This window comes from Nitrosomonas sp. Is35 (assembly GCF_033063295.1).
Lineage (GTDB): Bacteria > Pseudomonadota > Gammaproteobacteria > Burkholderiales > Nitrosomonadaceae > Nitrosomonas.
This window is the reverse complement of the sequence record NZ_JAWJZH010000001.1, coordinates 287,960-518,645: the sequence shown is the minus strand read 5'-3', so window position 1 is coordinate 518,645 and position 230,686 is coordinate 287,960. Positions and strand designations below refer to the sequence as shown.

At 49.4% G+C, this 230,686-nt stretch carries 193 protein-coding genes, 3 tRNA genes and 3 rRNA genes (1 of these 199 only partly in view); 82 read left to right on the top strand and 117 right to left on the bottom strand.

The features are described 5' to 3' along the window. A protein-coding gene (gene carB / locus R2083_RS02420; protein WP_317529954.1) for a carbamoyl-phosphate synthase large subunit crosses the window boundary here: on the top strand, positions 1-2,026 show its 3' portion. Its footprint begins 1,184 nt before the window's first position; only the last 2,026 of its 3,210 coding nucleotides appear in the window; its start codon lies off the left edge, out of view; the stop codon is at positions 2,024-2,026. 76 nt (positions 2,027-2,102) lie between these two features. Beyond that, a complete protein-coding gene (gene greA, locus R2083_RS02415; protein ID WP_317537381.1) occupies positions 2,103-2,579 on the top strand; it encodes a transcription elongation factor GreA in 477 nt (158 codons plus the stop codon). A gap of 12 nt (positions 2,580-2,591) precedes the next feature. Here the strand turns inward: greA and yhbY are convergent, their stop codons facing one another. Beyond that, positions 2,592-2,945, bottom strand: a complete 354-nt coding sequence (yhbY, locus tag R2083_RS02410; RefSeq protein WP_317537380.1) for a ribosome assembly RNA-binding protein YhbY — start codon at positions 2,943-2,945, stop codon at positions 2,592-2,594. Between the two features lie 30 nt (positions 2,946-2,975). Between yhbY and R2083_RS02405 the strand changes: the two genes are divergently transcribed. The 6 genes from R2083_RS02405 (at position 2,976) to cysG (ending at position 10,783) form a co-directional block, all read left to right on the top strand. Further along, on the top strand, positions 2,976-3,593 hold the full coding sequence (locus R2083_RS02405) for an RlmE family RNA methyltransferase (RefSeq protein WP_317537379.1): 618 nt from the start codon (positions 2,976-2,978) through the stop codon (positions 3,591-3,593). Between the two features lie 173 nt (positions 3,594-3,766). Then, positions 3,767-5,689, top strand: coding sequence for an ATP-dependent zinc metalloprotease FtsH (gene ftsH / locus R2083_RS02400; RefSeq protein WP_317529951.1), 1,923 nt, complete (start codon positions 3,767-3,769; stop codon positions 5,687-5,689). Positions 5,690-5,819: 130 nt separating this feature from the next. Continuing rightward, positions 5,820-6,605, top strand: a complete 786-nt coding sequence (folP, locus tag R2083_RS02395; protein WP_317538962.1) for a dihydropteroate synthase — start codon at positions 5,820-5,822, stop codon at positions 6,603-6,605. Between the two features lie 42 nt (positions 6,606-6,647). Continuing rightward, the gene (gene glmM, locus R2083_RS02390) at positions 6,648-8,009 is read left to right on the top strand and encodes a phosphoglucosamine mutase (RefSeq protein ID WP_317537378.1); all 1,362 of its coding nucleotides are present in this window, start codon (positions 6,648-6,650) and stop codon (positions 8,007-8,009) included. A gap of 179 nt (positions 8,010-8,188) precedes the next feature. Next, positions 8,189-9,184 carry a PstS family phosphate ABC transporter substrate-binding protein gene (locus tag R2083_RS02385; protein WP_317537377.1) on the top strand — a complete coding sequence of 332 codons (996 nt, stop codon included), beginning with the start codon at positions 8,189-8,191 and terminating at the stop codon, positions 9,182-9,184. Positions 9,185-9,331: 147 nt separating this feature from the next. Then, a complete protein-coding gene (gene cysG / locus R2083_RS02380) occupies positions 9,332-10,783 on the top strand; it encodes a siroheme synthase CysG (RefSeq protein ID WP_317537376.1) in 1,452 nt (483 codons plus the stop codon). A 24-nt stretch (positions 10,784-10,807) separates the two neighbouring features. Here cysG and nadC read toward each other — a convergent pair whose 3' ends face one another. After that, positions 10,808-11,743 carry a carboxylating nicotinate-nucleotide diphosphorylase gene (nadC, locus tag R2083_RS02375; protein ID WP_317537375.1) on the bottom strand — a complete coding sequence of 312 codons (936 nt, stop codon included), beginning with the start codon at positions 11,741-11,743 and terminating at the stop codon, positions 10,808-10,810. Between the two features lie 73 nt (positions 11,744-11,816). Here nadC and R2083_RS02370 point away from each other — a divergent pair, with 73 nt between their 5' ends. From R2083_RS02370 to bamC, 5 genes are all read left to right on the top strand, one after another. Next, a complete protein-coding gene (locus R2083_RS02370) occupies positions 11,817-13,304 on the top strand; it encodes an FMN-binding glutamate synthase family protein (RefSeq protein ID WP_317537374.1) in 1,488 nt (495 codons plus the stop codon). A 197-nt stretch (positions 13,305-13,501) separates the two neighbouring features. Next, on the top strand, positions 13,502-16,600 hold the full coding sequence (locus tag R2083_RS02365; protein WP_317537373.1) for an EAL domain-containing protein: 3,099 nt from the start codon (positions 13,502-13,504) through the stop codon (positions 16,598-16,600). 65 nt (positions 16,601-16,665) lie between these two features. Next, positions 16,666-19,269, top strand: coding sequence for an ATP-dependent chaperone ClpB (clpB, locus tag R2083_RS02360; RefSeq protein ID WP_317537372.1), 2,604 nt, complete (start codon positions 16,666-16,668; stop codon positions 19,267-19,269). 134 nt (positions 19,270-19,403) lie between these two features. Beyond that, positions 19,404-20,291 (top strand): 4-hydroxy-tetrahydrodipicolinate synthase, encoded by an 888-nt coding sequence (gene dapA, locus R2083_RS02355; protein ID WP_317537371.1) that lies wholly within the window; start codon positions 19,404-19,406, stop codon positions 20,289-20,291. 10 nt (positions 20,292-20,301) lie between these two features. Then, a complete protein-coding gene (gene bamC, locus R2083_RS02350) occupies positions 20,302-21,450 on the top strand; it encodes an outer membrane protein assembly factor BamC (protein WP_411172536.1) in 1,149 nt (382 codons plus the stop codon). Positions 21,451-21,595: 145 nt separating this feature from the next. Here bamC and R2083_RS02345 read toward each other — a convergent pair whose 3' ends face one another. The 4 genes from R2083_RS02345 to msrB all read right to left on the bottom strand — a co-directional run bounded on the left by R2083_RS02345 (position 21,596) and on the right by msrB (position 24,152). After that, the gene (locus tag R2083_RS02345) at positions 21,596-21,739 is read right to left on the bottom strand and encodes a hypothetical protein (protein WP_317537370.1); all 144 of its coding nucleotides are present in this window, start codon (positions 21,737-21,739) and stop codon (positions 21,596-21,598) included. 399 nt (positions 21,740-22,138) lie between these two features. Then, on the bottom strand, positions 22,139-22,288 hold the full coding sequence (locus tag R2083_RS02340) for a hypothetical protein (protein WP_181258393.1): 150 nt from the start codon (positions 22,286-22,288) through the stop codon (positions 22,139-22,141). A 190-nt stretch (positions 22,289-22,478) separates the two neighbouring features. After that, complete coding sequence (locus tag R2083_RS02335) at positions 22,479-23,615, bottom strand: cupin domain-containing protein (RefSeq protein WP_317529941.1); 1,137 nt, start codon at positions 23,613-23,615, stop codon at positions 22,479-22,481. Between the two features lie 15 nt (positions 23,616-23,630). Continuing rightward, on the bottom strand, positions 23,631-24,152 hold the full coding sequence (msrB, locus tag R2083_RS02330) for a peptide-methionine (R)-S-oxide reductase MsrB (RefSeq protein ID WP_317537369.1): 522 nt from the start codon (positions 24,150-24,152) through the stop codon (positions 23,631-23,633). A gap of 193 nt (positions 24,153-24,345) precedes the next feature. Between msrB and R2083_RS02325 the strand changes: the two genes are divergently transcribed. Genes R2083_RS02325 through rfbD form a run of 4 tightly spaced genes read left to right on the top strand, consistent with a single transcriptional unit; the run spans position 24,346 to position 28,633 of the window. Further along, positions 24,346-25,314 carry an acetyl-CoA carboxylase carboxyltransferase subunit alpha gene (locus R2083_RS02325; RefSeq protein WP_317529939.1) on the top strand — a complete coding sequence of 323 codons (969 nt, stop codon included), beginning with the start codon at positions 24,346-24,348 and terminating at the stop codon, positions 25,312-25,314. Next, on the top strand, positions 25,283-26,635 hold the full coding sequence (gene tilS / locus R2083_RS02320) for a tRNA lysidine(34) synthetase TilS (protein WP_317537368.1): 1,353 nt from the start codon (positions 25,283-25,285) through the stop codon (positions 26,633-26,635). Before R2083_RS02325 ends, tilS begins: the two co-directional genes overlap by 32 nt. A gap of 46 nt (positions 26,636-26,681) precedes the next feature. Then, the gene (gene rfbB, locus R2083_RS02315) at positions 26,682-27,740 is read left to right on the top strand and encodes a dTDP-glucose 4,6-dehydratase (protein ID WP_317537367.1); all 1,059 of its coding nucleotides are present in this window, start codon (positions 26,682-26,684) and stop codon (positions 27,738-27,740) included. After that, positions 27,737-28,633: a dTDP-4-dehydrorhamnose reductase gene (gene rfbD, locus R2083_RS02310; RefSeq protein ID WP_317537366.1), complete on the top strand. Its 897-nt coding sequence runs from the start codon at positions 27,737-27,739 to the stop codon at positions 28,631-28,633. The genes rfbB and rfbD overlap by 4 nt, the downstream gene beginning before the upstream one ends. 32 nt (positions 28,634-28,665) lie before the next feature. Here the strand turns inward: rfbD and R2083_RS02305 are convergent, their stop codons facing one another. From R2083_RS02305 to prfB, 7 genes are all read right to left on the bottom strand, one after another. Continuing rightward, the gene (locus tag R2083_RS02305) at positions 28,666-29,610 is read right to left on the bottom strand and encodes a S49 family peptidase (protein ID WP_317537365.1); all 945 of its coding nucleotides are present in this window, start codon (positions 29,608-29,610) and stop codon (positions 28,666-28,668) included. Between the two features lie 198 nt (positions 29,611-29,808). Further along, positions 29,809-29,921: ribosomal RNA gene (gene rrf / locus R2083_RS02300) — 5S ribosomal RNA — on the bottom strand. A 97-nt stretch (positions 29,922-30,018) separates the two neighbouring features. Next, positions 30,019-32,942: ribosomal RNA gene (locus R2083_RS02295) — 23S ribosomal RNA — on the bottom strand. A gap of 248 nt (positions 32,943-33,190) precedes the next feature. Beyond that, positions 33,191-33,266 (bottom strand) — tRNA-Ala (locus R2083_RS02290). A 7-nt stretch (positions 33,267-33,273) separates the two neighbouring features. Beyond that, a tRNA-Ile gene (locus tag R2083_RS02285) sits at positions 33,274-33,350 on the bottom strand. Between the two features lie 104 nt (positions 33,351-33,454). Then, a 16S ribosomal RNA gene (locus R2083_RS02280) occupies positions 33,455-34,992 on the bottom strand. The 16S, 23S and 5S rRNA genes sit together here with 2 tRNA genes alongside, the layout of an rRNA operon. A gap of 329 nt (positions 34,993-35,321) precedes the next feature. Beyond that, positions 35,322-36,429 (bottom strand): peptide chain release factor 2 gene (gene prfB / locus R2083_RS02275; protein WP_317529934.1). Its coding sequence is split into 2 segments (ribosomal slippage): positions 35,322-36,347 and positions 36,349-36,429, totalling 1,107 coding nucleotides; the frame shifts between segments, so codons are not numbered across the junction. Between the two features lie 241 nt (positions 36,430-36,670). Here prfB and ispD point away from each other — a divergent pair. The 6 genes from ispD (at position 36,671) to R2083_RS02245 (ending at position 40,353) form a co-directional block, all read left to right on the top strand. Then, the gene (gene ispD, locus R2083_RS02270) at positions 36,671-37,375 is read left to right on the top strand and encodes a 2-C-methyl-D-erythritol 4-phosphate cytidylyltransferase (RefSeq protein ID WP_317537364.1); all 705 of its coding nucleotides are present in this window, start codon (positions 36,671-36,673) and stop codon (positions 37,373-37,375) included. Beyond that, entirely contained in the window at positions 37,372-37,869 is a 498-nt protein-coding gene (ispF, locus tag R2083_RS02265) for a 2-C-methyl-D-erythritol 2,4-cyclodiphosphate synthase (RefSeq protein ID WP_317529932.1), read from the top strand. The genes ispD and ispF overlap by 4 nt, the downstream gene beginning before the upstream one ends. Beyond that, a complete protein-coding gene (gene thpR / locus R2083_RS02260) occupies positions 37,862-38,410 on the top strand; it encodes an RNA 2',3'-cyclic phosphodiesterase (protein ID WP_317537363.1) in 549 nt (182 codons plus the stop codon). The genes ispF and thpR overlap by 8 nt, the downstream gene beginning before the upstream one ends. Before the next feature lie 88 nt (positions 38,411-38,498). Beyond that, entirely contained in the window at positions 38,499-39,170 is a 672-nt protein-coding gene (gene tsaB / locus R2083_RS02255; protein WP_317537362.1) for a tRNA (adenosine(37)-N6)-threonylcarbamoyltransferase complex dimerization subunit type 1 TsaB, read from the top strand. A 2-nt stretch (positions 39,171-39,172) separates the two neighbouring features. Continuing rightward, positions 39,173-39,628: a ribosomal protein S18-alanine N-acetyltransferase gene (gene rimI / locus R2083_RS02250; RefSeq protein WP_317529929.1), complete on the top strand. Its 456-nt coding sequence runs from the start codon at positions 39,173-39,175 to the stop codon at positions 39,626-39,628. Next, positions 39,625-40,353 (top strand): uracil-DNA glycosylase, encoded by a 729-nt coding sequence (locus R2083_RS02245; RefSeq protein WP_317529928.1) that lies wholly within the window; start codon positions 39,625-39,627, stop codon positions 40,351-40,353. The genes rimI and R2083_RS02245 overlap by 4 nt, the downstream gene beginning before the upstream one ends. Before the next feature lie 16 nt (positions 40,354-40,369). On the opposite strand, the gene lplT is transcribed toward R2083_RS02245, so the two are convergent. Further along, the gene (gene lplT / locus R2083_RS02240; protein ID WP_317529927.1) at positions 40,370-41,644 is read right to left on the bottom strand and encodes a lysophospholipid transporter LplT; all 1,275 of its coding nucleotides are present in this window, start codon (positions 41,642-41,644) and stop codon (positions 40,370-40,372) included. 266 nt (positions 41,645-41,910) lie between these two features. On the opposite strand from lplT, the gene alr reads away from it, so the two are divergent. Then, positions 41,911-42,990 (top strand): alanine racemase, encoded by a 1,080-nt coding sequence (alr, locus tag R2083_RS02235; RefSeq protein ID WP_317537361.1) that lies wholly within the window; start codon positions 41,911-41,913, stop codon positions 42,988-42,990. Positions 42,991-43,040: 50 nt separating this feature from the next. Here alr and R2083_RS02230 read toward each other — a convergent pair whose 3' ends face one another. From R2083_RS02230 to R2083_RS02170, 13 genes are all read right to left on the bottom strand, one after another. Beyond that, positions 43,041-43,835, bottom strand: a complete 795-nt coding sequence (locus R2083_RS02230; protein WP_317537360.1) for a peptidylprolyl isomerase — start codon at positions 43,833-43,835, stop codon at positions 43,041-43,043. A gap of 156 nt (positions 43,836-43,991) precedes the next feature. Then, entirely contained in the window at positions 43,992-44,294 is a 303-nt protein-coding gene (locus R2083_RS02225; protein WP_317537359.1) for a YciI family protein, read from the bottom strand. Further along, complete coding sequence (locus R2083_RS02220; protein WP_317529924.1) at positions 44,294-44,908, bottom strand: septation protein A; 615 nt, start codon at positions 44,906-44,908, stop codon at positions 44,294-44,296. The genes R2083_RS02225 and R2083_RS02220 overlap by 1 nt, the downstream gene beginning before the upstream one ends. Positions 44,909-44,977: 69 nt before the next feature. Further along, complete coding sequence (locus R2083_RS02215) at positions 44,978-46,129, bottom strand: NAD(P)/FAD-dependent oxidoreductase (protein ID WP_317537358.1); 1,152 nt, start codon at positions 46,127-46,129, stop codon at positions 44,978-44,980. 225 nt (positions 46,130-46,354) lie between these two features. Further along, a complete protein-coding gene (locus R2083_RS02210; protein WP_317529922.1) occupies positions 46,355-47,137 on the bottom strand; it encodes a VacJ family lipoprotein in 783 nt (260 codons plus the stop codon). 238 nt (positions 47,138-47,375) lie between these two features. Next, positions 47,376-49,469 carry a M3 family metallopeptidase gene (locus R2083_RS02205; RefSeq protein ID WP_317537357.1) on the bottom strand — a complete coding sequence of 698 codons (2,094 nt, stop codon included), beginning with the start codon at positions 49,467-49,469 and terminating at the stop codon, positions 47,376-47,378. A 55-nt stretch (positions 49,470-49,524) separates the two neighbouring features. Further along, positions 49,525-50,799, bottom strand: a complete 1,275-nt coding sequence (locus R2083_RS02200) for a dihydroorotase (RefSeq protein WP_317537356.1) — start codon at positions 50,797-50,799, stop codon at positions 49,525-49,527. 10 nt (positions 50,800-50,809) lie between these two features. Then, on the bottom strand, positions 50,810-51,769 hold the full coding sequence (locus R2083_RS02195; protein WP_317529919.1) for an aspartate carbamoyltransferase catalytic subunit: 960 nt from the start codon (positions 51,767-51,769) through the stop codon (positions 50,810-50,812). After that, the gene (gene pyrR / locus R2083_RS02190; protein ID WP_317537355.1) at positions 51,766-52,272 is read right to left on the bottom strand and encodes a bifunctional pyr operon transcriptional regulator/uracil phosphoribosyltransferase PyrR; all 507 of its coding nucleotides are present in this window, start codon (positions 52,270-52,272) and stop codon (positions 51,766-51,768) included. The genes R2083_RS02195 and pyrR overlap by 4 nt, the downstream gene beginning before the upstream one ends. Beyond that, a complete protein-coding gene (gene ruvX / locus R2083_RS02185) occupies positions 52,253-52,738 on the bottom strand; it encodes a Holliday junction resolvase RuvX (protein ID WP_317537354.1) in 486 nt (161 codons plus the stop codon). Before ruvX ends, pyrR begins: the two co-directional genes overlap by 20 nt. A gap of 13 nt (positions 52,739-52,751) precedes the next feature. Next, positions 52,752-53,312, bottom strand: a complete 561-nt coding sequence (locus R2083_RS02180; protein WP_090315508.1) for a YqgE/AlgH family protein — start codon at positions 53,310-53,312, stop codon at positions 52,752-52,754. Between the two features lie 77 nt (positions 53,313-53,389). Continuing rightward, positions 53,390-54,016, bottom strand: coding sequence for a 2-polyprenyl-3-methyl-6-methoxy-1,4-benzoquinone monooxygenase (coq7, locus tag R2083_RS02175; RefSeq protein WP_317537353.1), 627 nt, complete (start codon positions 54,014-54,016; stop codon positions 53,390-53,392). 85 nt (positions 54,017-54,101) lie between these two features. Beyond that, the gene (locus R2083_RS02170; protein WP_317537352.1) at positions 54,102-55,436 is read right to left on the bottom strand and encodes a (Fe-S)-binding protein; all 1,335 of its coding nucleotides are present in this window, start codon (positions 55,434-55,436) and stop codon (positions 54,102-54,104) included. 130 nt (positions 55,437-55,566) lie between these two features. Here R2083_RS02170 and rpsP point away from each other — a divergent pair, with 130 nt between their 5' ends. The 4 genes from rpsP to rplS are packed head-to-tail and all read left to right on the top strand — an operon-like array spanning position 55,567 to position 57,568. Then, positions 55,567-55,833: a 30S ribosomal protein S16 gene (gene rpsP, locus R2083_RS02165; RefSeq protein ID WP_317529915.1), complete on the top strand. Its 267-nt coding sequence runs from the start codon at positions 55,567-55,569 to the stop codon at positions 55,831-55,833. 31 nt (positions 55,834-55,864) lie between these two features. Then, positions 55,865-56,368, top strand: coding sequence for a ribosome maturation factor RimM (rimM, locus tag R2083_RS02160; RefSeq protein ID WP_317537351.1), 504 nt, complete (start codon positions 55,865-55,867; stop codon positions 56,366-56,368). 14 nt (positions 56,369-56,382) lie between these two features. After that, positions 56,383-57,153, top strand: a complete 771-nt coding sequence (gene trmD, locus R2083_RS02155) for a tRNA (guanosine(37)-N1)-methyltransferase TrmD (protein ID WP_317529913.1) — start codon at positions 56,383-56,385, stop codon at positions 57,151-57,153. A gap of 16 nt (positions 57,154-57,169) precedes the next feature. Continuing rightward, positions 57,170-57,568 carry a 50S ribosomal protein L19 gene (rplS, locus tag R2083_RS02150; RefSeq protein ID WP_317529912.1) on the top strand — a complete coding sequence of 133 codons (399 nt, stop codon included), beginning with the start codon at positions 57,170-57,172 and terminating at the stop codon, positions 57,566-57,568. Between the two features lie 111 nt (positions 57,569-57,679). On the opposite strand, the gene R2083_RS02145 is transcribed toward rplS, so the two are convergent. The 9 genes from R2083_RS02145 to R2083_RS02105 all read right to left on the bottom strand — a co-directional run bounded on the left by R2083_RS02145 (position 57,680) and on the right by R2083_RS02105 (position 65,292). Further along, positions 57,680-58,036 carry an arsenate reductase family protein gene (locus tag R2083_RS02145; protein ID WP_317537350.1) on the bottom strand — a complete coding sequence of 119 codons (357 nt, stop codon included), beginning with the start codon at positions 58,034-58,036 and terminating at the stop codon, positions 57,680-57,682. Between the two features lie 53 nt (positions 58,037-58,089). Continuing rightward, complete coding sequence (locus R2083_RS02140) at positions 58,090-58,605, bottom strand: invasion associated locus B family protein (RefSeq protein WP_317537349.1); 516 nt, start codon at positions 58,603-58,605, stop codon at positions 58,090-58,092. A 103-nt stretch (positions 58,606-58,708) separates the two neighbouring features. Continuing rightward, complete coding sequence (locus R2083_RS02135) at positions 58,709-58,963, bottom strand: DUF2024 family protein (protein WP_317529909.1); 255 nt, start codon at positions 58,961-58,963, stop codon at positions 58,709-58,711. A gap of 182 nt (positions 58,964-59,145) precedes the next feature. Further along, positions 59,146-59,829 (bottom strand): O-methyltransferase, encoded by a 684-nt coding sequence (locus R2083_RS02130; RefSeq protein ID WP_317537348.1) that lies wholly within the window; start codon positions 59,827-59,829, stop codon positions 59,146-59,148. A 24-nt stretch (positions 59,830-59,853) separates the two neighbouring features. Then, positions 59,854-60,843, bottom strand: coding sequence for a class I SAM-dependent methyltransferase (locus R2083_RS02125; protein WP_317537347.1), 990 nt, complete (start codon positions 60,841-60,843; stop codon positions 59,854-59,856). Then, on the bottom strand, positions 60,844-62,037 hold the full coding sequence (locus R2083_RS02120) for an O-antigen ligase family protein (protein WP_317537346.1): 1,194 nt from the start codon (positions 62,035-62,037) through the stop codon (positions 60,844-60,846). Between the two features lie 64 nt (positions 62,038-62,101). Then, positions 62,102-63,175: a glycosyltransferase family 2 protein gene (locus R2083_RS02115; RefSeq protein WP_317537345.1), complete on the bottom strand. Its 1,074-nt coding sequence runs from the start codon at positions 63,173-63,175 to the stop codon at positions 62,102-62,104. 25 nt (positions 63,176-63,200) lie between these two features. After that, entirely contained in the window at positions 63,201-63,965 is a 765-nt protein-coding gene (locus R2083_RS02110; RefSeq protein WP_317537344.1) for an FkbM family methyltransferase, read from the bottom strand. 61 nt (positions 63,966-64,026) lie between these two features. After that, positions 64,027-65,292 carry a hypothetical protein gene (locus R2083_RS02105; RefSeq protein WP_317537343.1) on the bottom strand — a complete coding sequence of 422 codons (1,266 nt, stop codon included), beginning with the start codon at positions 65,290-65,292 and terminating at the stop codon, positions 64,027-64,029. Positions 65,293-65,560: 268 nt separating this feature from the next. Between R2083_RS02105 and R2083_RS02100 the strand changes: the two genes are divergently transcribed. The 7 genes from R2083_RS02100 (at position 65,561) to R2083_RS02070 (ending at position 70,978) form a co-directional block, all read left to right on the top strand. Continuing rightward, positions 65,561-66,310 (top strand): 3-deoxy-manno-octulosonate cytidylyltransferase, encoded by a 750-nt coding sequence (locus R2083_RS02100; protein WP_317529902.1) that lies wholly within the window; start codon positions 65,561-65,563, stop codon positions 66,308-66,310. 8 nt (positions 66,311-66,318) lie between these two features. Then, positions 66,319-67,089 carry an HpcH/HpaI aldolase family protein gene (locus R2083_RS02095; protein ID WP_317529901.1) on the top strand — a complete coding sequence of 257 codons (771 nt, stop codon included), beginning with the start codon at positions 66,319-66,321 and terminating at the stop codon, positions 67,087-67,089. Next, positions 67,086-68,024 (top strand): phosphoglycerate dehydrogenase, encoded by a 939-nt coding sequence (locus R2083_RS02090; RefSeq protein ID WP_317537342.1) that lies wholly within the window; start codon positions 67,086-67,088, stop codon positions 68,022-68,024. The genes R2083_RS02095 and R2083_RS02090 overlap by 4 nt, the downstream gene beginning before the upstream one ends. Positions 68,025-68,029: 5 nt before the next feature. After that, on the top strand, positions 68,030-68,959 hold the full coding sequence (locus R2083_RS02085; RefSeq protein ID WP_317537341.1) for an NAD(P)-dependent oxidoreductase: 930 nt from the start codon (positions 68,030-68,032) through the stop codon (positions 68,957-68,959). 5 nt (positions 68,960-68,964) lie between these two features. Next, positions 68,965-69,606, top strand: a complete 642-nt coding sequence (locus tag R2083_RS02080; RefSeq protein ID WP_317537340.1) for an HAD-IA family hydrolase — start codon at positions 68,965-68,967, stop codon at positions 69,604-69,606. Between the two features lie 17 nt (positions 69,607-69,623). Further along, positions 69,624-70,304 (top strand): 6-phosphogluconolactonase, encoded by a 681-nt coding sequence (pgl, locus tag R2083_RS02075; RefSeq protein ID WP_317537339.1) that lies wholly within the window; start codon positions 69,624-69,626, stop codon positions 70,302-70,304. 68 nt (positions 70,305-70,372) lie between these two features. Then, on the top strand, positions 70,373-70,978 hold the full coding sequence (locus tag R2083_RS02070) for a hypothetical protein (RefSeq protein ID WP_317537338.1): 606 nt from the start codon (positions 70,373-70,375) through the stop codon (positions 70,976-70,978). Between the two features lie 120 nt (positions 70,979-71,098). Here R2083_RS02070 and R2083_RS02065 read toward each other — a convergent pair whose 3' ends face one another. Together R2083_RS02065 and R2083_RS02060 are read right to left on the bottom strand one after the other, a co-directional pair. Then, positions 71,099-71,602: a hypothetical protein gene (locus R2083_RS02065; RefSeq protein ID WP_317537337.1), complete on the bottom strand. Its 504-nt coding sequence runs from the start codon at positions 71,600-71,602 to the stop codon at positions 71,099-71,101. 150 nt (positions 71,603-71,752) lie between these two features. Next, positions 71,753-72,088: a hypothetical protein gene (locus R2083_RS02060; RefSeq protein ID WP_317537336.1), complete on the bottom strand. Its 336-nt coding sequence runs from the start codon at positions 72,086-72,088 to the stop codon at positions 71,753-71,755. Positions 72,089-72,442: 354 nt separating this feature from the next. Between R2083_RS02060 and R2083_RS02055 the strand changes: the two genes are divergently transcribed. Beyond that, positions 72,443-74,155: a phospholipase D-like domain-containing protein gene (locus tag R2083_RS02055; protein ID WP_317537335.1), complete on the top strand. Its 1,713-nt coding sequence runs from the start codon at positions 72,443-72,445 to the stop codon at positions 74,153-74,155. 84 nt (positions 74,156-74,239) lie between these two features. On the opposite strand, the gene R2083_RS02050 is transcribed toward R2083_RS02055, so the two are convergent. Next, positions 74,240-74,662, bottom strand: coding sequence for an acyl-CoA thioesterase (locus tag R2083_RS02050; protein ID WP_317529893.1), 423 nt, complete (start codon positions 74,660-74,662; stop codon positions 74,240-74,242). Positions 74,663-74,839: 177 nt separating this feature from the next. On the opposite strand from R2083_RS02050, the gene R2083_RS02045 reads away from it, so the two are divergent. Next, positions 74,840-75,670, top strand: coding sequence for a ferritin-like domain-containing protein (locus R2083_RS02045; protein WP_317529892.1), 831 nt, complete (start codon positions 74,840-74,842; stop codon positions 75,668-75,670). Between the two features lie 35 nt (positions 75,671-75,705). On the opposite strand, the gene metW is transcribed toward R2083_RS02045, so the two are convergent. From metW to R2083_RS02020, 5 genes are all read right to left on the bottom strand, one after another. After that, entirely contained in the window at positions 75,706-76,326 is a 621-nt protein-coding gene (gene metW / locus R2083_RS02040) for a methionine biosynthesis protein MetW (protein WP_317529891.1), read from the bottom strand. Between the two features lie 8 nt (positions 76,327-76,334). Then, positions 76,335-77,462 carry a homoserine O-succinyltransferase MetX gene (locus R2083_RS02035; protein WP_317529890.1) on the bottom strand — a complete coding sequence of 376 codons (1,128 nt, stop codon included), beginning with the start codon at positions 77,460-77,462 and terminating at the stop codon, positions 76,335-76,337. Positions 77,463-77,565: 103 nt separating this feature from the next. Next, positions 77,566-79,293, bottom strand: a complete 1,728-nt coding sequence (ptsP, locus tag R2083_RS02030; protein WP_317537334.1) for a phosphoenolpyruvate--protein phosphotransferase — start codon at positions 79,291-79,293, stop codon at positions 77,566-77,568. Beyond that, positions 79,290-79,559, bottom strand: coding sequence for an HPr family phosphocarrier protein (locus tag R2083_RS02025; RefSeq protein ID WP_317529888.1), 270 nt, complete (start codon positions 79,557-79,559; stop codon positions 79,290-79,292). Before R2083_RS02025 ends, ptsP begins: the two co-directional genes overlap by 4 nt. Continuing rightward, the gene (locus R2083_RS02020) at positions 79,549-79,953 is read right to left on the bottom strand and encodes a PTS sugar transporter subunit IIA (protein ID WP_317537333.1); all 405 of its coding nucleotides are present in this window, start codon (positions 79,951-79,953) and stop codon (positions 79,549-79,551) included. Before R2083_RS02020 ends, R2083_RS02025 begins: the two co-directional genes overlap by 11 nt. Before the next feature lie 284 nt (positions 79,954-80,237). On the opposite strand from R2083_RS02020, the gene R2083_RS02015 reads away from it, so the two are divergent. After that, complete coding sequence (locus tag R2083_RS02015; protein WP_317529886.1) at positions 80,238-81,452, top strand: diguanylate cyclase; 1,215 nt, start codon at positions 80,238-80,240, stop codon at positions 81,450-81,452. 115 nt (positions 81,453-81,567) lie between these two features. Here R2083_RS02015 and R2083_RS02010 read toward each other — a convergent pair whose 3' ends face one another. Next, positions 81,568-82,527 (bottom strand): response regulator transcription factor, encoded by a 960-nt coding sequence (locus tag R2083_RS02010; protein ID WP_317537332.1) that lies wholly within the window; start codon positions 82,525-82,527, stop codon positions 81,568-81,570. 423 nt (positions 82,528-82,950) lie between these two features. Between R2083_RS02010 and lysS the strand changes: the two genes are divergently transcribed. From lysS to R2083_RS01990, 4 genes are all read left to right on the top strand, one after another. Further along, positions 82,951-84,459 carry a lysine--tRNA ligase gene (gene lysS / locus R2083_RS02005; RefSeq protein WP_317537331.1) on the top strand — a complete coding sequence of 503 codons (1,509 nt, stop codon included), beginning with the start codon at positions 82,951-82,953 and terminating at the stop codon, positions 84,457-84,459. A 101-nt stretch (positions 84,460-84,560) separates the two neighbouring features. Then, on the top strand, positions 84,561-85,016 hold the full coding sequence (locus R2083_RS02000; RefSeq protein ID WP_317537330.1) for a HEPN family nuclease: 456 nt from the start codon (positions 84,561-84,563) through the stop codon (positions 85,014-85,016). Between the two features lie 142 nt (positions 85,017-85,158). Then, positions 85,159-85,386, top strand: coding sequence for an addiction module protein (locus R2083_RS01995; protein ID WP_317537329.1), 228 nt, complete (start codon positions 85,159-85,161; stop codon positions 85,384-85,386). After that, positions 85,383-85,682, top strand: coding sequence for a type II toxin-antitoxin system RelE/ParE family toxin (locus R2083_RS01990; protein ID WP_317537328.1), 300 nt, complete (start codon positions 85,383-85,385; stop codon positions 85,680-85,682). Before R2083_RS01995 ends, R2083_RS01990 begins: the two co-directional genes overlap by 4 nt. Before the next feature lie 60 nt (positions 85,683-85,742). Here the strand turns inward: R2083_RS01990 and R2083_RS01985 are convergent, their stop codons facing one another. The 4 genes from R2083_RS01985 to R2083_RS01970 all read right to left on the bottom strand — a co-directional run bounded on the left by R2083_RS01985 (position 85,743) and on the right by R2083_RS01970 (position 87,726). Then, on the bottom strand, positions 85,743-85,994 hold the full coding sequence (locus R2083_RS01985; protein WP_317529880.1) for a helix-turn-helix transcriptional regulator: 252 nt from the start codon (positions 85,992-85,994) through the stop codon (positions 85,743-85,745). A gap of 244 nt (positions 85,995-86,238) precedes the next feature. Next, positions 86,239-86,835, bottom strand: coding sequence for a HipA domain-containing protein (locus R2083_RS01980; protein ID WP_317537327.1), 597 nt, complete (start codon positions 86,833-86,835; stop codon positions 86,239-86,241). Then, entirely contained in the window at positions 86,793-87,416 is a 624-nt protein-coding gene (locus R2083_RS01975; RefSeq protein WP_317537326.1) for a HipA N-terminal domain-containing protein, read from the bottom strand. Before R2083_RS01975 ends, R2083_RS01980 begins: the two co-directional genes overlap by 43 nt. After that, entirely contained in the window at positions 87,406-87,726 is a 321-nt protein-coding gene (locus tag R2083_RS01970) for a helix-turn-helix transcriptional regulator (protein WP_317529878.1), read from the bottom strand. Before R2083_RS01970 ends, R2083_RS01975 begins: the two co-directional genes overlap by 11 nt. A 516-nt stretch (positions 87,727-88,242) precedes the next feature. On the opposite strand from R2083_RS01970, the gene R2083_RS01965 reads away from it, so the two are divergent. Next, positions 88,243-89,970 (top strand): autotransporter assembly complex family protein, encoded by a 1,728-nt coding sequence (locus tag R2083_RS01965; RefSeq protein ID WP_317537325.1) that lies wholly within the window; start codon positions 88,243-88,245, stop codon positions 89,968-89,970. A gap of 17 nt (positions 89,971-89,987) precedes the next feature. Beyond that, on the top strand, positions 89,988-93,827 hold the full coding sequence (locus tag R2083_RS01960) for a translocation/assembly module TamB domain-containing protein (protein WP_317537324.1): 3,840 nt from the start codon (positions 89,988-89,990) through the stop codon (positions 93,825-93,827). A 49-nt stretch (positions 93,828-93,876) separates the two neighbouring features. Here the strand turns inward: R2083_RS01960 and R2083_RS01955 are convergent, their stop codons facing one another. From R2083_RS01955 to R2083_RS01935, 5 genes are all read right to left on the bottom strand, one after another. Continuing rightward, the gene (locus tag R2083_RS01955; RefSeq protein WP_317529875.1) at positions 93,877-94,539 is read right to left on the bottom strand and encodes an HAD family hydrolase; all 663 of its coding nucleotides are present in this window, start codon (positions 94,537-94,539) and stop codon (positions 93,877-93,879) included. Beyond that, entirely contained in the window at positions 94,536-95,219 is a 684-nt protein-coding gene (hda, locus tag R2083_RS01950) for a DnaA regulatory inactivator Hda (RefSeq protein ID WP_317537323.1), read from the bottom strand. Before hda ends, R2083_RS01955 begins: the two co-directional genes overlap by 4 nt. Before the next feature lie 36 nt (positions 95,220-95,255). Continuing rightward, positions 95,256-96,320 (bottom strand): AI-2E family transporter, encoded by a 1,065-nt coding sequence (locus tag R2083_RS01945; RefSeq protein ID WP_317529873.1) that lies wholly within the window; start codon positions 96,318-96,320, stop codon positions 95,256-95,258. A 7-nt stretch (positions 96,321-96,327) separates the two neighbouring features. Continuing rightward, positions 96,328-97,722 (bottom strand): aspartate aminotransferase family protein, encoded by a 1,395-nt coding sequence (locus R2083_RS01940; RefSeq protein WP_317537322.1) that lies wholly within the window; start codon positions 97,720-97,722, stop codon positions 96,328-96,330. Positions 97,723-98,504: 782 nt separating this feature from the next. Beyond that, entirely contained in the window at positions 98,505-99,359 is an 855-nt protein-coding gene (locus R2083_RS01935) for a C1 family peptidase (protein ID WP_317529871.1), read from the bottom strand. A 256-nt stretch (positions 99,360-99,615) separates the two neighbouring features. Between R2083_RS01935 and purM the strand changes: the two genes are divergently transcribed. From purM to R2083_RS01915, 4 genes are read left to right on the top strand one after another with little or no spacing between them, the layout of a single operon-like run. Further along, positions 99,616-100,674 carry a phosphoribosylformylglycinamidine cyclo-ligase gene (gene purM, locus R2083_RS01930; protein ID WP_317537321.1) on the top strand — a complete coding sequence of 353 codons (1,059 nt, stop codon included), beginning with the start codon at positions 99,616-99,618 and terminating at the stop codon, positions 100,672-100,674. Positions 100,675-100,699: 25 nt separating this feature from the next. Beyond that, entirely contained in the window at positions 100,700-101,338 is a 639-nt protein-coding gene (gene purN / locus R2083_RS01925; protein WP_317529868.1) for a phosphoribosylglycinamide formyltransferase, read from the top strand. Beyond that, positions 101,335-102,051: a DUF3108 domain-containing protein gene (locus tag R2083_RS01920; RefSeq protein WP_317529867.1), complete on the top strand. Its 717-nt coding sequence runs from the start codon at positions 101,335-101,337 to the stop codon at positions 102,049-102,051. Before purN ends, R2083_RS01920 begins: the two co-directional genes overlap by 4 nt. A gap of 38 nt (positions 102,052-102,089) precedes the next feature. After that, positions 102,090-103,397: an RsmB/NOP family class I SAM-dependent RNA methyltransferase gene (locus R2083_RS01915; RefSeq protein WP_317529866.1), complete on the top strand. Its 1,308-nt coding sequence runs from the start codon at positions 102,090-102,092 to the stop codon at positions 103,395-103,397. 7 nt (positions 103,398-103,404) lie between these two features. On the opposite strand, the gene R2083_RS01910 is transcribed toward R2083_RS01915, so the two are convergent. The 23 genes from R2083_RS01910 to fliF all read right to left on the bottom strand — a co-directional run bounded on the left by R2083_RS01910 (position 103,405) and on the right by fliF (position 126,599). Then, positions 103,405-104,043, bottom strand: a complete 639-nt coding sequence (locus R2083_RS01910) for an ABC transporter substrate-binding protein (RefSeq protein WP_317529865.1) — start codon at positions 104,041-104,043, stop codon at positions 103,405-103,407. Further along, entirely contained in the window at positions 104,021-105,100 is a 1,080-nt protein-coding gene (locus R2083_RS01905) for a glycosyltransferase (RefSeq protein ID WP_317537320.1), read from the bottom strand. The genes R2083_RS01910 and R2083_RS01905 overlap by 23 nt, the downstream gene beginning before the upstream one ends. 98 nt (positions 105,101-105,198) lie before the next feature. Continuing rightward, a complete protein-coding gene (gene hpnH, locus R2083_RS01900; protein ID WP_317529863.1) occupies positions 105,199-106,317 on the bottom strand; it encodes an adenosyl-hopene transferase HpnH in 1,119 nt (372 codons plus the stop codon). A gap of 449 nt (positions 106,318-106,766) precedes the next feature. After that, the gene (locus R2083_RS01895) at positions 106,767-107,282 is read right to left on the bottom strand and encodes a peptidoglycan-binding domain-containing protein (RefSeq protein WP_317529862.1); all 516 of its coding nucleotides are present in this window, start codon (positions 107,280-107,282) and stop codon (positions 106,767-106,769) included. Between the two features lie 416 nt (positions 107,283-107,698). Further along, positions 107,699-108,280 (bottom strand): hypothetical protein, encoded by a 582-nt coding sequence (locus R2083_RS01890; protein WP_317537319.1) that lies wholly within the window; start codon positions 108,278-108,280, stop codon positions 107,699-107,701. 204 nt (positions 108,281-108,484) lie between these two features. After that, positions 108,485-109,669, bottom strand: coding sequence for a serine palmitoyltransferase (gene spt, locus R2083_RS01885; RefSeq protein WP_317537318.1), 1,185 nt, complete (start codon positions 109,667-109,669; stop codon positions 108,485-108,487). Then, a complete protein-coding gene (locus R2083_RS01880; RefSeq protein ID WP_090315398.1) occupies positions 109,669-109,923 on the bottom strand; it encodes an acyl carrier protein in 255 nt (84 codons plus the stop codon). Before R2083_RS01880 ends, spt begins: the two co-directional genes overlap by 1 nt. Positions 109,924-109,954: 31 nt before the next feature. Continuing rightward, positions 109,955-110,884 (bottom strand): NAD(P)-dependent oxidoreductase, encoded by a 930-nt coding sequence (locus R2083_RS01875; RefSeq protein WP_317537317.1) that lies wholly within the window; start codon positions 110,882-110,884, stop codon positions 109,955-109,957. Further along, complete coding sequence (locus R2083_RS01870; RefSeq protein ID WP_317537316.1) at positions 110,874-112,619, bottom strand: fatty acyl-AMP ligase; 1,746 nt, start codon at positions 112,617-112,619, stop codon at positions 110,874-110,876. The genes R2083_RS01875 and R2083_RS01870 overlap by 11 nt, the downstream gene beginning before the upstream one ends. Before the next feature lie 494 nt (positions 112,620-113,113). Next, the gene (locus tag R2083_RS01865; protein ID WP_317537315.1) at positions 113,114-115,027 is read right to left on the bottom strand and encodes a hypothetical protein; all 1,914 of its coding nucleotides are present in this window, start codon (positions 115,025-115,027) and stop codon (positions 113,114-113,116) included. A 211-nt stretch (positions 115,028-115,238) separates the two neighbouring features. Next, positions 115,239-116,036 (bottom strand): flagellar biosynthetic protein FliR, encoded by a 798-nt coding sequence (gene fliR / locus R2083_RS01860; RefSeq protein WP_317537314.1) that lies wholly within the window; start codon positions 116,034-116,036, stop codon positions 115,239-115,241. A gap of 74 nt (positions 116,037-116,110) precedes the next feature. Further along, the gene (gene fliQ / locus R2083_RS01855) at positions 116,111-116,383 is read right to left on the bottom strand and encodes a flagellar biosynthesis protein FliQ (protein ID WP_292668825.1); all 273 of its coding nucleotides are present in this window, start codon (positions 116,381-116,383) and stop codon (positions 116,111-116,113) included. A 13-nt stretch (positions 116,384-116,396) separates the two neighbouring features. Continuing rightward, on the bottom strand, positions 116,397-117,143 hold the full coding sequence (gene fliP, locus R2083_RS01850) for a flagellar type III secretion system pore protein FliP (protein WP_317532041.1): 747 nt from the start codon (positions 117,141-117,143) through the stop codon (positions 116,397-116,399). 82 nt (positions 117,144-117,225) lie between these two features. Then, complete coding sequence (gene fliO, locus R2083_RS01845) at positions 117,226-117,663, bottom strand: flagellar biosynthetic protein FliO (RefSeq protein ID WP_317529855.1); 438 nt, start codon at positions 117,661-117,663, stop codon at positions 117,226-117,228. Positions 117,664-117,672: 9 nt separating this feature from the next. Continuing rightward, on the bottom strand, positions 117,673-118,200 hold the full coding sequence (gene fliN / locus R2083_RS01840; RefSeq protein WP_317537313.1) for a flagellar motor switch protein FliN: 528 nt from the start codon (positions 118,198-118,200) through the stop codon (positions 117,673-117,675). 19 nt (positions 118,201-118,219) lie between these two features. Next, positions 118,220-119,197 (bottom strand): flagellar motor switch protein FliM, encoded by a 978-nt coding sequence (gene fliM, locus R2083_RS01835; protein ID WP_292983577.1) that lies wholly within the window; start codon positions 119,195-119,197, stop codon positions 118,220-118,222. Positions 119,198-119,204: 7 nt separating this feature from the next. After that, positions 119,205-119,690 (bottom strand): flagellar basal body-associated protein FliL, encoded by a 486-nt coding sequence (gene fliL / locus R2083_RS01830; protein WP_317529853.1) that lies wholly within the window; start codon positions 119,688-119,690, stop codon positions 119,205-119,207. Positions 119,691-120,016: 326 nt separating this feature from the next. Further along, a complete protein-coding gene (locus tag R2083_RS01825) occupies positions 120,017-121,189 on the bottom strand; it encodes a flagellar hook-length control protein FliK (RefSeq protein WP_317537312.1) in 1,173 nt (390 codons plus the stop codon). A 79-nt stretch (positions 121,190-121,268) separates the two neighbouring features. Continuing rightward, the gene (fliJ, locus tag R2083_RS01820; protein ID WP_317537311.1) at positions 121,269-121,727 is read right to left on the bottom strand and encodes a flagellar export protein FliJ; all 459 of its coding nucleotides are present in this window, start codon (positions 121,725-121,727) and stop codon (positions 121,269-121,271) included. Between the two features lie 16 nt (positions 121,728-121,743). Next, positions 121,744-123,150, bottom strand: a complete 1,407-nt coding sequence (fliI, locus tag R2083_RS01815; RefSeq protein WP_317537310.1) for a flagellar protein export ATPase FliI — start codon at positions 123,148-123,150, stop codon at positions 121,744-121,746. A gap of 1 nt (position 123,151) precedes the next feature. Then, complete coding sequence (locus R2083_RS01810; protein WP_317537309.1) at positions 123,152-123,856, bottom strand: flagellar assembly protein FliH; 705 nt, start codon at positions 123,854-123,856, stop codon at positions 123,152-123,154. Positions 123,857-123,931: 75 nt separating this feature from the next. Then, entirely contained in the window at positions 123,932-124,927 is a 996-nt protein-coding gene (fliG, locus tag R2083_RS01805) for a flagellar motor switch protein FliG (RefSeq protein WP_317529849.1), read from the bottom strand. Next, positions 124,920-126,599: a flagellar basal-body MS-ring/collar protein FliF gene (gene fliF, locus R2083_RS01800; protein WP_317529848.1), complete on the bottom strand. Its 1,680-nt coding sequence runs from the start codon at positions 126,597-126,599 to the stop codon at positions 124,920-124,922. Before fliF ends, fliG begins: the two co-directional genes overlap by 8 nt. A 349-nt stretch (positions 126,600-126,948) precedes the next feature. On the opposite strand from fliF, the gene R2083_RS01795 reads away from it, so the two are divergent. The 3 genes from R2083_RS01795 to fliE all read left to right on the top strand — a co-directional run bounded on the left by R2083_RS01795 (position 126,949) and on the right by fliE (position 129,881). Then, the gene (locus tag R2083_RS01795) at positions 126,949-128,145 is read left to right on the top strand and encodes a sensor histidine kinase (RefSeq protein ID WP_317529847.1); all 1,197 of its coding nucleotides are present in this window, start codon (positions 126,949-126,951) and stop codon (positions 128,143-128,145) included. After that, positions 128,142-129,461: a sigma-54 dependent transcriptional regulator gene (locus R2083_RS01790; protein WP_317537308.1), complete on the top strand. Its 1,320-nt coding sequence runs from the start codon at positions 128,142-128,144 to the stop codon at positions 129,459-129,461. The genes R2083_RS01795 and R2083_RS01790 overlap by 4 nt, the downstream gene beginning before the upstream one ends. Before the next feature lie 96 nt (positions 129,462-129,557). Then, the gene (fliE, locus tag R2083_RS01785; protein ID WP_132424418.1) at positions 129,558-129,881 is read left to right on the top strand and encodes a flagellar hook-basal body complex protein FliE; all 324 of its coding nucleotides are present in this window, start codon (positions 129,558-129,560) and stop codon (positions 129,879-129,881) included. Between the two features lie 41 nt (positions 129,882-129,922). Here the strand turns inward: fliE and R2083_RS01780 are convergent, their stop codons facing one another. The 5 genes from R2083_RS01780 to R2083_RS01760 all read right to left on the bottom strand — a co-directional run bounded on the left by R2083_RS01780 (position 129,923) and on the right by R2083_RS01760 (position 138,131). Then, the gene (locus tag R2083_RS01780) at positions 129,923-131,776 is read right to left on the bottom strand and encodes an ABC-F family ATP-binding cassette domain-containing protein (protein ID WP_317537307.1); all 1,854 of its coding nucleotides are present in this window, start codon (positions 131,774-131,776) and stop codon (positions 129,923-129,925) included. Between the two features lie 418 nt (positions 131,777-132,194). Continuing rightward, positions 132,195-133,268, bottom strand: a complete 1,074-nt coding sequence (locus tag R2083_RS01775) for an HlyD family secretion protein (protein ID WP_317529843.1) — start codon at positions 133,266-133,268, stop codon at positions 132,195-132,197. Continuing rightward, the gene (locus tag R2083_RS01770) at positions 133,252-135,384 is read right to left on the bottom strand and encodes a TolC family protein (protein WP_317537306.1); all 2,133 of its coding nucleotides are present in this window, start codon (positions 135,382-135,384) and stop codon (positions 133,252-133,254) included. The genes R2083_RS01775 and R2083_RS01770 overlap by 17 nt, the downstream gene beginning before the upstream one ends. Before the next feature lie 35 nt (positions 135,385-135,419). Continuing rightward, entirely contained in the window at positions 135,420-136,745 is a 1,326-nt protein-coding gene (locus R2083_RS01765; protein WP_317537305.1) for a glycosyltransferase, read from the bottom strand. A gap of 3 nt (positions 136,746-136,748) precedes the next feature. Then, on the bottom strand, positions 136,749-138,131 hold the full coding sequence (locus R2083_RS01760; RefSeq protein WP_317537304.1) for a GGDEF domain-containing protein: 1,383 nt from the start codon (positions 138,129-138,131) through the stop codon (positions 136,749-136,751). A 736-nt stretch (positions 138,132-138,867) separates the two neighbouring features. Between R2083_RS01760 and R2083_RS01755 the strand changes: the two genes are divergently transcribed. Beyond that, positions 138,868-139,533 (top strand): CCXG family PEP-CTERM protein, encoded by a 666-nt coding sequence (locus tag R2083_RS01755; RefSeq protein WP_317537303.1) that lies wholly within the window; start codon positions 138,868-138,870, stop codon positions 139,531-139,533. A 927-nt stretch (positions 139,534-140,460) separates the two neighbouring features. Here the strand turns inward: R2083_RS01755 and R2083_RS01750 are convergent. Further along, positions 140,461-140,547, bottom strand: a tRNA-Leu gene (locus R2083_RS01750). A gap of 109 nt (positions 140,548-140,656) precedes the next feature. Here R2083_RS01750 and queA point away from each other — a divergent pair. From queA to secF, 5 genes are all read left to right on the top strand, one after another. Beyond that, complete coding sequence (queA, locus tag R2083_RS01745) at positions 140,657-141,691, top strand: tRNA preQ1(34) S-adenosylmethionine ribosyltransferase-isomerase QueA (RefSeq protein WP_317537302.1); 1,035 nt, start codon at positions 140,657-140,659, stop codon at positions 141,689-141,691. Continuing rightward, positions 141,688-142,773: a tRNA guanosine(34) transglycosylase Tgt gene (gene tgt / locus R2083_RS01740; RefSeq protein WP_317537301.1), complete on the top strand. Its 1,086-nt coding sequence runs from the start codon at positions 141,688-141,690 to the stop codon at positions 142,771-142,773. The genes queA and tgt overlap by 4 nt, the downstream gene beginning before the upstream one ends. Positions 142,774-142,820: 47 nt before the next feature. After that, on the top strand, positions 142,821-143,264 hold the full coding sequence (gene yajC, locus R2083_RS01735; RefSeq protein ID WP_317529827.1) for a preprotein translocase subunit YajC: 444 nt from the start codon (positions 142,821-142,823) through the stop codon (positions 143,262-143,264). Between the two features lie 95 nt (positions 143,265-143,359). Next, positions 143,360-145,402 carry a protein translocase subunit SecD gene (secD, locus tag R2083_RS01730; RefSeq protein ID WP_317537300.1) on the top strand — a complete coding sequence of 681 codons (2,043 nt, stop codon included), beginning with the start codon at positions 143,360-143,362 and terminating at the stop codon, positions 145,400-145,402. Positions 145,403-145,429: 27 nt separating this feature from the next. Continuing rightward, entirely contained in the window at positions 145,430-146,368 is a 939-nt protein-coding gene (secF, locus tag R2083_RS01725; RefSeq protein ID WP_317537299.1) for a protein translocase subunit SecF, read from the top strand. Between the two features lie 139 nt (positions 146,369-146,507). On the opposite strand, the gene R2083_RS01720 is transcribed toward secF, so the two are convergent. From R2083_RS01720 to R2083_RS01675, 10 genes are all read right to left on the bottom strand, one after another. Next, positions 146,508-147,077 (bottom strand): hypothetical protein, encoded by a 570-nt coding sequence (locus tag R2083_RS01720; RefSeq protein ID WP_317537298.1) that lies wholly within the window; start codon positions 147,075-147,077, stop codon positions 146,508-146,510. Positions 147,078-147,141: 64 nt separating this feature from the next. After that, entirely contained in the window at positions 147,142-147,678 is a 537-nt protein-coding gene (locus R2083_RS01715) for a hypothetical protein (protein WP_317537297.1), read from the bottom strand. Positions 147,679-147,886: 208 nt separating this feature from the next. Further along, entirely contained in the window at positions 147,887-149,149 is a 1,263-nt protein-coding gene (locus R2083_RS01710) for a methane monooxygenase/ammonia monooxygenase subunit B (protein WP_317529822.1), read from the bottom strand. Beyond that, positions 149,149-149,973, bottom strand: coding sequence for a methane monooxygenase/ammonia monooxygenase subunit A (locus R2083_RS01705; RefSeq protein WP_090322876.1), 825 nt, complete (start codon positions 149,971-149,973; stop codon positions 149,149-149,151). Before R2083_RS01705 ends, R2083_RS01710 begins: the two co-directional genes overlap by 1 nt. Before the next feature lie 168 nt (positions 149,974-150,141). After that, complete coding sequence (locus tag R2083_RS01700; RefSeq protein WP_090322878.1) at positions 150,142-150,948, bottom strand: methane monooxygenase/ammonia monooxygenase subunit C; 807 nt, start codon at positions 150,946-150,948, stop codon at positions 150,142-150,144. 348 nt (positions 150,949-151,296) lie between these two features. Then, positions 151,297-151,656: a response regulator gene (locus tag R2083_RS01695; RefSeq protein ID WP_411172535.1), complete on the bottom strand. Its 360-nt coding sequence runs from the start codon at positions 151,654-151,656 to the stop codon at positions 151,297-151,299. 88 nt (positions 151,657-151,744) lie between these two features. Further along, a complete protein-coding gene (locus R2083_RS01690) occupies positions 151,745-153,202 on the bottom strand; it encodes a TrkH family potassium uptake protein (protein WP_317529820.1) in 1,458 nt (485 codons plus the stop codon). Positions 153,203-153,213: 11 nt separating this feature from the next. After that, positions 153,214-154,668 (bottom strand): Trk system potassium transporter TrkA, encoded by a 1,455-nt coding sequence (gene trkA, locus R2083_RS01685; RefSeq protein ID WP_317537295.1) that lies wholly within the window; start codon positions 154,666-154,668, stop codon positions 153,214-153,216. Between the two features lie 9 nt (positions 154,669-154,677). After that, on the bottom strand, positions 154,678-155,466 hold the full coding sequence (locus tag R2083_RS01680) for an inositol monophosphatase (protein ID WP_317529818.1): 789 nt from the start codon (positions 155,464-155,466) through the stop codon (positions 154,678-154,680). Between the two features lie 2 nt (positions 155,467-155,468). Continuing rightward, the gene (locus R2083_RS01675; RefSeq protein ID WP_132427309.1) at positions 155,469-156,026 is read right to left on the bottom strand and encodes a thioredoxin family protein; all 558 of its coding nucleotides are present in this window, start codon (positions 156,024-156,026) and stop codon (positions 155,469-155,471) included. Positions 156,027-156,189: 163 nt separating this feature from the next. Here R2083_RS01675 and R2083_RS01670 point away from each other — a divergent pair, with 163 nt between their 5' ends. The 3 genes from R2083_RS01670 to R2083_RS01660 all read left to right on the top strand — a co-directional run bounded on the left by R2083_RS01670 (position 156,190) and on the right by R2083_RS01660 (position 158,764). After that, entirely contained in the window at positions 156,190-156,936 is a 747-nt protein-coding gene (locus R2083_RS01670; protein WP_317537294.1) for a 16S rRNA (uracil(1498)-N(3))-methyltransferase, read from the top strand. A gap of 38 nt (positions 156,937-156,974) precedes the next feature. Next, complete coding sequence (gene argA, locus R2083_RS01665) at positions 156,975-158,315, top strand: amino-acid N-acetyltransferase (RefSeq protein WP_317537293.1); 1,341 nt, start codon at positions 156,975-156,977, stop codon at positions 158,313-158,315. Between the two features lie 176 nt (positions 158,316-158,491). Further along, on the top strand, positions 158,492-158,764 hold the full coding sequence (locus R2083_RS01660) for an oxidative damage protection protein (protein WP_090317520.1): 273 nt from the start codon (positions 158,492-158,494) through the stop codon (positions 158,762-158,764). Between the two features lie 83 nt (positions 158,765-158,847). Here the strand turns inward: R2083_RS01660 and R2083_RS01655 are convergent, their stop codons facing one another. The 12 genes from R2083_RS01655 to def all read right to left on the bottom strand — a co-directional run bounded on the left by R2083_RS01655 (position 158,848) and on the right by def (position 174,101). Further along, positions 158,848-159,531, bottom strand: coding sequence for a GIY-YIG nuclease family protein (locus R2083_RS01655; protein ID WP_317537292.1), 684 nt, complete (start codon positions 159,529-159,531; stop codon positions 158,848-158,850). 268 nt (positions 159,532-159,799) lie between these two features. Next, positions 159,800-160,864 (bottom strand): class II fructose-bisphosphate aldolase, encoded by a 1,065-nt coding sequence (fba, locus tag R2083_RS01650; RefSeq protein ID WP_108699500.1) that lies wholly within the window; start codon positions 160,862-160,864, stop codon positions 159,800-159,802. A 128-nt stretch (positions 160,865-160,992) separates the two neighbouring features. Next, complete coding sequence (gene pyk, locus R2083_RS01645; protein ID WP_132427299.1) at positions 160,993-162,444, bottom strand: pyruvate kinase; 1,452 nt, start codon at positions 162,442-162,444, stop codon at positions 160,993-160,995. A 15-nt stretch (positions 162,445-162,459) separates the two neighbouring features. Further along, positions 162,460-163,638 carry a phosphoglycerate kinase gene (locus tag R2083_RS01640; RefSeq protein ID WP_317537291.1) on the bottom strand — a complete coding sequence of 393 codons (1,179 nt, stop codon included), beginning with the start codon at positions 163,636-163,638 and terminating at the stop codon, positions 162,460-162,462. A gap of 133 nt (positions 163,639-163,771) precedes the next feature. Continuing rightward, positions 163,772-164,770 carry a type I glyceraldehyde-3-phosphate dehydrogenase gene (gene gap, locus R2083_RS01635; protein ID WP_317537290.1) on the bottom strand — a complete coding sequence of 333 codons (999 nt, stop codon included), beginning with the start codon at positions 164,768-164,770 and terminating at the stop codon, positions 163,772-163,774. An 80-nt stretch (positions 164,771-164,850) separates the two neighbouring features. Further along, positions 164,851-166,866 (bottom strand): transketolase, encoded by a 2,016-nt coding sequence (gene tkt / locus R2083_RS01630; RefSeq protein WP_317529811.1) that lies wholly within the window; start codon positions 166,864-166,866, stop codon positions 164,851-164,853. Between the two features lie 188 nt (positions 166,867-167,054). Further along, a complete protein-coding gene (locus R2083_RS01625; RefSeq protein WP_317529810.1) occupies positions 167,055-168,317 on the bottom strand; it encodes a sigma-54 dependent transcriptional regulator in 1,263 nt (420 codons plus the stop codon). 145 nt (positions 168,318-168,462) lie between these two features. After that, a complete protein-coding gene (locus R2083_RS01620; protein ID WP_317537289.1) occupies positions 168,463-170,640 on the bottom strand; it encodes an ATP-binding protein in 2,178 nt (725 codons plus the stop codon). After that, positions 170,640-171,176, bottom strand: a complete 537-nt coding sequence (locus R2083_RS01615) for a DUF4390 domain-containing protein (RefSeq protein ID WP_317537288.1) — start codon at positions 171,174-171,176, stop codon at positions 170,640-170,642. The genes R2083_RS01620 and R2083_RS01615 overlap by 1 nt, the downstream gene beginning before the upstream one ends. Before the next feature lie 70 nt (positions 171,177-171,246). Then, entirely contained in the window at positions 171,247-172,524 is a 1,278-nt protein-coding gene (gene rsmB / locus R2083_RS01610) for a 16S rRNA (cytosine(967)-C(5))-methyltransferase RsmB (protein ID WP_317537287.1), read from the bottom strand. Then, on the bottom strand, positions 172,517-173,476 hold the full coding sequence (gene fmt, locus R2083_RS01605) for a methionyl-tRNA formyltransferase (protein ID WP_317529806.1): 960 nt from the start codon (positions 173,474-173,476) through the stop codon (positions 172,517-172,519). The genes rsmB and fmt overlap by 8 nt, the downstream gene beginning before the upstream one ends. A 121-nt stretch (positions 173,477-173,597) precedes the next feature. Next, the gene (gene def, locus R2083_RS01600; protein ID WP_317529805.1) at positions 173,598-174,101 is read right to left on the bottom strand and encodes a peptide deformylase; all 504 of its coding nucleotides are present in this window, start codon (positions 174,099-174,101) and stop codon (positions 173,598-173,600) included. A gap of 96 nt (positions 174,102-174,197) precedes the next feature. Between def and R2083_RS01595 the strand changes: the two genes are divergently transcribed. The 4 genes from R2083_RS01595 (at position 174,198) to R2083_RS01580 (ending at position 179,553) form a co-directional block, all read left to right on the top strand. After that, positions 174,198-175,235 (top strand): LysM peptidoglycan-binding domain-containing protein, encoded by a 1,038-nt coding sequence (locus R2083_RS01595; RefSeq protein ID WP_411172371.1) that lies wholly within the window; start codon positions 174,198-174,200, stop codon positions 175,233-175,235. A 17-nt stretch (positions 175,236-175,252) separates the two neighbouring features. Beyond that, complete coding sequence (gene dprA / locus R2083_RS01590) at positions 175,253-176,359, top strand: DNA-processing protein DprA (RefSeq protein ID WP_317529803.1); 1,107 nt, start codon at positions 175,253-175,255, stop codon at positions 176,357-176,359. Positions 176,360-176,414: 55 nt separating this feature from the next. Next, a complete protein-coding gene (locus R2083_RS01585) occupies positions 176,415-176,873 on the top strand; it encodes a DUF494 domain-containing protein (protein WP_317529802.1) in 459 nt (152 codons plus the stop codon). A 163-nt stretch (positions 176,874-177,036) separates the two neighbouring features. After that, entirely contained in the window at positions 177,037-179,553 is a 2,517-nt protein-coding gene (locus tag R2083_RS01580) for a DNA topoisomerase III (RefSeq protein ID WP_317529801.1), read from the top strand. A 124-nt stretch (positions 179,554-179,677) separates the two neighbouring features. Here the strand turns inward: R2083_RS01580 and R2083_RS01575 are convergent, their stop codons facing one another. After that, the gene (locus R2083_RS01575; protein WP_317529800.1) at positions 179,678-179,926 is read right to left on the bottom strand and encodes a hypothetical protein; all 249 of its coding nucleotides are present in this window, start codon (positions 179,924-179,926) and stop codon (positions 179,678-179,680) included. Between the two features lie 204 nt (positions 179,927-180,130). Here R2083_RS01575 and aroA point away from each other — a divergent pair, with 204 nt between their 5' ends. The 6 genes from aroA (at position 180,131) to pyrF (ending at position 185,394) form a co-directional block, all read left to right on the top strand. Beyond that, positions 180,131-181,438: a 3-phosphoshikimate 1-carboxyvinyltransferase gene (gene aroA / locus R2083_RS01570; protein WP_317529799.1), complete on the top strand. Its 1,308-nt coding sequence runs from the start codon at positions 180,131-180,133 to the stop codon at positions 181,436-181,438. Positions 181,439-181,477: 39 nt separating this feature from the next. Further along, positions 181,478-182,158 (top strand): (d)CMP kinase, encoded by a 681-nt coding sequence (cmk, locus tag R2083_RS01565; protein WP_317537286.1) that lies wholly within the window; start codon positions 181,478-181,480, stop codon positions 182,156-182,158. 134 nt (positions 182,159-182,292) lie between these two features. Beyond that, positions 182,293-184,005 carry a 30S ribosomal protein S1 gene (gene rpsA, locus R2083_RS01560; RefSeq protein WP_317529797.1) on the top strand — a complete coding sequence of 571 codons (1,713 nt, stop codon included), beginning with the start codon at positions 182,293-182,295 and terminating at the stop codon, positions 184,003-184,005. Positions 184,006-184,014: 9 nt separating this feature from the next. After that, positions 184,015-184,305, top strand: a complete 291-nt coding sequence (locus tag R2083_RS01555) for an integration host factor subunit beta (protein ID WP_317529796.1) — start codon at positions 184,015-184,017, stop codon at positions 184,303-184,305. Positions 184,306-184,444: 139 nt separating this feature from the next. Then, complete coding sequence (locus tag R2083_RS01550; protein ID WP_317537285.1) at positions 184,445-184,657, top strand: LapA family protein; 213 nt, start codon at positions 184,445-184,447, stop codon at positions 184,655-184,657. 8 nt (positions 184,658-184,665) lie between these two features. Next, positions 184,666-185,394, top strand: coding sequence for an orotidine-5'-phosphate decarboxylase (pyrF, locus tag R2083_RS01545; protein WP_317537284.1), 729 nt, complete (start codon positions 184,666-184,668; stop codon positions 185,392-185,394). Between the two features lie 330 nt (positions 185,395-185,724). Here pyrF and R2083_RS01540 read toward each other — a convergent pair whose 3' ends face one another. Then, positions 185,725-188,838, bottom strand: coding sequence for a calcium-binding protein (locus R2083_RS01540; protein WP_317537283.1), 3,114 nt, complete (start codon positions 188,836-188,838; stop codon positions 185,725-185,727). Between the two features lie 653 nt (positions 188,839-189,491). Between R2083_RS01540 and R2083_RS01535 the strand changes: the two genes are divergently transcribed. Genes R2083_RS01535 through R2083_RS01525 form a run of 3 tightly spaced genes read left to right on the top strand, consistent with a single transcriptional unit; the run spans position 189,492 to position 193,333 of the window. After that, positions 189,492-190,253, top strand: a complete 762-nt coding sequence (locus R2083_RS01535) for an ABC transporter permease (RefSeq protein ID WP_317537282.1) — start codon at positions 189,492-189,494, stop codon at positions 190,251-190,253. Next, positions 190,243-191,517, top strand: a complete 1,275-nt coding sequence (locus R2083_RS01530; protein ID WP_317537281.1) for an ABC transporter ATP-binding protein — start codon at positions 190,243-190,245, stop codon at positions 191,515-191,517. The genes R2083_RS01535 and R2083_RS01530 overlap by 11 nt, the downstream gene beginning before the upstream one ends. Next, entirely contained in the window at positions 191,510-193,333 is a 1,824-nt protein-coding gene (locus R2083_RS01525) for a bifunctional class I SAM-dependent methyltransferase/GNAT family N-acetyltransferase (protein WP_317537280.1), read from the top strand. The genes R2083_RS01530 and R2083_RS01525 overlap by 8 nt, the downstream gene beginning before the upstream one ends. Before the next feature lie 124 nt (positions 193,334-193,457). On the opposite strand, the gene R2083_RS01520 is transcribed toward R2083_RS01525, so the two are convergent. From R2083_RS01520 to R2083_RS01485, 8 genes are all read right to left on the bottom strand, one after another. Then, entirely contained in the window at positions 193,458-194,111 is a 654-nt protein-coding gene (locus R2083_RS01520; RefSeq protein ID WP_317537279.1) for a hypothetical protein, read from the bottom strand. 17 nt (positions 194,112-194,128) lie between these two features. Beyond that, a complete protein-coding gene (locus R2083_RS01515; protein ID WP_317537278.1) occupies positions 194,129-196,000 on the bottom strand; it encodes a putative porin in 1,872 nt (623 codons plus the stop codon). 67 nt (positions 196,001-196,067) lie between these two features. After that, entirely contained in the window at positions 196,068-196,742 is a 675-nt protein-coding gene (locus tag R2083_RS01510; RefSeq protein ID WP_132427260.1) for an energy transducer TonB, read from the bottom strand. Positions 196,743-196,754: 12 nt separating this feature from the next. Beyond that, complete coding sequence (locus R2083_RS01505) at positions 196,755-197,159, bottom strand: ExbD/TolR family protein (RefSeq protein ID WP_132427258.1); 405 nt, start codon at positions 197,157-197,159, stop codon at positions 196,755-196,757. After that, positions 197,156-198,985 carry a DUF2341 domain-containing protein gene (locus R2083_RS01500; protein ID WP_317529787.1) on the bottom strand — a complete coding sequence of 610 codons (1,830 nt, stop codon included), beginning with the start codon at positions 198,983-198,985 and terminating at the stop codon, positions 197,156-197,158. The genes R2083_RS01505 and R2083_RS01500 overlap by 4 nt, the downstream gene beginning before the upstream one ends. Positions 198,986-199,024: 39 nt before the next feature. Next, complete coding sequence (locus R2083_RS01495) at positions 199,025-209,407, bottom strand: filamentous haemagglutinin family protein (RefSeq protein WP_317537277.1); 10,383 nt, start codon at positions 209,405-209,407, stop codon at positions 199,025-199,027. 34 nt (positions 209,408-209,441) lie between these two features. Beyond that, the gene (locus R2083_RS01490) at positions 209,442-211,052 is read right to left on the bottom strand and encodes a ShlB/FhaC/HecB family hemolysin secretion/activation protein (RefSeq protein ID WP_317537276.1); all 1,611 of its coding nucleotides are present in this window, start codon (positions 211,050-211,052) and stop codon (positions 209,442-209,444) included. Positions 211,053-211,260: 208 nt separating this feature from the next. After that, a complete protein-coding gene (locus tag R2083_RS01485) occupies positions 211,261-212,958 on the bottom strand; it encodes a hypothetical protein (protein WP_317529784.1) in 1,698 nt (565 codons plus the stop codon). A 516-nt stretch (positions 212,959-213,474) separates the two neighbouring features. On the opposite strand from R2083_RS01485, the gene R2083_RS01480 reads away from it, so the two are divergent. The 8 genes from R2083_RS01480 (at position 213,475) to R2083_RS01445 (ending at position 228,010) form a co-directional block, all read left to right on the top strand. Then, positions 213,475-218,178, top strand: coding sequence for a rhamnan synthesis F family protein (locus R2083_RS01480; RefSeq protein WP_317537275.1), 4,704 nt, complete (start codon positions 213,475-213,477; stop codon positions 218,176-218,178). A gap of 122 nt (positions 218,179-218,300) precedes the next feature. Further along, positions 218,301-220,406 (top strand): glycosyltransferase, encoded by a 2,106-nt coding sequence (locus R2083_RS01475; protein ID WP_317537274.1) that lies wholly within the window; start codon positions 218,301-218,303, stop codon positions 220,404-220,406. Positions 220,407-220,452: 46 nt separating this feature from the next. Then, positions 220,453-221,463: a glycosyltransferase family 2 protein gene (locus tag R2083_RS01470; protein ID WP_317529781.1), complete on the top strand. Its 1,011-nt coding sequence runs from the start codon at positions 220,453-220,455 to the stop codon at positions 221,461-221,463. A gap of 74 nt (positions 221,464-221,537) precedes the next feature. Next, positions 221,538-222,479 carry a glycosyltransferase family 2 protein gene (locus R2083_RS01465; protein WP_317537273.1) on the top strand — a complete coding sequence of 314 codons (942 nt, stop codon included), beginning with the start codon at positions 221,538-221,540 and terminating at the stop codon, positions 222,477-222,479. Then, complete coding sequence (locus R2083_RS01460; protein ID WP_317537272.1) at positions 222,472-223,362, top strand: NAD-dependent epimerase/dehydratase family protein; 891 nt, start codon at positions 222,472-222,474, stop codon at positions 223,360-223,362. Before R2083_RS01465 ends, R2083_RS01460 begins: the two co-directional genes overlap by 8 nt. A 77-nt stretch (positions 223,363-223,439) precedes the next feature. Then, complete coding sequence (locus R2083_RS01455) at positions 223,440-225,236, top strand: type I secretion system permease/ATPase (protein ID WP_317537271.1); 1,797 nt, start codon at positions 223,440-223,442, stop codon at positions 225,234-225,236. A 60-nt stretch (positions 225,237-225,296) separates the two neighbouring features. Further along, on the top strand, positions 225,297-226,649 hold the full coding sequence (locus tag R2083_RS01450) for an HlyD family type I secretion periplasmic adaptor subunit (protein ID WP_317537270.1): 1,353 nt from the start codon (positions 225,297-225,299) through the stop codon (positions 226,647-226,649). Positions 226,650-226,723: 74 nt separating this feature from the next. Then, entirely contained in the window at positions 226,724-228,010 is a 1,287-nt protein-coding gene (locus tag R2083_RS01445; protein ID WP_317529777.1) for a TolC family outer membrane protein, read from the top strand. Positions 228,011-228,082: 72 nt separating this feature from the next. On the opposite strand, the gene R2083_RS01440 is transcribed toward R2083_RS01445, so the two are convergent. Then, on the bottom strand, positions 228,083-228,556 hold the full coding sequence (locus tag R2083_RS01440; RefSeq protein WP_317529776.1) for a DUF5658 family protein: 474 nt from the start codon (positions 228,554-228,556) through the stop codon (positions 228,083-228,085). Between the two features lie 222 nt (positions 228,557-228,778). Between R2083_RS01440 and R2083_RS01435 the strand changes: the two genes are divergently transcribed. Next, a complete protein-coding gene (locus tag R2083_RS01435) occupies positions 228,779-229,420 on the top strand; it encodes an FxDxF family PEP-CTERM protein (RefSeq protein WP_317537269.1) in 642 nt (213 codons plus the stop codon). A 91-nt stretch (positions 229,421-229,511) separates the two neighbouring features. On the opposite strand, the gene R2083_RS01430 is transcribed toward R2083_RS01435, so the two are convergent. Then, positions 229,512-230,210 (bottom strand): response regulator transcription factor, encoded by a 699-nt coding sequence (locus R2083_RS01430; RefSeq protein WP_317529774.1) that lies wholly within the window; start codon positions 230,208-230,210, stop codon positions 229,512-229,514. Between the last annotated feature and the right edge of the window lie 476 nt (positions 230,211-230,686).

Sequence of the window (230,686 nt, the reverse complement as noted above, 5' to 3'; positions counted from 1 at the left end):
GCAAAAAGCACTGCGCGGACTGGAAACCGGAGTTGACGGTCTGGACGAAAAAACCGACAACCTGGAAACCATCCACACCGAACTGGCCAATCCCGGCCCCGAGCGGATCTGGTTTATCGCCGATGCGTTCCGCTGCCATTTGTCACTCGATGAAGTGCATCAGTTGACACACATCGATCTCTGGTTTTTGGCGCAAATCGAAGATTTGGTCAAACAGGAACAAGCATTAACCGGTACGGCGCTGGAAGCTCTGGATTATCTGTCGCTGCGCAAATTGAAACGCAGTGGTTTTTCCGACCGGCGCCTGGCCAAGCTGCTCAATACCGGGCAAACCGCAGTCCGTTCGCGCCGCCATCAATTCAATCTGCACCCGGTCTATAAACGTGTCGACACCTGTGCGGCCGAGTTCGCGACCAGTACGGCGTATATGTACTCCACTTATGAAGATGAGTGTGAGTCCCGTCCAACCGGTAATAAGAAGGTCATGGTGCTGGGCGGCGGTCCTAATCGCATCGGGCAAGGCATCGAGTTCGATTATTGCTGTGTGCATGCGGCTCTGGCGCTGCGCGAAGACGGTTTTGAAACCATCATGGTCAATTGCAATCCGGAAACGGTTTCAACCGACTACGACACGTCGGATCGCTTGTACTTTGAACCGCTGACACTGGAAGACGTGCTCGAAATCGTTGCAGTGGAAAAACCCGATGGCGTGATCGTACAGTATGGCGGGCAAACACCGCTTAAACTTGCACGCGATCTGGAAGCCAACGGTGTGCCGATTATCGGCACCAGCCCGGATATGATCGATTGCGCGGAAGATCGCGAGCGCTTTCAGCAAATGCTGCAACAACTGGGATTGCGGCAACCGCCCAATCGCACCGCACGCAATCCGGAAGCCGCTCTGATCGCCGCCGAGGAAATCGGCTATCCGCTGGTAGTACGGCCCAGCTACGTATTGGGCGGCCGCGCGATGGAGATCGTGCATGAAAAAGCCGATCTGGAACGTTACATGCGTGAAGCGGTTAAAGTTTCCAACGATTCCCCGGTATTATTGGATCATTTCCTGACCAATGCTACGGAAGTGGATGTCGATGCCATTTACGACGGAGAAACCGTGCTGATTGGCGGCATCATGGAACATATTGAACAGGCTGGCGTGCATTCGGGAGATTCCGCATGTTCGTTGCCGACGTTTAATCTGCAACCGGAAATGCTCGACGAGTTGCGCTACCAGACTGCCGAAATGGCGCGGGCGCTCCATGTGGTTGGATTGATGAACGTGCAGTTTGCGATTCAAGACAACACCGTCTATGTCCTTGAAGTCAATCCTCGGGCATCGCGCACGGTACCCTTCATTTCCAAGGCTACCGGTCTGCAACTGGCCAAAATTGCGGCGCGTTGCATGACCGGCAAGAGCTTGATTGATCAAGATGTTACCGAAGAAGTGATTCCTGAATATTATTCGGTCAAGGAAGCGGTTTTCCCCTTTATCAAGCTGCCTGGCGTTGATACGATACTGGGGCCGGAAATGAAGTCGACCGGCGAAGTCATGGGCATGGGCACCACTTTTGCCGAAGCGTTTGTGAAATCCCAATTGGCCACCGATGTCCGTCTTCCCACTTCGGGTAAAATTTTCATCAGTGTGCGCCAATCGGACAAACCTCACGCGGTTGAAATCGCGCGCAACCTTGCAGAACTTGGCTTCACCCTTTATGCTACGCGCGGTACTGCCGCGGCTATAACCGAAGCGGGGATCGATGTCATCATTATCAATAAGGTAGCGGAAGGCCGCCCGCATATTGTCGATATGATCAAAAATGGTGAAATCAACTTGATCATCAACACCGTAAAAAACCAACGCAGCGCGATAAAGGACTCGTATTCGATCCGCCATGCCGCGCTGCAGGCAAAGGTGACCTACTATACGACACTAGCAGGCGCACGCGCGGCGTGTGTAGGCATTACCAGCAAGCGTGAACTGCAAGCGTACAATTTGCAGAAATTACATGTACAACTTAAGGCATAAGTAAAAGAATAACTTCCGGTTTTCTCTGATTATCACGGAATAGAATGAGAATGAAAATGAAAGGCAAACAACTACAATGAGCACGATCCCTTTAACAGTAGCCGGAGCGGAAGCGCTACGCAAAGAACTGCACGAAATGAAAACCGTACATCGCCCCGCAGTCATCGCGGCGATTGCAGAAGCGCGCTCGCACGGCGATCTGTCCGAAAATGCCGAATATGATGCTGCCAAGGAAAAACAGGGGTTCATTGAAGGCCGCATTGCCGAACTGGAAAGCAAACTCTCCAGCGCTCAGATCATTAATCCTGCACTGATTAACGCCGACGGTGCTTGTGTTTTCGGCGCCACGGTTGAACTGGAAGATTTGCAAAGCGGCGAGACGGTTACCTACCAAATCGTCGGCGACGATGAAGCCAACATCAAGAATGGAAAAATTTCCATCAGCTCCCCCATTTCACGCGCCTTAATCGGCAAATATGCGGGCGATATCGCCGAAGTTCAGGCACCCGGCGGAGTACGTGAATACGAAATATTGGATGTCAAATACATTTGATGCCGCGAAAGCTCAATTCTGATAACTGCGTTTGGTGCGAAACGGCTCGCGCTTCTTTTTTTGCGCAGAACGTTCGGTTTTTTTACCAGCTTCTTCCGGCTTGGGACGATAGATAACAAAAGTTTTCCCGATATGCTGCACCGGTGCGGCACTCAGCTTTTCACAGATTTCTTCAAAAAGCGCATTCCTGGCAGTCCGATCGTCGACTTGAACCTTAACCTTAATCAGTTCATGACTTGTAAGTCCACGCTCCAATTCTTCGATAACCGTGGCGGATAATCCCGATTTTCCAATCATTACGACCGGATTCAGCGCGTGCGCTTGCGCTTTCAATTCACGCCGCTGAACAATTGTTAGTGTTAACATAAATTCTCTTTAAACGTATTATTTTACTTGATGAAACGGGCTAAAACCAGCAAAGCTTGGATGAAAGAACATGTTAATGATTTTTTCGTCAAGCAATCCAAGAAAGAAGGTTATCGTTCTCGTGCCGCTTACAAGCTGCTTGAGATCGCCGAGCGGGATCATCTATTTAAATCCGGTATGATTGTTGTCGATTTAGGTGCTGCACCCGGCAGCTGGTCTCAAGTCGCCAGCCAGAAAATAGGTCAGCATGGAAAAGTAATTGCATTGGATATCCTGGAAATGGCGCCTTTGCCCGGTGTAGCATTTATTCAGGATGATTTTAGAGAAGAGCGCGCACTGTTTGAATTAAGAAAACATCTGGAGGAGCGGCAGCCGGATCTTGTCATTTCAGACATGGCACCCAATATGAGTGGTATTGTAGTCAGCGATCAAGCCAGAAGTATGTACTTGGCTGAACTAGCGCTGGCGTTCTCGATGGAACAACTGAACTATGGCGGAAATTTCCTAGTCAAAGTTTTTCAAGGCAGGGATTTTGATCAGTTTCATCGCGACATGCGCGCCGGATTCAAAAGCGTTGCGGTGCGAAAACCGGAAGCCTCGCGTAATCGCAGCAACGAATTATATTTATTAGGACTCGGAAAAAAGTAACAACGGCAATCACTGAGAAATGAATGGATCCCCTCAGTGATTAAGGCGAATGTAAAGAGTAGGATGATAGTTTGATAGCAAATTTCTATAACATGAACTGTTCTGTTCTATTTGACAAAATAGAGTTAGAATGTCCAATCAATGATTTTTAAGGTGCAAACCAAGGAGCTATCTTGAATAACTTAATTAAAAACATGGCCATTTGGCTGGTAATTGCACTTGTGTTGATGACTGTATTTAACCAATTCAGCGTACGTCAACCGACGCAAGTACCGATGGAATATTCTCAATTCATTTCTGAATTGAATCAAGGCAGAATTGCCAAAGTTGTCATTGAAGGCCGGACCCTGAAAGGTACGAAATCCGATGGCAGACGCTTTACAACCTATGCGCCATCCGATCCATGGATGGTCAGTGATTTACTCAAAGCCGGCGTCATTGTTGAAGCTAAACCGGAAGAAGAACCATCCATGCTGATGAGTATTTTCATCTCGTGGTTCCCAATGCTATTACTGATTGCGGTATGGATTTTCTTCATGCGGCAAATGCAGGGTGGTGGACGCAATGGCGGCGCATTCTCGTTCGGTAAAAGCAAAGCGCGAATGTTGGATAAATCAGCCAACACAGTGACTTTCAACGACGTTGCAGGTTGCGAGGAAGCAAAGGAAGAAGTAGCAGAGCTGGTTGAATTCCTGCGTGATCCGTCCAAATTCCAGAAACTTGGCGGACGAATCCCCCGTGGGGTTTTGATGGTAGGCAGTCCAGGTACCGGTAAAACATTGCTGGCGCGAGCCATCGCAGGAGAAGCGGGAGTACCTTTCTTCAGCATTTCCGGTTCGGATTTCGTTGAAATGTTTGTCGGTGTGGGCGCATCCCGTGTGCGTGACATGTTCGAGCAAGCTAAAAAACATGCACCCTGCATTATCTTTATTGACGAGATTGATGCGGTTGGCCGTCAACGCGGTGCTGGATTGGGTGGCGGAAACGATGAACGCGAACAAACGCTCAACCAACTGCTGGTGGAAATGGATGGTTTTGAAGGCGCCATGGGCGTGATCGTAATCGCAGCAACGAACCGTCCTGATGTATTGGATCCAGCATTGTTACGTCCTGGCCGTTTTGACCGTCAAGTTACGGTACCGTTACCGGATATCCGCGGACGCGAGCAAATTCTGCACGTGCATATGCGCAAAGTACCGCTTTCACCCGATGTCAAAGCGGATATTCTGGCGCGTGGCACTCCAGGTATGTCAGGTGCCGATCTGGCCAATCTGGTCAATGAAGCAGCGTTGTTTGCCGCGCGCAGCAACAAGCGTCTGGTCGACATGGAAGATTTTGAACGTGCCAAAGACAAAATTTTCATGGGTGCGGAACGCCGCTCGGTGGTCATGCCGGAACATGAACGCCGCAATACTGCTTACCACGAATCAGGTCATGCGGTAGTAGCTCAATTGCTGCCAAAAACCGATCCGGTGCATAAAGTAACGATTATTCCGCGTGGCCGCGCCTTGGGTGTAACGATGCAACTGCCGACGGAAGACCGTTTCAGCATGGAACGTGAAGAAATTCTGCAAAGAATTTCCGTGATGTTTGGCGGCCGTATTGCCGAGGAAGTTTTCATGCATCAAATGACCACGGGCGCATCCAACGATTTTGAACGCGCTACCGAATTGGCGCGGCAAATGGTTACCCAGTGGGGGATGTCTGACGTACTTGGACCGATGGTTTATGGTGAAAATGAAGGCGAGGTTTTTCTTGGCCGTTCAGTCACCACGCATAAAAATATGAGTGAAAAAACGATGCAAGCCGTTGATGCAGAAGTTCGCCGCATTGTGGATGAACAGTATGCGATTGCTCGTAAACTCATTGAAGAAAACAAAGATAAGATTGAAGCAATGACACAAGCATTGCTGGAATGGGAAACGATCGATAGCGATCAAATCAACGATATTATGGACGGTCGTCCGCCACGTCCACCCAAACCGCCTCAATCAATGTCTTCCACAGTGGCAAACGAAGGACCATCTACTGCGGTAAAAACGGATGAACCCAAAGAACCCGCTGCACCGCAAGAGATTGCAAAAGAAGCTGATTAATCATCAGTAATCGGGATGAACGGGATACGACCATAAAATCGTATCCCGTTTTCACTTCTATAACTCCTTTCATTCCACTGTGTCTTCATTCGCGCAAAACCCAATCCTGTCCAGCAATCGCCCGTTGATCATGGGCATCATTAACGTAACACCCGATTCTTTCTCGGATGGCGGGCTGTACTTATCGGCACAGCAAGCGATTACCCACGCCAAGCATTTGATCGATGAAGGCGCCGATATCCTCGATATTGGCGGAGAGTCAACGCGCCCGGGAAGTCAGCAAGTCAGCATTGACGAAGAGATAAGTCGTGTTATCCCTGTACTGGAAGCGCTTGCCGATACCGGAATTCCAATATCGATCGATACTTCAAAGCCCGAAGTGATGAAACACGCCATAGCTGCGGGTGCTTTCATGATCAATGACGTGAATGCGTTACGCAGCCCCGGTGCATTGGAAGCCGTCGCACAAAGCAATCATGTGCAGCTTTGCTTAATGCATATGCAAGGCACGCCGCAGACGATGCAAGCAAACCCGCAATACCAGAATATCATTCATGAAGTGAAAGATTTCTTGCACCAACGCATCCAGGCAGCAGCCGCCGCCGGTATAGCGGAAGACCGGTTGGTGATCGATCCGGGTTTTGGTTTTGGCAAAACGCTGCAACATAACTTCACCCTGTTAAATCAGCTGGATCAATTGACTACACTTGGTGTTCCATTGTTAGCAGGCTTATCGCGCAAATCCATGCTCGGCGCCATCACGGGAAACAGCGCAAATCACCGTATTCATGAAAGTATCGCGGCAGCCTTGCTTGCAGTAGTCAAAGGTGCCAAAATTGTGCGTGTGCATGATGTCAGAGCCACCAAGGAAGCGCTCGCTGTCTACGCGGCAATGAAAAATTGTGACACACAGTAAACCCATTCAACCGCATCTCATCGCAATTAAACACCGCTCAAATTGACTAAAAAATATTTTGGAACAGATGGTATTCGCGGACGTGTCGGCAAAGCACCCATCACGCCGGATTTTATTCTGCATCTAGGCTATTCCGCCGGTAAAGTTCTCGCTGCTGCCGATTGGCATTTGATGCAAGGCAAACGCCCGACCGTTCTGATCGGCAAGGATACCCGGGTATCGGGTTATATGCTGGAATCCGCGTTGGAAGCAGGATTATGCGCCGCCGGTGTGGATGTCATTCTATCCGGACCGATGCCGACCCCGGCCATCGCGTACCTGATCCGCGCCTTGCGGCTGCAAGCCGGGATCGTGATTTCGGCTTCGCATAATTTATTCGAGGACAACGGCGTCAAATTCTTTTCTGCCGAAGGTAGAAAACTACCTGACGAAATAGAACATAAAATCGAAAGCGGCATCCATGCGCCGATCGAAACCAAACCTTCCGCTCAATTAGGGAAAGTACAGCGTATTGACGATGCCGCCGGACGCTATATCGAATTTTGTAAAAGCACATTCCCCTATCACCTTGACCTGCGCGGACTGCGTATCGTCGTCGATTGCGCACATGGTGCCGCTTATCATATCGCCGGTCACGTCATGCACGAATTGGGGGCGGATGTCATACCCATCGGTGTGCAACCCAATGGACTGAATATCAACTTGGAGTGCGGCGCGACGCATTGCGCGACGTTGCAAAAAGCTGTCAAACAGCACCACGCCGACTTAGGTATCGCGTTGGATGGCGACGGCGACCGGCTCATGATGGCCGACAAAAATGGCCGGATTTATGATGGCGATCAACTGATTTATATTATCGCCAAACACCGCCAGCAGAATAAAATGCTGACTGGCGGGGTTGCCGGTACCCTGATGACCAATCTGGCGATCGAAGCGCAATTCAAAAAAATGAATATTCCATTTCTTCGCGCCAACGTCGGTGACCGCTACGTGTTGGAGGCATTGCAAGAGAAAGGATGGCAGCTCGGCGGTGAAAATTCCGGACATATCATCTGCATGGATAAGCATACGACAGGCGACGGCATTATTTCCGCTCTGCAAGTGCTGTATGCGTTACGCGATACAAATAAAACCCTGGCCGAGTTCATGCGCGGCGTCTCGCTTTACCCGCAACGCTTGATCAACGTGAAAACTCCCAAACCGTTCAATTTCAGCGCCAACAAAGCAGTCCAAGCCGTGCGCGAAGAAGCCGAGACCGATTTGAGCGATAAAGGCCGTGTGCTGATTCGCGCATCGGGCACAGAACCATTGATTCGCGTCATGGTTGAAGGGGAATCGAAGCATAAAATCAATCACTGGGCTGAGCGTATCGCTGAAACCATCCAGACTGCCAGCAATTCTTAATGCGGCATCATTTTTACCGGCAGCTTTTTTGCATAAATGCGCAAAAAATCAGCACACGCACACCGGCCTTAAGACAAAAAAATGATTGTCATAATCCTGTAACAATTCTGAAATAAGATACCGCACCGGTTGCACAATCTTTCATGACCATTTTATTGACTCACCTGGAGAACATATTCATGTTGACCTCGTTTAACTTCAGAACATTCTTAGCGGCTATACTGTTGAGCGCATCCGCTATTACAACAACAATCGCCAGTCCGATCGTAAAGATCGACGGTTCCAGCACGGTTTTCCCCATTACCGAAGCAGTCGCCGAAGACTTCCAGATTGCCAAGCGTGGTGCGGTTCGTGTCACCGTCGGTATCTCCGGAACAGGCGGCGGGTTCAAAAAATTCTGCCGCAATGAAATCGATATCGTCAATGCCTCGCGTCCCATCACTCAACTGGAAATGGAAGCCTGTAAGGAAGCAGGCGTGCAATATATCGAAATGCCCATCGCATTTGATGCTTTGACCGTCGTTGTAAATCCAAAAAATACCTGGAGCAAAACCATCACCGTCGACGAGCTGAAGAGAATCTGGGAACCGGGTGCGCAAGGTAAAATCACCAGCTGGAATCAAATCAATCCCGAATGGCCTGACAAAAAGATTAAGCTCTACGGCCCCGGCGCGGATTCCGGTACCTTCGAGTACTTCACCGAAGCCGTTGTCGGCAAAGCCAAATCAAGCCGCGGCGATTTCACCGCATCGGAAGATGACAACGTGCTGGTACAAGGCGTCGCCAGCGACATTTACGCGTTAGGATTCTTCGGCTTCGCGTATTACATCGAAAATAGCAAAAAAATCAGCGCCGTCGCGATCGACAATGGCAACGGCGGCGTGTTGCCATCCGCTGCCACGGTAGAAAATAACAGCTATAAACCGTTATCGCGCCCTGTATTCATCTACGTCAACGCCAAATCGACCGAAAAACCCGAAGTTCAGGAATTTGTTAATTTCTACATGCAGAATGCCGCGGCGCTGGTGACGGAAGTCAAATATTTCCCGCTCTCAAAAGAAGTCTATAACCTCAACATCGAGCATCTGAGCAAGAAGAAAGTAGGCACCGTGTTCAAAGGAACCGGAACGAACATCAAACTGGAAGATATACTTAAACTGGAATCCAGTTTATAGCCTTCCCCGGTAAAAACTTCTATACGGATATCGCTGTAGAAAATTGCCTCAACTCTAGGAAGCGCTGATTAACGCATAAGCCGGTATTTGGCTTAGAATTAATCAGCGCTTCCTTTATTATTGGGATTAAAAACTCTTCGAAACATCATGGATTTTCTGCCGGTCTTCCTCAACATCAAAAACAAAGCTTGCCTGGTTGTCGGTGGCGGCGAAGTCGCCACGCGCAAGGTTATGCTTTTGCTTCAGACCGGAGCGCATGTTTCGGTGGTATCGCCAGAGCTAAGTAACGCATTAAATGAGTTCCACGCACAAGGCAAAATCAAACACCGTGCTGAATATTTTCAGCCCGGACATCTGGAAGATATCGTTTTAGTCATTGCCGCAACCGATGATCGCGACACCAACCGGCAGGTTTCCGCAGCGGCACAGCAGCGGCAAATTCCGGTCAATGTCGTGGATGATCCGGAATTATGCACGTTCATCATGCCCTCCATCGTCGACCGTTCACCGCTGTTGATCGCCATCTCCAGCGGCGGGCAATCGCCGGTTCTCGCACGGTTACTGCGTGCGCAACTGGAAACCATGATACCCGCCGCGTATGGGCGCCTTGCCGCGATGGCGGGTAGATTCCGCGAACACGTCAAACAACATTTCACGCACTCGGAAAAGCGGCGCATCTTCTGGGAAAAAGCGCTGCAAGGCCAATTTGCGGCAATGGTATTGGCCGGAAAGGATCAAGCGGCGCAGAATTATTTGTTGCAATCGTTGCAACAAGAGAAAGATGAGCCGCCGCAAGGCGAAGTGTATCTGGTCGGCGCCGGTCCGGGAAATCCCGATTTACTCACATTTCGCGCCATGCGCCTGATGCAACAAGCCGATGTCGTGGTTTATGACCGCCTGGTCTCACCGGCGATTCTGGACATGGTGCGCCGTGACGCCACGCGCATTTATGCCGGAAAAGAACGCAACCGTCATACCCTGGCGCAGGAATCGATCAACCAGTTGCTGGTGCGATTGGCGCAAGAAGGTAAGCGGGTATTGCGGCTGAAAGGTGGTGATCCTTTTATTTTCGGCCGTGGCGGCGAAGAAATCGAAACCTTGGCTGCGCACCATATCCCCTTTCAGGTAGTACCCGGCATTACCGCCGCCTCTGGCGTTGCGGCTTATGCCGGCATTCCGTTGACGCACCGCGATTACGCGCAATCGTGCATTTTTGTCACCGGCCATCTGAAAAACAACAGTATCGATCTAGACTGGCCGCATCTCGCCCGCCCCCATCAAACTATCGTGATCTATATGGGACTGTTGGGATTGTCCGTACTATGCCAGCAATTGATCGCGCACGGCCTGCCGGACAGCACACCCGCCGCCATCATTCAGCAAGGCACGACGCAAAAGCAGAGGATTGTCACCGGAACCCTGCACACACTGCCCGGTCTGGCGGAAGACGCCCACTTGACTCCGCCCACACTGATCATCGTCGGCGCAGTCGTCAAGCTGCATCGGAATCTGGCATGGTTCGAACCGGCTTCGGATGCAGAAAATGCGCCAGCGAACATCCTGGCATTGGATCCGGAAACCAAGCAGCCGCTCGAATAAAGAAACCGCTGGCACACCACGGTTTTATCCCGGCTCGGCAAACCGCATCGATAAATCGATCGCTTGGATATTTTTGGTCAAGCCACCAATCGATATTCGATCCACCCCTGTTTCCGCCACCTGCCGCACATTATCCAAGGCAATGTTGCCGGATGCCTCCAATATCACAGCCTCACCCGCTTGCTTGCGAGTCAACGTCACCGCATCCGCTAGCTGATTCAGCGTAAAATTGTCCAGCAACACCATGCGGGCGCCCGCTGCCAATGTTTCCTGCAATTCCTGCAACGACTCCACTTCGATCTGGATAAACACACCCGGCGGCGCGATTTCGCGCGCCCTGCTTAAAGCCGGTTGAATCCCTCCGGCGGCGATGATGTGGTTCTCCTTGATCAGAATCCCGTCGTATAGCCCGATGCGATGATTCGCCCCACCGCCGCACGTCACCGCGTATTTCTGCGCCAGCCGCAAACCCGGCAAGGTTTTACGCGTATCGACGATCACCGCCCGGGTACCGGCGACGGCATCGGCATACCGTTTGGTTTGCGTCGCCACGGCGGACAACAGTTGCAGGAAGTTCAACGCCGAACGCTCTGCTGTCAGCAGCGCGCGGGCATTTCCCTTGATCTCGCATAATGTCTGCCCGGCCGGAACAAAATCGCCATCCTTGGCGAACCATTCGATCTCGGTGTCCGCCGCCAGCGATACAAAACACGCCTCAAACCACTGCACACCGCACAAAACCACAGCTTCCCGGCTGATCACCGTCGCCGTCAGAATCTTGCTGCTGGGAATCAGCGACGCCGTCAAATCACCCGTGCCGATATCCTCTTGCAGCGCGCGTTGCACGTTGGCGTAAATTTCATTGTGTAAATCTCTCAATTCTTTTGTACCCTTATTTTCAACGAAGAGTGCATTATAGGGTACCCGACTGGCATCGCCGTATTTCCGGCGGTTTTTCATACTATCCCGTACAGTTCACTTACATCCATCGAACAGATAGTATATAGGGTGCCCAGCATAACCAGGAGATTGTATGTCCAGCGCGATTGATTTGATCATTTATAGTATTGCCACGATGCTGGGTGTTGTGACCGTCGGTATGATCGCCGTCTGGTTCATCCAGGATGTGACGCAGAAAAAGCACTCGATCCTGCGCAATTATCCGGTCATTGGTCGCCTACGCTATTTTTTCGAGATCCAGGGCAAATACTTCCGGCAATATTTCTTTGCCAACGATCGCGACGAGATGCCATTCAATCGCGCCACGCGCGGCTGGATTTACAAGAATTCCAAAAATAAAGGCAGCGTGGTCGGTTTCGGATCGACCAATGATTTACGTCAGCCGGGTTCGATTATTTTTGTCAATGCCGCTTTCCCGATTCAGGAAGAAGATCAGTTGCCCACGCCGTCGTTGCATATCGGCGAGGGCTACTGCGAACAGCCGTTCGAGGCGAAATCGATCATCAACATCAGTGGCATGAGTTATGGCGCCATTTCCAAGCCTGCGGTACGCGCGTTATCGCTCGGCGCCGCGCAAGCCGGTTGCTGGTTGAATACCGGCGAAGGCGGTCTGGCACCGTATCACCTGGAAGGCGGCTGCGATGTGATCATGCAAATCGGTACCGCGAAATACGGCATCCGCGACGAGCACGGCAATTTCTCGCCGCAGCGCGCGAAAGAATTGAGCAAAGTGGTCAAGGCGTTTGAAATCAAGTTGTCGCAAGGTGCGAAACCCGGCAAAGGCGGATTACTGCCAGCCGGTAAAGTGCATAGTGAGATTGCCGTGATCCGTGGCATTCCGGTTAATCAGGACTCGATCAGCCCGAACCGCCACAAGGATATTAACAACATTGACGAGTTGCTCGATAAAATCCATTACATCCGCGAACTGACCGGACGCCCGGTCGGGATCAAGACGGCGATTGGCGGCTGGAATTTCATCAATGAGCTATGCGACAGCATCAACCGGCGCGGACTCGACTATGCGCCGGACTTTTTGACTATCGACGGCGGCGAAGGCGGCAGCGGCGCGGCGCCGCAGACACTGATGGATCACGTCAGCTTGCCGATCGCGGAAGCCCTGCCGCGCGTCGTCGATGCTTTGTTGCAATCCGATTTGAAAAAACGCATTTATGTGGTGGCGGCCGGAAAACTGGTGACATCCGCAGAAGGAGCCTGGGCGCTCTGCGCCGGTGCCGATTTTGTCAACACCGCGCGCGGCTTTATGTTTTCACTCGGTTGTATTCAGGCAATGCGCTGTCATTTAAATACCTGCCCCACCGGCATTACAACGCACGACGAACGGCTGCAAAACGGTCTAGTGGTGGAAGAAAAATACCTGCGGGTTGCGAACTACGCCCGGAACGTCAACAAAGAAATCAACATGATTGCGCATTCGTGCGGCTTACGTCACGCACGGCAATTTAAGCGCGAGCACGTGCGCATTGTCGAAACCGCCGGCAAAAGCGTAGCGCTGAATATTCTGTACCCTTACCCGGAACCGCTGAAGAAAAAAACATAGATTGACAGATTCACAATGGCACCTAAGCTTCCCGTCCGATGTAAAAATCCTCCCCTGTAAGCTTCGCCTATCATACTGAGAATTAGGGGAAAAAAAGCCCTCTAAATAAAGCTTAAATCGACTACCCGACTGCCGATAATACATGCCTTACGCCTTATACCAATCCTACAGACCAGCAGGTAGTCATACGACACATAATGTTTCGCTTTTTTATCAATCAGGATGACAAAAAGATCCGTGTTATCAGCGGACTGACACTGAGTGTACTCATCTTGTCAGCGGGATTCTCTGTGTATAGTGTCATGCAGCCGCAAACGGAGGCGATGACGACTTCCGGGCTCAGAATGGCGCTGGAAAACACGGTGAAATTGATCGAAAATCAGATCTCGCATTCCATATCCAATACTAAAATCGTAGCCACCAGCACCTTGCTGACTCAAAGCCTGGAAAAAACGCATACGGATGAATCCAGGCAAGAAGGAATCGCCGAGCTGCAACGAGTCGCGGAAAAAATACTGACTACTCATTTCTCCGGCATCAGCATCTATGACTCCAAAGACAATCTCATACTCGATGCAGGAGTCCATTCCAGTCATTCGAATTCGCGCATCGAACTGAATACCGGCGCCGCTATCAGCACGGCATTATTGTGGCAGGAACAGTTCGTTATCCGCAATTCCTTGCGCATTCTCAATGAAAACAATCAATTCATCGGCAGAATCATCACCGAAGAGCTTGCTCCCGATCTGACCAGGATATTCAAGGAAGCCGTCTTGATCGGAGAAACCGGTGATTTTCTGTTGTGCGCACCGGTCAAGGAAAGTCATCTCGAGATGGATTGCTTCATACGCGCAATCGGTGAAAACCAATTTCAGCGCATGCAGCGCATCATGTCCAATAGCCCATTACCGCTGCATTTTGCACTGGAAGGACAACAGGGTGTTAAATTCACCAAGGATTACCGGCAAATCGATGTGGTTGCAGCCTATTCACCAGTTGCTTATGGATTGGGCGCGGTACTCAAGATCGATGAGAAAGAACTGTATAGCAATCTCTCCAGCCAGATCAAAACCATTTCATTGTATTTAGGCTTACTGGTCGCCGCCGGCATGGTTGTTGTGTATTGGCTGATCAAACCGCTCATTCATAAAACAATTAACTCCCAAAATGATTCGGTTGAGGCACACCATAAACTCATTCAAGCCAAAAACAACGCTGAAAAAATCTCATCCGAATTAACCGCTTATTTAAACGCGATTGGTAAGCTCGCTTTAATCTCGATTACCGATCTTAAGGGCAAGATTATCCAAGTCAATGAAAAATTTTGTGAAATCAGCGGTTATTCGCCCGAGGAACTGATTGGGCAGGATCACCGCATATTAAACTCAAGCACGCATCCGCCGTCATTTTTTACCGGCATGTGGGCTGCGATCGCCAAAGGTCAAACCTGGCACCAGGAAATTTGCAACCGCAGTAAATCGGGTAAGCTTTATTGGGTCGATTCCACCATCGTACCGCTTGTCGGGATAAGTGGAGAAATTGATCGTTACCTCTCTGTGAAAGTGGATATTACCGCACGTAAGCAAAAAGACATCGACCTCAGCGAGCGCCTGAAGGAAAGCAATTGTTTACATGCGGTACGCAACTATCTGGAACAAGATCAAGACACAGAAAAAACTTGCCAGAACATACTCAAATCGCTGACGCAGGCATTGCAATTTTCTGAAGCAGCCGTCGCTTTTATCGCTTTGGGCGGCAAACAGTTCGCCACCGCTGGCTATCAAGCCGATCTTCCCAATGCAATCAGCGCGGCGATTATCGCCAATGGGGAGGTGTGCGGGCGGTTAAGAATATCCTATACGCAAGACTTCCCGTTCTCTCTGCCCTACGAGCAAAATCTCATCGATACTGTGGCGCATGACCTGAGCCGCTGGTACGAGCGTAAAGAAGCGGAAAAACGCATCATCGAAATGGCCACGCACGATGCCTTGACCGGCCTGCCCAACCGGCATTTGCTGCAAGACCGTATCGAACAAGCGCTGGTGCACGATACACGTAGCCAAAAGCAGATGGCGGTGTTATTTATCGATCTGGATCATTTCAAAACCATCAATGACTCACTCGGTCACGATATCGGTGACCTGCTGCTGCAAGCCGTCGCGGAAAGATTGCTGACTTGTGTGCGCAGCGAAGATACCGTAGCCCGGCAGGGCGGCGATGAATTTATTGTGGTACTGAATGCGATTGCGGAATCGCTGGATGCCGCCAAAGTGGCGCAGAAAATTCTCGATGCATTGATTCGCCCCTACTATATCCACAAGAATGAATTACATATCTGCGGCAGCATCGGCATCGCTGTTTTCCCGGATGATGGCGCAAATGCGGAGACATTACTGAAGAACAGCGATGTGGCGATGTATCACGCTAAGGAAAATGGCCGGAACAACTATCAGTTCTTCACCGATGATCTTAATAAATCAGCGCATGAACGGCACACGCTCAGTCTCGATTTACGCTATGCGCTGGAGCGCAATGAGTTAGTTTTACATTACCAGCCGATCATGGATATGCCGGATCATCGGCTGCATAGCGTGGAAGCCCTGCTGCGCTGGCGGCATCCGCAACACAAGCTGATCGCACCGGATAAATTCATTAACCTGGCGGAAGAAACCGGTTTAATTATTCCGATCGGTGAATGGGTATTGAAAACAGTGTGCGAGCAAATCAAAACGTGGCAAGCGCAAGGCTACCGTGTGCCCAAAGTAGCGATTAACCTGTCGGCCCGGCAATTCCGTGATAAGGAGTTAATCAATAATATTGCGCGTATCTTGGATGAAACCGGTGTAGCAGCCCAGTACATCACGCTGGAAATCACCGAGAGCATGCTGATCGATAATATTGAGAAAGTCGTGGAAACACTCAATTGTCTCAACGCCATGGGCATCCGTATCTCAATTGATGATTTCGGCACCGGCTATTCAAGTCTCAGTTATCTGAAGCGTTTTCCGATTCATACGCTCAAAATCGACCGCAGCTTTGTGCGCGACATCGTCACCGACAGAAGCGACCACACCATTGTCGCAACGATTATCGCGATGGCGCACAGCCTGGAAATGGATGTCATCGCGGAAGGCATAGAAACAGAGGAACAACTCAATCTTTTGCGCACTCAGCACTGCAATCACTATCAAGGCTATTATTTCAGCAAGCCGGTCTCCGCCGCTGAAATCGAGCACATGCTCATTAAACCTGCACCACACCATAGAAAGATTCACGCCATCCGTTCGGCCGGTTAATCCACTCTTGAAATTTCACACATTTCCCCCACGTAGGCTACAACAACCTACGATGGGAGAATTTAATGCGTTTTGACAAACTAACCACTAAGTTTCAACAAGCCTTCGCGGATGCGCAGAGTATCGCCGTCGGTCAGGATAATCCGGCCATCGAACCACAGCATCTTCTGTTGGCGTTACTGCAACAAGACGATGGCAGTACCGTTTCTTTACTGCAACGCTCCGGTGTCAATACCACGCCGCTGCTGGAGAGCGTCAAACAGAACGTGCAGCGTCTGCCGAAAGTGGAAAACGCGGGGGGAGAAGTGAATATCTCACGCACCCTGAATAATCTGCTCAATCTGGCGGATAAGGAAGCGCAGAAACGCAATGATCAATTCATCGCTTCAGAAATGTTCCTGCTGGCCTGTTTGCAGGACAAAGGCGAGATTAGCGCATTACTCAAACAGCATGGCGCCAATGCCGCAGCACTGGAACGCGCCATCAACGCCATCCGGGGCGGCGAACAGGTCAGCAGCGCGGAAGCGGAAAGCAGCCGGGAAGCCTTGAAAAAATACACGCTGGATCTCACCGAACGGGCACGCCAAGGCAAACTGGATCCGGTGATCGGGCGCGACGATGAAATCCGCCGGGCAATACAAGTGTTGCAACGGCGCACCAAAAACAATCCGGTGCTGATCGGTGAACCAGGCGTGGGCAAAACCGCTATCGTTGAAGGCTTGGCGCAGCGCATAGTCAACGGGGAGGTGCCGGAAAGTCTGAAAGACAAACGCGTTCTCTCACTGGATATGGCCGCCCTGCTGGCCGGCGCCAAGTATCGCGGTGAGTTTGAGGAACGCCTCAAATCGGTACTCAAAGAACTGGCGCAGGACGAAGGAAAAACCATTGTCTTCATCGACGAACTGCATACCATGGTGGGTGCCGGTAAAGCGGAAGGCGCGATGGATGCGGGCAATATGTTGAAACCGGCGTTGGCACGCGGAGAATTGCACTGTGTCGGCGCGACAACCCTGGACGAATACCGCAAATACATTGAAAAAGACGCCGCACTGGAACGGCGCTTTCAGAAAGTGCTGGTGGAAGAACCGAGTGTGGAAGCCACCATTGCAATCCTGCGTGGCTTACAGGAAAGATATGAAGTACATCATGGCGTGGATATTACCGACCCCGCCATCGTCGCGGCAGCGGAATTATCCAACCGCTATATTACCGACCGTTTCCTGCCGGACAAGGCAATCGATCTGATCGACGAAGCTGCGGCACGCATTCGTATGGAAATTGACTCCAAACCGGAAGCGCTGGATAAACTGGACCGGCGTTTGATACAGCTTAAAATTGAACGTGAAGCAATCAAGAAAGAGAAGGACGAAGCTTCGCAAAAACGGCTCCAATTGCTGGAAGATGAAATAAAACAGAAAGAACGCGAATACGCCGATCTGGCGGAAATCTGGAAAATGGAAAAATTCCAGGTGCAAGGTTCGCAGCAAGTCAAAGAAGAAATGGAAAAAATCAAGCTGGAAATCGAGGCGGCTACCCGCAAAGGCGATTGGCAGAAAGTTTCGGAATTGCAGTACGGACGGCTGCCGCAACTGGAAGCGCAATTGCAATCTCAGCTGAAACAACAAGGAGAAGATAAGGAAGCTGGCACGGCAAACGCGCCTAAATTATTGCGTACCCAGGTCGGCGCGGAGGAAATCGCCGAAGTGGTATCGCGCGCGACCGGCATTCCGGTATCGAAAATGATGCAAGGTGAGCGCGAAAAACTGCTGCTGATGGAACAAAAGCTGCATGACCGCGTGGTCGGGCAAGATGAAGCCGTGCGCCTGGTATCGGATGCGATCCGCCGTTCCCGTGCCGGGTTGGCCGATCCGAACCGGCCGTATGGATCGTTCCTGTTCCTGGGTCCGACCGGCGTGGGCAAAACCGAACTGTGCAAAGCCTTGGCCGGATTCTTGTTCGACTCGGAAGATCACTTAATCCGCGTCGATATGTCCGAATTCATGGAAAAACATTCGGTTGCACGCCTGATTGGCGCCCCCCCAGGCTATGTCGGCTATGAGGAAGGCGGCTACTTAACCGAACTGGTGCGCAGAAAACCGTATGCGGTCATCTTGCTGGATGAAGTGGAGAAAGCGCATCCCGATGTATTCAATGTGTTATTGCAAGTTCTGGATGACGGGCGCATGACCGATGGCCAAGGACGCACGGTTGATTTTAAAAATACCGTGATCGTCATGACATCCAATTTAGGATCGCAAATGATTCAGGAAATGTCCGGGAACGACTATCAGGTTATCAAACAGGCTGTGATGGGTGAGGTAAAAACCTACTTTAGACCGGAATTCATTAATCGTATCGACGAAGTGGTCGTGTTCCATGCGCTGGATCAGCGGCATATCCGATCCATCGCTAAGATTCAGTTGCAGTATCTTGAAGCCAGACTGGCCAAGCTGGAAATGAAGCTTGAGGTCAGCGATGCCGCATTGTCAGCTATCTCGGAAGTTGGCTTTGATCCGGTATTCGGCGCACGTCCGCTAAAACGCGCGATCCAGACGCAAATTGAGAATCCATTGGCCAAAGAGATATTGGAAGGAAAATTTGTTGCAAAAGATACGATTAAGGTTGATCTCAGCGATGACACGATCCGTTTCACGCGTGTGAGCGGATAGCGGCATGCTATCAATGAATTCCAAAATGCGAATGGAAACGAGCAGTCAGAAAAAATAACCCGGGAGACATGGTGAATATACTTACACGCTATGAGATTCGGGTAAAATGTATTCTTTTTACCGGATAGATTGTCATGTTTAAAGGTAGCTTGGTTGCTATCGTCACCCCGATGGATGAAGAAGGCGGATTGGATCTGGATCGCTTTCGCGCGCTGCTCGATTTCCACATAGACCAGGGTACCGACGGTGTCGTCATCGTTGGTACGACAGGCGAATCCCCAACAGTAGATTTTGAGGAACATCATCTGTTGATGCGTACCGCGGTCGATCATGTGGCCGGACGCATACCGGTGATTGCCGGCACCGGCGCCAATTCAACACGAGAAGCGATCGATTTATCAATTTATGCCAAGAATGCCGGCGTTGATGCCTGCCTCTCGGTTGCACCTTATTACAATAAGCCGACTCAGGAAGGGCTGTATCAACACTTCAAAGCAATCGCCGAGGCGGTTGATATCCCGCACATTTTATATAACGTTCCGGGCCGGACAGTGGCCGATATCCGCAACGATACGGCGTTACGTTTAGCGCAGATTCCCAACATCGTCGGCATTAAAGATGCCACCGGCGATATTGGGCGCGGTTCCGATCTATTACAACGCGCACCGTCCGATTTCTTCATTTATAGCGGGGATGATGTCAGTGGACTGGCGTTTTTGCTGCTGGGCGGGCATGGTGTCATTTCAGTCACGGCCAATGTAGCGCCCCGGATGATGCACGACATGTGCGCCGCGGCATTTGCAGGCGACCTCAATACCGCGCGCGCGATCAATAATAAGCTTTTGCGTTTACACATCGATCTGTTCGTTGAAGCCAACCCTATCCCGGTAAAATGGGCTGTCGAACAAATGGGACTGATCGGTCCCGGAATCCGCCTGCCACTCACACCTTTATCCAGCCAGTACCACCAACTTATTCGCGAAGCAATGCAGTCAGCCAATATCCACGATTTGAAGAGGTAAGATGTCAAAAATGAAATGGCGGAAAGTCACTATACCGTCTCTGGTATTGACGCTTTCATTGGCAAGTACAGGTTGTAAAATGATCGACCTGTTCCCGGAAACTAAAACCATCGATTACAAGTCAGCAGGAAAACTGCCGCCTTTAGAAATTCCACCCGATCTGATTCAACCGGCTATTGATGAACGTTATGCAATTCCCGAAGTGAATTCATCCGGCAGCACGACTTTCTCCAGCTACAACAACGAACGAGGGGGTGGACAGCAAAAAACCGCCAATTCCTCCTTAATACCGCTATCCATTCAGAATGTGCATATTGAACGCGCCGGAACACAGCGCTGGCTGGTGATTCCTCAACCTCCCGAAGCCGTTTGGCCGGTGGTTAAGGAATTCTGGCAAGAACTGGGTTTCCTGATCAAAATGGAAGTCCCCGAAGCCGGTATTATGGAAACCGATTGGGCTGAGAATCGAGCCAAGATTCCGCAAGATATTATTCGTACTTTTCTCTCCACCTTTTTGGATAGCATTTATTCAACCGCTGAACGCGACAAATTCCGTACCCGGCTGGAACGCAACGACATGACCACCGAGGTGTATATCAGCCATCGCGGCATGACTGAGGTGCTGGAAGGCGGTAGTCTCAACCGCACGGTCTGGCAACCGCGCCCGGCCGATCCTGATTTGGAAGCCGAAATGCTATCCCGTTTGATGATGCGCTTTGGTGTCGAGGAACAAAAGGCAAAACTGGAGTTAACCACCGGCAGAAGCTCGACCACGGAACGCGCATTCATCAATTCAGAGGGTACTTCGCTGGTCGTTAACGAAGCATTTGACCGGTCATGGCGGCGAGTCGGCTTGGCACTGGATCGAATTGGCTTCACCGTTGAGGATCGCAATCGAGAGCAAGGCATCTATTTTGTACGTTACGTCAGCCCTGATAAAGACAGTAAGAAAAAAGGCGATGATGAAGGCATTCTTTCCAATATCATGTTTTGGCGCAGCGGGGATAAAGATAGCGCGAAAGCCGAAAAATACCGCATACAGGTACACAACACCGGCACAAACACCAGTAATGTCACTTTGCTGAATGATGATGGAACAACTGTAGGCTCCGCTACTGCAAGCCGCATTCTAAAGCTATTGCACGAGCAGCTTAAATAGCAGGAGCAATTCAGCCTGGATGAGATTTTTGAGGCGTTAGTTTTGTAGTTGCTCTTCTCTTATTAAAGAGCACAAAAAATAGAAACAAATTTACAAACAAAAAACCGCCCTAAGGCGGTTTTTTTAATCCTTCCAAGCAGAAGAATTATTTTTTACTATCTGCTTCGCCACCACTCATGATTTTTTCGTAGTTTGCTTTTTCAGTTTCAGGCAGTGCTTGGCTAGGTTTTCCACCACATGCTGATAAAGTTACCGATAGTAAAAATGCAGCCAGAAGAGCATATTTCATATGATTTTCCTTATAAAAAGTTCTTAAAATAAACAATGCAGTATATAACAAATTTAACTCATCTTTCAAGCTTTTTACTTAGCCGAAAGTAATCCATTCATATCTGCCATTCAGGTTTTAATCATCCAGACAATAAAAGCATCTGAATGATCCCTGTTTTCTGAAAATCCATTTCCTGTTACTTGAGTATAGCAGTGAGAAATGGAAACCAGAGATTTTGATTGATGCACAAAAAAACAAACTGCCAACAATATCCAGCAAATTTATCTTTTTATAATCAATCAGCAAGTCACAAATTTCCTTGCGAGAATGTGTGACTCAAGAAGTGCGTTTCTAAACAGCTTTTGACGATTACTGCGATAATATTTTCGCAATAACTCTGCTATTTGCTAATCCTTTTTATTTTGATTCTTGAGGTTCGGAATCTCTAGGTCCATAAGCGGATGGAGGTGGTTTATCCATTGGATAACCATCAAGACTTTTCTTTCCTTCACAAGCACTTAATGTCAATATAGCAAAAGCGATTACTACCAGTGAAAATCTAAACATTCAATCTCCCGTTTTTTCATTTACATTTACGTCCAATAGGATAATCGAACTCATCCGATTATACAAATTTGATTCAAGAAATTCTGCTCCAGAATCGCTGTATTGTTCAATTAATACAATGCGGTAACAAGTGATTGCAGAGAAGATTAACCAACGATTTGATTGAACAAAAACTTTACTTTGACAGTACTTAGTTTTTATCTCGAATATAACCATTGACATACCACTGATAAAGAATTTCCTCAGTTTCTTTATCCAATTCGCAAGCGGGCGGCAATTCATAATTATCAGCCAGCTCAATCAATGTCTTGTATGCATCAGCACCGACTTCAACAGTCTCACCATTAATAAAGAATTTATCACGGCCACTCAGCATTCTGCTTTTTAAATCCAACTGCACGCCATTTTCTTTAATCCGCTTGAGAAAAACACGCGATGACGATGGTTTAGCGGGTTGCGCAAAAAAAACATGTGATTTAGGTTCCGAGAGATAAATACCCAGAAAATCCTCGATGTTATCGCGCCCCCAGTTAATCTTCTTCAAGATTACATTAACCTGGGATTGCATTGCAGCACTGATTTTTGAAGGGTGCGATTGCCATTGCAAATCGGGATCGGAGTACCACCCATCCGTTAAAATAGTATCCTGCAAATGAACGAGAAATTGCGTTATCAATTCTTGCTGGCTGGGAGCACGAAAACCTACGGAATATGTCATACAGTCATCCACGGCAATACCGTTATGCGCGTATTTTGGCGGCAAGTAAAGCATATCGCCGGGGTTTAGCACCCATTCCTGCTCAGGTTGAAAATTCTTCAAAATCCTGAGCGGCGCATCGGCGATAAATTCATCATCCAATTGCGCGGATATCTGCCACCGTCTGGAACCCATCCCTTGCAATAAGAACACGTCATAGGAATCGAAATGCGGCCCGATCCCGCCGCCCTTAGGAGCATAACTCACCATCAAATCATCCAGCCGGGTGTGCGGTATGAAGCGGAATTTTGATAATAAATCGCGCGCCGGAGCAAGAAAATGATTCACATCTTGCACGAGCAATGTCCATTGTTTTTTTGGCAGCTTTGCCAAATCATGGTCGCTAAACGGACCATACGTGAGATGCCATTTGCCGCTTCTCTGTATCACAAGACGGGATTGCGCGTCTTCATCACACGCCAATGCCATCAATTCTTCGCGTGTCAATAAGCCATTAAAACCCGGTAAAGCATTCCTCACCAGCAGAGGCTGCTTCTGCCAATAATCACGCAAAAAATTCTTCGGGGTCACATCGCCCAAGGAAATAGTTTTTATTTTACTGATGTTCAATCTCCTTACCATTTCTCAGTTTCTCAATGCCGGCAATGATTCAGTTTGCAGTACGAATTTCAGCGCCAATCCGTTATTGCACCAGCGCTCCCCTCTGGGCGGCGGGCCATCTTTAAAAACATGTCCTTGATGCCCTCCGCAACGCGCGCAATGGTACTCGGTGCGGAGAAAAATCAACTGATAATCCGGTTTGGTGCCGACATGCCCGGCTATCGGTTGCGTAAAACTTGGCCAGCCGCTTGCGCTTTCATATTTATTCCGGCTCTCAAACAGCGGTAAGTAACAAGCGGCACAAACGAATGTCCCGTCACGCTCTTCGCTATTCAATTCACTACTGCCGGGCTCTTCGGTCTCTTCTTCAAACAAAATCCGGTAAGCTTCCGGCGCGACTAATCCGCGCCATGCTTCGTGCGGCTTATTGAGCGTCACAATCGCCGGATTGATGCCTGTTGCTGCGAGCCGCAACGGCCACATAAGCGAAACGGCAGGTAACGTCGCCAATACGCTCATCCGTTGCAGAAAAATGCGCCGGTTCATTAAAAAACCCTTATATCATCCAAGCGGCCCGTCGGCCTTATCACATCGAAAAAGAATGTCCATTCAGCAGACAAGTTTGCATTAAAACGTTCAATACTCAGGTCTAGCTAACCAAGATTTTGCTGCATCCAGCGGTGCAGATTTAACCGCAAATCCTGTATCATTTCGTTTTTAGGATTATATCTTAGCCCACATGAAAATCACTTTTCTGGAATTTGAGCAAAATATCGCAGAATTTGAATCAAAAATTGAAGAACTACGCTTTGCGCAAGATGATTCGGCCTTGGATATCTCTGCTGAAATTGCACGCTTACAAGCAAAAAGCCAATCCCTGACAAAAAATGTATACGCAAAACTGACACCTTGGCAAATCTCGCAAGTGGCCCGCCATCCGCAACGCCCCTATACATTGGATTACATAGAGCATCTATTTACCGACTTTGAAGAACTGCATGGCGACCGGAATTTCTCGGATGACCATGCGATTGTCGGCGGTTTAGCGCGATTTAACGGCCAAACCGTTATGGTGATCGGCCATCAGAAAGGGCGTGACACTCGGGAGAAAATCTACCGCAACTTTGGTATGCCGAAACCGGAAGGCTATCGCAAAGCATTGCGCTTAATGCGCTTGGCGGAAAAATTCTCAATTCCGCTGATTACTTTTATCGATACACCCGGCGCATATCCCGGTATTGATGCGGAAGAGCGCGGACAATCCGAAGCCATCGGCAGAAATCTTTATGTCCTGGCGGAATTAAAAATTCCTATTATCTGCGTCGTTATCGGTGAAGGCGGTTCTGGCGGTGCTTTAGCTGTTGCCGTTGGTGATGTGATACACATGCTGCAGTATGCCACCTATTCCGTCATATCGCCGGAAGGCTGCGCTTCCATTTTGTGGAAAAGCGCCGACAAAGCACCGGAAGCCGCAGAAATCATGGGTATTACGGCTGATCGCTTGAAGGCAATGAATTTGATCGACAGTATCATCACGGAACCGATCGGGGGCGCCCACCGGGATTACCCGGCTATCATGCAATCGGTAAAAACCGTGTTGCAGGAATCACTGCGCAAATTTCAGGATCATTCCAGTGAAACGCTACTGGCAAAACGTCTGGACCGGCTTATGGCATATGGCTCATTCAAGGAAGTCAAAATCGAATAGCCTGCTAAGTGACGCTGAAGCAGTATTACTTGCGCATATAAAACCTGGCGATCATCTCACCATTGCTCTGAGCGGCGGTATCGACTCAGTCGTGTTGCTGGATGTACTCGCTCAATTATCTCAACAGATACCCTTTACACTTTCCGCTGTACATGTGAATCATGGTATCAGCCTCAATGCAGCCGGTTGGAGCAATTTCTGCAGCCATCTCTGCGCAGCTTATGGTGTTTCGATCCACGTTGCTACTCTGCAATTAAAAAAAGAAGTCGGAACAAGCCTTGAAGCCATTGCCCGGGAAGAACGTTATCGCATCTTCAGCCGCATGCATGCGGATTACGTGGTTGTTGCGCAACACCTGGACGATCAGGCCGAAACACTGCTACTGCAATTATTTCGCGGTGCTGGAATCCGGGGGTTGAGCGCGATGCCGCTGATCAGAAAGCAAGATTCCGATACCGCGCCGCAAATTCTCCGCCCGCTATTGAAAATTTCCCGTAGTAGAATCGAAGCCTACGCTCATAAAAATCAATTAACCTGGATCAACGACGAAAGCAATGACGACACCGGTTTCAATCGGAATTTCCTGCGGCACGAGATTCTGCCCTTACTGAAGAAACGCTATCCCAGTTATCCGAAAACATTGCTGCGCACCAGCCGTCACTTGTCTGAAGCATCGTTATTACTGGACGAACTGGCTGCAATGGACAGTGAAAATTGCGTTGTCTCCGGCTTGCTGCAAGTCGAGCGCATACGCAAGCTCAGTTTTGCGCGTGCAAAAAATCTCCTACGCTATAGGTTGTCGCAACAGGGTGCGCTACTTCCCAGCACGGCAAAATTGGAAGATATTGTGAATCAGCTTTTGTCCGCGAATAAGGACAACCGGCTCCACATCATCTTTGGTCATAGCGAAATTCGTTGTTTCAAAGGTGCCGTTCATATCCTGCCTAAGCAATCTTCACTGCAAAATCCGGAACAATTCACATGGCAAGGAGAACCGTGTTTAGCGTTGCGGCATCTGAGCGGCAGCATCCGCTTTACGCACGTAGAGAATCAGGGTATCAACCAACAAAAATTATCAAATGCACCGGTAACCGTTCGTTCCCGGCAAGGCGGCGAACGCTTCATGCCGGCTTGCAATCGCCCGCGCAGAAGCTTGAAAAACTTACTGCAAGAAGCATCCATTCCACCCTGGCAACGCAATACCCTACCGCTACTGTTCTGCGGCGAACAGCTGGTATGGGTTCCGGGAATCGGCATCGATTGTGAATTTCAAGTAAAATCGGGAGAAACGGGAGTTTTACCGCTGTGGGATTCAGCATGAACAAGACCGGAATTCAGATTATCGATTGACTCAACTGGAAAATTGCATGATTTTAGTCACAGGGGGCGCAGGATTTATTGGCAGTAATTTTGTTCTCGATTGGTTAGCACAATCGGATGAGCGGGTCATCAATCTCGATAAATTGACTTATGCCGGAAATTTACAAAACCTAGCGCCATTGTCTCAAGATTCTCGGCATATATTTGTAAAAGGCGATATCGGCGATACCCGATTGATTTCACAATTGCTGACTCTGTATCAGCCGCGCGCAATCATCAACCTTGCTGCTGAAAGCCATGTCGATCGTTCCATTCTCGGACCGGAAGATTTCATTCAAACCAATATTCTGGGTACGTTTCGCTTATTGGAAGCAACACATGCCTATTGGCGCGAGCTGGAGTCCGCCGCAAAACAAAGTTTCCGCTTTCTTCATGTTTCAACCGATGAGGTTTACGGTTCATTGAGAAAAAATGATCCCGCATTTACCGAAGCACATCGTTATGAACCCAATAGCCCCTATTCAGCCAGCAAAGCAGCCAGCGATCACTTAGTCCGCGCCTATCACCATACCTATGGGTTACCCATACTGACTACCAATTGTTCTAACAATTATGGCCCGTACCAGTTTCCAGAAAAATTGATTCCTTTAATGATCGTGAATGCGTTAGCAGGAAAATCCTTGCCGGTATATGGAGATGGCCAGCAAGTACGCGACTGGCTTTATGTTACCGATCACTGCAGCGCAATCCGGCGTGTATTGGAGCGTGGCACTCCGGGAGAAACTTATAATATAGGCGGCTGGAACGAGAAGCCTAATATTGAAATTGTGCAGACCATCTGCGGCCTGCTGGAAGAATCTTATCCCGGAAAAAATTTTCATAACCTCATCACGTACGTTCAGGATCGGCCAGGACACGACAGACGCTATGCAATCGATGCGACGAAAATCGAACACGAGCTCGATTGGAGACCGGTCGAAACATTCGCTACCGGTATACGAAAAACGATCCAGTGGTACTTGAGCAACCGGCAGTGGGTAACTGATGTGCAAACCGGCGCTTACCAGGAATGGATCAAAACGCACTATGCCGGATTGCAGTCATGAAAATTCTATTATTCGGCAAAAACGGTCAGGTCGGATGGGAATTACAGCGCAGTCTCGTGCCACTGGGTGAATTAATCGCATTAAGTTCAGCCAGTAAAGAATTATGCGGTGACATAACCGACTTCGCCGGTATACAACAAACCTTGCGGCAACTCTCGCCCGATATTATCGTCAATGCAGCAGCTTATACTGCGGTCGATAAAGCTGAGAGTGAGCCTGAACGAGCTTATGCACTCAATGCTGAAGCACCTGCTGTGCTGGCACAAGAGGCAAAAAGACTCAATGCATGGCTGATCCATTATTCAACCGATTACGTCTTTAATGGCCATAGCAGTCAACCCTATCTTGAAACTGATGATTGCGATCCGCTCAACGTCTATGGGAAATCTAAATTGGAAGGTGAGAAAGACATCCTCAATTCCGGCTGCTCACATTTGATTTTTCGTACCAGCTGGGTTTATGCCGCTTATGGAAATAATTTCATCAAAACAATACTTCGCTTGGCGCAGCAGCGCGACAAATTAACCATAGTGGATGATCAAATCGGTTCGCCAACCGGAGCAGAGCTAATTGCCGATATTACTGCTCATGCATTGCTTATGATTAAGGAAAAACCCGCGATATCCGGTTTGTATCACTTGACTGCCGGTGGAAGCACTTCATGGTATGGGTTTGCTAAATTTATCCTGGAAAATGCAGAACGCATGAATTACCAGCTCAAAATCCAATCCAGCACATTGAAACCAATAGCTAGCAGTGATTTTCCTCTGCCAGCAAAACGTCCGTTCAATTCTCGTCTCGATACTGGAAAACTGACAAAAACTTTTGATCTCACTTTGCCATCATGGCAAACCGGAGCAGCGCGAACGCTAACAGAGCTACTCAATAAATAATCTGTAAATGCGGTCAAGTAAAAATGTGTCTCTTACCGCATTGTCAGTGCATGGCCAGAAAGCATATTAAAAACGATTTGACTAAATCGTTTGCTAAATAAGCCCGATAGACCTTCATTCGGCGTAAAATCAACCAAATCCTCTGCCTGAATAATCTCGCGTGCGACATATTCGGCATTGCCCATTTCATCGGCAAGCCCTAAATCAATACTTTTCTGACCTGTCCAGACAATTCCGCTGAATATCTCCGGAACATCTTTTAAACGTTCACCTCTGCCTTGTTTTACTACTTGAATGAATTGCTCGTGTATTTCACGCAATAAATGTGTCGCATGTTCCTTTTGTATAGGATCTAAAGGTGCAAAAGGATCCAGGAAATTTTTATTCTCGCCAGCAGTAAGCAATCGCCTCTCAATACCTAGTTTTTCTAAGGTACCAGTAAAGCCGAAGCCATCTATCAGCACACCAATTGAACCAATCAGGCTGGCTTTATCAACAAAAATTTTATCAGCAGCTACAGCTACGTAATATCCACCCGAAGCACAAATGTCTCCAACTACAGCATAAAGCGGTATATCCGGGTATTTGGTTCGCAATCGGCGTATTTCATCATTGATATACCCAGCTTGAACTGGGCTTCCTCCAGGGCTATTTATACGTAATACTACACCCTTGGTGTTTTTATCTTGAAACGCTAAACGCAAGCTAGCATTAACTTTATCGGCATTACTCATGCTATCGGGAGTAATCATGCCGCGTAAATCAATAAGTGCAGTATGCTTCTCGGCAATTCGAACTCTGCCATCTTCTATCCAGCCTAGGGCAAAAAATAACAAAATGAAAAGATATAAAAAAGTGATTAGCTTAAAAAATATCCCCCAATTGCGCGTGCGTCGCTGCTCACGAAGAGATGCCAGAGCAAGGTTTTCAATTAGATCTCTTTCCCAATCCTCTTTCTTAACTTCAGATTCACTCATAGCCATCCACTTAAATCAGAAATGAATATTATTGAAAATATTGCAGACAATTGCAATCTAGATTCTAAGGAAGCTCTTGTCGATTATTATCAGCAACAAGACTATTGAAGAAATTTTGCAGTTTTACAAATCCGGGAAGTAGAAAACAGAAAACCTCTCATCAAATTAAATCTTGATGAGAGGTTTCTAAATAAGAGTGCCTGGCGGTAACCTACTTTCACATGCGAATGCACACTATCATCGGCGCAGCTTCGTTTCACGGTTCTGTTCGGGATGGGAAGAGGTGGGTCCAAAGTGCTATGGCCGCCAAGCGTAACTTGAAACTGAATAATATTAAACAAATATTATTCAAAAAGGAAAAAGTAAAATGGATTAGAGTATATTAATAACAAAAATTATCAAAGTTATAGGATCAAGCCTCACGGTCAATTAGTATCGGTTAGCTTAACATATTACTATGCTTCCACACCCGACCTATCAACGTCGTAGTCTTCGACGAACCTTTAGGAGGGTTAAACCCTCGGGAAGTCTTATCTTGAGGAGAGTTTCCCGCTTAGATGCTTTCAGCGGTTATCTCGTCCGCACATAGCTACCCGGCGATACGACTGGCGTCATAACCGGTACACCAGAGGTGCGTCCACTCCGGTCCTCTCGTACTAGGAGCAGGTCCTCTCAAACTTCCAACGCCCACGGCAGATAGGGACCAAACTGTCTCACGACGTTTTAAACCCAGCTCACGTACCACTTTAAATGGCGAACAGCCATACCCTTGGGACCGGCTACAGCCCCAGGATGTGATGAGCCGACATCGAGGTGCCAAACTCCCCCGTCGATATGAACTCTTGGGAGGAATCAGCCTGTTATCCCCGGCGTACCTTTTATCCGTTGAGCGATGGCCCTTCCATACAGAACCACCGGATCACTATGACCTGCTTTCGCACCTGCTCGACTTGTCAGTCTCGCAGTTAAGCACGCTTTTGCCATTGCACTATCAGCACGATTTCCGACCGTACCTAGCGTACCTTCGTACTCCTCCGTTACAATTTGGGAGGAGACCGCCCCAGTCAAACTGCCTACCATACACGGTCCCCAATCCAGATAATGGATTTAGGTTAGAACCTCAACAACACCAGGGTGGTATTTCAACGATGGCTCCATGAATTCTAGCGAATTCACTTCAAAGCCTCCCACCTATCCTACACAAATGTTATCAAAGTCCAATGTAAAGCTACAGTAAAGGTGCACGGGGTCTTTCCGTCTAGCCGCGGGGAGATTGCATCTTCACAAACATTTCAACTTCGCTGAGTCCCAGGAGGAGACAGTGTGGCCATCGTTACGCCATTCGTGCAGGTCGGAACTTACCCGACAAGGAATTTCGCTACCTTAGGACCGTTATAGTTACGGCCGCCGTTTACCGGGGCTTCAATCAAGAGCTTGCACCCCATCATTTAACCTTCCGGCACCGGGCAGGCGTCACACTCTATACGTCCACTTACGTGTTTGCAGAGTGCTATGTTTTTATTAAACAGTCGCAGCCACCAATTCATTGCAACCCTGTTCTGCTTCACGCGCGAGGCGCTACACATACAGAGGGCACACCTTTTCCCGAAGTTACGGTGCTATTTTGCCGAGTTCCTTCTCCTGAGTTCTCTCAAGCGCCTTAGAATTCTCATCCTACCCACCTGTGTTGGTTTACGGTACGGTCTCTATTCAACTAGAGCTTAGTGGCTTTTCCTGGAAGTATGGTATCGCTCACTTGGCACTCCTAAGAGTGTTGCGTTATCACGTCTCAACTAAGCTATCCGGATTTACCTAAACAGCACGTCTACACGCTTGAACCGGGACATCCAACACCCGGCTGAGTTAACCTTCTTCGTCCCCACATCGCATTGAACAAAGGTACTGGAATTTTAACCAGTTTCCCATCAGCTACGCATTTCTGCCTCACCTTAGGGGCCGACTCACCCTGCGCCGATTAACGTTGCACAGGAAACCTTGGGTTTTCGGCGAGGGAGTCTTTCACTCCCTTTATCGCTACTCATGTCAGCATTCGCACTTCCGATACCTCCAGCAGTCTTTACAAACTACCTTCGCAGGCTTACGGAACGCTCTCCTACCATTTACATAAAATGTAAATCCCTAGCTTCGGTGCACAATTTGAGCCCCGTTACATCTTCCGCGCAGGACGACTCGATCAGTGAGCTATTACGCTTTCTTTAAAGGGTGGCTGCTTCTAAGCCAACCTCCTGACTGTCTATGCCTTCCCACTTCGTTTCCCACTTAATTGTGTCTTGGGGACCTTAGCTGAGGGTCTGGGTTGTTTCCCTTTTGACACCGGACGTTAGCACCCGATGTCTGTCTCCCATGCTCGCACTCTTTGGTATTCGGAGTTTGCAATGGTTTGGTAAGTCTCAATGACCCCCTAGCCATAACAGTGCTCTACCCCCAAAGGTGATACATGAGGCACTACCTAAATAGTTTTCGGAGAGAACCAGCTATTTCCAGATTTGTTTAGCCTTTCACCCCTACCCACAGCTCATCCCCTAATTTTTCAACATTAGTGGGTTCGGACCTCCACGAGGTGTTACCCTCGCTTCATCCTGGCCATGAGTAGATCATCTGGTTTCGGGTCTACACCCAGCAACTATACGCCCTATTAAGACTCGCTTTCGCTGCGCCTCCCCTATCCGGTTAAGCTTGCTACTGAATGTAAGTCGCTGACCCATTATACAAAAGGTACGCAGTCACCCTTACGGGCTCCCACTGTTTGTATGCATGCGGTTTCAGGATCTATTTCACTCCCCTTCCGGGGTTCTTTTCGCCTTTCCCTCACGGTACTGGTTCACTATCGGTCGATTACGAGTATTTAGCCTTAGAGGATGGTCCCCCTATCTTCAAACAGGATTTCACGTGTCCCGCTCTACTTATCTCAATCTTAGTTCTATATTTGAATTTTCGCCTACGGGACTATCACCCACTACGGTTTAACTTTCCAGAAAATTTGACTAATTCAAATACTAAATATTGAAGGCTGATCCCAGTTCGCTCGCCACTACTTTGGGAATCTCGGTTGATTTCTTTTCCTCTGGTTACTTAGATGTTTCAGTTCTCCAGGTTCGCTACACTTAACTTATATATTCAGCTAAGGTTGACTCCTGCTCAATTAATTTTAATAAAAATCAAAACTAATTAAGCAAGAGTCAGGTTTCCCCATTCGGATATCTCCGGATCATAGCTTGTTTGCCAGCTCCCCGAAGCTTTTCGCAGGCTTCCACGTCCTTCATCGCCTGTAATCGCCAAGGCATCCACCACATGCACTTATTCACTTGATCCTATAACTTTAATAACTTAATGAAATTATAGTCTCTATACTTGTTGCATTATTTTTAAGATACAATCTAACCCATAATTTATTTCACAAATAATCAAAAAATTTACGATTATTTGATACAAATAAATATTTTACTTTTTCCAAATTTTTAAAGAACAAAATTAATTTCAACAGGCAAGAAATATATCACACAAGCTTATGATGATAAAAAATAGTTTTTACTAATACCAGCGCTTAAGAACTATAAATTGGTGGAGGTGAACGGGATCGAACCGATGACCCCCTGCTTGCAAAGCAGGTGCTCTCCCAGCTGAGCTACACCCCCTATATGTTGGTGGGTCTGGGTGGACTTGAACCACCGACCCCACGCTTATCAAGCGTGTGCTCTAACCAACTGAGCTACAGACCCTTGATGAGCCCAAATTCCACTCAAACATTAGCACAAGCTTTTGATTTTTTAGTCTTGCCTATAAACAATCGATAGGTTGTGAGTACTTAAACGAGATACTCTTGAAAGGAGGTGATCCAGCCGCAGGTTCCCCTACGGCTACCTTGTTACGACTTCACCCCAGTCATGAACCTCACCGTGGCAAGCGCCCTCCTTGCGGTTAGACTACCTGCTTCTGGTGAAACCCACTCCCATGGTGTGACGGGCGGTGTGTACAAGACCCGGGAACGTATTCACCGCGACATGCTGATCCGCGATTACTAGCGATTCCAACTTCACGGAGTCGAGTTGCAGACTCCGATCCGGACTACGACGCGCTTTCTGAGATTAGCTCCCCCTCGCGGGTTGGCAACCCTCTGTACGCGCCATTGTATTACGTGTGAAGCCCTACCCATAAGGGCCATGAGGACTTGACGTCATCCCCACCTTCCTCCGGTTTATCACCGGCAGTCTCATTAAAGTGCCCAACCAAATGATGGCAATTAATGACAAGGGTTGCGCTCGTTGCGGGACTTAACCCAACATCTCACGACACGAGCTGACGACAGCCATGCAGCACCTGTGTTCAGATTCCCTTTCGGGCACAAATTCATCTCTGAAAATTTTCTGACATGTCAAGGGTAGGTAAGGTTTTTCGCGTTGCATCGAATTAATCCACATAATCCACCGCTTGTGCGGGTCCCCGTCAATTCCTTTGAGTTTTAATCTTGCGACCGTACTCCCCAGGCGGTCAACTTCACGCGTTAGCTACGTTACCAAGTCTATTAAGACCCGACAACTAGTTGACATAGTTTAGGGCGTGGACTACCAGGGTATCTAATCCTGTTTGCTCCCCACGCTTTCGTGCATGAGCGTCAGTGCTAGCCCAGGAGGTTGCCTTCGCCATCGATGTTCTTCCATATCTCTACGCATTTCACTGCTACACATGGAATTCCACCTCCCTCTGCCGCACTCTAGCTCTGCAGTTTCAAACGCAGTTCCCAGGTTAAGCCCGGGGATTTCACATCTGACTTACAGAACCGCCTGCGCACCCTTTACGCCCAGTAATTCCGATTAACGCTTGCACCCTACGTATTACCGCGGCTGCTGGCACGTAGTTAGCCGGTGCTTCTTCTGTTGATACCGTCATAAGCCATGATTATTAGTCACGACTTTTTCTTTTCAACTGAAAGAGCTTTACAACCCGAAGGCCTTCTTCACTCACGCGGCATTGCTGGATCAGGCTTGCGCCCATTGTCCAAAATTCCCCACTGCTGCCTCCCGTAGGAGTCTGGGCCGTGTCTCAGTCCCAGTGTGGCTGGTCGTCCTCTCAGACCAACTACTGATCGTCGCCTTGGTAAGCCATTACCTTACCAACTAGCTAATCAGACATCAGCCGCTCCAAAAGCATAAGGTCTTTCGATCCCCTACTTTTCTCCTCAGAGATTATGCGGTATTAGCACATCTTTCGATGCGTTATCCCCCACTTTAGGACACGTTCCGATGTATTACTCACCCGTCCGCCACTCGCCACCAGGTGCAAGCACCCGTGCTGCCGTTCGACTTGCATGTGTAAAGCATGCCGCCAGCGTTCAATCTGAGCCAGGATCAAACTCTTAAGTTTAATTCTGGTAAAACTTTCGCTTGACGTATTATGATGTTGATTAATAAAACCAATATCTATTATTTCTTGCGAGTATTTAAATTTTTTGATTCTTTCGAATCTACTCTCAATTTAAGTACTCACACCTATCGATTGTAATTTTTTAAAGAGCGTTGCTACTTGTTTTTAATGTTGCGCAGTAGCGAGAAGCGGAATTATACAGAGTCTAAAAGACCGGTCAAGCAATTTCTGCAGATAATTTTAATTAAATAACCTCAAGAAGCTTGCCTACTGAGAAAATTCCTTTAATTACAGTCACTCATGCTGCTCATCTTTTTTTATTTAAATTATCATTTCACACCCTGTTTCAGGCTCGCTTCAATAAAGCTATTCAAATCTCCATCTAAAACACTTTGCGTATTCCCGATTTCAACATTTGTTCGCAAATCTTTTATGCGCGACTGATCTAATACATAAGACCGAATTTGATGACCCCAGCCAATATCTGTCTTCGTTTCTTCTATGGCTTGCTTTTCTTCGTTACGTTTACGCAGCTCCGCTTCATACAAACGCGATTTCAGCATAACCATCGCATCTGCTTTGTTTCTATGTTGCGAACGTCCGCTTTGACATTGCACAACTATCCCCGTCGGATTGTGAGTAATGCGAATAGCGGAATCGGTTTTATTGATATGTTGACCTCCCGCACCCGATGCGCGGAATGTATCTATGCGCAAATCGGCCGGATTAATTTCAATTTCTATCGTATCGTCGACTTCAGGATAAACAAAAACACTTGCAAATGAGGTATGACGCCGGTTACCGGAATCAAACGGTGATTTTCTAACCAAACGGTGCACACCTGTTTCAGTGCGCAAATATCCATACACATATTCACCTGTCACTTTCAAGGTAGCACTCTTGATGCCGGCAATATCCCCCGGTGACTCTTCCAAAACTTCAACTGCCCATCCTTGCCTTTCACAATAGCGCAGATACATACGCTCAAGCATGGCAGCCCAATCTTGCGCTTCCGTTCCACCCGAACCCGATTGAATATCGACAAAACAATTCTTTGGATCCATCGGATCGGAAAACATACGGCGAAACTCCAGATTTGCAATGACCTGCTCTACCTTATTGACATCAACGTCAATACTCTCAAGCGCCGCTTCATCGCTTTCTTCCTTCGCAATTTGAAATAACTCTTCCGCATCCTGCAACTGCTGCTCCATTGATACCAATGTCACCACAATATCTTCCAACAGCTTTTTTTCTTGTCCAATTTCTTGAGTGCGCTTACTATCATTCCAGATTGCCGGATCCTCAAGCAAACGCGTTAACTCATTTAATCGAGTCTGTTTAGCATCGAAGTCAAAGAAACCTCCGTAATTCACCGGCACGATTGCCCAGATCCTGGAGATGATTAGAAATTGCATTAATTTGTTCTGCTTCCATATATTTCACCTTTAGTTTGAATTTACTGATTATACCGTTTACTGGATTCTAGTTCCGGGCGCCGTCCGCCAATCCAGTCATTGCATATATATTCCCGATAACACGCAAGAACGATTGGTAACAATTTCAAACAAGCGATTAATAAAAAATTATAATGACCGGCTTATATATATGGTTAGCTGACCGCACACTTTTATCCGCTAACCTATTTTTTAAAACCGATCTCGTCACCGCTTAAATAATGTCCAAATTCTTTGCCTTAATTCCTGCCGCTGGCTCAGGCTCACGCATGGGGAACGAACTCCCCAAGCAATACTTGCCGTTATGCGGCAAACCGATGATCTATCATGCAATCAAAACATTATGTAACAATCGGTCGATTGCGGGGGTATTTATCGTACTGGCACCCGGCGACACCCATTGGTCTCAATCCGATTGGTCCGAATTTTCTCAAAAATTAACAGTATTACAATGCGGTGGCGCAACCCGGGCGGACAGCGTGCTCAATGGCCTTACCGCCGCACAGCAAAAGAACCTGATTAATCCACAAGACTGGGTGTTGGTGCACGATGCTGCCAGACCCTGCTTAACATTAGATCAACTGGATAAATTGATCAGTGAATTAGCCGGTGACGCAGTAGGTGGATTATTGGCTGTACCTGTAGCCGATACTTTGAAGCGCAGTGACGCAGACAACCACGTGAGACAAACCGAATCACGCGATAATCTATGGCAAGCGCAAACACCGCAAATGTTTCGCTGCGAGCTGCTCACCCGGGCGCTGAAAAATGCGACAAATATTAGCGTGACGGACGATGCCAGCGCCATTGAGGCATTAGGACTTCATCCCAAACTGGTGCCTAGCGATGCGTACAATTTTAAAGTAACCTACCCGCAGGACTTGGCTTTGGCCGAATTGATCATACAAAAAAGGAATCATCCGTGAGCACGATAAGAATAGGACAAGGTTTTGACGTTCATCAACTGGTTGAAGGACGTCAGTTGATCATAGGCGGCGTTACGATCCCGCATGAAAAAGGCCTGCTTGGCCACTCGGACGCGGATGTGTTATTGCATGCCATCTGTGATGCACTGTTAGGTGCGGCGGCATTGGGAGACATCGGACAACACTTTTCCGATTCCGATCCGCGCTACAAAAATATTGATAGCCGCGTGCTGCTGCGCAATGTATACAGTTTGCTGGAAAATAATCATTACAAAATCGTCAATCTCGATGCAACCATTATTGCGCAAGCCCCAAAAATGGCACCGCATATCCCGGCAATGATCGCCAATATTGCACAAGATCTACAAACATCAGCACGCAACATCAATATTAAAGCCAAAACAGCCGAACATCTGGGCGCGATCGGCCGCAAAGAAGGCATCGCAGCCGAAGTCGTATGCCTGATCGACCGCGCGGAAAGTAAGATTGACTAAACAAGATGCTGATCCGGAAATAAAATCCATTCGTGTGTTCTTTGCTATTTCTCCCAGTAAAATTGTACAAAGACAGCTGGCGCACCAGGCAGAATTACTGGCGCCCATTTGCGACGGGCGACAAATCGTGATACCGCATTTTCACCTCACGCTGGTATTTCTGGGTAATGTCAGCGTTCATCGCATCGAAACGCTCCGTCACATTATGAGAAATATAGCAGCACAGAAATTTGCGCTTTGTTTGGATAAGATCAGCTATTGGAAACACAATCAAATTATTTACCTCCACGCGAAGCAATTCCCGGCTGAACTGTTCGATCTGGTTGCTGCATTACAATCAACTCTGTCAGAAGCCGGATTCCCATTTGACCGCCGGGTGTACAAACCGCACCTTACGCTCTTCCGGAAAGCCGCGCATCCAGTCAATACGGAGCTGATCAATCCGATTCATTGGCCTGTCAGTGAATGGATTCTGTTGCAATCGAAACCAACGCAAACAGGCGTTGACTATGTTCCACTCGGTCACTGGCAGTTAAAATAAGCAGCCAACAGCAAGAATTTCATAGCGCTAACTTATTTCTCAATCGTATTGACAGTAAAACTCCCACATACCTCGGCCCGCAATTAACTTGAAAATTCTCGCTCTCGAAACCTCTACTGAATTTTGTTCCGTCGCACTCAGTCTGGACGGCACAGTATCCAGTCAGGAAATCCTTGCCGGACGCACTCATTCTGAAATGATTCTCCCGATGGTACAAAAATTCCTGGCAGAAGCAGAATTAGCATTGCAACAATTGGATGGCATCGCTTTCGGCGCAGGTCCCGGATCTTTTACCGGTCTACGCATTGCCTGCGGCGTTGCGCAAGGTTTGGCTTACGCCACCGGCCTCCCGGTTGCGGCAATCAGCACACTGGAAGCTGTCGCTCAACAAGCTGACGCAGAAAAAGTGATCGTAGCCCTTGATGCCCGTATGGGTGAGCTTTATTATGCCGCCTATCAGAAATCGGCACATATCGGCTGGACAATTATCAACCCGCCCGCACTCTGCCTGCCGCAACAAGCGCCAGCAGTTTCCGGTAATGGGTGGCATGGATGCGGCAGCGGTTTTGATGTTTATCCGGATTTATCGCAGTTGTATCGCGAACATATTCAGCAGATACATTATGGACTACACCCGCGAGCACTAGAAGTGGCGCAACTTGCGCTTCCTAAATTCCGCGATGGCGCATGTATTGATCCGGCTCATGCAATGCCCGTATATATCCGCAACAAAGTCGCGCTAAAGGAAAACGAGCGATGAACATGGCAGCGCAACAACCTATTGAAATCAGACCGATGCAACTTTCCGATCTGGATCGTATTATCCTGATCGAGCGGGAAATCTTTCTGTTTCCATGGTCACTGGGAAACTTTGCCGATTCCATCAAAACCGGATATGTGTGCCGGGTTCTGCAACAAACCGATGCGCTGATGGGTTACGGAATCATGATGATGAGTCCTGAAGAAGGCCATATCCTCACCCTCGGCATTGCCGCCAACTGGCAAAAACAGGGCTTGGGGAAAAAAATGCTGCAATTCCTCATTCAGCATGCCAAAGAACAAAACGCAAAATCGATTTTCCTGGATGTGCGCGAATCCAATCAAGGTGCCGCACAGCTATACAAACAAATGGGTTTTCAGCATATCGCCACACGCAAAGGCTACTACCCCGCCATGTGCGGACGCGAAGATGCGCTTGTTATGCGGCTGATGTTATGAATACCCGGCGCAGGCAAATACTGAAGGAGTTGAATTTGCTGCCGGTGTGGCGGTTAAAATCAGACACTACGCAGCACAGCGAAGCAGCTGAACCACATGTTGCTGAAAGCGGAAATTTACCGCTGCCGTCCGAGTCTGAGAAAAGTACGGCACAGTCGCCCATAACTCAGATGGATTGGGATCAGTTGAAGGCGGCGGTAGCACATTGTGTTGCATGCCCTTTAAGCCAAACACGCACCCAGACCGTATTTGGCGTTGGCGCTGAAAATGCCGATTGGCTATTTGTCGGAGAAGGCCCCGGCGCGCGCGAAGATGAAATCGGCGAACCGTTTGTCGGTCAAGCCGGCAAGCTGCTGGACCAAATGCTTGCTGCGATTCACTTAAAGCGCGGCGAGCACGTTTATATCGCCAATATCGTCAAGTGCCGCCCGCCCAATAACAGAAATCCGAGCTCGAATGAAGCACTGCAATGCGAACCTTACTTAACCCGGCAGATCACATTAATCAGACCCAAGCTCATCGTCGCGTTAGGCAAGGTTGCCGCGCAGAATCTTCTGAAGTGCGACGACAGCATTTCCAGTTTGCGTGGCAAAGTACACGATTATTCAGGCATACCGTTGATTGTTACCTACCATCCGGCTTATCTGCTACGTTCTCTGCCTGAAAAAGCAAAAGCTTGGAAAGATTTGTGTTTCGCACAAACAACGATGCAATCACTGCGATAGCATCTGCCCTTCATGATCAGTGTATTTTCTTTGCCCCGATCAAATGAAGCGAGTCTTCTTTACTTTGATTTAATAAATGCCATTTCCGTATCAATGCCATCATGACAGAAACAAATAATCCGAAAGCGGCAATCACAATATAGATGTGCACTTCAAACCATATCAGCAATGCATAGAGTAACAACATCGCCAGAATACTCAGGTTTTCATTGAAATTTTGCACCGCAATGGAATGCCCCGCACCCATCAAAATATGTCCGCGATGTTGCAGTAAAGCATTCATCGGTACCACGAAGAATCCTGCCAGGCCGCCAATCAGCATCAGCAATGCGATTGCGATCCATAAATCTTTTACCAGAATCATCGCCATCACCACAATGCCCATCGCAATGCCCAATGGAATCACTTTGACGGACTGCCGCAGCGAAATCCACCGGGCTGCCATCACAGCGCCCACGGCAATTCCCACTGCAACCACACCCTGCAATTGCGCAGCTTGATTGAGCGGATAATTCATCGCCACTTCGGCCCATTTCAACACAATAAACTGTAATGTCGCACCCGCGCCCCAAAACAGCGTGGTCACCGCAAGCGAGATCTGCCCCAGCTTGTCGGTCCATAATAATTTCACACAGTGTCTAAACTCGTGAATCAGAAAGAAAGGATTCTTTTTGGGAATGCGATGATCAACGCCGGTATTCGGGATATACAGATTAAACAACGCGGCGATGGCGTAAATGACGGCGATGATCAGGATACCGCTTTCCAATGCGTTATCGATCCCCGTGTCGATCACAGGAAAATCAAACTGCAGCAGCGTGCCTGCTACAGCCGGTGTAATCAGCACACCGCCCAATACCGTACCCAGCACTATCGATGCTACCGTTAATCCTTCGATCCAGCCATTGGCGATCACCAATTTCTCCGCGGGCAATAATTCGGTCAAAATGCCGTACTTGGCAGGCGAATAAGCGGCCGCACCGAGTCCCACTACCGCGTACGCAGCCAATGCGAAATATTGATGCATGGCGATGAAGAGTAATCCACAGCCGGTAATTTTGATGGTGTTGCTAATGAACATGACGCGCCCTTTCGGCATAGAATCCGCAAATGCGCCAACGAAAGGAGCCAGAATCACGTAGAACAACACGAAAACAAACTTCAGCATGGGTGTTAAATAGGCAGGTGCATGTAAATCAATCAACAGTGCAATCGCCACAACCAGCAACGCGTTATCTGCCAAAGAAGAGAAAAACTGCGCTGCCATAATCGTATAAAAACCGCGTTCCAAGCTATTTCCTTGTATATTTATTTTTTCTGAGTGAATTCAGGTGTTGAGTCATTCTTTCATGCAACACATCACCTGTGTAACAAAATCACCAACTGCAGATCTATTCAAGCGCTTCCAGTCGGGCGCACAAGATTAGATTAGCATATCATGCCGCTTCGCATGTTAAGGTATGTCGACATAATAGTTAAATCGGTATCACAAAATTAGATTATTATAAAAAAACTTGCGAATAATACTCGCTCTTGCTTATTCTGAACATTAAATTCATGCCACGCCCTACCCAAGCTTTTATCGACCTTACCGCTTTAACCCATAATCTATCCGTAGTCCGCCAACATGCCCCACAGTCGCGCATCATGGCAATCCTTAAAGCCAATGCTTACGGTCATGGATTACTCCATAGCGCCAGCGCCCTAAAAAACGCCGATGGATTCGGATTACTGGAGCTGGATGCGGCAATATGCCTGCGTGATGCCGGTTACCAGCATCCGATCTTGCTCCTGGAAGGTTTTTTTTCAACCGAAGAATTAGCAATTCTTGAGCAATACCGTTTGAGCGCGGTCGTCCATCATGCTGAGCAAATTGCCATGTTGTCAGCTTCCAAGCATTACAACATTGATTTATTTATAAAGATTAATACTGGGATGAATCGTTTGGGGCTAGCGCCACAGCAATTTTCACAAGCCATCGGCACACTGATCGAGAAGCAATACTACAAAAACATTACATTGATGACACATTTTGCTTCCGCTGATGAACCTGGCGAAGCAGAGAATGTCATTGGGCAGTTACAGTACTTTGAAACCATCACGAAAGAGTACCGCCATTATCCCAGCTCACTCGCAAATTCAGCAGCAATCATTCGTTATCCTGTCACGCATACCGATTGGGTGCGCCCTGGCATTATGCTATACGGGGCCTCGCCTTTTACGGATAAAACCGCAGCAGAGTTGCACTTGCAACCCGTCATGACGCTTTCGAGCAGAATTATTGCCACACAGGATTTGGGAGTTGGTGACAGAGTCGGTTATCACGGCCTTTTTCAAACGGCCGAGCCAATGCGCATCGGTATTGTCGCATGCGGCTACGCGGATGGATATCCACGCCACGCGCCAACAAACACCCCAGTATTGATCAATAATCAACGCAGCCGGTTGTTGGGCCGGGTGTCAATGGACATGCTTGCGGTAGACTTAACCGGTATTGAAAATGCCGGACTGAATAGCCCCGTTACATTATGGGGCAAAGGATTGGATGTTGATGAAGTTGCTCAGAGTGCCGGTACAACCAGCTATGAGTTGCTTTGCGCACTATCCCCCCGGGTAGAAAAGACTGCTTCGCTGTAAAAACACAGCATCGCAATCCGATCTATCCAGGACACACGCAATTACAAGTGCTACTCTACTTTTGCTTTGCTGCGCAATTCTTGCACCACTGTTCCAAATTCGCGCTGCAATACACGTTGCTGAATATTTTGTTTAACTTCTTCAAAAGGTGGTACTTCCATTGGACGGATATCCATTAACTGAATCACGTGCCAGCCAAAAGATGTTTGCACGGGTTGTTCCGTCAATCCCCCTTTGGATAATTTCACCAGTGCTTCGGAAAATGGTCTGACATAAGCTGCCGGTGGGCTCCAATTAAGCTCACCGCCATTTTCTTTACTGCCGTCATCAACCGATTTCTCTTCAGCTATTTTTGCAAAATTACCGCCTTTTTTGAGTTTTGCAATAATATCCTTGGCTTCATTTTCATTGGCGACAAGAATATGGCGTGCCTTGTATTCTTTATCCCCCATTTGCACTTTCAGAACTTCGTATTCTTTGCGCAAAGTCTCTTCACTCACCACATTATTTCTGATGTAATCCGCTTGGAAAGCTCTGACCAGCACTGCCTGACGAGCTATTTCGAGTTGTGCAATTACGTCGGGATCTTTATCCAGCTTCTTTTTCACTGCTTCTTGCGCGAGGATCTCTTCAGCAATCAGATTTTCACGCAAAGCCTTTCTCATTTCCGGACCATCAGGCTGTCCCTGCGCCGCACTGGCCTTCACCATTAATTCCAGACGTGACTGCGGAATTGCTACGCCATTCACCTTAGCCACGGTACCTGTCGATTGGGCTTGAGCTGATAGCGTCATCACTCCTAAAACACTAATCATCATTGCCTGTGAGAATTTCGTCAAACGCATTGAATTTCCTTTTTTGTGATTGAGATAAAATTTATATTCGCCAGAATATATCGCCGCGAGAAAGTATACGCCTTAACTGAATCGACGTGAATCTCTACAGCCCATTATTTCTATTGAATAACTTGATACTGTTGAAGAAATGGTTTTGCAGTTGCCTTACGCCGGTAACACTTTTTTAAAAGGCTTTACGGTCACTTTCTGATAGACGCCCGCACTCACGTAGGGATCGGCGTTAGCCCACGCCTGCGCTGCCTCCAAGGACTCAAACTCAGCTACAATCAAACTGCCGGAAAACCCTGCAGGACCAGGATCTTGACTGTCGATAGCCGGATAAGGACCGGCCAAAACCAAGCGTCCTTCATCTTGTAATACTTGAATTCTTTTCAGATGCTCCGGACGGACTGCCATCCGTTTTCCCAAGCTATCCGGCACATCTTCTCCATTAATGGCATATAACATTATCGTTCCTTGTTCGCTTTATTTTCTCTTTCACCCTTGAAATCATCCGGCTCACCGGCAGGAGCATCCGCAGTCAATGTGGCCGGTGCATCTTTCAAATATTTTCCCAACATCAACACTTGTCCGATAACAAAAACAAGCATCAATCCCGTCGCACCAAAAAGCTTAAATGTAACCCAGGTATCTACCGGAAAATTAAACGCGACATAAAGGTTGACACACCCCATCGTAAGAAAAAACCCCACCCAGCTTAAATTGAGTCTGCTCCAGACAAAAGGCGGTAAAACCATCTGTTTCTCAAGCATGGCCTGTATCAGGTTTTTTCTAAAAATTACATTGGATCCTAATAAAACGGTTGCGATCAACCAATACAACACGGTTGGTTTCCATTTGATAAACATCTCATCCTGGGATATTAATGTCGCACCACCAAAAATGACGATAACAGCCAAATTGATCCACATCATCTTATCGACGTGGCGATTGCGAAACCAAAGCCAAACTATTTGTGCAATCGCTGCCACTATCGCAACCGCAGTGGCGATGAAGATATCGTACAGCTTGAACGCCAGGAAAAATAAAATTACCGGGAATAGATCAAAGAGAAATTTCATCGCTGCACGTATCGTGAATTTTTTAAATGGCTCGTCCGAGAGTAGATCATCAAAAGCAAGAAATGTTTCTTACTCCAATACCGGAGGTAAATGAGGAGTGAGGCTATTTTTCTCCTGCGTCGCCGCACCCAACAAAGCATAACCAAGCAATCGACCGGTATCATCTTTATAGAGCGCCTTTACACCATTTTGATCGGCTTCCACATGCCATTCACCTTTTATAGTGAAATCGGGTGGTGAAACAACCGCAGGACACGCCGGTGTTTTAACGATAACCGGCATCGCCGGATAACGAACCTCTGTCGGATTGCCTGCAAGCGTTGCCGCCAGAGCCCGGGCTGCATGCGTGATCGGCATCACAAAAGGCAACACTTTTCCTGCAACTTCGGCGCAATCGCCCAAGGCATAGATATCGTCAAACTGTGTTTGTAACAAGCGGTTAACGACAATTCCGCGATTAACAGGAATACCGGCTGATGCGGCCAGTTGTGTACGTGCGCGTAACCCAACCGCGGACAAAACGATATCTGATTCAATTACGTTGCCATCGGCGAATGTCAGGCGTAGTCTTTCTTGCGCTTGATCAATGGACTGTGTGGTTGCGTTCAAATGAAATACCACACCCGCCGCTTCCAGCCTTTGCCGTATAAAGGCCCCGCCTGCTGGCGGCAGAAGACGCCCCAGCGGCTGCGCGCTGATATCTATCACATCGACATGGTAACCGGCGGTTGCCAGATCGTTGGCAAATTCACAACCGATCAAACCCGCGCCAATAATGCTGATACGTTTTTTTCCGGTCAGTGCAACGCGAAATTTTTTATAATCGTCAAGATCATTAATAGTCAATATACTCGACACACCATCGCCCGAAAGCGGCAAATGCACTTGATCAGCGCCCAACGCCAAAACCAATTGACTGTAGGGAATTTTCTCACCATCGGCCAATGTCACTGCGCGCGCGGCTTGATCAATCGCACTGACACGGCAGTGGGGTCGAATGGAAATCTTCAATTGTGATGCCATTTGAGTGGCGTCACCGTTGACAATCGATTCGGGAGTTTTCCCGGATGACAATGCATTTGACAGCATGGGCTTGGAATAAAAACCACCATGATCGGCAGATAGCATGATGACATCAAATTCCGTATTTAGTTTACGTAATTCTCGCGCCACCGCATAACCGGCTAATCCGCTTCCTATAATAACTACGGAATTCTTCATTAACTCAAATCTCCACCATCACTAAATCCACCTCATTCACGCTAACCCTATGACTGCCATCGTAGCGGCATAGCGGCAATCGGCTTTTTTTCCTGGATTGACAAAAAACAAGGCACACTGATTAGCGGAGTACGCTTCCTAATCAATGTGCCTTGTTGTATCTACTCTATTTGTATGCGCACGGATGCGGCACGCATCCGGGATCAAAAAAGATTCCCGCGCTATCTATTTTTCTTCAGCCTTGTTGTTCACCAGACTTGTACGTCTTTGCAAATAAGCATCGCGCACGAATTCATACTTGTCCAATGCAGCTTCCTCGAGTGTCTTATCTTGTTCCAGGAATTGCGCCCGCGCATTAACCGTTCTCGCTGCAGCTACAGGGAGACGTAGCGCCGTTGTATTAAGATAAGGAACACCGGTCATAAAAACACCCGTCACCCCTTGCGTCACAGGATCCATAAAGAAGCTGTCGACAGCGATACCGAATGTATCACGAACAGAACTTGGCCCCAGCAAAGGCAATACAATGTAAGGCCCACTGCCGACTCCATAGCGTCCCAGTGTCTGACCAAAATCTTCATTTCGTTTGCTGAGATTAATATCGCTCACAGCACTGATATCACTCGCGATATCGATCATGCCGAATATCCCGAAAGTGGTATTGACCAATAAACGTGCACTACTGGCAAGCGCGCTCTCGTAATTTAATTGCAGCACGGAGTTAGTGATTACCACCACTTCGTTCAAATTGGAGAAAAAGTTTCCAACAACCAGTTCAACCGGATCAGGTGTAACCCGCTTATAGCCTCTGGCCACAGGGTCAAAAACATTGTCGTACACCATTTCATTGAAATTAAAAACAGCGCGATTCATGGATTCCAGAGGATCGTTCACACTATTTTGGTTGTTCACGTTCGCGCTCGCCGCTGTCTTCGTTGAGGCACAACCCGTTAAAAACAAACCAGAAACCAGCACAGCAATAGCTACGGTACGGATAATATTAATCATGTTCTTATTTCTTCTAATAAAAATTTCGGTCGATCTTGCCACATTTATACGATAGGTTCAATACAACCTCGCACAAAGTGCTATTTTTGTTCAGGCGGTCATCCATCGATACTATGCGGAATAATTAGGAAGTTTCCAATTCATCAGGTGCCCGGCGTTCAATATACGACAAATTATGCCCGCACTTTATAAATTATGGATTCAACAATAGCATGGACAAAACGATGCAATTCTCCGGTTACGCCGTTTCCATCCCGCTATGGCGCAATAACGCATCCAATTCCGGCTCACGGCCTCGAAACGCAATAAATGACTCGAGTGCGGAGCGGCTTCCTCCCACAGCCAGAATTTCTTCCAGAAAATGCGAACCCGTCGCTGCATTCACGACACCATCCGAAGCGGTTTCTTCAAACATGCTGTAGGCATCCGCCGAAAGCACTTCCGCCCATTTATAACTGTAGTAGCCCGCGGCATAGCCTCCGGCAAAAATATGCGCGAAACTGTTGGGGAAACGGTTGAAGTCCGGTGGAATAATTACCGCGACCTGATTGCGGATATCATCCAGTAACTGTAATACCGTCCGATCGCCGTCCGGTTTAAAATCGAAGTGCACATGCATATCGAACAGCGCAAACTCAATCTGCCGTAGCATCTGCAAGCCACTTTGAAAATTCTTGGCTTTTATCATCTTATCGAACAGCGCTTTGGGTAATGATTCTCCTGTTTCAATGTGCTGAGTCATTCCGGTCAACACATCCCATTCCCAGCAAAAATTTTCCATGAACTGGCTTGGCAGCTCCACCGCGTCCCACTCAACGCCGTTAATTCCGGATACCCCCAAGTCTTCCACTTTGGTCATCAAATGATGCAAACCATGACCAAACTCATGAAACAACACAATCACTTCATTATGCGTAAATAAAGCTGGACGGGGTTGATCATCCATCGTAACCGGTGCCGAGAAATTACACGTAAGGTATGCGACCGGCAGTTGTATCCCGTTTTTTCCCGTTTGTTGATTATCGATCCGGCGGCGCGTAATCGCGTCATCCATCCAGGCGCCGCCACGTTTGGTAGGCCGCGCATAGAGATCCAAATAAAATTGACCGATTAATTGACTATTGGCGTCGTGAATATCAAAGAACTTGACATCGGGATGCCAGCGCTGAATATTGCGTGCAGGCGCCGCAAGCGTGATGCGGATGCCGTACAGCTTTTCCACCACTTTAAACATACCGGTCAATACTTTATCCTCTGGAAAGTATTGTTTAACCTCCTGGTCCGAAAAAGCGTAGCGCTCTTGCCGCAATTTCTCACTGACATACGCCAAATCCCATGCTTCAAGTCCCGGCAGATTCAATTTCTCTGCGGCAAACTGCTGCAATGCCTGTAGATCGCCCACAGCGTATGGTTTCGCCTTAGCAGCCAGCTTCGTCAGGAAATCCAAAACTTGCTGCGGAGAAGTTGCCATTTTTGTCGCCAGCGAAACCTCGGCATAATTATCATAGCCGAGCATTTGCGCCGCTTCGCGGCGTAGCTCCAGTATTTTGTTGATCAACGGCATATTATCTTTGCTCGAATCACCCTGACTATCGAACTCGCTGGCGCGCGTCGCATAGGCGCGGTACATTTGTTCGCGCAAATCGCGGTTATCGGCGTATTGCAGCACGGGAAGATACGATGGCATGTGCAGGGTGAATTTCCAGCCTGTTTTGCCATCCGCTACGGCTAACTGTTGCGCCGATTGCAGCACATCGTCCGGAATACCCGCCACCTTCTCCGCATCTTCAATCAATAATGAATAAGCATTAGTGGCGTCGAGTAAATTATCGCTGAACGTGGACGTCAACTTGGATAGTTCTTCCTGGATTTGCAAGAAACGTTGTTTCTTTTCAGCCGGTAACTCGGCACCACCCAAACGGAAATCGCGCAATTCATTGTCGATGATTCGCTTCCGCGCCGGAGTCAGTTGATCGAATTCCGCACTTGCACGTAACTGTTTAAATTTCTCAAACAACCGCACATCTTGCGATAACTCGGCATAAAACTGCGTGATCAAAGGCAGATTAGCATTATAGGTCTCACGCAGCTCCGGCGTATTCATCACCGCGTTCAGATGCGACACTTGTCCCCAAGCACGGGATAACCGTTCATTGGCATCGGTCATCGGCTGCACAAAAGTCTGCCAGGTAGATGCTTTGTCATCCGCCCGCACCTTGTCAATCACCGCGCGATTTTCCTGTAATAACGCTTCAATCGCTGGCGTGATATCTTCGTTCTTTATTTCTGCAAAACAGGGCAGTCCGGAAAAATCAAGTAATGGGTTTGACATGGCGCTCCAAATGATCGGTTAAAAACAAAAATGATAGGGAAATTTTGCTGAAGACTCAGCACTCGTAAACAATATGACCATTTACCAGGGTATATTTAACACCACCCGGTATCTCCATCCCCATAAAAGGCGTGTTCTTTCCTTGGCTTTGAATGGCTGATGAGGTCACCTTCCAGTAATGGTCAGGATCAAAAATACAGATATCCGCAGCACTGCCAAGCGATAAATGCCCTGCGTCAATTCCCAGTATCCGGGCCGGATCCGAGGTAATCTTGGATAACACGTTGAGCAATGGCAGGCGCATTTCCGATCCCCATTTCAAAGTGAGCGGCAGTAACAACTCTACCCCCGTCGCGCCAACCTCGGATTGACCGAACGGCAATAATTTGGCGTCTTCATCCACCGGCGCATGATCCGAACAAATCGCGCCGATCGTGCCATCCAGCAAACCGTGACGCAACGCATCACGATCACTCGAGCTGCGCAATGGCGGCATCAGGTGACAATTGGAATCAAAAAACCCGATATCCATATCCGACAAGTGCAGATGATTAATCGACACGTCGCAGGTGATCGGCAAACCTTGCTGCCTGGCTGTACGAATCATCGCCAGCCCTTCAGCGCTGGAAATCCGGCACAAGTGCACTCTGACGCCGGTTTCCTTGGTCAATAAAATAATATTGCCGATGGCAATCGTTTCAGCGCATACGGGAACTGTCAGCAAACCCAGCCGGGTTGCCACTTCGCCATCATGCGCCACGCCATCGCCGGTCAGCGTGATTTCCTGCGGACGCAACCACACGCTGAAACCGAACGTCGATGCATACAACATGGCCTGCATGAGCACCCGCAAATTCGGTAATAACCCGTCCGATTGCCCAAAAACCACGCATCCGGCGTCGTTCAGTTCGGCCATCTCGGTTAAGCGTTCACCTTTCAATCCTTGTGTCAATGCGCCAATCGGATAGACATGCGCCTGATTGAGGCTTTTGGCGCGATGTTTCAGCATTTCCACCAGCCCCGGCTCGTCCAAAGGCGGATCGGTGTCCGGCGGACAGGCGATGCTCGTAACACCACCGGCAACCGCCGCGGCCATTTCCGATTCCAGCGTAGCCATATATTCCAGCCCCGGTTCACGCAGACGCACGGACAAATCGACCAGCCCCGGACACACGATCAGCGATTGCGCATCGATCGCCCGGCTGGCTTGAAATTCATCCGGCGCCGCACCGATGGCAACGATTTTACCTTTGGCAATAAAAATATCTTGCACGGCATCGATACCGTTTTTTGGATCGATCAAGCGCCCATTTTTAATATGAATTTTCATGCAACCGCCTCTAAACCTGATTGCCTGCCAGAATTGACATCACCGCCATGCGCACCGCTATGCCGAATGTCACTTGCGGGAGAATCACCGACTGTTTGCCATCCGCGACTTCCGAATCAATTTCGACACCGCGATTCATCGGCCCCGGATGCATCACGATAGCATCGCGCCGGGCGAGCGACAGTTTTTCCGGGGTCAGCCCATAATATTTAAAATATTCCTCCGGGCTGGGCAGATTCGCACCTTTCATGCGCTCATTCTGCAAGCGCAACATCATCAGCACGTCAATGTCCTTGAGTCCCTTGGCCATATCGTGATAAACGTGCACCCCCAAGCGTTCCACCATTTTGGGCAGCAGCGTTTTAGGCGCGATCACACGTACTTCCGGCACACCAAGCGTGGTCAACGCATGAATTTGGGAGCGCGCCACTCGGGAATGCAAAATGTCACCAATAATCGCCACGCGCAAGTTGCGGAAATCACTTTTGTAGCGCCGGATCGTAAACATATCCAATAAAGCCTGGGTCGGATGCGCGTGACTGCCATCGCCAGCATTGATCACATGAATATCCGGTTGCACATGTTTTGCAATCAAATGCGCCGCGCCGCTCTGCGCATGCCGCACGACAAACATATCCGCATTCATCGCGGAAAGATTGTTGACCGTATCCAGCAGCGTCTCGCCCTTGGATTGCGCTGAAACGGCAATATTGAGATTGAACACATCCGCCGATAAGCGCTTGGCGGCGATTTCAAAGGTTGTGCGCGTGCGCGTGCTCGGTTCGAAAAAAAGATTGAATATTGACTTCCCGCGCAACAGGGGAATTTTTTTGACATCACGTTCCGTGACACCGACAAATGACTCTGCGGTATCCAGGATATGCAATAAAACAGAAGCGGGTAATCCCTCGGTTGTCAGCAAATGCTGCAACACGCCATCTTCATCCAGCTGCGGGTTCCTATTGATCATTCCGGAAGACTCTTATCGTACAAATGAAAGCTTAACTTTCCGTTCTCTCCACACTTTAACTCAAGCATTTTATCCGCCGGTAACTCCAGCGTAATGCCGGTATATTGCGCGGCTATCGGCAATTCCCTGCCGCCCCGGTCGACTAAAGCGGCAAAACTAATCGAAGCGGGGCGACCGTAATCGAACAACTCGTTGATCGCAGCACGGATGGTACGCCCCGTCTGCAACACATCGTCCACCAGCAGAATATGCGCACCTTCCACTGCGAACGGTATTTCCGACGGCTTAACCTGTGGATGCAAGCCTATCTTATCGAAATCGTCACGATAAAAAGCAACGTCCAGCGTCCCTAGCGGTTGCTGGATCCCCAGTGCTTGATGCAGGCGCTCGGCCAGCCACACCCCGCCGGTGTGAATACCAACCAGCGCAAAATCCCTGCCCGCATCGGCTTGGATTTTTTTAGCAAGACTGTCGAATGCTTTCTCAGCGTCTGGTAATTGCATACTGCTCGTCAAAAAATGATTGAAGGATTTGTTGTGCCGCGATCTGATCCAATACCGCTTTTTGTTTTCTTCCTGTGATACCGGCTTCGCGTAACGTTGCACTGGCTGTTTCGCTGGTATAGCGCTCGTCTTTCATGATCACTTGGATATTAAAACGGCCTGACAGCCGCCGCGCGAAACGCTGACTTAATTGCGTCAATTCATGCGCCGTGCCGTCGCTATGCAGCGGCAAACCCACAACCAGCAAAACCGGCTGCCAGGTTTGGATCAATTGCCCGATCAGCGCGAAACGCCGCTCCGTCAATTCACTGTCCACCGTGGCCAGCGGATGCGCCACCCCCACGGCTGTATTGCCAATCGCCACACCAATGCGTTTTTTTCCGAAATCAAAGGCCAGCACGGCTCCGGCTGGAAGCTGTTCTGGCACATGATTTTCCGGTGGTTCATCGAGAAGACTTTCCGTCATACAGAACTAATATTTAGGCATGCCCGACTTCATTGGATAGATTGGCGTCCTGAATCCCCAGTAGCTGCATCGCAGCCGGTAGCCTTTCTTCTGTTGGCATATCGAATATCACATTGGTTGATGCAGGCACGGTCAACCAGGCGTTCTGAGCCAATTCATGTTCGATTTGTCCCGCAGCCCAGCCTGCATAACCCATCGCGATCAAGACTTGATCCGGCCCTTCGGCATTGGCGATGGCCTTTAAAATATCCAACGAGGTGGTCAATCCCACTTCCCCATTCACAGCCAGCGTGGATTGCCACTTACCGACCGGTTGATGCAGCACAAATCCGCAGTCGAGTTGCACCGGCCCGCCAAATAACACCGGCGCCGCATCCGCCAGAGAATCTGCCGGTGGAATCCCCAATTGTTTGAAAAGATTGATCAGTGTCAGATCGGTGGGGCGGTTGATGACGATACCGAGCGCGCCTTGCTCGTTATGCTCACAAACATACGTCAGTGTTTTGGAAAAGACAGAATCTGCCATTGCCGGCATTGCAATTAGAAAATGATGTGTCAGATTAATACTTTTCATTGCGAATGTGTTTTGACCGATGAACTGACTATTCTGATTTCTCTCTTATCCGATATCTTTCCAGTGTAATGCCGCGCTCAAACCCAGTATGCGGTATGAGTCATTAATTTCGATCCAAGTTTCATGGTTAACTTTACCGGCAACGGCAGTTCTGCGCCACCATATGACAATGCCATGGTCGCATGACTGGCTTCGTCAATTTTCATTTGCGACACGATGGCGCGGCTTCTCTCGTCATGATTGGGCAAACGCTCCAGATGACCAGCCAGATGGGCGCCGACTTGGTGTTCCGTTTCGGCAAGAAAACCCAGGTTCCATTTATCCCCCAGCATGCCTGCTACTACACCGATGGCAAAAGATCCGCCGTACCAGAGCGGGTTCAGGAAACTTTTATGCCCGCCCAGTTCAGCGATACGGCGCTCCGTCCAGGCCAGATGCTCGGTTTCTTCACGCGCGGCCTGCATCAGTGTTTGCTGCACCGTTTCGTTGCGTGCTGTCAGTCCCTGCCCCTGATACAACGCTTGCGCGCATACTTCACCGACATGGTTCACCCGCATCAACGCACACGACAATCGTTTCTCCGCATCCGTCATTTCAGCTTCCGGCAGTTCATTGCCAGGCACAGGCCGCAAAGTCTGGGCCGGCGTCGAGAGTGTCCGCAGGGCGCTGTCAAAACCAATGATAAGCTTATCGATAGTAATCATCGTCTTCTACCTCATCCTTGAATAAGAATTGACGCGCCATTATAGGCCGATATGCCCGCATTTAGGTACACTAAAATTTACCCGGTTATAATTCCAACCCCATTTGTCTAGCCAATAACGTAACCGGATGCAACACTTCGACATGAATTCCTTTTTCATACAATCCATTGGCTATATGCATCGCGCAACCGATATTCGAAGTCACCAAGTACTGAGCCTTGCTTTCCTGCACCGTAGTTATCTTATTTTGTAGCAAAGTATCCGCAATTTCGGGTTGATCGATGAAGTAAGTACCCGCAGCACCACAGCATTGGTCATTACCAGCTAAAGACACCGCTTCCGCGCCAGGTATCCGGGCAATCAGTTGATAAGGATATGCCTGCTCACGCAATACATATCGCAAACTGCAAGGCTCGTGCACCAGGATTTTTTGCGCCAATGGGACAATATCAATACTTTCCCACCCTTTTGCCGCCACCAGAAAATGGTTGATATCCATAACTTTGCCCTGCTCACTGGCAACACCGGATTCCAGTAATTGCACACCGCAACCCGAGGCGGTACTGATCACCGTATTAAATTCAGCAAACGCCGATTTATTCCGCTGCACCAGCGCATTGGCTTGCTCCAGCGCGCCGCTATGCTGATAGATAGCGCCACAGCACGTTTGATTGCGCGGAATATGGACCGTGTAGCCCAAGCGATTCAATACATAAATACTCGAATTTAAGGTAGCCACATCGGTCACACGCGCCACACATCCCAAAAATAATGCAACTTCACCACGTTTCTCGCCCTGCGCGGGATAAACCTGCTGCCAAATACTATTATCGCTCGCAGCATTTCCCCCATCCGCAGCCGCTGTATAGGGAAACTTAACTACAGGAAGCTGAGCGATGAATTTAAATATTCGATTTTTTTCGATCAAACCTGATTTCCGCAACCCGCGCAGCCATTCTCTTTTTTGCAGGAAATGTAGCAATCGGCGTAACCGGTCCAAACGCGCAGGCTGGGTCAGCAATAGCCGTTCCAGCGCAATGCGCCAGTTTGACCTCCGGGCTACTGCCACGGACTTTGATTGATCCGCAATAAGAGCACGCGTTTCATCAATAAGACGCCCATAAGAAACGCTATTTGGACAAACCGCTTCGCAAGCCCGGCAAGTCAAACAACGGTCCATATGCTGAATAAATCGCGCATTCAAAGCAATCCGCCCATTGGCAACACCATTCATTAAAACGATACGCCCGCGCGGAGAATCCGCTTCCGATTTCAACACACGATAAGTTGGACAATGCGGCAAACATAAACCACATGAAACGCACTGGTTTGATTCAGCGATAATCAAATTCTTGGAAAACTTTGAGAGCAATTTATAATCCCGCTTCAGAAATACTGTAATTGGACATGATATCCGCACTTACTTTAATAGCATCATGGTAATACATGGCTATTTTATCACTTGTCAGAATTGCAACAATTACTGTAAAATTAAATGTTAATTAAATTCAAGCTTCACACTTTTAGACTGACAGGTTTATAGGAAAAACATGGTTATAATTAGATTGGCAAGGGGTGGTGCAAAAAAACGTCCGTTTTTTAATATGGTAGTGGCTAATTCCCGCTATGCACGTGACGGCCGGTTTATCGAACGTATTGGCTTTTATAATCCACGAGCCGCTGGTGGCGAAGAAGCATTGCGCGTTCAATTAGATCGCGTTGCTTATTGGCAATCTCAAGGTGCGCAGTTATCGTCAACAGCAACCCGGTTAATCAAACAATTTTCCACCAGCAAAGCAGTGCCAGCAAATAGCTAAAATAAGCGAACAAAATACACCGATGGTGATAATGGGCCATATTATCGGCCCATTTGGCGTTTATGGCTGGGTAAAAGTTAATCCGTACACAGAATACATCGATGGATTAATGGATTATCCAATGTGGTGGTTAAGTAAAGATAGTAAAAACTGGCAAAAGGTGCATGTTGTTTCTGGTCGCATAAACGGTAGCATCCTAAATGCAAAATTCGCCGAATATACCGATCGCACGCAAGCCTTCGCCTTAAACGGAATGCAGATAGCGGTCCCGCGCGACCAGCTTCCTGACTTATCCGAAAATGGAATGAACGGTTATTATTGGTCGGATTTGATCGGCACTACGGTGCAAAATCTAGCGGGTGAAGAATTAGGCAAGGTTATTGGTTTACTTGAGACGGGCGCAAATGATGTTTTGTGCATACAAAATGGAAACGAGGATAAAAAAGAAATTCTCATTCCTTTTGTTGATCAGTTCATCAGCAAAGTTGATTTGAAGCTTTCTCGAATTACGGTGGATTGGGGCAAAGACGATTAAGGTAATAATGAGCGATGCCTTTTGAATGCGATGTTATTACGCTATTTCCAGAAATGTTTAATGCCATCACGCACTATGGCATAACAGGAAAAGCGAGCAAGAATAATATCTTTCAACTCAACACATGGAATCCGCGCGACTTTACCAGCAATAATTATCGTACTGTCGATGATAGTCCGTACGGGGGGGGGCCCGGAATGGTCATGATGGCTCAACCGTTGGAAGATGCCATCATACAAGCCAAAGCGAGACAGCATGCTGCTGGGATTGAAAAACCCACGGTTGCTTATCTAACACCCCAGGGAAAACGGCTTGACCACCAAATGGTGACGCAGCTGAGCAAAATGCCAGGACTGATTATGCTGTGCGGGCGATATGAAGGGGTGGATGAGCGCCTAATCAATCGTCAAGTTGAAATTGAGATTTCAATTGGCGATTATGTGGTTTCCGGCGGCGAGCTGGCTGCAATGGTGCTAATTGACTGTATAGTGCGGCAAATCCCGGGAGCCTTGGGTGATCCCGAATCTGCGAATCAAGATTCATTTGTGGAGGGATTACTGGACTATCCGCATTACACGCGCCCTGAGGTGTATCAAGGGGATCGTGTGCCGGAAATATTGATGTCAGGCAATCATGCCTATATCCGCCGTTGGCGTTTACAGCAAGCACTCGGCAGAACATGGTTAAAGCGTCCTGATTTATTTGAGTTGAAATTTGCGTATGGCTTGACGCGGGAAGAAGAAAAACTGTTGGAAGAATTTAAACAATCCTGTAAATCCAGGTAGAAAGAGGGGAAATATCATGAACATTATTGAACAATTAGAAGCAGAAGAAATTAAACGCCTGAATAAAGAAATACCTGATTTCTCTCCGGGAGATACCGTCATTGTCAGCGTTAATGTGGTTGAAGGCGACCGTAAACGCGTTCAGGCTTACGAAGGCGTCGTAATAGCCAAACGTAATCGTGGTTTGAATTCAGCGTTCACAGTACGGAAGATTTCAAGCGGAGAAGGCGTGGAGCGTACTTTCCAGACCTATTCGCCATTGATAGCGAGCATAGAAATTAAGCGCCGTGGTGACGTTTGCCGTGCAAAACTCTATTACCTCAGAGATCGCGCAGGCAAGTCGGCCCGGATTCGCGAGAAACTGCCAGCTCGTGCTTCTTCAGGTGACAACAAAAACGCAGCAGCCGCAGAGTAAGACGCAGTACAACAAACATCACATAAGGATCAGTGCGATGTCAGCACTGATCCTTCTTACCTAATCTCAGAAGCACCGCGCAGATTGACACATGCAAGGGCAAGCAGCCCCCTACTTGTTGACCTTATTAAGCAGTTCCAAAACATTCTCCGGCGGACGGCACAATTTGGCTTGGTTACCCCGCACCACGATGGGCCGCTGAATCAGATCTGGATTTCTAACCATAGCCGCCAGGATTTCATCGTCCGATGCCGCACTTAAGTCACGCGCTGCGGGCTCATCTTTGCGTAGAATATCACGCACCGGCAAGTTAAGTTTTTGGATCAACTCGCTCAACTTTTCCGCTGTTAAAGGCACCTCGTAATAATTGATCGACTCGAACTCTTCGCCACTTTCTTGGAGTAGAGATAGAGCCGCCCTGCATTTGCTGCAAGTTGGTTTTTGATAAATAACGATCTTGTCACTCATATTCATTCCCGTCTGCTGGATCGATATTTTCTAACTGCGCGATAAGAAACCGGTTATTTCACACCACACTCAGCCGAAATTGCCTTATGCGCGGAAGTCGAACCGCTCAATCCGAATGTATCCACGGTTTCCGTGCCGCGAGCCGATGCACCTTTAACCACTAGAGAACTTCCACGCTTGATCGCATCCGTTATTTTATTATCGGTTGCTTGATCGGGAGCCCATGCTGAGTCATCCTGAGTAAACAGCTTGAAATTCTGATTATTAACGGTAACCGTCGCATCACTTCCCGGTTTATAGGGATAACCGGCGATATAGCTGAAAACATTTTTACTCTTTTCCGCAGGGCGATGCGTAATCAGCGCAAATACATCGCCACGCTTTGAGTAATTCCCTTCCGATTTTTTCGGCTGGCTCACCATGTAACACACTTTGCTATTGTTCTCCATGAACATATAGGCAGTCCAGTCACCATGCTGGCCGAGCAGTTTGGGCTCTGCGGCTTGCGCTGCATTACAGAATGAAAAAATAACACCAGCCAATATCAATTTTCTACATTTCCGCTTCATTTTGAAAACCTTGAGAAGTATTGTCGATACGATTTTTCAGCGAATGATCAGTATCAAAAGTGAAACATCATCAATTACAATGACCAATCATCCGCCAAGATGATTAACAGCCTTCCATCTTGTAAATATAAAAACCGTTTTTAGTGATTTCATCAACCACATTTGCCGGAGCACTCTGGCTATGGCAAAAACTGCATTCCCGGCTGGTCACAACCGCATCGCTCTCACCGATTGTTGTCAGCCACTGCTTGGCATAGTCAACCGCTTTTTGATCATCTTTCACCGCTGTGAATACATCAAAGTGCATGGTATGTCCATCTTTTGCCTTAACATACGTATCGTAAACATGAATTTGCATAAAAATTTATTTCCTTGAAAAAGATAATTTATAGCACTGTGCACATCCTAAAAAACGTGCCGCATTGCAAACGAAAAGTATATTAACTATACCAATTTATTGATTAAACCGCCATGCCAATTGCATGATCAGGAAATCAGCTCCGCACCAGGATTTGCATCGTTCAGAGGCACACACGGCTATTATTTCTTTCTGGCAACGATCACACCGTCACGAATTGGATTGATAAACGCATCAAAATCGGGATCATTAAAAATCAACCGGTTATGTTCCATAATCGCTTCAGTCGAACCGCGCACCGTCTCTTGCGGACCTTTTAACGCAACACGGCCATGCCACAGCACATTATCGGCAATATACAACCCGCCGGAGCGTATACGCTGCTTCGCCATCCGCCAGATTTCCGGATAATCGCCCTTGTCTACATCGTTATAACAAATATCGAATATCCCATCCGTTTGGGCAAAAACATCCTGCGCCAGCCCCACGCAAAATTCTATTCGTTGCCACACATCCGCAGCGGAAAGATATCTCTCGGCACGCGCGCGATTATTGGCATCCGCATCGCTGCATATCACACACCCGCCGGTGCCGACCGCTCTGGCAAACCAGTAAGCCGAATACCCATAACCGCTGCCAAATTCAAATACCCGTCTGGCGTTAATCATTTTCGCCTGGGTTTCAAGAAAAATACCGGCCAAGCGATTAACAATCGGAAAATTTCTCAGCTGCGCAAATTCCTCCATCTCAACAAGCACCGGGTGATCGCTGTGCGTAACCAAAGTGCGCATATACGCTTCAATCTCCGGATTTACCGGAATGAGTCCGTCTGATTCAGGAATAACCGCTGACTGACTATCGTTCACTGATTTCACCTCCATGATCGTACATCAAGGTGGAGTTGTTTTCTTTGAAGCCATTAATACGCACTCTTCACCGGAGTTTTTATCAAACAGAAAAACCAGGCTAGCAGCCACCTGGAACCTGAACCCCCGCATGACATCGCGGATCGTAATGGACTGTTGTCCGATTGCTGCCTCAACCAATGGCGGACTGCTCTGACCAATGCCATACGCACCGACCGGTGTTGTCCAGCAACGCGGATCGCTGAAACCGGCTTTCTGCGCCAGTTTACTTAACGTTTGGCTGGTAAATAAATGCAAATGCCTGGGCGGCTCAAGACCGCGCCAGGCAGCGCCAAACTGACTGTGCCCGTAACTTGCAGCATTCGGCGTCAGCACCACCAGCAAGCCATTGTGCTTCAGCAAACGCTGGCAAGTCATCAGCATCGCCGCGGGATCGTGCACATGCTCAATGACGTGACTCAAAATCACCACATCGTATTCAGCCGAGGCGCCCATAGTTTCAAGCGGCCCTAAGTGCACAGGGATTCCTTTCACGTTACGCACATGCTCCGCAGCCACCGGGTCAATTTCCTGCCCCATCACCTCCCAGCCCAGTGCACGCATGCGCGCCAGCCGTTTTCCATTACCGCAGCCCACTTCCAGCAATCGTCCCGGCGGCGTTTTGTCCAGATAAATACGCTTATAACGCCGCCGTTCACGCCGCAATCCCAGCAAATAAATACTAATAGTATGCAAAATGGCGCGAACGATGCGCACCCCGCGTGATTGCCGCGCATGATTCGCATGGCCGTGCGTATAATAATTGCGGTAAGCCTTGCCAATCTCGTCCACCGCCGGCCTGGGATCCAGCCAAATCAGACCGCACTGGGCATCCGTACATTTTCTCAGTGTCCATTCGCCTGGCGCGCCAAACAACCGGTCGGTCAGACCGCGATACAGGACTTCGCCTTGCTTGCCGCACGAATAGCAAGTTGAATTTGTTTCGGTGCCAATCCGCTCCGCTGACATCGTCATTTAAGTCCCTTTCGGTTTTTGTTGTTGCCAGACCATGGCGAGCGCGGTAATCGCCAGCAATAGCACCGGCATCCGGCTAAAAATGAGAAAAGCATCGGTCAACCCCGCCAGCACAATATAACTTACCAAACCCGCGCCCAGTATGCCCAGACCGTTTTTCTCAAACGCCCGGTACCATCCCCAGTATAGAAACAGCAAGATCAACATGCCAGGAACGCCGACATGCATGCCAATCTCAATCCAATCGTTATGATAGTGCGCAGTTTTCTGAAACGCCGGCAAGTCCTTATAAAGACCATTTTTATACGTCACAATCGCCGTGTCGAAATAGCGCTCCGGCATGCCTGTTCCATAACCCGTCAGCGGTCGTTCCGCAATCGCATGCAAGCCGACATCCCACATGGCCAGACGATAACCCAAACTAGAACTGTAATTGCCCTGCTGCAGCAATTCGATATCGCTTTTCACCAGCAGCAGCCGTTCTTGAAAAGCAGGACTGCTGTAGGCAAAAATCCCGGCAGCCGTCAATAGCGTAATAAAAATGACAGCGAATTTCCGGATGTCTATTTTGTAGCGTAAATAAGCCTGGAACACGATAGCGATCAGTGTTGCCAGCAGCAACACTCTGCCATATTGATGAAATTGCACAAAGATTAACGCCAGTGCCACGATCCATAGCACTATCCCCAGCATGACCGAGCGGCTCACGCACGCAAGTCCGACAGATACAATCGCGCCAGCGCCGAGCATCGCCGAAAAACTCAGATAGGACATTTTCAGTAGCGGAATACCCTGCTCTCCTATCGCCAGCCATTGATAAATACCCAGACCGAGGACAATCACATAACCGGCGGCCAATCCGCCGATCATCCACGGTATGCGTTCCTTATTCAGCAGCGAATACAGTGGGACCAGAATCAGCAAAGTAAGGTATTTCACCCATTTCATCCGCCCGCTATCCAGCCATTCGCCCCATGACAATCCGATCAGCAGCAGCGCACACAACAGTAGAATCGCCTGCACTAAGGGCACTTTAAGAGCTTGATTCAATCGAGATAGACCACCGTCCATCAGCCAAGCAATAACCAGCAATGGAATGGAAAGAAGATTCACTTCGCCACGCCAAAACCCCGCGCACACAAGAACCAACGCAAACCGGATAAATAATTCCTGCCGTGTGATAGATGTTTGCATAAGACCTGCCAATCGAAGTTTTTTTTAAACCGCTACAACAGCTTAGAAAATCCTGGGAGCACAGTCATTCCGTATCTCGTTTGTCAGCATCCTGTTGCTGCGCAGATTCGCGCTGATCTCCCTGCCACTCGCGCATTTCCAGCCGGCGCAGGCGAACAAAAAGTGTCAATAAAATTCGCAACCCTGCGGATACACCCGGCAAAATCCATACAGCGTTGATGCGCTTATCTTCGCGCAACCAGCCGCGCAGCATCAGTTTCGTAATGGTTTTGAAACCGGCCGTACCATTCCGCATCTGCAAGCACGACAACTGCGGCAATGGCGCTGGTGTCAGCCAATGCAGCCGCCCGCCTTGCCGCATCACTTGTTCCATCGGATCCGCGATCTTGGATGGTAAGTCGGTCAAAGTAGAGTTGCCGGAAACGGTCAGCACATTCTGCCGGGCCAGCGGATAACGCGACAAATAGAGTAACCGGTTGCGTTGCACCAATTCCCGGTAAGCCTTTCCGCGCCCAAACGACGCACCGGTTTCGTGACGAACGGTTGCATCCGGATGCACGCCCATGCGCCAGCCTTGTTGATCCAACCGCCGCCCCAGATCGGTATCTTCATAATAACCCCGGCCAAATTGCGCATCAAAACCGCCCATCGCCTGAAAAACAGCGCGGCGGATCAAAAATGCATAACCTCTGAAACGATAGGTAGCGATATATCCGCCCGGCTGCCGCACATAACGGCTGGCTTGTGTTTCCACACTATCGCCTTCCGTCGGGCTAATGACCGCCAGCCGGGGATCAGCGGCATAGGCGCCGCACAACCACGGCAGAAAATTATTCAATACTTCGATATCGGAATTCAGCACCAATACCCAATCGGCATCGGAACGCGCCACCGCGTCGTTGACAGACTTTCCATACCCCTGATTCTCAGGCGCATGGTAAACATGCAACTGCGGATAAGATAAATTGTCGAGCATGGCACGGGTTTCAACACCCGATGCATCGTCCTGGATATGGATCGTTCTGATTGATGAACCTAAATAGGCGATGACGGAATCAATGCACCGCTTGGTTAATTCCGCAGCATTATAAACAGGGATTACGACATCAATTATTGGGGTAGCAGTTTCACTCGTCATGTTCTGCCTAAGAAATTTTACTGCATCACATCCGGCCAAAAATCAAATAGCTTTCGCCCCAATTTTTTGACGGTCTTTGCTTCACCTCAAGACCTGCCTGTTGCATGATGGCGATAGCTTTTTCCTGCTCGGTATCCGTGCCAAGCTCTATGATCACGGATTTCAGCGCCGGATTTGCCAAAACCGCCGATGCGCCCTGCAAAATGGATATTTCAATGCCATCGACATCGATTTTTATGTAATTCGGCACCGGAAACCCCCATTGGCTGCACAGATCGTCCAACGTCACACCGAACATCCCTTGAATATGCGTTGCCGGGATTTTCATGTTTTCCAGATCTTCTTGCCCGAACTGCGAACGGTTTCCGCCGGGAATGAATTTGGGAATATACAACTTGGAAAACTCACTGCGCCCCGACACCGCCACGCAGTAAGATAAAATATTTTTCCCCAGATTGTTCAGAGAGATATTTTTGTTGAGCGCGTAGTAATTGTTGCTCTGTGGCTCAAAAGCAAACACTTGTACCTTATCGCCGTATTTTTGGGCCGGATATAGCGAATATTGCCCGATATTGGCGCCGATATCGAAATAGCACGAACCCGGTTCAAAGCTATCGAGCCAATCCAAGGTATCCGGTTCTTTTTTTGCATAAGTCTTGGCACGATTGAGCGTGCGCAAGTGATCGACAGAAATTAAAATACGCTGTCCTCTCACCAGCACATCGGTATAGCCGCCTTTCAATTTGTAAGCGGCCACCACCAACTCATTCAAGATGTCTTTTACCCGCATTCACACCACCTTATGGTTTATCGATACATATGACCGCTGCCCGGCAGCTTGAAACCGCACTTCAATCCACCAACTGTTCAAGCAACGATACATAACGGGGCAGCACATTAGCATCCGGATAATCCAGCATCTCTCTTAAAAAGCGCTGCCGGTGTTCTTCAATATAAAAGGAATCACAGCCATTGTTAAGAAAATAATCTATTTTCTCATACACTTCGTCGCGGCATTTCAGCTCAGTTTCCGGCATGTAATACGCCACCGCCGAACGCGCCGCGATCAAATAATCAGCCGCAAGCACCGGCTTTCTCGCCCTGACCGCTTCAAACACCACGGAAGTCGCCAGATCGATGATGACATCCGCCCAGTTCATCAAATGCACCGAATGCGCATCGTCGCTGGCAACACGCACATTGGGCAATTTCTTGATCGAACTGTCGGTGGTCAGGGATTGTTTCCAGCCACTACGGGTATGCGGTTTGATAACCAGCTCCACACCGGGAAACTCGGCGATCATATGAACCACTTCACCCACTTCTTCCCAGAATGTCGTGAAATTGGCTTTTCTCAGGAACATGACAATTTTAAGGCGGCTGTCCGAACGAATCAGCGGCGAAGGCGGCATCAATCCGGCCAGTATTTTCAGCCATTCCTCACAATAACGTGGCGAACCCAACACAGCGAGCTGGTTATCCGTCATAAACGGGCGGAAACGCACGGAACATAATTCATTAGGCACCACCACCTTATCAAATATGGTAGCCGCCGAGAATGTAATATCGGGCTCCACGCGTCTTTCACCGCGCCGGATCAATTGGCTGTAATGCGGACTATCGCCATGCGGCAGCGAGATCGTACCCAGACCGCGTTCTTTTGCCATGGCAATCACGACTTCAACCCATTCCAAACAAATCACCGAATTGCGTTCGATCCAGTCAAACGCCACAACACCCTTGCCGGTAGCACCAAAACACCGGTTAAGCAGAAAATCGGCGGTATGCCGCCACAACGGCTCACGTTGTTTTTCATCGTAACGATCGGCCAGCTTCTGAGCCAGACCGCCGATTACTTTGATGCGCCGCACATTGCGCGTCAGCATCAGCATCTGTAAACGCCATTTTATATACTCGGCCAGCGGAAACAGCTCTTTCATATGCGCAACGCGCACACCTTCGAGTTGACTCAAGTATTGAACGCGGAAATCGCGGCGGAATTGGGTGGAACCGATTAATACCACATCACATTGATGACCGGACTTAATCCATTTGTAAATGACCGGAGTGACATGATCGATATCGTTATAGTGACGAAGAAAAAAAAGCGCTTTCATTGCTGTGATGCGAAGACAAAAATATTCAGGATACGCAGCATCTCTACTATTTCCCCAGTTTAAACAAAAGATTCTGAAAAGCGCGCTCATTCTACTCTTGCGACTATCCAATTACCAGCACACCAACCGGGATAAAATCACAGCGCAAAAAAAACGTTAAATTTAACAATAAGTGTTGCCCAGAAAAGAGGAAAAACCGGATAATCAGCACATCGCCTTAGACGGTAACTTTTTGTACTCAACCATTAACCAAATACACAACATTTTCATGAAAACAATCGCTGTCATACCGGCCCGCATGGGCTCATCGCGTTTCCCCGGCAAACCCCTGGCAAAAATCCTCGGACGCCCAATGATCGAACACATCTATAAACGTGTAGCCATGAGTAAATCACTCGACGCCACGTACATCGCCACTTGTGATGAAGAAATCCGTCAAGCCGCCGAAGGTTTCGGCGCCAAAGTGATCATGACCTCCGATACGCACGAACGCGCCAGCGATCGCGTCGCGGAAGCGGTCGTGTACCTGGATGCCGATCTGATCGTCATGGTGCAAGGTGATGAACCGATGACACACCCCGATATGATCGATACCGCCGTAGCGCCTTTCAAAGATAACCCGGAGCTGGGCTGTGTCAACCTGGTACGCAAAATTGACCACGAAGCCGATTACCTCGACGCCAATACCATCAAGGTCGTCATGAATCAACACAACGACGCGCTGTATATGTCGCGCCGCCCGATTCCGACAATCGCCAAAAGCGGTTTTGCCGATACCGCAGCGTACAAGCAGGTCTGTATCATCCCATTCCGCCGCAGCACCTTGTATCAATACACACATTTGACACCGACACCGCTGGAAAAATTGGAATCGATCGACATGCTGCGGCTGCTCGAGCATGGCATGCAGGTGAAAATGGTGCCTACCGGATTCGATACGCAGGCAGTGGATACCCCCGCCGATCTGGCGCGGGTTGAAAAACTGATGGAATCCGACCCGTTACTTTCCCGCTACTAGGAATCATTATGTCATTGAAATCAAGATTGAACCGGTCTGAATTGACCATCGGTTCATGGGTCACATTGGGGCATCCTTCGATTGCCGAAATCATGGCATCCGCCGGATTTGACTGGCTGGTGCTGGATATGGAACACAGCGTGCTGGAACTCAGCGAAGTGCAAGCCATTATCCAGGTGCTGGACGGCAAGCAATGTCCGGCCATCGTGCGCCTCACGTCGAATCATCCCGATCAGATCAAACGCGTCATGGACGCTGGCGCCACCGGCATCATGGTGCCGATGATCAAATCCGCCGCCGATGCCGAAGCGGCTGTCGCAGGCGTGTACTACCCGCCGCGCGGACAACGCGGCGTCGGCCTGGCGCGCGCACAAGGCTACGGCGCAAGCTTCCAGGCGTACCGCCAGTGGCTGGAAGAAAACGCGGTGATCGTCGTGATGATCGAACATGTCGACGCCGTCAAAGCGATTGACGAGATTCTCGCTGTTCCCGGTATCGATGCGTATATCATCGGCCCGTACGACTTGTCCGGCTCGATGGGACGCCCCGGCGATCTCAATCATCCGGATGTGCAAGCAGCCATCGCGCAAGTGCTGGAAGCAGGCCGCCGCGCGCAAAAACCCGGTGGCATTCACGTCATCGAGCCGGATCCGCAAGCATTGCAGCAACGCATTCAAGCCGGTTTTAATTTCCTCGGTTATGGATTGGATATCCGCATTCTCGATTCCATCTGCCGCACGCATTTACAAAGCATCCGCGCAACATTGAAAACATCATGAGTTCATTTGTCATTTCCACTTCGTCGTTCGACACCGTCAACAATCCGGCCATTCAGCGCTTGTTGCAACAAGGTTTTCAGGTCATCACCAATCCGCACAAGCGCAAACTCACCGAAGATGAAATCATCGCATTGCTGAGCGGCGGCGCAACTGGCATGATCGCGGGTATTGAGCCACTGACCGAACGAGTGTTGCAAGCCGCGCCGAATCTGAAAGTCATTTCACGCTGCGGCGCCGGGATGGATAGCGTCGATCTGGCGGCAGCGAAAAATCGCGGCATTCAAGTGCTGAATACACCGGAAGCGCCCGCGCAAGCCGTGGCAGAGCTTACCTTGGGTTACATCCTGAGTTTATTGCGGCAAATCAATCCGATCGACCGGGCAGTTCGCAATGGCGAATGGCCGCGCACGCAAGGCCGCTTGTTCGCGGCGCAAACCGTCGGCGTCATCGGCCTGGGACACATCGGCCGCCGCGTCGCACGCTTGTGTCAGGCGTTTGAAGCCACGGTGGTCGCGCATGATCCGTATGCCAGCCAAATACCGGACGGCGTCAGCATGCTGCCGCTGGATCAATTGCTGGCCAGCGCCGACATCATCACGCTGCATACCCCGTATAGCGCGGATATGCATCATCTGCTCGATGCCAAAGCATTCGCCGCGATGAAGCCCGAGGTCATCGTCATCAACGCCGCACGCGGCGGATTGGTCGATGAAAGCGCGTTGCTGGCCGCATTGCAGTCCGGTAAAGTGAGCGCCGCAGCACTGGATGTTTTTGAGCAGGAACCGTATCACGGCCCGCTGCTCGAATGCGGCAACGTCATTCTGACTTCGCATGTCGGCTCCCTGGCCCGCGAATCGCGCCAGCGCATGGAAATCGAAGCGGCGGAAAATCTAGTGCAGGGTTTAATCAAAGCAGGTCTCATCAAAAACGGATAAACACTATGGTGAATGAAACGGTTGTGGTATTTGGCGCCAGCGGTTTTTTGGGCAGCCATGTCGCAGATGCATTATCGGCTGCGGGCTACCGGGTGCGGTTATTTGACCGCAGCCCATCGCCGTTTCTGAAAAGCAACCAGGAAATGATCATCGGCGACATCATGAACCTCGATCAAGTGATCGAGGCTGCCAAAGGCGCTTCGATCGTATACAACTTCGCCGCGATCGCCGACATCGACGAAGCCAACGACAAACCGATCCCGACCGCGACTATCAACGTACTGGGCAATATGCACGCGTTGGAAGCCGCCCGCATCGCCGGTGCGCGACGCTTTGTGTTCGCCAGCAGCATTTATGTCTATTCCGAATCCGGTTCTTTTTACCGCGCCAGTAAGCAGGCCGCGGAACGTTTCACGGAAACCTACCACGAGCGCTACGGCCTGGATTACAGCATTCTGCGCTATGGCTCGCTGTATGGCCGGCGTTCCGATAAACGCAACGGCATCTACCGCATGCTGCACGAAGCGGTCGCGCATCATTCCATCACCTACAAAGGCAGCGGCGACGCCATGCGCGAATATATCCACGTGGAAGATGCGGCACGCATGAGCGTGCAAATCCTTGCACCCGAATTTGCCAACCGGCACATGATTCTGACCGGCCAGGAAAGATTACGCATCAAGGATGTCATGACGATGATCTCGGAAATCCTGCCGTGGCCGGTGGAATTGCATTTCGACGAAGCCAATGCGGTGCATCACTATGAAATTACGCCGTATGCGTTTCAGCCACGCATCGGGCGCAAGCTGGTGCTGAACGAGCATGTCGATCTGGGGCAAGGCATTCTCGATTGCCTGCGGGAAATTCATCAGGATTTGCATCATGGCGATGAAAATGACGACGCCACACCATCCACGTCAGATAATCGCGCATAAGCCATATGAAAAATTTTGACTGGCAAGCAATCATTTTTGATTTCGACGGCGTCGTGGTCGAATCCGGAAAAATCAAAACACAAGCGTTCGCGGAACTCTATCGCCCGTACGGCGAAGAAATCGTCGCACAAGTGGTGCAATTCCACACGCAAAACGGCGGCATGTCGCGCTACCGCAAATTCCGCCACTTCCAGGAGCATTTCATCAACAAACCGCCATTAACGGAAGCGGAAGAACAACAACTGGACATCCGCTTTTCCGAGCTGGTGGTGGAAGCCGTCATCGCCGCCGAAGCCGTACCCGGCGCGATCGAACTGATTCGCCAACAATCCCAAAAAATTCCATTATTTGTCGCTTCCGGTACACCGGAAGTCGAGCTCAAAGTCATCGTCGAACGGCGAGGACTCACACCCTACTTCACCGCTGTACGCGGTGCACCAGCACTGAAAAAAAACATCATCGCGGAAATTCTGGCAGCACATGGACTGAAATCCGAATCGGTACTGATGATCGGCGATGCGATGGCCGACCTGGAAGGCGCGCAAGCCAACAACACCGCTTTCCTCGGCCGCGTCTTTCCCGGCGATCCGAATCCATTCCCGGCGCATATCGAAGTCGTCCCGGATTTACGCGGCTTAGTGCAATAAACGTTGGCAGTTCCGTGATGCAAAGACGCGTTTATCCGGACATCGAATCGTTAAGCCAAGGCTTCGCCGAATTTGCCGCTGCCGCACTACGCGATACCCTAAGCCGCAAACCCCAAGCCACCCTCGTCGTCCCCGGCGGCAGCACGCCGCGCCATTATCTGCCCGCGCTGGCAAAATGTAAGCTGCCTTGGGATCGGATTACTGTCACGCTGTCCGATGAGCGCTGGGTTGATGTCAACGACGATCAATCGAACGAAAAACTGATCAAACAGCACCTGCTGGCACACCTCCCGGTTAATACCCCGTTCGTTGGCCTAAAAACCGCGCACGACAATCCATTCGATGCCATCGAAGCCCTTCATCAACGCTTGGACTCGCTACCCTTACCGGTCAGTCTGACGGTGTTGGGCCTGGGAGAGGACGGCCACATCGCCTCGCTGTTTCCCGGCATGACCCAGGATTCGCTATCGGCGCACCACTGCATCGCCGTTGCGCCCCCCATCGCAATGTCGCTACGCATGAGTCTTTCGCTGAAAATGCTAGCAAGCAGTGAACAGATTGTGCTGGTGGTTACAGGGGAAAGTAAGCGGCAATTGTTGGATCGAGTGAGTGAAAATCCTGATTCGAAATTGCCGATTGTTTGGTTAATACATCACTCTCAAGCAACGATCAATATTTTTGAAACGGATATTGTCTGAGCAATTGTGCGATATCAATACCGCACTATTGCTTATCCATATAATGAGCTATCCATCGGAGGTAAGTAATGCGATATCTAGTTTTACTATTTTATTTTGTCTCATCGGTGTGTTTTGGTCAAAGTGCAAGTTACAAAGATAGTTCATTGAGTATCAGTGAAGTTACGGTCCCGTTTTCACCCGGCATAGTTCATGATGTGCAATTCAAATTAGCCGAAGATGGCCGTTGGGATTTATTGAATTATTCAAATGGGCCAGCAGGGGTAAGAAAGGTTCGTTACGGTGTCAGTGGCAACTTTTGTTCAGGTTATTGCAGCACTCTCCTTGAAGTAACTAAAGTAGTATTGTTACTAACGAGATCAGCTTCTTTCTCTGACGATGGACAGACTCTACCAACTATCAGTGCAAATACCTTAAACACTGAAGAATCATGGAATTCACTCGTAAAACTTATTGATTTTGCTTTTTTTGAGAAACTACCAAATGGATTCGGATGTCCGGGTTGTGCGGATGGTCCTATATATTTTATTGAAATCTATTATGAGCAAAAATATAAACGCATTGAGTTTGAAAAAGAAACTGATGTAGTTGAAATAAAAGCATTTTATGAAAAACTCAAAGCTATTTCAGATGAGCAAACTATAAAGTTTAATCAAGCGCTTGAAAAGTTATGATGTCATCGCGTGTGATTATCAAAAAATAGTAGTTATCGGCTTTATCCGATCGAATTGGCGCGACTCAAGCCGGAAAAAGAAATAGCCTAAAAAATATTGCAAGCATCGGTTATCCCCCTATCACTCTGCACAACCAATTTTGGCTTGCTGTACATAAAAACTTAAAGGTTTCTCGGTTTTTCGGATTAAAAAAGCCGTCATGGGATAATCAATAACCGTAATAGCAGCCAAGGCAGTCATAGTTGTCGCAGCACAGGGTATCGCGTCGAGAATATAAATGACAATGTCATGATCGGATTCAAAGATCCCATCTACCAGCAAACTATTACCGCCCGAGCTTTTTACACCTATTCCGCCGACGATCAATTGAAAACTCTCAAAATCAATTCCCGGCAGCGGATCAGGTTCGCTAACAACGAGAGTGAGTTCATCATAAAGCTGCGCCCATTCCTCGTGTGTTTTGATAATCTTTACCCAAGGCTCTGTTCTCTCCAATCGACCGGGCAAATCTAACACGATATGCGAATAGATGTCGCTTGCTGACACATTTTGATAATTAAAACCCGTGAACAGCATTACCAATAAAATTTTCTGAAAAAAGCACTTCATAAATTTCTTCTCCAATAAATCTCATACTTTCCTTTTCTTATTGTACCCAGTACTTAACAATCATCTTCATTATTTACCAAAATACCGGACTTTTCATGTCATCATGCAGCGAAAAATCAGCAAAAATTGGTCACCGCATGAGATGACCTTAAATCCGGCAACCGCCTAATTACTATTTTCTTCCACCGGAAGTTTTTGCACCCACGTCAAACAGCTGGTGTGCGACTCCCCCGCCATGGTGATGCAGTCGTTATAACCCGCAACATTATTTTGGTATGCATGCTGGCAGTTGCGCACATCGACTTCGAGCTCATAAAAACAAATGCGTAAGCCTTCCTGCTGCGTGATGTTGTTTTCAAATCCCGGTTGCGGTTGCGGTGTTGGATTGCCGGATTGATGATGCCGGGTTGAATCGCCAAGGTGCGCGGCACCAAAAACCGGCCTTGATAGCCTTCCGGCGGTGTAAACGCGTGCAGGCTGGCACTGGCGCTGAGTAAACAAAATACTGCGATGAGCGGGCTGATTTTTTTAAATCCGAGTTTCATGATGCGTATCTCCTGAATAATTAAGCGGCCTATACGCGATGTACTCTGGTTGCCGAGTACGCCGTCATTAAGAGATACGTATCAATGGCTTTATTGAATGCAGATATCGAAAAAATTTTGTCCGGACATCCGTCTGTATCATTTCGATAACCGCCTCGTGAACCGAGGACATCGATCATGAATTGGATTATGATCATGAAACACCTTGCTCCAACCGGGTATCGCAGAGCGGATCCGGTTAGGCCGCGCGGGGCTATCGCGGTGTGCATTACCATCGGCTTATCCATCTCATCGATACCGGGAGGTTGTTATGACAGGTGAATTTCAGATCAGTGGTCAGAATGCGGCAGCACTGTTTACGCTCAAGCTTCATCGCGGCGATGGCATGGCGCTCATTGCCATGAGTTGGAAGAATGGGCGGCCGCCGCAGGATTTCGTCGGTTTCGCCATCGAATACAAGGAACCTCGCGGCGATCGATTTTTCGCGTTGAAAAACCGCCTCGGTTTTCGCGGCGCCGATGGCAAGCTCAATACCACCCAATTATCGACGCGGCTCTCGCCGATCCAGAAATTCCGCTGGGTGCATTTCCCGCGTAACGCCGAACTCGAAGGTGAATTCATCTACAGAGTCACGCCGGTGTTTATGAATACCGCCGATGAACTGAGTTATGGCGATGCTCAGGAAGTGGCTATCGAACTGCGGCGCGAAACTTATCCGGGATTGCTCAACGTCACGTTCACGCGCGGCTTCGTGTCCTCGCAGGCATTTGTCGACCGGTACGCATCGGCGGGTGACATTTCGACATTATTACCGGCGAAGGCAACCGATGGGTTGACTTTTACCCCGGCCCACCCCAAGACTAAAGAAGCGCTGGCATGGATGGGCTTCGAGGCGCGCAATGCCATCCTCGAAGTGCTCGATCAAGCCATCGCCGACCCGCAGGCTCAGGTTCGCGTGGTTGCTTATGATCTGAACGAACCCGGTGTTCTGACGCGCTTGGAGAAGCTCGGCAAGCGTTTGAAGATCATCATCGACGACAGTCAGGAACACGGCGAAGATGACGCCAGTGAAAATCTGGCGGCACAGCGGCTCACGGCCTCGGCGGGGACAGAAAATGTGAAGCGGCAGCACATGCTGTCACTGCAACACAATAAGACCATCGTGGTTGATAGCCCCAACATTCAGAAGGCCGTATGCGGCTCGACCAATTTCAGTTGGCGTGGTTTTTTCGTGCAATCGAATAACGCCATGATTCTGCAAGGGGCTAGCGCGATCAAACCATTCCTGGCGGCGTTTGAGGGCTATTGGTCGCAGAAGCCGAAAGATTTCACTGGCACGGCATCGGCGCTGTGGAACGATCTGGGTTTGACGAAGATCGATGCGCGTGTGGCGTTTTCACCCCACAATAAGTCGAATGCGCTATTGAAAACAGTGGCTAACGACATCGGCGGCAAAACAACATCGTCCCTGTTCTATTCGCTGGCGTTCCTGTACCAGACGCCTGGGCCAATTCTCGATGCGATCACCAATGTGACCAGTAACACCGATATCTTTGTGTATGGCATTTCCGACCGCAAAGTCGGCGGTCTCGATTTGCAAAAACCGAACGGCAATGTCGCCCCCGTTTTTCCTTCCGCACTGACGAAAAACGTCCCTGAACCATTCTCCGCGGAACCGGCAGGCGGTGGCGGCATCCGCATGCACCACAAATTCATCGTCATTGACTTCGATAAACCCAGCGCCCGGGTTTATCTCGGCTCTTACAATTTTTCCTCCCCGGCGGACCTCAAGAATGGGGAAAACCTCCTGCTGATTCGGGACCGCCGCATTGCCGTCTCCTACATGATTGAAGCGCTGCGCATTTTCGACCACCACCATTTCCGTGTCGCGCAACAGGAAGCCAAGAAAGCCCGGAAACAATTTGTGCTCGCCAAGCCGCCACGGACCCCCGGTGAGAAGCCCTGGTGGGACGAGGACTACACCGACGCCCGGAAGATTCGCGATCGGGAATTGTTCGCGTAGATATGCAGATGGGAAAGTATGCTTTTCATCGATTTCGGCTGGGCCATAAAGCAGCGCAGCAACGCGCCGGTCAACGCGACAACGTTAATCCTGCGGCACAGCCCTTGGCTTGCGGTTGTTGTCGATCGCGACGTATGTCAGCACCGCTTCGGTCACTTTGATGCAGATTTCCTCACCGCCTTCACGCACACCGCGTTGCGCATAAACGGTCACGTCGACGGTAATCGAAGTACGCCCGATCTTGACGATGTCGGCATAAAAACTGACCAGATCGCCGACAAACACCGGGTGCTTGAATACAAAGGAATTAACCGCGACAGTCGCAACCCGTCCACGCGCGCGGCGGATAGCCGGGATGCTGCCCGCCATATCGACCTGCGACATGATCCAGCCGCCGAAAATATCCCCGGCATAATTGGTATTCGCTGGCATCGGCACTGTGCGCAATACCGGTTGCCCTTCCGGCAAGTGAACTTGAAGTGATGGTTCGCCCGGCATATTAGTCATAGCAGATGAGCGCTCAACGGATAGTGATCAAAGAAAGCTTCTGTCATCCAAGAATACAATGATCTTTCCGTTTGAACCAGAATTTCTTTTCCACCGCCGGTTCCGCATCGCCGGATTGGCCATTCCGTCTAAAACACGGGAAAATAGCGCGATTGAATTATTTGGTCTGTTTGAATTATGGAATCCTTGTTTGATGCCGCAGCCCGCTGCCTTGCAGCCGGTGAAATCGAAACAAAACTGTATTTGACCCGGCAAACCGCGCAGGCATGGCGGGATGATCTGTTAACGCTGCAATCCCGCAGCAAGCCTGAACCGGTTGAAGAACCTGGTCGCCCGATGAAGCCAGTGCTAGTCGCGCCGGTTGATGTGCCGAAACGCCGTTTGAACACAAAAGAAGGGTTAGCGGCTTTGATTCATGCGATCACGCACATCGAGTTCAACGCCATCAATCTGGCGTGGGATGCGGTGTATCGTTTTCGTGATCTACCGCAAGCGTTTTATCACGACTGGATTACCGTAGCGGTTGAGGAAGCCTACCATTTCCAATTGCTGCGTGGACGCCTGAACGAACTCGGTTGCGATTACGGCGATTTTCCGGCGCATAACAGTTTGTGGGACATGGCGGCGCGCACGGCTTTCGATCCGTTGGTGCGCATGGCGCTGGTGCCACGGGTATTGGAAGCTAGGGGATTAGATGTAACGCCGGGTATAATCGCGCGGTTGCGTCAGGCCGGTGACGAAAAAACCGTTGCCGTGCTGGAGATCATTTTGCGCGACGAAATCGGGCATGTCGCCATCGGATCGCACTGGTTCAAGTACTTATGCCAGCGGCGCGGACTGGATTCCGAACAGACATTTCATACATTGGCCGGGCAATACTTTAGCGGACAAGTGTTGGGCCCGTTCCACTACGAAGCAAGACAGCAAGCGGGCTTTTCCGTGGCGGAACTCAAAGCGTTGGAACAGATGGGGAGCGCCAAAGCGCAGGGTGGAAATACGGCGCGGTGAATTACAACCGTTGAGAAGTGTTCAACGGTCAGAAATCATGTCCGCCGTTCAAAGCGGTAAAACGCGAGCATACCGCGCAGATTCGGCAGAAAATTAACCGGGCGGTAATGATTGCTCATCACTTTGCGTTCCAGAATGCGTGCGTCGCATTGCTGGCACAGTTCTTCAAAATCACCCAAGGTGCAAAGATGAATATTGGGTGTGTTGTACCAGCGGTACGGTAGCGTTTCCGACACCGGCATACGGCCGGAAATGACTTGCATGCGGTTTTTCCAGTTACCAAAATTGGGAAAGGACACGATGCCTTCCTTGCCGACGCGCAGCATTTCCTGGATGATCGCTTCGGTATGCCGCGTCGCCTGCAAGGTCTGCGACAGGATGACATAATCGAACGAATCCGATGCAAAGCTCGATAACCCGGTTTCCAAATCATTCTGGATCACGTTAATACCGTTACGGAAACACTTCAGCAGATTGGTTTCGTCGATTTCCACGCCGTAGCCGAACACATTGCGCGTATCACGCAAATAACGCAGCAACGAACCGTCGCCGCAACCCAAATCGAGTATTTTCGCGCCGGGTTTAATCCATTCGGCGATGGCGGCAAAATCCGGACGTAATGCAAGGGTGGAAGGTGCTGGTGGGGTATCAGTCATGATTTTACTCAGATCGCAATATTGTCCATATACGCCCGTACCAGCTGGTGATAACAGGACGGTTCCATCAGAAACGAGTCGTGGCCATGGCTGGAGCTGATTTCCGCATAACTGACGTTCAGTTCGTTATCCAACAGCGCTTTGACAATTTCCTGGGAACGCTGCGGCGAGAAACGCCAATCCGAGGTAAACGAAACCACCAGAAAATTCGCCTTGGCCGCGCGGAATGCCGCGCTCAGATCGCCACCGTACGCCGCGGCGGGATCGAAGTAATCGAGCGCCTTGGTCATCAACAGATAGCTGTTGGCATCGAACAAATCGGCAAATTTGTCGCCTTGATAGCGCAAATACGATTCGATTTCGAATTCCACGTCGAAACCGAAAGAAAGCTCATCCTTGCGCAAACTGCGGCCGAACTTCGCCGCCATCGAATCATCCGAAAGATAAGTGATATGCCCCAGCATGCGCGCCAGCCGCAAACCGCGGCGCGGCAAGGTGTCGTAGGCATAGAAATTACCGCCGTAAAATTCCTGGTCGGTCATGATCGCCTGGCGGGCCACATCGTTAAATGCGATATTCTGCGCGGTCAACTTGGGCGCGGCTGCGATCACCAGCGCATGACGCACTCTTTCCGGATAATCGAGCGTCCACTGCATCGCCTGCATACCGCCCAAGCTGCCGCCAACGATGGCGGCAAATTGTTCGATACCTAAATGCTCGGCCAATTGTGCTTGCGCCTCGACCCAGTCTTCCACCGTCACCACCGGAAAACTCGCGCCATATTGCTTACCGGTACGCGGATCGATACTGGCCGGGCCGGTAGAACCATGACAGCCACCCAAATTATTCACACCAATGACAAAAAAACGATCGGTGTCGATCGGCTTGCCGGGACCCACCATATTGTCCCACCAGCCGACGCTCTTTTCATTTCCGGCATACACACCGGCCACATGATGATTACCGGAAAGCGCATGGCAAATCAAGATCGCATTGGAATGCGCGGCATTCAATTGGCCGTAGGTCTCGTACACCAAGTGATAGCTTTCCAGCGACAATCCGCTTTTCAACTGCAACGGCTTGTCGATTTGCACGTACTGCGGTGTTACCACACCGACTGATTTTGATTCTTGCATGTATAGTAGCTTAGGAAAATCCCGAAGAAACGGCTGAATATCAGGCAGTCATTATATCGCCAAAAAAAGAGGCACACACCATGATTCAACCCAACAGCGCGTTTTAATCATTCAACTTGGCCATCAATGCAGCGATTTTTTCCGGTTGGTCGGCTTTGATGATTTTTTGCGCTAACGGAATGATATCAGGCAAATTGCTCTTCAAGATCTGGTTCTTCACCGTCAGCAATTGCGCCGGATACATGGAAAACTGCTGCAACCCTAGGCCCAGCAGCAGCCGTGTGAACTGCTTGTCACCCGCCATTTCCCCGCAAATCGATACCGGCACTTTGGCGCGATTGGCGCTCTGAATGACATGCGAAACCAGCCATAAAATCGCCGGATGAAACGGATCGTACAGATGCGCCACGGTATCGTCGATGCGGTCGACCGCCAGGGTGTATTGAATCAGATCGTTGGTGCCGATCGATAGAAAATCCAGTTTGCGCATGAAAATATCCAGGCTCAACGCCGCTGCCGGAATCTCGATCATGCCCCCGACTTTGATGTGTTCGTCGAAATCAATTTTGTCATCGCGCAATGCCTGTTTGGCATATTCGATATGAACCAGGGTTTGATCGATTTCCGCGACATTGGACAGCATCGGCACCAGGATACGCACATCACCGTACTTGGAAGCGCGCAAAATCGCACGCAACTGCGTATGAAACATTTTCGGTTCCGCCAGACTCAGGCGGATCGCGCGCAGGCCCAGCGCCGGGTTGGCCGCTACTTGTTCGCTGCCTTTAAGGTTCTTGTCCGCGCCCAGATCAAAAGTGCGGATAGTGACCGGCTGTTTGTGCATTTTGACCGCAACCGTGCGGTACGCTTCAAATTGTTCATCCTCGCCGGGCAAATCATCGCGGTTCAGAAATAGAAATTCGCTGCGGAACAAGCCGATACCGGTGGCCCCGCTTTCTTTAACCTGCGCGATATCTTCCGGCAGCTCGATGTTGGCGTACAAATCGATCAGCGTGCCATCCAGCGTCATCGCCGCAATACTCTTGATACGTTGCAGTTTCTTTCTTTCCAGCTCGAGCTGGCTTTGCCGCAAGCGGTATTCATCCAGCACGTATTTATCCGGATTGACGATGACGATGCCCTGCGTGCCGTCGACAATCAGGCAATCATTCTCCAGAATCAGCTGATGCGCGTGATGCAATGCCACAATCGAAGGGATATTGAGGCTGCGCGCCACAATCGCGGTATGCGATGTCTGGCTGCCCAGATCGGTCAGGAAAGCGGTGAATTGGTGCTGCTTGTATTGCATCACGTCGGCGGGACTCAGATCATGCGCCACCAGAATGCTGTCGCCAGTTAAGCGCGATGCCACCGGCAAATAACCGGGATGCCCCAGCATCGCCTTGAGCACACGCTCGACTACCTGGATGACATCGGCTTTGCGCTCACGCAAATAGGCATCTTCGATTTCCTCGAACTGCTCCAATAACACTTGCATCTGCTGCGTCAGCGCCCATTCCGCGTTGCACAGCGTGTGCGTAATCATGTTGCGGGTGGCGTCCGACAAGGTCGGATCGTCCAGAATCATCAAATGCAGATCGAGAAACGCACTGAACTCAGCGCGCGCATGCCCGTCGGCAACCGCTTTCTGCAGCGCCTCAAATTCTTTACGCACCACTGCAAAAGCGCTATCCAGCCGGGCAATCTCCTTGTCCACCTGATGCTTGGGAATCAGGTAATGCATCACCTCCAATGCAGCCGGAGCAGCCAGATGCGCGTGCCCGATGGCAATGCCTTCCGATACGCCCGAACCCTGCAATATAAAGCTCATTCGCCCTCGCCAAAATAATCTTCAACCAACGCAACCAGCGCCGCCATCGCATCTATTTCGTCATCGCCGCTGGTTTCCAGCTGGATAAGCGAGCCTTTATTAGCCGCAAGCGTCATCACCCCCATGATGCTTTTCGCATTTACACGGCGGTTATTGCGCGTCGCCCAGACTTCGCACTTGAATTGACTGGCCAGTTTGGTCAGTTTGGCGGAAGCACGCGCGTGCAATCCGAGTTTATTGATAATTTCGACTTCTTTAATTTGCATGACAAGGTTCCGCATCAATTTGTATCACACCGCGTTGACCGCCGCTCAAGCCTTTTTCGATCACGGCCGCAAGCGGCTCATGGCGGTAGGTCAGCACCCGCACCAGCATCGGCAGATTGGCGCCGCTCAAACATTCCACCCTGCCCGGCCGCACCAGGCGGCTGGCAATATTGCACGGCGTCGCGCCAAACATATCGTTCAATATCAAAACACCATCGCCGCTGTCCAGCTGCTGAATCAACTCACGCGCCTGGATTAGCACCGCATCGGGATCATCTTGAATAAAAACGCCCAGGTGCAGTAGTTGCGGCGGTTTCATACCGACGACGTGGCTCGCGCAACGAATCAAATGCTCGCCTAAATCTTCATGTGTAAGAACTAAAATCCCGATCATTCTGTTTGTTATATTGTTATCCGGTTAATACGCGCTAATTCCGGATTTTAGCATTGACAGTGCCTTAATATGCCGTGTTACCGGAATGATCATGAAAATATTTACGACTGATGATATCCAACCATTTGAGGGCTTAATACGTTATATTTATTTACGTTATATCTTTTCCTGTGAATTAATACACTGTAAATTACATCAAAGCCCCTGATGCAGTAATTGACATGAGCGGATGATTGCATGGTTTAAGCTGAAGCACGTCACTATTTGAACGGATTGGTGAGAAGATGAAAAAAAATGACCGGATCCTGGCTTTGCGTAAAGCGGCTGAAGCAATGGCACGCGGTGATTTCGCACCGGATATTCCCATCGGGGACGACGACATCGGCAACCTGGGCAAGTCTCTCAAAGAGTTATCCGCTTACCTGCAAAAACAATCGGAAAGAAGCCAGTCGCTGTACAAAATCATGGTTGAATGCAACTTCAATTTGCAGTTGATCGATGTGCTGAACCATATTTATGAATCTTTCCAGACGCATTTGCCTTACGACCGGATCAGTCTGGCTTTGTTGGAGAGCGACAGAAACAAACTGAAACTGCATTGGTCGCGTGCAAGCTATGACAAGCCGGAATTGATCTCCGGTTTATCTATTCCCATGACGGATCGCAGCTTACATACGCTCATCGATCTCAATGAAATGCTGATCATCGATGATTTGAACACCCATTTGCAAAGGTATGCGGAATCCAGGCTGGCACAAGCCATTTTTAAGGAAGGTATCCGCTCCTGCCTGATTTGTCCGTTGATTGCAGACGGAAAGCCCATTGGCTTTCTTTTCTTTTCCTGCCGCAAAAAAAACGCCTATAAAAACCTGCATAAGGACTTATCGCTGCAAATCGCCAGTCAACTGGCCGTGATCATCGAGAAAACCCAGCTTTACAAAGGCATTAAGCTCAACAAACAACTCATCGCGCAGAAGAAATCATTGGAACAGCGTGTCACGCACGATGCATTAACCGGCTTGCTCAACCGTCCCGCCATCTTCGACATCCTGCACAAGCAGATTCTGCGCGCCAAGCGCGGCGGGTTTGGCATCGCGGTGATCATGATCGATATCGATCACTTCAAAAACATCAACGACACCTGCGGCCATCCCGCCGGGGACGCGGTGTTATGCGAAATCGCCAATCGTTTGACGCAATCGGCCCGTTCGCACGAATACATCGGGCGCTATGGCGGCGAGGAGTTTCTGGCGATCATTTCACCGTTTAGCCAGGAAGGCGCGGTAAAAGCCGCGGAACGATTCCGCAAAGCCATCGCCAGCGAGGAAATCAACACCAACCAGACATTGATTCCGGTAACCATCAGCCTGGGCGTGGCTATCGCTACCGGTGAAGAATCACTGGATGAACATTTGCTGCTGCAACGGGCCGATGACGCGCTTTACCAAGCCAAGCACAAAGGCCGTAACCGGGTTGAAGTGGCCAGAACGGATCGTTGAAAGAAACTCCCTGAATCCGGCTGTAGATCACATTCTTGTTTGCACCCCAACTAGCACCTTCACCAGCCGGACCATCATCACCACAACAAACAACGTTTGCACGGCTCCCGGCAGATTAACGCTCGCTACTTGTTAGATTCAACCGGCCACTGCGCATCCCGGTAAGACAAAGCGAGATCAACCGGTTGCGGTTGGTGACACCGGTTTTTGCAAAAATGGCTTTCAGATGCGACTTGACCGTTTCCGGACTCACGGCCAAACGCAATGCAATCTGCTTGTTGCTTAACCCTTGAACCAGCAAATTGATGACTTTCTGTTCGCATTCGGTAAAAACAACATCGCCTGACTGCAAACTGGTAGATTGATTCCGCTGGCCACTGAAAAAACTCAGTATCCGGCTCACGAGTTGACGGGGAAACCAATACTCCCCTTTATGCACCGCATGTACCGCCTTCAAAAAAAATTCCTGGCTAACTCCGGTCAACAGGAGTCCCGATACGCGAAATTCAACAATAGCCTGGACCAAATCGGGCAGAACGTTATCGTACAACAAGATTATCTTCACATCCGACGGGCTTCTTCTGATGGCGCGCAACTGCTCGATGACAATGGCTTCGGGTAAAGCGGTATCGATCAGGATTACATTGGAACCGGAATCCTCCAATTCCTCGTAGTGTTCTTTAAATTGATCGGGCTTGTACGAAAGAACGCTGATAACGGGCACGTTCTCCGCGTAGTTCTGCAACTGGCCCGTTAAATCCTCTCGCCCGGAAACAATCCATAGACAAAAAGGAGCACTCCATTGCGCAGACGGCCCGTCTGCGTCAAATCGCCTGGCTACTGACTCAATGGACAAACCGGAAGCCGGATCACGCTGCATGAGCACATCACGCCGTTCATGCCGACGCCGGTTATAGCGCGCCTGTCCGCGCAGAACCGTCAAATTGCGTCTGTCCTCCTGCTGGCGGCGCTCGTCCCGGCGCCGTTCGGAATTGACAGTAGCGGAAGCCGCCTGATCTCCTTGCTCTTTTTTTGCACGCTGAAGGAGAATGGATGGTTTCAATCTTAAGTACATCGTTGATCTGCGCTCAAATTATTGATCATGGCCATATGCAGCATCTTTTTTATTTCATAACACGCATTGCATGCGATTAAACCATTGGCTTGAATCATTTTCCTTATCGCCTTACCGGTTGGAAGATCTCAAACTTTTTTGACCGATGATCAATGTAACTGAATTAATTTTTAATAAATAGATGTCATTTATCATTCAATCGATAGTCATTTTTGGTTGCCCAGGAAATAAACTGTCCCGCTGATGTAAGATATCTTGAAATCATCGTGCCAGAAAACTAGCGATTTTGCCAAATCGGGTATAAAAGCCGCAACCGGGTTGCAGCCGCACACTCTGGCACGAATCCCCTGCTGGCAGCGTATAATATGCGACCAAAGACAAATCCATCCATTTAATCGATTACTTACTTTCGCAAACCAGAACATGACCCAGGAAAATCAATCAGCCGTTCCTCAGGATGAAAACCAAATTATTGCCGAGCGCCGCGCCAAATTGGCCGAATTGCGGCAGGCGGGCAATGCTTTCCCGAACACTTTCCGGCGCGAACATCTATCGGCGGATCTGCACCGGCAATACGATGATTTAACTAAGGAGCAACTGGAAGAATCGCCGGTTGCGGTCAAAGTGGCGGGGCGGATGATGTTGAAGCGCGTCATGGGCAAGGCCAGTTTCGCCACCATCCAGGATATGAGCGGCCGGATTCAACTGTACATTTCGGACGATCTCACCGGCGCAGACGTGCATTCGGCGTTCAAGCACCATGACTTGGGTGACATTTTTGGCGCACAGGGCACGTTGTTCAAAACCAAAACCAATGAACTGTCGATCCGTGTCACGGATTTGCAGTTGCTGACCAAATCGCTGCGTCCGCTGCCGGAAAAATTTCACGGCTTGGCCGATCAGGAACAAAAATACCGTCAGCGCTATCTGGATTTGATCACCAATGAAGATGCGCGCAAGGTGTTCACGGCGCGCTCGAAAATTATTCAGGCCATGCGCGAATTTTTCGTGGCGCGCGGCTACCTGGAAGTCGAAACGCCGATGATGCATCCGATTCCCGGCGGCGCCACGGCACGGCCGTTTTCCACGCATCACAACGCGCTCGATATGGCGCTGTACTTGCGCATCGCACCGGAACTTTACCTAAAGCGGCTGGTGGTCGGCGGCATGGAAAAAGTATTTGAAATCAACCGCAACTTCCGCAACGAAGGCATTTCCACCCGGCATAACCCGGAATTCACCATGGTGGAGTTCTATGAAGCGTATCAAGACTTTACCTATCTGATGGACTTCACCGAGAAAATGCTGGCGGAAATTGCGCACAAAGTGCTGGGTACGACCGAAGTCACGTATCAGGGCAAAACCATGGATTTGGCGAAACCGTTTGCCCGGCTCACCATCACCGCAGCCATCCGGAAATTCCACCCGGAATACACCGACGCGCAACTGAATGACCGCGATTTTCTGATCAACAAACTGCAAGCACTCGGCATTCATCACAACCCGAACGACGGCATCGGCGGCTTGCAACTTTCATTGTTCGACGAAACCACCGAGCATTTGCTGTTTGAGCCGACATTTATCGTCGATTATCCAGCGGAAGTATCCCCTTTGGCGCGGCGCAACGACAACAACACCGCAATCACCGACCGTTTTGAGCTGTACATCGCCGGACGCGAAATCGCCAACGGATTCTCGGAATTGAACGACCCGGAAGACCAAGCAGCGCGCTTTCTGGAACAAGCCAAAGCCAAGGACGCCGGGGATAACGAAGCCATGCACTACGATGCGGATTACATCCGCGCTTTGGAATACGGCTTACCACCGACCGCCGGTGAAGGCATCGGCATCGACCGGCTGGTCATGCTGCTGACCGATAGCCCGAGTATCCGCGACGTGATTTTGTTTCCGCAGTTGCGGCGGGAGGATTAGGGAAAGGCTGAATAATTCGCCGATGGCCATGAAATGCACCTTTTATGGATGAGTGATGACCAGACACACGCACCACTTTAGTGAGTGCCGTTATACGTAAAATGATTTTCATACTCGATAGAAATACGGCAGCAAATTTATATTTGAATTTATTAGTACCATGGGAAACGGTCTATCGGGATATACCCGAGAAAGGCGGTTTTGATATACGGAGTAAGGAATTTACTGCTTATAAACGTGACAACAAATTTGAGATAAAACCATTAAATACTAAATCAGAATCTGATAAAGAGATAAATGAAAATTTATCCTTTGGCTCTGAGGCGAGACAATTAGCAATATTCCAAATAGGCAACAACAGTAGAGCCAGAAGCCTATTCAAACATCTTAGGAATTCTGTGGCACACGCACACGTAGAAAGGCTCAAAATAAAAAACAAATGGTTTCTTATATTTTCAGCAAAAAGTGACGACAAATATGTGCTAAAAGCGCAAATTCAGGAATCAAAACTTAGAGATTTCATTGCAGCACTTAAATCTACAGCAAAAAACATATAACAATGTGCTCGTTTGGCAATTCAGCAAGTAGCCTGGATAAAGCTTGCGCCATCCAGGATAAATTTCTCAAACATTAATACTGGAATCCAATTCGTCTTTCAATGATTAACTGCCTATTAATGAAGGTTTCGGAGAGTTTATTATGCCCGATAAGATGAAATGGATTCTGGAAAATATCAAGACATTGTCGTCCCAAGAAAAAGCGACGCTCGCGCATTGCCTGATTTCAAGTTTGGATGATGCCAACGAGGAGCATGTCGATGAGGCTTGGATTCAAATCGCAGAACGCCGGTTCGCGCAACTTGAATCCGGTGCGGTGGAACCGGTTAGCTGGGAAGAAATCAAGTTGAAATTGAAACGCGAGTTGTGACAAACGTTTACTTTCATCCTGAAGTTGCGCGCGATATACGTGAATCGGTCGTCTGGTATGAATCGCAGGCAAAAGGGTTAGGCGGTGATTTCATCAATGAGCTTGAAAGCGCTTATGCTGCCATCGCCGAGCTTCCCGGTGTATGGCCTCAGTTCGGAAATGGATTCCGGCGTTATATCCTTACCCGCTTCCCATTTGCGGTAATTTACAGGCAATCAAAAGAAAAAATCTATGTGGTTGCCGTGATGCATCAAAGCAGAAAACCCGGTTACTGGCTCAATCGAATTGCAGAATAAATCAAGCACGGTAGGTTGTGGGTTGCCGAAGAAAGCCCAACATCAAACTGCACAAGAGTGTTATGCAGCAGAATAATCCCAGCCGGGAAAAACCAGCACTGCTGGGTGGCACTTGAGGGCTTTTGCCAATATTTTGGTGCGTTCAATTCCCAAGTTGATTTTGTCATGTTCGATGGCGGAGAGGGTTGATTGCGGAATGCCGGTAAGGTCAGCCAATTCATTCTGATTTAATCCTTGGAGTTCGCGGATAATTTTTACCGACTCGCCGACTGTCACGTCGCATGTTTTTTTGGCCAATTGATATTCGTCCATTATTTTCTCCGGTAATCGTGCGGTTAAATTTGTTCAACGAGAACATAAACTTCATTGTTGTTGATTTGATAAATAACCCGATACTGCTGGTTTAACCTTGAAGAATGGTAGCCACTCCATTCTTTGGTATTTTTCGTTCCTTCCCCAATTTCAGTCAATCCCAGAGGACACATTTATACCATTCCGAGACGGTTCAATCCCCCAATAAGAATCAAATCTACGTCCATCGAGTCTGTGCATTTCCTTACGGCTCGGTGAGCCGATGTATCGTCAGCGCGGCTCGCTGCTCTATCAGTGCGATAATCTGCTCAACCAAGGGGTTTTCAGCGAATCCAAGTTCTTTTTGCGATTGAAGCTGGCGGGCAGTTTTCGGTAGGATCTGCGCCAGTTCCAGAATGCGCTTACGGGTTTGGGCCCGGCCCAATCCGGCGCTTTCGGCGAACTGGTCCCAATGATGGGCCTGCACCTCACTGAATTTGTATTTGCTGCCGATTTTCATCGCCATCTTGGGCGTGAGATTCTCGTATATCGCCGTCGACAGAGTGTCGTACAGCGGCGCCAGTACCGGAAACTCGCCGGTGTAGAGTAAGGAGAAATTCTTGGCATGTGCGTCATGATTGCCGATCAAGGCGTTGAACACCACGTAATCGAGCAGACGCAGCACCTGCGGTGCGCTAGGCCGGGTAGCATGGCGCAACAGGCTGAAGCACGCGGCAAGATCGGGGCCTCCTTCGTTTTGGTATTTCATCTCGGGCACCACGCCCAGTGCTTGACAGAAATCCTCCTGATGCAGGCGTGCTACTCGGCTTTGCGTATCGGTTTGCCGGTCATAACGCGCCACCAGCAGAAAGCGGCGGCTGGCGTCGGCGCGGATCTGCGCTTGAGCGGCTTCAGGATATGGGTACTGGGTTGCCCTCCTTGTGTCAGACCAATGCGCTGTCCGTCAAAAACAACCGGCAGCTTGTCCTGCACACCGGCCAATGATAGCCGCAAGTCATCCTTGCCTGCCATCATCGGGCAGCGGGGCAATTCATCAAGGATGGCGATCAGTTCATCATCGTTCAGCCACTGAACGCAGTCATCCCCGGGCGGTGCAGGAGGTGTTCCAGGCGGCAGAAACGTAATGGCTCCGGCACACTCTCCACCGATGTGATCGAGCAAGGCAAAGTCGTTCTGACCCGATACCTGGAACTGCTGTGCGATCAAGCGGCGCAGATGACCTTCGGGGAGCAGACCGGCAAAGAATGGGCGCGTGTGGATGTCATCGAATGCATCCAATTGCAAGGGGAGAGAGCAAGACAACGCGACAGCTCCCGGACGATTGAGCCAGTTTTCGCGGTAGCGGAAACTGAGCCGCCCCTCCTGCAGCGACAAGGTGCCGACGTGATCGGTGAACAGCCAGACCTCCAGTTCATGTGCCATCGCTGTCTATCTTCATCACCGCGGATTGTTGTTCCGGCAGGCCCGCAAGAACGATCTCACCGCCTAAGGCGTCGATAACCCGCAGAACCTGCTCAAGTCTCAACGTGGGCTTTCCCGCTTCGAGATCAACCATAAAACGCAGCCCGACACCGGCTGCCAAAGCCAGTTGAGATTGCGTCAGGCCAAGCTGCTTGCGTGCTGCACGCAGAGCGAGTCCGAGCGATTGAGTGCTGTGGATGCGGATCATGAATTTCGCATTGCCTATTTTTCCCGTTCGGGAAATTATGAAACAAAGCGCACATCTGAGCAAGTTAATTTTCCTGAACGGGAAAAATTATGCTTCAACTTATCTTACTCGAGAAAATATTCCCTATCGGGAATGTTTGCGCATCCATTGCGCAGAATGCGGTGGTTAGTTGTTTAGTCCCATCGCGCACCTTTGGTCCGTTTGCAAAACTAAGCACTTAGCGGCTCACCTGAAATTTTCGCATCGGCTGCGATCAGGTAAGCAAGCACGGTAGATACTCTCGCTTACTGCAAATGATTCTTGAGAAATCATTTGTTTCCATACGAAAAAACATATGGCCATCAAAAGACTCTTAACAACCGGACAAAGCGGTTTTCCTATACCGCCCGTGCATTCATGCTAATAAAAGCCCCGTAAAAGTAAGTTCATTATTTTCCTGCCTGAGGGAACCCTTTCCCTTTAGCCGTGCCAATACTTATAGAATAAGCCTTTCGAACCATGGCGGCAGTTCATTTCTCAGTATTCAAGATTTTTTAATCCAATTATCAGTTGACTCGATTCTGTAATATCCGCTTTTATATGATTGTGCTATTGGTCTTATCGAGTTTCCACGCGGTTGCGCAAGAAACTTCCGATTTGCCCGGTAAGTCGGCTATCGTCTCCTTATCGGCGCCGCAGCCGGTACAAGAATTACTCGATAAATATATTCAATTACCTACAGAGTCATTCGCCAGCGAGTTTGATGAAAACATTTTTGTGCATCGCTTACAAAAAGAAATCAAAGAAATCATGGCGACTGAAGGTTACTTCAATGCCATGATCTCCGTGACAAAACCGGCGCCAGAACAATCAATCGAGATCAAAATCGATCCTGGCGAATTGACCCGCGTAGGTTCGGTTAACCTTGAATTTGCGGGCGATATCGCCAATGGCGATGAAGATCACCACAAGCGCATCGAGCAGCTTCGCGCTGTGTGGCCGTTAAAGACCGGATTGCCCTTCCGCTCCGCCGATTGGGAACAGGCAAAATCCGCTTTGATTGATAGCATCACCCAACAAGCATTCGCCGCCGCCGTCATCACGGGCAGCCAGGCCAGCGTCGATCCGGGCGCAGCGCGCGCTGACCTTACCGTCACTATCGATTCCGGGCCGGTTTTCTATCTTGGAGAAACTCAAGTTTCCGGCCTGGAACGTTACGATGCATCACTGATCACGCGGCTTGCGCCTTTCAAGCCAGGCGATATTTATCAACGCGATTTGCTGCATCAGTATCAACTCGCATTGCAGAAAAAACCGCAATTCAGCACGGTTTCAGTCAGTATCGCGCCCGATATCGCCCAACACCGGTCGGTACCGGTTAAAGTCATGCTGACGGAAGCGCAGGCACAACGCTTTGCTTTCGGTGTGGGTTACAGTTCCAACAATGGCGCACGCGGTGAAGTCAATTACCATCATCATAATTTACTGGACCGTGCCTGGAATCTCACCAGTTTGCTGCGTCTCGAGCAAAAACGGCAAACGTTTCTCGCGGGAATCGACACCCTGCCCGATCAAAACCAGATCAATTATTCGCTCGGCGCCAGCCTGCAGATGACCGATATTCAAGGCCTGCAAACCGTCGGCCAGAAAGTCGGTATTTCACGCAATTACCAGACACCAACCATGTTCATGCAATTCGGCTTGAATTGGCAGCGTGAACATAAAAAACCCGACGGTGCGATCAATCAGATCAACGAAGCGCTGGTGCTGGATTGGCGCTGGCGGCGGCAGATTGTCGACGATCCGGTCAATATCCGGCGCGGCCACAGCACCGAAGTGCGCATCGGCGGCGGCAGTCAGCAATTGCTGTCGGATCAGGATTTTATCCGCACTTATGCCCGGCATCAGAGCTGGTGGCCGGTGGGATCGCGCGACGTTTTCTTCCTGCGCGCGGAAGCCGGTTATACCCTGGCATCGTCACGTTTCGGCATTCCGCAGGAATACTTGTTTCGCGCCGGTGGTATTCAATCGCTGCGCGGTTACGATTTCAAAGGCATCGGTGTCCACGAAGGCAATGCCATCGTCGGCGGCCGGGTGATGGCGACCGGGACCGCCGAGTATACCCATTGGCTGACCCAACAATGGGGCGCGGCGGCGTTTGCCGACATTGGCAGCGCGGCCGACCGCTGGCAAGACATGCAGATGTTTCTCGCCTACGGCGCCGGTGTCCGCTGGCGCAGCCCAGCGGGACCGCTCGCGCTCGATCTGGCGCGGGGTCACGAAACCGGTTCGCTACGCGTGCATTTCTCAATGGCCGTCGCTTTCTGACCGGCTGAGGATCGTTTATGTCCGAGCAACACACCGTAAACCCGTCTTCCTCGAAAACCGCCCGGCGTTATCGCACGTTGGTTGGCAGTTTGTTGCTTTGGCTGGTGTTAACGGTAATTGCCGGTTATTGGTTGTTGTATAGCTCATCCGGATTGCAATCGACAGCCGCCGCTGTTAACCGTTGGAGCGGCGGCACGGTTCAGTTGACCGGTGTTTATGGCACACTGCAAGACCTGCACATTGAACATATTCATTTCAGCAACTATGAACTGGCACTGACGCTAAGAAATCTCCACATGCACTGGAATCCCGGGCAATTGTTGCAGCGGCGGATCAGTGTCAACCGGCTGGCGTTGGAGTCGATTTGGATCAATCAGCATACGACTGAGACCACGCCCGCAGCTCCGCAACCGCCGGACAGTTTGCTGCTACCGTTCGGATTATCGATTGCGGAATTGACTGCCGGTTCAATTCATCTGAATGCGGCAACCCAGGAGAATGCTGCGCCGGTCATATCCAATTTAGTACTGGCATTGGACAGCGACGGCAAGCATCACCGGCTCACGCAGCTGAATTTCACAACACCTTGGGCGACTGTCGAATCGCAGGCGGAGCTCGCGGGCAACGCGCCGTATGCCTTATCCGCCCGTATCGGCATCACCGCTGACGGTTCATGGGGCGGCATCGACACAACCGTTACCGGGAATCTGGAACAGCTCACGATTCAATCCGCCAGCAAGCCGCCTGCCGCCAATATGACACTGCAAGCACAAGTGCAGCCGTTTGCCGCGAATCCGCTAACGCAGTTAGACGCTATGCTGGAACAGTGGAATCCGGCCGATTTTCTGGCCAATGCGCCGCAAGCAAAACTGTCTCTGTCGTCACAGTTGATGCAAAACAAGGCCGGACAATTGGCCGGTCACATCAACATCGAAAATCATGCGCCCGCGCCGTTCGATCAAAACGGTATTCCGCTGTCCGCCATTGATACTCGCGTGCAATTTTCCCCGCAATCGCTGACGCTACCGGATGTGCATGCGCAATCCGGAAAGGATGGGGTTGTACGCGGAGCATTGGCTTGGGACTGGAGCAAGCACATCCTCACCGCGGACTTAGCGGTCGAGCGGCTCGATCCGCAACAGCTCGACAGCCGCCTGCAAACCGCCGCAGTTTCCGGCAAGATCGAGCTCAGCGGCGGTACGGAAAAGCAATCTGCCCGCATCGATCTGCGCGACCGGTCGTTGCGTTTGACTGCCAACATTGCCCGCACACCGGAACAACTCGTGCTCGAGCAGTTCATTGTGCAACGCAACCGGTCGCGATTGGCCGGTCAAGGCAAATTGCAGTTGACGGGGGATCAGTCGTTTGAATTGTCGGGCGAGTTGATTGATTTCAACAGCGCGGATTTTATTCAAGCGGTCGACTCCAGCCTGAACGCCACCTTGCAGTTATCCGGCCAACGATTACCGGCGGTTACCGGTACTTTGAAATACGCTATGCAAAAAAGCCGCCTGGCGAAATCACCGGTCAGCGGCTCGGGAGAGATCGCATTCACCGGCGCGGGGCGCTTCAGCGGCAAGGCTGAATTGCTGGCGGGCTCAAACCGGCTGCTTGCGCAGGGCCGCCTGGACGGTGAACGGCACGACGTTCAATTGACGGTCAATGCCCCCGCATTGGCACAGCTGGGTTTGGGCGTGTCGGGCGATTTGCAGACGCAGCTTAGTTTCCGCGGCACTCTAAAAACACCGGATCTCGACTGGAAATTGACCAGCAAACATCTCGAATTACCCGGTAAACAACAATTCTCGGGCCTATCCGCCAGCGCGCGGTGGCAGCAAGATGACACCATTGCGCTGAACGTGGCAGCCGATACCTATCGCGCGCATGAGCAAGCAACGATCAGGCAGTTGATCGGCACCCTCGACGGTAAAACCGGGCACCACCACCTCATAGTCAATGCCGCTATCAACCGGGATAGCGGGGTACGATTGGCGGCAAACGGCGGTTTGAGCAAGGCAAAACCGGGGCAGCCGCCGCGCTGGCAAGGCCAACTGACCGGATTGTCTGCTACCGGTGACATGCCGTTTCGCCTGCTGGCACCGGCCACACTCGCGGCCAGCACAACATCGTTTTTGTTACATGATGCCGGGTTTTCGCTTTCCGGCGGATCGGTCCGCATCGAGCAATTGCACTGGACTCCGGACAGTTTGAAAACCAGCGGTGATTTCACCGGCATTGGGCTGCTGCCCGGCGCACCGGTGCGCGCAAAAGAAGCTCCGTTACAATTGGGCGGCCGCTGGTATCTCGATAACGCCACGCAGCTGAGCGGCGAATTGCACATCCAGCGCGAACGCGGCGACTGGTATTTGCCCGGAGACATACCGCAGCCATTGGGATTGCAACAATTACTGCTGCAAGCAACCGCACGGCAGGGAAAACTATCCGGACAATTCACGCTGAATAGCGAAACACTGGGCAGCGTTCGAGCGGAAGCGGCGATGCCGCTGCAACCCACGAAAGCACTGTGGCCCATGGTCAAGGAATCGCCGTTGCAGGGGAATATCCAAGCCAGCATCGCCAGCTTGAAGTGGCTCAATGCGTTCGGTGACAATCTCCACGCCGATGGCGAATTGCACATTCAAGCTGGAGTCCGGGGTACGCTGCAGCAACCCGATATCAGCGGCACGGTGTCCGGCGCAAATTTACGCCTGGCCTTACTGGAACAGGGCATTCGCCTGCAGCAAGGCACCCTGACTGCGCATTTTCAGCAAGCGGATCTGCACATCGACCGGCTGCACTTCGCCAGTCCTCATGGGCCGCCACCGGATAATCGCTTGTTCGGCAATCTGGCGCTGCAAGATACGGCGGGCTCCCTGACTGTCAGCGGCAAGGCCGGATTAACCGGCGGCCCAAGCCACCTCGATTTCTCCATCGAGAAACTGCCGCTGGCGCATAAAACCGATTACTGGATTGTCTCTTCCGGCAGCGGCACCGTCCGTTTACAGCAAAACCGCCTCAGCGTTGCCGGCGATTTACGGGCCGACGCCGGTTTGATCATGCAGCCGCCGGAAGATCGCCCGTCTTTGCCGGACGATGTCGTTCTGGTCAATACCTCAGCACCGCAACGTGCGCAGAAACTGGCGCTGGATCTTGCGATGAACTTTAATCTGGGGGAAAAATTCCATATCCGCGCCGCGGGTCTGGAAGGCCGCCTGGCTGGCCAGCTGCAAGTCCGCAACGACAACAATCAGCAACTCAAGCTCACCGGTGTGATCGCTGCGCAGGACACTGCATTCAAAGCATACGGGCAGAATTTGACGGTCAAACGCGGCATCGTCAGTTTCCAGGGGCCGCTCGATGATCCCAATCTGAGCGTACTAGCGGTGCGGGAGGGGCTGGCAGTCGAGGCCGGTGTCGAAATCGACGGATCGGTACGCCACCCGCGGGTAAGATTGGTATCGACACCGGAGGTACCCGATCTCGAAAAACTGTCCTGGATCGTACTGGGTAGAAAACCCGACGCCAGCGGCCTCGATACCTCGGTACTGCTGTCAGCCGCCGGATCGATACTCGGCGGTCAATCCGGCAGCGGTATTACCGATCGAATCACCCAAGCGCTCGGTGTGGACGAGATCACTTTCAAGCAAGCAAGCATCGGCAGTTCATTGACCGGGCAGATCGGCGTGATTGGCAAGCGCATTTCATCGCGCGCTTATTTGACTTATGAGCGGGGCCTAACAGCAACCACGGTTGGTATCGCTAAGCTGAATTACAGTCTGACACCGAGAATTACCATCGTCACGCAAGCCGGTGAGGATAGTGCGGTCGATCTGTTTTATTCCATGCAATTTGATTGAATCGTAACGAAAACTCAGCAGAGCAATGGGCGATTCACACGGATTAACACTAACGCAAACTGATAATCGGCCAGTTGTTTCTCTCGGCGTGGCTTTTCAGTGTCGGATCGGGATCAACCGCGACCGGGTGCGTGACTTTGCTGAGCAACGGCAGGTCGTTCAGCGAATCGCTGTAAAACCAGCTGCGCAGGAACGACAGCCACGTCAGATTGTGCGCATCCAGCCATTTCTCCAGCCGTTCGACTTTTCCTTCGCGGAATGACGGTGTGCCGGAAACCCGGCCGGTAAATTCACCGTTCTTTTCTTCCGGCTCGGTTGCAATCAAGTACTCGATACCGAGCGCCTGGGCAATTGGCGCGGTGACGAAACTGTTGGTGGCGGTGATAATGATGCACAAATCGTTATCCAGCATATGCTGTTCGATCAATTTCCGCGTGCCGGGCGCGATTATCGGGGTAATCCTTTGGGTCATGAATTCCTTACGCCAGGCTTCCAGTTGCGCTCGCGGATGACGCGCCAGCGGCTTAAGCTGAAAATCGAGAAATTCGTGAATATCCAGCGTCCCGGCTTTGTATTGCTCGTAAAATTCGATATTTTTCGCTTCGTGCAACTCACGATCCAGCGCGTTCTTTTCTATCAAAAACTGCGCCCACTGAAAATCACTGTCGCCTGCAATCAGCGTGTTATCCAAATCAAATAATGCTAAATTCATGAAGCCACCTGTAATAATTCTCGTAACAAAGGAATGGTAATAGGACGCTGATGCACCAGCGAATAGCGGTCCAAAGCATCCAGCGTCATCATCAGCGACGGTAAATCGCGCCGCCCGTGCCGCAACAAATAAAGACAAATTTCCTGCGAAATCTCAAAGCCGCGATCCGCAGCATGCGTTTTCATGGCTTGGATTTTCTCCGCTTCGGTCAGTTCATGCACCTGAAAAACCAACCCCCAGCCCAAACGCGTCACCAGATCCTGGCGCAAATTCAGATACATCGGCGCAACTGTGCCGCTCAGCAGCAATAAGGCATGGCCTTCGTCGCGCAACTGGTTATACAGATTGAACAATCCGATCTGAGCCGCTGCATTCAGGTCATCGATATCGTCGATGGCGATGCAATCTACATCACCTTCAACCGGAAATTCACTCTGCTTTTTGGCGCTGCAATATACCGCTTTTAGGTTTCTTTGTGTATACGCAGCAACAATCGCTTGCAGCACATGACTTTTGCCGCACCCCGGCTTACCCCACACATAAACAAAACGTTCCTGTTCCCGGCCGGACAAAATGCCGGTCAGCATGTGCAGCAATTCGGCATTTTTTCCCGGTTGAAAATTTTCCAGCGCGGGGGACGGCGGCGGCAAAATATCGAGCAGCAATTGTTGCATCATCATGACTCAGGGATGCCGCCAGACTCTAAACCGGCAGGGTTATGAATTATAGAAATTACTGATCAGATAATGCTGATGCAGGTGCCGCAGCCATACCAGCAATACGGCGCTCACCGGCAGCGCCAGCAGGATGCCGAAAAAACCGAATAATTGACCGAACGCCATCAAGGCAAAAATCACCATGACCGGATGTAAGCCGATGCGGTCACCCACCAGCCAAGGGGTAAACAGCATGCCCTCCAGCAATTGACCAATACCAAACACGATCCATACCGGTATCAATCCGCTCCAATCTTGAAACTGCATCACAGCGGCCAGTGTTGCGAGCGTCAGGCCGACGATCATGCCGAGATACGGGACGAAAACCAGAATGCCCGCAACCAAGCCGATCGGTAATGCAAATTCCAATCCCGCCAGCCAGAGGCCGGTAATGTAACAAATGCTCATCAGTACGATGACGGACAATTGCCCGCGCAGGAATTCCGCGAGAATCTGGTCAGTTTCCCGGGCCAATAGGGAAATCTGCTTGTGCCAGTAGCGCGGGATCATTTCATCGATCAGCTTGATCAACATGTCCCAATCGCGCAGCAGATAAAACAACACCACCGGCACCAGCAGCATATTGACCAGAAACTCGACAATCGCCATGCCGCCGCTGGTCAACGAAGGCAGCACTTTTGCCGCCACTCCACCCGCGCTCTGCCAGTGTTCCGATATCGCTTGCTTCAGCACATTCATGTCCGGTTGCAGGCTGATGTTAAACCGGGCTTCCAGCCACGGAATCACCTTGGTCCGCAGCACTTCGAGATAAACCGGCATTTTGTCCAGCATCCGCCGGGCTTCTTCTTCAAACAGCGGCACCATGATCAAAATCAGCGCCGCGAACATGCCGAGTAATAAGAACATCACCAATATCGTGCCTGCGGTACGCGAGATATTTCTGCCCGCCATGCGTGTCACCATCGGATTACAGATATAAGCAATGACTGCGGCCAGCAAGAAGGGTGTCAGAATCGGACTGAGCAGGTACAGCACCCCGCCCGACACACAAGCCAGCGCCAGCCACCAGAAATAATGCAGTTCGTTGGAGTGTTCGGTATTCATGCGGATTCTAGCTTTGACCGGCCTTCGCTTTTAACGCATGGCTGGCCAGGTTCTTGCCAAGCTCCCAAATGGAACCCGGCACTTGATGCGTATCGGCGATCGTCTTGGAAAATGCACTGATAATGCGGTCGCAATCTTTTTGTGTCAGGATCAGCGGCGGTAACAGTTTGACCACATTCATGCCATGCCCCGCCACCTGCGTCAGGATTCGGTGTTCTTTGAACAACGGGATCGTGATCATCTGGCAGAACAACCCTTTGTTGGCCGCTTCCAGCATCATCCAGGCGGCTTTTAACGAGAAACTGTCGGGCGATTTGAATTCCACCGCGATCATCGATCCTTTGCCGCGCGCTCCCTTCAGGAATTCAAACTGACCGGTTAAGGCATTCAACCGTGCGATCAAATCCGCACCGACCTTGGCGCTGTTCTCGACCAGTTTTTCGCTTTTGATCACTTCTAGACTGGCCAGCCCCGCCGCCATCGCCATATTGTTCTTGGAGAACGTGGAGCCATGCACCACCGCGCGGTCCATGCGGTTAAACACGCTGTCCATAATCGGTTGCGTCATTGCCACCGCGCCAACCGGAACAAACCCGCCGGACAGTGCCTTGGCCATGCAAATCATGTCGGGCTTCACGCCCCAATGCTCAACTGCCCAGAATTTACCAGTACGCCCCAGTCCGGTCTGAATTTCATCCGCGACAAACAAGGTGCCATATTTCTTGCACATGCGTTCGACTTCGGGCAGGTAATTATCGTCCGGGATATTCACGCCTTTGCCTTGGATCGGCTCGACCACGAACGCCGCCACGTTGCGGCTGCTGAGCGCCTGTTCCAATGCGGCCAGATCGTTGAATGGCACCGAGCCGCAATCTTGCAGCAACGGCCCGAAGCCATCCTTGAAAATCTGTTCACCGTTCAGTGATAACGCGCCCATCGTCAGGCCATGATAAGCATGATCGCAGCAAATAATGCGATTGCGTTTGGTAAAGTAACGTGCGAACTTGATCGCCGCTTCGACCGCCTCGGTGCCGGAATTGCAAAAGAACGCGCGTTCCAGATTATCCGGTGTCGTGGTCAAGATCTCCTTGGCCAGCAGGCCGCTCAGAATCGACACATCCATCTGCACCAAATCGGGCATTTCGAGCGACAACACTTCTTTTAATGCATTGACGATGACCGGATGGTTGCGGCCGAACGCATACACCCCGAAACCGCTCAACAAATCGAGATATTCGTTCCCTTGCTCGTCGTACAAATACTGCCCGATCGCGCGCTCATAATTACGGTCATAGCCGATTGTCTTCAGTACCCTGACCATTTGCGCATTCAGGTAATGATCGTGCAAATCAAATTTGTCGGTGCGATGTTGCGATAACAAATCAGCGATACTGAAAGACATGAACTACCCCGGTGTTGGAAAACCAGCCAGCAACGCTGGAAAAATGATTAATTGACTCCACCCAGAAAAACTACTGCAAAACCGTATTACGACAACAAAAATTAGCGCAGATCATACCATTCTTGCACATATTTTTGCTGTTAAAAACATGGAGTGATTTGAATGTAGGGAAAATCCCAAGACATAGCCGATGGATTTGGATGTAAGCGATGTAATCCTTCGGGAAACAACCTATTTGAAGGAAATTTCATTCTTCCGAAAAGCCGCAATAGGCCCAAATGACAAGGATATATCAGTATCCTACTTGAAGTGCTAATGAATAGTTTCTTAAGCCAAGCATTCCCAAATTTAAGAATGATTGGGTGGCATGTCTGTAGATTTCTTACATTGAGAACACGGTACGATTTGATACCGGATTTGAACTTTACCGCAGCTGAGCGGCACAGCATAAAAAAATAGAGCATTTCTTGATGCAAATGCTCTATTTCAAATTAACGATTACTGCTTACGAAAACGATTCCAATGTAACCAGCACAAACAGAATAAATATAACTGCAAAATAAGCATTTCCTAATCGTTCCAAGATTCTCTCCTCATTGATAGTTAGTTAAAAACATATGATGAGATTATCAGAAATCACAAAAGTTCACAAATTATTCACAAAAAAATTACAAAAAATTCACGAAACCGATCTTGAATGCTGAAACTGCTTGTTTTCGATTCCCTAAAATAGAGAATAAATCATTGATTAGGAGTCTCTTACTCTGAGATTCTTAAAACGATTACTTAAACAAATCGCTATCGACAAATTCCGCTTTGACCAGCGACCAGAAATCATCGGCGAGGCCATCTTCGATGTACGCATACGGCAGCCAGCCATAGCCGCCATCACCCCAGTCCGTCCCCCAGGAATTACGAATCAACAATGCGCCCTTCGTGGAGCCGATTTTTTTCTGGTCGTCATACCCGACTGCAAGTACCGCGTGCCCGCCATCCAAGGTATCGCCGCCGGTGGGATAAGGAATTTCCCCTTTGCCATCGCCGGATCGCGGCATGGAACTGTAAACCGAGAAACCGAACATGGCGGGAAGTTGCCCGGCGAGACTGGTTTTTACGTTTTTCAACACGGTGGCTGTGGGTGTATTGGGTGGATCAAGCCGGTAATAGTTGATCGCTTGATAGCTCTGCGCGTATGAAAAGCAGAAATTAGAAGGATCATCGTTGAACTTGGCGACGTCGTAAGGCCAATATTTCTCCGGCGGAACACCGAACAGCACCAGCGCTTTCATGGTGTCTCTCAGATATGCGCCATCGTCGCCGGTGAACCCCAGCAGTTGCCGGGTGACTTTGTATAAAAACAGCCGCGATGCGTCGACGTGTTTTCCAAAAGCGCGGCGTTCAAAGTATTCCACCATGCCGACACCCGCATGGGCTGTACAGGAACCGAGCTGCCCCTGGTCTTCGATCGGCGAACAGTATTTGCGCAGATCGACCGAAGCCGGTAAAGTCTTCGCGGCTTTTTTCAATGCTGATGATTTTGCCAGAACTTTTGCAACCGCCGATGTCGATTGCGTGTGATCCCGCATATCGGGCAGGTCTCTATGCCAGCCCAGTCCACGACCGTGAATTGTTTTCATATTCCACCTCCAATTAAAGTACGCTGATCAATCTACCCTTGCCATACTGTTTACTGACAGAACTTCTTTTACTTCAACTGCTTCTTGAGTATAAGTCAAACCGGTGCAATAGCAAAATATAGAGTCAATCCAAACAATCCCCAGGAACACCATCGCCGGACGGAGATTTTTATCTGCGCGCACCATGCGCATCGCTCATTTGCGGTAAAATCCAGTTTTGCCGGTAGCATTCATTTTAACCGCATGGGAATCCAAGTTGACTTCATCCAAATCTGATCATCCGAACACAACGCCATTATCCTATCGGGATGCCGGGGTCGACATCGACGCGGGCGACCGGCTGGTTGAAAATATCAAGCCGTTGGCCAAGCGCACCCTGCGGCCCGAGGTACTCACCGGCATTGGCGGTTTTGGCGCATTATTTGAGATTTCCAAGAAATACCAAAACCCGGTGCTGGTTTCCGGTACCGATGGCGTGGGCACCAAGCTGAAGCTGGCATTCCAGCTTAACCGCCACGACACCATCGGTATTGATCTGGTGGCGATGAGTGTCAACGATATTCTGGTGCAAGGCGCAGAGCCGCTGTTTTTCCTGGATTATTTCGCCTGCGGAAAATTGCAGGTGGAAACGGCGACGGCAGTGATCAGCGGTATCGCCCGCGGTTGCGAACTGGCCGGTTGCGCGTTAATCGGCGGCGAGACGGCGGAAATGCCGGGCATGTACCCGCACGATGAATACGATTTGGCCGGATTCGCCGTGGGTGCGGTGGAAAAAGAGCGGATTATCAGCGGTGCGGCGATACAAGCGGGCGATATCGTGTTGGGTGTTGCCTCCAGCGGCGCGCATTCCAACGGTTATTCGCTGATCCGCAAGATCATCGAACATAGTCACGCCGACTTGTCCGGAGATTTTCACGGCCAGCCCCTCGCCGATGTCATCATGGCGCCAACACGCATTTACGTCAAACCGTTGCTGGCGCTAATCAATCAACTGCCGGTCAAGGGGCTGGCGCATATCACCGGCGGCGGCTTGGTGGAAAATGTGCCGCGTATTTTACCCGATCAGCTTATGGCGGTTTTACAGCGCGATGCCTGGGAAATACCGCCATTGTTCCGTTGGTTGCAACAACAAGGCAATGTCGCCGATCACGAAATGGCGCGCGTATTCAATTGCGGTATCGGCATGGTGATCGTTGTCGCACCCGAGCATGCCGAGACCGCGCTGAGCAGTTTACATGCGGCGGGAGAAACCGCATGGCGGATTGGGGGAATCAAGCCGCGTACGGCTAATCAGCCAGCCACCGTACTCGTGTAAACCCTTATTCCGGCAACAGCATCCTATGAAATCACTGGTTATTCTGATTTCCGGCCGCGGCAGTAATATGCAGGCGTTGCTGGAGGCGAAATTGCAGGTGGATCGCATTACGGTGATCAGTAATAATCCCCATGCGAGCGGGCTGGAAATTGCGCGGCAACTGGGTGTTGAAACTTTGATTCTGGATCACCGCGATTTTCCGGACCGCCAGACATTCGATGCGGCATTGGCGGAAAAAATTGACACCTGTCAGCCAAAACTGATTGCACTGGCCGGCTTCATGCGTATACTTAGCGATCGCTTTGTACAACGTTACCAAGGCCGGTTAATGAATATTCACCCTTCCTTACTCCCTGCTTTTCCAGGATTGGGCACACATGCGCGGGCGCTGCAAGAAGGCATCAGGATTCATGGCTGCACGGTACATTTTGTCACATTGCAGCTTGATCACGGTCCGATTGTGATTCAAGCGGCTGTCCCGGTATTACCGGGAGATAGCGAAGAAACCCTGGCTGCCCGGGTTTTACAGCAAGAGCACCGCATTTATCCGCAGGCTGTCCGCTGGTTTATGGAAGACCGGATCCGCCTGAATGGAAATCGAGCTGAAGTGACTGACGCCAACGTTAGTGAGGTTGCACTTTTCTCACCAGGATTGCCGGAATGAAATGTGCAGCATTGCTTTTTCTGCTGGGACTGCTCAGTTTCCCGGTCATGGCGACGGATATGCCGTCACGCATCGAAATTAAATATGCGGTGACGACGGATATCGGCGAAGGGGAAATCGATGAAGTGATGGAAATCAAGCACGTCGACGGCAAGGCGCATTATTCGATCAACAGCGAAGCGCAAGCCACCGGTATGTACAAACTCATCGAACCGAATAGCATCATGCGCCATAGCGAAGGCATCATCACCAAACATGGTTTACGGCCCATGCGCGCTTATGAAAAACGCGGTAAAAAACAACCCAGCGTCGCAGAATTTGACTGGCATAACCATATCATCACACTGAATCACCAAGGTCATCATGCCAGGGAAAAGTTGCCGGATGGTACGCTGGATCGTCTCAGCTTATCGTACAACTTTGTGTTTACCGAGCTGCCGAAACACCATGTTGACCGGTACGTTACCAATGGCCATAACCTGCGGTTAACACGCTATACCATCGCGAAAGAAACCCTCAACACACCGATCGGGAAAATGGAAACAATAGTATTAACCCGGCAGGAAGAAAAGCACTCCAAGCTTAAAAGGAAAATATGGCTCGCGCTGAACAATCACATGCTACCCGTACGTATTGTCTCGGTTGAGGATAATGGCCGGGAAATCGACAAAATAGTGACCGAAGTTAATATCAGCTATAAACCGGATCATTAATTCATTTGCTTCGCTGATAGCTCACACACTGGAAATCAATGCATTTAACACCTCCCCAATTGGACGCGGCCATCGTCGCCATGCGTACCGTACTGCCGCTGGAATATCCTGCCGATGCCATCATGCGCCGCTTTTTCCGGGAAAACCCCATGCTTGGCGGACAAGACCGGGCATTCATCGCGGAAACCGTTTTTGGCATTTTACGCCACCGCTTTTTTCTTGAAAGCCTGGCAAACGGCATAACACCACGCGCTTTGGTGCTCGCTTATCTGGCTAAATTTCAAGGCATGAACTTGCGTGAATTGTCACCGTTGATCAGCGAAACGGAAAGCAAATGGCTGGCGGAAATCAAAGGCAGCAAACCGGATACGCTACCGTTGCCAATCCAGGCGGAATTTCCTGCGTGGGTGGTGGAAAAATTGCAACACGGCATGCCGGATAGCGATATTCTTGATTTGGGGCTTTCCTTGCAACAACCGGCACCGCTGGATCTGCGGGTGAATACTATTCTCGCCAAACGCGCTGAAGTGCTTGAAACATTGGCGCAGGAAGGCATCGAAGCGCAGGCAACGCCTTATTCCCCCTGCGGCATTCGTCTCACCGGGAAGCCTGCGATCAATCGCCACGCGCTTTTCTTATCGGGAAAAATAGAAGTACAGGATGAAGGCAGCCAGTTACTCGGCTACTTACTGGCGCCAAAGCGCGGCGAGATGGTTGTCGATTTCTGCGCGGGTGCTGGCGGGAAGTCGCTGCTATTGGGCGCTTTGATGAATTCAAAAGGACGTCTTTATGCGTTTGACGTTTCGGAAAAAAGATTGAGTAATCTGAAACCCCGCTTCAAGCGCTCCGGTTTGTCGAACTTGCATACGCAGCGCATTGCGGATGAGAATGACAGCAAGATCAAAAGATTGTCGGGAAAAATAGATCGCGTATTGGTCGACGCGCCATGCAGCGGTCTCGGCACCTTACGGCGCAACCCGGATCTAAAGTGGCGCCAATCTGCGCAGAGCATTGAAGAATTGAAGGCAAAACAAGCGGCTATTCTGTCCGCCGCTGCCGGTTTGCTTAAACCCGGCGGGCGGTTAGTCTATGCGACATGCAGTTTCCTGCCGGAAGAAAACCAAGCCGTTATCGGTGATTTTCTTGCCAAACATCCGCAATTTACTTTATTGAATTGTGCAGAATTGCTATCGCAACAGAAAATACCGCTCAACACCGGGGAATTCTTACAATTATCCCCTCGGTTGCATCAAACCGATGGCTTTTTTGCAGCCGCTTTAGTTCGTGCAGAAATAGCAGAAACGGATAGTAAACCTGAGCCCGTCAGTGAAACCGAGACGGTCTGATTGTTAGTTAGTTCTGCTGCTGAGCTAAAGTTATTTTTTCCTTCAGCAGTTCTATCAATGCAGCAAAACCATCCCGTTGCAAAACGGCACGATATTCTCCGCGTTTTATGGCAAGATCGCTTACGCCGTCAAACAGGATATTGGCAATCCGCCAGTGTCCTTCCATCTGATGTAACACATAGTCAAAATTTACCGTACCACCGTCGGATTTTGTCAGTTGGCTGCGCACCAGGGTTTGATCACGCGGTAAGGTGCGTTGTTCGATGATCTTAAACTGCTCTCCCTCATATTGGGTAAACCGGCTGGCGTAAGTGGCAATACTCAATTGGCGGAAAGTGCTACCAATCAAGTCTTGCTGCGTTTTGTCCAACTGCGACCAGTAAGTTGCACCGAGTATGGTCTTGATGATCAGATCGATGTCATGCGACTGATCAATGACCGGTTCGAGAAATTTATAACGCCCTTCATACCCCAGTTTCTCACCTTCACGCATGACTTGGAGCAGCGAAGATTGCAATTGACCTATAACTTGTTCCGGGTTGTCCGAACCAGCGCCGGATGCGCTCAATACCGGAGCGATAGATAATAGCAATGCCAGCATCAGGCATCCTGCCAGCAACAACTTAATAGTTTGTTTTACTTTCATAATGACGATCTTTCCAGCGAGCACGCTCCCCGCGCCAGTAGCGCAATGCCGATGTCCAGGTCATGGCAAGATACAATGTGCCGATTGCGGGCAATGCCAGCCCCCAGAGCGGAGAACGATGATAATAAGTTAAAGTTGGCGCATAGGTAAAAAGCATAGCCATCCATGCCAATGCGCTCACCGTATAGGCTTCTACAGATGACAGCAAAAATGCAAACGGCGCAGCCCAAAACATTGAAGTCATTAACACGGTGCAGACGATGAGCAAATTCAGCGAGTATTTTAATTGCGTGAAAGCAGTACGAGCGACCATTTCCCAAATCGGCTGCAATGCATGATAACCCCGATGACTCCGTGCCGCATGACTGAGTCCGATATAAGTATGCAAACCAGCCCGTTTGATATGAGCAGCTAAAGTGCAATCATCGATCAGCGCATTGTGCAGATTGGCAAACGCCCCAATAGAACGCAATGCTTGTGTTTCCACCAGAATACATCCACCCGCTGCCGCTGCAATGCGGGATTGCGGTTTATTCGCCAAACCGAAAGGATACAGCAGTTTAAAGAAAAATATAAAGGCTGGCATCAGTAAGCGTTCGATGAAGTTCATCATCGGCGGCTCAGCCATCAACGATACCAAAGCCAGATTCTCAGCGCGCGCTTTGCGCAGTAACTCACCGGCAATTCCTTGAGCCAGTTCGATATCCGCATCCAATAGCAGGGTGTAAGGGGTTTTAACTTCCCGCAACCCTTGCTCCAGCGCCCATAATTTACCGCTCCACCCCGCAGGCGGCGCGGTACCGGACAATACCCGCGCACCACTGCGCCTTGCTTGTTCAGCGGTATCGTCGCTGGATTGATCATCGATCACAATGATGCGCACATTGATACCCTGTGCTCTGACACCATTGAGTGTATGCCCGATATAAGGGCCTTCGTTGCGCGCCGGAATCAGTACGGTGATATCACCCAGATCTTCACCGGATTGGAATAACGCTGGCGCTTCTATCTTCTCGCGCGTGCTCCAGGGGCGCCACGGAAGCAATGCCAGGGCCACCCAGCATATAGCACCGAAAACAGATGCGTATAGTACTAAGTCCACCATTATTCTAGATAGATTCTAAAAATAAAAACCAAACTCAGTACTTGCATCTGTTATTTGTCTATCAGTGTGACCGCTATGTCTGAAAGCTTCTTGGATGCTTTGCTTTCTTCAGTTGCCCACTTTGGTGTAGGTTCAGCGACCATAGGACCGCTCGTCTTGGGTCCTCTCATCGCTGCCACCATCGCTTTCCATGGCCGTTGCAGAGTATCTTCCACCGCAGTCGCTTCATATCCGCAGTGAGCCATGCATTGTGCGCATTTTGGATTATTTGCCGTACCGTATTTTTCCCACGGCGTATCATCGAGAAGCTCTTTAAAAGTTTTTGCATAACCTTCATCTGACAGCAAATAGCACGGTTTTTGCCAACCGAATACATTACGTGTCGGATTTCCCCACGGCGTGCACTCATAATCCTGATTTCCGGCCAGATAATCCAGATACAGCGCGGAATGATTCAATCGCCATTTGCGCTTTAATTTTTTACCCAATTCAAAAATGCCGCGGAATAATACTTTGGTGTCCTGGCTTTTTATGAACACATCCTGCTGCGGGGCTTTCTCATAGCTAAAGCCCGGTGCGATTGTGGCGGCTTCAACACCCAGCTCCATGGCATAATCGAGAAACTCAGCGACATCCTCTGGTGTTTCGCCTTGGAACAACGTGCAGTTAACTGTCACTCTAAAGCCTCTCTCCAATGCCAGCTTGATCGCCTCAACCGCACGATCAAAAACGCCATCCTGGCAAACTGAGGCATCATGCCGCTCCTTCATACCATCCAAATGGATGGAGAAAGTCAGATAAGGTGACGGTGTATAGTCATCGATCCGTTTCTTTAACAACAGCGCATTCGTACATAGATAAACATATTTCTTTCGTTTAATAATGCCCGCAACAATCTGTGGCATTTCTTTATGAAGCAACGGTTCACCGCCCGGGATTGACACCATGGGCGCGCCACATTCATCGACTGCCTCCATGCACTCTTCATACGAAAGACGTTGATCGAGAACATCTTCCGGATGCGCAATCTTTCCGCACCCGGCGCATGCCAGATTACAGCGGAATAGAGGCTCCAGCATCAGCACCAGAGGATATTTTTTAACCCCTTTTAACTTCTGTTTAATTAGATAAGTGCCAACCGCAATCTGTTGACGTAAAGGAACTCCCATGAGCAAAACCTCCAAAAGTACTTCAAAAGCAAATTAATGACTAATGCTACTAAACAAAATTTAACAAAACCAATCGTGTATATAACGCAAATTTTATCTGAAAAATGCTGACATACATGCAAACAGTTTGCGCCATACAGCGAAACTCAACTTATGCTAAGGAATTTAAAACTAAAGTAGATATCACAACCAATGACTATGGATATTGCTCAGCATCTTTAGATCTATAATTACCTGAATAATCTCTGAAACCGGATTTGAAATTTAACTATAGAACATGGTTGTTCGTATAGCAAATATTTTTAAATCAACCGGAAAACTAAGAACTAGCGTCAATAATATTACAACGCTAAATAAATTTCCTGATTATTGAAAATTACTCAGCTGATAAAAATACACCAAGGATCATAGATCCCTGGTGTATAAAATCTCATGCTGTAATTTGCCGCTTAGAAATCAACACCCAATGCGCGTAACGTTCTTTTGGTGATTTTACCGGTTGGAATGTTATTTTGTTTCTGGAAGCTTTCGATAGCTGCCACTGTTTTAGCGCCACTGACACCATCTGCCGGACCAGGATTAAACCCTGCACTTGCCAGTGCTTGCTGTATTTTCCGCATAATTGCCGGAGTCACTTTCACCACATCATCACCATCATCCACTGATGGTGCGGCTGCGGCACTTGGCTGAGCTTCCTGAGTCGAGGCTGCTGATTCTATGCTCTGTATACTTTGCACTTCTTCAATTTTAGCTGCGGGCTCAGCTGCAGCTGGAGCAGGTGCTGCGGCCGGTGCTGCTGGAGCAGGTGCTGGCGCTGCTGCCGGAGCAGCCGGTGCTGCCGCCGCATCTTTGTTATCTTTAGGAATTGGTTTCTTTTCAAAAATTGGCTTACAGCCAAACAATAATCCCAATGATAACAAAAGAATAGTATAAGCCACTAACTTACTGATCTTACTAGATTTCATTGCTACCCTCCATAGTGAAAATGTATATGTGAAACGTCATTAAATTTGCATTAAAACATACTTCAATGACAAACTTGTTTAACTTCAGCGCCTTATTTAATTAGTCCTTAAAGTTACCACAACATGTTTTTTATTTATTGTTACGCGGACTAACTTATCATGTTGCGATGTGAACTATCACACTTTTCGGCTCATAACGCAATCCGAATAAACTAATTGCTGATGAGCTTAATTTTTTATGATGGACTGGAGACGGTTATCACTCCAATATTTAGCACTACTGATGCTTGCCGGAAGCTTGCTAAAAAGCCATTCATTGCTAGATCATCAAGGCAGGGAGAACAGAAGTTGACAATGTAAAAATACACTGGCAGATCGTTATCAGCACAACTGGATATTATTTTGCGCCAACCGAATCATTTCTCCAATTTATATTCTATCGTAGAGAGCGGAGTTAATATGACTGGCTTATCCTGCGCTTCCTTGTTAAACGATGGCAGCACTGTTTCAAAAAATGGCGTTATCGAGTTCGTGGAACCACTGGTGTGCACAAATCCCCGGTTACGCACGACTTTCTTCAATCTAAATGAGGACGCTGCAGAATTAAATTTAAAGATCAGCGTATTTGTAAAAGGAAAAATAAAACTGGTCGTGAATGATGAAAATGGATTTCTTCTAGCGCTTAAGTCGGTATAGAGTGAACTGGTGACAATCATCAGTTCTTCGCCATCAAAATAACCAGTCGCATCGATTGAATCTAAAGGTTGAGGCAAGACATCGATTTCAGGAATGCCGGAATACCCGATAGCCGTCGCTTTATCAATGCATACCGTGCGGTCGTTACTGACGAAGCGAGGAATGCCGCCAGTCAGCTTTAAACGGTATATTCCGTCCCCAGAATCCTCAATGACTTCAAATCTGCTCTGGACGGGCGTGCCGTTATTTGGCGCCGGATCTTCCGTATTGACGGCATTCAGACATTCAAATCCTTGGTACACGATGCTGATTGCGTATGCATTGCTATGGATAAAGCAAGAAAAAAATGCGAATACCAATCCTTGCAACATTTTCATGGCGGCACCTCCAGAAAAAGACCGTACAGGTCTCGTTACGTATCGGCAAACTCAGTATTCAGCAAGAATTCTTGTTTCTTTGCTAAGTTAATCAGTTGTTACAACATAGCATCGCGGAACTTAGAAATGTCAGTTTATTTCTTTAAATAATTTTGTAAACGTATCGCCCACATACTGAATCTGATCGCGAGTATGCGCCGCGTTCACGCTGCATCGTACCAGCGATTTACCTTCCGGCGCTGCGGGCGGCAAAATCAAATTCACATAAATATTATGCTCAAGCAGTCTTTGCCACAGCAACAGGGCTTGTTGCGGCGTGTCCACAACCGCTGCGATCACCGGACCAGGATCCGGGCCAAGCTCATAACCGGCTTCCTTGAGCGCTGAATAAAGCTGCGTGCAGTTATTCCACAATTGTTTCCGCAGATGACTTCCGTTACGCAATAATTCTAATGCCGCGCGGGTTGAAGCAATCGTTGCAGGGGATGGAGATGCGGTAAAGATATAGGGGTGGCTGATATAGCGCAATTGCTCGAGCTGCGGATGGTTGCTCACACAAAATCCGCCGATACTGCACAAACTTTTACTGAAGGTTCCGGTAATAAAATCAACTTCTTGCAATAATCCTGTTTTTTCTACCAGACCTTGGCCTGTTTCACCCAAAACACCCAGTGAGTGCGCTTCATCAAGCAGCAATAGGCAACCATACTGATTCTTTAATCTGACGATTTCTGCCAAAGGCGCCTGATCGCCCAGCATGCTATAAATTCCCTCAGCAATAATCAGCGTAGTTTCAATGCGATTACCCAGTCGACGCAGGCGTTTCTCCATGTCAACCGTATCATTGTGCTTGAAGCGAATGATATCGGCTCCGCTGAGAATACAGCCATCATAGATACTCGCATGGGAATCGCCATCGATTAATACCGTATCCCCCGGTCCGACCAAACCCGAAATCGTACCCAAATTCGCTTGATAGCCTGTTGTAAAAACGATGCTGGAGCTGCATTGATAAAAATCGGCGAACTCCCTTTCTAAAGCACGATGGCCGAAATAGCTGCCATTCGCCATTCGCGACCCGGTGGTGCCGGTGCCTTCCTTATCAATGGCATCATGCGCGGCCTGGATACACTCCGGAGCAAAAGTCAAACCCAGATAGTTATTTGTACCTAACAGGAGTACACGACGATCTCCGATTCTGGCTTCTGTTGCAGAATACACTTCTTCGATCGGAATGCCAAAAGCTCCCACACCATTAGGCAGAAGCGCTATTCTCGCAGCGGCCGCTGCATCAATTTTCTCGAGTAGATTCATTATGACGCTGATTTAATTTTATAGACCAGGTCGACCAATTCACGGACAGTTTGCACATCTGTTAGCGCGTTGATCGGAATTGAAACATCAAAAGTATCTTCAATTTCCATGATCAGATTAAGAAGTTTAATTGAGTCAATGGATAATTGGCTTATCAGATTTGTCTCGGGAGTAATTTGCACATTGGAATTGGTTAAACTACTTAGGCGATCACAGAGCACTTGCATGATCTCATCGTAATTACTTTCAGTCATAGATTAAATTCAGCGTGGTTAAATTTTGAAGTTAGATTACTTCAGATAATACATCTTGTAAACGAATACTCGGCCGCCACGCGGGAAGTGCATGGATTAACGGCGCATTATCACATACCCAATCAGGATGTTGTAGCTCATTCACTTTTCCTGGGGTCAGCATGGGGGAATACCGAAGCAATCGAGCAAGCCAAAGGTTCGCTGAAGCGATGCTTCGAATAAGCATATTGGGTATCGTAATACAATGCACCGGACGCTTCCATACTCGTTGCGCTATTTCAGCCAAACCCTCATAGCTGTAGCCTCCCGGTGTACCATCGTCCAGCTCAAAAATTCCATTGTGGTTATTCTCAGAGGCTAGCCAAGCTTCCACAGCGAAAACCAAATCATATACATGAATTAACCCGACTCTGTTGCTGAGTTTTCCTACAACCGGAAATATCCCACGATGCATTGCTTGAAATAGGGGCTTTAACTCTTTATCGCCGGGACCATAAACAGCCGTTGGCCGGAATATTGCCCACCGCAATGACTCTGAATTCGTAACGAGTGCTTGCTCCGACAAGTGCTTACTTTGCGCATACCAGGATAGTTCTGGTTGGCGTGCTGCTAGAGATGAGATTAGTAAGAACCGAGGGGATTGTTTATTATGAGCAATAACACGTAAGAGATTCTGGGTGCCCGTGATATTGATATGTGAAAATTCACGAAAAGAACCGCCCCTTACAGTTGCAGCGCAGTGAATAACAAACGCTGCATCATCGACTAAATGATGCAGCGCTGTCAAATTATCTAAGTCGCCTTGAATCCATTGAATGGACTCATGACTTGAAGATTGATTTTTCCGGGTGAGCGCACGAATACTCCATCCGCTCTGAATCAGTTTTTTTACTAATACACCACCAATAAAGCCAGTAGCACCGGTTACGGCTACTATTTTGGTACGCGCGTTATCTATCACCCGATTCTACAAAAGACAATTGACCCGTTAAGTTTGTCCTCTGTATGTAGCCTTGTCTTGCTGCGAAACGTGACAGTTTTCCAGAAGAAGTGCGTGGCAAGGTATGCGGCGGAACCAATTCCACAACACAATTAACTCCAAATGCCATATAAACAAGCTGTTGCAGTCTAGTTGTCAATGACTGACGTTCTGCTACAGAGGTGAGTCTGCATTCAATAACAAGCACAATAGTTGTTGTGCCATCTTCATCATTTACCCCAAATGCAGAGGCTTCACGTGACCTAACTTCCGGTTGCTGTTCCGCTAGCTCTTCTATATCTTGCGCGCGAATATTCCGACCATTCACGATGATGACATCGGTACGACGTCCAGTAATGTACAAATCACCTTCAAACAGAAACCCAATATCACCAGTATCCAGCCAGTTACCAGACTTCAGTGCTTTATTAGTTTCTTCCGGATTATTGTAATAGCCGGTCATCACACTATCACCATGCACTAGAACACTACCAACCATCATTTCTGATAATTGCTGGCCATCTTCATCGACTATCTTCACGATATGCCCAGGCAGCGGCTGCCCACAATTCACAAACTCATTTTGCTTACGCCCATCAGCTTGCAATCTCACAGCCATTCTTTTATCAATCAGTGTTTTACTATCAACTTGTATGCTTTTGCACCCTTCACCAATCTTTGAAAAAGTAACCGCGAGGGTTGATTCTGCAAGACCATAGCAAGGTAAAAAAGCATTCCCATCAAAACCTGCTGATGCAAACTTTTCCGCAAAGTTTCTCAAAGTTTCAGGACGAATCATTTCTGCTCCAATACCAGCGGCTCGCCAAGAACTCAGATCCAATTCTTTGAGATCCGATTCCCTTACCCGGAGAGTACAAAGCTTAAGTCCAAATGGTTGACTAAAAGCTACGGTACAACGGTTACGGCTGATTAAGCGTAACCATTGCAATGGCCTAATAGCAAAATCCCGTGTCGCCAAATAGTCGACAGAAATTTGTGTAACCATAGGCGCCAGAACCAAACCAACCAATCCCATATCATGATAAAAAGGCAACCACGATGCAGATCGATCATCAGGTTTTATTTCCAAACCATTGCGTACTATACCTTGCAAGTTACACATCAAGGCCCGCTCGGTGATAATTACACCTCTAGGTGTACGCGTACTACCTGAAGTAAATTGCAAGTAAGCAGTTTCATCAGGATGATTGGATTGTAACTCGACATCCAATGCCGGCAACTCACTTAGTTTTCCCGGAGTACCCGCCCACTGTATATGAGTCACTCCTGCAACGGCTTCTTCCAGAAAACCAAAATAATCAATATTCGCCAATGCGATACTCGCCTGACTACTTTCAAGCATACCTCTCAGCTGCTGAACGTAAATTGCATGGCTGCCAAGATTGACTGGAATCGGCATCGCAAAAGGAACTAAACCGGCATAACGGCATGCGAAAAACAACTCGACAAACTCAGGCGAAGTATCAGCAACGATTGCCACTCGACTGCCACGCGGCAAATGAAAACCCGACAAACGCCGAGCCAATGTATGGGCGTTATGCCGAAGTGCGCTGTAAGGCAAAACCGAACGTAAGTTGCCTCTCGCATCATAAAAGTTATACCCCGTTACCCCTTCCGCTGCATACTCTAATGCACTCGTTAAAGTATTAAAACCAGCCAATTGCTGTGTTAGCGTATTGAGCGTCGGCGTCGGCATTAACTGTAATTCGCTTGAAGGTTGAAAATCAAACGCTTGCGTTAACGGAGCGTTCAACTTGGTTATTGTCGAACTCAAGATCTTCCCCTCGAAGTAATAGTACTTGTCATCTCGCTTTGACTAGCAAGAAATTCTGGTTGAGCGTGCCAACTCTTATTATTAATCTTAAATAATGCACATTTTGTTGGCTGGAAAATTTTCATTCAAACGCTTACCGCTGACATTGCTTAATGAATATAAGTGTGTCATATTTGACCAATCCGCAGCTTATATAAGGTGCTTTTCCCTGTCAAGGCAATATTAAGCTGGTGTTGCACCAAAACAACAACCGGTTTAATCACCAATTTTCAGCACATCAAATAGTTTCCGGATTATAACGGATAACACCTTTTGCAGATGTTTTTACAGAAGAGAATGACCGTGGTACAGAACTTCAGTGAAGCTTGGATTGAGTAAAATACCTCAATTTACTGACACGCTAAAACAAACTTCTTTTAGCGCTTTGATCGATAGGAAGATGAACCATTTACTGCTGTTTTGGGTAACAAATCATCTGATTGCTGCTTCTTCAGAGCAGAAGCAATCCGGTTACGGGAATGTTCCGCAGCAGCAATCTCAGCTCGAATCCGCGCAGTTGCAGCCGCAGTTGCTTCCTTATCCGCCTGGGAACGCACAAATAGCGCTTCTTTCGCCATGACTTCAACGGCTTCTCTTGCCGTCGCCGCTTCCAGGGCTTTTGATTCCAGTGCAACACGTTCTTGCATAGCAACTAACGCAGCGGATTCTTTTCTGGCTTTTTCCAAAGCGATTCTTGTTGCATTCTTTTCGGCTTCGAGCTGCGCTCTGGCTTTATTCGTTGCAATGATCTTCGCTTGCGCTCTGGTAATTGCCAATCCTGTAATTTTTTGCTCAATCTCAAGGCGCTCAGCCACTGCCCGTTTTGCATCGGTTATCGTCTTCGTGCGTATCTCCGCATCTTCCTGCAAACGTTGCTCCAAATCCGCTTTACTGCTCGCTTCCTCAGTCGCAAGCATATCCATCTGCGCCTTTGCCTCCGCAGCGGATTTCAATCGCAATTCGGCTGACAGCCTGCTTTTTGCTGCATTCCTTGCGGCTTTCTCCGCCTCAGCACGAGCCTCAGCTTCTTTCATTGCCTCTTCATCCACCTTGATTCGTTTTTGATATTCTTTCGCTGCGGCGGCCTCCGCTTTCTTTCTCTCGTTGGCCATTGCTTTAGCTTCTTTCTCAGCACGCAAAGCCGTTTCCGCTGCTGCGAGCGCATCGGCTTCAATTTGCATCCGCTGATTGGCTTGTTCCAGTAACTCGGATTCGGCAGCCAAGCGGGCTTTCACAGCATCGGCGGCGGCCTGCTCTTTTGCCAGGATCGATTCAGCCATTTCAGCAGCCACTTTATCCGCATCGGCCCTATCACGTGCCGCTATAGTGGCTTGCGCGTCCAATTCAGCTCTTTTTCCGGCTTGCTCGGCTGCAATCGCCTCGGCTTCGGCTTTCTCCAGTGCGGCTTGTACTGCGGCAGTTTCCGCTCTTAACCTATCTTCTTCTCTCTCTTTCGCTTTTCTTTCTTCATGGAAACGGCGATCGGCTTGCTCCAGCGCTTGCGTTTCCAGTTGCAAGCGGGTCTGCACATCTTCCATGGCCTGCTTCTCAAGCTCCTCGCGTGCTTTAGCCAATGCCGCTACTTTTTGCGCTTCCTGAATTCTTGCTTGTTCCAGCGCCGCCGCACCGGTTTCCGCTTCAATCGCGGCCTGCGCAGCAAGCCGCGCTTCCTCCGCCGCTTTACTTCGATTCAGCGCAGCTTCCGCAGCTTCGCTTTCCTTTAATGCCGCGGCATGCGCTTGATCCAAAGCGGCTGCTTCTTCCTCAACGCGCCGCTGCATTTTCTCCACAATCGAAGCTTCCGCTCTGATTTTGGCTTCCAGTAAAGCACTCAACGCTTTTTCGGCTTTGATTTTTTCTTCCGCCAGCAGCTTACCTTTCAGCTCCAATTCACGGCGTGCATTGGCTTCTCTGATAGCCAGGGTTTCCAGCTTGGCCCTGGCCCGGGCTTGATCGGTAGCAATCGCTTCAGCTTGAATTCTGGTTTCAGCTGCAATTCTGGCATTAGCTTCGGCTCTCGCCCGCGCCTCCGCAGCCACTTTTGCAATATTTTCCGCTTCAATCCGCTTATGAGCCTCCTTGATGGCCTGATCCTCCGCGCTCAACCGGTTACGGTAGGCGGAATCAAGCAGCTGCTTTATCTCATCGGCCGATGCAAATTGCTGATTGGAATCAGCCACGTGATCGGGCTGCGACTCATCATCAGACGCGGCAATCTCGTCACCCGGTTGAGATTCCGGTGATGTCGATAGCTTGCGCAACGAATTGAATAAACGCGACTTAAATGTCATAAATGATTAACCGAACCAGCAATTATTGGAACACGCTCATATTAATAATCAGCAGCTTTTCTTGTTATATAGATACTCACTTTAGCAGCTTTGAATAAATTGCTTGCATTGAAAAAGAAGGGGAAAATTGTCTGTTTATACGGCGAGATGCAAAAAGCCAGCTTACTTAAAGATCTACAGATAATTGCTGTTGTGAAAATTGGATAAACAGCTATGGCATATTGATTTTATTGACATTTAGAATCCCCATCATCAGATTCAAACCGTCCTGCACCAAATGTTCCAGAATCGGCGCATAAAAAGGCATGCTCAGCGCCATCACAAGCAAACCGATGGACAGTGTCAGGGGAAAACCCACCGCAAAAATATTCAACTGCGGTGCCACACGCGTCAGCACACCCAAAGCCAAGTTAGTGATCAACAATGCAGTGAGAACGGGAAGCGATAATTGCAGGCCGGATTTAAAAATCTCACTGCCCCAGTTAGCAAGCGTCGTAAATGTCGCGTTCGTCATTCCCTCCAACCCAATGGGCAGGGTGCTGAAGCTCTGCGAAATCAACGCGATCATTATCAGGTGTCCATCGATGGCAAGAAACGCCAAACTGGCAATCACACCCAGAAAGCGGCCGACGATATCGATCTGGCCGGAATTCTGCGGATCAAAGAAAACTGCAAAACCAAGCCCCATCTGCAAACCGATCAATTCGCCCGCCATTTCGACCGCAACAAAAACAATCCGCATGACCAAACCCATGGCAATGCCGATCAATATTTGCTGCAATAAAATGGCAAAACCGACGCCTGAAGCGGGATCAATCTGCGGCAATGACTTTTCCACCAGCGGCATAACCAGCACAGTAATCATCACTGCCAGCCCCAATTTGACCCGCACCGGAACACTGGGGTTGCCCAAAAGCGGGGCGGTTGCGACCAATGCCAGGATTCTGCTGAGCGGCCAAAGGAATGCCGCCAGCAACGTGTTTAATTCCGCAGTGGTAATACTGATCATGGCAATCGATCACTCATGAATGAGATCGGCACGACTGCTTCCTGGCAAACACAGTACCGGAGATTTTTTCAAGATCAACCGACCGCCAGCCAGGGAATGCTGGTAAAAAGACGCTGCATATAATCCGTCATGAGGGTAATCATCCAAGGTCCGGCCAATACGATGACCAAAAACATAACCAGCAATTTAGGGATGAATGACAAAGTCATTTCATTGATCTGCGTCGCCGCTTGGAAGATACTCACCAGCAAACCGGTTGCCAGCGCTGCAAGCAACAGTGGCGCAGAAATCATAAAGGTAATTTCCAGTGCTTGCCGCCCGATTGTCATTGCACTTTCTGGAGTCATGATGAATTTCCTTTCAGGTATAGAAGCTTTGTGTCAGCGAACCGATAATTAAATGCCAGCCGTCGACCAGCACAAAAAGCATTAATTTGAACGGCAGTGAAATAATCATCGGCGACAACATCATCATACCCATCGCCATCAACACGCTTGACACCACCAGATCGATGATCAGGAAGGGAATGAAGATAACGAAACCGATCTGAAATGCGGTTTTCAACTCGCTGGTGATGTATGCGGGCACCAGTATTTTCAGCGGCACCTTGTCGCGGCTTTCAATTTCTTCACTGCCGGAGATCTGCACAAACAGCGCCAAATCCGTTTCCCTGGTTTGATGCAGCATGAATTCCTTCAGCGGCACGCTGGCTTTATCGGCCGCCTCCATGATATTGATTTTGTCTTGCGAAAACGGCAAATACGCTTCGTTGTATACCCGGTCTATAACCGGCGACATGATAAAAAAGGTCAGAAACAACGCCAAACCAAGCAGCACCTGGTTAGGAGGGGAAGATTGCGTGCCCAGGGCCAACCTGAGCAGCGATAATACGATGATGATACGGGTGAAACTCGACATCATTAATATCACCGCGGGTAAAAACGTCAGCGAAGTCAGCAGGATCAGCGTTTGCAGGCTGAGCGAATAAGTAGCGCTTCCGTCCGCGTTCGGTGAGCTGGTGAATGCCGGAAAACCAGATTTCTGCGCGAAAGCAGGCACAGCGATCAAACCGGCCAAAAACAACACGGCCCGTAATGCGTTACGCATGTTCAAGTTACGCCAGCCGCGCTCAAAAACTGCTCTGAATCCATGCCATTGAAATAAGGAACGAATGACGGATACACACCGGTTATGCATTTTCTTTTTCCATACTCTGATTAAGCTGCGTGGCGAATGTTTCCACCGGAGGATGATCCGGCTTCGTGCCGGGCGCATCGGATGCCGGCTTGGTCATCGTGTGGAGCTTATTGACACGGCCTGGCGCCACACCGAGCACCAGCCAGGTTTGATCGATTTCGACCACAACAACCCGCTCTCTCTGACCCACTCCGGCAGCTGCGACAACCTTGACAACGCCCGATGCCGCTGTGGGTATCAATGAGAAGCGCTTGAGCAGCCACGTGCCTCCCACGATTACGGCCAATACCAGCAATAACGCACCGATCATTTGCACCGTGCTTTCCGTGGATATCACCGGAGCAGGCGGCACATAACTGGGTTTGCCGGTTTCCGCAAGGGCGGAAAATGACAGTGTCAGTAGCAAGAACATTCCATAGCGAATTAGCATGGCTGCACTCTAGCGGTTAAGTTTGCGAATACGTTCACTAGGCGTGATGATGTCGGTCAGGCGGATACCGAACTTATCATTCACGACCACGACTTCACCTTGTGCGATCAGGCACCCGTTGACCAATACATCCATCGGTTCGCCGGCCATGCCGTCCAACTCCACCACCGAACCCTGAGCCAGTTGCAGCAAATTCTTAATGGCAATCTTGGTGCGGCCGAGTTCAACCGTCATCTGCACGGGAATATCGAGAATCAAGTCGATATCATGACGAGTATTATTCGCTACACCGTCTTTTGAGAATTCCTGAAAAACCGATGCGGATGCCGATTGCGCGCCCATGATGGGAGTACCATGTTTCTCCGCGGCGGCCGGTGAGCCTTGATCGGATGCTGCTTGTTCCGCCATCGCAGCAGCCCAATCGTCTACTTCCGTTTCCTGTCCTGCGGAATCATTGTGCGAGGACGCCGCCTGTTCCGCCATTGCAGCAGCCCAGTCGTCGGTCTCGGTTTGATCGTTTGCTGTAGTCTCAGACATTTCACTACTCTCCAATAAATTATTCAGACTCGGACGGCGCAATCATATTGTTGACTCTCAGCGCATAACGCCCATTCATGGTGCCATAGCGGCAATCCATAACCGGCACCCCGTCGATGTGCGCGGTAATGGACTTAGGAATCTCCAACGGGATGATATCCCCGGTTTGCATGCTGAGAATCTGCTCAAAAGTCACTTTCGTCTGCCCGAGATTAGCAACCAATTCCACTTCCGCCCCTTGTACTTGTTGTGACAATAATTTGATCCAACGTTTGTCAACTTCTAGGTGATCGCCTTGCAGCGCGCTATACAAAGTATCGCGGATGGGTTCAATCATCGAATAAGGAATGCAGACATGGAATTCACCGCCTTGGTTACCCATATCGATATCGAAAGTAACGGTCACCACGACTTCGTTCGGTGTGGCAATCGTGGCAAACTGAGGGTTCACTTCCGATCGGATGTATTCAAATTTCACCGGATACACTGATTTCCACGATTTTTCATAATCTTCAAATACCACTTCGAGCAAACGATGAATAATGCGTTGCTCTGTCTGGGTAAAGTCTCTTCCTTCCACGCGCGTGTGATATCTGCCGTCGCCGCCAAACAAGTTATCCACAATCAGGAAAATCAGGTTGGGATCAAAAACAAACAACGCCGTACCGCGTAATGGTTTCATATGTACCATGTTGAGATTGGTCGGCACCACCAAGTTACGCACGAATTCGCTAAACTTGATCACCTTGACCGGACCCACTGCAATGTCCACTGTGCGGCGCATGAAATTGAACAAGCCGATGCGGAAGAAGCGCGCAAAACGTTCATTGATAATTTCGTAGGTCGGCATCCGGCCACGAACAATGCGTTCCTGCGTTGCGAGGTTATAAGGCCGGACCCCGCCACGATCCTCTTCCTCCTGCACTTCATCGCTCTCGCCCGTGGCGCCTTTGAGAAGTGCATCGACCTCGTCTTGTGAAAGAAAATCTTCAGCCATGGAATGATTACTGAATTACGAATGATGTGAATAACACTTCCCGTACATCTTCTTGCAGATCTTCCGAACCCAGCGATTGCTTGATTTCTTCAACGATCTGCTGGCTTAACAATTGTTTCCCTTGAATACCTGCAATATCGGTCGCTTTTTTGCTGGACAGCAACATCAGAATCCGGTTGCGGATATCCGGCATTTGTTTGGTAATCTCTTGCACGACTTCGGTTTCACGAACCTTGACTGTTAATCCGACCTGGAGATATTGACTGTTATCTTCCGGTTGCAAATTAACCGTGAAAATATCCAGTTCCATGAATTTAGTCGGCTTAGTTTTTGGTTTTTCCGGTTCGGCTTCTTCACCGCCTGACATCTTCATGAAGTACCATGCGCCACCGGCGCCTGCACCGATCGCAATGATTGCTATCAAGATGATAATAATCAGTCCCTTCTTGCTCTTTTTACCTTCTGCAGCTGGTGCTTCCATCGTTTTTGCCATTTTTCGCAACTCCTCATTGAATGAAATCCATTATGGGCGAGATGACCATAAACCGATGTCACAAATAACACTGAAATAATGTCGCTATTTTCAGCTAGGGAAGCTGGCGGGGAATTCAACGCATATGCGCTGATTTTTGGCTTGAAAACAAAGAAATATTGATGAGTTTAAAGCAAACGATCAGTTCGTGTTTGAATCGCACAGACACGGGAATCCAGATGAATTGATCGAAACCAGACCGGTCACACTGATACAAGACTGATCAGCGTGACCGGTGATACATATGGAATTAATACTTTGTAACAAAAAACTGACTGGATTGATCTTCACGCATAAGTATTGACGAGACCTTGATGTCTGATTGGCACGGCAGCCGTTTGAATTTGGCCGGTAACTTCCTGTCTCACACCACTCATACTGCCCGTGTCTTTTGCAGCATACTGCGCTTGTTGCTGTTTACTTTCCTGTTGAAATGAATCAGCGCCAACCATTACATTACCCAATTGAATCCCACTCTCCGCCATCATCTCCCGCAGTCTCGGCAAAGCTTCCTGAATAGCGTCACGCACCGCTGAGTGAGGCGATATGAATTGCGCCGTCGCTTGATCTTGCGTAATACTCAACATCACTTCAACCGGTCCGAGATGAGCCGGGTTCAGGCGAATTTCAGCAACCTGGTGCTGTTGCGTTGTCAACCAGACAACTTTTTGCGCAAATTCACCGCCCCATCTGTGCTGACCTACGGGTGCATCGACTTTGACATCCATTGAAACCGCAGTCTGGGAAGTTGCAGCTGTGATGCTATTTAAGCCGAATGATTGTGTTGTAATCGGTTCTTCCTGGGTCTTAAATATCGGTGTTGCACTGTCGAGTTGAATATCTTCCTTCATTTCTGAAGGGGGCAAGAATTTGCCGTAAGCGGCAGAATCTGCCGTTCCCAAATATTGCCAATAATTATTGGGTAACGAAGCCGAGTTGCCCGCGACTGAATTTGCCTGGCTTTGTCCTTGCTGCAGCAATTGATTTACAGCCGGAGTCACGGCATGGGCAATTTGTTCACCTTCTTGAGGCAATGCTGTATTGACCGGTAATGAGGTTACGCCCTGCTGCAACGTGGATGCCGCCATCATTGCATCCGGATTGACTACGGTTCCCATAGCCTGTAATGACGGCGTCGTTTTGTATGCCGTAGTCGCATCAGTCAACAAGCTTTGAATAAAACTGTTAGTGCCATCCGCGGGAACATCCGCAGCGGAATCCGTATCCTTATCTTTTTCAGGAATTGTGTTATCCGAACGCTCTTGAGCAGCATTCGTTGCGTCATTCTGCTTATGCTTATCCTGCTTTTCTGTTGCTTCCGATACTTGACGATCAAGGACTTTACCGAAGTCTTCCGTCACCGCATCGTTAGTGTTAGCCCCTGATGAACCGGCACTTATCAGCGCTGCTGTGCTTTCACCCGACGATTTGATTTGAGGTGCAACCGATATGTTTAACATAGGTTTATGGTCTCGTACGATTAATTTATGCTATGAATAAGCAATATCTATACCAATCCAGCTATTGCTATGGTTGTAATCAACTTTCCTTGACAGAAGAGGCATTACGATGAAATGAATTCAGAGCGAATTCATCCAGCATCTTTTGTTCTTGTTTTATTTGCTTTTGATTCTCAGCTCTTTGTTGACGCTGAGATAAGGTATCGAAGGATTTTAATTTACGCTGGCAGGATAAAAACTCATCGTTGCCCACGCTTCTTTTATTCTGCGCATGTAAAACCGCTTGACGTTGTTCCGTGATGGCAGCATCCAGCTTATCCATGAATGCAATAAAATTAAGCCATTCAATATGATCAATCCCCGTTTTTGTGAAATTCTGAAAATGCGATTGATAACTGTGGCGGTATTGCAAAAGTAAATTCAATTTCTTTTCCGCTTCCTGCTGTTGAAAATTTAACTTCCCCAAGTGCCTGGCGGAAGCATCCGTTTGTTGTTGAGCCAATTCCAGCAGCAGTTTCAGCGACGACGTTGTTGGCATGATCATTTATCCTTGGTTAGCGGATTCCTTCGCTCTCGAACAATTTGGATAGTTTTTCAAGACTATCGGCAAAGTTGTCGTGCTGAAGCATATTTTGCAGTAAAAACTTTTCCATTGACGGGTAAAGCCGGATAGCACGGTCCAATTCCGGGTCCGTGCCCGCGACATAAGCGCCAACGCTGATCAGGTCATGGCTACGCTGATAACGCGAATAAAGACTCTTAAATTGCCGCGCCATATCCGTCTGTTTTTGCGGCACCACGCTGGTCATAACCCGGCTGATCGAAGCTTCGATATCGATGGCCGGGTAATGTCCCGCTTCAGCCAGCCGCCGCGTAAGCACGATATGACCATCCAGAATGGCGCGAGCGCTATCGGCGATCGGATCGTTCTGATCGTCTCCTTCTGCCAACACAGTATAAAAGGCCGTGATCGAACCGCTATTCTGATTGCCGTTACCGGCCCGCTCAACCAATTGCGGTAATTTGGCAAATACCGATGGCGGATAACCTTTAGTCGCCGGAGGTTCACCAATCGCCAGAGAAATTTCCCGCTGCGCCATGGCATAACGAGTCAATGAATCCATAATGAGCAACACATGCTTACCGCTATCGCGAAAATACTCGGCAATAGCCGTTGCATAGGCTGCACCTTGCAGGCGAAGCAACGGCGAAGTATCGGCAGGCGCGGCAACCACCACGGAACGTGCAAGCCCTTCTTCTCCGAGAATATTCTCGATAAATTCCTTAACCTCGCGTCCCCGCTCACCAATGAGACCAACCACAATGACATCGGCTGTGGTGTAACGCGCCATCATGCCCAGCAATACGCTCTTACCCACGCCACTACCGGCAAACAATCCCATCCGCTGCCCGCGCCCGACCGTCAGCAGTGTGTTAATCGCTCGCACGCCGACATCCAACGGCTCAGTCACCGGCACGCGCTCCAACGGATTATAGGGACGGCTGTAGAGCGGCACGCTGTGTTCCGCATGGGTAGGGCCGAGACGATCCAGCGGTTCACCGACACCGTTCAGCACACGTCCCAACAGCTCAGGGCCGACGGACACATGTTTGGCGCGATCCGCCGCGCGCCGGCGCGGATGCTGGAAACTACCGAGGCGAGGCAATTCACCCATCAGTTCGGCAGGCACCACTTTCGCGCCGGGTGACAAACCATACACATCACTGGATGGCATGAGAAACAAACGTTCTCCGGAAAATCCCACAACCTCAGCTGAAACGCTATGGCCATTCGAGAGGAAAATAGTGCAACTGCTACCGACGGCCAGTTTCAACCCGACCGCTTCCATGACCAGTCCGGAAACGCGCGTAATGGTTCCGCTTAATAGGAATGGGCTGGAGGGATGAACCAGTTGTGTGCAGTTCTTTAAAAAACCACCCCATTGCTCATGGCGCGACATATTAATTCTTCCTATCGAGCCAGGCGTCTTGCTGCCCGATTGCTGACAATACTCGTTGCCAGCGTACTTCCAGACTTCCGTTGACTTCACTGCCGCTGGCTTCAATGCGGCAACCGCCCCGGGGTAATTGTTCGTCTTCGCGGATGCTCCAATGATCCTGCTCCAGTTGGCCGCTCAAATGCGCAAGCACCAATTTGGCGTCCTCCGGGTGTAAGAAAAGGCGTGGATTCTGCATGGTGCTGGGCAAGTTACGGATGGCTTCCTGCACGATCGGTATGATCAGCTCGGGCTGTAATTTCAATGCCTCCGTTACTATTTTTTTTGCCAGCGCAAGGGCCAGTTCCAGAAGGTCATTCGCCACATGCTGATCCATGTCATGAAGATCCTGATCCAGCTTGTGCAGTAGCGCTTGAATATGCGCCACTTCCGTTTTAACTTCAGCTTCCGCTATGCTTCTGCCTTCCGCATACCCGGCCGCATGGCCTTCTTGCAAACCCGCCGCATACCCCTCATCTTTGGCATTCTGAAAAACCGCCGCAACTTCTTCGGCAAGCAGCGCAACTTGTGGCTCATCATCCGGCTGCAAGCCCGGTTCAGCGTCAATCTCCCGGGTTTCTTGCGGCATATCCGCCGCTTCAAAGGAATCCATTTCCCAGCGTTGATAAGCACTGAGCTTTTCCTTGGGAACAAAGTTACTTGCAATCATCGATATACCTGCGATTCAGTAATAAACATGGGCTGTTGCGCATTGGTCCAATGGATCGAACGAAAAAACGATCCGCTAAATGAAACCATCGTCACCTTTTCCGCCCAATACAATCTGCCCATCGTCAGCCAATTGACGCACAATTTTGAGGATTTCTTTTTGTTCGGCTTCGACTTCGGACACGCGGACCGGACCTTTGCTCTCAAGATCTTCGCGCAGGGCTTCAGCGGCACGCTGCGACATATTCTTGAAAACTTTCTTACGCAATTCTTCTTGCGCGCCTTTCAAGGCAACAATCAAGGATTCCGACTGAACTTCGCGCAGCAGCAATTGAATGCCATGGTCATCAATTTCGATCAGATTATCGAATACAAACATTTCATCCATGATTTTTTGCGCCAATTCTTCGTCATATTGTTTGACATTCTCAATGACACTGGCTTCCTGCGCGGTCGGCACAAAATTGAGAATTTCCGCGGCGGCCCGCACTCCGCCCATCGCCGCTTTACGGATGTTATTGCTGCCCGATAACAATTTTGTTAGCACGTCATTGAGTTCGCGCAGCGCATCGGGCTGAATACTGTCGAGTGTCGCAATGCGTAACAACGTATCGTTGCGCAGCCGTTCGCTGAACAAACTCAAAATCTCACTTGCCTGATCCCGTTCCAGATGAACCAGGATGGTGGCGATAATCTGCGGATGCTCATTCTTGATCAGCTCTGCCACCGACGGTGCATCCATCCACTTTAATCCTTCAATCCCGCTGGTATCGCCACCTTGCAAAATGCGATCGATAAGATTGGCCGCTTTTTCATCGCCCAGCGCGCTGGTCAGAACTTTCCGGATATAATCGGCCGAGCCTTGACCCAGCGTGGTTCTGCCCTCGGCCTCATTGCAAAATTCCGTTACGATACCTTCGATCTCCGAACGTGTTATGTTTTGCAGTGTGGACATGGTTTCACCCAGCTTTTGCACTTCTTTGGGTCCCAGCAGCTTAATCACGGATGCCGCCTCTTGTTCGCCCAAGGTCATCAGCAAAATTGCACTCTTCTTGATTCCATCATCATCCATTTTTACCCATCCAATCTTTCACCACATTGGCAACAATAGCAGGTTCATCCAAAGCCAATTGCTTGGCGCGCTTGAGATTTTCATCGAAGATCGATTTCTGAATCGCTTGAATGGCCGCTTCATCGACTTGCCCCGGCAATTGACCTGCTACTGCGCTGCCATCGGTTAATTGCCCTTGCTCCGCTGGCGGCGGGAGTGGAGCTGGGGGCGTCAAGCTTTTCAGAAACGGCTTGAGTATCTTCAGCAAGAAAAATAAAACCACAGCCGCGATCAATAATTGCTTGCCGATATCCTTGGCCAGCATGATCACATCGGGATCTTTCCAGAGTGGAACATCCAGCACCATTTCGCCCGTGTGCGTAAATAAATTGTTGGTTACCGTGAGTGAATCCCCGCGTTTCTCGTTATAACCCATGGCTTCGCGCACGAGATTGTTGATTTCCTTGATCTCATCGGCTGTTAACGGTTCGTTCGTGACCTCACCGTTTTCATCCACTTTCTTGCGGTAATTCACCACGACAGCCGCGGATAAGCGTTTGATATTGCCGGTCGATTGCTGTACATGCTGCACGGTTTTATCGACTTCGTAATTCGTCGTTGATTCTTTCTTCTTGTCAGTCGGCACTGCCGGTTTATCGCCGCCTTCCTTGTTCTCCCCGCCCGCTTCAATGGGCGCAGATGCAGGTTCAGGCGGACGATTGGATAATGCCCCTGGAATACCACCATCCAATTTCGAACCCGTCGAAGTCGCTTCAAGCGTTTGCTGACTGCGAATCGCAGCTGCTTCGGATTCGGTATTATTCGGCCGGTAAATTTCTTCGGCGCGTTCAACGCGGGAGAAATCCACATCGGCAGTCACTTGGGCACGCACATTGGCGGCACCGGTAATCGGCGTCAAAATAGCTTCGATGCGGCGGATATAATTTTCCTCAAGCTCCTGGATATACTCCAATTGCTTCGCGTCAAACCTGGAATCTTGCTTATCGTTCTGTGTGCTGAGCAGATTGCCGTGCTGATCCACGACCGTGACATTTTTTACCGGCAAATTGGGCACACTGCTGGACATCAAATGCACAATCGCGCTGACTTGCTCAACACTCAGCACCCTGCCCGGATGTAAATTGAGTAATACCGAAACACTCGGTTGCTGCTTTTCCCGTGAAAACACGGAAGGCTTGGCGATTGCCAAATGCACGCGGGCGCTTTGCACCGCGGCGATGGACTGAACCGAACGCGCCAATTCACCCTCTAGCGCGCGCTGGTAGTTAACTTGCTCAAGGAATTGACTGGCGCCGAATTTTTGATTTTCCATTAACTCAAATCCTGCCAGACCGCCTTTCGGTAATCCCTGTCCCGCCAAGCGCAACCGCACTTCATGCACTTGCTTCTCGGGCACCATGATGGCGCCGCCGCTTTCGGAAAACTTGTACGGCACGTTCATTTGTTGCAAAGCGCCGATAATGGAAGCGCCATCCTGATCCGGCACATTGTTGTAGAGCACGCGATACTCCGGTGTCTGACTCCACATCAAGGCACCCGCCAGCAAAGCGACAACAGCCGCCGCCGAGAGAATCAATCCAAGCTTCTTTTGATTGGATAACTGGCTAAACTGCCCCAGACTCATTGCTGAGGCGGGTGTTGTTGTATTGGATTCACTCGGTACTGTTGCCACGTGTTTTTCTCCTGCTTAAATTCTGGGCCGCTCATCAATATTGGATTTGTCATCGACGACAAACCGAAGATTTCTTTTCTAAAACTAATCTAATTATTGTTATTTAGTTTGCATTACCAGGCATGCCGTTGACAGCATCATTGTTCAACTGATCAAGCGCCATGCCGTAAAAAAACATCAATCAACTATCCTCATACAAAATGGATTTTTATTGATGCGATGATTATCTATAAACTTATAAAATCTGAATGCTTAAATAGAATAGGTTTGCTTGCCCTATTCGCAACATGATCGGAACAGGTCGCGGTGGTAAGCTACTGACCATTCCCAACAACCGTCATCTCAACGCGTGCAAACCGAAAACGTCAGTGAAATTAAACCGATACCGGCCGATCAAGAGCAGCTCAAGCTGGCGTTCGCGGCTTTTAATGCAGCATCGGAGCAGCTATCCGGCGTCTATCAGGATTTACAGCACCAGGTAGCGCAGCTCACCCGTGAACTGGCGCTTGCCAACGGTGAATTGCACAAACAATTAATCGCTAAGGAAAATCTATCGCAGCAGTTAAGCCTATTATTGAACGCATTACCGGGCGGCGTCATCGCGCTTGACGCTCAGGAATGCATCGAACAAGTCAATCCGGCTGCTATCGCCATTCTTGGCGAATCCCTGGTTGGCGGGGATTGGCGGCAAGTAACGCAAGAACGTTTGTCGCCAACGGCGATCGTCAATGAGTGGCTGGTAAAACTGCAGCAAACCGCGCAGCCACGGCGTATTCGCATCGAGAGCAGCGCCACCGACGCAGCTGGCAGGCGGATTTTGCTGGTGAACGATATCACTGAAGCCTATGCCATACAGGAACAGATCCGGCGTAATCAACGCTTGACTTCCATGGGCGAGATGGCGGCCAATCTGGCACATCAGTTACGCACCCCGCTTTCGACCGCATTGCTTTATGCCAATCACCTGGGAAGCGATGCTTTGACGCCCGTCGAGCGGCGCAAATTCGCAACAAAAACCATTGAACGCCTGCACCATCTCGAGCATTTAACAAAAGATATGCTGCGTTTTGTGAAAGGCGAAGCAAGGCGGCGCGAACGTGTCGTCATCAGCGATTTGCTAGCGGAGTTGCATCAAGTCATAGAGCCACAAATAACACAGCAGGATTTGCAATTTATTGTGCAGGATCAGAGCATGGCACAAGCTTTGATAACAGATCGGCAGGCTTTATGCGGCGCCATGATCAATCTGCTGGAAAACGCCATGCAAGCATCGGCTACAGGCGGGAAAATTATTCTGACCAGCCGCCTGGAAGGAAAAAATATCATCCTGAGTGTTCATGACAATGGTCCAGGCATCGAAGCGGCATTACAAGAACGATTATTCGAACCCTTCTTCACCACGCGCGCGGAAGGCACGGGGCTGGGCTTAGCCATCGTCCGCGGTGTCATTGAATCCATGGGCGGTGAGGTGAAAATTCATTCAGCGCCGGGCGAGGGAAGCGAATTTATGATCCGGCTGCCAAGAAATAGAGGAGATAAATTATGAAAGCACTGCCCATTCTGGTGGTAGAAGACGATCAGGATTTGCTGGAAGCGATCTGCACCACGATGAAACTGGCCGGTTATCCGGCATTGCCCGCTTCGAACGGCAATACTGCCATGGCTATTCTGCAAGAATCCGAGGTAGGCATGGTCGTCAGCGATGTGCAAATGCGCCCCGTTGACGGCTTTACATTATTAAAAAAAATCAAGGCATTTAACCCGGAACTACCGGTATTGCTGATGACGGCCTATGGCGATGTGGAAAAAGCCGTTGCCGCGATGCAGACAGGCGCATGCGATTACTTGCTGAAACCGTTCGATCCGGACAATTTACTGGCGCATATCAAGCGCTACGCCTTATCCGAACCGGAACAGGATGACAACGTCGTTGCCAAGGATCCGCGTACACGGGCATTACTATCCCTGGCCAAGCGGGTGGCGCAATCACCGGCAACTGTTATGCTAACGGGTGAAAGCGGCTGCGGCAAGGAAGTCATCGCGCGTTTTATCCATCAGCATTCCCTACGCGCGGCCAAGCCCTTTGTCGCGATCAATTGCGCGGCGATTCCGGAAAATCTGCTGGAAGCGACTTTATTCGGTTATGAAAAAGGCGCTTTCACCGGCGCGGCACAGGCTCAGCCCGGAAAGTTTGAGCAAGCGCAAGGCGGCACATTGCTGCTGGATGAAATTTCCGAAATGCCGCTGGAACTGCAAGCCAAATTGCTGCGCGTTTTGCAGGAAAGAGAAGTGGAGCGCGTCGGCGGGCATAAAGCAATCAAATTGGATATCCGTGTTCTGGCGACTTCCAACCGCGATATGATGGCAACCGTTAAAAGCGGGCGGTTCCGTGAAGACTTGTACTACCGCCTCAACGTGTTTCCGATCGAAATACCTCCCTTGCGGGAACGGCCGCTGGATATCGAACCTCTGGCGCAACGCGTGCTTATCGAAGCAGCAACAGGTTCGGCGCAGCCGCCCTGCACCATGACGCAAGCTGCAATCAGCACACTAACGCACTATCCCTGGCCGGGCAATGTCAGGGAATTGGAAAATGTCATGCAACGCGCCATGATTCTGGCAACGGATCACATCATTGATACCGAGCATCTCCATTTGCCGCAAGCGGATCCAGTCCAAGCCGCGGAAGCTATTTATCAGGAATCATCTTCTGATTCTGAAGATATGAAAACGCTCGAACGCAAACATATCCTGGAAACTTTGGCAGCCGTTAATGGTTCCCGCAAACTGGCCGTAAAGAAGCTGGGGATTTCCGAACGGACGCTACGGTATAAATTGCAGCAATACCGGATGTCGGGCTAATTAAAACCCCAGCTTCTACCGATAGAGCTGACTAGGATCATTTGAATTTTATGATTTTTTACGCGATACTTAAAAAACTTTATGTTGGAGTGAATCATGGACAAAGCCGGAATTGATAACATTTTGCAGCAGCTGCAAGCGACATCGGCGCTGGCTTCCGGTGTAAAAAAACTATCGGGCGCGGATGAAGTTGCAGGTGTTGATTTCAGCGAGAAACTCAAAGCGGCTGTCGATCAGGTCAATCATGCGCAAATGAGCGCAGATAAGCTGAGCGAACAATTTGTCAGCGACCAATCGAATGTCGATTTGCATGAAGTGATGATCTCGTTACAGAAAGCCAACGTATCCTTCCAATCCATGGTTCAAGTCCGTAACAAGCTGGTGACCGCTTATCAGGAAATCATGAACATGCAGGTTTAAGACCGGTTGCCGCTGATCTGATTTTCCTCAATCGCATTTATTCATTCTTCCATCGCCATTTCCAGTTCCAGCCAGTTTTCTTCAAGTTCAGCCACTTTTTTCTCCAGTGCCGCATGAACGGTGCTGAGCCGATCAATTTCCTCACGCGGGCAGTTCGTATACGTCGCCGGATCCGCTAAACGGCGGTTTGCTTCGGCCAATTCCCTTTGCGCAATCTCCAGAGCCGCTTCGAGTTTTGCTTGTTTGGACAATAATGCTTTCTTGTTCGGTTTCGCTGCTGCTTTAGGCTGGATTTTTTGCGAAGCTGGCTTTGATTCCGCAGCTTCACTGGAACGGCGCGCTTCTATCCAGTTTTTGTAATCCTCCAGATCGCCATCGAGCAGCTGTGCTTTGCCATCCGCCACCAGCCACAATTCATCCGCCACCGCACGCACCAGGCTGCGATCGTGCGAAACCAGCACCACGGCGCCGCTATAGGCTTCCAGCGCTAACGTGAGTGCATCGCGCATGTCCAGGTCCAAATGATTGGTCGGTTCATCCAATAACAGCAAATGCGGTTTTTGCCAGGCCAATAAAGCCAGCGCCAGACGGCTCTTTTCGCCTCCGGAAAAACTGGCGACTGGGCGGTCTTCACCCTCTCCGCCAAGCCCAAACCGCCCCAGAAATTTCCGCAAATCCAGTTCGATTTGCGCCGGCGCCAGTTTCTGCATATGCTGCAAAGGCGTCGCCTTACCGTCGAGATTCTCCAGCTGGTGCTGCGCAAAGTAACCGATACGGATATTTTGCGCCCATTCCAATGAACCGGTTACCGGTTGAATTTCTCCGGTCAGCAGTTTGATCAATGTCGACTTTCCCGCACCGTTCGGTCCCAGCAATGCAATCCGCGCACCCGCCTGCAAGATCAGATGGACATGCTGAAACAGTAGATGACCGCCGTAACCAAAGCTCATGTCTTGTACGCGCAACAACACATCGGGGCTCCGTTCCGGCGCTTCAATTTGCAGCTCGTAGTGACCATCTTCCACAGCCAGCGGCGCCAGACGCGTCAAGCGTTCCAGCGCTTTGATGCGGCTTTGCGCTTGTTTGGCCTTGGTGGCCTTGGCGCGGAAGCGCCGCACAAAATCCTCCATGTGCGCAATTTGTCTTTGTTGTTGCTGCAAAGCCTGATTATGTTGCAATAGACGCTCGGCGCGCGCGCGCTCGAAATCATCATAATTACCGCTATAACTGTCGATTTTCCGGTCATTGATATGCGCGATGCGATTGACGCACGCATTCAGAAACTCACGATCATGCGATACGACGACCAAGCTGCCCGGATAGCGCGCCAGATACTGTTCCAGCCAGAGAATTGCTTCCAGGTCCAGATGATTGGTCGGTTCATCGAGCAACAACAAATCGGCACGGTGCATCAAGGCGCGCGCCAGATTCAGGCGCATCCGCCAGCCGCCCGAGAAATGATCAACCGGCTGCTCCAGCGCGGCATTGGCAAAACCCAGTCCGCTCAATAGCTGCGCCGCTCGGGCGCGTGCGGTATAACCGTCAATGGCTTCATAGCGCTGCTGCGCTTCAAACCAGGCGGCATCGTGCTCAGCCTGAGCCAGAATCTTGTCCAGCCGGTGCAATTCCACATCGCCATCCAGTACAAATTCAATGGCAGACTGCGCCGAGTTAACGATTTCCTGTTCAACGAAGGCAACGGTTTTGCCCGATTGCAAACTGACTTCGCCGTTATCCGGCTTGATCACTGCCCGGATCAAACGAAACAAAGTGGATTTCCCGCACCCGTTTTTACCGACCAACCCCACACGCTGATTGGCAAAAATCTGCAAATGGCAATTTTCCAGCAGCGGAACCCCGCCTTGCAAATAAGTCAAAGACTGAATATTCAGCATAACATTGTAAAAATTTCAGAACACCCGATTGAACAGCTTAAGAGAGGAAAGCAAACTTGCGAATGCCAGTTGTATCAATTATCCGCTTATCCAAAGCACACAGCGGTCAATGTTAACACGCCATACAAAACATAGCGGCTGATATATGGAAAAAGAAAATGCTCATAACCGGATGATACATAATACATAATTAAAGTGTTAAGTTATTAGGCAGAGAGAGAATTCTCTTTAGTGTCCATTAAGTTAATGAGTGAAAATAAATCTTATACACAATGTTATCCACAAAAAATGTGGATAAATCAAAATTGCTCAGGGTAAAGAAGGTGATACCTCTAGGAGCGGAGTATATTCCTGGCGGAACATGAAACCGGCTGGCTTCCTATTTCCGGGATTCAACGCATTTTGGCAGGTTGGTTTGTCAATGCAAATAGATCGTAACCGGCATCCCATTGATTAACCGGTTTTTCACGTTTCCAACAAATTCCAATTGCGCCAGAATTGCAAAACGAACCGTTTCCAACGGGTTAATTTCAGCTGTCGTAGACTTTTGCATCACACCGGGCACGGAAATTATTTTTGCCTTGGCTTTTTCTCCGTTGGGGAATTTGACCGTGACCATTTGTCCCACGACGGCATAGTCTTGGTATTTTGGCGGAATGAATGCATCGATATGCACTTTTTCGAGAAATATGATCTCAAGCAAGGCCTGACCGCGGCCCAGAAACTCTCCGGGTTGCGTAAACATCTCTGTCACCATGCCGTTGCCCGATGGCGCAAAAAGGCTTAACTGCAGGACTTGATCCTGAGTCTTATCAAATTCGAGTTGCAGCTGATTGATCCGGTTTGACAGCATGCGTATTTCCGGCGACTGACCTTGTTCCTGGCTATACATCCGGTCACGTTCCTGGCGTTGCGCTTTCTCCAGCGCCACCAGATTTTCCAGCGCCGAGTTTAATTGACTTCGCGCCAGCGCAATTTCAGCTTGTGTTGCAGCACCTTGTTTGTACAGGGTTTCATACTGACTTAAGCGTTGGGATGCGAAATGCTTCTGTTCATGCGCGAATCTCAACAACTGAGCCGAGCTCGTTCTGGAATCATCGGCTTGCAACAACATCTTATGCTTTTCCTGTTTCAACCCGTCCAACTCCACCTGCAACCGGTCACGGCTATCCAGCAATGCAGTATTCACCAGCGCAGCTAACGGCGCCCCTTCGGAAACTGTCTGCAACGGCTCGACAAAAAGCTGCTCAACATAGCCATCCACAGCGGTACGCACGGTAAAGCTAGGTACCCGGATGCGGCCATTGGCCTCAATGCTGATCGTGTCCCAAATAATCGTCCCGAGCAAATACACCACCGGGAGGCTGGAAATGGCGATGATCAAATACCAGCGCCACGGCCTGCCGGCTCGTTTGGCGGCGCTATATTGAACCCGTAATCCCCGGTCGGTATCCGGAGCTTTATTTTCTGGTTGATTAAAGCGTATTTTCATGAAGATAGCTTACCAAGTCTTGCCATGATTGAATAACTAGCCCGGTAAAATTAGGGGCCCGGAGTTGATCCTGCAATTGTTTCATTGCATGGATAAAAATGGACTGCGGCTTATGCACATAACTATTTTCCGGACCCAATTCTGGTTCCAGACTTTGCGCCAGACTAAATAACAGATCCGGATATTGGTTCATGGCCGACTTGAGCGCAGTAACGATATTCGTCAGATTCATCGCGTAATACATGACAGTAATCTCTTTGATTCCTTTCGCTTTGAGTTCACAGGGCACGCAAATATCAAATGATGCCGCTTTCGTCAGATAGCGCGGATGAATACTGGCGCCTACCGGCCACGGAGAAACAGCCGACACTTGGCGCACCGTTTCGATCAACTCCTCCAGACGCGCCTTGCCAGGCAAGTTCGATTCCAGTTGATCCGGCTCGATATCCAAATGCAGTCCATCGAAATTGATGTTGCTCAATTTCTTGACGATCATGAGCAGCTTCTCGCGCTGCTCCGGCAGAATCCAGTCGGGATCGCCTAACAGCAATTCAACTTTTTTCCCTCGCCGCTGCGCTTCGGTGAGAAATTTTTTAAGCGGTGCGGGATTTACGGCAAATTTTGCAATCTGCTGCTGATTCAAAGAAATCAGGAAACGATCGATTTCGATCGTTTGATTCTTCTCCCATAAACCGGGTTGCGTGCTCAATTTGTCAAAGTTCCAGACATACACGGCAACGCGCCCGGACGAAACTTCTGCATTACCGGCAGCAGAGAAACTGGTGCGCTTTGGCGCAGCCTTGGTTTTTTCTCCGCTGATAAGAAACGATGCCGCTTGCTGCAGTGGATCGGTCAAGTGGCTTAGGTTGATTTCCGGGTGAATATCCCGGCCTTTTCCCTCCAACAGCGTAATGAATTGCCGTAACCGGATATGCAGCTTCCATTGTTCCGATTCCGTTTCGACGTTCTCGATCGCCACCCGGTAATATGTATTCACCGCCTGAAAATATTTCTCGATCACATCGCCATCCAGCATCTTGAGGCGCAAATGTCTTTCACGGATCAACTCACGCGCCGCTTCAAGTCGCGTATGCTGAAATTTAATTTGCTGCGCAAGCTGTTGATAACTGCTGAGCAAAGCACGGAATTCGTGTTGCAGTTCCTGATCGCGATGCGTGTAGTCGGCTCGCAGACTGATCAATAGACTGTTCAAGCGCGATGCTTCATTCTTACGCACACTCATAATCTCAATCGGCATGCGGAAATTAAAACCGACTGAGCCGCCATAGCCCATTTGCATGGATTCAGGCGAGGGATGCGGAATGGCCGGACCGCCAAATGCGGTGGCATTGACATCCGAATCAATGCCACGCCAATTCTCGGTCTCTTTGGTCTTTTGAATATTTTCTATGCGCGCTTGCAGTATTTTCAGATCCAATTGCTCGATATCGATCGGCGCATTGCTGTCGATCGCATGCAAAACTGGTTTTACGGGCTCGAACGGCCGTATTTCCGAATTCGTCAAATAACCCAGTCTGATCAGTGCTTGATCGCGATTATTGCCGAATTCGATTTGCGATCGTTCCGCGCGATCGAAAGCGGAAAGAAACTCGAGATAATCCGACATGAATAACAAACCCGCTTCGCGCCGTTTATGCAGGATGGAAATCACACCGTCGCCGCGCAAACGCAAGTAGGCTTCGGTCAAAGCCAGCATTTTTTTTGCGCTCCAATACGCCGCGTAGTTTTCTTCCATAAAGAGCCGCGCCAGCCGTTTGCTCCAATCCAGGCGGACATCTTCTATTTTAACTTGCATCGCGGCATCATCGATCGCCCGTTGCTGCCTCTCCGCACTGCCTAGCAAGGGATAACGTACCCCGATCCGCCCCATCGGATCGAAGAAATGCCCGAAAGGTTCTCTGGCAAAAGGGCTTTTTTGATAACCAGCCGATATTCCGCCAAATATTTCCCAGCCTTTCTGCGCTTCCTGCACATTTAAATTTGAGCGTTGCGCCTCCAAATCGGCCTTCGCTTTCAACACCGTCGCGGCTTGCTCCAGATGCGTATAAAACTCGGTCAACGTTTTAACCTCAGCGGCTGCATTGGCTGTCAGCATCAAAAGCAACATCAGTATCGGGAAAACGCGCACTTTTATTGTTTTCCCTTTTTAAGCACCCACAAAGGCGCCATCGCAGAATCCAAGTGCCCTTTGTTCAGTATCTGGTTTAAGATTGCACAAGCGCTCCAGACGCGTGAAACAAACTGGAACAGCGGATAAATTGGCAGGATCAAAGCAGCTTGGCAGTCCTCCCATTTTCTGTCTGAGACGAGCGCAAGATAAAAAATGTATTGCAGGGTAATCAGGCTTAAATAGAATAAATAGACCAGCACCATGCTTAGAAAAAAAGTAAGCATCGGCAGCTTTACCGCCATATAGACCGTATAAATCACGATAGAAAAAGGCATGACGATCTGAAACAGAATGCCGTACCAGAGTAGAAATATAAAATTACTCCACCCCATGGTCGCCGCAGAAATGCCGTACTTGTGTTTATTCGAGTAGATATACCAAAGATCGCCATCCCAGCGCAGGCGCTGCTTCAGAAAATCCTTGAAACTTTCCGGCGCATCGGTATGCGAAACCGCACCGGGTTCAAACTCAATCCTCAGATGCGGATAACGTTGATGGTATTGCTTGATACGCAGAGTCAAATCAAGATCTTCGGCGGTCCCGGTATTCCATCCGCCAATTTTCTGGATAAAGGACTTTCTAAAAATGCCGAACGCCCCCGGGACGTTATTAATGACATTCAGTTTCGCAAACCCCAGTTTCCCTATCTGCATGGTCAACATATATTCCAAACTCTGCAGCCGGGTGATGATCGCTTTTCTGGCGTTACGCACACGCATCGGCCCCGTCACCGCGACAATATCAGGATTGCGAAAGTGCGATACAGCGGAGTTCACCATTTGATTATCAAACGATGTATCGCCGTCCAAAGCGAAAAAAACCTCACCTTGTGCTCGGCTTAGTCCGGCATTCAATGATGAAACCCTGCCACCGCGTTGAATTTTCGGAATGATGACCAATGAACGCTTGGGATAACTGGCAACCACGGGCACGAGTTCTTTCAATGCCTGATAAGTAGCCAAATTTTTTTGCACGCCATCGACCATCGCAATGATTTCAATATGTCCCGGATAGATCTGCTCCAATAAAGAGATCACTGTACTCTGCACTGCTTTTCCTTCGGCGTAGCAGGTAATCGCACAAGTTACGCGCGGGTAGTAAGGAAATGACACCGGCGCTTCCACCGATTTTTTAAACAGATAGCGGAAAACGCTCATCCAATTGACAAAATACAGCGGTAATTCAAAAAACAGTACGAATGGAATCAGCATGAAGACGTACTCGATATCCTGGAAGCGCGACGTTGCGATAAGAAAAAAGCTCCACGCTTGATTCAGACTTTCCATGAACTATAGCAACTCGCCCGCAAGACGGGCCAGCAGGAGCGGAGCGCTTTCCTTCTCGGGTATATTTCGCGAAGAAATACCGATAAAACGGAAATCCAGCTTATGCTCACTTTCTTCCAGCAGTACGTTCATACTGCTTTCGATACGTTTTTGAAAACCGCCCAGCCCTTGCTCATCCGTATTCGGCAAAAGCAACCACAGCATATTCTCCGAAGTCCGCGTGGAAAGGTCCGGAGTCCGGAGCAAGCTTCTCAATCGTTGCGCAAAGGCTTCGAGCATTTGCAGCAGGCGCGCGTGGTTAAAAAGTTCGACCAGATCCGGCAAATTGGCGAAGTAGATTCCGAACAAACTGAAATGCACATTGGGATAACGCCGGGATGTAACCATCTGCCAATCAAGATCGTGCAGGAATAACTCACGGGAAATAAAATCCAGCTGATCAAACCCCGAGGACAAGTCGAATACTTCACCCCGGAACGCAACCGTTCTTCCTTTATCGCTTAAGCGCCAGCTGTGCACTTCATTCAAGATGAGCTCACCCGGTTTCATCTCTTTCTCACACATCGCGCAGCGGACTTGCACATCGCCTTCTATAAACGAGTGGCTGCAAGACTGACAGCGATAATTCTCGATAGGCCGGTCGTAGTCGCTGCCAATATGCCGCAAATGCGTATGGCATTTGGGACAAACCAGCGTACCGCTATGCATGAATTTATCTTGCACATCGACACAACCGCAGGTAAAACAATGCAAGGAAGCTTGCAGTTTGATATCGATCGACTGGCAGTTCGGGCATATATCGATAAAACTCAAGTGCGCCGAGCGGCAATAAGCACATTCGCGCTGCCGGTCGAGCATCGTCAAAGGTTCAATTATTTTGTTATTGGCGAGATTGCGCAGCCACTCGAAAGAATCGGATCTGTCCTGACTCAACGCTTCCAACAATGGATAGCGATAAAAACGGGGATTTTGCCACTCATGGTGCGGCTGAAGGATGAAATCAGGGCGTAACCACAAGTATTTTATTAACCGTCCTTGGTGGGAGATATAGGTCTCATTGCCCTTCAGCGACTTCAGCAAGTTCTCAACTTGATTTACCACTTCCAGCAAAACCGGAGGTTGCGGCAATTGACCATCGAGCAACAAGTTATCAGATGCCGCCACCGGATTCGCTGCAAAACACAGCGACGCAAAAACTTCGTCATCTCTGCGTATCTTGCCAAGAATCGACGCAATATAGTGTTTATCATTTCCCGCGATGATAAACGCGGAAGGAATGATTTTATTTTTCTCCCAGTCCGAAAAATCACTGAAATGGCAAATTTCAAAAAGATCCTGATACGGATCCAATAAATCAGTCTTCTCTTGGGAGAAAAATATAAGCATCGCTAACTTAAAATAATCTTAAATCAATTATGTCATTTATAACGCACGGATATTTCGAACCAATTACAATATAATCATTATCTTAAAAACACCACCTAGGGTATTTTCTTACTATTATACTCATATTTTCTTACACAGATAGCTCGAATAAAGCAAAAAATCGGTTTTATATCGACGTTTTGAAAGAAAAATTCCATTCAAAACAACTCAAAAAATTCTCTATCGATTCAATACACCTTAATTTTTATTCGATCATTTAAACAATCCACAAACTGAGTCAATTATGGATTTCATTTGACCCAATGAGCACGCAGCATAAAAAGCAGTAATAACTTGATGATAATTAGCTCATAATCAATGTGTAAAACAAGTACACAAACCAATAGAAATCTTTAGAAATCGATGAGTTAAATTTTCAAATACATGAATTACTCACAAAGTTATCCACAGCATTTGTAACCCCAAAATTTAAAAAATATTCTTCTTTCTAAAGCTGTTTCCATATATATCGATAAATCAATCGCGCAGGGCTTATTAAACGATGAGCTGTGATTTTTCGCATAGTTGATCGGCTGAGATTCTATTAACATTCATGAGGATGGATAGAAACTATGATGTTGTTCAATTGCATTCATTCATCGAGCAATTTAACTTTGATTTGTTCTGTGCTGGTTAGAGATGACGAACCATATATCCTAAGTACTTTAACAACTTAATGCTGCATAACAGGAGTCTTATGAAAATAACTTTCACATTATCAGTTACCGCAATATCGCTTGCATTATTTGGCGGTGCTAATGCCAGTTCAATAACAATTGAAACCGGTTTCTTAACCGCGGGTCCTCAAATTGACGCAGCAGCATATCAATCCGTAGTTGATTCAGCCGTTGCAATCCCAACAATTGGTTACGGAATTGCAACCCCTGCAATTTACGACAACATTTCCAATCATGGATTGTTTGCTGGTGGCTCGACAACTGACATAGCCTTTAAATCAACTGTTGATTTTTATGTATCCCCAGCCAATGCGGGGGCATGGCAAATTCGTGCCGGTGTTGATTTTGGTCACGGCGGAGCCATTTTTGTCGATGGTTTAGCATATGATTTCAAAACAAACGATATGTGGTGGAATGGCAGCTACAGCGATTCATCGCAGTATTTGAGTATCAATACATTGAACCTCGCTGCCGGCTATCACACACTCAACCTCTACGGCCTTGAAGGTTGCTGTGACGGCGGCCAGCAAGCCCAATTCAGGATTGGAGGGACTGGTGATTTCACAACATTCAGCACAAACGACTCCCTGAGTCCTGTTCCAGAGCCGGGAACCTACGCCATGCTTCTGGCCGGTTTAGGTTTGATGGGATTTATAGCACACCGCAGAAAAGAATCAGCCGTTTAAGCAAATCCCGATAAGATCCGGAATGGGAGCGCAAGCTCCCGTTTTTTTCTTAGTGACGCCACCTCAAAAGCAGCTTAACACCGCATCGATCCGATTTCAGCACTGCTAACATGAGATACCTCGTACCCCTATCATTACAATATTAACCGCTGACTCAATCAATACATTTGTTAACCATCTAGTTAACATTCGGCAAAGTTTCCCTGATAAAAATTTTCCATACACAAAAACCATGATGAGAATTTCATCACGCACATCAATCATGGCACATTAAGCATTTTCTTTTTACACAATCTCTACAATTTACTTTTTATTTTTTCCTTGACATTCCAAATAATCCACAGTTTAAGAAAGTTATAAATATCCCGTGACAATCTTGATATCAGACTGAAAAATATCCCGCAAGTAAATGATAATTTAAACATAATCGATATGTTAAATTATTAAGCAATCCAAGAAAAACCCTTAGAAATTTATAAGTTAGTCATCCATTCAACTCGATTGTCCACAAAGTTATCCACAGAAATTGTGGACAACAGAAAAAACCTTTTATGAAATAAAACTATAGAATGAATAATCATTACCAGGAATGGGTTCATCGTTTTTTTTCGACGGACAATCACTTTCAACAAAGCCAATCTGATCTTGAAGATTAGCGTCATAAAGACGATTCTTATCGGCAAAAGTCACAAAAATAAGAAGAATTAGAATTAACTAAGAAATCGATGTAAACGGAAACGCTGAACTCAGCCTACTGATTTCCAGATCTAATGAAATACACCCCAATAGATTTTGTCCGGATGAACAGCTTCAATTCGACCATTCACAGCGGTTTATCATCCCCGTGGACGATGATCGTATGCGGCCTTTGAGTCTTGCTTGATTGCTGCGATAGAAATATACGCAGAGTATTCTGGAAATTACTATTGGTGCCGAGAGGGGGAATCGAACCCCCATGATGTCACCATCGCGGGATTTTGAGTCCCGTGCGTCTACCAATTCCGCCATCTCGGCCAAACAATTTGCTTGTTTTGAATAAACAGCAGGCGCAATTATCACTGAAAAGCCGGAGTACAGCAAGCCGCATGGGCGGAAAACATGCTGCGCCGGTATAATAGGCGGCATGAAGACGCAAGATTTTGACTTTTATCTGCCCGCCGAATTGATCGCACAGTTTCCCGCCGAGCAGCGCACCGGCAGCCGTTTGCTCTATTTGGATAGCAATAATAATCAGTGGCAGGACGCGTTATTTTCGAATTTACCCAGTTTCCTGCGCGCCGGAGATGTCATGGTGTTTAATGATACCCAAGTGATTAAAGCGCGCTTGTACGGAAAAAAAAATAGTGGTGGCAAGGTAGAAGTCATGGTGGAGCGAATACTCGATGATCGCCATGTTCTGGCAGCCATCCGCGCCAGCCATGCACCCAAACCGGATTCAACCTTATTGCTGGCGGATGCGATACCGGCAACCGTGATCGCGCGTGAGCAGGAATTTTATACCTTGCGCTTTGAGCATGAAAAAACGACAGCGGAATTGCTGGAATGCTACGGCCAATTGCCGTTGCCTCCCTATATCGCCCGCCCGGCGACCGCCGCGGACGAAGCACGTTATCAGACAGTTTACGCAAGAAATGCAGGAGCTGTTGCAGCACCGACCGCAGGACTGCATTTCGACGCCGGTATGATGGATCGATTACGGGCGATGGGCATCACCATTGCCTACGTCACTTTGCATGTCGGTGCCGGAACATTTCAGCCGGTGCGGGTTGAAAATATTGCCGATCACACCATGCACAACGAAACCTATCATATCCCGCAGGCCACCGTGGATGCGATCCGGCAAGCCCGGCTATCGGGAAGGCGCATTCTTGCCGTCGGCACGACATCGCTACGAGCGCTGGAATCCTGTGCATCGTCTCAGAATGGCCAATTGATCGCAGGGTATGGCGATACGCGGATTTTTATTACGCCGGGCTATCGCTTTCAAGTAGTCGAGCGATTATTGACCAACTTTCATTTGCCCTGCTCAACACTGCTGATGCTGGTCTCGGCTTTCGCCGGCATAGAAAACATCCGGCTTGCTTATCGGCATGCCGTAACTGAGCGCTACCGTTTTTTTAGCTATGGAGATGCCATGCTGATTGAGAGAAAATCATGAAATTTCAGTTACATTCCACCGACAAGGCAGCCCGCCGCGGCACCTTGACCTTGGCGCACGGCACGGTCGAAACACCGGTTTTCATGCCGGTAGGTACTTATGGCGCGGTCAAAAGCATGCCACCCGCCGCACTGCAAACGACAAACGCGCAAATCATTCTGGGCAACACGTTTCATTTATGGCTGCGCCCCGGATTGGAAGTAATCGAAGCGCATGGCGGATTGCATGATTTCATGGGCTGGCGCGGCCCGATACTCACCGATTCCGGCGGGTTCCAAGTATATAGCCTGGGCGATTTGCGTAAAATCACCGAGCAAGGCGTGCATTTCAAATCGCCGGTCAACGGTGACAACTGTTTTCTGTCACCGGAGGAATCGATGCGGATTCAACGCACGCTCAATTCCGATATTGTGATGATCTTTGATGAGTGCACTCCGTATCCAGCAGATGAATCGACCACTCAACTCTCAATGGAACTCAGTCTGCGCTGGGCGGAACGCTCCAAACAGGCGCATCATGGCAATCCGAATGCATTGTTCGGCATCGTGCAAGGTGGCATGTACGAACATCTGCGCGATCAATCGTTTGCTGGTTTATATCGCATCGGTTTTGACGGTTATGCGATCGGCGGATTATCCGTCGGCGAGCCCAAAGCTGACATGCAGCGCATCCTCAAACATACCGCACCGCTCCTACCCGCTGATCAACCGCGTTATTTGATGGGTGTCGGCACACCGGCGGATATAGTGCATGCCGTGGCGCACGGTATTGATATGTTCGATTGCGTACTGCCAACGCGAAATGCCCGCAATGGCTGGCTGTATACGCGTCACGGCATTATTAAATTGCGTAACAGCCGCTACCGGCTGGATACATCGCCTCCGGACGAGCACTGCGGTTGCTACACCTGCCAGCATTTCAGCCGCGCTTATCTCCATCATTTGCAACGCATCAACGAAATGCTGGGGGCGCATCTGAATACCGTGCACAACTTGTATTATTACCAGCAACTGATGCAAGAAATCCGCAGTGCAATCGAAAACCAACAATTTGAAGAATATGCACAAGAATTTCTGGCATAAGCGGTCATCATGCTAATATGTACCTTTTTTCAGAAAGGGAGAATTTTATGCTGATTAATGATGCATTTGCACAAGCTGCTGCGTCAACGCAAGACAACTCGGACTTGTTAAGCCTGTTACCGATGTTTGGGATACTGGTGCTGTTTTATTTTCTGCTGATCCGCCCGCAAGCTAAACGCGCCAAAGAGCAAAAACAGATGGTGGAAGGATTGCAGAGAGGCGATGAAGTCATTACCAACGGCGGTATTCTCGGTCAGGTCCTGAATGTCAGCGAAGCTTATGTGATTATCGAAATAGCACCGGCTATCGAAGTCACCGCGCTTAAATCTTCGGTGCAAACCCTATTGCCCAAAGGAACACTGAAGAGTATCGAGCCGAAAGGAAAAGCTCAAAAATCCAAAACAACCAAAACAACAACCGCTTCGGAAAACAGTGCCGCCGAAACCACGGAGAGCAACGCTACTGATGCTGCAAATGTTGAAAAGAAATAACCACGCGTGCCGTGGCGGAACGAATCGTTATTGAATTGCTTGCCGTCACATGTCTTTCTTACCTTTTATCATTAATTAATACTTAACTGACACCCATGAACCGCTACGCACTTTGGCAATACTTGATTATTGCGGTTTCACTGCTACTCGGCTTGCTGTACACATTGCCGAATTTTTACGGCGAATCGCCCGCAGTACAGATCTCCCCTTTACGGACGTCCGCAAGCACTGATACCGCCTTGTTACAACGCGTTGAAGACGCATTAAAACAAGCCAACCTTGGAACGGATGGAGTGCTCCTTGAAGAAGGAAGCATTAAAGTACGTTTCGCCGATACCGAGACCCAAATCAAAGCAAAAGATTTGCTGGAATCGGCTTTGGGTAATGACTATATCACTGCGCTGAACTTACTGCCCAATTCTCCCCGGTGGCTGACCGATCTCGGCGCATTGCCGATGTATTTGGGACTGGATCTGCGCGGCGGCGTGCATTTCATGCTGGCCGTCGATATGGAAGGCGCGCTTGAAAAATCACTGGATCGTTACAGCGCTGATATTCGCGGCAAATTACGCGAACAAAAAATTTCCTATGCCGGTCTGGAAAAACAAGCCAAGAAACTGACTTTGAAATTTCGCGATGCTGAATCACGCACCAAAGCGGAAGCTGAGTTAAAGTCGAATTACCCCGACCTTGGTTTCAAGGAAGAGAATGCCGATAACCGCTACCATCTCGTCGCTACGATTAAACCCGAGGCGCTCGCACGCATGCAAGAGTCTGCGGTGTTGCAAAACATCACAACCCTGCGTAATCGCGTTAACGAGCTGGGCGTTGCTGAACCCATCATCCAGAAAGCCGGAACGGATCGTGTCATTGTGCAATTGCCGGGGGTGCAAGATACCGCCAAAGCAAAAGATATTCTGGGACGGACAGCCACCCTGGAAGTTCGCATGGTAGATGATGAGCACGATCTCGATGCCGCATTGCGGGGTAAAGTACCAGCGGGTACCGAGTTGTATGAAGAACGGGGGGGAAGTCCATTACTCGTTAAAAAACAAGTATTGTTGACGGGTGAACATATCACCGATGCGCAACCTGGCTTTGATAAAGACAATCAGCCCGCAGTACACCTCAATTTAGACAATGGCGGATCGCGCATTTTCAAACAATTGACACGGGATAATGTCGGCAAAAGAATGGCCATTCTGCTGATTGAGAAAAATAAGGCGGAAGTCATAACCGCGCCGGTCATTCGGGAAGAAATCGGCGGCGGGCGCGTGCAGATCAGCGGGCGCATGACCAGCAGGGAAGCGCGCGATGTTGCGTTATTACTGCGCGCTGGCGCTTTGGCAGCACCGATGGATATCATTGAAGAGCGCACAGTAGGACCGAGCTTGGGCGCGGAGAATATTGCCCGCGGCTACAACTCGACCTTATATGGCTTCTTGGGCGTCGCTATCTTCGTTGCCATCTACTACACGGCGTTCGGCATGATTTCAGTCATTGCACTGGCCATGAATCTATTGCTGCTGGTCGGTTTATTATCCATCATGCAGGCTACATTGACACTGCCGGGGATGGCCGCACTGGCCCTGACGGTCGGTATGGCGATTGATGCCAACGTGCTGATCAATGAACGGATTAGGGATGAATTGCGCGCCGGCAGTTCTCCGCAAATGGCTATTCATGCAGGATTCGAGCGAGCCTTCGGTACAATTGTGGACTCCAATGTTACCACCCTCATTGCCGGTATTGCGTTGTTTGCTTTCGGTTCAGGTCCGGTGAAAGGATTTGCGGTAGTACTTTGCTTAGGCATTATGACTTCCGTATTTACCGCCACTTTTGTGACAAGAGGCATAGTCAATCTGATCTATGGAAGCCGTCGCAGACTTGATCATGTTCCGATTGGAAAAATCTGGATACCGGAGCAAAATCAGGCCACTCATAGAACTGCATTAGTTCGTGACAAAGCAGGCGAAGAATCGATCGATACTCAGAAAAGAATTACAGAACAGCCTGAGGCTAAAGCTGAAGTTATCCAAGAAGCTGATCTTGATGTTCAAGCTGAATCGAGCGAAAGAAAGCCGGGTAAGGCTAAAAACAAGCGAAAATCATCTGATACCAAGCAATCCAAAAGCTGATTGATCGGATTTATAAGGAAGTAAGTCATGGAATTTTTTAGATTTAATCGTAACATTCCCTTTATGCGATGGAGACGGGTCGGGGCTGTCATTTCAATTGTGACATTTGCTCTATCTGTTTTCTTTATTGCCACAAAAGGACTCAATCTCGGTGTAGATTTCACAGGCGGAACAGTACTGGAAGTCAGTTACAATCAAGCCGCTGATCTCGAAAAAGTCAGAAGCGTACTCACCGATCTCGGTATGTCTGACGCCAGTGTGCAAAATTTCGGCACCTCTCGTGAGGTTCTAATTCGCTTACCAATTAAACCTAATGTTTCCAGCGCGCAATTGTCGGAAACCGTTATGGATGCATTGAAACAGTCGGATTCTTCGGTAGAAATGAAGCGAATGGAATTCGTCGGTCCGCAAGTTGGAGCAGAATTACTGGAAAACGGTGCGCTTGCCTTGCTATTTGTTTCGCTGGGTATCGTTGCTTACTTGGCAGTACGGTTCGAGTGGAAATTTGGCGTATCGGGTATTATTGCCAACTTGCATGACGTTGTTATCATCGTTGGCTGCTTTGCTTTTTTCCAATGGGAATTTTCGCTCACCGTACTCGCCGCCATATTGGCCATATTGGGTTACTCCGTTAATGAGTCGGTCGTTATTTTCGATCGAATCCGCGAGAATTTCCGTAAATATCGCAAAGCATCCATTACCGAAGTCATCGATAGCGCCATTACACAAACGATGTCACGTACAGTCATTACCCATGGAAGCACACAAATGGTCGTCATCGCGATGCTTTTATTCGGCGGTGAAGTGCTTCACTACTTTGCGCTGGCATTAACCATCGGTATTTGGTTCGGGATTTATTCGTCGATTATGGTCGGCAGCTCAATCATCATGCTTCTAGGCGTCAAACGCGAAGATCTGGTTAAGATTGAGAAAAAACCTTTAGAAAATGATGGCGCGGTTGTATAAGGTTTTACAATCGCATATGGATAAGTCAACTAGTAGTACCCGTTGATCAGAAAGCGCGCATTTCTAATTTCCGAATAGAAAAAAAGCACAGCAGGAAATTTCCTGCTGTGCTTTTTGTGTTTTTTGACTTGCTATATTATCAAGCAGCTTTCGGTTTACGCTTACGCAAGAAGAAGAAAGCGGCAACAGCGAGGACCAGCACAACCGGTGCAATAATCGCTGCTTTCGGGGTCGGACGGCCTTCACCTACCGAGAACGGAAAGCGTGATACATAGTCCTGCGCTCCACCCGTCACCGTCACCAGCCCTACAAACTTGCCTTTCTCCGGAAAGGTGTGATCTACCGTAATCGATGCCGATGGGTATACCTTCGGTGGTAAGTGGAATACTGTGATCTCGTCCAGATTCGCTTCCGATCCTGTATCACGAATAATCCTCACTTCCGTCTTCAACGGACGTAACTCTTCCTGGATATAGTCCAGTGCGATCACGGTCTTGCCTGTTTCCGGTATGTCTTCACAGAATTCTTCTTCCTGCGATAAGGGTTGATAACCGGTAAAGTGCATCCGGTACGGTCCTACCGTCAATACGCACATGTCTTCAGCCAGTGCCAAACCACCGTGCGCTTGTGCTTGTGAGGTAAATATCATACCTGTTGCAAGTATAACCGCGAATAATGCTTGTTTCATTTCTATGAGTCTTGCTGACATCGTTTGGATTTCCTGTGTCTATAAATGGTTAGTCTCTAATATGCTCTGTTTGCTATCAGATTGTTCAGTTCTTGTTGGCCCGGCGCGTTGCCAGCCAGTCTCTGAAACGTCTTGACCGGATGAGTTTATACCCAAGTATTGTGGTCAGCAATAGGCCGACTGCCGGTCCTATGGTGGCTCTGAATACTTCGGCATAGTTGATCATTTCCACCCGTAAATGATATTCATAGTTTAGTGGCGGTACGCCTTCGGCAGTAATCAATACCAGATATTTCCCTTGTTCGAGGGGGCTTTGCGTGCTGATCACGCCGTCCTGATACATCGCCGCGTGCAGGTTGGTGACCGTGTCCCCTTCGCCAGCTTTGCTGCCTTTCATAACCTTTACGCCTATCGGCATCTCACGCAGTGCAGGGTCTACTAAATCTATCACGAGTATGGCATTGCCCGCTTTGGGTATTTCCGTGCAGTAATGTCCTTCTTCGTTTACTTGTGGCTGATAGGTACTGAGGTGAATCATGTTCTCGCCGATCCGGCGCATGCAGTTGTCTTCTTCCATCGCTACTTTGCCATGTGCACCAGCTGTGCCGGCATACAGTGCCATAACAAGTGTAAAGACTGCTGTCCCCGTTTGTGCTATTTGCCTGACCACGACAAATCCTCCTCTTGGATGAGCGCCTCTAATTTTGCCAATTCTTTTGTCCGCATTCTTTTAATACCCTAAATTTTTACTCTTTTCTCTACCGATAAAAAAAACCGGTACACCGGCTGTCTTTCGACAGTGGTGTACCGGTGTTGATACTTAACTTCTCTTACAGTTTGGTAAAGACTGGAATTACCGCGCCAGCAATACTGTTGATATAACGATTGCCTGCTTCATCCCAGGTCATCAACAATCCGCCAAAACGGCTTTCAGGGTCACCCAACAGTGCCATCAAACGTTGTACTTCCCACAACGCATCTTTGGCTTCCATCTTAACTTCACGGGTTTCTCCAGGTTGAACGCCTCTGTCATCATCCATCGATAAGCCGGTTGCTACCAGTTCTCTTGGATAGTCAGGATCCAGGTGTTTGCGGCCCAGTTCGTTCACAAAGCGTACGCCCGCTGTCGTGAATTCACCAATGTTAACCGCTGTGTCACCGTTGTTGGTGATTTCCATCGTTACACGCAGTGCACGGCCAGGTACGTCGTAGTTAGCATGTGTTACTTTGATTGCAACTGGGTTCGGTGCAATCGGTAACGGTGCTACTTTCGATTCGCCAGCTTGGATCGGTACTGTGTATGGGTGTACGCTTTCGGTGTAACGATAGCCGCCCCAAACAATCGCGCAGGTCAGTATTGCAACTGCCAGACCTACTTTTCTGTCCGTTGGGGAGGTTAACAGTTCGTCACCATACGCCAGCAATACGCGGCTACGTGGCAGGAACATCGGTTTCGCTACAAAGTAGCCAATCCAGAAGCAGCCTAAGCCTAACCATACGATGTGCCAGAATATACCGTTGCTGAAGTTGAATGTTTCCAGGTCGATGGTTTTACCAGTCAGTGTGGTTACTGGGTTGGTAAAGTCATCCCAGCTGCCGGAGATGTTCATCCATGAGGCTGGACCTGCAATAGGACCTGCATCTTTGATGTTTACCATCGCGTGCATGTGGTGACGTCCTGGAATACGGGCTTTCAGTCTGACTTCAAATGCATAGTCACGGCCAATTTCCAGAGGACCTGAAATAAACGTTGGTTCGCCGTTCAGTTTGGTGCTTAAACGTACAAACACCGGGCTTGGGCTACCTACGTTAAAGAAGGCGCGGGTTGGTTTACCTACCGCACGTGGCCAGTCTTCAGCTAAGTGAAAGTTACCAGTCATCGTCGCAATGTCGTTGACTTTGGTGACTTTCGGTTGCCATTTCAAGTCGTACCATTGAATACTACGCATACGCAGGAACGGTTCTTGTGAGCGTTCACCGTGTGCCGCTGCTGTCTTAACATCTAACGTCAGCGTCATCGCCAGCGATGCCGCTCCAATCGCTGCTCCATACAGGCCTAATACGCCCAGTTTAAATATGCTTCTTATATTCATTATCTAATCCCCTGTGCAAAGCCTTTTTCACCAAACGCGGTTACGTCGTTCTTCATTGAGATGCGTCCTCTTTCTCCTTTAACATAGTAGAAAGCGGTGCAGTACAGTTTGCCAAAGTACCACCATACGCAGAACATCAGCATAGATACGAACGCTGCGAAGAACGCTGCAATCACTGTGGTGTGTCCACCAAAGGTGCGCAGTGAGCCTTGCTCAATCAGGCGAACATATTCAGGTGTACCGGTACGTACGTACAGGAAACCTGTGTAGTCAGCTACTGATAACAGTACGCCTTCTACAACCACTGGTAAGTGGGTTGGGCCAAATATCGGCCAGTTGCCTGGGTAGAAGAATAATCCAAAGAAGCCGCCGCCTAACAGTGCTGTGATCAGCCAGTTACCGGTCAGCAACATGATTGTATCCATCATCAATGCACCTGGAATCATGGTCGATGGCAGTACAAAGTTGATCGGATAGTGTGACCACCAGTAGAAGCCCCAGTAACGGGTCAGCCATTCACCTACTAACAGGCATACGATACAGAGTGTCGCGCCAAATGGCAGGCGATAGTTTACCCACAGGTAATACATCAGTGCTGCACAGTACATGATACCTACAATCGGTGTTACTACAGGCCACCATTGACGGTCTTTCCAATCCAACCAGAAATCCCAGTCTCCTGCTAACAGCATGAAGTGCATGTGATAGGTTCCTACCAGCAATATACACAGAATCGGAAAATATACCGCATCTATGTATCTGGACATCTTGACCGCTTCCGGCACCATCTTGGCCGCTGCTAAAATTTCGTCTGTTCTACTCACTAGACCCTCCCTTCTTCATTTCGTGTGATATTAAATTATGAAAACTTGACGATTCCCTTGCTTCTTTTTGTCGTCTGCTTATTGCTCGTTTTCATTACTGCATAGTAACTTAAGTCTTCTTATCCTTCCGCCCGTATCACAGGCGGGAAGGATGTGCTGCATTCAGAATTAAGGAACGATACGGTTGTTCAGAATGTCTCTGCTTGAGCCGTTCCAGGTTACATCAGTCAGGTTCGAGTAACGGGTGATGATTTGTGCTGCAATACCGCCCGAGAATAAACCTGCCCAGCCCAGAATCACAAAGCCCCAGTGCAGTGGCGCGCTGAACAGTTCTTCCATGAACCAGAATGCGTGACCCCATTCGTTCAAACCTACGTTTGGCAGAATCATCAATGGGCCAGCAATTGCCATAACCAATGGGAATGATGTGCCGCGGCTGTACAGTGGCAGACGGGTCATCGCGTACAGGTATGATGCTACGCCACACACGATGTACATTGGGAATGAACCGTAGAACACGACTACGTGACTTGGGGTGAAGCTGGTGTCACGAATAATCACTTGGTGCCAGGATGCGTCTTGTTCGGTGAAGAAGCTGCCGCCCCAGTAAACACCAAACAGATACACGCCCAGCCACATCATCCAGTAGAAATAACGTTTGATTTCCAGCTTGGTGTCTAAGTTGTCCAGTTGTTCTTTGGTGTCACGGGTTTTCAGGATCCAACCCCAGGTTACTAACGCAAACAAAGGCATCAGGGTCATGTGTACGCGCCACAGGCCCATCCATACTTTGTCAAATTCCGGTTCCATCGAGTCCATACCGTGTGAGTATGCAAACGTTCTTTGGTACCAGATCCAGAATATCGCTACCAACAGCATTGTTAACATGCCCAGTTTGTAGTACTTCGAGTCGTACCACAGTGACATGTCATAGCTTGCGCTTGATGCACTTGACGTGCCGTAAGTTGTTGCCATGTTTCTACCTCCTAACTGTTAATCAAAACTACTTCTCGTTCTTTTACTCTTCTACTTCTAATACTAATTAATTAGTACTGCTTTTATCTCGGCAGTTAAATTAACCTATTTTCTACCCTTAATTTAACCACACCTCTCAGGCTAGTCGACCTTACCCCTCAAAGTCAAGTCATTTGTCATAAAATCCCCTACTCTAATTTAGGGATTTTTACTCAAAACTTACCCGATTCTACTTCGTATACAAATACTAAGAAAACACTCCTCAAGCATATTAAAAATAAATCCCACTCTCCTTACTAAACTCAATGGAAGATTAGAATGGCATTCTCATTCGCCAAATTAGGTTACTTAATTTTGCTGCAAAGTATAGTTGCGTATTATGCTCAATAAACCCTCTGCGGTAAATGGTTTAGTCAGATAATCGTTCGATCCTGCCATTCTGCCCCGCGCTTTATCAAATAATCCATCCTTGCTGGATAACATAATCACTGGCGTAGACTGATAAATTGGATTATTTTTTATTAACTTACACGCTTGATAACCATCCAGGCGCGGCATTGTGATATCCACAAAAATAATATCAGGCTGATTCTCAACAATCTTAGACATCGCATCGAAACCATCTTCTGCCAATATGACTTCACAACCAAATGGTCTTAGAAAAATTTCGGCACTTTTCCGAATCGTGTTACTGTCATCGATCACCATGACTTTAATACCCTTCAATACACCGGCATTATCCACCCATACTCCTTACGAAAATTTGGCATAAACTAAGCTTGTACCATTCTGGATTTTATTTCCTCCAGAATGCAGGCGTAAATATAGCGAGCACGGTAAAAAATTCCAATCTGCCCAGCAACATGGCAAAGCTACATATCCATGTCTGAAAATCCGTTAGCGATGCATAAGTGGTTGCCGGTCCAATTTCCCCAAGCCCCGGCCCTAGATTATTGATGCAAGCCACCGCGGCCGAAAAAGCTGTAATGACATCCAATCCGCTCAATGTGAGCATCAGCATCATCAGCACGATACTCGCCGTATAAACAAACAGAAATACCAAGACTGCAAGAATGACCCGGCTTGCCAGCACACTTCTCCCAAGTTTCGCGGGCATTACCGCATTGGGATGCATAATCGTAATAATTTCACGATAAACCTGCTGATACAGAATACGGGCCCGTATCATCTTAATGCCACCGCCAGTGGAGCCTGAAGAAGTGCAAAATCCGGATAAAAATAACATCCAGAGAGGAACGAATATCGGCCACAGGTTATAATCGGTATTACTGTAGCCGGTCGTCGTGGCAACGGATACGATATTGAAAGCGGCATAACGCAAGGCTATCAGCGGCTCGGAGTAAACGCCGGTTAACCAAAGATACAATGCCAATCCGGCGCAACTGAGAAAAAGGATCATGACATACCAGCTCACTTCGGAATCATAGCGATAAGGCGTTAAGCTTTTTGCCCGCCAAGCCAGAAAATGGGTCGCAAAATTTATTCCGGCAATCAGCATAAAGACAATTGCAACCGATTCAATGAGCGGAGAATCCCAGTAAGCATAACTTGCGTCATGCGATGAAAAACCGCCTAATCCCAAAGTTGTGAAAGCGTGCATGACCGCATCAAACCAATCCATGCCTGCCCACTTGTAAGCAAAAACACACGCCAAGGTCAGACTCGCGTAGATCGACCACAACCCTTTAGCTGTTTCAGCGATACGCGGCGTCAGTTTGTTTTCTTTCATGGGCCCCGGTATTTCAGCATTCAGCAATTGCCGTCCGCCGACGCCCAGCAATGGTAAGATCGCTACCGCGAGCACAATCAGACCCATACCGCCAAGCCACACAATTTCGCCACGCCATAGGTTGATGGACGGCGGCAACGCATCCAACCCCGACAATACCGTACCACCGGTAGCGGTTAAGCCCGAAACAGCTTCAAAATAAGCCATGCTGAGATTGAGTTCGGGCAAATACAGCAGTAATGGCAGCATGGCAAAAGCCGGTAACCCGGACCACACCATGACCACCAGCAAAAAGCCATCGCGCGTCTGCAATTCACGTTGATAGCGGCGTGTCGCGAGCCACATGACTAAACCGCTACCGAGGGTAATCAGAATAGACTCGCCAAAAACAAAACGCGCACCGTCATCGATCCATAGCGCCAAACCGAATGGAATCAGCATGGTCAGCCCGAATACCAGCACCATCTTGCCCAGCACATTAACAACCGTAAGCAACCGATTCATGGAATGATGCGCTACAGAAAGCCAACGTTAACCTGAAACAGTTTTTCCACTTCGCGAATCATTTTCCGGTTGACCACAAATAGAATCACATGATCTTCCGATTCGATGACCGTATCGTGATGCGCAATGATGACGCGTATTGAGTGACTCGACTCAGCTAGATTCTTTTCCAGCTCTGCGGAACTCAAACTCTCGCCAAATAACCCTTCGGTTCTCGGCAAACCACGCACTATTGCGCCAATGGTCGCGCCTTTTGGCAGCTTGATTTCATCAATCTTGCGTCCGACGACTTTGGACGACCGCGCATCGCCATGCGCAACCAATTCCAATGCTTCCGCCGCACCCCGCCGCAGACTATGTACAGCAGCAACATCGCCGTGCCGGACATAAGCCAGCAATGAGCCGATCGTCACTTGCGCTGGCGAGATCGCGATATCAATACGGCTGCCTTGCACCAGATCCACGTAAGCGCGGCGATTGATCAGCGCAATCACTTTATGCGCCCCCATCCGTTTCGCCAGCAGCGCCGCCATAATGTTGTTCTCTTCGTCATTCGTCAGCGCGCAAAACAAATCCATCTCGGCAATGCTCTCACTCTCCAGCAAGGTTTCATCCGTTGCATCGCCGTGCAGCACCAGCGCATTGCTCAATTCACCCGCCAAACGCTCACAAGCTTGGTAATTGCGTTCTATGATCCTGACCTGATAATCTTTTTCCAGCGTCATGGCCAGACGCCTGCCGATTTTTCCGCCACCAGCGATCATCACATGTTTGACCGGCCTGTCCATTTTGCGCAATTCCCGCATGACGGTGCGAATGTCTTCGGTTGCGGCAATGAAAAATACCTCATCTTCCGCTTCGATGATGGTGTCGCCTTCCGGAATGATCGGCCGGTCTTGACGGAAAATAGCCGCCACGCGCGTATCCACATTGGGCACATGCTTGCGCAATTGCTGTAATTCCTGTCCGACCAGCGAACCGCCTTTTAACGCGCGCACCGCCACCAAGCTTACTTTTCCCGATGCGAAATCGAGCACCTGCAAGGCTTCGGGAAACTCAACGAGTTTCTCAATATATTCAGTCAGAATCTGTTCGGGTGAAATGGCAAAATCGACGCAGAAGTTTTCCGTTGAAAAAATTTCCGGATGCGTCAAATACTCCGTGGAGCGGATCCGGGCAATTTTAGTCGGTGTGTTAAACAGTGTGGCGGCAAGCTTACACGCCACTAGATTGGTCTCATCGTGCTCTGTTACGGCCAGCACCATATCTGCATCATGCGCCCCGGCATTCACCAACACCGATGGATGCGACGCGTTGCCAACAACCGTACGCAAATCCAAGCGATCCTGCAATAACGCCAAACGCTTGGAATCGATATCGACCATGGTAATGTCGTTGGCTTCACTGACCAAGCTCTCAGCGACCGACGAACCGACTTGACCCGCGCCCAGAATGATAATTTTCACTTGAACAACCTACTCTTTCCGGTTCTCGCGCACCCAGTCACGCCATTGCGCAAATAGCCCGGGATCCAGTGCCGCTATCACGGATCGCGTCCACGGCGATCCCGCCCAGTAGTCATCCTGTTCGAAGCCGCACATATGTCCGCCCGCTTCTGCGAGAATCAATGAACCCGCGCCGTAATCCCACGGCTTCTGTCCGCCGTGCAGATATAAATCAAAATAACCGGCGGCGGTATAGCACCATTCCAGCGCGCACGCACCGAAGTTGCGCTGCGAGGCAAACGGTGGATAAGCAGCCACTCTGGCCGCGAATTTCCGATCCAGCCGTTTTAAATCGACATTGGCCATGGCACCCGATAATGCCGGCGTATACGTCTTCAGCGGCAACGCAATACCATTCAAAAAAGCACCGCCGCCTTTGGTGGCATAAAACATCTCATCCGTTACCGGATTGTAGATCACGCCCAGCACACTCTTGCCTTGCTCCATGAACGCCACTGAAATGGCGAAGTACGGTAACCCATTGAGAAAGTTAGACGTGCCATCGATCGGGTCGATGCTCCACAACCCGGATTGCCCCTTGATCCACTGCGCTTCCTGCTCCTGTTTTGTCATTTCCTCGCCCATCGCGGCGGCTGGATGAATTTTTTGCAGCTTTTCCAACAGCGCATTCTGTGCCGCGACATCCGCTTCGGTAAAAAAACTGCCGTCCGCTTTAATCTGACGGTCGACTTGCAGGTAGCGCGGCATGATGACTTGCTGCGCGACTTCTTTTACCGCCGTGATCACTTCTTCTAGCACGTTTACTCCGACCGCCACTTGATCGAACAACCGATACTGGGGATTTGTTCTGCCGGACCGCGGCCGGTTTTGGCAACTTGCAACATGCCTTCGAATAAATCCCGTCGCACATCGGCAGGGGCGGCCTCTTTGCGCGATGCATCCAGGCGGCCGCGATATTGCAATTCCAGTTTGTTGTTGAAACCGAAGAAATCCGGTGTGCACACTGCGCCATAGCGTTTGGCAATTTCTTGTGTCTCATCCCACACGTACGGGAAAGGATAGTTTAATTGTTTCGCCACCAGCGCCATGTTTTCAAATGAATCTTCCGGGTAATCGGCCGGGTCATTGGACATGATCGCAATGGCATTGATACCGTGCGATTTCAATTCATTCACATCGCGAATGATGCGATCCTGCACCGCTTTCACATACGGGCAATGATTGCAGATAAACATCACCAGCAGGCCGTTTTCCCCTTTTGCGGAAGCCAGGTTATAGCGTTTGCCGTCGACGCCCAACAAATCAAAATCAACCGCTTTCCAGCCAAAATCACAAACCGGTGTTTCCAAACTTGCCATATTCTTTTCTCCTACTATCGATAATAATCTTGAAAACCGCTTCTCCAGCCTGCCGCGTTCACCCACTGAAACAGCGGTCAGACAATGAATGCCGGATAAATAACGTGCTATATTATCATGAGTCCATTTATCGAATTGCTACTTACCCCGGTCAGCCCCCATCATGCATGCGCGCTTCTACCATCCCGAAGAAATCACTGCCGGAACGATTATCGAATTATCGGCCGGGAACAAACACCATGCCGCGCGGGTATTGCGGCTGAAAGAGGGAGATGCGGTCACGTTGTTCAATGGACAGGGCGGTGAATTCTCCGCACACATCACCAGCATCACCAAATCCAGCACGGCCGTCCGGGTCGACGCCTATCACGCGATAGATTGCGAATCGCCATTGTCGATTGAGTTGGCCCAGGCAGTCTGTGTCAATGAAAAAATGGATTGGATCATACAAAAAGCAGTGGAGTTGGGCGTGACACGCATTCAACCCGTGACCACGGCGCGCAGTATCGTGCACTTATCCGGCGAACGTGCCGGTAAACGCCAGCAACACTGGCAAAAAATCGTCATTTCCGCGTGCGAGCAATGCGGCAGAAATTACGTGCCGCAAGTACTGCCGTTGATTTCGCTGCCGGAATGGCTAAGCCGGAAAAAATCCGGCCGGTCGCCTCATGATGGTTGCTTTATGTTATCCACGACAGCCACGCAAAGTTTGAAAGAGATTGCCAAACCACCTGCCGATGCCAATCTGGCGCTTGTGATCGGATCGGAAGGCGGGTTTACGCCGGAAGAAGAAGCAGCTGTTTTACACACCGGCTTCGTCCCGCTACGTCTGGGAAAACGCATCCTGCGCACCGAAAGCGCGGCTTTGACGGCTATTGCCGCATTACAAACCTTGTGGGGTGATTTTTAACCGATCGCATGAACAAAAATCCGCTATCTGCACAGACCATGAACACACCTGCTGAATTTGTCGCCTGGTTCCGCTCGGTTGCTCCCTATATCAACGCGTTCAGGGGAAAAACCTTCGTCATCGGTTTTAGCGGCGAAATGGTCACGAACGCCGCCTTTGTCGATTTTATTCACGACGTCAATCTGCTCGCCAGCCTCGGTGTCCGGCTGGTACTGGTGCATGGCGCGCGTCCGCAAATTCAACTGCGCCTGGATGAGTCGCAACTGGAAACACAAACCGTGATGGGCATGCGCGTCACCGACCCCGCCGCGTTACAGTGCGTCAAGGAATCGGTCGGGCGCGTGCACCACGAGATCGCTGCCTTGCTGTCGATGGGTTTGCCCAATTCACCGATGGCCAATGCTGCCATCCGTGTGACCAGCGGGAACTTTGTCACCGCCTGCCCTTATGGCGTCATTCAGGGCATCGACCTGATGCATACCGGGAAAGTGCGCAAAATCAATGCTCCGGCGATTCATTCGTGTCTGGAGCAAGGCGATGTAGTACTGATCTCGCCGCTGGGTTACTCACCCACCGGCGAGATTTTTAACTTGACGATGGAAAATGTGGCGACCGAAACCGCCATCGCACTTCACGCCGAGAAACTGATTTTTCTGTTGGATGCCATCAATTGCAAAGCTGCCGAAGAAAAAAAAGCCGGAATGCTCCCGCGCGAACTGACCGTAGCCGAAAGCAAATTGCTGCTGGAACAAGAAATTACAGCCGATATGCGTAAAATACCCGAGGCAGTTTTACCGGCATTTCAATCGGCCACTAAAGCCTGCGATAGAGGTGTCGCGCGCGCGCATCTGGTCAGCCGCCATAACGACGGCGCGATCATTCAGGAGCTTTTCACGCACGACGGCATCGGCTGCATGATTTCGCAAGAAACACTGCAAGCGCTGCGCAGAGCCAGAATCGACGATGTCGGCGGCATTCTGCAACTGATCGAGCCGCTCGAAGCCGAAGGCATTCTGGTCCGGCGCGGGCGTGAATTGCTGGAAATCGAAATCGACCGGTTTACGGTATTCGAGCACGACGGCATCATCCTCGGCTGCGCCGCGCTGTATTTCTTCCCCGAAGAACACGCCTGCGAACTCGCCTGTTTGGCGATTCACCCGGATTACCGCGATCAGGGACACGGCGAACGTTTGCTCAAACACATCGAAAACAAAACCATCGCGCAAGGCATCCACAAACTGTTCGTACTCACCACGCATGCCACGCATTGGTTCATCGAACACGGCTTCAGCCAGGCTACCCCAGCCGAATTACCGAAAACTAAACAGAATTTATATAACTACCAGCGCCGCTCGAAAGTGCTGATCAAGCACTTGTAATTTTTCATACAAAATACGCTTCGGCTGTTTACTCAATGAAACGAACGTTTCATAATGCCGGACTTTCCTCAAAAGGAAACTCTGGTTATGTCCTTTGACATGTTCGGAACGCACGGCAACAAGTTTTTTCAGAGAATTTCCAATACGCTTTTACTGACTGGGAGCAAGGATAAGAAATGGCAAGAATGGTGAAATGCATCAAACTAGGCCGCGAAGCCGAAGGCCTGGATTTTCAAACTTACCCCGGCGAACTGGGCAAGCGGATTTTTGAGAATGTATCCAAGGAAGCCTGGAGCCAGTGGATCAAACACCAAACCACGCTGGTCAACGAAAATCGTTTAAATCTCTCAGACGCCAAAGCACGGAAATATCTGGCGGAACAAATGGAAGCGCATTTTTTTGGGGAAGGTGCGGAGCAGGCAGCAGGGTATGTGCCTCCTAAGAATTAATCTTAATTTTTGACATATACCTAAAACATAACATTGAAATCATAGAAAAACCCTTATCGCACAGCGCCGTGTGAAATGGCTGGTTATAATGATTCTATTTCCTTAAGAGTTTTCCCGCTTATATCTTTCCATGCGGTGAGTCCATTTGCATGTCCGCCATGAATAACCGCTGCTGCCGAACTCGGGCTTGTAAACTCCGCATCTCTTGTAAATACCAATGTATTGTTTTTGATCTCTAATACACCTTCATCTTTTAAGCGCTGCCGCATATTCATTGTCCATGGCCACTTTTGAGCTGAAGCCCGATCGTTCAAAATAGCTTGAGAACCCTTAAGTACCACAAAACCATTGGGTGCCAAATGACCCTCTGCTTTAATCCCCTTAATCTCGCAGAACAGTTTCTTCTGTTCGGATTCTGTGACGGCTTTTGCTGCTGTTGGCACGAGGAGCTCGACCCCTAGAACTGGCAATAATTGGTTAATCTTTTCTAAAAATATTTCCATATCCTCTCGATCAGATTCAGGCAATCGAGCTCCGCTACTTTGGCCGTTTGTAACCACGGCTCGCCCAGATTTGCGCGCCTGGTCTATTAGCTTTCCTTCAAGAAAGCGGATGTGTGCCTTAGTTAAGTTCTCGTCTTTACTGATAAAAAAGATGATTTGATTCCAAAAATCTTTTTCCAAGTGAGCTTTAATTCGATCACGAATGCTCTCGGCTTCACCGATATAGATTGCTGGTTTTCCCGATTCAGGATCAGAGCCCGTCAAAAAATAGACTCCCGCACCGCTCGATTCTTCGCGAGAAAAGACCCCTTCAAACTCACTTCTGGGACCGGCGACAGCCTTTCCAGTCCAGTTCGACAATTCCGCAGTACGAAGCCGTTTAGGATCTCCGTAAACCAGGAATATTTTGATTGTTGCGCTAGGCACGTGTGAAGAAAGAAAAGACTACTATAGCTTTCTAACCTGAATCCCATGATTGATGATGCAAACCGCACAATCAATCATGGAAATATGAATACTTCTGAGACTTGACTTACTTAATAACCGCGTTCAATTCGCCTTTAGCATAGCGGTTCGCCATACTTTCCAGAGAAATTGGTTTGATTTTTCCAGCCTGTCCGGCGCAGCCGAAGGCTTCAAAGCGCGCTTTACAAATGTCTTTGGCCGCTGCGGTTGCTTCTTTCAGGAATTTGCGCGGGTCGAAATTGCTTTTGTCTTTTTCCAGGCTGCGGCGGATCGCGCCGGTCATCGCTAAGCGGATATCCGTGTCGATGTTGACTTTACGCACGCCATACTTGATCCCTTGTTGAATTTCTTCGACCGGAACACCGTAGGTTTCTTTGATGTCGCCGCCGAATTGGCGGATGATTTCCAGCCATTCTTGCGGTACCGAGCTGGAGCCGTGCATGACCAAATGCGTGTTGGGGATACGTGCATGGATTTCCTTGATGCGTTGGATCGCCAGGATATCGCCGGTGGGTTTGCGAGTGAATTTGTACGCGCCATGCGAGGTTCCGATAGCGATTGCCAGTGCATCCACACCGGTTTTACGGACAAAATCGGCGGCTTCTTCCGGATCGGTCAACAGTTGATCGTGCGATAACACGCCTTCCGCGCCGTGACCGTCTTCGGCTTCACCCATGCCGGATTCCAGAGATCCCAGGCAACCCAGCTCGCCTTCTACCGATACGCCAACGGAGTGCGCGATATTAACGACATCGGCTGTGACATTAACGTTGTATTCGTACGAAGACGGTGTTTTGGCGTCTGCTTGCAACGAGCCGTCCATCATGACGCTTGAGAAACCGCTACGGATCGCATTGACACAAACGGAAGGAGAAGCACCATGATCCTGATGCATCACAATCGGGATATGCGGATAAGATTCAACAGCTGCTTCAATCAAATGACGTAAAAATGCTTCACCGGCATACTTTCTCGCACCGGCGGAACCTTGCATGATGACCGGGCTGTTACATTCGTCAGCGGCTTGCATGATCGCCTGGATCTGTTCCAGGTTGTTGACGTTGAAAGCCGGTAAACCGTAGCCGTTTTCCGCTGCGTGATCGAGTAGTTGTCTTAATGATACGAGTGCCATCTAGATCTCCTTATTGATTATCTTAATAAAATTGTATACCAGTATAAGCATATTCTTGATGAATACCTTTTGATTCTTTCCACTGCCATTCGCGCTGCGCCAATGCCGGATTCGCATCCGCAGACAGCTTATTTCGCATCAATACCTTGTCTTGTTTTCCATTCGCCGACTCTGATAATCTTCATCGTATTGGTGCCACCGGTTTTACCCACCGGTTCGCCGATCGTCATCACCATAATATCACCGCTACGCACCACACCGCGATTGAGTAATTCCTGTTCGGCCAGATTCAGAATTTCTTCCGGATCGTTCAATCCCGCGCCGAATTCCACCGGATATACACCTCTGAACAACGTGACCCTTCTACGCGTTTCTTCGTTGGGGCTCAACGCAAAAATAGGTACTTTGGAGCTTCTGCGCGACATCAGCAACGCGGTTACGCCGCTTTGCGTTAGTGCGGCGATGGCGCGAATCTGTAAGCCGCTGGCAGTGTACATGGTGGCGCGGGCAATGGCTTCTTCGATAGTCGCCGGATTGATATTCTGCATCCGCCGGTCGGTGTTGACCAGATATTCCTTTTCCGCCTCCAGGCAAACTCTGGCCATCGCTTCGACCGCTTCCACCGGATATTCCCCAGCGGCGGATTCCGCCGACAGCATGACTGCATCCGTGCCATCCAGCACCGCGTTAGCCACGTCCGATACTTCCGCCCGTGTTGGAATCGGATTGGTAATCATCGATTCCATCATTTGCGTGGCGGTTACCACGGTTTTATTGTTGGCGCGCGCGGAGCGGATCATTCTTTTTTGCAGCGCCGGAACGGCGGCATCGCCGACTTCAACCGCCAGATCACCCCGCGCCACCATAATGGCATCCGAGGCTTCGAGAATATCGTCCAAAGCAAGAATAGCCTCGGAGCGTTCGATCTTGGCCATGATCATACCTCTGCCGCCTGCCTCTTGAAACAATGCGCGCGCTTGGCGGATATCGTCGCCAGAGCGGACAAACGATACGGCTAAGTAATCCGCGCCCAGTTCGGCTGCTGTTTTGATGTCTTCCAGATCCTTGCTGGTCAGCGCTGGCGCACCGAGTCCGCCACCTTTACGGTTAATGCCTTTATTATTGGACAGTATGCCGCCCTGCTCGACCACGCAGAATACCTGATGACCTTTCACATGCGATACACCGAGTACAATCCGGCCATCATCCAGCATCAGCGTAGCGCCGGTTTCCAGATCGTTCGGCAATTCCTTATAATCCAGACCGACTCTTTCCTGATTGCCTAATTCACAATTGGCATCCAGAATGAACTGATCACCGACTTCGAGCCTGATCTTACCGTGCTCGAATCTGCCGACGCGTATTTTCGGCCCTTGCAGATCGGCCAGCACACCGACTGTAAGACCCGCAGCCCGCGCCAGCGACCGTGTCATCTCGGCGAATTCGATATGCTGTTCGCGCGTGCCGTGCGAAAAATTGATCCGGACAACATCAACACCGGCCCGGATTAAACGATCCAAGATTTTTGGATTGTTACAGGCGGGACCCAGGGTCGCTACAATTTTTGTTCTTCGGATCATGATTTTTCTGGTTGATTATTTGGCACGCGTCTCCAATATTTCTACCGCCGGGAGTTTTTTACCTTCCAGGAACTCCAGGAATGCCCCGCCTGCGGTTGAAATATAGGAAACTTTGTCGTAAATATCATACTTCTGAATAGCTGCAATGGTATCACCGCCGCCCGCTAACGTGAAAGCCTTCGTTTCCGCAATTGCACGCGCGATTTTTTCGGTTCCGGCGCCAAATTGATCAAACTCAAACACACCGACCGGGCCGTTCCATACCACCGTACCGGCTTTCATGATGATGTCCACCAATTCTTGCGCACTTTTCGGGCCGATATCAAAAATCATGTCATCGTCCGCCACAGCACCGGCATCTTTCAATACCGCCGGTTCATTGGCATCGAATTTTTTACCGGTCACCACGTCGACCGCAATCGGAATCGAGGCATTGCGTTTCGCCATTTTATCCATCAAGGCTTTGGCTGTTGGAACCAAATCATCTTCACACAACGATTTGCCAACATTTTTGCCGGTCGCTTTAAGGAAGGTATTGGCAATCCCGCCGCCCACCACTAGTTGATCCACTTTCTCGGACAATGCTTCCAGCACAGTCAGCTTGGTTGAGACTTTCGAGCCGCCGACAATCGCCACCATCGGACGAGCTGGGCTCAACAGCGCTTTGGTCAGCGCATCCAGTTCTTCTGTCAGCAGGATACCGGCGCAAGCCACCGGTGCATATTTAGCGATACCGTGGGTTGAAGCTTCCGCGCGGTGCGCGGTGCCGAATGCGTCCATGACAAAAACATCGCATAGTTTTGCGTATTTTTGCGCGGTCTCCTCGACATTTTTCTTTTCGCCTTTATTGATGCGGCAGTTTTCCAGCACGACCAGTTCTCCAGCCGCGACATCAAATCCGCCATCAACCCAGTCCTTGATTAAACGCACTGGTTTTCCCAAACGGCTGGCAATATTATCAGCCACCGGTTTTAGAGAATTCTCTTCAGTCCACACGCCTTCTTCAGGGCGGCCCAAGTGCGAAGTCACCATCACTTTCGCGCCTTGTTTGATGCAGTGATTAATGGTCGCCATCGAGGCGGTAATGCGTGCATCCGAGGTCACTTTTCCATCTTTTACAGGGACATTCAGATCAGCGCGAATAAATACACGTTTACCTTTAAGGTCAAGGTCAACTAGTTTAATAACGGACACAGTAAGCTCCAGAAATGTCTTTAACAAAATATAAAGGATAGCAGCGCTACCCTTTATGTCTTAATAAATTAACTATTTAAATCAGATAGCAATCAAGACACTCTATTTTGATTGCCTATCTGAGCATACAAAACTACTTGGCGACAGTGCGCACCATCTCCAGTACTTTGGTGGAATAACCCCATTCATTGTCGTACCACGCAACCACTTTGACAAAGCTTTTATCCAACGCCATACCTGCTTCGGCGTCGAAAATGGAGGTGCAGCTTTCACCGCGGAAGTCGGTGGATACCACTTTTTGATCGGTATATCCGAGCACGCCTTTCATGGAACCTTCGGAAGCTTCTTTCATCGCTTTGCAAATTTCGTCGTAGGTCGCTTCTTTTTCCAGCTCACACGTCAAATCAACTACCGACACGTCCGATGTTGGAACACGGAAAGCCATACCGGTCAGTTTCTTGTTCAGTTGCGGAATCACAACGCCGACCGCTTTAGCAGCGCCGGTTGAAGAAGGAATAATGTTTTCCAGAATACCGCGGCCACCGCGCCAGTCTTTATTGGATGGACCATCGACGGTTTTTTGCGTTGCGGTTGCGGCATGCACGGTAGTCATCAGACCACGCTTAATGCCCCATTTATCGTTCAATACTTTGGCGATCGGAGCCAGACAGTTGGTCGTGCAAGAAGCATTGGAAATGATGCTTTCGCCTTTGTAGGATTTGTCATTCACGCCATACACAAACATCGGTGTATCGTCTTTGGAAGGTGCAGACATGATGACTTTCTTGGCACCGGCCGCTAAATGTTTTTCACAGGTTTCTTTCGTCAGAAAGAGACCTGTCGATTCAACCACAACTTCCGCGCCGACTTCATTCCATTTCAGCTCGGCCGGATCTTTAACCGCGGTCAAGCGGATTTTTTTACCATTTACCACCAGGGTATTACCCTCGATGGAAACATCACCATGGAAGCGGCCATGCACTGAGTCATGCTTTAACATATAAGCCAGATAATCCGGCTCTAGCAAATCGTTGATGGCAACGATTTCGATATCCGAAAAATTCTGCAAAGCTGAGCGGAAAACCATACGCCCGATACGACCAAACCCATTAATACCAACCTTAATTGTCATACTAAAACTCCTTGAATAAGAAACTTGTTGCTTCCGGATGAATGCAATTCATCATCCGGCTGCTTTAATCATAAATTGGATTAGAGAATGCCTTTGACTGTTTTAACAACGTTCTCGACGGTAAAGCCAAAATGCTTAAATAACACATCCGCAGGCGCTGATTCACCAAAAGTGTCCATGCCGACTACCGCGCCGTCCAGTCCAACATACTTACGCCAGAAATCAGTTACGCCAGCTTCCACCGCTACGCGCTTAACACCCTTCAGCAAGACACTGTCCTTATAGGATGGTTCCTGGCGATCGAATACATTCGTGCACGGCATGGAAACTACGCGCACATGAACGCCTTCTTCGGCCAGCGCTTTTTGCGCACTCATGGCCAACCCCACTTCGGAGCCTGTCGCAATCAAAATCGCTTGTGGCTTGCCATTACCGGCCTCGGATAATATATAACCGCCTTTATCGATCAGCTGAATGGTAGCGGCATCTCGCTTCTGGAATGGCAGATTCTGACGGCTGAATATTAATGTCGACGGACCGTTTTTGCGTTCGATGGCGCGCGCCCATGACACGGTCGACTCTACCGTGTCGCAAGGACGCCATACATCCATGTTAGGGATTAAACGCAAGGTTGCGGTTTGTTCTACCGGCTGGTGCGTCGGACCATCTTCACCCAGACCGATGGAATCATGCGTAAAGACGAAAATATTGCGAATCTTCATCAGTGCGGCCATGCGCAATGCATTACGCGCATATTCTGAGAACATCAGGAAAGTAGCACCGTAAGGAATCAAGCCGCCATGCAACGACAAGCCATTCATCATGGCGCTCATGCCAAATTCGCGCACACCGTAGTACACGTAGTTACCGCCGTTTTGTTTGCTGATCCCTTTGGAGCCTGACCACAAGGTCAGATTGGAGCCAGCCAAGTCGGCAGAACCGCCGAGTAATTCGGGCAGAACTGGTGCCAAACCTTCGATTGCATTTTGCGAAGCTTTACGGCTAGCAATGGTTTCCGCTTTTGCGTTAACTTGATTGATCACACCGTCGACATGACTGCGCCAGTTCGCAGGCAACTCACCAGCGGTGCGGCGATTGAATTCGGCTGCTTCAGCAGGATATTTTTCCGCATATTCAGCAAATTTCTGATTCCATTCCGTTTCCAGTGCTTGTCCTTTAGCTCTTGCGTCCCAGGCGCTGTACACCTCCTGCGGGATTTCAAACGGTGGATGATGCCAGCCGATGTGCGGACGAGCGGCGGCGATTTCCGCATCACCCAATGCAGCGCCGTGTACCGAGTGGGTATTGGCCATATTGGGTGATCCCAATCCGATAACCGTTTTGCAGCAAATCATGGTTGGCTTATCATTGACTTTTTTAGCGGCTTCAATCGCGGCTTCTATGGCCACCGGGTCGTGCCCGTTGACGTTAGGCACTACGTGCCAGCCATAGGATTCAAACCGTTTCGGCGTGTCATCGGTAAACCAGCCTTCCACATGACCATCGATGGAAATGCCGTTATCATCGTAGAAACAAATCAGTTTTCCTAAACCTAAGGTACCCGCCAAGGAACAAGCTTCGTGCGAAATACCTTCCATCAGACAGCCATCGCCCAGGAAAACGTAGGTATGGTGATCGACAATGTTATACCCCGGGCGGTTAAATTCTGCGGCGAGTATTTTTTCCGCCAGCGCCATGCCCACGGCGTTGGTAATACCTTGGCCTAATGGGCCGGTTGTGGTTTCAACACCCGGTGTGTAGCCATATTCCGGATGGCCGGGTGTCTTGGAATGAAATTGCCGGAATTTCTTAATCTCTTCCATCGGCAGATCGTAACCCGTCAGATGCAATAAAGCATAAATCAGCATCGATCCATGCCCGTTGGAAAGAATAAACCGGTCACGATCAACCCACCCCGGATTACCAGGATTATGACGCAGATGATGAATCCACAGCACTTCAGCGATTTCCGCCATTCCCATCGGCATACCGGGGTGACCGGAATTGGCTTTTTGCACTGCATCCATCGCCAATGCACGTATTGCGCTGGTTAAATCCTTAAACACCGGCGCGTCAAAATCCTTGAATGTCCCCATTAACACTAACTCCCTAATATTTTAAACGAATAAAAAAGATCGAACTGTGCGCTAATTGAATAGGAACACATCGTATCGGTAAATAAATTAATGCGATATTATCCCCTAAGATAGAGGATAGGACAACTAGAGACCTTCATTTTTTGCGCCTAAAACCAATCCGGTAGCAGCGGAATTTCTTTAAAAAATCAGTTCCCCCGCAATTTAATTCCCAATAATTTTATTTTGCGGTACAGGTGTGTGCGCTCCAATCCAGCGCGTTCCGCGACTCGCGTCATGTTGCCATTTTCTTGGTCGATTAATCTTTCGAAGTAAGTTTTTTCAAACAAATCGCGCGCTTCGCGCAGGGAAAGATCGAGTGGAATCTCCGGCGAAACTGATGACGAGGCCGATTCCGGGAAAACCATCGCCTGCTGCACAGCTTCGACCGAAATCTCATCGGACGTGCAAGTCAGTGCCAGCGAATGCACGACACCGGTTAACTGCGTCAAGTTGCCGGGCCAATCGTAATTGCGCAGGCAATTTAACGCTGCGGTACTGAACTGTAACGTGGACGAAGCTTCTCCCGATTCAACGAAACGCGACAAGATTTGACCGGCCAGCTCGGGAATGTCCTCCCGGTGCGCCCGCAATGCCGGAATGCCGATACTGAGACTGCTCAATATTTCGTACAGCTTGGGATGGTAAGTACCCTGCGCGGTCAACTCCGCCAACGGTTGCGATGTGGCGCAAACCAGCCGGACGTTATACTTCTCCAGCTTACTCAGCAATAACAGCAAGCCTTTTTGCGCCAGTTTACTGATTTCGCCGACATCCTTGAGAAACAACAGCCCGTCACGCGCAAGCTCCAGCAAATCCAACGGTGATTCAGCCAATCCCGTCAACGTCTCGGGTTCCACCCATGGCGTGCCCGGACGATGCATAAAACGCGCGCAAATTTCCGCACCCGCGCCCGGTTCACCCATCAGCAACACGGGTGTTTTCAAGTTCACCACTTGTTCCAGCCTTTTTCTCAGATCAAGAATCAAAGCGCCTTTACCCAGACTGGCCAGTGACAGCGCTGATTGCTGCTTGTTTTGCGCCCCGCGCAAAGCCTTGCTGACCGTGCTCAACAACTTCTGCAACGGTATCGGCTTTTCCAGATAACCGAATGCGCCAATGCGGGTTGCCTCCACCGCCGTATCAATCGTGCCATGCCCGGACATCATGATCACCGGCATCGTCAGCAAGCCATTGCTGGCCCACTCTTTCAAGAGCGTAATACCATCCGTATCGGGCATCCAGATATCCAGCAGCACCAGATCGGGGCGCGTCTGCGCGCGCCAGATCCTCGCTTGCTCGGCATTCTCGGCCAACGCCACGCGATATCCTTCATCCCGCAAAATTTCAGACAGCAGCTCGCGGATGCCAATTTCGTCATCAACAACCAGTATTGTATTGTTCGTTATCATTGAGTGTTTCTCCACTACTGAAATCTAATCAGCTTAGCCACAACTGTCAAATTTCACGGTCATCTATGAATTCCAAGTTTTTTGATTGACGGATATCTTGCCAGGAAAGATTTTATTCATCTTTGCTGTTATCACCGGTTGTTCCCTAATGAACCGCCAGCCGGTTATCGTTGGTGGATGCGCTTTTCTCCACCGCTGGCAGGATAATTGAAATTTGCGCGCCCTGCGGTTTAATATTTTCGATATGGATAATCCCTTCATGTTCTTCAACAATTTTCTTCACAATCGGCAATCCCAATCCGGTTCCCTTGGCCTTGGTGGTGACATAAGGCTCAAAAACCCGGGCTCTGATCTCATCCGAAAAACCGCAACCGTTATCACGCACACTGAGTTGCACCCCGCCATGCACTTTTTCGGTTTTCACCTCGATCACAGGTTGCGGCGTATCGATCAGCGCGTCTTGCGCATTTTGCAGCAAATTATGCAGCACTTGGCGCAATTGTGCCGAATCGCCCTTGACCAGCGGCAAATCGTCCGCCAATAGCTGCTGGATTTGCACATGCTTGCTATTCTCAGCCGCCATATTCGCGGTTTCGTAAAGCGACAATACCTCGCGCACCAGGCGGTTAAAATCCAGTTGGTGCAATTGCATCTCCGGTACGCGCGCATACTGATTAAATTCATTCACCATCCGCTTCAGGGCTTCCACCTGATTGACAATGGTTTCAGTTGAACGCCGCAGTATCTTGGCGTCTTCTTCATTGAGCTTATTGATTAATTTGTGCTGCACGCGCTCGGCGGATAGTTGAATCGGTGTCAGCGGATTTTTAATTTCATGCGCCAGCCGGCGTGCAACCTCGCCCCAGGCAACCGCGCGCTGCACTTGCAATAGATTGGTGATGTCATCAAAAACCACCACACCGCCGCCGCCCGATATCTTGGGCAAGCGCGTTCCTCTGAGCAATAAAACCTGATTACGGCCATCTTCCGAACGCGTCAATTGGCGCTGCCAAACACCGGTTTCCCCGGAATTAAATCCCGCCCTGATCTCGGCAATCAAGGTATCCAGTTGCGGTTCATTGCTCACGCAGCCTTCGATAATCGAACCGTCCAAGCTGATCAGCGGTATTTGCAGGATCTGCTCGGCACTGCGATTGGCCTTGGATAATACCAATTGATCGTCGAATACCAGCACGCCCGATGACAAATTCGCCAGGATACTTTCCAAGTGCGCACGCGCGCTCTCGACCGCCTGCTGATTATGCAGCGCCGCTGCGCGCGCTTCCTCCAATTGTTGCGTCATCAAATTGAAGGACTCTGTCAACACACCCAATTCGTCACGACTTTGCACCAGGTGCCTGCGGCTGTAGTCACCCTGCGCAATCGCTCGCGTGCCTTCCGCCAGCATGCCGAGCGGAGCGCTCAGTTTCTCACTGAGCAAAGAAGCCGTCGCCAATGCTGAAAATAACGATAACAACAAAGCCAGCGTCAAGGTAACGCTATACAGCCGGGTCAATCCGTGACGCGACAAAGAAAGCTCCTGGTAATCCTGATAACCGGCCTGGACCCGTTCGGCGTCTTTTGCCAATTGCAGCGGAACCGGCTGCAGCAATTGCAGCATCCGGATATCCTCTTTCAAACTCAGCACATTAACCGGAGCGACTACGCGCAGATACAAGCCCTTATCGGTAATCGACTCAATCGCGCCATACGCTTTCTGCATCCGGATATAGCGCATGACGACGGCATTCGGCATCCCAGGAAATAACGCCAGATTACTCTCGCTGGAAAAAGCGATGACTTTGCCATCCTGGTTAAACAAGGTCGCTTCTTCCACTTGCGATTGCAGCAGTAATTCATTCAGCACTAATAAAGGCGGATTTGCAGGATCGGACAATATTAACGCCGTCGCCTGCGCTTTACGCTGCAATTCTTCCAGCAGATTATCCAGCATGGTATGTCCCAGGTTCAAGCCGCCTTCCAGGGCGCGATCCACTTTCACGTCAAACCAGGATTCGATACTCTTCTCAAGAAACTGAACGGACACGGCATACACCAAAGCACCGGGAAGTGTCGCCATCATGGAAAAAACCAGCATCAACCGTAACGCCAGCCTAGATCCGAAAACACCCGATTTGAGGCGGCGTCTGAACCGCCACAGCAAAAATCCCAAGATCGCCATGAGAAAGATCACAAAGGCGATATTGATGCCTAGCAATAAGCGGTACTTCCGTTCAAAAAACTCGGTATTGGCGCCCGCGGTCGCCAGCAGAAAGAGCATCACAGCCCCTACACCGGCACCCACAATGAGCACGTATTTCATCAATGACCTTTAATCTGTACCGGTTCCCCGGGTGTGGGCAGCTTCATGTGCCATTCCAGTTTATCCGAACTCAAATTCCACTGACTGGAACCCAATGTTTCAACTTGGAACGGTTTTGGCATCCGCGTCAGATCGAGCCAGATTCGCAGCGACGCCACATAATCGGCGTCTGGCTTTAATTCAGTTTTAACCGTCAACGGAAGATCGTGTATCCGCCCCAATGCCTGCAATGCTTCCTTTAATGAAGAATAACTTTGTGAAAACACCGGATGGTTGAGGTGATATTGCCGTGTTAGCGCATAATAGCGCAGACCGACCACGAACTTACTTCGCGCCACCTCTTCATTGAGCTTATACCAGCGCGTATCCAGCAAGCCGAATTTGGTGACGAAATACAGCACGATACCTTTCTCAAGCGTCTGTTCCAACGTCTCGTTCAGCGTAATCTCGGAATCCATGCTGATGGTATAGCCTTGCTCGGTCGCCGCCAGACTGACGGATTTTATCTGGATACCTTCCGCCTTCACAACGGACATTGCCGATAACAAAATCAGTAGCAAAAATAAAAGATTAAGGAAGGGTAGCTTTATTCGGCGCACTTGCGGATCAGGCTTTTTGCAGTAAGTTATAGAAGAAGCCATCATGTCGAATATCAGGTAACAGTTGTCCATCCACCATTGCCGCTGCGGAAAGCGGTAATAAACTTGCATCGGGGTGATGGTTAAGAAATTTTTCAATCTGCATGGTATTTTCTTCAGCAAACACTGAGCAAGTCACATACAGCAACTTACCACCCTTGCTCAAAATTTTCCACAAGGCATGCAAAATTGCTTGTTGAATTTCTGCAAATTTGATCAGATCGCTTTCACGCCGCAACCATTTAATATCCGGATGCCGGCAAACCACTCCGGATGCCGAACAAGGCACATCCGCCAGAATACGGTCATAGAAGCGGCCATCCCACCAGGCATCGGGATCCGATGCATCGCCGCACACCATCTTTTCTGCCGTCATATGCAGGCGCTGCAAATTCTGTTGCACCTGAGTCAATCTTGCTGCTTCATTATCCAGTATCGTCAATGCCACATCGGCCAATTCCAGCACATGCGTGCTTTTCCCTCCCGGGGCCGCGCACGCATCCAATACCCGCATGCCATCATGCACATCCAGGAATGGCGCGGCAAGCTGCGCTCCGGCATCTTGCACAGTCACCAGCCCGGCGCTGAAACCGGGCAGATGCTCCACCGCGACCGGCTGACTCAGTTGCAACGCGCCGGACCAGAGTAATTCCGTTTGCATCGCTTTTTCCGTCAATAAATCACGATAAGCGGCCACGCTAATTTTGCGTTGATTCACCCGTAACGTCATTGGAGGACGTTTGTTGCCGGCTTGCAGTATTGTGTGAAATTTTTCCGGATATTGCTGCCGCAACTTGTCAATCCACCACTGCGGATACGAGTAAAGTCCGTCCTCATGGGCGGCCGCTTGCTGCAACAAGCGCTCACGTTGGCGGATAAAATTGCGCAAAACGGCATTCACCAACCCTTGCATTCCTTGACCATGCGCCAAGGCGCGCGATGCAGATACGGCTTGATCCACCACTGTGTGCGGAGATGCTTTACTGTACTGCAATTGATACAAGCTCACGAGCAGCAACTGCTGCAAACTTTTATCGCGTAACGGTTTTTTCAGTAACAACGCGAGAATCGCCTGTAATTGGCCGTAAAAACGCAGGACGCCATAACTTAAATCCTGAATGGCGCCCTTTTGTTGTTTCGATAACATGGGATCGGCGCGCCAGACATCCTGCAGCACGCCGGTCAGGCTTGATCCCGTCAACACTTTACCGATTGCGGAAGCTGCCGCCAGCTGCGCCTTAATCATGCGATGCAGCAGCAGGATGATGCGCAGTCATAAAACACTCGCCAGGTTCTATCGGGTTGCCAGCCAGAAAATCCGCCGCGCTCATTTTCTTGCCGCCAGGTTTCTGCACCATGGCTATCCGTAACAAACCCGAACCGCAGGCAACCGTGATACCGGAACGATCCACCGCAACAATTTCTCCCGGCTTTCCTGCATTTCCGTCTAGCGCTTCAGCTTGCCAGATCTTCAGCGCCATATCCCGGAAATGCGCATAGGCGCCGGGATTGGGATTAAATGTCCGCACCATCCGGTCTAGCTGCTGCGCGCTGTGCCGCCAATCAATTTCCGCTTCGGCTTTGGTTATCTTGGCGGCGTAGCAGGCTTGCGTCTCGTCTTGCAGCACGGGAGCCAGTTTTTCCTGAGGCAGCAGCGTCAGCGCCTCAACGATGCTTCGCGCGCCGCACACACTTAATTTATCGTGCAGCGATTGCGTAGTATCGTCCGGCGTAATCTCCACATTGTGCATTAACAAAATATCACCCGTATCCAATCCGGCATCCATCTGCATGATGGTGATACCGGTCTCGCGATCACCCGCCAGAATGGCGCGTTGAATCGGCGCGGCACCCCGCCAGCGCGGCAATAGCGAAGCATGAATATTCAAGCATCCCAGACGGGGAATATCGAGTACCGCCTGCGGCAAAATCAATCCATACGCCGCCACAACCATCACATCCGCGTGCAGTGCCTGCAATTGCTGTTGTATGCCATCAGTTTTCAGGGTCAAGGGTTGCAATAATGCCAGATGATGTTGTTCGGCCAGCAATTTAACGGCGCTGGCGGCAGCTTTCATTCCTCTGCCCGCAGGGCGGTCCGGCTGGGTCAACACCATGACAATCTCATACCCTGCGTGAATCAGCGCATCCAGCGCCGTCGCGGCAAAGACAGGGGTTCCAGCAAATATGATTTTCATGCTAGCGCATCGATTACTTGTTAATTGGGGTGACGGGATTCAATCGTACCAATGAATCGGATTAGTGATTCAGAAGATCCGGATGCAGCGCACAGCTTTATTTTATGCCAACATGCACCCGCTACATGGTGCTGCGCTGTTTTTTCTTTAATTTAGCCAACGTGCGCGTTTGCTTGAGCTTTGACCAGTATTCCACAAACACTTTTCCCGCCAAGTGATCCATCTCGTGTTGAATACATACTGCCAATAATCCATCGGCATCCAGAACAAAGGATTCGCCTTGCGCATTCAGCGCTTTCACAGTCACAGATTCGGCGCGCCGCACTTTCCCATAGATGCCGGGTACTGACAAGCAACCTTCCTCATAGTCCGATAGGCCGTTACTGGCGATAATTTCCGGATTGATCAATACGAGCAATTCATCGCGAGTTTCCGATGTATCGATCACAATAATGCGCTCGTGCACATCCACTTGAGTAGCGGCCAACCCGATACCGGGCGCAGCGTACATCGTTTCAGTCATATCTTTTATCAGCGAACGGATTTCATCCGTGACTTGTGCTACGGGAATCGCTACAGTATGTAGCCTTTCATCCGGATATTGTAGTATTTTTAGAATAGCCATGAAAAAAATGTGTAGTTTAACAAACCCAATTTCGCATTTAGACCGTATCATTAACCAATCATTCTGTATGCGTTATCACTGCCTGTGAGATCATCCATGCGAAAGCTTATTATAACTATGATTTTATTTCTGGGCCTGCTTTCCGTCACGTCAATAAAGGCTCAAGAGATCGAATTGCGTAGTGACACGCCCGATCATCATGTGGTCGTGCCGGGCGATACGCTATGGGGAATTGCTTCCCGGTTTTTGAAAGATCCTTGGCGCTGGCCGGAAATCTGGGGACTCAATCGCGCGCAGGTAAAGAATCCGCACAAGATTTACCCCGGCGATGTTGTCATACTGGAGAAAACACTGCATGGAGTCCGCTTACGCCTTTCGGAGGACGATGAATACGGTGTAAGAACCGTTAAATTATCACCGAAAATCCGTACGGAACAATCCGGCACTGCGGCAATTCCTAGCATCCCGGCAGCGGCAATCGAACCTTTCCTGAGCCAGCCGCTCGTCATCGAAAAAGACGGCCTCGACAATGCACCGTATATATTAGGCTCAAGCGAGGGCCGGGTAGCTTTGAGCACAGGCAATATCGCTTATGTCAGCGAACTGCCTAAAGATAAAGGTTCGGCATGGCAAGTTTTCCGTCCTGGCAAAGCACTGAAGGACCCCGATCAAAAAGGCGCTGTTCTCGGTTTTGAAGCAACCTACCTGGGCAATGCCAAAGTGAATGCTTTCTCGGATGTCAGCACGGTCATCATCACGCACGCTTCGGAAGAAATCCTGAAAGGCGATCGTTTAGTTCCGGCGCCCGATACTATCTTCAATAACTACGCTCCGCATGCACCGGATTTTTCGCTCAATGGCAGAATTATTTCGGTGTATGGCGGCGTCTCCGAGATCGGCCGAGGCGATATTGTCACACTCAACAAAGGTGGGTTGGATGGCCTGGAAATGGGGCATGTTCTGGCTATCTACCGGAGAAGTCAAGCCAAGTCGCTCAAAGGGCAAATGGTGCAATTACCTGATGAAAGAACCGGATTGGTATTCGTTTTCCGCGTCTTTGAGAAAATAGCCTACGCACTGGTGGTACAAAGCACACAATCCATCAAAGTATTGGACGCTGTCAAAACACCCTGAAATTAATTCGTATCGTCATGAAACATGCACCGGATCTTGAAGCATGGCTAAGTCTTAATCTGATCGACGGCCTGGGTGGCGAGTCCATCCGCAGACTTCTGATCGCTTTTGGCAGTCCTGCAGCCATCCTGTCCGCGCATATGAGCGCATTGGAGCGCATCGTAAAAAAAACCGTCGCGCAGCGCATCTCGCAAGGTGCCGAGCAACACAAAATCGCCGCCGTGTTCCGCTGGCTGGAGGACCCTGTCAACGCGGTCATCACTTTGGCCGATTCCGATTACCCGGCGCAGTTACTCAATATTGACGCCCCGCCCCCGCTACTGTATTTCAAAGGCCGGCGGGAGCTGCTGCAACACCAGGCGCTGGCCGTGGTCGGCAGCCGCAACGCCACACCGCAGGGCTTATCGAATGCGGAAGCTTTTTCTGAAGCCGCCAGCAACGCCGGATTATGCATCATCAGCGGCATGGCGCTAGGCATCGATACCGCCGCGCACCAGGGCGGCTTGCGCGGCTTAGCCTCCAGCATTGCCGTTGTCGGCACTGGCTTGGATATCGTTTATCCGGCAAAGAATCATCCACTCGCGCACAAGCTGGCCAAAGAAGGTGCATTAATCTCCGAATTTCCGCTGGGTACCCCTGCCATCGGCAGGAATTTTCCGCGCAGAAATCGTATCATCAGCGGTATGAGTCACGGCTGTCTGGTAGTGGAAGCAGCATTACAAAGCGGGTCATTGATTACAGCCCGGCAAGCATTGGAGCAAGGGCGTGAAGTCATGGCAATCCCGGGTTCGATACATTCACCCCTGTCAAAAGGCTGCCATGCATTGATTAAACAAGGCGCCAAATTGGTTGAAAATACCCAGGATATTCTGGATGAATTGAATCATTTACCCTTAACCCGGCATGAGAATAGCGTTACAGTGAAAGAATTTTCTGCCGCAAAGCCAGCTGAAAACACGGTATTACTCAAACACCTAGGTTATGATGTCGTTGATATTGATACGCTCTGTTCGCGCAGTGGCTTGACGGCTGAGGTTGTATCAGCCATGCTATTAACGCTCGAGCTTGACGGTCAGATCAGCAGTTTGCCGGGAGGATGTTACCAGCGGATTCAATCGATGTGATGGCATTAACCGGAAGCACTGATCTGTAAACATACTCGCTTTTTTAGACACAATTATGTTCGACATACTCGTTTATTTATTTGAAAATTTCTTTGACTCGGGCAGCTATCCGGATTCTGCGACATTGACGCGCAAACTGACTATGGCCGGATTCGCCGACGAGGATATTCATGAGACCTTGAATTGGCTCTCGGAACTCGAACGCCATGATATTGGCAGTTATCCTGCCAGCTTCGCCGAAAACGACTCTTTCCGCTGCTATACCGACTATGAAATGGAAAGAATCGACACCGAAGGGCGGGGATTTATTTTCTTCCTGGAGCAAGCTCGCATCATTAACCCGTTACAACGGGAATTGTTAATCGACCGTGTATTAGCCATGGATGAAAATTCCTCCAGTTTGGAAAAAATCAAACTGATTGTTTTAACCGAACTTTGGATTCAAAATCAGCTGACTGATGATGCTGTTCTTGAGAAATTGCTGATTGTCAGCGATTCGCATTACCGGCACTAAGAAAAAATCCATTTCATATTAAGCCGCATCTAACGCAATGGCTGCCGGAGTGAATACCTCCAATACACTCATTAAATTCTGACCATGTTTGCAACCCTGATACATCAAATAACCCAAAGGCTGGGAAACACAGTACCGGCGAATGATTTCTTTCGGGAAATCAATGAGTAAATCTCTGATCATTGCAGAAAAACCTTCTGTTGCAGCGGATATCGCGCGAGCATTGGGCGGCTTTACCAAACACACCGATTACTTTGAGAGCGATCAATACGTGGTCTCTTCCGCGGTGGGTCATTTGCTTGAGCTTGTCATTCCGGAAGAATATGAAGTCAAGCGCGGCAAATGGAGTTTTGCCAATTTGCCGGTCATTCCGCCGCATTTTGATTTGAATCCGATCGAGAAAACTTCCGCGCGGCTGAAACTTCTCAGCAAGCTCATCAAACGCAAGGATATCGAAACGCTCATCAATGCCTGTGACGCGGGACGCGAAGGCGAATTGATCTTTTACTATATTCTGCGCCATGTCGGCACAAGTAAGCCGGTAAAGCGCCTCTGGCTTCAATCGATGACCCCCGATGCCATACGCGATGGATTCACCCGGTTACTGGATAACTCAGCTGTGCAATCATTGGCTGAAGCGGCGGTCAGCCGGTCGGAATCGGATTGGCTGGTCGGTATTAACGGTACGCGCGCCATGACTGCGTTTAACTCGCAGGAAGGCGGGTTCCACAAAACCACTGTGGGACGGGTACAAACACCCACACTGGCGATTCTGGTCGAGCGCGAAGAAAAAATTAAAAAATTCCGGCCGCAGAATTATTGGGAGATTCACGGCACGTTCGAAGCCAGTAGTGGCATTTACACCGGCCGATGGTTTGATGACAAATTCAACAAGGATAAAGCTACCCAGGAAGCAAAGCCTGAACGGTTATGGGAACAAAAACAAGCTGAGGCCATTCGCGACAAATGCCAAGGAAAACCGGGGCACGTTAGCGAAGAAAGCAAACCCAGCAAAGAAATCTGTCCGTTACTCTACGACCTGACCAGCTTGCAACGCGATGCCAACAGCCGTTTCGGTTTTTCCGCCAAAACGACTCTGGGGCTAGCGCAAGCCTTGTATGAGAAACACAAAGTGCTGACTTATCCACGTACGGATTCACGCGCCCTGCCGGAAGATTATATCGCCACCGTCAAAGACACTTTGCTCAGTCTGGAAAATACGGATTATGGCAAATTTGCCCGGCAAGTTCTGGCATCCGGCTGGGTTGTTCCGAACAAACGCATCTTCAATAACGCCAAGATCTCGGATCACTTTGCCATCATTCCGACCTCGTTAAATCCGACCAAGTTAAACGAAATCGAAGCCAAGCTGTACGATTTGGTCACCAAGCGTTTCTTGGCCATTTTCTTTCCTGCCGCTGAATTTCTGGTCACTACCCGCATTACCCGGGTTGAAAATGAACCCTTCAAAACGGAAGGCAAGGTCATGGTCAATCCGGGCTGGCAAGCGGTTTACGGCAAGTCTGTCAAACCGGATGATCAAGAAGAAGATACAACACTCGTGGCCATTACGCCCGGTGAATCCATTACTACCCAAGCGATCGAAATGATCGCCAATCAGACCCGGCCACCGGCACGCTTCAATGAAGCGACACTGCTTTCCGCGATGGAAGGTGCAGGCAAACTGGTAGAAGATGAAGAACTGCGTGCGGCGATGAACGCCAAGGGTTTAGGAACTCCGGCAACACGGGCAGCGATTATCGAGGGATTGGTATTTGAAAATTATATCCAGCGCATGGGCCGGGAACTGCACCCGACAGCGAAAGCTTTTTCCTTGATCACGCTATTGCGCGGCCTCAAGATCCCTGAATTGATTTCACCTGAGTTAACCGGCAACTGGGAATCCCAGCTGCGCCAAATTGAGCAGGGCAATCTTAAACGCACCGCATTCATGGAAAAAATTGCCGAAATGACACGGCATATCGTGGAACAAGCCAAAACGCATCGCGGCGAAACCATTGCGGGAGACTTCGCAACCCTCCAATCCCCATGCCCCAAATGTGGCGGAACCGTGCATGAAACCTATAAAAAGTTTCAATGCCAGAAATGCGACTTCGCGCTATGGAAAATTCTGGCGGGCCGTCAGTTTGAAGTAGAAGAGATGGAAACGCTCATTACCCAGCGGGAAGTCGGGCCACTACAGGGCTTCCGGAGCAAAATGGGTCAGCTGTTCAATGCCATGATCAAACTCACCGACACATTTGAGATGAAATTTGATTTTGGCAACAATAATGACAATCATGAAGAAGTCGATTTCAGCGGCCAAACACCCTTGGGCAAGTGTCCAAAATGCAGTCATGCAGTGTATGAACACGGCTTACAGTATGTTTGCGAAAAATCTACCGGCGCTAACCGTACCTGCGACTTTAAAACCGGCAAAATCATCCTTGAACGCCCGATAGAGCAGGAACAAATCACCAAACTGCTGGAAACCGGAAGAACTGATCTGCTGACCAAATTCATCTCCAAGAAAGGTAAGCCTTTCTCAGCCTATTTGGTCAGAAATACGGATGGAAAAATAGGTTTCGAGTTTGAGCAGAAAGCGCCCAAGAAAGCAACTGGAACAAAATCTAAAACGAAGCAAGCGGAAACCCCAGCGGCCGACAGTACAACCTCATGATGTATAGGGCGTGCAGCGTTGGTTTAATATCCGCCCGCCAGCCCATCGGAAAGTAAGTGACAAAAAATTTCCGGGCATCAGCATGCGCTAATGACCCGGACAATTAATACTTCCAATACGGTTTTTATGCGCTATAAAAGTTAAGGACGTATTTGAGTACACCGCTGGAACCCATGATAATCATGATGAGTCCGCCTACAATCGCCGTACCCTCAAGAATAATCGATCCGAATGCTCGTGCCGTATTCTCAAACTCTTCCTCACCCATTTCATTTCTGCGTCTCTCTCTACGATTCTTTACCCACAACTGCAACCAGATAGCCACGGGGATCATTAGCAAAGAAAACATTAAAACAATTTCTGCATCTTCCATTCATCAACCTCTTTTATATAAAGTGTCTTTTTTGTAAAAAAGATAGATTACCTCAAACGCGATAGTTTAATAAAGATTTTTCCAAATGCAATAAATCTATCCAAACAATTTCCATTGAGCAGACACTCCCCAAGAATCAATAAAATTACGTTCCGGCTATCTTTATGGGATATCATCTAACACTTTTTACTACCGTATACGACCATGGAATGGCTTGACCTCCCATTTGCCAAGAATGCTCAAGGCACCGTGCAATTACCCGGATCAAAGAGTATCTCGAATCGCATTCTTTTGCTTGCTGCATTGGCGGAAGGCGCCACGGAAATTCATGACTTATTGGCTTCCGACGACACCGCCCGCATGCTGGATGCACTTACCCGCTTGGGTGTGCCCATCACGCACACAGGCAATAATGATTACACAATCGCTGGAGGAGAAGGCGTATTCCCGGTCAAAGATGCCGACCTATTTCTCGGCAATGCCGGTACTGCTTTCCGCCCTCTGGTGGCGGTATTATCTTTGGTGCATGGGCATTATCGTTTATCCGGCGTGCCGCGTATGCATGAACGGCCGATTGCGGACTTGGTCGATGCTTTGCGGCAATTGGGCGCAGACATCCATTACCTGGGCAATCCCGGCTTTCCTCCCGTAGAGATCAGACCGGCTGCGCCGCTTGACCAGACTGACACTCAAACCGTGACAGTCAAAGGCGATGTTTCCAGTCAGTTTCTTACCGGATTGCTCATGGCACTGCCATTAAGCGGAAAAAAATCCATCATCAATGTATCCGGCACGCTTATTTCCCAGCCCTATATTGAATTAACACTGGCGCAAATGCAGCATTTCGGCGTTCAGGTCGAGCATTCCGGCTGGCAGCAATTCATCATACCGGCGCAACAAAAATACCGTAGCCCCGGCCACATTTTTGTCGAAGGCGATGCATCGTCCGCTTCATATTTCCTGGCAGCCGGTGCGATCGGGCATGGTCCGGTTCGCGTCCAAGGCGTGGGCCGCGACAGTACGCAAGGGGATATCCGGTTTGCTGCAGCACTCGAACGGATGGGTGCAGACATATCGATGGGAGAAAATTGGCTTGAAGTCAGCAACAAGGGAAAATCTCTTCGCGCTATCGATCTGGATTGCAACCATATTCCCGATGCGGCTATGACACTGGCTGTCACAGCGTTATTCGCTGAAGGTACCAGCACGTTACGCAATATTGCCAGCTGGCGTTTGAAAGAAACGGATCGTCTCGCCGCCATGTCAACAGAATTGCGTAAACTAGGCGCGATTGTGGAAGAAGGCGCGGATTATCTGCGCATCACACCGCCCGTACATGGCTTAACTCCCCATGCGGCAATCGATACCTATGACGATCACCGCATGGCCATGTGCTTTGCTTTGGCGTCCTTGGGAGCACCGGTGCGGATTAACGATCCCGGCTGCGTTGCCAAAACATTTCCTGATTATTTTGAGAAATTTTCACAAATAATTCACCCTGAAATGAAATAATCTGCACCCCGCTCATTTAATTCATAACAAAACTGTTGCATGAATACGAATAAGATTCCCGTCATCGCCATCGATGGCCCATCTGCATCCGGTAAAGGCACTGTCGCGCAGCTGGTTGCTCGCAAGCTTGATTTCCATTACCTCGACAGCGGGGCGCTTTACCGTCTGGTCGCATTGAAAACGATACAGTTGAATACGGATACCCAAGATCCCAATGTAGTCGCGGAAATTGCCAGCCATCTGAATGTCTTTTTTAAGGATGAGCACATCTACCTGGACGATATAATTGTCACGAATGCTATTCGTACCGAGCAATGCGGCATCGTGGCTTCCCAGCTGGCGGCTTATCCGCAGGTTCGCGCCGCGCTTACCGAGCGTCAGCGTGCATTTCGTCAACTGCCCGGGCTGGTGGCGGATGGACGTGATATGGGTTCCGTTATCTTTCCCGATGCCATTCTTAAAATTTATTTAACCGCCAGTGCGAAAGTACGTGCGCAAAGACGGCATAAGCAGTTGATAGAGAAAGGAATGAGTGCTAATATCGCCGACTTATTGCAGGACATCCAGAAACGGGATGAACGTGACAGCAATCGCAGCATCGCGCCTTTGCAACAAGGGATTGATGCCAAATTGCTGGATACGACTTCATTGACCATATCCCAGGCGCAAGATGCAGTGCTCTCCTGGTATAATGACGTCCTTGCAAAAACCCGCGTTTGAACACGAAAAAAAGCCGCTTTTCCTAACATTCCCGTGCAGAAAAGAAATGGAGTGATTGTTTCAAACATTTTTATTAACCAACCCAATCCGCAGGATACCCGTCCCGCCGGAATGATAAATCAGGTATTTTTATAATGACTAAAGCTTCTACTGCAACCCAGCAATCTCCCGATAGTTTCGCCGCGCTTTTTGAAGAAAGCCTCTCGCGCCAGGAAATGCGCATCGGCGAAGTAATCACCGCCGAAGTAGTCCGTGTTGACTATAACATCGTCGTTGTTAACGCCGGTCTCAAATCCGAAAGTTTTATCCCGGTCGAAGAATTTAAAAACGACCGCGGCGAAATCGAAGTTAAACCGGGCGATTTTATCAGTGTTGCCATCGAGTCTCTAGAAGACGGTTATGGAGAAACACGGCTTTCCCGTGACAAAGCCAAACGCCTGACTGCTTGGCATGATCTGGAAGAAGCCATGGAAAGCGGTAAGATAGTGACCGGCATGGTCAACGGTAAAGTGAAAGGTGGTTTGACGGCCATGATCAACGGTATCCGCGCCTTTTTGCCCGGTTCTCTGGTGGATATCCGTCCCGTCAAAGACACTACGCCTTATGAAAATAAGGAAATGGAATTCAAAGTCATCAAACTAGACCGCAAACGCAATAACGTGGTGGTATCACGCCGCGCGGTATTGGAAGCGACACAAGGCGCCGATCGCGAAACCTTGTTATCCAATCTGCAGGAAGGTTCGGTTGTTCATGGTATCGTTAAAAATATTACCGACTACGGCGCATTCGTCGATCTGGGCGGCATAGATGGTCTGCTGCATATTACCGACCTGGCATGGCGCCGCGTCAAACATCCTTCCGAAGTCGTCAATATCGGTGATGAAGTTACTGCCAAGGTTCTCAAATTCGATCAGGAAAAAAATCGTGTTTCACTGGGTATGAAACAACTGAGCGAAGATCCGTGGGTTGGTTTGTCACGGCGTTATCCGGCACGTACCCGTCTGTTCGGCAAAGTCACCAACTTAACCGATTACGGCGCATTCATTGAAATCGAACAAGGCATTGAAGGATTGGTGCATGTCTCGGAAATGGATTGGACCAACAAAAATGTTTATCCTTCCAAGATTGTGCAGTTAGGCGATGAAGTTGAAGTCATGATTCTTGAGATCGATGAAGAACGCCGCCGCATATCACTCGGTATGAAGCAATGCCAGACCAATCCATGGGAAGAATTCGCAGCAACCCATGAAAAAGGCGACAAAGTTAACGGTCAAATCAAATCCATCACCGACTTTGGCGTATTTATCGGCTTGCCAGGCAACATTGACGGACTTGTGCATCTATCCGATCTGTCCTGGAACCAGCCCGGTGAAGAAGCGGTTCTGAATTACAAAAAAGGCGATGAAGTTGAAGCCATGATTCTCTCTATCGATGTCGAACGCGAACGTATTTCACTCGGCATCAAACAAATGGAAGGCGATCCTTTCACCAGTTTTGTCGCTGAACATGATAAAAACAGTATCATCGAAGGCACTGTAAAAGCCATCGACGCGAAAGGTGCTGTCATAGCCCTGACAAACGATGTGGAAGGTTATTTGCGCGCTTCCGAAGTGTCGCGTGACCGCGTTGAAGATATTCGCACACACTTGAAAGAAGGCGATAAGGTCGAGACCATGATTATCAATGTTGACCGCAAAAATCGCACCATCAATCTTTCAATCAAAGCGAAAGATAAATCGGATGAATCCACTGCTATGCAAAAAATCAAAACCCCAGCCAATGCTGGAACTACCAGCCTGGGTGCTTTGCTGAAAGCTAAAATGGATAGCAAGAATACAGAGCAATAAGGAAAATTCATGACAAAATCTGAATTAATTACTCGACTTGCGGCACGATTTCCGCAATTGGTTACCAAGGATGCCGAGCTCTCAGTCAAAATGATTATTGATGCCATGGCAAAAAGCCTGGCAAAAGGTCAGCGCATTGAGATTCGCGGCTTTGGCAGCTTTGACCTGAATTACAGGCCGCCTCGGATTGGGCGGAATCCGAAATCGGGTGAGAAAGTTAAGGTACCAGAGAAATATGTTCCGCATTTCAAGGCAGGAAAAGAAATGCGAGAACGTGTTGATTACAACGAAAAGAAATAAAAGATAGCATGGAGAGCGCTGCTGAATTTCTAAAGCGCTCTCCAAGAAAAAAGCGCTAGAATTTCTTCTGGCAAGTTGTTATTCAGCTTTTTTGTCAGTTTAATATTAAGACATCTATCAACTCGTAGGCAAACTCATCATGATCAATCTAATTACCTGGCTTTTTCGTATTGCAGTCTTTGTTATTCTCGCCGTATTTGCTTCAAAAAACTCCCAGCCTGTTGTGCTGCAATATTATCTGGATCAATCTCAATCCATTGAGCTTCCCTTGAGCGTAGCACTGTTGATTTTCTTTGCAGTGGGTGTACTCATCACTGCTGTGTTTGTTCGATGCCGCTGCCATAATCAATAATAACCCCTATGCATGATCCTCGCATTATTGTGGCACTGGATTTTCCCAGTGCCGAAGATGCGCTCCTCCTCGTAAGAAAATTAAATCCTGATTTATGCCGCCTGAAGGTAGGTAAGGAGCTTTTTACTGCGGCTGGACCACAACTCATTGAGAAGCTCACACATCAAGGATTTAAAGTTTTCCTGGACCTCAAGTTTCACGATATTCCCAATACTGTCGCCAGTGCTTGCAAAGCAGCAGCTAATCTGGGCGTATGGATGATCAATGTTCATGCATTGGGTGGCCGGAAAATGCTAACGGCAGCGCGGGATGCTATCCCTCATGGATCCGCCACCAAGCTTATCGCGGTCACTTTACTGACCAGTATGGATCAAAGTGATATTACCGATATCGGATTACAAGGATCTCCGGAACAAATTGTACTGCGCCTTGCACAGTTAACAAATGATTGTGGCTTGGACGGTGTTGTCTGCTCAGCACTGGAGGCCGCTCAGTTGCGGCAACATTTCGGTACCGAATTCTGCTTAGTTACACCCGGTATTCGTCCAGCCGACGGTCACGTGAACGATCAAAAAAGAATTACCACACCACAGCAAGCTATCCTTAATGGCGCTAGTTATTTGGTTATCGGCAGGCCGATCACACAAGCAAACGATCCGCTTCTGATGTGCCAGCAATTAAACGCGGAAATTCTCACAACCATGGCCGGATTGAATCTGGAAACCGGCAAGCATTAACCTTCGCCATAAGACTGGCTCTAAACACGCTCGCATCAAACAGATCGAACTCGCGAGCACACACATTACAATCTTTCACTTTTATCGCTTCTGCTGCTTGTGTTTAATTGAATTCGCCACTGAAGATTGATGATTCATATAGCGATATTTCCTGCAAACATTACGCAGTAACTGCTTTGGTTCTTGCATGCCACCATATGACATTCGATGTTTGCGTATCTTATACCCTGAATACACTCATAAAAAAACCCCTGCACTTAAAGTGCAGAGGTTTTTTTAACTTTTACCTTAAAGCATCTACCGGAAGGCAGATGCTCTTTTGGTAGAAGATTATACTAAAGTAACAACGTAAGAACCGTCTTGGGTCGAAGTAGCCAAGTTAACCAAACCAGTGATTTCGACAACTTGGTCTGCACCATCCTGGAAGGTTGCAGCATTGCTGTTATCCAAAGTGATATAAGTGTTGCCGTTGAACTGGAACCAATTGAAAACTGAATCGGTTCCACTAGTAAGACCAGCAGCCGCTGCATCCAGATAGTTAGCGAAGCTGGAAGCACCACCCAAAGTAATCTTAGCGCCCAGAACACCAGAAGCCAAACCACCACCATCATTGGCCGTAGCACTGAAGTCGATGGTATCGCCAGCACCCAGTCCGGTGATGGATGTGTAGAAACCAGCCGCTGTTTGCACGCCAGTAAACACGATAGCGTCAGTACCGGTTCCCACGTCCACTGTGCTTGTACCGGCAGAAGCGCCGATGGTGATAGTGTCGTTACCAGCGCCAGCACTGATAGTGTTAGCACCTGTACCGACGGTGATCACGTCATTGCCGTCACCAGTTGTGATAGTGTTGGTACCATTACCCACTGTGATGGTATCTACACCCGTTCCGCCGGTTACGGTATTGTCACCGTCGTTATTGCCAGCTGTCAATGTGTTGGTACCGTTGCCCAATGTGAAGCTGTTGGTCGTTGCATCGTGATTGGTGGCATGGTTCATCGTGATGGTATCTGTACCAGATCCACCGGTATAGGTAATGTCATCAAGAGCTGCGCTCAACACTATAACGTTGGCATCACTGGTTGCGCCGCCTTTGACAGTAGCAGCAGCTGCTAATGCGCCTGCCGTCCAAGTCACGTCACCATCGGTCACACCGGAAGCGTCGAATGTGGTCAGTGCTGTGCCGGTAAAAGTCAGCGTCAGACCAGCATCACCAGACACGTTGATAGTGGTAGCAGCAGCAGCTGTCAATGCCGCTGTGTGCTCGATACCGGTAGTAGTGGTGGCGGTATCATCCGTTGCAAAGTTGATGGTTTCAACATTCGAAATCGTTAAGCCGTTGATGTTGCGAGCAGCAGCAGAAGTGATACCAACGTTGAAAGTATCCGCTGTACCAGTCGCTGCATTAGCTACAGTGATGGTGGAAGCAGCGGTTTGAGCGGCTTCATAAGTTACCGTACCACCAGATGCTATGTTAGAAACAGCCAACGTTTGACCAAGATCCACTGCCACATTGACCTTGTTAACATCGTCCAGGTTAGCAACGTTAACGGTTACGCCCGCACCGGCAGCACCAGCCAAATTCACAGACTCGAAACCGGAAATCTTGGTTTCAAAAGTAGTACCGCCTGAAGCTGTTGTTGCATCGTCAGCATCCGCGAAGGACAAAACGTCACCGGTACCATCGCCAGCGTCGATAGTGCCGCCAGTACCCAGAGCTGTCGTACCAGCCGCTAGAGTAACAACGTCATCGCCCGCGCCGGTAGTGATGGCTTGAGTGGTTGCACCGAGAGTGATGGTATCAGCACCAGAACCGCCAGCAAAATTAGTCGTGGTCAACAGAGTGCTGCTGATGGTCATACCACCGGTCGCTGCAGCTGCATTAATAGATTCCAGCGCAGTAGCACCAGCGATAGAAGTCAGAGTCAGGTTCTTATCGCCCGCCAATGTGATGTTTTTCAGTGCACCAAAGGTAATATTGGCCAGCGTGGATGCCGTACCGCTGCTGGTGATATTCAAGGTTTCGATAATATCAGCATCGTCCAACGTACCGCCGGTCACACCGTCTACAGCCAAAGCCAGCGTAGTAGCTGCATCGGTTGCACCGGTATCACTGTTGTCGAGAATAACGTTACCCGAAGTTGTATTAAGACCCAGGCTGGTCAACTTGTTGAGATGGGAAAGACCAACAGTAGTCGCACCAGTCACACTGACGGAGGTAATCGTATCATCGCTATCCGCATCAGCAACACCAGTCACGCTCACAGTATTGTAGGTGACGGTAGCGCCAGTGCCTTTAGTCACGGTAGACGTTACACTGGTCAACGCGCCATCGTTGGTCACATCAACTGCTGAAGTGGTTGCTGTAGCACCAGCCTTAACATTTTGAGTTGCGGTAACAGCAGTACCACCCACAACAGTAATACCGCCACCAACAGCACCATTAATCAACTGAGCAGTGATACCGACAACACCGGTAACCGCTGTATTGGTACCAACAGTCACATCGCCGGTCGTTACCTTGGCAGTGTCGATCGTCACATCCTTGGCACCATCCACATTAATCGTACCAGCTGCTTGATTTGTATCGGTAACAGTCACATTTGCACCGGAAGCAACTGTGATATCACTACCACCAGTCGACGATGCACTGAGCGACGTAACACCCGTCCAAGCAGAAGCATCCAGAGCGATATCAGCACCGCTGGTAAAATTGAGCGCCTCGATATTTTTAAGAGAAACGGAGGAAGGAACCGCAATGGCCGCTGTTTGAATGTAATTCAGCGTATCGGTGCCAGTGCCACCATCCAGATTATCCAGAGCAGTCAGGGTAGTCGCACCCGTGGTACCGTTGAAAGTGTCATTACCAGAACCGCCAGTGAAGGCAGAACCGCTATCCACACCCGTAGTCAGCGTAAAAGTCTCGCCTCCAGTAGGAGTTAATCCGACCAATATCGCTTCTACATCGGCCGCTGTATATGGCGCTGTTCCAGTAACATTACTTAAAACCTTCTGCAATGTGCTCAAATCGCTGGAAGAGGTTTTTTCAGAATAAGCTGCAGCAACCAGAGCTTTATTATCCAACAGTGTTTTAGCAGTTAAAAATGCAGGATCTGTCGTAGTTGATAAAAAGGTTATTGCATTGTAAACAATTTGACCAAAGCCAACCTTTGCTTCAATCTGCTGTTGAAAATACGCATGCGCCTGAGATCCCGCACTTGATGGATCGCTATCATCAGCCACCACACCAAAATTATTCATCAAGACTGAAACTTGTGATTCAACAGTGACTTTTCCGGCCAGAATTCCATTTGTAAACAATGTGTTGGCAGCCAAAGCATCAGCTAACTGACTACCGGTCGCACCGCCCTCAATTATTTTTGCCAATTCAGTTAAATTACTGCCTCCAGGCGCTGCATTGAACAAACCTGCAACTACCTTCAAAATTTCAGTTTGCTGTGGAATCGTTATTGCCATGGGAGCTCCTCGATATAAAAATTAAAATAGTTCCGAAAGTAAATTACTTGCAAGTTTTTCACTTTTCACTTTGTCTCTAAGCAGCTTCTATGCAGCTAATAATATATCTACCAGAAGATACCACAAAAGCCAAGTTAAAGCGCATTCTGCCGAAAACAAAACTGCTTTGCAAGTATGCGTCTGAAGTTTACATTGAATATGTTGCTTATTTGCAACAATACTGAGTATTTAATACCTTAACAGAATACCTTGAGATTTTAAATTTAAAATAAGCGGAAAAATGTGCTTCTTTTCACATCAGTTGACATATTACTTGTAAAAATAGCCGCAACGTAATATGGCGCATGCAGCGATTGAAACGCTCGATGCAGATCGGAGTATCCTATTTTGGCAAATAAGCGCCTAAATTATCAGCGGATTTGGATGTTTCTGCATCAAAATGCCTTGGAGAGATTAGCCAGGTTAAACCATCCCATTTCTATCCGATATTTTTGTTAGTTTTTCTGCGATAATACGCCCGTCAATTTTACAGCTATCTATCCAAATTCTTGCATTTGCTCAATACTACTTTCTTTAATAGCTTTCTTACTTTGCGGCAGCACTATCCACTTATCCTGCAGATGACCAAGCGGGAGGTAATTAGCCGATATCGCGGTTCATTTCTGGGCTTGCTATGGACGTTTATCAATCCCATTTTAATGTTGTCCATCTACACATTTGTTTTTAGTGTGGTATTTAAAGTACGTCTGGATTCGCACAACAGCTCTGTTATACATGATGATGAATTTGCCTTTGCCTTGCTGCTATTTACCGGCCTGATTCTATTCAATTTATTTTCCGAATGCCTTGCTCGCGCCCCCGGATTGATATTGGCCAATATTAATTACGTCAAGAAAATCATTTTCCCTCTTGAGATACTGCCTTTGATTTCTTTATGTTCCGCGCTATTTCATGCCGGGATTAGTTTCTTGGTATTATTTTCTTTTTTATTGATCACCAGTCATCCTATTGAATGGACAATCATTTTTCTACCCGTGATTTTGCTGCCGCTCGTTTTACTGACCTTGGGACTATCCTGGATACTGGCTTCAATTGGCGTTTTTGTTCGTGATATCGGCCAATTTATTGGCCTGGTCTTAACCATGCTGCTATTTCTCAGCCCTATTTTTTACCCTGCTTCCGCATTGCCGGAATCTATTCGTGATTATCTGTTCCTTAACCCGCTGACTCTAATCATCGAGCAAGCGCGAGCAGTCATTCTTTACGGGCAATTACCGGACTGGAGCGGCTTGATTCTGTACTATCTATTCGCTTTTCTCATTGCCTGGATTGGTCTGCTGTGGTTTAACAAAACGCGCAAAGGGTTTGCCGATGTTCTTTAGTACCGCGAATTCTGAATCCGCTATTGCAGCGCTAAACCTCTCCAAATGCTATCAGCTGTACGAACATCCGGCGGATCGCCTCAAACAATTCTTGTGGCCACACCGCTGGTTAGGTGCGCGGCAATACTATCGTGAACTGTGGGCGTTACACGATATCAATTTGACGATCATGCCCGGGGAAGTAGTCGGCATCGTAGGCCAAAATGGTTCCGGAAAATCGACCCTGCTGCAATTGGTTTGTGGCACCTTAACACCAACACACGGCGATGTTCGAGTCAATGGCCGGATAGCCGCCCTGCTGGAACTCGGCGCCGGATTCAATCCCGAGTTCACCGGACGCGAGAATGTTCTCATGAGCGCAGCGATCATGGGGCTCAGTCAATCTGAAATTGCTGATCGCATTGAGCACATTATTGATTTCTCCGGTGTTCGCGACTTCATTGATCAACCGGTCAAAACTTATTCCAGCGGCATGTATGTTCGTCTGGCATTTTCCGTTGCGATTAATGTAGATCCGGATATTCTGGTGATCGACGAGGCTTTGTCCGTCGGCGATGGCGCTTTTGCCCGTAAATCATTTGATCGCATCATGCGAATGCGCGATGCCGGAAAAACGATATTGTTTTGTTCACATTCGCTCTTTCAAGTTGAATCTTTATGCGCGCGCGCCATTTGGATCAATAAAGGCGAGATCGTATTGGATGGTGAATCAGCGCAAGTGGTATCCGCTTACCAGACATTTCTGGATAAAAATGCTCGGGATGCAACGCTGGAAACTCCCGCCGCCGCTCGTACCGAACCGGTATCCAATACACAACATGGATCCGGTAGCGCACGCCTGAAAAGAATCAAATTGCACGTCAATGATAGGCCTGTTCAACAGGCTATAATCACAAGCGGCGAGTCTCGCATGATGCTGGAAGTGGCGTTTATTTCCGATCCCGCACTGCCCTGTCCCACGATCGCCATGACCATACAAGCAAAGGATGGACGCACGATCACCAGTGCGGCAACATGGGAAGATCAATTTGCTCTGCAGCGGGCGCCATCCGGTGCAGGCCAGGTTCGCCTCGGATTGGATCAGTTGCCGCTGCTTAAAGGCGAATATCTGATTAATGTATATTTGCTGTGTGAACGCGGGTTGCATCTTTATGATGCAGCCGAAGCTGTAGCAAACTTGCAAGTCAAACAAGAGGGGCGCTTACAAGGATATTTTTCAATTCCTCATCAATGGGAAAATAACGCGATTCCCCATAATGACTAAGTCCATTAATCATCATCCGCTACCAGACACCCAGCACTACCGGCAGGCCGACACTTTTGCCGCTGCGGGCATGTCTACACCATCTTCTCCTTTTAGAGATTTGACATTTCCGGCGAATGTCTATGCCCACGCACTGTCATTGCAGGAAGATAAAGCCGTCTATCTGCATTATGGATTATTTGAGAATGACAAAACCAGCTTAACCGCCGCACAGCAATTTTCCACCAATCTGCTGATGGCACGGCTGCCGCTTCCTCCTTGCCGCATTCTGCAGGTAGACGTCGGCCTTGGCACCACCTTTTCTTTACTTCGCCAGCACGGTTATGATGTGCATGGCATCACTGCCGATATCCAACAACTGAAATACATTCAGAAATCATTGGGGCCGGAAGCTTCCGTTAGCCACCACTCTCTGGAAGCATTTACAGCCGAGCCTGGCAGCTTTGATGCCGTATTATTCCAGGAATCGGCGCAATACATTGAACCGCTGTTGATTTTCAAGAAAGCGATGAATTTGCTCACCTTATCGGGTGACTTAATTATTATCGATGAATTCGCGCTTAAGTATGATCGCGTTGGAATCAGCAGTCTCCATTTATTACAGGACATGATAGAGCTGGCCGGGCGATTTGGATTCGAGCTGCTTGAGCACTTGGATCTATCCACGATGGCTGCTCCCACACTGGATCACCTGCTGCGAATGACCACGACCCACCGGAGAAATCTGCTGCAAGACCTTGCTCTGAACACAGAGCAACTGCAACAGCTGGACGAATCTAACCGGAACTATCGCAATCAATATGCGAGCGGACATCATGGCTACGCTCTGCTGCATTTCAGAAAAAAATCACTCCCTAAATGGCGCTTGCAGCTTCTGGGCAAAAACCATATCCCGGCAATGCTCGGATTGTTCAAAGATACCTTTCATCATGACATGACGCCAGCTACCTGGCAGTGGAAATACGGCTCCAATTTAAGTCATCAAGTGGGCGCGTGGCGGGGCGATAAACTGATCGCTCATTATGGCGGCGTAGGCCGGAAAATTCTGTTCTTCGGCCAGCCGCAAATGGCTGTGCAGATTTGCGATGTCATGGTTGATACGAGTGAACGCGGCATACTCACTCGCAAGGGGCCATTTTTCCTGACGACGGCAACTTTTCTGGAACGCTTCATCGGCTATGGCAAACCCTATCTGATCGGTTTTGGCTTCCCGAATGAACGCCACATGAAAATTGCGGAACGGCATGGATTATATGCGGCAGTCGGGCGCATGACAGAATTCTCTTGGAGCACACGATCACGTTTCCCATTATGGGGAACACGTTTGCACCTGATTAGCCACGATCAAACCAGCCTTACAAAAACCACAGTCAATCAATGCTGGCAACGTATGGCCAAAGATCTGCAGCATGCGATTGTCGGCGTGCGCGACTGGGAATATGTGCTGCACCGATACCTTAATCATCCGCAGCAACGCTATCAGGTGATATTGGTAAAAAGCCGCTTCAGCCCGCACGCGCGCGGCATCTTGGTACTGCGCTTCGATCCTGAAGGTTGTGAAATTCTTGATTTGATTGCGCCATTGGCTGAAATTCCGCTCTTAATCACTCATGCCAGAAGGCTGGCTGGTCTACAGGGGGCCGCAAAAGTGTTTTGCCGGATTACTGAGAATTTCGCCCGCCACTTTGCCGTTACAGGCGGTACTCAACATGCCGTGAACATCCATATACCCGCAAACACCTGGAGCGATGGCCCTTCCCCGGAAACACTGAAAGATCGTTGGTGGCTGATGAGCGGCGATAAAGATTTCCGCTGAACCGGAAAACCCGGCAAAGCGAAAAAAACAGCAGTACCTTGTACTGGATTACTGAAATAACCGCGTGCTTCAATTGGCTGCCATCGCAGCCAACCGCCGTTTCAAACCGCAGCAAAAAATTCAGTCAATTACTCTCAACAGCCTTTTGAATCCGGGTGACAGTCAAATCTTCCAATCGATACTGGTAACTCTCGACTAAATTTTCTGTCGTTACATTGGAAATACCCGTCAGCAACTCCAGCTCGCCCAGCTTTTGAAAGAAACCTTTCTTCTGATACTTATTCAACAATTCCTGATTAATTTCAACCAGATTGGTATTATTCGCAGTACATACACTGATCCATTGCTCACGCTCCTGCACTGCAGCTGCCAATAGCTGATTATCGTTTTGAATTTGACGGGCCTGGTCAATAATTTTCTGTTGTTTCTTTAACTGTGTTTGCGCTCGTTTCTGCGCTTTTTCCAAATCCGACTCCAGCTTACCTTTAATACCCTGAAGATTTTCCGTGTTGGCGCGATAACGATCAATCTCTTGTTGCAACGGCTGCAATCGTTTGACTTCCGCTTCCAGACTTTTAACCTGCTGCAATAGTTCGGATTTCTCCGCTTCCAACGCCGCTTTCTCCTGACCCAATTGCCGCAGCATGCCTTGCGCTTTTCTTAACGCCTGATCTCCGGCATTACTCTGCTTAGTCGCTTGTGCATGAATGGCTGGCGCGTTCAATGCCAACACACATAGCAGCCAAGATGTTAAAACAGCCGTTCCTTTTATTCTCATTGATCCAAACCTCTCATCTAAAAACGCACATTCAGATCCAGCAACAGCGAATCTACGTTGAGTGTCGGTCCATGAATAGCGGAAGCGCTCATCCAGCGGAGGTTAACCCAAGTGTTATTGGCAATGCCATAATTACCCCCGATCCACCAGCCTTGCGCATTGGTGCCGCCCAGATGAAATACCGAATCCGTAAAGGCATCCAGCACTGCATCACGTTCGATATACCGGTAAGCAATAAATGCATTCCAGTTCTTAAACTTCAGCGCATCACGATCGCCCACATCCATACGGAATTGGTACGCGGTGGTCTTGTCTCGATTATCGAGCAAACGGCCAGCGAATTCACGCTGTATCCGGTTCGCGTTATAGCCAAAGTTCTTTGTAAAATCAAAAGTAAACATGACATTGATTGGCGCAAATCCGGCGTAGTCATACAACGCAGTAAAGTTAAAGATATTGAAATCGGATGCCAAACCATACAAGCAACCTTGACCTACAAAGCTTTGCGTGCTGTTGCATCGGCTATTGATCGGTGTGCCGTCAAGCTCGTTACCCTCATTCACGTTAATCGGCACCATGGTATTGCCCCATTGCACAAATTGCGGCGCTGTCCAATCGTTGGCAAAGCTATTAGGGGCATTGGCGCGAGCACGTGTATTATGAAAATGATAGAAACTAACCGCCGCTTTGAAGCGGGATTGGTCATGAACTAACCAATCCACACCGGCCTGACCACCGAACAGCCATTTATCCCTTTCCGACAGATTGACTTCCTGAATCGGAAAAACGCCGACCGTAGCAAACATTGTATTCGGTGTTTGCGGCCCCATATTAATACCGAAACGGCCGCCGAGATCGACCAATGCGGGCGGTTTATAGTTTTTAACATTGGGGGCATCTTCGTTAAAGCGTTGCCGGAAAGTAGCCGCGAATCCCTCGAAACTCAAATCGGAATCGTAGACGACGTCGGTAGAGAAGAATGGATTGCGAAAACGACCGCCGTACACACTGAACCGGTCTCTACCCTTTTCGTCGCGATAATCGTATTGCAAGAAACCTCGATCGATTGCCAATTCATAACTCTGTCCGGTAACCCCTAAGCTTTGATCGTTGGACACCGGGTTGCGCATATTGCTGGTCGCCAAGCGGACGCCCGCTTTGAGGCTATCGGTAATATCCATCTCAATACCGGCACGAAAACGCTGGCTGAAACGCAAACGATCAAACTCCGTATTTTGAAATTCTTCGTTTCTTTGAAAAGCCGGAATATGACCGCCATCCCGATTAATCGCTAAATAATCGAGAAATGGGGCATTACCATTTCCAAAAAAATCATTTGAACCCCGTAAGCGCATATCAAAGGTTAACCTTGTTCTGTTAAGCCATTCCGGCAAAGCAGCGGGAACACCCCATGCCTCTTTCTTCGCATTGGCCTTCACTTCTTGAACAACTTCATCTTTAAGATCCGCGCGGACCTGCTGGCGTATCTCATCCTTGACGAATTCCGGCACATAGCCGACGAAAACCGGCCCTTTTCCTTTTACCTTTTCTTTCTCGCCAGCCGGTTTATCCGGCACCGTGCTTTTCACAACTTTCGGCTCCGCCACCTGTTTTTCTTCGGCGCGTTCTTTCGCTATTTGATCTTTAGCTTCTTGCGCTGCTTTCTTTTTCGCCGCATTCACCAGCACCTTGGCTTTCTCTTTGTCCAACAACCCTTGCTCAACAAATAATTCGATCAAATTGGTAGTGGTATTCTTGAGTTCCAGAAGCTCCTCGCGTTCGTTAGCGATTTTTTCCTTGAGCTTGAGCAATTCGCTCTTTTCATCGGCCATGACCGGCACCGGTATCATGCTGGCCAGTAAAACGGCGATGATCATTCTCGAAATCATTACATTTCTCCTGAAAATAATAGGTCTCAGGCTAGCGGTAAATACAGTCATCATTTGCTTCGTCACGTTAAATCCTTGATATCAATTTTATTTTTAGCGGTTGCGGCATATTTTGCGGCGGCGCTTTACCGATCGCGATGCGCAGCTTGGGCAGTGCCGCCTGGATGCTCTGGTCGACATCTTTCTTACCACTGGAGCCGATCAGTTCCGCGCGGCCAATACGCCCATCGGGATTGATCCAGATATTCAGCAACACGCTATATCTTTCTTTTCGGGCGCCACTGTCAGCCAGCAGCGTTTGTAATTCTTCTTCTAAACTTTGCTTGACCTGGTTGCCATACCACAAAATGGCATTTCCACCGCCCCCGCCCAGCAAACCGCGCCCGCCTTTTTTACCGAGCAAACCGAAACTATCGCTTCCGGCAGCGCCTTCCGCATCGAGTCCTAACTCATCACCGGCGGGTGCGTCCGCATCCGTATCGTCCGGCGACGGTTCCGGCTCACTTTCAGGTTCGGGCTCCTCAATGGGCTGCGGCTCCGGTTCCGGAATCTTTTCCTCGGGTGGAGGAGGTGGCGGAGGCGGAGGCGGCTGGATAACCGTAATCTGCTGGACTGGCTTTTTAGTTTGTACCGGTTTATCGAACTGGCTTTGAATGTAATAAATGACCGCCACAATACTGAGCGCCAGTGACACTCCGATAATGATGGGCAGACGGCGTAGCCAGTGCTCGTTTTTTTTCACTTCGGACGAACCCTACTTCACCAGTTTCTGTGTAACCAAGCCCAGCTGGCTAATCTCAAGCCGCGACACCACATCGAGCACTTCAATGACCTTCTCGTATTGAATCGTAGCATCCGCCTTGAGTATCACCGGCAAATCCGGATTGGCTGCTTTGTATTGCCCCAGCCGGGTTTCCAGGTCGGCAATCGATACCGGATAAGTATCCAAATAAATGGTGCCGTCCTGAGTAATCGAAATGGCCTTGGTTTTGGGTTTGCTTAATGACGGTGTGCTGCTGGCCTTCGGCAAGTTGACCGCAATCCCTTCCACTGACGCGGTCGTCATGATGATGAAAACAATCACCAATACATAAGCCACGTCCAGCATCGGAGTAATGTTTATATCGTCATAAATTTTGTCGTCCTCTCCAACTTTCATGACTCGCTCCTTTTTTGTCTTTCGGCGATACGTTCGGAAACCACGGCCAGAAACTCATCGGTGAATACATGCATATCAGCCGTGATATCTTTGATTTGCACCAGCAAATAGTTGTAGGCAAACAAGGTCGGAATGGCGACGGCAAGACCGGCAACGGTAGCGGCCAATGCCGCGGAAATACCGGGGGCGATTGAATTGATATTAACGTCGCCGGTTGCGGCGATCACTGCAAAGGTAATCATCACGCCCATGACCGTACCCAGCAGCCCGAGGAATGGGCCGCCGGAAATCGAGATTGTCAGCAACACCATATTTTTGTTGAGCTTCTGATGCTCCCGGACAACCGCGGCATCCAACCGGGCACGAATCACGTTCAATGCTTCGGAACTCAGTGTTGTCTGATTGCCATTGATCCGCTTACGTAATTCTTGTACGCCGACATGATAAACACGATAGATCGGAGAACCCTGGAAGTGGTCGTGCTTGCCAAACATCGCCAGAAAATCGGAATCTTCAGCCGGTTGATCCTCGTCTTTTTCGTCGTGATCCAATGAGTCCAAGTTGGATACATTAATATTGCGGTATTGATGTAAAAACGCAGCATTCTCCTTTCTCGCCTGCTTCAGAGTGACACCCTTGCTAATCATGACCATCAGACCGATAACCAGCATCACGCCGCACAAAGCAATCACGACCCAACCGTCGACCGTCAGGTTCTCCAGAATAATCCGGCCATAATTGACACTGGCGCCGCCTTCCGCCGATTCGTCGGAACCGAAATTGATCACGGTAAAATCGGGGCTTTGGCTACGGAATTGCAATTTAATCCAATCCGGACTGCGCGCAATCTTGGCGATTTGCACTTCATCCAGCCAACCGGTCAGATGCGCTCCTGCTTCGGATGAGCCGATTAAAAGCGCCGGTGAAAATGGTTTCAATGCAATCGGCGCGTTAGCCACCTGTACGCCATCGAGATAAAGCAGCAAATTGTTTTTCTCAACCACCAGCGCCAGATGCTGCCACTGTCCCGGAGTCAAGCTGATTGCACCGGTTTGGTTCGCACTACCGCTGCCGTTTTGATAACTGGCTTGTACAAATGCGCCCTGTAACTTGATTTCAAGCTGCGCAGTGGCATCCTTGGCCTGCAGAATCGTGGCATTCTGCTCCTGCTCGGTTCTAATCCAGGTGCTGAATGTCCAGCCATTTTCCGGATCGATCTCCAGCGCCGGTTGCGCCCCTGTTTTAATTCCGCCTTGCCCCTCAAAGCGCGCAGCAGCGGCGATATATCCATTCGGATCGATAATGGCTTTGGAATCGTTTGCGTGCAGTAAATAGGCCGTCGCATCTTGAGGCAGCGCTTCGCCCTCCTTGAAATGGTAGGTCAGCACTTGATTGACATCGTAAATGCCTTGGGGATCGGAACCGTTTGCCGCATTGGCATTGCCGTAATACATCGTGAAATTGTCACTACCACTACTGATACCGCCACGAACCACGGGTAATTTGACCCAGACCAATCCAAGCTCTACCAGTGAATCGATCTTCTCCACATCATGCTTAAGCGCGGTTTTATCCTGCTGCATAAAGCGCAGATCTTTACCGTTTTCCGCCAGATCGAGAAAAAAACCAAAATTGCCGCTGTGCAAACGCACCAATACCGGAAAATCCTGCACGGTACCTTGTATATCAGCCCCGGTGATGCTGGCATCAACCGTCAATTGTTTGCGTGAAGGCCATGCATCGTTCCACCAGGCACGGCCCTCCACAGATACTAATGTCAGTATCAACAGCAATATAAAACGATGCATAAACAAAAATTTCTTCATTAACCAACGATTCCCATATCAAAAATAAATACCGTGCGTTTAATCACCGCAACCTTTCTTTCCTTCCTTGATGTCTTTCACACTGCAATCGCCATAACTCACCACATCAGTGCTCAACATGCTGACTCCCTTCTGTTTATTCTTGTCATCCTGATCGCGCCCTGAACCTCCACGCGACGCGGATTGCGATGCCGATTGCGCCGCGCTGGCAGCAGCGCCATCCGCACCGGCCACGCCGGTCGGCGCGACAACACTGGTGGGCACACCCACCGTGCCGCCCGAAGCTTGAATATTGGAAGCGCCAATCACCGCCGTTGCCGCAATCACAATTTGACTGCCGCTGATACCCGCTTCACCGGCATCCACCACCCCCACCGGCGCGGCCAATACCACATTTCCCTTCCCGACCGCTTGTATGCCGCTGCCGGACACGATCGGCGGGAAAATGGTGACGATATTGCCGCGCTCATCCACCACGCTGACTGGCGGCGGTGCGGAGATCGCTGACTTAGCGCCTTTACCGGCATCGATGCTGCCTTCGGACGACCACACGAGAATGTTGCCACCGAGTAAAGTAAAGACGCGCGATTGATTGACATTGAAATTGTCATTGACTACAGCACTGAGATTACCCTTCTGCTGTACGACCAGACCCAGTTGTTCCGGGGTTTTACGAATCCCCGCCAATTGTCCGGCCAGGCCGACATCGACATTACCCCCGGGAACCGCCAGATTGATGTCGCCACCGTCCAACGTTTTAATCTGACTGAATACCAAACCGAGATTTCCGCTATAGGATTCATCCGGAAAAAGCGTTTTGATCGCTTCGAAGCCGCGTTCGTAAAGATCCTTGCGTTTTGATTCGGGCGCAGCCGCCGCAGCCGATGCGGATTCTTTGATTTCATTGTAAAAAACATTCAACAACGTACCCAGATGCTGGCGCTGTTCAGCTTCCGGCAAATCGGCAAGCCCTTGCAGGATTTTTCGATATTTGTCGGTATTCTCATAACGCTTGATAAAACCGGCCAAATCCATTTTCCCGGCCAAACCGGTCAGAATCGTAATCGCCGCTCCACCTTCGTCGCTCAACGTGCGGTTGAATAAATTGCCGATGGTTTGAATGCCGTTGGAGCTGCCGAGATTGATGCTTTCCCCAGCCAGCACTTGCAATTGACCCGGCCCGCCAAGCTCCAGCTTTCTGATATTGGAAAGAATATTTCCATCGTTATTGATGATCGTGTCGTACAGGATATTTCGTCCCGCTTGTACGCGAGTAATATCGTCAGCCGCCAGATTCTGGCCTTTCAGGGTCAGATTCTTGATGTCCCGGCCTGCAACAAATTCGGCAGCCTTAGGCAAATAAAAGGTCGCTTCCTTATCAGTGGCGAATGCGATGTCACCCAAATGCGCAATGACCGCAGGTTTGCTGACGTTGCCCAAATGTACCGGGACCGGCGCATTGATAAGGAGCGGATCAGGCGTGGTCAGATTCAGACGTTCGCGCGCGCGGATAATACCGCTGACCAAATTGCCTTCGACTTGCTGCGCGGGTGAAGCGATACCTGGCAACAATGAAATATCCGTATTGGACATGCCGATATTAAAGAACTGTGCGGCGCTTCTATCTGCGGATATATTTCTCTGCGCCAGCAGCTCAAATTGACCTTGGGATGACGGAAACAAGGTCATCGAATTATTGACACGGATGTCGCCGGAGTACGCAACCGTTTTCAAAGTGCCCGGGTACACGCTGAAACCGAACCCCGATTCGGGGCTGTTATTCAGGACCACGCTGCCGCCGGTTGTTGCAAGTGAAATGGCACTGCGATCACTGTAAGTAAAAAAGCGCGAATCGGTACCGCCGGAACCAACCGGTAAAGAATCCTGACCGCGTATCGTGGAATTGCCCACGGATGCCAGAACCAGGTCATTGCGCGCACTGACATTGACCTGCGCATCACCTAGATGCAGCGCGTTTCCTGCTTCCGCCGATGCGGAGTAACTGCCGCCTGCGGTTATATTGGCCTGTCCCTCGCCGACATAATATTCGCCACCGGCGATGTTATTACCAGCCGTAACCGACAATGCGCCACCGCCATTAATCTGGGTACCGTTAGCACTCCAGGTGGTGGCAAAGCCGGAAATGGCACTAATCGTCCCGAGCGGTTTACCCGTGGTGGGCAGCATTGCGGATAAATTGCGGATATCCCCGCCGGCTTCAATCGTAACCTCACCGCCGCCCAACGCACCGACATTCTGATTAAACGTTCTAACACCGCGGCTACTGAAAGTATCGCCACTGATATTGATACCCCAAGCTGTGGGCCGGTGATTCACGTCCCAAACGCCGCTGCGCACCAGCCAGTCACTGATTTTTTGGCCGGTTGCAATGCCTTGTATGTCTCCCCCGGCATGGATCGAGATGTCGCCGCCTTGCGTCGGATAATCCGCCGCAACAAACTGCGTGCCCAGCAAAACCTCATTGGCAAAACCATACCGCAACACACTGTTTAACCACGCCGGATCGAGACGGTTCAAATAATTGGTGTCAGATTCGCCGGAAAAACGCGCAGGCGCGCCGGGAATACTGCCCGCCAATAACTGACCGCGCGTGTACTGTGCGGGTGTGCCCATGGTATAAATCGCGGCCGCGGCTTTTGCATCGCCGGGATTACTCAGGTAGCGCACATCATCTCCGGCTTCCACATCAATACTGCCGGTACCCGTCCGGACCACCACCTGGGCCGGGCTTGATCGATTATCGGTTGCTGCCAGATTGATATCGCCGCCTGCATATAAACCATAACTCCAGGATAAACCCGGCTGTATCATGTCAGGGAAACGGTTTTCCGGTTTCTGGCCAACGATGGGGGTTCTCGCAAAGGCGTCGGTTAATGAGGCATTGATATTGAGATTGTTATTGGCTCTCAGAGTGAGAAAGCCCGGCAATGTTTTTTGTCCGTCCGAAGCCGAGTAGCGCCAGTTGGAATCCCAGCTCAGCGTTTTTTCATTCCATGCGCCTTCCATGAAATCCCAGCGATCTTGCAGCGTCAAATCACCTTTGCTTTGTATTTCTATGCCCGGCAAAAATTGCAGTGCCGTTCCGGAAAGATTCGCCAGCAACGGCCTGTTCGCCATGAATGCAGCGGTGTCGGCTTTCCACGCTTGGATGGCATCGCTCGTAATGACCGATTGACCGGAATAAACCCGGGCCGCTTCGAGCACCGCATGATTCGGATCAGCGCCGGTAATGCGCGTATTGATCGCTGTAACGTTAACGGCATGATTCGAATCCCTGCCGGTGCGTAAATGGACATCCCCGCCAGCGCCGCCACTGCCGCCGGAAACATCGATCGATGCGCCGGAAGCGGATAAATCCAGCAAGCCGCTACCGGCGTCCTGCCGGTGCACGGTATCCAAGGTCACGCTGCCGCCTTTTGCGCCATTCGCAGTAGATTTAGCCGCAATTGCGCCGGTGGAACCCAGCGCGATACCATTAGCGCCGTAGATATTGACGGAACCGGCAGCATCGCCCCCTGCATCGATCCGGCCTGCGATAGTGACTTTCCCTTGATCGGCAGTCAGATTGAATTGATCGGCTTTGATCGTATCGGCCGCAGCGATTGCGATATCGCCATGACGCTGGCGCAGGCTTAATTCCTGATTAAATCCCGCCTCCGCTAATTTGGCGTTCAACGCGGACAAACCATCCGCGCCAAAATTATCCGCGTCCAAGCGGATGCTTCCGCCTTGGGTGTTTGCAGAAGCCGATGCGTCAATATCACCGTGCCAATTGAACTGACCTTTGGGAACTTGAACGTGCAGCGTGCCAGCCTTGCTGGCATGCTCAATCTGACTGGCTTCGCTGCCCGCCGCACCGGCAAGCCGGATGTTCGCGTCGCTTTCAAAATTAATATTCCCAGCATCGGCCGACAATACAACGCGCCCCGCTGGCGCATATCGAGTCAGTTCTGCGAATGGCACGGCACGGCCTGAAACATCGATCTGTGCACCGCTATTCAGATTAATATCACCGGCTAACGCATGTAACTCAAGAATACCTCCCGGCAGATCAAAGAAACCATTACCGGCAATTGCATTGGCTGTTACCGACCATGCCGATCCCAGCCCTGCGGATCTTCCCGGCACAGTGCTGCCCAGCCGGTTAAAGTTGATTTGATGACCGCTGGCATCAATGCGCGTAGTGGAACCGGAATTACCGGCAAAATAAGCGGCATTCAAATTCAGGTCTCCGGCTACGCTTAATGAACCTGGCTTGGCCAAAGTGCTATTGCCGGTTTGCGCATCCTGCATTAACCCCAATCCGGTAATCGCATTGGACACATTGAAGGTGGTGTTACCGAAACCGGAAATGGCATAGTCGCCTTCCGCCAGCAGGATATTTTTCGCATTCAGCGTTAACGCGCCTGTACCCGTGCCGGTCCGGGCGGAATTGAAGCCCGGATTTCTGAAAGTAACGCTATCCGCATTGATCTGCGCACCGAGACCCGCATTATTGAAGCCATTGATTCGCGCTGCGTTGATTTCAAGCTGCTTCGATTGCAAAACGACATCGCCGTACAAATCGAAATCGGATGTACTGATTAACTTCAGCTCAGTGAGATTCAAGGGAATATTCTTCAGCACCAGCCCTTCCGTGCCAAGCGGCGCGGCGCCCGCGCTGATGCGGCTGGATTTCAATGCCAGCGAACCGCCATTCATATCGATAAGACCGTCAAATACCGTATTTCTGGTGGAATCGAGCGCCATGGAAGCGTCCGCTTTCAGCCGCGCGCCTTCTTCAATGGTCAAAACACCGGTACTGCCAGTAACACTGCGGTCACGGTTCAGTCCCACTTGATTGAAGGAAGAAACCCGCAACAATGCGCCATCGCTATTGGTTGCGCCGCTGTTTTCGATAAACAAATCCGCCGCCGTGCCACTGCCATCTTTTTTGCTTTCGATCAGCGCACCGGAAGAAACTCTCACTTCATCACGTGCCGCCAAAATGATTTCCTGGCCCTGCAAATGACTATTTCCATCGATATTCAGGTTTTGTGCGGTTACCGTTACCCGTTGACCCCTCGTATCTTTTCCACGCACCCCGCCGAGCAGCAAGCTGGGAGCATTTAAGCGGTTCAGATCGTCAGCCAGTAATTTGACTGTACCGGGAACCGGCGCCAGCAAATCTTCCTGGCGGCCTACAATGGCTAAGCGGTCGGCACTGATATCCACTTGCCCGCCCCTGCCGTTTTTGGCGGGAACCGCCGCCAGATCCGCTGCCAGCGTCAGATGCTCACGCGTGGTGATTGCCAGACTGCCCGCATCCTCGGGCAACTGTGGACGGGCGATGCCCTTTTGCTCTGCCGCTTTGGCAAAAAACTGATTGGCGGAATAATTGGTATATTCGGAGAAGAGTCTCGCCTGTGTTCCCGGCGCCACCGAGAAACCTTGCGTGCGGGGATTTTGAATATCGGCGGCCGCCGTGCCGTAGTGCCCGGAAACAATCGTTGCGCCGGTAAAATCAGTAAAGCGCTGACTCGGTGTAATATCCGGAATATCCGGTCTTGGTGTGATCAGATACGCGCCGGGTAACAAGGCGTAGTGTGCAGGCAGTAAGGTATACCAGCCCTCTTTCAAGGCGGAACCGGCGCTCAGATAAACGCTATCGCCGGCATGCAAATTCGCTGATGAAAATTCCAGCGGATCAATCGGCGTCAGGGCCGGATTGAAACCCGGCATTACCGCGAATTTAGGAACATAACCGGCAGCGCGCGGATCCAGAATATCGCGTGACCCGCCCGGACCCGGAATGAATTCGTAGGCATACAAATCGCCACCGCCCGACAGATCAAGCTTGGCGCCTTCTTGCAATTCAACGTTGGTACCCGTCAGCGCCAGCCGTTTTTCCGGCGGCGACGAAATCAGCCGGTTAATTGCGCCATCGGCTGTCATCGGGTACAACCAATTAATACCCGCCGCACCGCGGCCAAACGGTACGGTTAAGCTGTTGCCCGATACCGAAGTATAACTACCGTGCGCCAATACCAAATGATTACCGGCATTCAGATTAATGCTGCCGAATGGAACCTCGATGGTGCCATGTTGCTTAATGTTCGGCGCGTTAATCGTCAGACTGCCACCTGCGGAGAGCACCGGTGTTTGTGCACCGGAGCCTTGCAGAATAGTCAGCGTTTCCTGCCCAGTACCGCCGAGCGCAAACGTATAATCGGTCAATGTCGCGGTATACAACTGCGAGGCGGTTATCGCCAAATCACCCGCAAATTTGAATGTGCCGAGAAAGTTTTTCGTGTCCGGTCTTATCTGAATGCCCACGGCGCGCACATCGCCTTCGCTGAATAATTCAGCCTGGCCAAAACCGTTAAAACTCAGGCCGCCAACCAAATCAATTCCTTTCGCCGCCACCGAAAACCGCCCTGTGCCGCCCGCTGCATTTGGCGCCAGCCGGGTATCGAATAAGCCTTGCGATAATTGCGTATCGATACGGCTTTGCGTGGATCCCAGCGCGGCATAGGTTGTGTTCAAACTGACCTGGTTGCTGGAAGTCTCGATACTGGGTGTATCCAGAATGATTTCCTTATGCGCTGCCAGCTGCATATCGCCATTGAAACGAATGCTTCCGCGGTACTGGCCATCGCCGCCAAGCACATCGGTTTTAAGCTGTAATGCGTTGAATCCGGAGTGGCTTAATTGATCATTATTGAAAAAAGCCAAGCCATTGTAACGTTCCGTATTGATATTACCGCCCAGCGATAAATCGCCCGGTATCACGGGATCTGATGCGGCTGAAATAACGATGCTGCGCGGTCTATTGGTAAGCGCGGCCACATCGTCCGGGAAAAAGCCGCCGCCCACGGGGAATTCCGGTTTATCGCGCAGCCCTTTGTTGATTTCGGCGGACAGTGTGCCGCCGCCGGAAGCCGTGCCGCCATCCGCTTTGAAGGTACCGTCGATTAACATCCCTTCACCCGCTTTCAAAGTGACTTGACCGCCAAACGAAGGGATATCGCGTGAGACCGGCACAAATGCATTGCCGCTTTGATCCGGCTCACGAAAATCAACGCGTTCGCGCGTACCGCTCACATCGATTAAAGAACCGGCATAGCTGACGATGTAACCTCTATTGGCGATGAGATCGATATGCCCGCCCGGCAAAACATCGCCCATGTGCAAGCCATAAGGATTCAACTGTTCTTTGAAAACACCCCGTGCATTCAGGCTGCTGTTTGCACCCAGCCAGATGCCTTGCGCGTTATAAAAACCGGTATCGCCACGCGCTGGCGGATCGATGGTTGCGCTGATTGTCCCGGCGGGTGCATCGATACCGCCTTCGATCAGGATAGAAGTTGCCGAATTCATCTCAACCCGGCCGCCAATATCGGTTTTAATCGATGCGCCTGCGCCGATTGTCAATTGCTCCTGGCGATTCTGCGCGATCGACGGTGCAACTGAAAGATGCAGATTGGCGGGCTGGCGGATTGCTTCCGGTAATGTCACGATCGAACTGAATGCCGTCAAATCAGCGCCGGTGGGCTGGGTGGCGGCATTGGTCGACAAATAAAAATTCTGCTGAATAGGACGGACGTTGACATTATCGGCCACTTTCAGTCCATAGAGATTCGCACTCAAACTAAAATCGGAGAAACCGCCCTTCTGGAAAAAATCCGGCGCCAGCAGCAAAGGCTGGACAGTCGAAGCGGAACGCGCGGGCACATCCGCAGCGCTGCCAATAACCACTTCATTGGAAGCCAGATGCAGCTGACCGCCTTGATTGAGCGCGAAAGCCGATAACTCGCCATCGAGTATCAAGCTGGATGATTTACCGCCCGGCTCGACAGTAGCCGCTTCAAGATGAACCGATCCGCCGCGCCCCCCCCGGGTGCCACCGATGATTTGCAACCAAGCGCCGCCATTGGCGTTGATCAGACTGCCATCATTTAACCGCAAATCCCCCTGTTCGCTGATCAGCGTGACCGAACCGCCGTCAACCGATACCGGATCCAATGGCAGGCCCGAACGGATGTTCTGCAGATCATTCACCCAGCGCCCGCTGACATCGATTTGTGAATGCGCGCCCAAGGTTATCGGGTTCGGCAGCAACTGATCGCTATTGACGACCACCGGCTTGAAAGTGATATCGCCAGACGGTGCTGTCAGCGATCCTTGAATGTCGCTACCGCTCGCCGCTACCGTCAACTTGCCGCCTATGGGCAATTCAAGTTGCACATCCGGGCCGATGGTAACCGAACCGTTGGTCGTGACACTGACGTTCCGTACGCCGGATTTTTTGAGATTTTCCGCATCGATATTCAGTGCGATGGGTTCTTTTTTATTAGCCTCTCGCGGTATTGGCGCATTCGGTTTCAGTGCCGGTACCGGCGGATCCATGTTCTGGCTGAACACTACATTTTGTTTACCGAACAGGTTGTTCCGGCTTAAATCGATCGAGAAATTGCTGCCATCGGCGCGCTGAGCTTGTTGTCTCTGCAAGGAACCATCAACAGTCGTGCCGTCCAGAACACCATTCAGCATCGCCTCATAGGCATTAATCGTCAGATTGCCGCCCGCTTTACCTTCGATATAACCGCGTTCAAAGTGCTTGAGCGCCATGCCGGAAATCGCCCAGCTTTCGGTGATGCCCCATTTCGGATGAACTTTTGTGAAATGATTCAGTATGGCGTCATAAGGACGGTTGGGATCGGCGTGCGCAATATCGGAAACAAAGCCGCCGGAAACCACTTTAGTGGTTTCGATATAGCCATCGCGATAGGCAACCGTACCACCGGAGAAATCTATCTTGCTGCCCGCTTGCGTAATCACATCGCCGCTGGAAGTCAAATTGATGGAACCGCCCGCTGTGCTGCGCTCATCAATATTCCGCTCAATGCGATCAACCGCGCCCTTGATATCCGCGATCGGGATGGTAGCGCTGGTCAGTAAACCGGTATTCGGGTCATAGACCAGCGTCGCATCGCGCAAATCAACCGATACTTTCTCGGCAAATAAAACGCCATTACGTTGAAAAGGCGCATCGCGCAATTCGTTCTTGCGCAACTCGACTTGCACAACATTACGTTCCATCGGCAACACGACGTTCTTGACTCCGGATGCATCGATTGTGCTGCCGGTTTCAAGATAGATGCGGGCGCTTCCTTTAATGGACGCATCGGCCAGATTATCCAGTGCCTTGACATCGATAATCCCCGATTTTGCTTCGAGCACGGAGCGTTCTTTCAAATGAACTTCGTGTGCGCTGATTTCAATTTTGGAGGATTCCTGCGGCTGCGCATCGATGGCCTTCGCCGTTTTATCGGCATCCAGATCAACGCTGGTGCGGCTGCCTTCGGCCAGCGTCACGGTGGCGCTTTTGCCTAAACCATCATCCTTTTCGGTTCTGCGTGTCGTGACGCTGCCCGTTAATTTTCCGCCCGTGCCGCTCGGATCTTGAATACCTTCACGCGCCAGCAGCCGGACCGATCCGTCCAATTGCACCGAAGTAGTCGCCGACGCAATGCCTTCCTGATTCACGGCAAAGCCGATTAGACTCGCATTGCCGCGTTCCGCCAGAATCTTGCCGATATTATTGACTTCACCGCCGGTTCCGACTTCGACCAAAAGCCCGCGAATATCGGATTTGGTACCAGCCTCTTGCAAATACACTTTATCTTGCGCCCCAGCAAGAATGGTCTGGCCGCCTGGTGTTTGAATCGTGCCTGCATTGGTAACCACAGGCGCCGCCAGTATCACACGGCCATTGTCGCCGCTGGTTTTAATCTGCGCGCCGGCTTCGACAAAAATCTGAATCTTTATTTTTTCGCCATTCGGATCCAGGATGAACTGACCCTGCTCGTTCTTCAGATAAATCTCACTATTGCCTTGCAAGGCTGCGGCATTATTGATATCGAAAACCTTGGTAATACCGCGCTGGAACGTCTCTTCGCTGATACCCAAGGTCGTGGCTACCAAAGCATTCACATTGACTTGCGAGTCCTTACCGAAAAGAAAGCCGTTTTGATTGACCAGATAGACTTGGCCATTGGCCGTCAAGGAGCCGAGAATACGGCTAGGATCAGCCTGGTGAATATTGTTTAATGAAATGGCCGTTGCGGAAGGCTGATCGAATTTGACACTATTATGTTCACCGATATTGAAGCTCTGCCACTCCAGCGTCGCCCGATCCGAGATCTGTTTAATAATCATACTGTCACCGGAAATACTGGCGGCAGCTTGCCCATGCGATGCGAGCGCGGCAGGATCAACCGGCACCGGCAATTCGGCGCGGACATCATAACTGTTGCTCATCAGGGTGATGCTACCGGCCAAAAGTGTGCGTATCGCCAGAAACAATGGTTTCAGCTGGAAACTATCATTCGCGTATGTTGATTGTTTGTTCTTATTCATACTCAACCTCTATTTGATAGGCGCGAAGCAAAATCTAAAATTCGTAATTCAGCCGGAAGTCAAAGCGCTGATCGCCCACATCGACCTTTCCTTGCCGGTACAGCGGGTAAGCCCAGTCAAACTCACCGCTTAAGAATTTGTGCAATTGCATTCTGAAACCTGCACCAGCACCTGCCAGTTTGTAGAAATCGGGATTACGGGGGAGCGGCTCTTTAATCCATAAAGCCGCGTAATCGAAAAATATGTGCGGACGGAAACTGCGGATGATTTCCCAGCTAGTCGGTTGAAGCATCGGGCTCTGCAACTCAACCGAAAAATTAACGCCGTGATCGCCCAATTGCTGCGTCATGTGGTAACCGCGCACGCTTTGATGACCGCCGACAGAAAATTGCTCATTACTGATGAGCGGTGTATTCGTGATTTGACCTCTTGTCCGCACGGCCACTCTGAAGTCGCCCGGCAGTTCTTGCAAATGCCTGGCCCCTAAAGTCAGATAAGCATAATTGGCTTGCGCCTTAAAGCGCCGGTCTTCAAACTCCTGCGTTTCATTTCCCAAGCCGCGTACCGCAAAATTGGCGGCAGCATTAATAGATGTCACAGCCTTGTTGTAACGCCAATTTCCGTCGTAGCCCAGCTGAAATGCCGTGTAAGAAATGGGCGTGGAATTCTCGTCCTGTCCCTGAACGGTAATGGCTTGGTTAAAATTTTTGTAGTCAAAACCGAGAACCAGATTATGGTTGTAGGTTTCCCGGGTAGCCAAAGGTTTGGTCAAACGCGCGCCATAGATGGTACCGGCGCCGACAACCGTCAATCCGCCGATGGGTGTTCCCAATTTGGTATTCGAGTCAATGCCGATACCATACATCGCCAGACGGGTATCGGAAAAACCGGTCGGCATGACATAAGTGCCTGACCACACCTGAATCTCGCTGGGATTTTCCGGTGTTACTTGATATTGAAAAGACGCGCTATGGAAACGCTGCCATAAGTTGTCGTAACGTAATGTGCCTACAAGGCGCGGACGCGTTGTCCCTTCCGGATTATTGCCGTGGATTTCCAAACTGCCGTGCAATGGAAACGTATCGGCAACCCGCAGTTCGACTTCGGTTTTACCGGGTGTGGAACCAGCGCGGAATATCGGCGTGACTTGGCGATCACCCGATTGTTTGCCCAATGCGGCCACCTGTTCTTGAACGTCCGGCATATGCGGCACTTGTCCCGCAGCCAATGCGGGTACTTGTTCACGGATTTTCCCCAGAGAAAAATAGCGCGACCCGGTAATCTTCAGACGTTCGATGGTACCTTCCATGACTTGCAAACGAACCTGCCCTTCCACCACATCCTGTTCGGGGATTTCCACCAGCACGGTAGGATAACCTTGCTCTTTATAAACCGCTTCCAGGGCTTGGCGGGCGCTTTCAACATCGTCGATGGATTTGTCGTAACCCAGAAATGGATATACCGTTTTTTCAATTAATTGTTGTTCCAGGATGGTATTTCCATCTACTTGCAGCACCAGCAAATCGAATTTTGGCTGCGATTGCCCGGCATGCACCTGTTCCGATGATTTTTGATCTCCCCACGCAGGCATGGATAGACAAGACGCAAGCAGTGAAATGAACAGAGGCAGTATCATTTGGAACATGTAATCAGTAATTAATTAAAAGTAATGAAAAAACTTAACAAAATAACTAAGCATTATTTAGGCAAAGAAAGTGCCTGTGCTCAATGCACAATCCTCATCCGCCCTTCTTTATTGATTGATTAGTAAAAGAAAATAACCAGATTCTTCAAATGAACTCGCCATGCCCCAAAAGAGGCACAGCGAGTCAACTTATCAAATGTTCTGGAATTTATTTCAACTCGAACTCCGTCACACTGGGATCCGCAACCGGTGCAACCTCCAGACTTGGATAGGGGAACGCTTTAGGCGCGCCTCCCACACTCAAATGTGTATAAGGAACAACAGGGTTGTTTTCGTTGAAAGGAACTGCTCCTCTGAAACCGCGAGGATCTTTCGTGGTAGCGAAAATTCCGGAGCGGCCGAAGGTCAGATTGGAATTCGCATTTGCTGCAGCAGCCACAGTCGGGCTACCCAAATCTTGTGCGAAAGCGATCAGTGCACGCGCTTTAATCGCCCAATCAGGATCCCATGGTTTCTCGATTTTCCCCAGGACCACGCCTTCCGCCCAATAGGGATAGGTGCCGGCAGCTACGTTAGCGATGGTCGGTGCATAGCCATCGATTTTGATATAGCGCCAGCCTTGACCACCGGTACCTTCAACCGTTGCCCCTGCGTTGCGGTCACCGGACTGGAATGCTATTCCCCAGCGTTTGGCAAAACCGGCGCCATCCGAGACATTATTCCATCCAGTGCTGTTTGTGCCATTTTGCCAATCTTTCAGCAAATCGTCGGTCGGTCTTGCACCACCCGGAGCCTTGACAATAGGTAACGTCGATTCTTCTTCAAATTCCCCATCGGGGGTGACCGTTGCGGGTGGATTCGATCCCTTGGCAAACGGATAATTGAGCAACTTGGCATGACCTACGGCCCCGATTGCCGCACCTCTGTTACGGCGGCTGATGGCGACCGGGGTTAATTGACCGCCCGTTACCGACTCTTTGGTTGGCGCATCGACACCCGCATCGGAAAGAATCTCTGAATCGGTTAAACTTCTGACTTGATTACCATTGAGCTTATCCACAATCTTCACGTGATCCCACGCCGATATTTTTCCTGCAAATAACGAAGCCAGGAAAGTACGGTTCAGCGATGGCAGGCTTTTATCGTCATAACGGCCGATGACTGTGTCGCTCGGCAATTCTCCGGATCGGATTTGCGCAGCCTGTAACACACGGTATAGATCTTCGGTGACACTGATGCCGTACACCAGACCGCCGGTCGATAGTGCTGCAAAGGTATCCGGGAAACGATCGATATTGGTTGGCCAACCGGACTCAAACTGACCGGAAATCAGCTCTTTAACTTGTTCGGGATAGTTCTCGGTGCCCGGTTTCAACAGAATGTCGGGATCGACGCCAAGAAAACCAGCATCCGAAGGTACCTTAGCTAGGTAGGTGCTGGCATTGGCGCCGGTGATGGTTGCAACCCAACGTTTGGCTCCGTCCGCTGTCCAGGCAGTTTGCGGCAAGCCCTGGATATTCAAATGTTCGAGAGGAATACCCCGGCCATCATTGGCGACCAGTGGGATAACCCCGTAACCGGCCGCACCGTAAGACCGTTTCTCAAACAGAATTTTCCGTCCCGCCAGACCTTCACCTAACGTTGATTTGCCAATGAAGTAATAAGCGCGCCAACGGCCACCGATAGAACCGGTTGAAGTTTTATCACTAAACCAGTCATCGGTTCCCGGCTCAACCAGGGAACTCACGACCGCCAAATCAATCGCTCTATCTTGCGCCGCGCCGCCGGATGTATAAATCACGATGTCAGGCGGACCGTCATTCCATGGCGTCAACGCATGCGCCATATTCGAGCCAGCTAGCAGAGACAGTGCTGCCGCAAGACTTTTTAGTTTGTTTATTTTCATGGTGTAATCCTTACTGTAACAATAAGATGAGAATAAGGGCTTGATGCTCAGTGGCTATACAACCAGCCCCGCAGAGCATTAATGGTGCATTGCAAATACCATATTCATAGTGATACTTGACTCTCGTGACCAATCCAATCCGATCACTTGCGCGCATTATAAGATTGAGTTTCTATATAAGAGAAATAATATATAAATATATTCTTATATTCTTTTAGAATATAAGAAAGGCTTCCTTACCAAAATTAAATGCAAGAAATTACCTCTAAGAAGCACTACCGACGCCAGTCACCGCATTGGTTGCACGTTGCCTGACAGCATTGCGAGAATAAAAACAGAAGACCGGAAATGGCGCGCTGTATCGATGTCAAAGCGCAATCCGCACGGCCGTCATGGAGAATTGCAAGTTAAAACAATAAATGCGAACATTGCCACCATAGACTTTCAAGACATGAATATCCGCACCACTTGAGAGCCGGATCGATAATCTAAAGTAAGAACTTTTAGCGAGAAATATTGGAAAACACACTCATTCCCTACCAAGCTGTTAGAACAATCCCTGGTAATTGCGCACTTGTATTTGCTCCCCATCCCGACGATGAAGTATTCGGTTGTGGCGGAGCCATTATGCGCCACGTTGAACAAGGCATTCCTGTTCACGTTATCGTAGTATCCGATGGCGCTTATGGCGCAAGCGAAGAAACAAAAGCTGAATACATTCTGCAGCGTCAACAGGAGAGCGTGGCCGCAGCTGAGATACTTGGCTATGGCACACCGGTTTTCTGGCAACACCAGGATCGGCAAGTCTGCTATGGCGAGAAACTGATTCAGGAAATTTTGACCGCCATCCGCGAAACCGGCGCTGATCTGGTGTATGTTCCATCGGTTTTTGAAATGCATCCGGACCATCGCGCGTTGAGTATGGCAGCTGTTGAGGCTGTCAGACGCATCGGTGCTATGGTCAACATTGCATTGTACGAAGTGGGCATTCCATTGCCCCCCAATCAGTTACTCGATATCAGCGATTTGGTTGCACGTAAGGCAGCCGCGATGGCCTGTTTTATTTCACAAAATACAAAGCAGCGCTACGATCAGCATATTGCATCACTGAATCACTACCGCACCTATACACTGCCGGCCGATGTCATCGCGGCAGAAGCCTATACACTCCTTTCCTCGGAAGAGTTAGCAAACGATCCACTCAAACTCTATCAATCCGAGCACACCCGCCAAAAACTACTGGGACTTCCGCTGGATAGCAGCGATCTGCCACTGGTCAGCGTCATTATCCGCAGCATGGATCGGCCCACGCTACCCGATGCATTGGATTCCGTAGCTTTGCAGACTTATCAGCATATCGAAGTGGTGGTGGTGGACGCAAAGGGGGAAGACCATCGAAAACTAGGTGAATGGTGCGGGCGCTTTCCACTCAGAACCATTGAGAATGGCGAACCATTGGATCGAAGCCGGGCAGCCAACATCGGGCTGCATTCGGTGAAAGGAAACTATCTGATTTTCCTTGATGACGATGATTTATTTTATCCGGAACACATTACAAACCTAGTTACTGCGCTACAAAATCATCCCGGCGTTCGATGCGTATACTCTGGCGTACGCGTTGAACACTATGTGGATTGGCAACTTCAGGAAGTCACTGCATTTAACGAACCTTACGATCAACGCCGGCTTTGGGGCAGAAATTTTATCCCGATTCATGCCATGCTGTTTGAACAGTCTTTAGTCACGCAAGATCATTGCGGTTTTGATGAAAACCTGCAGGTATTTGAAGATTGGGATTTCTGGATTCAAGTCGCACAGCACAGCGAAATATTGCATATCGACAACATTACCGCCATTTATCACAATTATGGACACTCCGGCTTAGGGCTCCAGCAAGATGAAACTTTTCTAAAGGAATCGAGAAGCAAAGTTTACGATAAATGGAAAATGCTGCTAACCGGTAAGCAATTGGAGGATTTAATTGAATACCGTGAAGATTTGATATCCAGTTTTCGCAGCCAATTAGCGCATAGTGAACATTTGGGATTCAATCTTCGCAACCAGTTAGCTGATAGCGAGCATTTGATATCCGGCCTTCGCAATCAGTTAACGGAAAGTGAACACTTGATATCCAGTCTTCGCAGCCAATTAGCTAGTAATGAACACTTGCTTGCTTCGCTACACAGTCAACTGAATCAAAACACAATTGCAAGTACTCAGCGTGAGCAATCCCTGCAAACAATAATCAGTGATCTGCAAAAAACAATTCATGACATATTTCACTCAACTTCATGGAAAATCACGGCTCCTTTACGGTTCCTTGTTCGGATAATCCGCGGACAGCATTACGCCGCTTGGGATGGGGTGCGGCGCAGAATTTTCCCGTTACTCAAAGCTATCTACTGGCAATTTCCGGTGCGATGGCGCAAAAATGCATTGAATATCGCCTATCGCGTCGCCGGTCCGCTATTTTCCGGGATGGGGCATTATGAGACATGGCGTGCCAGCAAGGCCGGTCATTCGACTCCAGGGACTGTGGATTCCTATGGCTCTCTGGCAGGCATGGTCGATCTTTCCACGATTGCACCGCTAGCAACACCGCCAGCCGGACGCATTGCGATCCACGCGCATATTTTTTACGCGGATCTGGCAGCAGAATTTGCAAGCTATCTGGGTAACATGCCTTTTCCGTATGACTTGTTTGTTTCAACGCCCGATGAGGCAGCACGCCAAAGATGCCAGCATGCTTTTTCTCGTTTGCCGCATCTAGGGCAACTAATCGTCACTATCGTGCCCAACCGCGGACGCGATATTGCCCCCATGTTTTGTACTTTTGGCACAGCATTACAAGAATATGATTATATAGCGCATATTCATAGCAAAAAATCGCTATATACCAATGGCGCGGCCGACGGCTGGCGCGAATACTTGTTGACCCATTTATTGAGCAGTCCATTACAAATCCAGAAAATCTTTTCATTATTAAGCGGTGACAAAAATATTGGCTTTATTTATCCGCATAATTCAACCGTTCTGCCTTATTGGGCCAATACTTGGCTCTCCAATAAAGCCAATGGATATATTCTGTGTAAAAAACTGGGCATCGCCGATTTTCCAATCGGCTATTTTGACTTCCCGGCCGGATCGATGTTCTGGGCGCAATCCAAAGCATTACAACCTTTATTCGACGCTCATCTTAGAATCGAAGATTTTCCCGAAGAAACCGGACAAACCGATGCGACACTGGCACATTGCATTGAACGATTATTTGTCTTGGTTGCGCGGAAATCCGGCCAAAATGCGGTTATTCTCTGGGATAAGCCATCCAATCACTGGTCTCGCTGGCGTATTGACCAGTACCTGTTACACAAACCGGAAGACATCCACGCTCAACTCAGAAACCCCGCCATACACCTGGTAGTATTCGATATATTCGATACATTGATCACGCGCCCGCTGCTGGATCCTGAAAGTATCAAGCGAATCGTCGCCCGGCGTACCGGTGGCCAAGCAGGTCAGCTTTATCTTGAATTCCGCGCTGCGGCAGAAAACGAGGCGCGCCGGATCGCAGGACACGATGTTGGTTTGGATGCCATTTTCAAACAATTCGCGGCCTTGTCCGGCCTTTCAGCAGATGCCGTTGAAGAAATCTGCGAACTTGAGAAAACCATCGAACTGGCAATCGTGTCACCCCGCCCGGAAACAATTGCCTTATTTAAACTCGCTATCAATCTCGGCAAACGCGTCGTTCTTGCCAGCGACATGTATCTACCCCGGTCCGTCATTGAAACCATGCTGACGCGCTGTGGAATCGAGGGATGGCATAAGTTTCACCTATCTTCCGACAATCGATTGAGAAAAGATACCGGTCATTTTTACCGCCAACTCCTGGCCGATGAAAATGTATTGCCCCATGAAATCCTGGTCATCGGTGATAACGAACATTCTGATGTGCAAATACCGGTCGATATGGGATTCAGAACCATGCATATTATGCGCCCCGTCGAACTTGCGCGGGCAACTCCGCGTTTTGAACCGGTTATCGAACGAGCTCTCTATCGGGATGCCCGAAATGATCTGAATAAGCAGCTTACACTCGGAGTCATCACACAAGGCAACTTCCACCCCGTGTTCTATCCCCGCTTCGATCCGGCCGACTTTGTTCCCGCTTCACCTTGGGCGATTGGATTCACCATCGCGGGTCCCCTGGTACTCTCTTTCGTGCAATGGTTAGTTAAAAATGCGGCAACCGATAGCATGAAACGGTTATATTTTCTCGCACGAGAAGGTCAAATACTCAAAATAGTTTACGATTTGTGGGTATCCGGCAAAGCGGATGCTGTTGCATCTGAATATCTAGTGCTCTCACGCCGCGCAATCACGGTGCCGATGATTTCGAATCTGGATGATATTTTCAAAATCGCGTGTACTCACTATGCGCCCAACCCAATGCCGGATTTTATTTTTGAGCGGTATGGATTAAGCCTGTCAGACGAAGAGTGTCAGGAATTGGCGCACCGCAAAATATGGCCAATGAAAAAAATGGTTGCGGTTGAAGAAGAAAATATCGATCATCTGAAACCGCTGTTGCAAGCACTCGAAGCGCGAATCCTGAATCAAGCTGAACAAGAACGCCCCGGATTAATGGCCTATTTGCATCATCTTGGATTACACAAAGACTCGGCTGCCGCCATTGTCGATATTGGTTATGCGGCGACAACACAAAAACGCCTCAATCAGCTTCTGGGACAAAAAATACATGGCTATTATTTGATGACACTTGACTCGGCAGAACAGGTTGCTTTGAAACATCAAGTCATTGCACAGGGTTACTATTATCATTATGCTAAACCGACTGCTACTGAACCAATCATATATAGAAAAAGTTTTACAATTGAAAAATTTCTAAGCGCCGATGACGCGCAAGTAGTGTGCTACAGAAAAACCAATTCAACCGATATAACACCCGAATTCCGCGAGCAATCACATGAAGAACGCCAAACTGCGGCAACACGCGCGGAAATCCGCCGAGGTATTCTGGATTTTGTTAACCAATCCATCCATCTCAGAGATAACTTATTAACTGATTTTGAAGTCCCCGGAGAAGTTGCAGAAGATCTTTTCTTGCAGTTTATTAAAAACCCCTCCGGATCAGAAACTGATTTGCTGCGCACATTAGTATTGGATGATTATTATTATGGCCACGGTCTGGTGCGTTAACAAACGATCATCGCGTGCTATAAAATGCCGTCCAATTGTCGTTCCACCAAATATCAATAAGAAACCTTTGTATTTCAATTGGTTTTCGAAATACATCAATACCAACAAAAGCAAGCCTACAAATGACCAATCTATTTAAATACGTTCCAGCCGCAATAAACATTCTAAGAACACAAGGATTACGTGCCTTACTCACTCGAATCTACAAAAAGTGCTTTTCTACGCCTCAGATAGCCCTTCCACAGAAAAATGATTATGCAATAGCAACCCGCTATCACCCGCTTAGTTTTCCAGAGACCGCTCATCCCGATATTTCTATTATCATCCCGGTTCACAACAAACATTTGTACACTTTCACCTGCCTTAAATCGATTTATGAAAACAGCGCAGAAAGCACCTATGAAGTGATTGTCGTGGATGACGCATCAACCGATGAAACCGCCAAGATGCTCAATGACATCAAAGGAATTACAGTCATCCACAATATAGAGAACAAGGGGTTCATCTATTCTTGCAATGCCGGGGTTAATGCCGCAAAAGGGCGTTTTATCGTACTGTTGAACAACGATACTATTGTCACTCGCGACTGGTTGAACGGGTTAACAAACACATTCTCGGATTTTCCCGATGCCGGCTTGGTGGGAGTCAAACTGGTTTATCCCGATGGCAAGTTGCAAGAAGCCGGAGGTATCGTGTGGCAGGATGCTTCAGCCTGGAATTATGGGCGCAGCGATGATCCGGAAAAGCCGGAATATTCCTATTGCAGAGCAGTTGATTATTGTTCAGGCGCTTGCTTAATGATTAAACGGCAAGATCTTATCGATCTCGGACTATTGGATGACTACTATACCCCGGCTTATTATGAAGACACCGATCTCGCTTTCCGGGTCAGGAAGGCTGGAAAGAAAGTGTACTATCAGCCCGCCGTTACGGTCATTCATTTTGAAGGCGTGTCTTCCGGAACAGATGTCACGCAAGGCACCAAACGTTATCAGACGGTTAACCATGAAAAGTTTTACCGGCGCTGGCGTGAAACGCTGCAATCTCACCGGACCAACGGAGATATGCCCCATCTTGAGAAAGAACGCGACGTCAGCAAGCGTGTGCTGGTCCTGGATGATCTGGTTCTAATGCCCGACAATGATTCCGGCTCATTACGCATGTTTAATTTGTTGCATATTTTCAAAAAACTAGGATACAAAGTCAGTTTTATCGCAAAAACGCTTGCATACCATCCGGTTTATACGCGAAAAATGCAATCTATCGGTATCGAATGCTTTTATTTGCCTTATCTGGACTCGATTCATTCGCATTTGATGGCACATGGGCATCTATATGATGTTGTATTACTCAGCCGGGTAAATGTTGCCGAGCAATTCATAGACACCGCAAAAGAATACTGCACCAATGCAATGATACTGTTCGATACCGTGGATCTACATTTCTTGCGTGAACAGCGGCAAGCATTGATCAATCAGGACAAACAGCAATTGGCTGCAGCCGAGAGGCTAAAACTGCAGGAATTGAGCACTGCACGTAAAGCGGATAAAACATTATTAGTCAGCCCGGTAGAAATTGAATTATTTAAACAAGAAGCTCCCGATGTGCCGGTAGTGCTGTTATCGAATATTCATCAAAACCAGGAAACCGTTTACGGATATCAAGAAAGAAAGGATATTCTGTTTATCGGCGGCTTTGAACACCGGCCTAATGTTGATGCAATGGAATTTTTTATTCACGAAATTTTCCCGATACTCCATTCATTAAAAACGGATTTAAAACTTTTGATTATCGGCTCCAATATTCCTCCCAAAATTGCTGCTCACGCTTCCTCGCATATCATTATTAAAGGCTTTGTATCAGACATAAAACCAATTTTTGATCGTATCAGACTATCTATCGCCCCCATTCGTTATGGCGCTGGCGTTAAAGGCAAAATCAACACCAGCATGACTTACGGTGTGCCGGTAATTGCCACCACAATCGCAGCCGAAGGAATGAATCTCGTGCACGGCAAAGACATCCTGGTTGCAGACACTCCGGAAGACTTCGCCAGGCAAATTGTCCGTGCCTACGATGATGAGCAATTATGGACAAGTTTGTCCAATTCTGGGAAAGTTAATATCGAGGAGCATTTCTCATTTGCTGTTGCCGAACGCCAACTGCGCACTATTCTGCAAGATGGCCGGAATTCCAAGAATACGGCCAATCAAGCAATTAATGCTTGAGTAAATCATACTTAATCATGCAACCTGATCATGCTCTGCAAAACGAATGACTCGCGCGCAGAACCCTTTTATTTCTGTCATCGTCGTCAATTACAATTCCGGAGAGATGCTGTCCAAAGCTTTGTCTGCGTTAGCGGAGCAAACCTACTCAAATTTCGAGGTTATCGTAATAGATAACCACAGCGTGGATAATTCCTGGCAAGCGGCCGAGAAAACAAACTTCCCATGCCGCCTTGTCCGCCTAAATGAAAATACCGGTTTCGCAGCTGCAAATAACCTCGCTGTGGCGGATTATATTCACAGTGATTGGATTTTTTTTCTGAACCCCGATGCTTATCCTGAGCCGGAATGCCTAGAAGTAATTGTAAAAAATATTAATCGGATTACGGACGTCGATTGTTTTGCCTGTGCACTAATTGACGCAAATAAACCATCACATTTGGATGGACTGGGCGATGCTTACCACATATCCGGATTACATTGGCGCAACGGCCATGGATACCCTTGCGATATCACACCCAAGCAGCCGGTAGAGATTTTTTCAGCATGTGCAGCCGCGGCAATATACCGCACCGAAACATATCGCCGGTTAGGCGGCTTCGATGAAGCTTATTTTGCTTACTCTGAAGATGTCGATCTTGGTTTTCGTCTGCGGCTTACCGGTGGTAAAAGCTTGTTACTACCCGATGCTAAAGTTCATCACGTCGGTTCAGGTATCACAGGAAGCTCGAGCGACTTCTCTGTTTATCATGGGCATCGTAACTTAACTTGGACATTTATCAAGAATATGCCCAGTCCGCTCATTTTTATCCTCTTGCCGGTTCATCTAGCCATGATTCTTTACGTGGGATTTTTTTATGCTGCTTCTGGCCGTCTTAGGCTTTATTGGCAAGCTAAAATCGATGCCTTTAAGCATATCGGATCATTATTGAAGCAAAGAAAAAAAATTCAGAGTAAGCGGGTCTGTTCTAGCTTAAGCTTGCTGCAATTGATGGCTTGGCTGCCGCGTAGAGCTCCTATTAAAGCACCGGCTAAACTAGAAAATACAACCCATTGACACTGTGAGATAATTACCGATAATACTGAGCAGCAGTTATTTCACCTCATAGCGGCTTTATTTGAAGATAGACAATGCACGCTCCACAACAAATCTGCCACGACATAAAAGAACGGTGCACACAACCCATAACGGTAATAATCGTCAACTATAATGCCGGACGAATATTAACCCAGTGTGTTCAGGCAGTTTTGCAACAAGTTCAGCAAGTCTTAGTCATTGACAATGCTTCATCTGATTCCAGTCTGTCAGAACTTGAATCCAGTTTTGCCGCAGACAATCACCTCCAGATAGTCCGCCTCAATAGTAATGCCGGTTTTGCCGCCGGTTGCAACACTGGCCTTAGCGCAGCAACGCAACCCTATATGCTTTTCTTGAATCCGGATTGCATTCTGCAGGAAAATTCACTGCAGCGTATGCTGCGCGTAATGGAATCGGATCCTCGGATCGGTATGATTGGCGGCTATCTCGTTAACCCGGATGGTTCCGAGCAAGGCGGCGGGCGGCGCGCCATACCTACGCCATGGCGGGCTTTCGTGCGCGCCATCGGTTTGCATCGTCTGGAAAAATACTGGCCGCGGTTGTTTTTTGATTTTCATCTGGATAAACAGCCTTTACCCCAAGCCCCCATCGAAGTAGAAGCGATATCCGGCGCATTGATGCTGGTAAGGCGTCAAGCCATCGACGATGTCGGCCCCTGGGACGAGCACTATTTCCTGCATTGCGAGGACTTGGATTGGTGCATGCGGTTCAAACAAAAAAACTGGAAAATTGTTTTTGTGCCGGATGCGCCGGTTGTTCATTTCCAGGGAACCTGCAGCCGCGCCCGGCCGTACTTCGTTTCTTGGCATAAACATAAGGGCATGCTGCGTTTTTACCGGAAATTCTTCCGTCAGCGCTATCCCGGCATATTAATGGGATTGATTACTTTAGGTGTATGGCTGCGCTTCAGCGCCACAGTACTAGTCTATGCGGCGCAAAATTGTTACCGGACATTGAAATTCAAGCATGAATGAGCAGCGCGTCGGATTGCTGGGTGCAACAAGCCTGACAGGAGAATGTTTAATCAGGAAACTGATTGAGTATGGCTGGCATGTCACCGCATTCTCTCGCCATTCCATCACAAACAAAACACTGCACCCACAGATCACGTGGCGACAATTTGCTACAATGGATAGCACGAAAGTTTGCAATGAAAACAATAAAATTCGCGCTTGGTTATGTGTGGCACCGATTTGGGTGTTATCCGAGCACTTTGATCTTTTATCGGCTTACGGCGCTCGACGGATCGTCGTATTATCCTCCACCAGTCGTTTCACCAAAAATACTTCATCCGATCCCAACGAAAGAAAAATTGCACAACAATTGATTGAAAGCGAAGAGTTACTGCAAACATGGGCCGCCGCACATGAGGTAGAATGCGTCATTTTGCGCCCGACACTGATTTACGGATACGGGCGTGACAAAAATATTGCTGAAATTGCACAATTTATCCGCCGGTTTGGGTTCTTTCCCTTGTTCGGCTCAGCGAGCGGTTTGCGGCAGCCGATCCATGTGGAAGATGTGGCCACTGCATGCTATGCCGCGCTGAGCAGGGAAAATTTAAGCCACCGGACTTACAACCTCAGCGGCGAGGAAACTTTGACCTATCGCGCAATGGTTGAGCGCGTATTCGCGGCGATGCACCGTACTCCACGCATGTTGACAGTGCCGCTATGGCTTTTCCGGATCGCAACATGGGGACTGCGATGGCTGCCGAAGTACCGCAATTGGACCACGGCAATGGCGGAAAGAATGAATCAGGACTTGAAATTTGACTGTTCCGAAGCCACACGGGAGTTAGATTTTTCTCCACGATCATTCAAACTGACTGCAGAAGATTTACCAGTTCAACACTAACAATCGACAACTATCATCAATTCAATGGATCACGTATTCACTGATGAATTATTCAACACCATGGCGTTAATATCCCAATGAAGTTTAAATTTAAAGCGCCTCAGAATGAAATTGCGCAGGTACTGACCGGCTTTAAGAAGACCTTTAGAAACATTGGTGTTTTTAGTGCAGTCATCAACATGCTGATGCTCATGCCGGCCATTTACATGCTGCAACTGTATGACAGCGTGCTAACCAGCCGCAATGAAATGACCTTGTTGATGCTGACATTGATCATGTTAGGCGCCTACATTTTCATGGGTGCGCTGGAATTCGTCCGCAGCTTTGTATTGATCCGTGTCGGCGCGCAACTCGATATGAAGTTGAACAAGCGCGTTTACACCGCCGCCTTTGAGGAAAGTCTCAAAAAAGGCGATAGCAACGCCGGGCAAGCGTTAAAAGATCTGACCAATCTACGGCAATTCCTGACCGGCAATGCCTTGTTCGCTTTCTTTGACGCACCATGGTTTCCGATTTATTTGTTCGTGATATTCATGTTTCATCCCATTCTAGGGGTTTTCGCTTTATGCGGCACAGTCATACTGATTGCATTAGCGTACATCAATGAGAAAATCTCGCATAAACCGCTAGCCGAAGCCAATTCGATGTCGATTGCGTCCAGCAATATCGCCTCCAACAATTTGCGCAATGCCGAAGTCATCGAAGCGATGGGTATGCTGCCTAATCTCCAAGCACGCTGGTATAAGCTGCATCGCCGTTTTCTCAATTTGCAAGCCGAGGCCAGCGAGAAATCCGGCATCGTCACCGCGCTGTCAAAATCTTGTACCGTCGCATTGCAGTCGCTGATGCTGGGATTAGGCGCCTTATTGGTGCTGGATAACAGCATCACGCCGGGCATGATGATCGCCGGTTCAATCCTGTTGGGCAGAGCCATCGCACCGGTACAGTTACTCATCAGCGTGTGGAAGCAGATTGGCGGCACCCGCAGCGCTTATGAGCGTCTGACGCAATTGCTTGAACAGAATCCGGAGCGAACGGCTGGCATGGCGCTGCCTAAACCGCTCGGCGTGATTGCGGTGGAAAATGTCACGGCAGCGCCGCCCGGCAGTAAAGTTCCCGTCATCAAGGGATTGAATTTTTCCCTCGCTGCCGGTGAAGTGCTCGGTATTATTGGCCCGAGCGGATCGGGGAAATCAACTCTGGCGCGCTTATTGGTCGGCGTGTGGCCGGCAGCGGCGGGGAAAGTCAGATTGGATGGCGCCGATGTTTATCTGTGGAACAAGGATGAATTGGGCCCGCATATCGGTTATCTGCCGCAGGATATCGAGCTCTTCGCTGGCACGGTTTCGGAAAATATCGCCCGTTTTGGCGAAATCAACGCGGAAAAAGTTATTCTGGCAGCCAGACGTGCCGGGGTTCACGACATGATCTTGAATATGCCGGAAGGTTACGACACGCATCTGGGTGACGGCGGCGCCGGTCTTTCCGGCGGACAAAAACAACGCATCGGTTTGGCGCGCGCCATGTATGACGATCCATCCCTGATTGTTCTTGATGAACCCAACTCAAACCTGGACGATGTCGGAGAACAGGCGCTTCTGGCAGCCATCACCGATCTGCGCATACGCGGCAAAACCATCGTGTTGATCACACACCGCACCAGTATTCTCAGTGTAACCACTAAATTGCTGCTATTGCAGGACGGCGCAGCAAAAATATTCGGGCCGACCAATCAAGTGGTGGAGGCGCTCGCAAAGCAACAACAAGCGCATCAGGCACAGCTGGCGCAAAAGAAAGCCGGGCAGCAAGCTGCGCAAAATCCAGCACCCCCAGCACCTCCAACCACTCCTGCGGTCGACTCTCAAACCAGCTAATTTTTACCGCGCCTTTCAACCTTACCTTGAGCACATACAGATTACCGGACAGGAAGAATAATGAAGCTTGCAGCTGAAGAAAAAAAGACCGTTATTGAAAATGTTCCCGCCGATTTATCCCATCAGGTTGACATCGATGAGACGCTCCATACCAAATTGGGCTGGTGGATCGTTTTGGCAGGCTTTGGCGGATTTATCCTATGGGCATCTTTCGCACCATTGGATAAAGGCGTGCCGGTTCCTGGCACAGTCACGGTCGCCAGTCATCTGCAAGCGGTCCAGCATCAAATCGGTGGCATTATCGACAGCATTCTGGTGAAGGAAGGAGAGCATGTCGCGGTTGGCCAAGTTTTAGTCCGGATGAATGATGTTCAGCTCAAAGCGCAAGCTGAAATCACCCGCAGTCAACTGTATACCGCGCGCGCAGTGGAAGCGCGTCTATTGGCGGAGCGCGATGGCAGCAAGGAAATCACTTTTCCGCAAGACTTGCTGACATTCCAGCATGATCCGCGCATTGCCAATAACATCATCACTCAGAACCAATTATTCACATCGCGCCAGTTAGCCTTGCATCATGAAATCGCAGCACTGGAAGAAAATATTGCAGGCTCAAGAATGCAATTGCGTGGACTGGAAGCTTCGCGGAGCAGTAAAAATGCGCAATTGAAGTTTCTGGAAGAACAGCTTGTCAACCTGCGCGACTTGGCACAGGATGGTTTCGTCCCGCGCAATCGCGTGTTGGAACTCGAACGCACGTATACCCAATTGACCGGGGAGATTTCTGCGGAAACCGGCAATATCGGCCGCATCCAGCGCCAAATAGCCGAACTGGAACAACGGCGCATCCACCGCCAGCAGGAATACCAGAAAGAAGTGCGGCAACAGTTATCCGATATCAAACGGGAAATTGATTCTTTAAGCAGCCGCCTGAGCGGACAGGATTTTGAACTGGCCAACGTGGAAGTCAAAGCACCTGTGGACGGTTTTGTGGTCGGTATGAACGTTTTTACCGAAGGCGGTGTGATCAGCCCGGGATTTAAGCTCATGGATATCGTTCCGAGCGATGATATGCTGATCATTACCGGGCAAGTGCCGGTTCATCTGATTGACCGGGTGCACGTCGACCTTCCTGTCGATCTTATTTTTTCCGCGTTGAATCAAAAGCAAACCCCTAACATACCGGGCACCGTCACTCAGGTATCAGCGGATCGTCTTATGGATGAACGCAGCGGGCTTCCGTTTTATAATATCAAGGCTAAGGTTACGCCGGAAGGCATGAGAAAGCTGACCGATCAACAAATACGTGCCGGCATGCCGGTGGAAATATTCATTAAAACCGGTGAACGCTCGTTGATGAGCTACCTCTTCAAACCGATCCTGGATCGTGTTCATTCGGCCTTGAGTGAAGAATAACGGTAATGATAGATATCCGTAAAATTTTAGTCTTAGCCGGGTTTTTCTTGAGCCCGATCAGCTATGGCCATGCAATGAGCCTCTTAGAGGCTTATGAAGCTGCATTGCTGCATGACCCGACTTATCGTTCCGCTTATCATGAAAATGAAGCCGGGCAACAAGCCGAGGCCATCGGCCTGGCTAGCTTACTGCCCAATCTCTCGCTCACGCATAATCAAAGCAGAAGCACGGGAACTATCACAGCCCCGCAACAAGTCGCGCCAAACAGGGTCATCGAAGTTTCAGACAATACGCATTTTGATAGCCAGATCAGCGCATTGACTTTGCGTCAGCCATTGATCAATTTGGAAGCGGTAGCCAGTTACCGCATCGGAAAAGCGCAAGCCGATTCCAGCCGGGCAAAATTCACCGGCCGCAGCCAACAGCTGGTTGTAAGGCTGGTAGAGGCTTACGTGGAAACCTTACTGGCACAGGATCACGTCAAGCTCTCCGAAGCGCAACTGACTTCCCTTGAAGAACTCAAACGTGTCAATGAACGTATGTTAATCAAGGGCGAGGGAACAACGACCGATGTCTTGGAAACACAATCGAAACACGCCATTGCACAAGCACGTGTTATTGAAGCCAATGATGAGCTGGAAGGAGCCCGGCTCAAACTTGAAGCCATCATAGGACAAAAAACAAACCAGCTAGACCGACTGTCCGATGCGTTTAATACGCGTGCCATTCAGTTGCAAGATTATGACAGTTGGTATTCCTTGGCGCTGGAACGCAATGCCGAGCTGGTAACACAACGCCATGCAGTAACATCCGGTAAGGAAGAAATCAGAAAGAGTTTTGCCGGACATACACCGCGCGTCGATTTAGTCGCCAGTCTCTCTAAAAATAATAGAGGGTCATTTATCACACGGAGTCAGGATGCCGAACTTGCCACCATTGGGGTTGAAGTTAATTTCCCTCTGTATGCCGGTGGCCGTGTAAATGCCCTCACGGCTCAGGCTAAAGCGAATCACGCACGCGCGGAAGCGGATCTCGATGCGGTAACCGATAAGGTCCTCGTCGAATTGAAAAAACAATACAATCTGCTAAAAAGCGGCGTCAAAAAAATTGAATCGCTGGAGCTGGCAGTCAAGTCTGCTGAGTTGCTCGTCGATGCGACAGAAAAAAGTATCCGTGGCGGTATCCGCATCAATTTAAATCTTTTGGATGCGCAACAACAACTATATACCGCACAACGCGATCTTTCACGGGCGCGATTTGATTATCTGCTGGCCTATCTGCGCTTGCAGTTAGCAGCGGGCACACTGGTACTGGATGATTTAAGAAATATAGCCAGCTATTTCAAAACTGGCTTGCGTTAAAAAGGTTTTTGCTGTGATCGTGCATTTGCCAATGAGGTCACCGCATTCTTTTCCGCTTGAACAGCTCTCGGCTCAAAGCGCAGCCGCCAATCCCAACAGATAGCATTCGTATCCGATCAATGTGCCATATCCAGCGAGGATTGCGTACTTGAGATGCCTGACACGCAGGGACTCAATCAGCCGGACGTTATGATGAATTACCAGCAGAATGAGTGCCATCGCGGTAAGCGCCAGTTTTACAGCAACAAACTTTTCTGTACTTTCCTCGATCAGCACCGCCATAAACCAGTTGATCTCCTCTCCGCCATTGGCAAGGATGTTGAGCGTCAGGTAAGCGTCCAACGCGCTCAGCAATAAAATAGCAATAACGCAAAACAGCACATTTCCCGTGTAACGATCGACGTACACCGGTTTCCCTTTCTCCGACACTCTGCGTTCCCCGATCCGCCTGCCCATTTTGATCCCTACATGGTACGCGCAGAAGAATGGCATATCCTGACGTCGATCCTGTTTTCTATTATTTGAAACCGCAACTGCATCAGTCATAAAAAAGCTCCCACGGATACTGTACTCACTCGCATGATAGCAAAAACAGCGGATAAGAATATCAGCGTAGCATCTCTTTATTTCTAGTACAGATGTACCAGAAAAAGAGGAGTTGATACCTATGTACTCAGAGGACCTGCTGTCTTAAATTGCAGAAGTAAAAACTGAACAATTTAATAAAACAAAACGATACAATTTTTTATACACGATGGAGATTGTGAAATGAACAAGAAAATATTGGCTAATATCACCGCACTGGTGATTCTGGGTGCGGCAAGCAGCGCATATGCCGCTCTCACGCCGGACAGTTACAACATGCTGAACGGCAATACCGGCAGTTATAACTACTGGGATGAAACCTACAGCGGAGCCGGTTGTGTAACCTGTGACAACGCAGCTTTGACGGGCGGCCGTGGCGATCTGACCGATGGAATCATTGCAACTGACAACTGGTTTGTCACTGAAGCACCTGCCGGCAATGGCTCTTATGTCGGCTGGACTCTGGATCCGACCATTACCTTTCACTGGAATGCGCCTGTCAATATCAGCTCCGTCACTTTTCATTTTGATGATTCAAATGGCTCCGGTGGCGTCAGCGCGCCAGCAAGCGTGGATGTGAACGGGATCAATTTCCCCATTTCGGATCCTGCCGGTTCTGCGCCATTCGCTTTTGTAGCAAATGGCTTATCGTTCACGGGTAACGATCTCGCTGTGACAATCCATAGAAGTAATGCATGGGTTTTCCTGAGCGAAGTCGAGTTTAATGTCACACCGGTTCCGGAACCCGAAACTTATGCGATGTTACTGGCCGGTTTAGGTTTAGTTGGTTTTGCCATTCGCCGTAGAAAAGCAGTGGCTGTTTAATTCCGCTTCATTCTGGATTGAAAACGGGAGCCGAGGCTCCCGTTTTACTGTGTGCGGATAAAAACCCGGCAACCAGCCGGAATAAAGCCAGTTATCTAACCGGCTCAACAGTTTTGGCATGTTGCAAGCGGTAACCATAACCGTAGATTGTCAAAATATCCCATTCACTTCGCGTGGCGAGATTGAGCTTATTCCGGATCCGGCTGATGTGCGTGTCCACGGTACGGGTATCGATTTCTGCCGACAATCCCCATATTTTTTCCAACAAGTGAATTCTCGACAGCAGTTTATTCATATTCTGAAACAGATAGCAGGCCAGCACGAATTCTTTCTGGGTAAGTCCGGCATTTTTGCCATCGACACAGATTGCTTGATTTTCTGAATCAATCTTATAGGGACCGAATTGCAACATTGCGGGCGGCTTTTCGCGGCTACGACGCGCCAACGTCTCAATTCTGGCGAGCAACTCAAAATGCCGGGAAGATTTCACGAAATAATCATCCGCGCCCATATGCAAAACATTAACGACATCCGATTCACTGTTACGCGAAGTCACACAAATAATCGGAATATGCCAATCCATATTTCCTCGGATCCATTTCAGCGCTTCCCCGGCAGTACCATCCGGCAATATCCAATCGATCACGAGCAGATCAAATCTTTCATCCCGCAGCGCATCGAGAAAGGATGCTATGGTTCCAAAAAATTCACATTGGTAGCGATCGGGCGAAAGCAGTAGCTCATAGATGGCTACCTGAGTGGGCTCGTCTTCAAGTATTCCTAAACGCATAGACTGATGAATTTATACAAGATTGATTATATTGGATATCCGGTTTCTTTCAGTCCGGGTAGCGCACACCCTTCCATGCGCAGCAACCGGCTGGATTGGTAATCGGGAATTCAAGGCATTTCTTGAATCGAGTATGAAGGGCAAAATGCACTCAATTACAAAAGTTGCCGAGTTGTCTGGGTACGCTGCGGATATCACGCCCGGTACCATCTGCGCCGCGTTCAATTTCCTCTCATCAGTCATGGCATTCTCCTTCTAGGCATGAACAAACAGGCAGTAATGCGATGAAATAGAATAAGCTACAAATGCGATAAAAATTTTCCCAGTAGCATGTTTACGAGCGCAAGATTCGAGCAAAAAACGAAATGGTTGCAATCCACAACATATCAACTGGAATATTTTCAATCTGAGTTACTGCTTATTTTTAAACTATCGAATCAATCCGCTAGAGCCACCGTTAGTTTTTAATTCTTGAA

Coding starts and splice junctions, on each gene's coding strand:
- greA (WP_317537381.1), top strand. CDS start 2,103: ATGAGCACGATCCCTTTAACAGTAGCCGGAGCGGAAGCGCTACGCAAA.
- yhbY (WP_317537380.1), bottom strand. CDS start 2,945: ATGTTAACACTAACAATTGTTCAGCGGCGTGAATTGAAAGCGCAAGCG.
- R2083_RS02405 (WP_317537379.1), top strand. CDS start 2,976: ATGAAACGGGCTAAAACCAGCAAAGCTTGGATGAAAGAACATGTTAAT.
- folP (WP_317538962.1), top strand. CDS start 5,820: ATGGGCATCATTAACGTAACACCCGATTCTTTCTCGGATGGCGGGCTG.
- R2083_RS02385 (WP_317537377.1), top strand. CDS start 8,189: ATGTTGACCTCGTTTAACTTCAGAACATTCTTAGCGGCTATACTGTTG.
- cysG (WP_317537376.1), top strand. CDS start 9,332: ATGGATTTTCTGCCGGTCTTCCTCAACATCAAAAACAAAGCTTGCCTG.
- nadC (WP_317537375.1), bottom strand. CDS start 11,743: ATGAAAAACCGCCGGAAATACGGCGATGCCAGTCGGGTACCCTATAAT.
- R2083_RS02370 (WP_317537374.1), top strand. CDS start 11,817: ATGTCCAGCGCGATTGATTTGATCATTTATAGTATTGCCACGATGCTG.
- R2083_RS02365 (WP_317537373.1), top strand. CDS start 13,502: ATGTTTCGCTTTTTTATCAATCAGGATGACAAAAAGATCCGTGTTATC.
- clpB (WP_317537372.1), top strand. CDS start 16,666: ATGCGTTTTGACAAACTAACCACTAAGTTTCAACAAGCCTTCGCGGAT.
- dapA (WP_317537371.1), top strand. CDS start 19,404: ATGTTTAAAGGTAGCTTGGTTGCTATCGTCACCCCGATGGATGAAGAA.
- bamC (WP_411172536.1), top strand. CDS start 20,302: ATGAAATGGCGGAAAGTCACTATACCGTCTCTGGTATTGACGCTTTCA.
- R2083_RS02345 (WP_317537370.1), bottom strand. CDS start 21,739: ATGAAATATGCTCTTCTGGCTGCATTTTTACTATCGGTAACTTTATCA.
- R2083_RS02340 (WP_181258393.1), bottom strand. CDS start 22,288: ATGTTTAGATTTTCACTGGTAGTAATCGCTTTTGCTATATTGACATTA.
- msrB (WP_317537369.1), bottom strand. CDS start 24,152: ATGAACCGGCGCATTTTTCTGCAACGGATGAGCGTATTGGCGACGTTA.
- R2083_RS02325 (WP_317529939.1), top strand. CDS start 24,346: ATGAAAATCACTTTTCTGGAATTTGAGCAAAATATCGCAGAATTTGAA.
- tilS (WP_317537368.1), top strand. CDS start 25,283: ATGGCTCATTCAAGGAAGTCAAAATCGAATAGCCTGCTAAGTGACGCT.
- rfbB (WP_317537367.1), top strand. CDS start 26,682: ATGATTTTAGTCACAGGGGGCGCAGGATTTATTGGCAGTAATTTTGTT.
- rfbD (WP_317537366.1), top strand. CDS start 27,737: ATGAAAATTCTATTATTCGGCAAAAACGGTCAGGTCGGATGGGAATTA.
- R2083_RS02305 (WP_317537365.1), bottom strand. CDS start 29,610: ATGAGTGAATCTGAAGTTAAGAAAGAGGATTGGGAAAGAGATCTAATT.
- ispD (WP_317537364.1), top strand. CDS start 36,671: ATGTCCAAATTCTTTGCCTTAATTCCTGCCGCTGGCTCAGGCTCACGC.
- rimI (WP_317529929.1), top strand. CDS start 39,173: ATGGCAGCGCAACAACCTATTGAAATCAGACCGATGCAACTTTCCGAT.
- R2083_RS02245 (WP_317529928.1), top strand. CDS start 39,625: ATGAATACCCGGCGCAGGCAAATACTGAAGGAGTTGAATTTGCTGCCG.
- alr (WP_317537361.1), top strand. CDS start 41,911: ATGCCACGCCCTACCCAAGCTTTTATCGACCTTACCGCTTTAACCCAT.
- R2083_RS02230 (WP_317537360.1), bottom strand. CDS start 43,835: ATGCGTTTGACGAAATTCTCACAGGCAATGATGATTAGTGTTTTAGGA.
- R2083_RS02225 (WP_317537359.1), bottom strand. CDS start 44,294: ATGTTATATGCCATTAATGGAGAAGATGTGCCGGATAGCTTGGGAAAA.
- R2083_RS02220 (WP_317529924.1), bottom strand. CDS start 44,908: ATGAAATTTCTCTTTGATCTATTCCCGGTAATTTTATTTTTCCTGGCG.
- R2083_RS02215 (WP_317537358.1), bottom strand. CDS start 46,129: ATGAAGAATTCCGTAGTTATTATAGGAAGCGGATTAGCCGGTTATGCG.
- R2083_RS02210 (WP_317529922.1), bottom strand. CDS start 47,137: ATGATTAATATTATCCGTACCGTAGCTATTGCTGTGCTGGTTTCTGGT.
- R2083_RS02205 (WP_317537357.1), bottom strand. CDS start 49,469: ATGTCAAACCCATTACTTGATTTTTCCGGACTGCCCTGTTTTGCAGAA.
- R2083_RS02200 (WP_317537356.1), bottom strand. CDS start 50,799: ATGAAAATTCATATTAAAAATGGGCGCTTGATCGATCCAAAAAACGGT.
- R2083_RS02195 (WP_317529919.1), bottom strand. CDS start 51,769: ATGATCAATAGGAACCCGCAGCTGGATGAAGATGGCGTGTTGCAGCAT.
- pyrR (WP_317537355.1), bottom strand. CDS start 52,272: ATGCAATTACCAGACGCTGAGAAAGCATTCGACAGTCTTGCTAAAAAA.
- ruvX (WP_317537354.1), bottom strand. CDS start 52,738: ATGACGGAAAGTCTTCTCGATGAACCACCGGAAAATCATGTGCCAGAA.
- R2083_RS02180 (WP_090315508.1), bottom strand. CDS start 53,312: ATGAAAAGTATTAATCTGACACATCATTTTCTAATTGCAATGCCGGCA.
- coq7 (WP_317537353.1), bottom strand. CDS start 54,016: ATGATTACTATCGATAAGCTTATCATTGGTTTTGACAGCGCCCTGCGG.
- rpsP (WP_317529915.1), top strand. CDS start 55,567: ATGGTTATAATTAGATTGGCAAGGGGTGGTGCAAAAAAACGTCCGTTT.
- rimM (WP_317537351.1), top strand. CDS start 55,865: ATGGGCCATATTATCGGCCCATTTGGCGTTTATGGCTGGGTAAAAGTT.
- trmD (WP_317529913.1), top strand. CDS start 56,383: ATGCCTTTTGAATGCGATGTTATTACGCTATTTCCAGAAATGTTTAAT.
- rplS (WP_317529912.1), top strand. CDS start 57,170: ATGAACATTATTGAACAATTAGAAGCAGAAGAAATTAAACGCCTGAAT.
- R2083_RS02145 (WP_317537350.1), bottom strand. CDS start 58,036: ATGAGTGACAAGATCGTTATTTATCAAAAACCAACTTGCAGCAAATGC.
- R2083_RS02140 (WP_317537349.1), bottom strand. CDS start 58,605: ATGAAGCGGAAATGTAGAAAATTGATATTGGCTGGTGTTATTTTTTCA.
- R2083_RS02135 (WP_317529909.1), bottom strand. CDS start 58,963: ATGCAAATTCATGTTTACGATACGTATGTTAAGGCAAAAGATGGACAT.
- R2083_RS02125 (WP_317537347.1), bottom strand. CDS start 60,843: ATGACGATGTCAGCGGAGCGGATTGGCACCGAAACAAATTCAACTTGC.
- R2083_RS02120 (WP_317537346.1), bottom strand. CDS start 62,037: ATGCAAACATCTATCACACGGCAGGAATTATTTATCCGGTTTGCGTTG.
- R2083_RS02115 (WP_317537345.1), bottom strand. CDS start 63,175: ATGACGAGTGAAACTGCTACCCCAATAATTGATGTCGTAATCCCTGTT.
- R2083_RS02110 (WP_317537344.1), bottom strand. CDS start 63,965: ATGCGGGTAAAAGACATCTTGAATGAGTTGGTGGTGGCCGCTTACAAA.
- R2083_RS02105 (WP_317537343.1), bottom strand. CDS start 65,292: ATGAAAGCGCTTTTTTTTCTTCGTCACTATAACGATATCGATCATGTC.
- R2083_RS02100 (WP_317529902.1), top strand. CDS start 65,561: ATGAAAACAATCGCTGTCATACCGGCCCGCATGGGCTCATCGCGTTTC.
- R2083_RS02095 (WP_317529901.1), top strand. CDS start 66,319: ATGTCATTGAAATCAAGATTGAACCGGTCTGAATTGACCATCGGTTCA.
- R2083_RS02090 (WP_317537342.1), top strand. CDS start 67,086: ATGAGTTCATTTGTCATTTCCACTTCGTCGTTCGACACCGTCAACAAT.
- R2083_RS02085 (WP_317537341.1), top strand. CDS start 68,030: ATGGTGAATGAAACGGTTGTGGTATTTGGCGCCAGCGGTTTTTTGGGC.
- R2083_RS02080 (WP_317537340.1), top strand. CDS start 68,965: ATGAAAAATTTTGACTGGCAAGCAATCATTTTTGATTTCGACGGCGTC.
- pgl (WP_317537339.1), top strand. CDS start 69,624: ATGCAAAGACGCGTTTATCCGGACATCGAATCGTTAAGCCAAGGCTTC.
- R2083_RS02070 (WP_317537338.1), top strand. CDS start 70,373: ATGCGATATCTAGTTTTACTATTTTATTTTGTCTCATCGGTGTGTTTT.
- R2083_RS02055 (WP_317537335.1), top strand. CDS start 72,443: ATGACAGGTGAATTTCAGATCAGTGGTCAGAATGCGGCAGCACTGTTT.
- R2083_RS02050 (WP_317529893.1), bottom strand. CDS start 74,662: ATGACTAATATGCCGGGCGAACCATCACTTCAAGTTCACTTGCCGGAA.
- R2083_RS02045 (WP_317529892.1), top strand. CDS start 74,840: ATGGAATCCTTGTTTGATGCCGCAGCCCGCTGCCTTGCAGCCGGTGAA.
- metW (WP_317529891.1), bottom strand. CDS start 76,326: ATGACTGATACCCCACCAGCACCTTCCACCCTTGCATTACGTCCGGAT.
- R2083_RS02035 (WP_317529890.1), bottom strand. CDS start 77,462: ATGCAAGAATCAAAATCAGTCGGTGTGGTAACACCGCAGTACGTGCAA.
- ptsP (WP_317537334.1), bottom strand. CDS start 79,293: ATGAGCTTTATATTGCAGGGTTCGGGCGTATCGGAAGGCATTGCCATC.
- R2083_RS02025 (WP_317529888.1), bottom strand. CDS start 79,559: ATGCAAATTAAAGAAGTCGAAATTATCAATAAACTCGGATTGCACGCG.
- R2083_RS02020 (WP_317537333.1), bottom strand. CDS start 79,953: ATGATCGGGATTTTAGTTCTTACACATGAAGATTTAGGCGAGCATTTG.
- R2083_RS02015 (WP_317529886.1), top strand. CDS start 80,238: ATGAAAAAAAATGACCGGATCCTGGCTTTGCGTAAAGCGGCTGAAGCA.
- R2083_RS02010 (WP_317537332.1), bottom strand. CDS start 82,527: ATGTACTTAAGATTGAAACCATCCATTCTCCTTCAGCGTGCAAAAAAA.
- lysS (WP_317537331.1), top strand. CDS start 82,951: ATGACCCAGGAAAATCAATCAGCCGTTCCTCAGGATGAAAACCAAATT.
- R2083_RS02000 (WP_317537330.1), top strand. CDS start 84,561: ATGATTTTCATACTCGATAGAAATACGGCAGCAAATTTATATTTGAAT.
- R2083_RS01995 (WP_317537329.1), top strand. CDS start 85,159: ATGCCCGATAAGATGAAATGGATTCTGGAAAATATCAAGACATTGTCG.
- R2083_RS01985 (WP_317529880.1), bottom strand. CDS start 85,994: ATGGACGAATATCAATTGGCCAAAAAAACATGCGACGTGACAGTCGGC.
- R2083_RS01975 (WP_317537326.1), bottom strand. CDS start 87,416: ATGGCACATGAACTGGAGGTCTGGCTGTTCACCGATCACGTCGGCACC.
- R2083_RS01965 (WP_317537325.1), top strand. CDS start 88,243: ATGATTGTGCTATTGGTCTTATCGAGTTTCCACGCGGTTGCGCAAGAA.
- R2083_RS01960 (WP_317537324.1), top strand. CDS start 89,988: ATGTCCGAGCAACACACCGTAAACCCGTCTTCCTCGAAAACCGCCCGG.
- R2083_RS01955 (WP_317529875.1), bottom strand. CDS start 94,539: ATGAATTTAGCATTATTTGATTTGGATAACACGCTGATTGCAGGCGAC.
- hda (WP_317537323.1), bottom strand. CDS start 95,219: ATGATGATGCAACAATTGCTGCTCGATATTTTGCCGCCGCCGTCCCCC.
- R2083_RS01945 (WP_317529873.1), bottom strand. CDS start 96,320: ATGAATACCGAACACTCCAACGAACTGCATTATTTCTGGTGGCTGGCG.
- R2083_RS01940 (WP_317537322.1), bottom strand. CDS start 97,722: ATGTCTTTCAGTATCGCTGATTTGTTATCGCAACATCGCACCGACAAA.
- R2083_RS01935 (WP_317529871.1), bottom strand. CDS start 99,359: ATGAAAACAATTCACGGTCGTGGACTGGGCTGGCATAGAGACCTGCCC.
- purN (WP_317529868.1), top strand. CDS start 100,700: ATGAAATCACTGGTTATTCTGATTTCCGGCCGCGGCAGTAATATGCAG.
- R2083_RS01920 (WP_317529867.1), top strand. CDS start 101,335: ATGAAATGTGCAGCATTGCTTTTTCTGCTGGGACTGCTCAGTTTCCCG.
- R2083_RS01915 (WP_317529866.1), top strand. CDS start 102,090: ATGCATTTAACACCTCCCCAATTGGACGCGGCCATCGTCGCCATGCGT.
- R2083_RS01910 (WP_317529865.1), bottom strand. CDS start 104,043: ATGAAAGTAAAACAAACTATTAAGTTGTTGCTGGCAGGATGCCTGATG.
- hpnH (WP_317529863.1), bottom strand. CDS start 106,317: ATGGGAGTTCCTTTACGTCAACAGATTGCGGTTGGCACTTATCTAATT.
- R2083_RS01895 (WP_317529862.1), bottom strand. CDS start 107,282: ATGAAATCTAGTAAGATCAGTAAGTTAGTGGCTTATACTATTCTTTTG.
- spt (WP_317537318.1), bottom strand. CDS start 109,669: ATGAATCTACTCGAGAAAATTGATGCAGCGGCCGCTGCGAGAATAGCG.
- R2083_RS01880 (WP_090315398.1), bottom strand. CDS start 109,923: ATGACTGAAAGTAATTACGATGAGATCATGCAAGTGCTCTGTGATCGC.
- R2083_RS01870 (WP_317537316.1), bottom strand. CDS start 112,619: ATGCCGACGCCGACGCTCAATACGCTAACACAGCAATTGGCTGGTTTT.
- R2083_RS01865 (WP_317537315.1), bottom strand. CDS start 115,027: ATGACATTTAAGTCGCGTTTATTCAATTCGTTGCGCAAGCTATCGACA.
- fliR (WP_317537314.1), bottom strand. CDS start 116,036: ATGATCAGTATTACCACTGCGGAATTAAACACGTTGCTGGCGGCATTC.
- fliQ (WP_292668825.1), bottom strand. CDS start 116,383: ATGACTCCAGAAAGTGCAATGACAATCGGGCGGCAAGCACTGGAAATT.
- fliP (WP_317532041.1), bottom strand. CDS start 117,143: ATGCGTAACGCATTACGGGCCGTGTTGTTTTTGGCCGGTTTGATCGCT.
- fliO (WP_317529855.1), bottom strand. CDS start 117,663: ATGCTAATTCGCTATGGAATGTTCTTGCTACTGACACTGTCATTTTCC.
- fliN (WP_317537313.1), bottom strand. CDS start 118,200: ATGTCTGAGACTACAGCAAACGATCAAACCGAGACCGACGACTGGGCT.
- fliM (WP_292983577.1), bottom strand. CDS start 119,197: ATGGCTGAAGATTTTCTTTCACAAGACGAGGTCGATGCACTTCTCAAA.
- fliL (WP_317529853.1), bottom strand. CDS start 119,690: ATGGCAAAAACGATGGAAGCACCAGCTGCAGAAGGTAAAAAGAGCAAG.
- R2083_RS01825 (WP_317537312.1), bottom strand. CDS start 121,189: ATGTTAAACATATCGGTTGCACCTCAAATCAAATCGTCGGGTGAAAGC.
- fliJ (WP_317537311.1), bottom strand. CDS start 121,727: ATGCCAACAACGTCGTCGCTGAAACTGCTGCTGGAATTGGCTCAACAA.
- fliI (WP_317537310.1), bottom strand. CDS start 123,150: ATGTCGCGCCATGAGCAATGGGGTGGTTTTTTAAAGAACTGCACACAA.
- R2083_RS01810 (WP_317537309.1), bottom strand. CDS start 123,856: ATGATTGCAAGTAACTTTGTTCCCAAGGAAAAGCTCAGTGCTTATCAA.
- fliG (WP_317529849.1), bottom strand. CDS start 124,927: ATGGATGATGATGGAATCAAGAAGAGTGCAATTTTGCTGATGACCTTG.
- R2083_RS01790 (WP_317537308.1), top strand. CDS start 128,142: ATGAAAGCACTGCCCATTCTGGTGGTAGAAGACGATCAGGATTTGCTG.
- fliE (WP_132424418.1), top strand. CDS start 129,558: ATGGACAAAGCCGGAATTGATAACATTTTGCAGCAGCTGCAAGCGACA.
- R2083_RS01780 (WP_317537307.1), bottom strand. CDS start 131,776: ATGCTGAATATTCAGTCTTTGACTTATTTGCAAGGCGGGGTTCCGCTG.
- R2083_RS01775 (WP_317529843.1), bottom strand. CDS start 133,268: ATGAAAATACGCTTTAATCAACCAGAAAATAAAGCTCCGGATACCGAC.
- R2083_RS01770 (WP_317537306.1), bottom strand. CDS start 135,384: ATGCTGACAGCCAATGCAGCCGCTGAGGTTAAAACGTTGACCGAGTTT.
- R2083_RS01765 (WP_317537305.1), bottom strand. CDS start 136,745: ATGGAAAGTCTGAATCAAGCGTGGAGCTTTTTTCTTATCGCAACGTCG.
- R2083_RS01760 (WP_317537304.1), bottom strand. CDS start 138,131: ATGCTTATATTTTTCTCCCAAGAGAAGACTGATTTATTGGATCCGTAT.
- R2083_RS01755 (WP_317537303.1), top strand. CDS start 138,868: ATGAAAATAACTTTCACATTATCAGTTACCGCAATATCGCTTGCATTA.
- queA (WP_317537302.1), top strand. CDS start 140,657: ATGAAGACGCAAGATTTTGACTTTTATCTGCCCGCCGAATTGATCGCA.
- tgt (WP_317537301.1), top strand. CDS start 141,688: ATGAAATTTCAGTTACATTCCACCGACAAGGCAGCCCGCCGCGGCACC.
- yajC (WP_317529827.1), top strand. CDS start 142,821: ATGCTGATTAATGATGCATTTGCACAAGCTGCTGCGTCAACGCAAGAC.
- secD (WP_317537300.1), top strand. CDS start 143,360: ATGAACCGCTACGCACTTTGGCAATACTTGATTATTGCGGTTTCACTG.
- secF (WP_317537299.1), top strand. CDS start 145,430: ATGGAATTTTTTAGATTTAATCGTAACATTCCCTTTATGCGATGGAGA.
- R2083_RS01720 (WP_317537298.1), bottom strand. CDS start 147,077: ATGTCAGCAAGACTCATAGAAATGAAACAAGCATTATTCGCGGTTATA.
- R2083_RS01715 (WP_317537297.1), bottom strand. CDS start 147,678: ATGGCACTGTATGCCGGCACAGCTGGTGCACATGGCAAAGTAGCGATG.
- R2083_RS01710 (WP_317529822.1), bottom strand. CDS start 149,149: ATGAATATAAGAAGCATATTTAAACTGGGCGTATTAGGCCTGTATGGA.
- R2083_RS01700 (WP_090322878.1), bottom strand. CDS start 150,948: ATGGCAACAACTTACGGCACGTCAAGTGCATCAAGCGCAAGCTATGAC.
- R2083_RS01695 (WP_411172535.1), bottom strand. CDS start 151,656: ATGGTGATCGATGACAGTAACACGATTCGGAAAAGTGCCGAAATTTTT.
- R2083_RS01690 (WP_317529820.1), bottom strand. CDS start 153,202: ATGAATCGGTTGCTTACGGTTGTTAATGTGCTGGGCAAGATGGTGCTG.
- R2083_RS01675 (WP_132427309.1), bottom strand. CDS start 156,026: ATGGCAAGTTTGGAAACACCGGTTTGTGATTTTGGCTGGAAAGCGGTT.
- R2083_RS01670 (WP_317537294.1), top strand. CDS start 156,190: ATGCATGCGCGCTTCTACCATCCCGAAGAAATCACTGCCGGAACGATT.
- argA (WP_317537293.1), top strand. CDS start 156,975: ATGAACACACCTGCTGAATTTGTCGCCTGGTTCCGCTCGGTTGCTCCC.
- R2083_RS01660 (WP_090317520.1), top strand. CDS start 158,492: ATGGCAAGAATGGTGAAATGCATCAAACTAGGCCGCGAAGCCGAAGGC.
- fba (WP_108699500.1), bottom strand. CDS start 160,864: ATGGCACTCGTATCATTAAGACAACTACTCGATCACGCAGCGGAAAAC.
- pyk (WP_132427299.1), bottom strand. CDS start 162,444: ATGATCCGAAGAACAAAAATTGTAGCGACCCTGGGTCCCGCCTGTAAC.
- gap (WP_317537290.1), bottom strand. CDS start 164,770: ATGACAATTAAGGTTGGTATTAATGGGTTTGGTCGTATCGGGCGTATG.
- tkt (WP_317529811.1), bottom strand. CDS start 166,866: ATGGGGACATTCAAGGATTTTGACGCGCCGGTGTTTAAGGATTTAACC.
- R2083_RS01625 (WP_317529810.1), bottom strand. CDS start 168,317: ATGATAACGAACAATACAATACTGGTTGTTGATGACGAAATTGGCATC.
- R2083_RS01620 (WP_317537289.1), bottom strand. CDS start 170,640: ATGAAATACGTGCTCATTGTGGGTGCCGGTGTAGGGGCTGTGATGCTC.
- R2083_RS01615 (WP_317537288.1), bottom strand. CDS start 171,176: ATGTCCGTTGTGAAGGCGGAAGGTATCCAGATAAAATCCGTCAGTCTG.
- rsmB (WP_317537287.1), bottom strand. CDS start 172,524: ATGATTAAGGCGCAGCTGGCGGCAGCTTCCGCAATCGGTAAAGTGTTG.
- fmt (WP_317529806.1), bottom strand. CDS start 173,476: ATGAAAATCATATTTGCTGGAACCCCTGTCTTTGCCGCGACGGCGCTG.
- def (WP_317529805.1), bottom strand. CDS start 174,101: ATGGCTATTCTAAAAATACTACAATATCCGGATGAAAGGCTACATACT.
- R2083_RS01595 (WP_411172371.1), top strand. CDS start 174,198: ATGCGAAAGCTTATTATAACTATGATTTTATTTCTGGGCCTGCTTTCC.
- dprA (WP_317529803.1), top strand. CDS start 175,253: ATGAAACATGCACCGGATCTTGAAGCATGGCTAAGTCTTAATCTGATC.
- R2083_RS01585 (WP_317529802.1), top strand. CDS start 176,415: ATGTTCGACATACTCGTTTATTTATTTGAAAATTTCTTTGACTCGGGC.
- R2083_RS01580 (WP_317529801.1), top strand. CDS start 177,037: ATGAGTAAATCTCTGATCATTGCAGAAAAACCTTCTGTTGCAGCGGAT.
- R2083_RS01575 (WP_317529800.1), bottom strand. CDS start 179,926: ATGGAAGATGCAGAAATTGTTTTAATGTTTTCTTTGCTAATGATCCCC.
- aroA (WP_317529799.1), top strand. CDS start 180,131: ATGGAATGGCTTGACCTCCCATTTGCCAAGAATGCTCAAGGCACCGTG.
- cmk (WP_317537286.1), top strand. CDS start 181,478: ATGAATACGAATAAGATTCCCGTCATCGCCATCGATGGCCCATCTGCA.
- rpsA (WP_317529797.1), top strand. CDS start 182,293: ATGACTAAAGCTTCTACTGCAACCCAGCAATCTCCCGATAGTTTCGCC.
- R2083_RS01555 (WP_317529796.1), top strand. CDS start 184,015: ATGACAAAATCTGAATTAATTACTCGACTTGCGGCACGATTTCCGCAA.
- R2083_RS01550 (WP_317537285.1), top strand. CDS start 184,445: ATGATCAATCTAATTACCTGGCTTTTTCGTATTGCAGTCTTTGTTATT.
- pyrF (WP_317537284.1), top strand. CDS start 184,666: ATGCATGATCCTCGCATTATTGTGGCACTGGATTTTCCCAGTGCCGAA.
- R2083_RS01535 (WP_317537282.1), top strand. CDS start 189,492: ATGACCAAGCGGGAGGTAATTAGCCGATATCGCGGTTCATTTCTGGGC.
- R2083_RS01530 (WP_317537281.1), top strand. CDS start 190,243: ATGTTCTTTAGTACCGCGAATTCTGAATCCGCTATTGCAGCGCTAAAC.
- R2083_RS01525 (WP_317537280.1), top strand. CDS start 191,510: ATGACTAAGTCCATTAATCATCATCCGCTACCAGACACCCAGCACTAC.
- R2083_RS01520 (WP_317537279.1), bottom strand. CDS start 194,111: ATGAGAATAAAAGGAACGGCTGTTTTAACATCTTGGCTGCTATGTGTG.
- R2083_RS01515 (WP_317537278.1), bottom strand. CDS start 196,000: ATGATTTCGAGAATGATCATCGCCGTTTTACTGGCCAGCATGATACCG.
- R2083_RS01505 (WP_132427258.1), bottom strand. CDS start 197,159: ATGAAAGTTGGAGAGGACGACAAAATTTATGACGATATAAACATTACT.
- R2083_RS01500 (WP_317529787.1), bottom strand. CDS start 198,985: ATGAAGAAATTTTTGTTTATGCATCGTTTTATATTGCTGTTGATACTG.
- R2083_RS01495 (WP_317537277.1), bottom strand. CDS start 209,407: ATGAATAAGAACAAACAATCAACATACGCGAATGATAGTTTCCAGCTG.
- R2083_RS01490 (WP_317537276.1), bottom strand. CDS start 211,052: ATGTTCCAAATGATACTGCCTCTGTTCATTTCACTGCTTGCGTCTTGT.
- R2083_RS01485 (WP_317529784.1), bottom strand. CDS start 212,958: ATGAAAATAAACAAACTAAAAAGTCTTGCGGCAGCACTGTCTCTGCTA.
- R2083_RS01475 (WP_317537274.1), top strand. CDS start 218,301: ATGACCAATCTATTTAAATACGTTCCAGCCGCAATAAACATTCTAAGA.
- R2083_RS01470 (WP_317529781.1), top strand. CDS start 220,453: ATGACTCGCGCGCAGAACCCTTTTATTTCTGTCATCGTCGTCAATTAC.
- R2083_RS01465 (WP_317537273.1), top strand. CDS start 221,538: ATGCACGCTCCACAACAAATCTGCCACGACATAAAAGAACGGTGCACA.
- R2083_RS01460 (WP_317537272.1), top strand. CDS start 222,472: ATGAATGAGCAGCGCGTCGGATTGCTGGGTGCAACAAGCCTGACAGGA.
- R2083_RS01455 (WP_317537271.1), top strand. CDS start 223,440: ATGAAGTTTAAATTTAAAGCGCCTCAGAATGAAATTGCGCAGGTACTG.
- R2083_RS01450 (WP_317537270.1), top strand. CDS start 225,297: ATGAAGCTTGCAGCTGAAGAAAAAAAGACCGTTATTGAAAATGTTCCC.
- R2083_RS01445 (WP_317529777.1), top strand. CDS start 226,724: ATGAGCCTCTTAGAGGCTTATGAAGCTGCATTGCTGCATGACCCGACT.
- R2083_RS01440 (WP_317529776.1), bottom strand. CDS start 228,556: ATGACTGATGCAGTTGCGGTTTCAAATAATAGAAAACAGGATCGACGT.
- R2083_RS01435 (WP_317537269.1), top strand. CDS start 228,779: ATGAACAAGAAAATATTGGCTAATATCACCGCACTGGTGATTCTGGGT.
- R2083_RS01430 (WP_317529774.1), bottom strand. CDS start 230,210: ATGCGTTTAGGAATACTTGAAGACGAGCCCACTCAGGTAGCCATCTAT.